This window comes from Bacteroides sp. AF25-38AC, assembly GCF_003602995.1.
Lineage (GTDB): Bacteria > Bacteroidota > Bacteroidia > Bacteroidales > Bacteroidaceae > Bacteroides > Bacteroides uniformis.
Genome location: NZ_QTMD01000008.1, coordinates 1 through 169,502, shown reverse-complemented (window position 1 = coordinate 169,502; position 169,502 = coordinate 1). Strand labels below are relative to the sequence as shown.

At 46.4% G+C, this 169,502-nt stretch carries 120 protein-coding genes and 2 other RNA genes; 52 read left to right on the top strand and 70 right to left on the bottom strand.

Annotation, left to right across the window (positions count from 1 at the left end; translation table 11 throughout):
• Positions 1-170: 170 nt before the first annotated feature.
• Positions 171-1,778 (top strand): WG repeat-containing protein, encoded by a 1,608-nt coding sequence (locus DWY55_RS07760; RefSeq protein ID WP_243633639.1) that lies wholly within the window; start codon positions 171-173, stop codon positions 1,776-1,778.
• Between the two features lie 104 nt (positions 1,779-1,882).
• Here DWY55_RS07760 and ssrA (DWY55_RS07755) read toward each other — a convergent pair.
• Together ssrA (DWY55_RS07755) and ssrA (DWY55_RS07750) are read right to left on the bottom strand one after the other, a co-directional pair.
• Positions 1,883-2,280, bottom strand: a transfer-messenger RNA (tmRNA) gene (ssrA, locus tag DWY55_RS07755).
• Between the two features lie 206 nt (positions 2,281-2,486).
• Positions 2,487-2,885: a transfer-messenger RNA gene (gene ssrA, locus DWY55_RS07750) on the bottom strand.
• Between the two features lie 820 nt (positions 2,886-3,705).
• On the opposite strand from ssrA (DWY55_RS07750), the gene DWY55_RS07745 reads away from it, so the two are divergent.
• The 3 genes from DWY55_RS07745 to DWY55_RS07735 all read left to right on the top strand — a co-directional run bounded on the left by DWY55_RS07745 (position 3,706) and on the right by DWY55_RS07735 (position 8,883).
• Positions 3,706-6,534: a beta-glucosidase gene (locus DWY55_RS07745; protein WP_117878397.1), complete on the top strand. Its 2,829-nt coding sequence runs from the start codon at positions 3,706-3,708 to the stop codon at positions 6,532-6,534.
• Between the two features lie 101 nt (positions 6,535-6,635).
• A complete protein-coding gene (locus tag DWY55_RS07740) occupies positions 6,636-7,763 on the top strand; it encodes a lactonase family protein (RefSeq protein WP_009038091.1) in 1,128 nt (375 codons plus the stop codon).
• Between the two features lie 70 nt (positions 7,764-7,833).
• Positions 7,834-8,883: a DUF4831 family protein gene (locus tag DWY55_RS07735; protein ID WP_057258670.1), complete on the top strand. Its 1,050-nt coding sequence runs from the start codon at positions 7,834-7,836 to the stop codon at positions 8,881-8,883.
• Between the two features lie 7 nt (positions 8,884-8,890).
• Here the strand turns inward: DWY55_RS07735 and DWY55_RS07730 are convergent, their stop codons facing one another.
• From DWY55_RS07730 to DWY55_RS07660, 15 genes are all read right to left on the bottom strand, one after another.
• Complete coding sequence (locus DWY55_RS07730) at positions 8,891-9,244, bottom strand: PqqD family protein (RefSeq protein ID WP_005831929.1); 354 nt, start codon at positions 9,242-9,244, stop codon at positions 8,891-8,893.
• 19 nt (positions 9,245-9,263) lie between these two features.
• Positions 9,264-10,655 (bottom strand): MFS transporter, encoded by a 1,392-nt coding sequence (locus tag DWY55_RS07725; protein ID WP_117878395.1) that lies wholly within the window; start codon positions 10,653-10,655, stop codon positions 9,264-9,266.
• Positions 10,656-10,808: 153 nt separating this feature from the next.
• Complete coding sequence (gene secG, locus DWY55_RS07720) at positions 10,809-11,183, bottom strand: preprotein translocase subunit SecG (RefSeq protein WP_035449001.1); 375 nt, start codon at positions 11,181-11,183, stop codon at positions 10,809-10,811.
• A gap of 4 nt (positions 11,184-11,187) precedes the next feature.
• The gene (locus DWY55_RS07715; protein WP_005831938.1) at positions 11,188-11,961 is read right to left on the bottom strand and encodes a hypothetical protein; all 774 of its coding nucleotides are present in this window, start codon (positions 11,959-11,961) and stop codon (positions 11,188-11,190) included.
• 4 nt (positions 11,962-11,965) lie between these two features.
• Positions 11,966-12,490: an LptE family protein gene (locus DWY55_RS07710; protein WP_005831940.1), complete on the bottom strand. Its 525-nt coding sequence runs from the start codon at positions 12,488-12,490 to the stop codon at positions 11,966-11,968.
• On the bottom strand, positions 12,477-13,727 hold the full coding sequence (locus DWY55_RS07705; RefSeq protein ID WP_005831941.1) for a sigma-54 interaction domain-containing protein: 1,251 nt from the start codon (positions 13,725-13,727) through the stop codon (positions 12,477-12,479). The genes DWY55_RS07710 and DWY55_RS07705 overlap by 14 nt, the downstream gene beginning before the upstream one ends.
• A gap of 1 nt (position 13,728) precedes the next feature.
• Positions 13,729-14,826 (bottom strand): 4-hydroxythreonine-4-phosphate dehydrogenase PdxA, encoded by a 1,098-nt coding sequence (pdxA, locus tag DWY55_RS07700; RefSeq protein ID WP_005831943.1) that lies wholly within the window; start codon positions 14,824-14,826, stop codon positions 13,729-13,731.
• A gap of 5 nt (positions 14,827-14,831) precedes the next feature.
• Positions 14,832-15,887 carry a DUF4837 family protein gene (locus DWY55_RS07695; RefSeq protein WP_008665256.1) on the bottom strand — a complete coding sequence of 352 codons (1,056 nt, stop codon included), beginning with the start codon at positions 15,885-15,887 and terminating at the stop codon, positions 14,832-14,834.
• Positions 15,888-15,957: 70 nt separating this feature from the next.
• Positions 15,958-16,998 carry a 23S rRNA (adenine(2503)-C(2))-methyltransferase RlmN gene (gene rlmN, locus DWY55_RS07690; RefSeq protein WP_008665254.1) on the bottom strand — a complete coding sequence of 347 codons (1,041 nt, stop codon included), beginning with the start codon at positions 16,996-16,998 and terminating at the stop codon, positions 15,958-15,960.
• A 152-nt stretch (positions 16,999-17,150) separates the two neighbouring features.
• Entirely contained in the window at positions 17,151-19,289 is a 2,139-nt protein-coding gene (locus DWY55_RS07685; protein ID WP_005831949.1) for a SurA N-terminal domain-containing protein, read from the bottom strand.
• A 122-nt stretch (positions 19,290-19,411) separates the two neighbouring features.
• The gene (locus DWY55_RS07680; protein ID WP_005831951.1) at positions 19,412-20,668 is read right to left on the bottom strand and encodes a hemolysin family protein; all 1,257 of its coding nucleotides are present in this window, start codon (positions 20,666-20,668) and stop codon (positions 19,412-19,414) included.
• 4 nt (positions 20,669-20,672) lie between these two features.
• Positions 20,673-21,299, bottom strand: coding sequence for an LPS export ABC transporter periplasmic protein LptC (lptC, locus tag DWY55_RS07675; protein WP_005831952.1), 627 nt, complete (start codon positions 21,297-21,299; stop codon positions 20,673-20,675).
• A gap of 4 nt (positions 21,300-21,303) precedes the next feature.
• Positions 21,304-22,629, bottom strand: coding sequence for a tetratricopeptide repeat protein (locus DWY55_RS07670; protein ID WP_005831953.1), 1,326 nt, complete (start codon positions 22,627-22,629; stop codon positions 21,304-21,306).
• Between the two features lie 45 nt (positions 22,630-22,674).
• Positions 22,675-23,937, bottom strand: coding sequence for a hypothetical protein (locus DWY55_RS07665; protein ID WP_005831954.1), 1,263 nt, complete (start codon positions 23,935-23,937; stop codon positions 22,675-22,677).
• Positions 23,924-24,655 (bottom strand): type III pantothenate kinase, encoded by a 732-nt coding sequence (locus DWY55_RS07660; protein WP_005831955.1) that lies wholly within the window; start codon positions 24,653-24,655, stop codon positions 23,924-23,926. The genes DWY55_RS07665 and DWY55_RS07660 overlap by 14 nt, the downstream gene beginning before the upstream one ends.
• Positions 24,656-25,160: 505 nt before the next feature.
• Between DWY55_RS07660 and DWY55_RS07655 the strand changes: the two genes are divergently transcribed.
• From DWY55_RS07655 to DWY55_RS07635, 5 genes are all read left to right on the top strand, one after another.
• Complete coding sequence (locus tag DWY55_RS07655; RefSeq protein WP_005831959.1) at positions 25,161-26,381, top strand: DUF4105 domain-containing protein; 1,221 nt, start codon at positions 25,161-25,163, stop codon at positions 26,379-26,381.
• A complete protein-coding gene (locus tag DWY55_RS07650; protein ID WP_005831961.1) occupies positions 26,381-27,949 on the top strand; it encodes an alkaline phosphatase family protein in 1,569 nt (522 codons plus the stop codon). Before DWY55_RS07655 ends, DWY55_RS07650 begins: the two co-directional genes overlap by 1 nt.
• A gap of 97 nt (positions 27,950-28,046) precedes the next feature.
• Positions 28,047-31,382 (top strand): preprotein translocase subunit SecA, encoded by a 3,336-nt coding sequence (gene secA, locus DWY55_RS07645; RefSeq protein ID WP_005831963.1) that lies wholly within the window; start codon positions 28,047-28,049, stop codon positions 31,380-31,382.
• 170 nt (positions 31,383-31,552) lie between these two features.
• A complete protein-coding gene (locus DWY55_RS07640; RefSeq protein WP_008665247.1) occupies positions 31,553-32,653 on the top strand; it encodes a DUF6340 family protein in 1,101 nt (366 codons plus the stop codon).
• A 66-nt stretch (positions 32,654-32,719) separates the two neighbouring features.
• Positions 32,720-33,166: a hypothetical protein gene (locus DWY55_RS07635; RefSeq protein WP_005831967.1), complete on the top strand. Its 447-nt coding sequence runs from the start codon at positions 32,720-32,722 to the stop codon at positions 33,164-33,166.
• A 106-nt stretch (positions 33,167-33,272) separates the two neighbouring features.
• On the opposite strand, the gene DWY55_RS07630 is transcribed toward DWY55_RS07635, so the two are convergent.
• The 6 genes from DWY55_RS07630 to DWY55_RS07605 form a co-directional block, all read right to left on the bottom strand.
• Positions 33,273-36,275: a glycoside hydrolase family 55 protein gene (locus DWY55_RS07630; protein ID WP_005831968.1), complete on the bottom strand. Its 3,003-nt coding sequence runs from the start codon at positions 36,273-36,275 to the stop codon at positions 33,273-33,275.
• A gap of 29 nt (positions 36,276-36,304) precedes the next feature.
• Entirely contained in the window at positions 36,305-39,319 is a 3,015-nt protein-coding gene (locus DWY55_RS07625; protein WP_117878393.1) for a glycosyl hydrolase family 28-related protein, read from the bottom strand.
• Positions 39,320-39,390: 71 nt separating this feature from the next.
• Entirely contained in the window at positions 39,391-40,107 is a 717-nt protein-coding gene (locus tag DWY55_RS07620; RefSeq protein WP_005831972.1) for a DUF3823 domain-containing protein, read from the bottom strand.
• 25 nt (positions 40,108-40,132) lie between these two features.
• Positions 40,133-42,124: a RagB/SusD family nutrient uptake outer membrane protein gene (locus DWY55_RS07615; RefSeq protein WP_005831973.1), complete on the bottom strand. Its 1,992-nt coding sequence runs from the start codon at positions 42,122-42,124 to the stop codon at positions 40,133-40,135.
• 12 nt (positions 42,125-42,136) lie between these two features.
• The gene (locus DWY55_RS07610) at positions 42,137-45,538 is read right to left on the bottom strand and encodes a TonB-dependent receptor (RefSeq protein ID WP_117680916.1); all 3,402 of its coding nucleotides are present in this window, start codon (positions 45,536-45,538) and stop codon (positions 42,137-42,139) included.
• A 235-nt stretch (positions 45,539-45,773) separates the two neighbouring features.
• Complete coding sequence (locus DWY55_RS07605) at positions 45,774-46,787, bottom strand: FecR family protein (protein WP_117680908.1); 1,014 nt, start codon at positions 46,785-46,787, stop codon at positions 45,774-45,776.
• 137 nt (positions 46,788-46,924) lie between these two features.
• Between DWY55_RS07605 and DWY55_RS07600 the strand changes: the two genes are divergently transcribed.
• The 4 genes from DWY55_RS07600 to DWY55_RS07580 all read left to right on the top strand — a co-directional run bounded on the left by DWY55_RS07600 (position 46,925) and on the right by DWY55_RS07580 (position 51,721).
• Positions 46,925-47,503, top strand: a complete 579-nt coding sequence (locus tag DWY55_RS07600) for an RNA polymerase sigma-70 factor (protein ID WP_022401932.1) — start codon at positions 46,925-46,927, stop codon at positions 47,501-47,503.
• A 377-nt stretch (positions 47,504-47,880) separates the two neighbouring features.
• Positions 47,881-48,375 carry a hypothetical protein gene (locus DWY55_RS07590; RefSeq protein ID WP_008665232.1) on the top strand — a complete coding sequence of 165 codons (495 nt, stop codon included), beginning with the start codon at positions 47,881-47,883 and terminating at the stop codon, positions 48,373-48,375.
• On the top strand, positions 48,372-49,301 hold the full coding sequence (locus tag DWY55_RS07585) for a ThuA domain-containing protein (protein ID WP_039162911.1): 930 nt from the start codon (positions 48,372-48,374) through the stop codon (positions 49,299-49,301). Before DWY55_RS07590 ends, DWY55_RS07585 begins: the two co-directional genes overlap by 4 nt.
• A 5-nt stretch (positions 49,302-49,306) precedes the next feature.
• Entirely contained in the window at positions 49,307-51,721 is a 2,415-nt protein-coding gene (locus DWY55_RS07580) for a glycoside hydrolase family 9 protein (RefSeq protein ID WP_117878391.1), read from the top strand.
• Between the two features lie 77 nt (positions 51,722-51,798).
• Here DWY55_RS07580 and DWY55_RS07575 read toward each other — a convergent pair whose 3' ends face one another.
• The gene (locus DWY55_RS07575; protein ID WP_005831983.1) at positions 51,799-54,432 is read right to left on the bottom strand and encodes a valine--tRNA ligase; all 2,634 of its coding nucleotides are present in this window, start codon (positions 54,430-54,432) and stop codon (positions 51,799-51,801) included.
• 186 nt (positions 54,433-54,618) lie between these two features.
• Between DWY55_RS07575 and DWY55_RS07570 the strand changes: the two genes are divergently transcribed.
• Together DWY55_RS07570 and mazG are read left to right on the top strand one after the other, a co-directional pair.
• Complete coding sequence (locus DWY55_RS07570) at positions 54,619-55,665, top strand: DUF3810 domain-containing protein (protein WP_005831985.1); 1,047 nt, start codon at positions 54,619-54,621, stop codon at positions 55,663-55,665.
• A gap of 8 nt (positions 55,666-55,673) precedes the next feature.
• Complete coding sequence (mazG, locus tag DWY55_RS07565; RefSeq protein WP_117878480.1) at positions 55,674-56,501, top strand: nucleoside triphosphate pyrophosphohydrolase; 828 nt, start codon at positions 55,674-55,676, stop codon at positions 56,499-56,501.
• 58 nt (positions 56,502-56,559) lie between these two features.
• Here mazG and DWY55_RS07560 read toward each other — a convergent pair whose 3' ends face one another.
• The 6 genes from DWY55_RS07560 to rpsA all read right to left on the bottom strand — a co-directional run bounded on the left by DWY55_RS07560 (position 56,560) and on the right by rpsA (position 61,796).
• Positions 56,560-57,033 (bottom strand): hypothetical protein, encoded by a 474-nt coding sequence (locus DWY55_RS07560; RefSeq protein WP_034526159.1) that lies wholly within the window; start codon positions 57,031-57,033, stop codon positions 56,560-56,562.
• A 25-nt stretch (positions 57,034-57,058) separates the two neighbouring features.
• Entirely contained in the window at positions 57,059-57,424 is a 366-nt protein-coding gene (locus DWY55_RS07555; protein WP_005831990.1) for a hypothetical protein, read from the bottom strand.
• Between the two features lie 47 nt (positions 57,425-57,471).
• A complete protein-coding gene (locus tag DWY55_RS07550) occupies positions 57,472-58,026 on the bottom strand; it encodes an RNA polymerase sigma factor (RefSeq protein WP_005831992.1) in 555 nt (184 codons plus the stop codon).
• A 54-nt stretch (positions 58,027-58,080) separates the two neighbouring features.
• The gene (locus DWY55_RS07545) at positions 58,081-58,995 is read right to left on the bottom strand and encodes a ribonuclease Z (RefSeq protein WP_117680910.1); all 915 of its coding nucleotides are present in this window, start codon (positions 58,993-58,995) and stop codon (positions 58,081-58,083) included.
• 34 nt (positions 58,996-59,029) lie between these two features.
• The gene (locus DWY55_RS07540) at positions 59,030-59,824 is read right to left on the bottom strand and encodes a hypothetical protein (protein WP_057097779.1); all 795 of its coding nucleotides are present in this window, start codon (positions 59,822-59,824) and stop codon (positions 59,030-59,032) included.
• A gap of 175 nt (positions 59,825-59,999) precedes the next feature.
• Positions 60,000-61,796: a 30S ribosomal protein S1 gene (rpsA, locus tag DWY55_RS07535; RefSeq protein WP_005831997.1), complete on the bottom strand. Its 1,797-nt coding sequence runs from the start codon at positions 61,794-61,796 to the stop codon at positions 60,000-60,002.
• A 196-nt stretch (positions 61,797-61,992) separates the two neighbouring features.
• Between rpsA and DWY55_RS07530 the strand changes: the two genes are divergently transcribed.
• A complete protein-coding gene (locus DWY55_RS07530) occupies positions 61,993-62,814 on the top strand; it encodes an alpha/beta hydrolase (RefSeq protein WP_005832910.1) in 822 nt (273 codons plus the stop codon).
• 3 nt (positions 62,815-62,817) lie between these two features.
• On the opposite strand, the gene coaW is transcribed toward DWY55_RS07530, so the two are convergent.
• Complete coding sequence (gene coaW, locus DWY55_RS07525; protein ID WP_005832001.1) at positions 62,818-63,648, bottom strand: type II pantothenate kinase; 831 nt, start codon at positions 63,646-63,648, stop codon at positions 62,818-62,820.
• Between the two features lie 159 nt (positions 63,649-63,807).
• Positions 63,808-66,129, bottom strand: coding sequence for a DUF5686 family protein (locus DWY55_RS07520; protein WP_057255727.1), 2,322 nt, complete (start codon positions 66,127-66,129; stop codon positions 63,808-63,810).
• Between the two features lie 415 nt (positions 66,130-66,544).
• On the opposite strand from DWY55_RS07520, the gene DWY55_RS07515 reads away from it, so the two are divergent.
• Together DWY55_RS07515 and DWY55_RS07510 are read left to right on the top strand one after the other, a co-directional pair.
• On the top strand, positions 66,545-68,734 hold the full coding sequence (locus DWY55_RS07515; protein WP_005832915.1) for a glutamine synthetase III: 2,190 nt from the start codon (positions 66,545-66,547) through the stop codon (positions 68,732-68,734).
• 291 nt (positions 68,735-69,025) lie between these two features.
• A complete protein-coding gene (locus DWY55_RS07510; RefSeq protein ID WP_005832010.1) occupies positions 69,026-69,727 on the top strand; it encodes a Crp/Fnr family transcriptional regulator in 702 nt (233 codons plus the stop codon).
• Between the two features lie 83 nt (positions 69,728-69,810).
• Here the strand turns inward: DWY55_RS07510 and trxB are convergent, their stop codons facing one another.
• The 8 genes from trxB to DWY55_RS07465 form a co-directional block, all read right to left on the bottom strand.
• The gene (trxB, locus tag DWY55_RS07505) at positions 69,811-70,761 is read right to left on the bottom strand and encodes a thioredoxin-disulfide reductase (protein WP_057255730.1); all 951 of its coding nucleotides are present in this window, start codon (positions 70,759-70,761) and stop codon (positions 69,811-69,813) included.
• A gap of 37 nt (positions 70,762-70,798) precedes the next feature.
• The gene (locus DWY55_RS07500; protein ID WP_005832014.1) at positions 70,799-71,449 is read right to left on the bottom strand and encodes a LolA-like putative outer membrane lipoprotein chaperone; all 651 of its coding nucleotides are present in this window, start codon (positions 71,447-71,449) and stop codon (positions 70,799-70,801) included.
• 3 nt (positions 71,450-71,452) lie between these two features.
• Positions 71,453-73,957, bottom strand: a complete 2,505-nt coding sequence (locus DWY55_RS07495) for an FtsK/SpoIIIE family DNA translocase (protein WP_118936839.1) — start codon at positions 73,955-73,957, stop codon at positions 71,453-71,455.
• 271 nt (positions 73,958-74,228) lie between these two features.
• Complete coding sequence (locus DWY55_RS07490) at positions 74,229-74,840, bottom strand: winged helix-turn-helix transcriptional regulator (protein ID WP_005832923.1); 612 nt, start codon at positions 74,838-74,840, stop codon at positions 74,229-74,231.
• A 359-nt stretch (positions 74,841-75,199) separates the two neighbouring features.
• Positions 75,200-75,466, bottom strand: a complete 267-nt coding sequence (locus tag DWY55_RS07480; RefSeq protein WP_005832022.1) for a hypothetical protein — start codon at positions 75,464-75,466, stop codon at positions 75,200-75,202.
• Between the two features lie 13 nt (positions 75,467-75,479).
• Positions 75,480-75,767 carry a hypothetical protein gene (locus tag DWY55_RS07475; RefSeq protein WP_034532966.1) on the bottom strand — a complete coding sequence of 96 codons (288 nt, stop codon included), beginning with the start codon at positions 75,765-75,767 and terminating at the stop codon, positions 75,480-75,482.
• A complete protein-coding gene (locus DWY55_RS22185; protein WP_008665198.1) occupies positions 75,745-76,320 on the bottom strand; it encodes a hypothetical protein in 576 nt (191 codons plus the stop codon). The genes DWY55_RS07475 and DWY55_RS22185 overlap by 23 nt, the downstream gene beginning before the upstream one ends.
• A gap of 139 nt (positions 76,321-76,459) precedes the next feature.
• A complete protein-coding gene (locus DWY55_RS07465) occupies positions 76,460-78,040 on the bottom strand; it encodes a hypothetical protein (protein ID WP_057258636.1) in 1,581 nt (526 codons plus the stop codon).
• Positions 78,041-78,241: 201 nt separating this feature from the next.
• Here DWY55_RS07465 and DWY55_RS07460 point away from each other — a divergent pair, with 201 nt between their 5' ends.
• From DWY55_RS07460 to DWY55_RS07400, 13 genes are all read left to right on the top strand, one after another.
• Positions 78,242-81,061: a glycoside hydrolase gene (locus DWY55_RS07460; RefSeq protein WP_120178050.1), complete on the top strand. Its 2,820-nt coding sequence runs from the start codon at positions 78,242-78,244 to the stop codon at positions 81,059-81,061.
• 89 nt (positions 81,062-81,150) lie between these two features.
• Positions 81,151-83,241, top strand: coding sequence for a BT4734/BF3469 family protein (locus DWY55_RS07455; protein ID WP_008665191.1), 2,091 nt, complete (start codon positions 81,151-81,153; stop codon positions 83,239-83,241).
• A gap of 64 nt (positions 83,242-83,305) precedes the next feature.
• Positions 83,306-83,860, top strand: coding sequence for a DUF5063 domain-containing protein (locus DWY55_RS07450; protein WP_008665189.1), 555 nt, complete (start codon positions 83,306-83,308; stop codon positions 83,858-83,860).
• A 3-nt stretch (positions 83,861-83,863) separates the two neighbouring features.
• A complete protein-coding gene (locus DWY55_RS07445) occupies positions 83,864-84,487 on the top strand; it encodes a 3'-5' exonuclease (protein WP_008665187.1) in 624 nt (207 codons plus the stop codon).
• A gap of 45 nt (positions 84,488-84,532) precedes the next feature.
• Positions 84,533-85,714 (top strand): class I SAM-dependent rRNA methyltransferase, encoded by a 1,182-nt coding sequence (locus DWY55_RS07440; protein WP_005826914.1) that lies wholly within the window; start codon positions 84,533-84,535, stop codon positions 85,712-85,714.
• A gap of 314 nt (positions 85,715-86,028) precedes the next feature.
• On the top strand, positions 86,029-87,285 hold the full coding sequence (locus DWY55_RS07435; RefSeq protein ID WP_005826918.1) for a nucleoside permease: 1,257 nt from the start codon (positions 86,029-86,031) through the stop codon (positions 87,283-87,285).
• Positions 87,286-87,311: 26 nt separating this feature from the next.
• On the top strand, positions 87,312-87,896 hold the full coding sequence (locus DWY55_RS07430; RefSeq protein ID WP_005826921.1) for a bifunctional nuclease domain-containing protein: 585 nt from the start codon (positions 87,312-87,314) through the stop codon (positions 87,894-87,896).
• A 1-nt stretch (position 87,897) separates the two neighbouring features.
• The gene (locus DWY55_RS07425) at positions 87,898-88,596 is read left to right on the top strand and encodes a 16S rRNA (uracil(1498)-N(3))-methyltransferase (RefSeq protein ID WP_005826923.1); all 699 of its coding nucleotides are present in this window, start codon (positions 87,898-87,900) and stop codon (positions 88,594-88,596) included.
• A 22-nt stretch (positions 88,597-88,618) separates the two neighbouring features.
• On the top strand, positions 88,619-90,172 hold the full coding sequence (locus tag DWY55_RS07420; RefSeq protein ID WP_005826925.1) for a DUF4836 family protein: 1,554 nt from the start codon (positions 88,619-88,621) through the stop codon (positions 90,170-90,172).
• 41 nt (positions 90,173-90,213) lie between these two features.
• Positions 90,214-90,858 carry an ATP-binding cassette domain-containing protein gene (locus DWY55_RS07415; RefSeq protein ID WP_117588453.1) on the top strand — a complete coding sequence of 215 codons (645 nt, stop codon included), beginning with the start codon at positions 90,214-90,216 and terminating at the stop codon, positions 90,856-90,858.
• An 11-nt stretch (positions 90,859-90,869) separates the two neighbouring features.
• Positions 90,870-92,075 carry an ABC transporter permease gene (locus DWY55_RS07410; protein ID WP_117588452.1) on the top strand — a complete coding sequence of 402 codons (1,206 nt, stop codon included), beginning with the start codon at positions 90,870-90,872 and terminating at the stop codon, positions 92,073-92,075.
• A gap of 2 nt (positions 92,076-92,077) precedes the next feature.
• Positions 92,078-94,384: a helix-turn-helix domain-containing protein gene (locus DWY55_RS07405; protein ID WP_005826931.1), complete on the top strand. Its 2,307-nt coding sequence runs from the start codon at positions 92,078-92,080 to the stop codon at positions 94,382-94,384.
• Positions 94,385-94,469: 85 nt separating this feature from the next.
• Complete coding sequence (locus tag DWY55_RS07400) at positions 94,470-96,821, top strand: TIM-barrel domain-containing protein (protein WP_008665178.1); 2,352 nt, start codon at positions 94,470-94,472, stop codon at positions 96,819-96,821.
• A gap of 147 nt (positions 96,822-96,968) precedes the next feature.
• On the opposite strand, the gene DWY55_RS07395 is transcribed toward DWY55_RS07400, so the two are convergent.
• Positions 96,969-98,828, bottom strand: coding sequence for an SLC13 family permease (locus tag DWY55_RS07395; RefSeq protein ID WP_005826934.1), 1,860 nt, complete (start codon positions 98,826-98,828; stop codon positions 96,969-96,971).
• 78 nt (positions 98,829-98,906) lie between these two features.
• Positions 98,907-99,182: a putative quinol monooxygenase gene (locus DWY55_RS07390; RefSeq protein WP_005826936.1), complete on the bottom strand. Its 276-nt coding sequence runs from the start codon at positions 99,180-99,182 to the stop codon at positions 98,907-98,909.
• A gap of 166 nt (positions 99,183-99,348) precedes the next feature.
• Between DWY55_RS07390 and DWY55_RS07385 the strand changes: the two genes are divergently transcribed.
• Positions 99,349-99,642 (top strand): YtxH domain-containing protein, encoded by a 294-nt coding sequence (locus DWY55_RS07385; protein WP_005826938.1) that lies wholly within the window; start codon positions 99,349-99,351, stop codon positions 99,640-99,642.
• A 169-nt stretch (positions 99,643-99,811) separates the two neighbouring features.
• Here the strand turns inward: DWY55_RS07385 and DWY55_RS07380 are convergent, their stop codons facing one another.
• Positions 99,812-100,162, bottom strand: a complete 351-nt coding sequence (locus tag DWY55_RS07380) for a winged helix-turn-helix transcriptional regulator (RefSeq protein ID WP_005832992.1) — start codon at positions 100,160-100,162, stop codon at positions 99,812-99,814.
• Positions 100,163-100,375: 213 nt separating this feature from the next.
• Here DWY55_RS07380 and ung point away from each other — a divergent pair, with 213 nt between their 5' ends.
• Positions 100,376-101,038 carry a uracil-DNA glycosylase gene (gene ung, locus DWY55_RS07375; protein ID WP_005832994.1) on the top strand — a complete coding sequence of 221 codons (663 nt, stop codon included), beginning with the start codon at positions 100,376-100,378 and terminating at the stop codon, positions 101,036-101,038.
• A 4-nt stretch (positions 101,039-101,042) separates the two neighbouring features.
• Here the strand turns inward: ung and DWY55_RS07370 are convergent, their stop codons facing one another.
• The gene (locus DWY55_RS07370; protein WP_005832997.1) at positions 101,043-101,750 is read right to left on the bottom strand and encodes a TIGR02757 family protein; all 708 of its coding nucleotides are present in this window, start codon (positions 101,748-101,750) and stop codon (positions 101,043-101,045) included.
• A gap of 193 nt (positions 101,751-101,943) precedes the next feature.
• On the opposite strand from DWY55_RS07370, the gene DWY55_RS07360 reads away from it, so the two are divergent.
• Together DWY55_RS07360 and DWY55_RS07355 are read left to right on the top strand one after the other, a co-directional pair.
• Positions 101,944-102,801 (top strand): GyrI-like domain-containing protein, encoded by an 858-nt coding sequence (locus tag DWY55_RS07360; protein WP_005832999.1) that lies wholly within the window; start codon positions 101,944-101,946, stop codon positions 102,799-102,801.
• Between the two features lie 342 nt (positions 102,802-103,143).
• Positions 103,144-104,040, top strand: coding sequence for a DMT family transporter (locus tag DWY55_RS07355; RefSeq protein WP_009038040.1), 897 nt, complete (start codon positions 103,144-103,146; stop codon positions 104,038-104,040).
• 6 nt (positions 104,041-104,046) lie between these two features.
• On the opposite strand, the gene DWY55_RS07350 is transcribed toward DWY55_RS07355, so the two are convergent.
• On the bottom strand, positions 104,047-105,063 hold the full coding sequence (locus DWY55_RS07350) for an N-acetylmuramoyl-L-alanine amidase (protein WP_008665171.1): 1,017 nt from the start codon (positions 105,061-105,063) through the stop codon (positions 104,047-104,049).
• 137 nt (positions 105,064-105,200) lie between these two features.
• Here DWY55_RS07350 and DWY55_RS07345 point away from each other — a divergent pair, with 137 nt between their 5' ends.
• Positions 105,201-106,481 carry an O-acetylhomoserine aminocarboxypropyltransferase/cysteine synthase family protein gene (locus DWY55_RS07345; protein WP_005826957.1) on the top strand — a complete coding sequence of 427 codons (1,281 nt, stop codon included), beginning with the start codon at positions 105,201-105,203 and terminating at the stop codon, positions 106,479-106,481.
• Positions 106,482-106,592: 111 nt separating this feature from the next.
• On the opposite strand, the gene DWY55_RS07340 is transcribed toward DWY55_RS07345, so the two are convergent.
• Positions 106,593-109,097, bottom strand: a complete 2,505-nt coding sequence (locus tag DWY55_RS07340; protein WP_005826959.1) for a family 20 glycosylhydrolase — start codon at positions 109,095-109,097, stop codon at positions 106,593-106,595.
• Positions 109,098-109,272: 175 nt separating this feature from the next.
• Here DWY55_RS07340 and DWY55_RS07335 point away from each other — a divergent pair, with 175 nt between their 5' ends.
• The 3 genes from DWY55_RS07335 to DWY55_RS07315 all read left to right on the top strand — a co-directional run bounded on the left by DWY55_RS07335 (position 109,273) and on the right by DWY55_RS07315 (position 114,630).
• Positions 109,273-111,561 (top strand): NADP-dependent malic enzyme, encoded by a 2,289-nt coding sequence (locus DWY55_RS07335; protein ID WP_005826960.1) that lies wholly within the window; start codon positions 109,273-109,275, stop codon positions 111,559-111,561.
• 363 nt (positions 111,562-111,924) lie between these two features.
• Positions 111,925-113,262, top strand: a complete 1,338-nt coding sequence (locus DWY55_RS07320) for an NADP-specific glutamate dehydrogenase (protein WP_005826963.1) — start codon at positions 111,925-111,927, stop codon at positions 113,260-113,262.
• A gap of 186 nt (positions 113,263-113,448) precedes the next feature.
• The gene (locus tag DWY55_RS07315) at positions 113,449-114,630 is read left to right on the top strand and encodes a GTP-binding protein (RefSeq protein WP_005826968.1); all 1,182 of its coding nucleotides are present in this window, start codon (positions 113,449-113,451) and stop codon (positions 114,628-114,630) included.
• A 95-nt stretch (positions 114,631-114,725) separates the two neighbouring features.
• On the opposite strand, the gene DWY55_RS07310 is transcribed toward DWY55_RS07315, so the two are convergent.
• The 5 genes from DWY55_RS07310 to DWY55_RS07290 all read right to left on the bottom strand — a co-directional run bounded on the left by DWY55_RS07310 (position 114,726) and on the right by DWY55_RS07290 (position 119,373).
• Complete coding sequence (locus tag DWY55_RS07310) at positions 114,726-116,930, bottom strand: beta-N-acetylglucosaminidase (RefSeq protein ID WP_008665168.1); 2,205 nt, start codon at positions 116,928-116,930, stop codon at positions 114,726-114,728.
• Between the two features lie 133 nt (positions 116,931-117,063).
• Positions 117,064-117,633, bottom strand: a complete 570-nt coding sequence (gene nadD / locus DWY55_RS07305) for a nicotinate (nicotinamide) nucleotide adenylyltransferase (protein WP_008665167.1) — start codon at positions 117,631-117,633, stop codon at positions 117,064-117,066.
• A 22-nt stretch (positions 117,634-117,655) separates the two neighbouring features.
• Positions 117,656-117,892 carry a hypothetical protein gene (locus DWY55_RS07300; protein ID WP_005826972.1) on the bottom strand — a complete coding sequence of 79 codons (237 nt, stop codon included), beginning with the start codon at positions 117,890-117,892 and terminating at the stop codon, positions 117,656-117,658.
• Positions 117,889-118,452, bottom strand: a complete 564-nt coding sequence (gene gmk, locus DWY55_RS07295; protein WP_005826973.1) for a guanylate kinase — start codon at positions 118,450-118,452, stop codon at positions 117,889-117,891. The genes DWY55_RS07300 and gmk overlap by 4 nt, the downstream gene beginning before the upstream one ends.
• Before the next feature lie 36 nt (positions 118,453-118,488).
• A complete protein-coding gene (locus DWY55_RS07290; protein ID WP_035449074.1) occupies positions 118,489-119,373 on the bottom strand; it encodes a YicC/YloC family endoribonuclease in 885 nt (294 codons plus the stop codon).
• A 91-nt stretch (positions 119,374-119,464) separates the two neighbouring features.
• On the opposite strand from DWY55_RS07290, the gene tsaB reads away from it, so the two are divergent.
• From tsaB to rseP, 7 genes are all read left to right on the top strand, one after another.
• Complete coding sequence (gene tsaB / locus DWY55_RS07285; RefSeq protein WP_005833019.1) at positions 119,465-120,157, top strand: tRNA (adenosine(37)-N6)-threonylcarbamoyltransferase complex dimerization subunit type 1 TsaB; 693 nt, start codon at positions 119,465-119,467, stop codon at positions 120,155-120,157.
• Between the two features lie 121 nt (positions 120,158-120,278).
• Complete coding sequence (locus tag DWY55_RS07280; protein WP_005826977.1) at positions 120,279-120,899, top strand: DUF4290 domain-containing protein; 621 nt, start codon at positions 120,279-120,281, stop codon at positions 120,897-120,899.
• A gap of 98 nt (positions 120,900-120,997) precedes the next feature.
• Entirely contained in the window at positions 120,998-122,305 is a 1,308-nt protein-coding gene (gene murA, locus DWY55_RS07275; RefSeq protein ID WP_035449077.1) for a UDP-N-acetylglucosamine 1-carboxyvinyltransferase, read from the top strand.
• Position 122,306: 1 nt separating this feature from the next.
• The gene (rimM, locus tag DWY55_RS07270; protein ID WP_035449078.1) at positions 122,307-122,843 is read left to right on the top strand and encodes a ribosome maturation factor RimM; all 537 of its coding nucleotides are present in this window, start codon (positions 122,307-122,309) and stop codon (positions 122,841-122,843) included.
• Positions 122,840-123,697 carry a M23 family metallopeptidase gene (locus DWY55_RS07265; protein ID WP_005826982.1) on the top strand — a complete coding sequence of 286 codons (858 nt, stop codon included), beginning with the start codon at positions 122,840-122,842 and terminating at the stop codon, positions 123,695-123,697. The genes rimM and DWY55_RS07265 overlap by 4 nt, the downstream gene beginning before the upstream one ends.
• A gap of 36 nt (positions 123,698-123,733) precedes the next feature.
• The gene (locus DWY55_RS07260) at positions 123,734-124,879 is read left to right on the top strand and encodes a 1-deoxy-D-xylulose-5-phosphate reductoisomerase (RefSeq protein WP_035449079.1); all 1,146 of its coding nucleotides are present in this window, start codon (positions 123,734-123,736) and stop codon (positions 124,877-124,879) included.
• 112 nt (positions 124,880-124,991) lie between these two features.
• On the top strand, positions 124,992-126,323 hold the full coding sequence (gene rseP, locus DWY55_RS07255) for an RIP metalloprotease RseP (protein ID WP_005826988.1): 1,332 nt from the start codon (positions 124,992-124,994) through the stop codon (positions 126,321-126,323).
• Between the two features lie 132 nt (positions 126,324-126,455).
• Here rseP and DWY55_RS07250 read toward each other — a convergent pair whose 3' ends face one another.
• Positions 126,456-127,355, bottom strand: a complete 900-nt coding sequence (locus tag DWY55_RS07250) for a diaminopimelate dehydrogenase (protein WP_022401162.1) — start codon at positions 127,353-127,355, stop codon at positions 126,456-126,458.
• A 195-nt stretch (positions 127,356-127,550) separates the two neighbouring features.
• Here DWY55_RS07250 and ruvA point away from each other — a divergent pair, with 195 nt between their 5' ends.
• Positions 127,551-128,153, top strand: coding sequence for a Holliday junction branch migration protein RuvA (gene ruvA / locus DWY55_RS07240; RefSeq protein ID WP_005833022.1), 603 nt, complete (start codon positions 127,551-127,553; stop codon positions 128,151-128,153).
• Positions 128,154-128,176: 23 nt separating this feature from the next.
• A complete protein-coding gene (locus tag DWY55_RS07235) occupies positions 128,177-129,169 on the top strand; it encodes a DUF3843 family protein (RefSeq protein ID WP_005826997.1) in 993 nt (330 codons plus the stop codon).
• Between the two features lie 195 nt (positions 129,170-129,364).
• Here the strand turns inward: DWY55_RS07235 and DWY55_RS07230 are convergent, their stop codons facing one another.
• From DWY55_RS07230 to DWY55_RS07195, 8 genes are all read right to left on the bottom strand, one after another.
• Positions 129,365-130,528 (bottom strand): M24 family metallopeptidase, encoded by a 1,164-nt coding sequence (locus DWY55_RS07230; RefSeq protein WP_005827001.1) that lies wholly within the window; start codon positions 130,526-130,528, stop codon positions 129,365-129,367.
• A gap of 137 nt (positions 130,529-130,665) precedes the next feature.
• Entirely contained in the window at positions 130,666-132,003 is a 1,338-nt protein-coding gene (gdhA, locus tag DWY55_RS07225; RefSeq protein WP_008665157.1) for an NADP-specific glutamate dehydrogenase, read from the bottom strand.
• A gap of 378 nt (positions 132,004-132,381) precedes the next feature.
• Positions 132,382-134,529 carry a glycoside hydrolase family 97 protein gene (locus tag DWY55_RS07220; RefSeq protein WP_008665155.1) on the bottom strand — a complete coding sequence of 716 codons (2,148 nt, stop codon included), beginning with the start codon at positions 134,527-134,529 and terminating at the stop codon, positions 132,382-132,384.
• Positions 134,530-134,532: 3 nt separating this feature from the next.
• Complete coding sequence (locus DWY55_RS07215; RefSeq protein WP_008665154.1) at positions 134,533-135,870, bottom strand: alpha-amylase family glycosyl hydrolase; 1,338 nt, start codon at positions 135,868-135,870, stop codon at positions 134,533-134,535.
• Positions 135,871-136,180: 310 nt separating this feature from the next.
• Complete coding sequence (locus DWY55_RS07210; protein WP_117703655.1) at positions 136,181-137,359, bottom strand: hypothetical protein; 1,179 nt, start codon at positions 137,357-137,359, stop codon at positions 136,181-136,183.
• Between the two features lie 22 nt (positions 137,360-137,381).
• Positions 137,382-139,175 carry a RagB/SusD family nutrient uptake outer membrane protein gene (locus DWY55_RS07205; protein ID WP_005833034.1) on the bottom strand — a complete coding sequence of 598 codons (1,794 nt, stop codon included), beginning with the start codon at positions 139,173-139,175 and terminating at the stop codon, positions 137,382-137,384.
• A gap of 32 nt (positions 139,176-139,207) precedes the next feature.
• Positions 139,208-142,168 (bottom strand): SusC/RagA family TonB-linked outer membrane protein, encoded by a 2,961-nt coding sequence (locus tag DWY55_RS07200; protein ID WP_005827017.1) that lies wholly within the window; start codon positions 142,166-142,168, stop codon positions 139,208-139,210.
• Between the two features lie 206 nt (positions 142,169-142,374).
• Complete coding sequence (locus tag DWY55_RS07195) at positions 142,375-144,039, bottom strand: DUF6377 domain-containing protein (protein ID WP_120178049.1); 1,665 nt, start codon at positions 144,037-144,039, stop codon at positions 142,375-142,377.
• A 231-nt stretch (positions 144,040-144,270) separates the two neighbouring features.
• On the opposite strand from DWY55_RS07195, the gene DWY55_RS07190 reads away from it, so the two are divergent.
• The gene (locus DWY55_RS07190) at positions 144,271-146,736 is read left to right on the top strand and encodes a glycoside hydrolase family 9 protein (protein ID WP_035449086.1); all 2,466 of its coding nucleotides are present in this window, start codon (positions 144,271-144,273) and stop codon (positions 146,734-146,736) included.
• 42 nt (positions 146,737-146,778) lie between these two features.
• The gene (locus tag DWY55_RS07185) at positions 146,779-147,582 is read left to right on the top strand and encodes a ThuA domain-containing protein (RefSeq protein ID WP_022401156.1); all 804 of its coding nucleotides are present in this window, start codon (positions 146,779-146,781) and stop codon (positions 147,580-147,582) included.
• A gap of 601 nt (positions 147,583-148,183) precedes the next feature.
• On the opposite strand, the gene DWY55_RS07175 is transcribed toward DWY55_RS07185, so the two are convergent.
• The 7 genes from DWY55_RS07175 to DWY55_RS07145 form a co-directional block, all read right to left on the bottom strand.
• Complete coding sequence (locus DWY55_RS07175; RefSeq protein ID WP_117680571.1) at positions 148,184-149,746, bottom strand: RagB/SusD family nutrient uptake outer membrane protein; 1,563 nt, start codon at positions 149,744-149,746, stop codon at positions 148,184-148,186.
• A gap of 21 nt (positions 149,747-149,767) precedes the next feature.
• Positions 149,768-152,878: a SusC/RagA family TonB-linked outer membrane protein gene (locus DWY55_RS07170; protein WP_117964136.1), complete on the bottom strand. Its 3,111-nt coding sequence runs from the start codon at positions 152,876-152,878 to the stop codon at positions 149,768-149,770.
• Positions 152,879-153,131: 253 nt separating this feature from the next.
• The gene (locus tag DWY55_RS07165) at positions 153,132-154,856 is read right to left on the bottom strand and encodes a glycosyl hydrolase family 18 protein (protein ID WP_034532961.1); all 1,725 of its coding nucleotides are present in this window, start codon (positions 154,854-154,856) and stop codon (positions 153,132-153,134) included.
• 15 nt (positions 154,857-154,871) lie between these two features.
• Positions 154,872-156,137 (bottom strand): MFS transporter, encoded by a 1,266-nt coding sequence (locus DWY55_RS07160; RefSeq protein ID WP_120178048.1) that lies wholly within the window; start codon positions 156,135-156,137, stop codon positions 154,872-154,874.
• Positions 156,138-156,190: 53 nt separating this feature from the next.
• Positions 156,191-156,922 carry a 6-phosphogluconolactonase gene (locus DWY55_RS07155; protein WP_005833056.1) on the bottom strand — a complete coding sequence of 244 codons (732 nt, stop codon included), beginning with the start codon at positions 156,920-156,922 and terminating at the stop codon, positions 156,191-156,193.
• A 22-nt stretch (positions 156,923-156,944) separates the two neighbouring features.
• On the bottom strand, positions 156,945-157,886 hold the full coding sequence (locus DWY55_RS07150) for an ROK family protein (RefSeq protein WP_035449096.1): 942 nt from the start codon (positions 157,884-157,886) through the stop codon (positions 156,945-156,947).
• 130 nt (positions 157,887-158,016) lie between these two features.
• Positions 158,017-161,949 (bottom strand): hybrid sensor histidine kinase/response regulator transcription factor, encoded by a 3,933-nt coding sequence (locus DWY55_RS07145; RefSeq protein WP_120178047.1) that lies wholly within the window; start codon positions 161,947-161,949, stop codon positions 158,017-158,019.
• Positions 161,950-162,074: 125 nt separating this feature from the next.
• Here DWY55_RS07145 and DWY55_RS07140 point away from each other — a divergent pair, with 125 nt between their 5' ends.
• A complete protein-coding gene (locus DWY55_RS07140; protein WP_005833061.1) occupies positions 162,075-165,044 on the top strand; it encodes a PEP/pyruvate-binding domain-containing protein in 2,970 nt (989 codons plus the stop codon).
• A 1-nt stretch (position 165,045) separates the two neighbouring features.
• Here the strand turns inward: DWY55_RS07140 and DWY55_RS07135 are convergent, their stop codons facing one another.
• Complete coding sequence (locus DWY55_RS07135; protein WP_034523237.1) at positions 165,046-166,113, bottom strand: metallophosphoesterase; 1,068 nt, start codon at positions 166,111-166,113, stop codon at positions 165,046-165,048.
• A gap of 70 nt (positions 166,114-166,183) precedes the next feature.
• Between DWY55_RS07135 and menA the strand changes: the two genes are divergently transcribed.
• Positions 166,184-167,095, top strand: a complete 912-nt coding sequence (gene menA, locus DWY55_RS07130) for a 1,4-dihydroxy-2-naphthoate octaprenyltransferase (protein WP_005827044.1) — start codon at positions 166,184-166,186, stop codon at positions 167,093-167,095.
• A 46-nt stretch (positions 167,096-167,141) separates the two neighbouring features.
• On the opposite strand, the gene rfbB is transcribed toward menA, so the two are convergent.
• Both rfbB and rfbA read right to left on the bottom strand, forming a co-directional pair.
• A complete protein-coding gene (rfbB, locus tag DWY55_RS07125; protein WP_005827045.1) occupies positions 167,142-168,284 on the bottom strand; it encodes a dTDP-glucose 4,6-dehydratase in 1,143 nt (380 codons plus the stop codon).
• 87 nt (positions 168,285-168,371) lie between these two features.
• The gene (rfbA, locus tag DWY55_RS07120) at positions 168,372-169,244 is read right to left on the bottom strand and encodes a glucose-1-phosphate thymidylyltransferase RfbA (protein ID WP_005827046.1); all 873 of its coding nucleotides are present in this window, start codon (positions 169,242-169,244) and stop codon (positions 168,372-168,374) included.
• Between the last annotated feature and the right edge of the window lie 258 nt (positions 169,245-169,502).

Below are 169,502 nucleotides of genomic sequence, written 5' to 3'. Positions count from 1 at the left end.
TTTAGCACAAGGGGGCAGAATCGCTTGGTTTTAGGGGGCAGCTTACACTGGATTTTCCAGCTTTGGATGATGAAAATTCATTAGACAAAATCCCCTACGTTCATGCCGAAAGGAAACCTAAAATTACTAATTGGTATTTTCGCCCTTTGTTTTTATCGTTTGTAATATTTATGGGTACGCTTTCGAGTTGTTCTTTTAAGTCAAATACCGATTTTCCTGAAGTGACCCATGTAGCTTTCCAAAAAGAAAAACATGGGAAATGGGGCATGGTTGGAGTTGATGGAAACATCTTGTTTGAAAACAAATTTGATAAAAGACCGTCTTATGCAGTAAATGGAGTGTTTAGAGTTTGGGATTATGATACAAATCAATATCTTTACTATTCCGCAACTCCAACTCCTAAATTAATAGGGACTCCAAAAGGTTATAAGCAAGGAGGTGTATGTAGTGAGGGAATAATCCCAGTTGTGTCTACGGATGAACGTATTCACTATTTAACAGAAACGGGAGAAACTGCTTTTTATTTGCTTCCGTATCAGGGGAAGGAATTCTTATGTGTATCTCCGTTCTTTACGGAGCAACGTGCTTGGTTTCGATTAGAAAATCGTAAATGCGGATATATAGATCCACAAGGCAATGTTGTGATAGAACCTATTTATGATAACGCTTTCCCTTTCCATGAAGGAAAAGCTATTGTATATAACAAAGAAGTTGACAAATGGTTAGTTATCGACCCCAATGGAAAAGAATTATTTGAAGCCAGTTCCAATGGATACCAACAATATTCATACACTTTTTTTGAAAACGGATATTGTTTAATAGAAAACTTCTTACTCAATGAAAAAGGCGAAAAAGCACAGAGATTCCCCTCTAATATTTATAGTATTTCACCTTTCATTGACAATGTCGCTTTATTTCAAGACAGTAAAACTGGATTATGGGGACAACTTAACATACAAGGAGAAAGCATTGTAGAGCCTAAGTATTCGCGAGCTTTAGGTATTGTAGGTGATTGGATATATGTTGCTGATACAATTGCTAATTTAAAAGATGACTGGGATAATCAATATATGAATGTATATGCAATAAATTCTAAAGGTGAGATTAAAAATAAAATAGAAAACGTTTCATGTTTTTACCCATTATCCCAATATATCATAATGGCAGAAAATGAGAAATATTACTTTGCTAACAAGAAAGGGAATCCAGTAGACAACAACTCTTATTACAAAATTTCAGTTCCCCCATTTACAAATTCCCCCAGTTACTCATCCTTTTGGTCTTCTTTAATAGCACCTCACTCCTTGTCTGATTATGATGCTTGGGGAGTTGTAACCAATTATATAGATGAAAAGAAAACATTGGCGTCAATATTTGATAAATTAACATCCGATGGCATTGATAGTTTAAAAATGGGTCAACCTATTTCAAGAATTATGGATTTATACAATATAAAACAAATGCCAGCAAGTGGGATGGTTGACTTGCATAACAGAGATTGGGGTATAAATCAAGTTTTTGCAACATATTCCGTCGGCATTCTTTATGAATGTAAGTGTGTAATTGTGATTAAAGTAGAGATTAATGCGAATGCTTCACCGATAGGTGATAATCCTCAAAAATTATTTGATGCTATACCACAATATCTTACAGAAACTTTGGGACTAAAAAGGGAAGATGAAAACCTTTATCGCTCTAAAGATGCTTGTTATGATATTGTTTATTGTAAAGGAGAAAATTCGTTCTTTTTAATGTCTAAAGCGATGACAGAGGAATAGTTAAGAAATATTCATGTATCATCGAACACTTAAAAATATTCCCGCACAGGACATCAAATTCTGTACGGGAATACTTTTATACATAAAAAATAATTATCTAAGTATTGTGGACCTGGGGAGAATCGAACTCCCGTCCAAACGAGGAAACCATATGCTTTCTACATGCTTATCTTTGCCTAAAATTTTCGAACATAAGCAAGACCAAAGCCACCAACTTATGCCTTATCCTCTAAAGTTTCGTAAGAGTTACGAGGAAAAACTCAAACTATTCCCGATTTTACTGTGCCACTTTATCAAACGCTTCGGAACAAGAGCTTTTGAGTGACATCTCGTTTCTACCACTTTGGCGGAAATAAAGCTAATCTACTATACTTCGATTAAGCAGCGAGAGCATAATTTTCGTTGCCAGATAAATTTTTGAAAACTGGGATTATAGTGCCAATCAACCACGCACTGCATGCTTACATACCATTCCAACTCGCTGTCAATTCCAGTCAAGCCCAAAATGATTTTGCAAAGATAACGTTTCTTTATTACTTAAACAAATCCATAGATTAGTATCTTTGTATATTAGAAAATATCATACTGTTAATTTATTTAAGAAATAGACTATCATTCAATATAAAGAATGATAAATAAACATCTGCCACATTAAACCGGGTGTAAATTAGGGTGTATTATTCATAACTACCTAATAATCAACATCTATTGTGGAGCTGGAGGGAATCGAACCCTCGTCCAAACGAGGAAATCATAAGCTTTCTACATGCTTATCTTTGCCTAAATTTTCGTGCAGCGGCAGAACCAAAGCCATCAACCGTTGCCTTATCCTCTAAATTTTCACCCGCGCCACGAGGCTGACACGAACTATCCCCGATTTGACTGCACCACTTTATCGGAATGCTTCGGAGCAACAGCTTCCGAGTGATGTCACGTCCCAGCACCTGGTGCCGGGATTAAGCTTCAATCTACTATACTTCGATTAAGCAGCGAGAGCGTAACGAGTTTCGCCAGATAAAATTTTGAGGACTGAGATTAAAGTGCAAATCAACGACGCACTGCATGCTTACTTACCATTTCTGCCCGCTGTCAAATCCAGTCAACCCCATGACTTTGTAACGGTCTGAAATTTAAAAGATTGCGTAACTCATTGCTAAGTAGGGAGGGTGAAAAAGGGATAAATGCTACTTTATTTTTCATCCTCTACCGCTTTCTTTGGCACAAAGATACATATTCTTTTATTAGCAATCACCATATATTTACAAATATTAGCTAATACTGACTTTTCGTGATAAAAACAATAATCCTCCATACATACAATATGTGCACCCCATTGTCATCAATGTTCAAACAGCTACCAAAGCCAGTATCCGTTGACGGAATTAACCCCTGCAAGAGGGAATCTCTATCTTCTGTAATGGATATTTGCACAGAAGAGATGGGAAGTTAACGGAAAAAGTCTCTGAAGTTAACTGAAAAACCGGAAAGAATTAAGGAAGCAATCTATCCCAAACTTTGGTTTTTTCATACCCAGCCTTGGGATGTCTAAACCAAGGTTGGGTTTAGACATCCCAAGGTTGAAAAGAAAGTTCTTCCGTACAAGCAACAATTCCGCCAACAGATTCCTATTATATAAATACACCCTCGTTTAACAGATGTAGCCGTAATACTTGTATACACCGCGATTGCATCTACTTTTCAGGTTATTATAGTGTTCTCTCTTTCTTTTTAAAAGTGAATGATATGTTTCGTCTAATAATGATTTGAATTCCCCGGTAGCGTCTTGGAGGATATTTTTAGTAAGAGGAAGACCCTTCGGACAATAAAAGCCGATACTTCGGACTATTTTATCCCTTTATTTCACACATTAGCCGTATTTTTGTCAACAAAAGAAACAATAATAACCAAGAGATTTTTAGAACATATCATGAAGAACCTTATTGCCCTAACCCTGCTGCTTGGAGGAAGCACACTGCTCTGCGCACAAAAGCCTGCCAAAACACCGGCAACCTACAAGCCGGTGAAAAGTGAAATGTACCGCAAAGGTTGGATAGACTTCAACAAAAACGGAGTGAAAGACGTGTACGAAGACCCCTCCGCCCCGCTCGAAGCACGCATCGAAAACCTGCTGCAACAGATGACGCTGGACGAAAAGACCTGCCAAATGGTCACCCTCTACGGCTACAAACGCGTACTGAAAGACGACCTCCCCACCCCCGAATGGAAAGAGCTGCTCTGGAAAGACGGCATCGGCGCCATCGACGAACACCTGAACGGCTTCCAGCAATGGGGGCTGCCTCCCTCGGACAATGCCTACGTCTGGCCCGCCTCGCGCCACGCCTGGGCACTGAACGAGGTGCAACGGTTCTTTGTGGAAGATACCCGTCTCGGCATCCCCGTAGACTTTACCAACGAAGGCATACGCGGCGTGGAAAGCTACCGCGCCACCAACTTCCCCACCCAACTGGGACTGGGACATACCTGGAACCGTGAACTGATTCGCCAAGTAGGACTCATCACCGGACGCGAAGCCCGCATGCTGGGCTACACCAACATCTACGCCCCCATCCTCGACGTAGGACGCGACCAGCGCTGGGGACGCTACGAAGAAGTTTACGGCGAATCTCCCTACCTCGTAGCCGAACTGGGCATCGAAATGGTGCGCGGCTTGCAGCACAACCACCAAGTGGCCGCCACCGGCAAGCACTTTGCCGCTTACAGTAACAACAAAGGCGCCCGCGAAGGCATGGCACGCGTGGACCCGCAAATGTCGCCGCGCGAAGTGGAGAACATACACATCTCCCCTTTCAAACGCGTCATCCGGGAAGCCGGCATGCTGGGCGTAATGAGTTCGTACAACGATTACGACGGCATCCCCGTGCAGGGCAGCTACTACTGGCTCACCACCCGCCTGCGTGGCGAAATGGGATTCCGTGGCTACGTCGTATCCGACAGTGACGCCGTAGAATACCTCTACACCAAGCACGGCACCGCCAAAGACATGAAAGAAGCCGTCCGCCAAAGCGTGGAAGCCGGGCTGAACGTACGCTGTACCTTCCGCTCGCCCGACTCCTTCGTCCTTCCCCTCCGCGAACTGGTGAAGGAAGGCGGGCTGAGCGAAGAAGTCATTAACGACCGTGTGCGCGACATCCTCCGGGTAAAGTTCCTCATTGGTCTGTTCGATGCCCCCTACCAGACAGACCTTGCCGGTGCCGACCGTGAAGTGGAAAAAGAAGAGAACGAAGCCATCGCCTTGCAGGCATCCCGCGAGTCCATCGTTCTGCTGAAGAATGCCGGTGAGCTGTTGCCCTTAGACATCAACTCCACCAAGAAGATTGCCGTCTGTGGTCCCAATGCCAACGAAGAAGGCTACGCGCTGACCCATTACGGCCCCCTTGCCGTAGAGGTGACCACTGTACTGGAAGGCATTCAAGAAAAGACAAAAGGCAAGGCAGAGGTGCTCTACACCAAAGGCTGCGACCTAGTGGATGCCCACTGGCCCGAAAGTGAAATCATAGACTATCCTCTGACCGACGACGAGCAAGCCGAGATAGACAAAGCCGTAGAAAATGCCCGCCAAGCTGATGTTGCCGTCGTAGTATTGGGCGGCGGACAACGCACCTGCGGCGAAAACAAATCGCGCACCAGCCTCGACCTGCCCGGCCGGCAGTTGCAACTGCTTCAAGCCATACAAGCCACGGGCAAGCCCGTCGTACTGATACTCATCAACGGACGCCCGCTCTCCATCAACTGGGCAGACAAGTTCGTCCCCGCCATCCTCGAAGCCTGGTATCCCGGCTCCAAAGGCGGAACGGCCCTGGCCGACATCCTCTTCGGCGACTATAACCCTGGTGGAAAGCTGACAGTGACCTTCCCCAAGACCGTAGGGCAAATCCCCTTCAACTTCCCCTGCAAGCCTTCTTCACAGATAGACGGCGGTAAGAATCCGGGACCTACGGGCAACATGTCACGCATCAACGGAGCACTCTACCCCTTCGGTTACGGCTTGAGCTACACCACCTTCGAGTACTCCGACCTCGACATCACCCCCCGAGTCATCACCCCGAACGAGTCTGCCACCGTCCGCCTGAAGGTGACCAACACCGGCAAACGTGCCGGAGATGAAGTAGTGCAGCTCTATATCCGCGACGTACTGAGCAGCATCACCACCTACGAAAAGAATCTTGCAGGCTTCCAGCGCATCCACCTCGAACCGGGCGAAGCCCAGGAGCTGTCCTTCACCATCGACCGCAAGCACCTGGAGCTTCTGGACGCCGACATGAAATGGGTGGTGGAACCCGGCGACTTCGTGCTCATGGCCGGCGCCTCTTCCGAAGACATCCGCCTGAACGGAACGCTGACCGTAGAAGACTACCAGACCCGTGCCAAAGCCATTGAAGCCCAAAAACCAGCAAAGCGTGTGAGTGCCAGCACCAACCCAGAGGATGCCGAAAACGTGCTCGACGAAAAAATCAATACCGCATGGCAAGGAAATAAGGGAGATTATATTACCTTTGCCTTGAAGAACGGAGCCAAGGTAGATAAAGTTGCCATTGCCTTTACACGTGACAACAACCTGCCGGCAACCTTCGAAATCCAGCTCTCGGGCGGTGGCGGACAGTTCCTCACCGTATATTCGGGCACCGTCAGCGAATACGGCAAACTGATTTCCTATCCGTTCAAAGGCACTACCGCCAGCGACCTCCGCATCGTGCTGAACGATGACCGCGTCAGTATTGCCGAAGTTAAATTTTAATGTGCTAATGTGCCAATATGCTAATGTACCAATGACCATGCAGCATATACAGCGCAGCCAATTAGCACATTAGCATATTGGCACATTAACACATTAAATTAATGAAAACACTTCTTTTCTGTATGCTCGGATTAGGTTTGACAGCATGTGGCTCTTCTCCAAAGGGCACTAACGGTGACCAGGACGAACTCGCCATGCTAATAGGTACTTACACGAATGGCTCAAGCAAGGGTATCTATACCTTCCGCTTTAATCAGGAGACGGGAACAGCCGTTCCGCTCAGTTCAGCGGCATTGCCCAATCCCTCCTACCTCGTCCCCTCGGGAGATGGCGAATTTGTCTATGCCGTCAGTGAAATGAACGACAGCACAGCAGCCCTCAGCTCCCTTTCCTTAGACCGGGAAACGGGAGAACTGCGCCTGCTGAACACCGTTCCCACCTTCGGCGCCGACCCCTGCTACGTGGCCACCAATGGCCGGGAAGTGTTGACTGCCAACTACAGCGGTGGAACCATGTCCGTCTTTCCTTTACAGAAAGACGGCACTTTGGCTCCTGCAGACACGCTCTTTCAAGGCTCTGCCACCGGTCCCGACGCCATACGGCAAGCCACTCCCCACATCCATTGCACGGTCTTTTCACCGGACGGAAAGTATATCTTCGCCACCGACTTCAGTGCCGACCGCATCCTGCGCTTTGTGATGCACCCCGACAACCCTATTCCTCATGCTTCTCTGGAAGCCGTTGGCATTGAGGCAGATTCCGGCCCGCGCCATCTGACATTTAGCCCTAACGGGAAGTTTGCCTATCTCATCACCGAACTGTCCGGTAAGGTCATTGCCTTCAGTTACGACGACGGCTGCCTGGAACAGATACAGACTATCACAGCCGACACCGTAGCCGCCCGTGGAAGTGCAGACATCCACCTCAGTCCGGATGGGAAATACCTCTACGCCAGCAACCGTCTGAAAGAAGACGGCATCGCCATCTTTGCCGTGAATCCCGAAAATGGGACCTTGGCAAAGGTAGGTTATCAGCCCACCGGCATCCATCCCCGCAACTTCAACATCACGCCCAACGGTAAATACTTGCTTGCCGCCTGCCGCGACAGCAATGTCATTCAGGTATACAAACGAAACGAAGTTACCGGACTCTTGGAAGATACTCATCAGGACATTGTAGTTGACATGCCGGTTTGCGTACAGTTCGTCAGCTCTGTTAATAATTTATAAAGCAATATTTAGCAAAGATAACTTCATTAACTTTGTCCCTTAGCTAAATCAGTCTAAACGAATGTACATTATGAAGAAGAATATATTGATGCTCTCAGCTCTGTTCTTGTCTACCACTGCCCTGGCGCAAACAGACGTAACCACCGGTGTGATGCGTGGCAAAGACTACGGAGTGACCTATATGTTACCCAAAACAGAAATAGAAATCGTATTGCAAGCCACCAAGCATACCTACACTCCCGGAGAATTTTGCAGATATGCCGACCGCTATCTGCGTCTCAACAACGTGTCTGCCGAACCCGAGGAGTTCTGGACACTGGATAAGATAGAAACCCGCATAGCCGGTGTACCGGATAAGGACAACGTCTATTTCGTGAAGATGAAAGACAAGACCGTAGCACCCCTTATGGAGCTTACCGAAGACGGAATTGTCCGCTCCATCAACATTCCGTTCAGCGGCAAGCCTGCTGCCAAGACGCCCGAAGCCAAAGCCACCGAAAGCAGCATTGACCCACGCAGTTTTCTGACGGAAGAAATACTGATGTCCAACTCCAGTGCCAAGATGGCCGAGCTGGTGGCTAAGGAAATATACAGCATCCGCGAAAGCAAGAATGCCCTCCTGCGCGGCGAAGCAGACAATATGCCCAAGGACGGCGCTCAACTCAAGCTGATGCTTGACAATCTGAACCAGCAGGAAACGGCTATGACGGAAATGTTCTCGGGCAAAATAAAGAAAGAACCCAAGACATTCACCATCCGGCTGACGCCTAAAGAGATGAAAGATGAAGTGGCTTTCCGTTTTTCCCGAAAGCTGGGAGTGGTGGCCAATAATGACCTTGCCGGTGAACCGTATTATATCAGCGTCACCGACCTCAAAAGTCCCGATGTATCTGCCACCGAGGAAGGCAAAAAGAAAGTGGACGGTGTAGCCTATAACCTTCCGGGCAAGGCACAAGTGACATTGGTGTATAACAATAAGAAATTGTTTGACGACCAACTTCCCATTACCCAATTCGGCACCGTAGAATACCTCGCACCGGTACTGTTCAACAAGAATTCTACCATCAAAGTGCTGTTTGATACGGCAACGGGAGGATTGATAAAAGTGGATAGGGAATAAAGGAATTCTAATTCCGGATTGTCAACTGGATAAATCCATCCTTACGCAACTGCATTACGTAGGCGGTGACCCGGGGAATATAATTCTCTTCCTCCCCAAAGTGCCTGGCAAGTAGAGAGATGATTTCGCGCACGGTACGATGTCCATCTATCAGATTCCAGACAGCTGTACCGTGTTCTTCCAGCCTCACATGGATGTCAGGAGACATCCCCTTCGGCAATAAAAAACGACGCATCCATTCGTATTTAAACCGTGGGTAGGCGAGTACGGCGCACTCACCTTCCCATTCGGTTGTTATATGTCCACAGCGGACCGGAACAGCGTCCAACAGACTTACTTTTCCTTCGGGTATTTCCATCATACGGTATCCGCTTTTCCTATTATTTCTGAATATTAGGCTCTTCCAGCTTATAACCATACTTCTTGTCTGCCTTCTTCAGCAGTAGAGCCACTATAAGGGACAAGCAGGCAATACTGGTAAAAATGCACATAGGCACCGTATAGTCATACATATTCGTTCCATCTGGTTTCTTGCCGGATATACAATAGGCATCAAGCACCCACCCTATCAATGTAGGAATACCCCAAAGACCGATATTCTGGATAAAGAAAATCAATGCGTATGCCGTACCCAACTGGCTTACCGGGAATATCTTGGCCACAGCCGGCCACATGGCAGAAGGTACCAGCGAGAAAGCGATACCCAAAATTATCATCAGCACAATAGCTACCAGCCAATAGTTTATATCGGGAATAGCATAAATGAAATGCACACATATCAGCATGGCCGAGCCCAGCAGCATGATAGATGCGGACTTGCCCCGCTTGTCAATGAAACCACCAAAGACCGGAGTCAGAATCAGCGCTCCCAATGCCGGAAGTCCGGCAAATGTACCGGCCACATTCTCATTGATACCGTATTTGATAATCATCAACTCGGAAGCAAACTTCTGGAATGGGAATACACAAGAGTAGAACAATACACACAGCAATGCTATCAGCCAGAAACCGGGATTGACCAGAATATTCTTCACATCCTTAAAAGAGAACTTCTCTTCCTCATCTTCCGTACCGGCAGCAATGGCAGCAGCTTCCATCTGTTTGTCCAGCTTCTTGTCCATCACTGCAAAAATGAAGAAAGCAATCATACCGCCCAACAACAGAACCAAACCCAACAACACCGGTGTGGAAATACCGAAAGCACGGGCCAAAGGAATGGCTACGGCATAACCGGCTTGCGAACCGATACGTGCTAAAGCAACTTGTACCCCCATAGCCGTGGCAAGCTCTTTCCCCTTAAACCACTTGGCTATGATTTTGGAAACTGTAATACCGGCGACCTCCGCTCCTACTCCAAAAATGGAATAACCGGCAAAAGCAACAAACACACCCGTTTTATAGCCAAATATTTCATTGATTCCGAATAAAGTCGCGTCGGCACCGGCAAGTCCCGTCATTGCATAGTATTCAAGTGCTGTACCACCTACCATCAGGATAGTTGCCAGCTTTCCGGTGAAACGGATACCAAAGCGGTCGAGGATTAATCCTCCCCAAATCAACATCAGGAAAAAAACATTCAGAAAACTATAACCACCGGTAAAGAATCCGAAATCGGTACTCGACCAAGCCAAGTCCGTTTCCAACATTGTCTTCAACGGTGCTACCACGTCGTTTACATAATAAGCTGCCATCATCGTGAAGGCAACAATCACCAATGCCCCCCAACGGGTAGCCTTGGAATCATTCAATTTAAGTTTGAGTTGTTCTGTCATTGTACTATTTGGATTTCAATTTATTAATCAGATTGCATAAATTGCTGACAAAGGTAAATAAATACTTCATCAAAACGAAAAAAGGCTGACACCTTTTCAGTATCAACCTTTCTCTTATTTTTCCAAGCGGGAGTCATCCGCAATATCCTTATCTTATTCTGCTGCAGGAGCAGGAGCTTCAGCCGGAGTTGTAGCTGCAGGGGCCTCCGATTGCGGAGCTTCTGTACCTACGGGCATGTTATAAGGATTAGTTTTTTCTTCTTGTTGCGCCTGTTCCAGAATCACATCACCGCCCTTGCCTGTGGAAGAAGGAATAGTGTAAGCAGAAACAATACTGAAGACTACCATGACAGCTGCCAGAGTCCAGGTTGCTTTTTCCAAAAAGTCCGTAGTCTTGCGCACACCCATAATTTGGTTGGATGATGAAAAGCCTGATGCCAGACCACCTCCTTTAGAATTTTGAATCAATACAATGAAGCACATCAGCACAGATGCAATCAGCATTAAGATAACTAATAATAAATACATTTTGTTATTTTGATTTAGCGTTAATAATCAATTTCTCCAAAAATCTGATTTGGTCTGCAAAGTAAGCATTTTTTTTTGGATAATTCAAACTTAATTTTTTAATAATTTCAAGCGCCTTGTCATATCGGTGCTGTTTTATATAGATTTTGGCTAAAGTTTCCGTAAAACAGCTATCGTCCAACTCTTCCGTTACCGGCGATACTGAGGGTTCTTCCTCTTCTTCAGTCTCTTCCTCCTTCTCTACAAGAAACTCCCTTCTCGTATCCGAGGCATCCGAAGACTCACTCTTTTGGATAAAGTCATCTATCAATTCATGCCCACGCAGTTTAGGCACTTCCGACTCATCTTCTGCATCCACACCGGGTTCTTCCTGCATTAAATAGGCCGTATAATCCACCGCATAATCCAGCTCCGTATGCTGTGAATGCTCTTCGGGAACAGTAGCCAGAAATGCGTCAATCAAGGAAAGGGTACGGTCCACACTCGGCTCTTTCTCCAAATCGCCGGAAAACAGCGACGAGACCTTCCGGGATTTCAAAGTATAGCGGTCACCCTCTATAAAGTAAAACAGCACACGACGGTCTGCCACATACAACACAGCCTTGCGCAACTCCGCGCCAAAGTTGATGTCGTGCAGCAGATAGAGGTTTTTCAGATAGAGCAAACGGAGCGACTGGAAATAAGGATAGCGTGCCACCAATGTGCGAAGCTCGTACAAAGTATCCCTATTCAGCGTCTCGGGATGCTGAATCCATTGTTGCAAATGGGTAGGCGTCATGAGTTTACCAGTTAGCTACAGTTGCATTGAAAATCTGTTCGGCAATGTCTTTCACCATCAAGGTTATCAGCTGGTCCTGCACTTCGGTCAGCAATTTTGAGGAATCATAGGTCTGGAAAGCCGAGAACTGCTGTTCAAAGTCCTCCTCATGGTTCGTGTTATTGGTGTAGCGCACGTTGACAGTCAGCGTCACCTTCACCTTCGAAGAGTAGCCGCTGGCATCCACCGATTCATTATATTGATTGTAGCCGGTTATTTCTCCGTCTATTTCCAGGTCTCCTCCGGAATTCACCAGTTGCAGGCGAGTCTGCTGAATGAACATATCCTTCATTTTCTGGTTAAATTCTGTTGCCAGCGGTGCATATACATACTCTGCCCGGTTCTGGAAATCGGCAATGGAAATCGTTTTTACCTTTGTATAGTCGATAGAGCTTATCGGAGCAAGTCCCAACTTCATACTACATGAATTCACCAGAAATAACAAGCTTACCAACAAGGAAGCAAATGCCGCTTTTTTAATCCAATCCATATTCTTTTATCTTTCTGTATAACGTACGCTCAGAGATATTCAAATCCTGAGCCGCACTCTTACGCTTGCCGTGATGTTTTTCAAGCGCCTTACGTATCATTTCTTTCTCCACTTCATCCAGGGAGAGTGACTCCTCCACATATTCTTCCGTATCCTGGAAATCATCGTCCACCGGAGTAACCGGCTTTACCGAAGGATGTATAATGGTGGGGACACTGGATGTTACCGGAGGTACCACCGCCGGAGTAGCCGGCGTATAGTAGGCCGATGTGGCAACCGCCGGATTGGCTACCGTTCCCCTTTCAGCCATAATCTCATGCACCAGCTTTTTCAAGTCCGTTACATCCTGGCGCATATCAAACAGAACCTGGTAGAGAATTTCCCGTTCACTCCCGAAGCTCTTGTCCTCCTTCACTCCAAACAAGGCAGGCAGGCGCTGCATATTGTTCTGCTCAGGCAGATAGCCCTTCAGTATGGATGCATTGATTTCACGATTGGTCTCAATGATGGATATCTGCTCGGTGATATTCTTCAACTGGCGCACATTACCCGGCCATGAGTAGCCCAGCAACACTTGCTTGCCGTCTTCCGTCAGCTGAATGGCAGGCATACGGTACTTTTCTGCAAAGTCCGAAGCAAACTTTCGGAACAGCAGCACCACGTCTTCACCGCGTTCGCGCAATGGAGGGACCTGAATAGGAACTGTGTTCAAACGGTAATACAAGTCTTCACGAAAACGTCCGTCAGCAATGGCTTGTGTCAAGTTTACATTGGTAGCGGCAACAATACGCACATCGGTCTTTTCCACCTTAGAAGAACCTACTTTGATGAATTCACCGCTCTCGAGCACACGCAACAAGCGTGCCTGGGTAGGCAAAGGCAATTCGCCGACTTCATCAAGGAAGATTGTTCCGCCGTTGGCCTCACCGAAATACCCCTTCCGTTCGCCGATAGCCCCGGTAAATGCGCCCTTCTCATGACCGAACAGTTCCGAGTCAATCGTCCCTTCGGGAATGGCTCCACAGTTCACGGCAATGTACTGTCCATGCTTGCGCCGGCTGTACTGGTGTATTATCTGCGGAAAGCTCTCCTTTCCCACACCACTCTCTCCGGTAATCAGTACAGACAAGTCGGTGGGCGCTACCTGGATAGCGATATCAATGGCACGCATCAGCGCTTCATTGTTGCCGATAATGCCGAAACGTAATTTTACTTGTTGTATTTCCGCTTTTGTCATTCTACAAATCTTCTTCTACACTATCGAGTTTCAGTTTGTCGCTATCGTCACGTTTCTCGTAATATTGCTTGCGCAGCGGATTTGCATGTGCCTCTTTCTCACGCTGGCGGTTACGGAACACATCTATTGCCACATAGATAGCCTGCCGGAATGAATCTTCAGAGGCGATTCCTTTCCCGGCAATATCGTAGGCCGTGCCATGAGCAGGCGAAGTGCGTATCACCGGCAAGCCGGCAGTATAGTTCACGCCCTCGTCCATAGCCAATGCCTTGAACGGTGCCAGCCCCTGGTCGTGATACATGGCCAGGATACCATCAAAATGGGTAAAGTTATCTGAGCCCATAAACCCGTCTGCCGGATAAGGACCATAGCAAAGCATACCCTTAGCAGCCATTTCGTTGATGGCCGGAATGATAATCTCCTGCTCTTCAGTTCCCAGCAATCCGCCGTCTCCTGCATGCGGATTCAGCGAAAGCACTGCAATACGCGGTGCGCTGATAGCAAAATCCTGCTTCAAGGAGCGGTTGAATATCTTCAGTTTTTCTTGTATCAGTTCTTTGGTGATGCTTCCGGCTATCTCTTTAACGGGAATATGTCCGGTCACCAATGCTACCCGGAAGTCATCTTTCATCAGAATCATAAGGGCCTTCTCGCCATCTCCCAATTTTTGCTCTATATACTCCGTATGTCCGGGGAAGGCAAACTCCTCCGACTGGATGGTATGCTTGTTGATGGGAGCTGTGACAATCACGTCTATCATTCCCTCCTTATATTCCTCAATGGCTTTTTCCAGTGCACCAAGTGCAGCTTTACCAGCTTCAACGTCAGGTTTAGAGAACTCAACCTTTACTTCATCATCCGTACAGTTCACTACACTCAAGCGATTGGGAACCGCTTCGGAGGCGGAGTTGACGATACTGAAGTTGGTAGGCAAGTCCAATGATTTACGATGATAAGCTGCCACTTTAGGCGAACCGTAGATAATCGGCGTGCACAATTCCAGCATCACCGGGTCTGCAAACGTCTTTAAAATCACTTCATACCCTACACCATTAATGTCGCCTTGTGTAATGCCGACTCTTATTTTGTTGTCTTCCATTTTTATTACTTATTATTAGTAGTATCTTTTGAGGTTACGCCTACCGGAATTTCCGCACCTTCCTGCTTGCTGCCGGGCAGTTTCAAGGTATAGAGCGAAGCCTCCATCTGACGTACCAGATTACGTTTCATTTTATCAGGTGAATAAATAAATATTTCAGATACGATAATACGCTGATTGGCCTTGTCCAAACGTACATGCGATACGAACGGACCGCCCATGAAGTCACCCTTTATGCGCCACAAGCCGCGGGCCTCCAGTGCATAGTCTCCCTGCACACTGATGGGGCGTACATCGGTCATCAGAGAATCCGTCGACATATACATGCCTTCACGGGCACCAGGGATATTAACCTTCATCACGGAATCGCGTTTATGAACAAAATATTCTTTAGTAAACGTATCCTTATCCGTATAAGGATAAGAGTAGATTACAAAGTTCTGGTCGCCGGTAGCTGCATTCGTACCTGCCCAGAAGAAGTTCTCACCCTCCTTGGTAGATGTCAGTTCGCCCGGCACCCATACATCGCAATCGAACTGGCTTTTCACCTTCGTTGCTATATAGTCGCTATGCTTGTCCTTCAATACTGAAATCTGACGATTCATTTCCGCATGGGTAAAGAAATCGATGATTACCTGCCTATTCTCCTCCACAAATTTCTCGAACGAAGCCTCGTCCGGTGCCTGAATAGTGAGAATAGACTGAGGAGCAGCATATACATTCCTTGCATACTTGAATTTAGGCTGGGTATAGAGGTCCTTGTTCACATCGACAATAATGATATTACGAATCAGTTTTAAAGTGGCATCATAATTGGAAGGGGCAGTATACATGATTCGGAATGAACGTTCTGACTGGGGAAGCCCCGGAACATCAGAATCAAGCACATCGAAAAGCGCCCTACCGGCAGGACGTTCCCACAAGCCGGGCTCCACCACTACCAGAACTTCATACGCACGACCACTGGAGGTCGGAGTAAACACACCCTTTTTACCACCACCGCAAGCGGAAAAAAGTGTCAGTACGAGAACCATACTTAAATAAAACAAGTGCTTTCTCATATCTCTATCATTTTAGTTTTTCACAAAGCTACGAAGAATGCGTAATATCCTCCCTACCTAAGTTAATAATTTATATTAATTCTTCTTTATTCTCCTCCTGCTTGGCAGTGGACAACATGCCACAAGCGGCAAATATATCCTCTCCACGCGATGACCGTATAGTGGTAAACAGACCGTGCGAAGTCAGATAATCACGGAACGCAGTCATGGTTTCCATATCAGCCCCTTCAAGATTCACTCCAGGTATGGCATGAAAACGAATCAGGTTAATCCGGCAGTCCAGCCCGCGTAGCAGCTTCAGAAGTTCCTTTGCATACGGTAACGAGTCATTCACTCCTTTGAAAACAATATATTCAAAAGATAGTCTGCGCTGTTTGCTAAAATCATAGTTTCTTAACAATTCAACAATCTCCGTGATGGAGAAGGCCTTCTCTGCCGGCATCAGCTCGCGACGTTGCAAAGGTATCGGCGAATGAAGGCTGATAGCCAGATGGCAGTCCGATTCCCCAATAAAACGCTGCAAGCCCTTCTTCAATCCCACTGAAGAAAGGGTGACACGCTTGGGACTCCACGCATATCCATAAGAGGCGGTCATTATTTCCAGCGCTTTCAATACCTCGTCCAGATTATCAAGTGGTTCGCCCATGCCCATCATTACCACATTGGTCAGCTTGTCCCTTTCGGGCAACGAACTGATTTGGTTGATAATCTGGTTGGATGTCAGATTGGCGGTAAAGCCCTGCTTGCCGGTCATACAGAATTTGCAGTTCATCTTACAGCCCACCTGAGAGGAGACACAAAGCGTAGCCCGGTCTTCGTCGGGTATATAGACAGCTTCCACGAAATGTCCCTCGCCTGCCCGGTATAAGTATTTCACCGTACCGTCTACAGAGCGCATGGCATCTACCGGCGCTTCGGCACCTACCTCATAGATTTCTTTCAGCAATTCCCGATGCTTCAACGAAAGATTGCTCATTTCGTCTATAGAAGCCACCTTCTTGTCATACAGCCAGGAAGCTATCTGCTTGGCAGAGAAACCGGGCATTCCCAAATTCTTCACCACATTCTGCAATTCAGCGAGCGTCAAGCCCAATAGAGGTCGTTTCTGCATATCGTTTTTCATTAAAACAAAACTCTTTCAAAAATGCAAAGGTAGGAATAAAGTTGCACAAAGACAACGGAGAGTGTAGAAAATGAAATGTACAGACAATGAAAAAGCCGCCCGGAAGTACCGGACGGCTTTTCAATATGGGTTTTCTATTCTTAGAAGAATAAATAACGTTGGTCTTTTACGTTGGCTTTCATATACAAGTCACTGATGAACTGGCTTGCCATACGTGCATGCATGTTAGCCAAGTTAGCCTCTTCAGTTTCCTTGTTGAATGTTTCGTTCAGCTTCTCTTTTGCATATGGTTGCAGAACGAATACACCACCGTTACCCTTGATAGGAGCACTCAGCTTGTTCACTTCAGCAATAGAAGCGTACGCGCCTACCAGAGGTTCGCTACTACGCAATGCCGGGATATAGGCAGGAGCAGAGAAAGTAACGTGCTTTACAGAATCACTGACAGCATTTGCCATATTCTTGTACTGCTCGAACGAAGTTGCATTGGCAGCCTTCATATCAGCCATAATCTTCTCTGCTTTCTTGTCACGGAGAATTTCAGCTCTCAACTGGTCCTTTACCAAAGCCAGTGGGCGATAACCTTCAGGAACAATACTTGCAACACCTACTACCAGCATACGGTCGCTCTCGCCACATTCGTACAAACCAGAAACTTCACCGGCTTTTGCCTCAAACGCCCATTTCAAAGCATCTTTGGTTCCTCTGATACCACCGATACCATGTTCAGAGCTGTACAAATCGGCTCTATCCAGCAACTTGTAACCAGCATCTTCCGCATTGGCAATCATTTTCTCTAAAGTATTGTTTGCAGCGATGAACTGGCTGAACTCATTGTATGCCTTGCTGTAAGTTTCCTTGCTGAATTCTACCGGACGCTTGATAACGGCTACCTTATATTTATCCTTGACAGCCTTCTTGTTGGTTACTTGCAAAATGACATTTGCTTGTCCCAACGCCAGATTGGTCAGTTCGTTCTGTCCCAAAGTTGTGACAGCGGTAATGTATTTCAAGTTGTCACCGTCAATCTGTGCGCCTTCGTAGTTAGCAGAAGAAATCCAGGTAGGCTCACCGGTCTGACCGTACTTCTTCGCAACTTCAGCAAAGCTGGCACCACCCTTAATAGCATTGTAGATGCTGTCGGCCAAAGTCTTCGTCTTTTCAGCATCTTCGGCAACTACCTGAATCTGACGGAACTCGATAGAGTCCGGCATGGCAGCAGTAGCCAATTTCTTGAAAGAGTTGAGGGTATTGTCAGATACGTTATAATAAGGCCCGAACACACCACCCACCGCAACAGAGTCCAAACGGGCTGTCACATCAGCAGGCAGAGACTTAGTAGTGTAGAACAAGTCTGTATAAGGAGCTTCGGAACCGGTAGAACGGATGAAGGTAGTATAGTCAGAAGGATTGGCAGTAAGTTGTTCGGTGTATTCTTCCATTTCCTTCTGGAGAGCAGCTCTGTCTTCTGCACTTGCAGTAACTTGCACATCAATGAACTTGATATTGCGAGTTTCCACATATTGCTTGAACTGTTCTTTCTTCTTGTCGTATGCAGCTTTCAAATCGGAATCCTTGATAACGATGGTAGAGTCAACGATAGAAGAATAGGGAACTGCAGCAAGCAGCAGGTCTGACTGCTCTACTCTTGCATCAAAAGCGTCCTGAGCTTCTACCGGGTTGGAGAAAAGAGATTTTGTAATCAAAGCCTGATACTTCTCCTGAAGACGTGCCTGGATAAGGGACTTTTCGAGGAAAGACCAGAACTTGTACATGGATTCATAGTATTCTGCATATTGTGAAGGCATCTGTGCCTTATTCATTTTTGAATAGTCCACCAAGAACTTCTTCAACATATCCTTATCAAACGCACCGGTCTGAGGATTACGGAACGGAGTCTGTTGCAGCATCGGATGCACACCGGCATTAATGATAGCCTGAATCTCAGCCTTCGATACAACCAGACCGAGTTTCTTTGCTTCCTTTTCAATCAGCTTATTATTGACGTATGTTCTCCATACTTCATCTTTGATTTGGTTTGTCTGCTCATCGCTCAATGCACTGTTGCCACTGGAGAACTTGATGACTTCTGTATATTCTTCTACCAATGCTTGAAAATCCTGAGCGGAAATTGATTCCCCGTTCACTTCACCTACGTCTTGTGACTGGTGTGGCTGAAGCACTTTCCACGCGTCACCTGCGATGAAAGCAAACAGCGCCAAACCAATAACAATCACCAATAAAGGTCCTTTAGACCGAATGTTTTGTAATGTTGCCATTTTAGTTAATATGATTTATTTGTTTATTATTATTTTCCTAACATGTTCATTTTAGCGCACGAAGATACAAAAAATGCTAATACGCATCCATTTATTCTTTAAAAAATTACGCCTAAATGAAATTATTCAATGACTTTCAGTCTTACCAACTCAATTTTAGTGGCTGTTACCTTGATTATTTTAAACTGATAATTATCCACTTCAATCACTTCATGCAGTTTCGGGAAACTTTGATAACGGTTCAAAATCAGACCGCCCACTGTCAGATAATCATCCGATTCCGGCAGGTCGAGCCCGAAAGTCTCATTTACCTTTTCTATTTCCAGACGGGCCGAAAGCACATATTCACGTTCACCCAACTGCTTACACACATAGGATGTGTTATCATGCTCATCCTCAATATCGCCAAAAATTTCTTCCACCAAATCCTCTAAAGAGACGATACCCGCCGTACCACCGAATTCGTCCACCACTACAGCAATCGTTTTTTTCTGTTGCATGAACAGTTTCATCAGTTTGTGGGCCGACATCGTTTCGGGTACAATAGGCACTTCCTTCACGTTATTCCTCCAGTCCACCGGATTCCTGAACATCTCCGACGAGTGAATATATCCCACCACATTATCTATATTTCCATCATATACTATGATTTTGGAAATACCCGACTCCACAAAAAGACATTTCAATTCTTCCAATGTAGTGGTCAGATCTACAGCTACCACCTCTGTACGCGGTACAATACAGTCGCGTATCTTTATATTCGAAAAGTCAAGCGCATTTTGGAATATCTTTACCTCTGCATCCAGTTCTTCTTCACTTTCCGCATTCTCTATGCTCGACTGGATGAAGTAATCCAAATCCACTTTGCCAAAAGCCTTGGCCGACGCCTCCTTGTTTACTTTCATCCCAAATATCCGAAGGAACAGATACGACAATCCCGATGCAAACTTTGAAACAGGAAACAGAATGACATAACATATGAATAAAGGAATGGCACATACCCTCAGCATCAGATTGGGATTGATTTTAAACAAAGTCTTCGGCAAGAACTCACCGGTTACCAAAATAATAAGAGTGGAAATTACAGTCTGCACCAACACCATTACAAAATGATTGGAAATAATTCCGGCAAGAAGATTCACCTCTATGATTTGTGCCATCAAGATACCATAAATGACAAGCGCGATGTTATTACCCACCAGCATGGTCGAGATGAAGTTATTCGGGTTGCGAAGGAAATAGGAAATGATACCGGAAGTGACGCCTGACTTCCTTTCCATCTCAAAGCGCAGTTTATCTACGGAAACAAAGGCAATCTCCATTCCTGAAAAGAAAGCAGAGAAAGCCATGGTTATCAATAAAAAAATAACGGTATCCATTTTATCAATTTATGGTATCAGTCTGCAAGCTGTCTGCTGCGGCAGTCTCCTCGTCAACATAGAAGATACCCTCCGGCTTGCGAATCGTGTAAACAGTCATCTGCTGATTGGATTCAAAGCCATGTCCCGTAATGATACGGTCAGGCTGCTCGATACGGATAAACTCATCCGAATAAATTCTTTGTGCCCGCTGGTCCCAATACAGCAGCTCTGTATCAAACTGCTCACCTTTCAAATTCTGTATATGCACATTCCCCATCAGTTTCCACAACTCCTCCTTATTAAAGAAGTAGGCTGTATCAGCCTTGATACTTGCCTCCACTTGGAAGATAGAGTCGAACTTCTCCAAATAGACCCCCTTTTCAAAAGCCCAGTAAGGAGGATTCTTCCGGTCAAAGACCAGCCACTCTTCCGTATTGATGCGGTAACGCGTTACACCGGAATCAGAAACCAGTGTAGTCACCCCGCGGGTATCCATCACTGCCATAGAGTCACGCTCGGTAATGGCATCTCCCAGCTCCTTCTTCTTCCCGGAACACGAAGAAAATAAAAGAAGCATAACCATTGCCCCAAGGACAATGGTTATGCTCGCATTTTTATGATAAACAATGTTGATGGGTTGTAGCAACATGATTTTATCTGATAGTTGTAGATTCACCTATCCATCCACCGATAGTGATACGGTCACCAGCTTTGTAACCCAACATAAAGAGGTCTTTAGCCTGGGGAGTGTGGCGGGAATAAGTACTAATCAATTCGTTAGCACGTTCTGTAACTGAAGGATCTACAGCTTTAGCTCTCTGCAGCTTGTCAATTACTACAAAGTAAGTACACTTATTCAGAGCAGGCTCATCGGTCCAGTTAGGATTGGAGCCGTAAAGCTGTGCCAGTAAAATATAAGGCTCTCCATAGTTCTCCTTAAAGCTCATAGCCTTTTGGCAGTAGCTTCTTGCCTGAGAGAGTTTCTTGGCCTGCATCAAGGCTGCGGCAGTAGCGTATGCCATTTCAGCCTTCTTGTCATTATCAGTTTCTTTAGCCAATGCTTCATCAAAATACTTCACGGCATTGTCATAGTCACCTTTCTTATAGTACATGTATGCTACACCTACAGCTGCATCGGCAGTCGGGTCAATCTGATACATGTACTCAGATGCCTTGAAGTAAACTTCGCTTTCGTTGCACTTCATCAATTTCAGGATGTTCAATGCCTTCTTCAAGAAAGCGGAGTCAGTCTTGCTTGCTTCCACCTTAGGACCATAGATATTCTGCAAAGATTCACAATCAGCTACACCACTCTGAATGAACATGGCCACGAGGTTATCCTTGATAGCTTGCAAGTTAGCCTTCTTAGCTTCCTTGGTTTCAGCAGCAAGTGCGTCATCTGCATACTTGGAAGCATCAATATAATCCTGGAAAAACTGGTCGGTATGATTATCATCAGCCTTTACCTTCTGCATGGAAGTATCCAGGAAATAGTGCAACACCGCACCTTTGGAACCACCCTTTTCAGCATGAACAGATTCTTTCAGCCAATTATAAGCCGTATTAAGGTCCGGAGCAGGAGCGAACTGAAGATAATCCACAGCTTTGGCACCCAAGGCATCAGCCACACTCGGCACACCCTTCATTCCCTTACCAATGAATTCAGGAATGTACTTCATTCTCAAATCATATACATCCATCAACTCATCAAAATACTTCTTGTAATCAGCAGAATTTCTATCCTTAATCTGACTCAAGAAACCCACTAAAATCTTCTGAGCATCTGTAAATGTGTAATACCGCAGTGTAGGACAATCCTTCAATACAGCCATACAAGGAGCGTATGCATCCTTAAAGTTACCAGCTCTCACTGCTTCATGAGAGATACTACTGTTCGAATTACAATTTTCAGTCTGTGCGAAAGTGCTGGTCACTCCACCCGAAAGGAGCAAGACAGCCACAAGCGTCTTAATTTTCATTGTATTTAAATTTTAGTTGTTATATTTTTGTCTATTCAATTTCCATTAATCCACTTTACGCTTGAAGAACCAACGTTCGTTAAAGGTTACTCCGATACAAATGCGCAATGTATTTTCGTTCAAGAACGCTGCTTGGGTTCCTTTGGTTCGCACGTATTGTGCAGAAAGACTCAATACGGAACGGGTTCTCGGTATGGGCAATCCAAAACCGGCAGTAACGCCATATTCATCAGCGGCACGTACACCGTCTATCTTATAATAAGGTTTGGAATAATAAGCTCCCAAACGATACTTCACATGAGACAAATAACTTCGTCCCATAGGATTCGGCAGATACTCTGCACCAACGGATATTCTTCCACGGTCGCAAAACGCCTCGTCATTGTTCATATAACTCACTTTACTCCAATTCTGGAACATTACATCCGCGCCTACAGTCAGTCGGTTGTCGTACACGTAGGTCACACCTGCGCCAAATGTTGTCGGAATGCCACAAGTAACGACAGTATCCCTTGTTACCGAAGTAGCTCCCGTATTGCTATTACCAGTCTGCGTAACTTCGTACGCATCGTTACTCAGATCATGCCCCGGAGAAAAGACAACTCCCAACGTTGCAACATGTTTTTTCCCAAACTGGTGAGTGTACTGCGCTCCAAAATCCAACTTATAACTCTTTACAGCCACATTAGACTGTATTGTAATAGGAAATACACTTGAACTGGACGGAAAGGTCTCCGCAGCGGTTCTTGTTATATCTCCCCAAAGATACGAAAAATTCGCACCGACAGAAAGATTTTTAATTATTTTAAAACCGGCACCTAAATAAAGCTGGTGCAAGCCTCCTTCTCCCGAATAGCTTACCGTAGTAGATTTGTCTGGAAATTCCGTATCTTCCCGATATTCTCCCATACTGTATCCAACGTTTGAATAAGGCAGCAACCCCAAGCTTATGGCAGCCCATTTACTTGCACGAAACTGCATCGTGATATAGTCAAAACTGGAATTCTTGGCATTTCGTTTCAGAGTACCGTTACTGAGATTTGTATTCTGTAGAGAGACTGCTCCATCGAAGATAAAAGTCAGCGAATCTACCGCCGTATAGGATGCAGGATTAGCAAAGTTAGTCTGATACTTGTCCCGTAAACCATAGGCAATACCACCCATCGCCCTACTGTTGCTCGAGCCTTGTTCAGATAACTGTCCATATCCATATCGTGTATAGGGAGAATTTGTATTATTTTGAGCGACTGCCGCTCCTGATAATATCGTGAGCAAGAGCACTAACAGTGTTTGTCTATAGCCTGTCATTATTATAGTTTAAAATTCTATTTAATCCTTTCAACACTAAAAATCTGTCTGCAAAGATGATACTTTTTAAGTTTGTATCAAAAGAAAAATCATCCCCGCCCGTTAAAAAAACCAAAAGTTCAGGATATTTATGCTTCATAACCGTAATGTAACCTGAAATTTCATATTCAATACCCTTCAGTACTCCGGCACGGATAGCCGTATCGGTATCCTTCCCCATGGGCACCATCCGCCCCTCAAGAGCCACCATTGGAAGCCGTCCGGTAAACTGATGAAGCGCCTTGAAACGCATCTGCAGGCCGGGAGAGATATTCCCGCCATGATAGCGGGCAGCAGCATCGACAAACTCATAAGTGATACAGGTACCGGCATCAATCACCAGTATATCCCTGCCAGGAAATTGCTCATTGGCTCCTACCACCGCCGCCATACGATCATACCCCAGCGTCCGGGGAGTTTCATAGAGGTTTTCTACCGGAAGAGAAGTCTTTTCATTGAGCCACAGAATGGGGACAGCCATATCTTCCAGTTGCGACAACACCTCTCTACTCAAATCAATGACAGTAGCCACTATCGCTTTTTCAATCGTATATGTACGGCATACTTCAGGCAACCGTTCCAACGTCAGATTGGAGTCATACACCACCTCCACGATACGTCCACCATCAAACACCGCCATCTTGGCGATTGTATTTCCTATATCAATAATGAGATTCACCGTATTGCATAAATTTAGCGGCGCAAAGATATAACATTAATATTGAAATTCAGCAGAAACCATCTCTTTATTAGAAGAACAACTGCACAAGAATTCTTATTCACATCCACACCAAACAACCACAATGCCACTTCTACATTCTGTTGAGATTTATTAAAGCCGCAACATCATACCACAACCACCTGATTATCAATACAGCTAAATGCGCTACATTCAGTATACGACTGAGCCCTATTCAGTATACGATTGAATGGCATTCAGTATACGACTGAATCAGGTTCAATATACCACTATTTCTTGCACCCGTATCGTTTGTAAATAGAAAATACCTACCACTCGTACTCGACAGTTGATTCAAAACAACCAATAATGCGAATTAAGAATTGTATCAAGTTCATAATTAAAAAAGATTCTTCGGACACAGATGACCGGGATAACGCGAATAACCGCTTTAGTTCCTAATCACAAATTGGGATAATATTAGTTTTTTCCGTAAGTTTGCAGCATGAAACGAAGCCTACTTATACATATATATATAGCAATCTTTTTCTTCTGTTTGCCTTCAGCAAATGCCCAGGTGACACAACAGCAAAAGACTGCTGCAACAGACTCCGTACGCGTCAGCCTACTGACTTGCGCTGCAGGAGGAGAGATTTATTCCCTATTCGGACACACTGCCATACGGTACGAGAACTATACACGTGGCATTGACGCCGTCTTCAATTACGGCATGTTCAACTTCAACGCCCCTAACTTCATCTTCCGTTTTGCCTTGGGAGAAACGGATTATCAACTTGGAGTAACCGATTATGAGCATTTCGCCGCCGAATACAACTATCTGGGACGCGATGTCTGGCAACAAACGTTAAACCTAACAGAAGAGGAAAAAGAACGCCTGATAGCACTATTGACAGAGAACTACCGCCCTGAAAACCGAGTATACCGCTACAATTTTTTCTACGACAATTGTGCCACCCGCCCGCGGGACCAGATAGAGCGTGCCATCAACGGCACTCTGCAATACGCTGACAATATGACTGCTAACAGTACGGGAATCTCTTTCAGGGATTTGCTGCATAAATACAGTGAAGGCCATTTGTGGTCACGTTTCGGCATGGACCTATGCATGGGCAGCAAAGCAGACGAACCCATCAACCGGCGGCTGGTAATGTTCGTCCCCTTCTACATGCAGGAGTATTTCAATAAAGCGCAGATTGTGGACAAAGAAGGACAAACACGGCCACTGGTTGCTAAAGAAGAAAAAATCGTAATAACGGGTAAAACACCAGCCGACTTCGTCAGCAGAGGCATCACACCGATGCAGTCGGCTTCGCTATTACTGATACTTGTAGCAGGCATCAGCATTTACGGCATACGAAGAGGGAAGACTCTTTGGGGCATAGACCTCATACTCTTCTTGGTTGCCGGAATGGCTGGATGTATACTGGCATTTTTAGCACTATTCTCACAGCATCCGGCAGTAAGTCCCAATTATATATTATTTGTATTCCATCCATTTCACCTTTTCTGCCTTCCATTCATGCTATCCAGGGTACGAAAAAGGGAAATAAGCCGCTATATGCTGGTTAATTTTGCAGTTTTAACACTTTTTATAGGGCTTTGGACAATAATTCCGCAGAGAATTCCGCCAGCAGTATTACCTTTGGCACTGTGTTTGCTGATACGTTCTGCAAGCAACCTCATTCTAACATACAAACGAAAGTAATGAAAAAAGGACTGATAACTTCCATACTCGCACTTACATTCAGTGGTCTGCAAGCCCAACCGCTGCCTGCCTCCCCAAAGCTGGTGGTAACATTGACCATTGACCAGTTGCGTACAGACTATATGGAAGCATTTTCGTCCTTATACGGAGAAAAGGGGTTTAAGCGCTTACTGCGTGAAGGTAAAGTATTCCGTCAAGCAGAATTTCCTTTTTGCGGAACGGACCGAGCCTCGGCCATTGCCGCCATCTATACCGGGACAACACCGTCCATGAACGGCATCATTGCAGAGCAGTGGCTGGATGCAGGTACACTACGCCCCATAAACTGTGTAGAAGACCCCAACTTCATGGGCAACTATACCGACGAAAGCACTTCCCCCTCCCAATTACTGACCTCTACTATTGCCGACGAGCTGAAAATAGCTACCCGCAACAAAGGTCTGGTCTATGCCATCGCGCCTTTCCGCGATGCCGCCATATTGGGTGCCGGGCACGCGGGGAACGGTGCTTTCTGGCTTAATAACAATACCGGAAAATGGTGCAGTACGACTTATTATAATGAATTTCCGTGGTGGCTGAGCCAATACAACGACCGGAAATCTCCTGACTACCGTATCAAGGATATGGTATGGACACCTGCACTTCCTTTTACCAACTATACATTTCTGCCCGAATGGCGCAACGAGCCATTCAAATACAAGCTGGATGGTGAACGGACAAACAAGTTCCGCCGCTTGATAACCAGCCCTTTCATCAATGAGGAAGTCAACCTGCTGACCGAAGAGCTGCTAAATAAGAGCACTATCGGACAAGATGACGTGCCCGACCTATTATCGCTGACTTACTACGCAGGAAATTATAACCACCGAAGTACGCAGGAATGTGCCATGGAAATGCAAGACACCTACGTGCGACTGGACCGTAGTATAGCTTCCTTATTAGAGCTCATAGAACGTAAAGTTGGGCTCCACAACGTACTTTTCTGCATCACCTCCACCGGCTATGCCGACCCGGAAGCAGCCGACCCGGGCGTATACCGGATACCGGGTGGTGAATTCTACCTGAACCGCTGTGCCGCCCTGCTAAACATGTACCTCATGGCATCCTATGGCGAGGGACAATATGTGGAAGCTTATTATGACCAACAAATCTATCTCAACCATAAACTTATTGAGAACAAGCAGTTGAGCCTGACTGAAATTCAAGAAAAATCTGCCGAATTTCTGGTTCAGTTTAGTGGCGTGAGCGAAGTATATTCAGCTCATCGCCTGCTTTTGGGCCCCTGGTCACCGCAAATAGAACGTATACGCAATAGTTTTCATCGCAAGCGCTCTGGCGATTTGCTCATTGAAATACTCCCGGGCTGGACTATCATGCAGGAAAATAGTACTGATAACCGTGTAGTACGTACGGCCGATATTCCTGCTCCCCTCATTTTATTGGGAGGAGGAATGAAGGCTGAAACCATCCGTACCCCCATCAGTATTGACCGCATTGCCCCTACCTTGGCAAGTGTAATGCGCATCCGCGCCCCTAATGCAAGTACAGCATCTCCCCTTGACTTTTGATTCTAAAATAATCTGTGCAAATCTGGATAATCTGTATAGAAATCAGTAACTTTGCACGCTCAACTAACTCAGCAATAATAATAAAAACAAATATATAATGGGATTTAATGAATTTTTAAGCTCGATTTTCGGCAACAAATCCACACGCGACATGAAAGAAATACAACCGTGGGTGGAGAAAATCAAAGCCGCTTACCCGGAAGTAGCCAAACTCGACAACGACGCCCTACGCGCCAAGACAGAAGAACTGAAAGCCTACATCCACGATTCGGCAGCCGAACAACGCGCCAAAGTGGAAGAACTGAAAGCCAGCGTTGAAGATACCGAACTGGAAAAACGCGAAGACCTCTTCAACCAAATCGACAAAATCGAGAAAGAGATATTGGAGATTTATGAAAAAGCGCTGGACGAAGTATTACCCACCGCTTTCTCTATTGTAAAGGAAACAGCCAAACGATTCTCTGAAAATGAAGAAATAGTGGTTACAGCTACCGATTTTGACCGCCAACTGGCTGCCACTAAAGACTTTGTACGCATCGAAGGCGATAAAGCCATCTACCAGAACCATTGGATAGCAGGTGGTAACGATACTGTATGGAACATGGTACATTATGATGTACAGCTATTCGGTGGTGTGGTTCTACATAAAGGTAAGATTGCCGAAATGGCAACCGGTGAAGGTAAGACATTGGTAGCTACCCTACCGGTATTCCTCAATGCCCTGACTGGTAACGGCGTGCACGTGGTAACAGTGAACGACTATCTGGCAAAACGTGACTCCGAATGGATGGGTCCTCTTTACATGTTCCACGGTTTGAGTGTAGATTGCATCGACAAGCACCAGCCCAACTCTGATGCCCGTCGCAAAGCTTATCTGGCAGATATCACGTTCGGTACAAACAATGAATTCGGTTTCGACTACCTGCGTGACAACATGGCTATCAGCCCCAAAGACCTGGTACAACGCCAACATAATTATGCCATTGTCGATGAGGTGGACTCAGTATTGATTGATGATGCCCGTACTCCGCTGATTATCTCCGGACCGGTTCCCAAAGGCGATGACCAACTCTTCGAACAGCTCCGCCCGCAAGTGGAACGTCTGGTAGAAGCTCAGAAAAAACTGGCTACCCAATACCTGGCCGATGCCAAGCGCCTGATTGCATCAAACGATAAGAAAGACCAGGAAGAAGGCTTCCTCGCTTTGTACCGCAGTCACAAGTGCCTGCCCAAGAACAAGGCACTCATCAAGTTCCTCAGCGAACAAGGCATCAAGGCCGGTATGCTGAAGACCGAAGAAATCTACATGGAGCAGAACAACAAGCGCATGCACGAGGTGACTGACCCGCTGTACTTCGTTATCGAAGAGAAAATGAACAGCGTGGATTTGACGGACAAGGGCGTAGACTTGATTAGTAGCAATGTAGAGGACCCCACTTTCTTCGTACTCCCCGATATCACAGCGCAACTCTCTGCCTTGGAAAACGAAACAGAGCTGACAGACGAACAGCGCCTTGAAAAGAAGGATGCCCTGATGACCAACTATGCCATCAAAAGCGAACGTGTGCATACCATCAACCAACTGTTGAAGGCATACACCATGTTCGAGAAAGATGACGAATATGTGGTAATTGACGGCCAAGTGAAGATTGTGGATGAGCAGACGGGACGTATCATGGAAGGACGTCGTTATTCTGACGGTTTGCACCAAGCCATCGAAGCCAAAGAAGGCGTGAAAGTAGAAGCTGCCACCCAGACTTTTGCCACCATTACATTACAGAACTATTTCCGTATGTACCACAAACTATCCGGTATGACCGGTACGGCAGAAACAGAAGCCGGCGAGTTGTGGGACATCTACAAACTGGATGTAGTGGTTATTCCGACTAACCGCCCCATTGCCCGTAATGACATGAATGACCGCGTTTACAAGACAAAACGTGAAAAATATAAAGCAGTCATCGAAGAGATAGAAAAAATGGTGGCAGCAGGACGCCCCGTACTGGTGGGTACCACTTCTGTTGAAATCTCTGAAATGTTGAGCAAAATGCTTACCATGCGTAAGATTGAACATAGTGTATTGAATGCCAAACTGCATCAGAAGGAAGCGGATATTGTGGCTACTGCCGGTTTGAAATGTGCTGTAACCATCGCTACCAATATGGCCGGCCGTGGTACCGACATCAAGCTGAGTCCGGAAGTGAAAGCTGCAGGCGGTCTTGCCATCATCGGTACAGAACGCCACGAATCACGCCGTGTGGACCGTCAGTTACGTGGTCGTGCAGGACGTCAAGGCGACCCGGGTTCTTCTGTATTCTTCGTATCTTTGGAAGATGACCTGATGCGTTTGTTCTCCAGTGACCGCATTGCCAGTGTAATGGACAAACTGGGTTTCAAAGAAGGTGAAATGATTGAACACGGCATGATTTCCAAGTCCATTGAACGTGCACAAAAGAAAGTTGAGGAAAACAACTTCGGCATCCGTAAGCGTCTGTTGGAATATGACGACGTGATGAACAAGCAACGTACAGTAGTCTACACCAAACGCCGCCACGCTTTGATGGGCGAACGTATCGGCATGGATATCGTGAACATGATTTGGGACCGTTGTGCCAATGCCATTGAAGCGCCCGACTACGAAAACTGCAAGATGGATGTGCTCCAGACACTTGCCATGGAAGTACCTTTCACCGAAGAGGAATTCCGTAATGAGAAGAAAGAAAAACTGGCAGACAGAACTTTTGACGCTGCCATGGAACTCTTCAAACGCAAGACAGAACGTATGGCACAGATAGCCTATCCGGTCATCAAACAAGTATACGAAACGCAGGGACACATGTACGAAAACATACTTATCCCCATCACAGACGGAAAACGTATGTATAACATCTCCTGCAACCTGAAGAGAGCTTATGAGACAGAATGTAAGGAGGTGGTGAAGTCATTCGAGAAATCCATCTTGCTGCACGTCATCGACGAAGCATGGAAAGAAAACCTGCGCGAGCTGGACGAGCTGAAACACTCCGTGCAGAATGCAAGTTACGAGCAGAAAGACCCGCTGCTGATTTACAAGCTGGAATCTGTGAACTTGTTTGATGCCATGGTGAATAAGATTAATAATCAGACTATCTCTATCTTAATGCGTGGACAAATCCCGGTACAAGAGGCTCCGGCTGAAGCCCCTGAGGCTCCCCAGGCTCCCCGCCAAGTAGAGGTGCGCCAGGCTGCTCCGGAACAACGCCAGGATATGAGCAAGTATCGCGAACAGAAGGTTGATTTGAATGACCCGAACCAGCAGGCCGCTGCGGCACAAGATACACGTGAACAACCAAGACGCGAACCTATCCGTGCCGAGAAGACCGTAGGACGCAATGATCCTTGTCCTTGCGGAAGCGGTAAGAAATACAAAAACTGCCACGGACGGAATGCATAAAGCAAAGCTATAAAATGATAAGGCGATAGGGTGATAAGATGATACCGTCAGGTATCTTTTATCACCCTATCACTTTTTCTCCTACCACATTATCACATTTTTTATTCGTTCCAGCTTTTGAATATTCAGCTAAAAGAGTACTTTTGCTCCAAAGAACAAAACCAAAGACTATGACCAAATATCACTATTGTCTGTTATTGATGGGGTCTCTGCTGTTAGGCAGCTGCCAGAGTGTAGAACAACTGTCCATTGATTATATGCTTCCGGCAGAAGTCAGTTTCCCGGCAACACTGAAACGTGTGGCTGTTGTCAACAACATGCCAAACGTACCGGACAACAAACTCATCATCACTGAGGAAGAACAGAAAAAAAGCGAGAATGAGGTGGCACGCCTCACCAACTACTACAATGGAGACGCCGCAATAACAACCGAATCCCTTGCAGAGGCCCTTGCCAACGAAAACTACTTTGAAGAGGTTGTGATATGCGACTCTGCCCTCCGGAGTAAAGACATCAATCCCCGCGAAAGCACATTATCGAGAGATGAAGTACTGGAACTTACACAGAATTTGGACGTAGATTTCCTGATAGCCCTGGAAAACATACAAATGCGTTCCAATCGCAAGATAAGTTATATGCCCGACTGGGGTGTGTTCCTCGGCACAGTGGATGTAAAGGTATATACTACCGTCAGAATATATTTACCTAACCGCAAAGGTCCTATGGTGACCGTCAACAGCAATGACAGTATTTTCTGGGAAGAGGCAGGAAATGGTGAAGCGTCAGTACGTTCCCGCCTCATCAGCGAAGAAGACATGGTGAAGCAAGCATCTGAATTTGCAGGAACGGTTCCGGTAAGACATCTACTCCCCTATTGGAAAACCAGTAACCGCTATCTCTTCAGTGGTGGTTCTGTAAATATGCGTGACGCAGCCGTATATGCCAAAGAAGAAAATTGGAGTAAAGCAGTAGAGCTCTGGAAGCAGACCTACGAAACAAAAAAAGGAAAACAGAAAATGTATGCAGCCTATAACACCGCTTTGGGCTACGAAATGCAAGACAGCATAGATACTGCCTTGGAATGGGCATTAAAAGCGCAAACCCTTGCCCGTGAGAAAAGCAAGACAGACAAAAAAGAGACAGGCGAAATACATGATGGAACCATCTCCTATTATATCTTTATCAGCATGTATGTAGACGAATTGGAGAAACGAAAAGAGGGAATGGCACGCCTGAACATGCAAATGAACAGATTTGATGATGATTTTTAGTCAAATGATGCAGAGATAACCGTTTTTTTTATACCTTTGAACAACCATTAAGAAAAGAAAGTTATTATGAAGCTCAGTCAATCGTCATTAGCACTCTTGGAGGACACTCTTAAAAAAGCAATCGGCAAATACACCTGCGGTTGCGAACAGACTATCGTTACAGACATTCATCTGCAACCGAATCAGAATTCGGGCGAACTGTCTATCTTTGATGATGAAGATGAAGAGCTTGCCAATACTTCCATTGAAGAATGGATGACATACGAGGGGGATGATTTCTACGAAAATGTAGAGCGTATCTTGTCCTCACTGCTCTGCAACATGAAAAATGAAGGAAAGTTCGACAAGCTGACTATTCTGAAACCATTCTCTTTTGTACTGGTGGATGATGATAGAGAAACAATAGCAGAACTGTTGCTGATGGATGATGATACTCTATTGGTCAATGAAGAGCTACTGAAAGGATTGGATGAGGAACTGGATTCTTTTCTGAAAGAGCTGCTGGAAAAATAATATTCCAAACAATCAGCCTATAAGGAAAAGAGACCTTCTTATAATAAATTAGCCCCTGCGATATAAAACGACCGCAGGGGCTAATTCTTTTTTACCTATACAATACCTAACGTATCTTAATTCCATAGAAAGAACTTGAGGTGGTAACAAAAAGCATATCCTTCTGCCTTCCACCAATTGCCAAGGAAATCGGGCGTTCTTCTATCTGAATACGTCTCTGCTCTTTACCAGATTTGTCATAGACAAATATTTCACCATCAGCAACATAAACATTCCCGTCAGCATCAGTCACATTACTGTATTGGCCATAAGGACATATTATTCCTTGTTCTGTCAAACGGCCATCCACACCAACAGAAAGTTGTACTGTCGTTTTATTCATCTCATTTACAATATAAACCGGTTCTGACTGACCGGGCACTGTAACAGTCAAAGCACAAGAACGCCCCAAATCATAGGTATCCGGAATAATTGTCACGCCATCCGGAGCGACAAAACTATACTCAGGCATACTGGCAACCACCTTGTCAAAGTCACCTCTCCAACGACTGGAAGGGTGAATGACTTTCTGTATATTCTTCATACTGGCTGTAACGACACGTGGCATAGGCTTCATCGTAGCATCCACGTTATCCGGATTAAAAGAATACCCCCAAGCACTCCAGCCACTGTTACCCCAACCACTGTACATCGGATTATCATCCGGCAAGCGCACTACCGTTTCCTGCTTGCCGTTCACCAGATAACCCGGCTGAGGGTCATAGCGGAAAATAACCAGTAGATTGTCTTGCGTATCAGTAGCCAATGTAAAAGGCTTCCAGGGATAATCGGCTATCAAAGTAATCTGCTCCGTGTCTGCCGACCATTTATAGATTTTCTTCAGACGGTTTTCACAGAAGTAGATATTTCCTTTACTGTCGGTAGTAGCTCCGGAGGCTAGTTCAAAACCGGTAGCCAGCTTCACTGGCTTGTCCATGACCGTGCAGGAAGGGCGAAGGCTCTTCTCGCTACCCGAAACAGTGAGACGGGCAAAGTCCCACGAATAAACGGGCAACTTCTTATTCATATCATATATAGGAAACTCTATGACTGGTAATATCTGCGTATAATTGTGCATATTACGGAAAGTGATATTCTTGCAATCCCATATGCGGAAACCTATCCTCTTCGGCATAAAGGCACGGATAACGCGATACATCCACACATTTACCATTTCGATATTTTGACAATTGGACATTTCTGCCATATAACAATCAGGCCCTTCACGACCTTCTTCCTCAAACTGGAAAGCATAAATTTTCCAGTTGGCCACATTATGGAAACGGGCTTCAGTACGGACATGATGCTCCAAAGACATGGCATAAATACGTCCCGGAGTCTTCGTTTCGCTAATATAAAGCCCACTGGCAGCATACGTACTGGCTGTCCAAACATCCTTAATTGTCCCGCCGCCATTGTTTGTAATCCACAAACTCCAATACTGGTTGTCCCAAGCCATATCCTTACCGGTTTCCATGACCGGAGAAGACGGGGAACTAATCCGACGCTCGTCCCTGCGGTAAGACGACTGTCCGGAAGCATTCGGAGCAGGTTTGCGCAAGGTACCGTGCCCGCCTACAAACTTCACATCATTCAAGTACGAGCGCTCACCCGCCATCCATTTACAGCCGACAGCACGGTAATTATACGCACCGGTATTAATACCTATGCCATTCAGCATGTCGTCGCCACCTTCGGAAGATTCAACCAAAGGCACAGGCACGCCGAAACCACTGAATGCAGGCTCGCTTTCCTTCAACAGAAATTGAGTCCCAAAAGGATGCAGCCCAATCAGCTTAGTACCGGGAGACAGCTTCAACGTTCTCGTCAGGCGATACCAACCCTGGGGCACATAGATGTTTTTATGCAAAGAGACAGCTTTCTCAAAAACTTCCGTATCATCAGTCTCGCCATCACCTTTTGCCCCTAAGTCTCGGATATTGACCCATGTCTCCATTGCCGGAAGAACCGGAAGGTCCTTGCCAAGTGTAACCGGCAGTTTTGCCACCGGCTCTATTTCACATATTTCCCTGAAAGAAGAAGCATCATTCAAATCCTGATACACCAGACCGTAAGTAAACTCCTTGACTCTGTACATTTTTGCTTTTCCGGCAACTTTCTTTCCACTTTGAGCATAGCCCACCAGTACGGGAACATTCCTGCAATCCACATTCACCAGATTCAATTGCGAAAAAGTATTTCCCTCTACGCTCACCCTGACACCAGCTTCCGAAATATTCTCCCACAACGAATTCTCCACATGAAGACGGTCTGCCAGATTCTCTGCCATTTCAAAGGCAACGGGCGTATTCTTCACATGCATATTGACGATGGCAAACCCCACCTCTTTTGAATAGACAGCCGCCTTTCTCTGCCCCTCAAAGTAAGTATCGACCATCATCATAGGCCATCCCGGAGAAGTCCTGGAGGAAATTATCCCATATTCACCGCCATAAAACCTGACGTCTTCCAGTTCATTGCCAACATCATACATGCCGGCTTTCCCCGAACCAATCCGAATGTCGCAATGATTGATAAATCCATGCTGGGCAAAATGCGCACGAATGGCGACGGCTTGAGGATTACCTTTGTCTATACGGAAATCCACATTGGACACCGCACTATAGAAAGTACCTGCACCGGCATCCGAAGGCTTCCTGCCCTCTTGTGCCAGCCCTCCCGTAAACCATATCATATAATTTTGAGTAGTCTGGAAACCGGGTGTATCGGCTCCCAAATAAATCACCGGCCGTTTCTTCCCATAACCAATCAGCCGAATGGATGAGGGAATTTGAATCGTCTTGCTAATACGATAATTTCCTTCCGGCAGAAACAGTATCCCAAAGTTCTTTTCGCGCTTCACCTGATTGATTGCCTCTTGAAGTGCATCGGTCACGTCGGACTTTCCATCAGCCTTGAAGCCGTAATTCTCCGGGGTAAAGTAGAATGCTTCCGGATCGTCCGGTCTTTGCGTATAGGTGGAACCACCCTCTGCCGCCCACCCGGACGGCATATTACCGATAATCCAACAGACTATCAGCAGGTATCTCATTATTTGATAATTTCTCATTACACAGATTGTTTTAATATGGATTTTCCTTATTTAATACGTACACCAAAGAACTTGGAACGGCCTGTGACAAACAATGTATTGCCATCCTTACCGCCAAACTGTAATGTGGACGGACGTTCGGGAACACGAATCATCCCTTTCTTCTTGCCATCCTTATCAAATACATATATTTCTCCGTCAGCCACATACAAGTTCCCTTCCTTATCTACAGCAGAACCAAATTCGCCCTGCTCCACAAAATAGCTCAAGTTGGAGAGCGTGCCGTCATTGGCCACATCCATCTTCACCATTCTGCGGTCATATTCATCAGATGTATAGAAAGGCTTTCCCGGATAGGCTTCCAGCAGGGAAGAACTACGTGACAAGTCGAAATAATGAGGAATGATAGTTTTTCCATCCGGTGCCAGGAAGCACATTTCAGGAACATAGACCGACACCGCATTGAAATCGTGGAAGTCTCTCCAACGGTTAGAAGGATAAAGAGCCTTATACACGTTCTTCACTTGACCCATCGGAACACGCGGCAACAGTTTGATGGTCTCTTCCGGATTTTCCGGGTCAATGGAGTAGACTCTCATTGTATATGCGGAATTACCATATCCGCTGAAAGAAGTACCTTTTGTATCAGGCATTACCGGCATTTCCTCCGGCTTACCATTAATCAGATATCCCGGCTGCGCATCATATCTGAACAATACCAATAGATTATCTTCTGAATCAAAAGCCAGGTTGGAGGGTTTCCACGGGAAATCTGCCAGCAGCGACAAGCTGTTTGTCTCTACCGACCACTTAAAGATACGACGCATCCGATGGTCGCAGAAGTAAATGTTACCTTTACTGTCGCGCGCAATGCCTTCGGCAAATTCCAAATCGGAAGCCAATTGGTTCACCTTACCTATTTCATTGCCTAACGATTGCTGATGAGGTTCTTTTCCGGTTACAATCAAGCGAGAAAGTTCCCACGGGCGGATGTCAATGTCTTTGTTGACATCGAACACTGCAATGTTATTCGTATATGTAATCTGAGAATAGTTATGCAGGTTCAGAAATGCGATGTTCTCGCAATTGCGGATACGTACAGAACTGTGATACGGTTCATTGACACGGATAACGCGGAACATATACAAGTTTGCAAAGGTCACATCTTTGCAGTCGTCCATCTCTATCGGTTGGCAATCGGTACTTTCGCGGCTCTCTTCCTCGGTTTGCATGCAATACACCTTCCAGTTGGACACCTTGCTGAAACGTACTTCATTTCTTACATGATGCTCGATGGACATGGCATAGATACGCCCCGGAGTAGAAGTATTGTTGGCATAGAAACCATTGGTGGCATATGTGCTTGCTGTCCAGATATCTTTAAAGGTGCCACCACCGTTGTTGGTCACCCACAGACTCCAATACTGGTTGTCCCAAGCAAGATCCATGCCCGAAGCCGCTACCGGATTATCGGGAGAACTGATACGAGCCGGTCTGTTCCACCGGCCACGTGGTTCCTCAACACCCGGTTTAGGTTTCCATAAACCGCCATGCCCGCCTACAAACTTCACGTCATTCATATAAGAATCTGCATTTGCCATCCACTTCACACCTACAGCACGATAGTTATAACCGCCGGTATTGATACCAATGCCCATCAGCATATTTGCACCGCCTTCCGAAGATTCCACCATCGCTTTCGGACCGCCAAAACCACTGAATGCAGCAGTACTTTCGTCCAGCCGGAACTGAGTGCCAAAAGGATGCAGGCCTATCAACTTGGTATCGGGCTTCATCTTCAAAGTTTCGGTAATGCGATACCAGCCCTGGGGCACATAGATATTATCGTACTTGTCAATAGCCTCCTGGATGGCCTTCGTATCATCCGTTTCCCCATCTCCCTTTGCACCGAATTCGCGCAGATTTACCCATGTTGCCATTGCAGGCAGTGCAGGGATGTCCATCAGTTGGGCAACCGGCATCTTCTGTATCGGTTCAATATCAACCAACGTTTCATATTCCGGCATATCCACCATGTCATCCATCTGCAAGCCGTGGTCGTATGACTTTACCTTATAGATTTTATGAGAAACATGGGTGGCCGTATTGCTACGGGTATATTTCGCCAAGGTCGGTACATTCTTACAATATACATTGCGAAAGGTTATCTGATTGTTGCTGTTGTTCTCGTTGGTAATCACCACTGCCGGACCACTTACATTTTCAAAATAGCTGTTTTCCAAAAATAACTTGTCGCAATAATTAGGGTCAATATCAAATACAGCCGGAACATTCTTGGCATACAGATTCACCATTGCCAAACCGGACTCCTGACAACGAAGAGCAGCTACACGTTGTCCCTCAAAATAAGAGTCGACCATCATTACCGGCCATCCGGGAGAAGCTTTTGTCGTATAAATGCCATAATCTCCCCCGTAAAAAGCAACGTTTTCCAACTCATTGCCCACATCGAACAGACCAGCCTTGCCTTTACCTATGTATACGGCCACATAACTGATAAAACTGTGTTGGGCAAAGTGTGTGCGTAGCGCCACTGCATGCGGATTACCATCTTCTATGCGCAAGTTGATATTCGACATGGCACTGTAGAACGTACTGGCACCGGCATCACGGGGTTTCTCACCTTCCTTGACAACGGCTCCCGTAAACCAGAACATGTATTTAGCTTTTCCTTTATCATCAGCTACTTCCTCCTGAAAACCCGGAGAATTCTTAGCCAGAATAAATTCCGGGCGATTCTTTCCATAGCCAATCAAACGAATAGCCGTAGGAATATAAATGGTCTTGCTGATTTTATATTTACCTTCAGGGATAAAAAGGATTCCGAAATTCTTTTCTTTCTTCACTTGATTAATCGCTGCCTGCAAAGCATCCGATACATCCATCTTTCCATCCGCCTTTATAGGATAGTTCTCGGGAGTGAAATAAAAAGCTTCGGAGTCATTGGGTTTTAGAGGATAAATCGAATTCAATTGTACAGCATACAACTGAGTACATATCATCCCCAGCAAAATTAAAATAATCGTGTTCAATTTCTTCATGGTCTTATTTTTAATGTATGGATAAAAAAAGACGTTCTGCCGTCAAGCAGAACGTCTCCCTCTGCTATAAATTACAATTTTATAACTACTACCGGCGCATAATTATGCCGTACAGTGCCCACACCCGAAACATCAGCCAGAGCGCCAATACGGAAATAATAATTCTTGCTGTATTTCAAGACATCAGCATTTTGTCCCAGATCGATGGACAATGTATAAATATCAGCGCTATTTATAGCAGTACTCGGACTAAACACTTGCTTATCAGTCCCTCCATTCAACGTCAATTTCACATTGTTACCTACCCACATATCTGAAAAAGCAAACAACTGAATCTCTTTCAATTTCACTTCTTGTTTACCAGCTTCCAACGAGAATGTAGCAGTAATTACATTGCCATTCTTTTCTACTTTTGGACTTTTGACGCGAATATAAGGAATAACCTTGAAATCATACACATTATCCCCTGACTTAACAACAAAATCCTTCACTTCAAATGGATAAAAATTCCCATTTTCAAAACGAACATCATAAGTGGCAGCAAAAACCATATTGTTACGATATTCTCCGGTATTTGTGATATACCAGGTTTGATCCGTAGCATTAGTAAATCCATGCTCCCTCACTTTAATTGCATTACCGTTTTCCATATCGGAACCTACAAGTTCACCTGTCTGTTCGTCAAGGATAGAACCATGTATGGAAGCATCCGGTCCCTCATAATTATCAATTTCACAAGATGTCAATGCAAATAAGAAGCATGACACAAATAACAATATCTTTTTCATAACTTTCTACTTAATATTATTCAAATTAATGACCTGGATTCTGAACTAAACCATTCGTGGCAATATTAGGTATGCCCCTATAGTAGTTGATGTTCTGGAAAGTACGCCCTCCTCTTGTTTCGTCACCAAAGTAGTTCACCCTTGCAAAGACATATTTAGGCTCTGCACCACGCAAGTCAAGCATCGGCACCAAAGCTTTACGAATTCTATTATTGCTGAACTCAGTATGGAATTCCCTACGACGATTCATATCCCAAAAACGCTTTCCTTCAAACGCCATCTCCACACGACGTTCCTTCAAAACACTCTCTAATGTCAAAGATATCCGGTCGGTATGTCCGGCTCTACGTCGCAAAGCATTCAAATAGTTCTCAGCCAATTCCTTATCGCCAAATCCACTACCATTTTCCACAACAGCCTCAGCATAATTCAGGTAGACTTCTGCCAAACGCATATCAATATAAGAGGTAGTGGACGAAAGACGGTCGGGAGACATGCTCTCGCCCTCGGGCATATACTTACGAACTCCAAAACCTGTAGCAGTCCAATTAGCATCCTCACCACTGTTCACATTATTAAATCCAGAGAACATGGTTTCACCTTCGGCTCCTAAAGCATAATATGTTGTTCCATTTTTCTGAGTAGACTCGTTTGAATAAGCCACATAGCTATTATTGTCCTTAATAAATCCGCCCTGGATAATAATCTCAGTGCCGGCATAAGATGAACCCGGCACAACCACACTTGCCAACAGACGTGCATCCTTGTTGGCAAACGGTTCATACAAATCGTTATATTTAACAAAAGGTACCGACATCAAGGTGTTCACTACAGAAGCATTATTCATATTATGGAAATTAGGGATATAAGCATCTTCATTCCCATCCGTACGAGTTACAATCTTTGCACTTTTTCCCGTGCCGTCATCCGTATAATCTTCAAACAAATCAACGATTTCCAACATCGGATTGAAACGTCCATATTTCAGAGCGCCCGGATTGACTTGAGGAAGGATATTAAACTGAGCATAGCTATGTCCTTGATTAGTATTGGTTGTTCCATTAAGATACGCTTTACTGAAAATGACCTCTTCATTCTGGTCATTCAGGAACAAGGCCTGGAAGTTTGATGCAGCCTCCTTAACAGTAGCCGGAGCAGGCTTATAAAGAGATTTACCGGAATTCTCTATAAGGGACTTAGATGCTTCAATACATTCTTTATAGAATGCATCGGCATCGGCAGAAGTCATTCCACCCACCAGTTTCTGAGTGACAGCTTCACCAGCCAAAGGTGCCAGATTCCAATACTTGGCTACAGAAGCTGCATGAAGTGCAACTCTTGACTTCAACGCATAAGCTGCCCACTTGGTTACGCGATACAAATCCGAACCAGAAGTCGCATCGGGCAAAGTAGCAGCAGCAAGGGTGCACTCATTCAATACAAATTTCCAAGTATCCAACTCTGTACTGCGGGGAACTGCCACAGCGCCCGGTCCACCATCGGCATAATCATCGTCCTGCACTTTGTCAATCAGAGGAACGCCTCCATATCTTTTTACAAGCCCATAATACATATAAGCACGTGCAAAATGGGCTTCACCAGTCATACGATCCGCATCTGCAACAGAAATTGTTCCTGCTTCTTTGGCTTTTTCTACATTCTGCATAAAAATATTCACCTGACGAATATCTCCATAGGGCCAATAATTGAATCCTTCGTAACCTATATCCACTCCTCCGTCACTACGGGTAGCTTCGTCGGTAAGAAATGCCAAATTAGTAGTTTCATTCACACCATCATAACCGCGTTGATTAAAACCAGCGTTCGGACGATAATTAAAATCTTCCATAGGAATCATGGTATATATGTTTGCCAATAGTGCCTTTACACCACCTTCTGTCTCCAATAACTGATCGGGAGACACTTTATCCAGCGGTTCAAGTTCCAAGAAGGCATTACAACCGGACAATCCCATCAATGCACATAATGAGAATATCGATAAAATATTTTTTTTCATGGTATTTCAGAATTAAAAGTTTATGTTTAACCCAAAGTTATAAGTTCTCATCAACGGATATGCCAAGTTGGCTCCCCAATCCCTTTCCTCACGTTCGGGGTCAGCATCCTTCAAAGCCTTGTTACAGAACGTAAGCAGATTTGAACCATTGACAAAGATACGGGCACTGTTCAACCCGATTCTTTTCATAAATGATTTTGGCAGATTGTAACCGATCTCCATACTCTTCAAACGGAGATAAGTAGCTTGCGGAAGCCAAACGGAAATACCATAATTCCATCTACTACCATTATCCGAAGTATTAGAGAAATTGTGGCGTAATGCCGGATAATAGCCGGCTACCCATTGTGTGGCAGGATTATACGGATCATCTGTTATATTTGCAGGATGCCAACGATCTACATATTTCGCAATTAAATAAGATTTATTTGTCTTGCCACCATATCCCCAAACATCATCATTGGCATATCCGATGGAGTAACCGGAAGCTCCTTGAAACAGCATATTGAGATCAAAATTCTTATAAGAAGCCGCCAAAGTCAACCCATACTGGATAGGAGGATTTGCACCGGTTGCCCAAAACTCCGGAACACGGTCACTGCTGTTAATTCTACCATCACCATTCAGGTCAAGCAATCTGTAACTACCCGGAAGCATCTTAGAGTTACCCAAGTTCCCACCAATCAAAGGAGCCGTTTCATACTGTTCCAAAGAAGTATATTGGCCATCGTATTTATACAACCACATCACATTACTGTTACGGTTTTCCTTTCCATTCAGCCATCTATCCATAGAACTGGTATATTCTGCATGTTCCACATGCAGACTTCTTTCACGGGCATACGTAAAATTAGCACTTACTGAATATGAGAAGTCCTTACCGATTTGTCCTCTGTGTCCCAATTCAATCTCAAAACCCCGGTTCCGGTTAGAATTCAGATTTTCCTTCGGGAAACTTGCACCAAATGTATCAGGAGCAGATTGTGCACGGTCGGCCAAAATGCCTTCATTCTTACGATTGAACCACTCGATAGTACCACTCAACTTACCGTTCCATAAGTCAAAATCCAGACCTACATTGGAAATAGAAGATGTAACCCAAGAAAGCCGGTCAGTCACTACACCAGGAGCTACCATACCCATAATCTGGCTGGCACCATCAAAAACATAACCATTAGAAGCTGAATTATAAGCAGATACATATTGGAAAGGATCACCGGCATCATATCCACTTTGCCCAAAAGAACCCCTGATTTTCAAATTAGTAATAAACGGCAAATTGTCCTTGATGAAACTTTCTTCCGAAAGTCGCCATCCGGCACTTACCGACGGGAAGAACGTCCAACGCTTAGAAGGAGCATAACGATAAGAACCATCATAACGCCCTACTACTTCCAACAAGTATTTACCGGCATAATCATAGTTCGCACGCATCAGATAGGCTGCTAAACGGCCAAAACTACGATACCCTGAATTGGTAGCTGTACCCGGACTTGCCTGATTCAAAATATCATTAGTAAATAACTCTGAATATTGCCGGGAACCGGATAATTCATCGCGTCGTGTACTGCTCAACTCTGCCACAGCTGTCACATTCAAATTGTGCTGATTGAAAGAACGCATATAATTAGCCTGCAACCTACCATAAATCTTCTGATATATTCTCATCGTATTGGAATAAGCATCAGTACTACCTCCCGTACCGGCAGGCGCATCTGTATAATAATCATACAACGGATAAGAACGATTTAAAGAAGAGTTGTTACGATTGTTACCGTCAAATGACCCCAAAAGACTCAATGCCAACCCTTTTACAAAAGGAACTTGCCAATTCAATTCCACATCGGCAGAATACGTCAGGCCTCTGTTCTTGCGATAACCGTCTATATCCGGATCAACCAACGCAAAAGGATTCTTGTTTTCAGGACCGATTGCAGACAAATGATTGGGATTATTAATCGTATGAGTACCGATACCACGGTCATTAACCATCAAAGTCTTAAAAGTCCACATAAAATCCTCTCTCGGCCTTTGGGTTTCATCCCAACGCCCGGACAGATTCACATTCAGTTTCAGCCCTTTCGTAAGCTCTGCAGTCAGGTTACTTCTCAGATTATATCTATGATAGTATTGGATACCACTCTTCAGCAAACCATTATCGCCATTATAGCCGAAGCTCACATAATATTTCACCTTATCCGTTCCGCCTCTCACAGAAACAGTATGCGATTGCTGGAACGCCAGTTTATTCATAAACATGTCAATCCAGTTATTGTCTGTATAACCCTTAGCCCCGGTTCTATACAGTTCCAGAATATCGTCAGTGTATTCAGGGGCAGCCTGGTCATTACGTGCCCTTTCATTGGCCAACATGCGATAAGTATAAGCATCTACCGTTTCTTCCATACCCGTGGCATTCTTCATACCGAACAATGCCGAGTAAGATACTCTGGTCTTTTCGGCCACACCTTTTTTGGTAGTAACAATGATTACGCCATTAGCCGCATTCATACCATAAATAGCGGCAGAAGCATCTTTCAAAATAGAGATACTTTCTATATCCTCAGAATTCAGCTGTGCAAGTTCTTCAGTACCTTCACGCGTGATACCATCAATTACCACCAACGGGTCACCATAACCGCGAATGCTCACCATATTGTCGAAAGTTCCCGGCTCTCCGGTTTTCTGGCGAATCAATAGTCCCGGCATCTTACCTTGAATATTGCTAATCAGATTCTCGGTCTTGGTCGTAGCTATTTCATCAGCACCAATGGCTGCAATGGCACCGGTCAGTGATTCTTTCTTCTGTACACCATATCCTACAACAACCACTTCATCCAATATCTCAGCATCTTCTACCAAAACTATCTTGAACGAATTTCGGCCTGCAACCTTTATGTTTTGTGTCTTATAACCTACATAGCTTATTATAAGAGTAGCATCAGAGCCCACATTGGTCAGAATGAAATTACCGTCAATGTCTGTTATGACACCGTTGGTAGTTCCCTGCACCAAGATACTGGCACCAATCACCGGTTCACCGGTTGCATCGACCACAGAACCTTTCACCGTCGCAGCCTGCAAAGCCATCTGTACCCCATCAGCTCCTACAGCTTTATCATAAAGGATTATATTACGGTCCAATACCTTATAGCCTATATTGGTTCCTTTGAATACATCGTTCAGAACCTTGAATATGGTTTTGTTATTTGCCCGGACCGATACACGGCGCTTAACGTCAATCTGCTTGTTGTTGTAGAAGAAAACGAATTCAGTACCCTGTTCCAATTCTGTCAGTACTTCATCAACGGTCTTGTCTTCAAGAGCAATGTTTACCATTGTCTTTTGAGCATAACCTTCATTGGCAAAAGTCATACCAACCAAACAAAACAACATAAATAATGTGCATCTCATAGCAAGAGGAATTTTTTTCATGCATCTCATCAGGACACTTTTTGCCCTAAATGATTGGATACAATAGTGTTTTTTCATAATTTTGTATTGATTTCTAGTGAAAAAATAAAGTTACTTTATCTGTCGCCAAACAGATATTTAAAAGTTACTGTGTTTCATGCAGGAAAATGCGCCAACATTTTCCTGCATGTTTTTCTAAACGGACTTGTGTTTCATCATACTACTTTTTAAAGGGTTAATAAACTTCTATTACCTGTCTCTCGGCATCCACATCACCATCTTCAACAAACTTGAAATGAATATTCGAGGATATTCGGAAGTGCTCCAATATTCGCTCCAAACGTTGTTTGGTAAATGTAGCCGTAAAGGAATTCTGCTTCAATGAAGCCTTTTTCAGAATGAATTCCACATTATATCTTTTGCTCAAACTCTTCAATATATCTTCAAACGGAGTGTTCCTGAAAATCAAACGTCCGTCCTTCCAACATGTTTCCACGTCTACATTGACTTCTTTCACAACGACCTTTTCCCGCACTATATCATAAATAACCTTTTGCCCCGGCATCATCATTACATTATTCCTCCTGCCGTTATTCACATAGGAGAAACTGACTTTACCCGAAACCAAAGTGGTCTGTACCGTCCTGCTCCCTTTGTAAGCCTCTACGTTGAACTCCGTTCCATGTACCACTATCTTGGAATTGTTCAGCGTGCCGACAATGAACTTCTTTTCATCTTTTGCGACAGAAAAGAATGCTTCACCCACCAACTTCACTTCCCTTTTATCATCGGCAAACCGGGAAGGATAGCGCAACGACGACGACGAGTTCAGAACGACTTCCGTTCCATCCGGCAATTCGACAGAAGTAGTCATTCCCGGATTTGTCCTGACTTCCATCATATGTATCTCTTCTTTATCCTTGTCCCAATAAAGGATAGACCACGATACCATCAAAGGGATGAATAAAATGGCGGCCGCCCGTTGCATCCCTCTAAATAATACCTGATACCTATTGACCTTTTTCTGTTTCATCTTACGATGTACATCCTCCAAGGCCTTCTTTACATCCAGCCTGGATGAAATCTGCGCCATGTCCGCCGCCAGACCGAGTGTCTGAATCTGGCGGGCTGTCCTGCGGTTCTCTTCCGATGCTTCCAGCCACTCCTTTATCAGAGCAGTTTCATCCTCCGTTGTCTCTCCTTCATAATACCTGAGAAGCAGGTTCTCCATTCCCTCTCTTTTTACCATAATTTTTATTGCTAGCTTTAATCTAAAGACAAACGGGTGAAAAGAACTCCTAAACAAAAAACTAAAAATATTTTATATACTTAGATTATAATAGGAAAAAAAGCTATTTTTGCCCAACAATAATGAACCCCCACCCTATGAGAAACATACCATTAGAAGATACATCTTTATTATCCGCCATACAAAAAGGAGATAGAAGTGCTTTTGATGTGTTATTTCAAAAGTACTATTCAGTGCTCTGCACCTACTGCTATCGTTTTGTCCGGTTGGAAGATGCAGAAGAGATTGTTCAGGACGTCATGCTATGGCTTTGGGAAAACCGAGAAAGACCCGTTATCGAATATTCGCTCAAGCAATATCTGTTCAAGGCTGTCTACCATCGTTGCATGACCCGGATTGCCCAAAATGAAGTGAAGCAACGGGCAGACACCGCTTACTATGAACGAATGTTCGCCATGCTGCAGGAGGTGGATATCTATCAAATCAACGAATTAAGCAAGCATATACAAAGGGCCATCAACGAACTGCCGCCTACTTATAGGGAAGCTTTCATCATGCATCGTTTCCAGAATCTGAGTTACAAGGAAGCTGCCGAACTACTCAACGTTTCCCCAAAAACGGTAGACTACCGCATCCAGCAGGCTTTGAAGATTTTAAGGGTCAAGCTGAAAGATTATCTGCCACTGATATTGATGCACCTGCTCACCTCGCATTAAGACCATACATAAGCGGAACGTCCCCTATACCTTGTCGGCTACACACCGGGACTTAGCCCTAAAGAGTATAGAACTGAGAGGTCAAAACATCCGGATGTTTTACCCAAATACATGGGGATGTTTTCACCCAAAACACCCGGATGTATTACCCAAAAACATCTGGGTGTATTACCCAAAAACATCCGGGTGTTTTAATGGAAAGGATGCGGATGTTATGACCTCTCAGTATACGGGTCAGACCGGTTCAGTCCTGATGGGAGAGGCACTAAGTCCCTATACATCCCGTGTTCATTAATTATTCTAAAAAAAGTTAGGGAAAACTCCGGGCCACCGGTCATATAAGCAAGAAGTAACCCTATTATTATCATAACCTCAAAATGCACGCAATGAGAAAACTGATTATCCTATTGTCGGCGCTGGTGTACGTCATCCATGCACAAGCGCAATTTTCAGTGACAGCCCATCAGGAAGGATGGGACAATATCCCTCCACAAGTACAAAAACCGGGATTTTCCTTTCAGCAATCCGTATTTGCCAATATGGATGGGGACGATGCCCTTGAAGAAGTAATGCTTTTCGGACGTGACAACGGGCACTACCCCACTTTCGACCTTTTCAAGGCCTACTATGCAATCGTAGACAACTATACCAAAGAAATACAATACATTTCCGACGAGATTTATGTCACCGACAAGTACAATCTCCTTGTAGAAGACCGCAACAAGGACGGCATCTCCGAGCTCTACATATCCTACTTCAAAGACGGAAAGTTCAGCGTAGACGAACAAGGTTACAATCTGCGCACCACACGCTGCTACGACCGTATAGAATGGAACCCTACTGGCAAAAACTTTAAATCTTCCGGAAAATGAAAACAAGACTGACACTTATCCTGGTACTCCTTATTTATATAGGAGCTGCCTCGCACACACACGCACAGCAAAAGAAAGTAATCAAAACCATGATGATAGCCGGGCAGGACGGCAGCCATTACTGGCAAGGCGCCTGCGAAGCCATGAAGCAGATATTGGAAAACAGCGGAATGTTCAAAGTGGACTTCGCCTTTACACCCGACTTTGGTGGAGACATCGCTACCTTCAAACCCGATTTCCACCAATATGATTTAATCGTCATCAACTACGGCGGAGCTACATGGACAGAGCCCGTACGCAAGAATTTCGAGAAATACGTTGCCGATGGAGGCGGTGTGGTAGTGATACATTCTTCCGTCGTCCCGATGGCCGACTGGAAAGAATACAACGAGATAATAGGCATGGGGGCATGGGACGGACGAAACGAAAAGGACGGTCCGTATCTGTACTGGAAAGACGGACAATACGTCTACGACTACTCTCCGGGGTATGCCGGCTACCACGGCTTGCAGCACGAAACCGTCATAGAACACCGCGCCCCCCATCATCCTATCCTGCAAGGATTGCCTCCTCAATGGAAACACTTCAAGGACGAGATATATACCCGCCTACGCGGTCCGGTAAGAAACATGGAAATATTGGCAACCGCCTACGAACGCGGACGGCATGAACCGTTGATGTGGACAGTAAGCTACGGGAAAGGGCGCATATTCGTCGACCTCCTGGGGCACTGCGGCAACGACCCGAACATGACTTACTCCATGCGCTGCACCGGTTTCCAGGTGACTTTACTCCGGGGATGCGAATGGGCTGCCACCGGTGCCGTCACCCAAGAAGTTCCCACAGATTTCCCACTGAAGGATACTTATACATTACGTCCGGAGTTCAAGGCTCCTTTTCATGCTTACCCTGAAACCAAACACTGAATACCATGAAATACATCATCCGAACACTGCTGCTGGCATGCTGCTGCATGCAGGCACAAGCACAAGCTCCGTGGAAACCCGATACGGAACTGGAGAAACAATTACAGCAAAGCAATCATGTGCACCGCATAATGAAAGCTAATCCCGCACACGCCGGACTGACGCGGTGGGAAAAGAAAAAGGTATTGAAAAGCAGGGTACTCCCCCTGGCCGAAGATTTCGGCGCTCTGCGCCACACCGGACCCGGAACCATACATGTGGACCGTAAAGTCACTGTCTCAGGCAAAGGAAGTGTCCGTCTGGACACTCCTGCCTCCCTGGGCAAGAAGAATCCAACAAACCGGAATTACGCCACCCCGGAGATTATCCGTCCCCTCGACCGGGAAGACTTGCGGGAATACAACCGCTTTTCCGTTTGGGTATATGTGGATGCACCGGGCGTTTATCTGACCTTTGCCGGATTCACCCTATACAATGAAGGAGAGAAAATCATGCCGACTCCCGGACGCTTTGAAGGACAACACTTCGAGACTGTCTATCCCAACAAATGGCAGCACATCATATGGGAGATACCGGACCTATACCGTGACTGTGTCACCGGCTTTTCGGTAAACATCATGCTGGCAGGTGCTCCTGCAGGAGCCAGCGAACGCATGAGCCTATACATAGACGACATGCGCATCGAAAAGGTAGAAGCGGAAAACAGCCGGGGATTCGACCTGCGAAAAGACGCAATGGCCTACTGCCACAGCGGATACAAGCCGGGAGCACGCAAGCAGGCTTTGGTGCAGCACATGCCGGAAAGGGCTTTCAGCCTGCACGATGCCGCCACGGGACAAACCGTTTATCAAGGTACGGCCAGTCCTCTGAATCAGGACAAGAAGCTGGACAAAGGATTTCTTGTACTGGACTTCAGCAGTTTCAATACGCCCGGACAATACTTCCTCTCCATCGGTGATGTACAATCAAAGCCTTTCCCCATCGGAAATGATGCCTACCTGTCTACCGCCTGGCACACGCTGAACTTCTTCTTTTCCGAACGTTGCGGTTTCGACCAGCCCGGCATTCATCAGGAATGCCATCAGGATGTATTCGCCTATCATCCCGACGGACGGAGCATGAGCATTGCCGGAGGATGGCACGATGCAGCCGACCTGACTCAAGGAACGGGAAATACAGCCGAATCGTGCATCGCCCTCCTCGAAATGGCCGGTGCCGTACAAGGCAAAGACAGTATCTTCTACGAACGCCTGCTGGAAGAGGCACGCTGGGGAGTGAACTGGATTCTGCGTACCCGCTTCGGTGACGGCTACCGACTGGGTGGACTGATTATCGGCATTTGGACAAAGAATATCCGTGGTGACAAAGACGACATGCAGACAGAAGCACGAAATACGCCTACGGACAATCTGAAAGCCGCTTCCAGTTGCGCACTCGCCGCCCCTCATTTTGAAAAGAAAGACCCAGTGTTTGCACGGTGGTGCCGGAACAGTGCCATTGAGGACTTCCAATTCGCCATCGACCTGCTGGATACACAAAGGACGGAACAGAACGAAACCGAACTTTATGCCCTTGCCACCGTCACAGCCATGCGTTTGTACCGCCTTACACAAGATGTTTACTATCTGGACTGGGCAACCCGGCTGGCACGTACCGTCATGGCGGGCCAACAGTTGGAAAAGCGTACCGACTGGAAAATCCCCCTGCGAGGTTTCTTCTATGAATCTTCCCGGAAAAAACGTATTCTGGCCTATTATCACCAAAGCCAAGAGCACTTGATGGCCGAAGGACTCTCGACGCTACTGACAGATGCCCCTACCCATCCGGACGCCCCGTTGTGGCAGGCATCCTGTGAAGCCTATGCAGACTATCTACGCGGGATTTCACAACTGATTGAGCCGTATGGCATACTGCCAAGCGCCGTATACGAGGTGGATAATACCGATTATAAGAATCTGTACCACGAAGGAGAGCAGGTAGGGCTTCCCAGCCTGGAAGAATACAATGCACAAGTACGCAACGGCATCCCTCTCTCGAAGGATTTCTATCTGCGCCGTTTCCCCGTCGCCTATCAGTTCAGGGGATTCCACGCTGTTGTCATGGGCAAAGCCAAAGCAGCCTTTATTCTTGCACGCCTATTCAACGACAAAGCGTTAAGGGATATTGCAACCCGCCAGGTAGAATACATATTAGGCTACAACCCGTTTGCCATGAGTACCGTTTATGGAGACGGATATGACTATCCGCCGCTTTACGGGGCATACGCCGGAAATGTTGTGGGAGCCGTGCCCGTAGGAATCGAAACATTCGAAAATGAGGACGAACCCTACTTCCCGATGCAAAATAACTGCACTTACAAGGAAATCTGGACACACACCACCGCACGCCTGATGTGGTGCGTAGCAGAACTGTTCAAATAAACAGTTCATTATACCGCTAAAAAAAGCTCCGGAGTTGAAGGTTCCGGAGCTTTTTCTCTGTTTTATGTGATGGACAGTTATGCCTTTTTCAATGCTGCAATACTTTCCTTGAGAGATTTGATGATACTTTCAGCATCTGCCTGCTTCTTGCGTTCCATCTCAAGAACAGCGGCAGGAGCATTATTCACAAACTTCTCGTTACCCAGTTTCTTCAGCACACCCTGCAAGAATCCTTCCTTATGCTTCAGTTCAGCCTCCATACGGGCTATCTCGGCTTCCACGTCAATCATATTACCCAAAGGTACGGCATATTCCGTAGTACCTACCATGAAGGAAGCAGCACCGTCGGCCTTGTTCTCCACTATATTGATGGAGGAAAGGTTACACATTTTCATGATAACCGCGTTGAATGCCACAACCGGATTCTCACCGATAACCTGCAACTCAAGTGTCTCTTTTTGGGCGATGTTCTTCTGCAAACGGATGGAACGGATATTGCTGATAACCTCTTTCACCACTTCAAACTCCCGGATGATATCCTCATCTACCAATGCCGACATTGACAACGGGCTTACCATCAAGCTCTCACCGTCTGTACGGTCGCAAAGATGCTGCCACAACTCCTCTGTAATAAATGGCATGAACGGATGGAGCAGATGCAACAAGTTATCAAAGAAACCGATAGTTGCTTCATACACTTTCCGGTTGATGGGCTGGCCGTATGCCGGTTTAATCATTTCCAGATACCAGGAAGAGAATTCGTCCCAGAACAGTTTGTAAACAGCCATCAGCGCTTCACTCAAACGGTACTTGCTGAACAAATCAGCCACTTCGGCAGCCACTTCATTCTGCTTGGCCTCAAACCAGCGTATTGCCAGTTCTGAAGCTTCCGGTACCGGAACTTCCGCACTGACTTCCCAACCTTTAATCAGACGGAAAGCGTTCCATATCTTATTATTGAAGTTACGTCCTTGCTCACACAGTGCATCGTCAAAGAGGATGTCATTGCCAGCAGGAGCTGAAAGCATCATGCCCATACGTACACCATCGGCACCGTATTTCTCAATCAAATCCAGCGGGTCGGGAGAATTACCCAACGACTTGGACATCTTACGTCCCAGCTTGTCACGGACAATACCCGTAAAATAAACATTCTGGAACGGCATCTTACCTTCATATTCATAGCCTGCCATAATCATACGGGCTACCCAGAAGAAGATAATGTCCGGACCGGTCACCAAGTCGCTGGTAGGATAATAGTAGTTTATCTCCTCGTTACCCGGATTGTTGATACCGTCAAACAAAGAGATGGGCCACAACCAGGAGGAGAACCAAGTATCCAGGCAGTCCTCATCCTGACGAAGGTCTTCCAGTTTAAGGTCTGCATTACCCGTTTTCTCTTTTGCCAATGCCAAGGCTTCTTCGGGAGTGGCAGCCACTACATAACCACCTTCCGGCAAAAAATAAGCAGGAATGCGATGCCCCCACCACAACTGGCGGCTGATACACCAGTCCTTGATATTTTCCAACCAGTTCTTGTACGTATTCTTATATTTGGCAGGATAGAACTTCAACTCATCATTCATCACCGGCGGCAAAGCCATGTCGGCAAAGTGCTGCATCTTCAAGAACCACTGCATGGAAAGTTTCGGTTCGATGGGCACGTTGGTACGTTCGGAGAAACCTACCTTGTTGGTATAGGCTTCCACTTTCTCCAACAGACCGGCAGCAGCCAGGTCCTTCTCAATCTGCTCGCGCACATCGAAACGGTCCATACCGATATACAAGCCGGCAGCTTCACTAAGCGTTCCGTTATCATTGAAGATGTCGATGCTCGGCAGATTGTACTTCTCACCCAGCATGTAGTCGTTCACATCGTGGGCAGGAGTTACCTTCAGACAACCGGTACCGAACTCTATATCTACGTAATCGTCCTCGATAACCGGAATAACACGTCCTACCAACGGAACAATCACCTTCTTACCCTTCAACCAGGTATTCTTGGGGTCATTCGGATTGATGCACATGGCTGTATCTCCCATGATGGTTTCAGGGCGGGTGGTAGCAACCACTGCATAACGTCCTTCGGGGTCACCTTCTACCATATACTTCAGATAGTACAGCTTGCTGTGCTCTTCTTTGTAGATTACTTCCTCGTCACTAAGTGCGGTCAGTGCCTTAGGGTCCCAGTTCACCATGCGGACACCACGATAAATCAGACCTTTGTTATACAAGTCAACAAAAACCTTGAGCACGCTTTCACTGCGTTTCTCATCCATAGTAAAAGCTGTACGATCCCAATCGCAAGAAGCACCCAGCTTGCGGAGCTGCTTCAAGATGATGCCGCCATGTTCGTCAGTCCATTCCCAGGCATGCTTCAAGAACTCGTCGCGGGTAAGGTCTGTCTTCTTGATGCCTTGTGCGGCAAGTTTGTTCACCACCTTGGCCTCGGTAGCAATGGATGCATGGTCGGTTCCCGGCACCCAGCAGGCATTCTTGCCTTCCATGCGGGCACGGCGTACCAGAATATCTTGTATGGTATTATTAAGCATGTGTCCCATGTGCAACACACCGGTGACGTTGGGGGGCGGGATGACGACGGTGTAAGGCTCACGACCATCGGGTTTCGAACTGAATAATTTGTGGTCCAACCAATACTGGTACCACTTTCCCTCCACGTCAGCGGGATTGTACTTACTTGCTAATTCCATGTTTTTAAATCTCTATAATTAATTTATTGCGAATAACGGGCGCAAAATTAATGAATTAAAATTTAAATATATATTTTTGTCCCTACAAAATGAGTCAGGAGTTAGTAGGAGTTAAAGGGAGTTATCGCCCTCCGGGCTTAGGAGTTAGAGGTCGATAGTCCTCTTAATGGTAGGTTGAAAATAAAAATGAGAGACAAATTGAAAATCCGGTATGTCGTATTAATCGTATTACTGTCTGTTGTATGGGCAACGCAGCTCATTCCAATATTGGGAGAAGTATATGCACAGTCTGTATATCCGGTGATTTCTCATTTCTTGTCCTCCTTTTCAAAACTCATGCCTTTTGCCATAGGCGACTTGTTTATTTTCCTCAGTGTACTCGGACTTCTTTTCAATCCAATCAGGGCACGCTATATCCAAAAGAAAAAGTGGAAACAGATTCTGCTGAACGAAATGGAATACTTGCTGTGGATATATGCATGGTTCTATCTGGCATGGGGACTGAACTACTCACAGAAAGATTTCTATGGCAGGACAAACATTCCTTATACTGCCTATACTCCCGAAATCTTTCAGTCATTTGTAGACAACTATATAGACAAGCTGAATGCTTCCTATACAGATGTCACCTCCATTGACGAACCATTGGTCTGCCGGGAAAGCGTACACGGATACAACCAAATCAGCGATACGCTGGGGATACATCGCCCTCCCCACTCCTCTCCGCGCGTGAAGACCATGCTTTTCACTCCGTTCATTTCCATGGTCGGTGTTACGGGAAGCATGGGACCTTTCTTCTGCGAATTCACGCTGAACGGCGATTTGCTTCCACCACAATATCCTGCTACTTATGCCCACGAGCTGGCACACTTTTTAGGCATCACCAGCGAGGCAGAAGCCAACTTCTACGCTTACCAGGTCTGCACCCGTTCGCAGGTGAAAGAGATTCGTTTCAGTGGGTATTTCTCCGTACTCCCACATGTGCTGGGCAATGCCCGCCGACTGATGAGCGAAGAAGAATACGCAGAACTTTTCAACCGGATACGTCCTGAAATCATAGAACTGGCCCAAAAGAACCAGCAATACTGGATGGAGAAATACAGTCCGCTCATCGGAGACATCCAGAACTTTATCTACGACTTGTACCTTAAAGGAAACAAGATTCAAAGCGGACGCAAGAACTATTCGGAAGTAATAGGCTTGCTTATCTCATACGAAGAATGGAAAAACTAAATTTCAAAATCATGCATACAAGAAAAGAACAGATGGAAGCCTTCGGCCGCTTCCTCGACATACTCGACGAGCTGCGCGAGAAATGTCCCTGGGACCGCAAGCAGACCAACGAAAGCCTGCGCCCCAATACCATCGAAGAGACTTATGAACTTTGTGACGCCCTGATACGCGATGACAAGAATGACATCTGCAAAGAGCTGGGCGATGTGCTGCTGCATGTGGCTTTTTATGCAAAGATAGGCTCCGAAACCGGTGATTTCGATATGAAAGACGTATGCGACCGTCTTTGTGAGAAACTTATTTTCCGCCATCCCCATGTCTTCGGCGATGTAAAGGCCGAAACCGCAGGCCAGGTCTCAGAAAACTGGGAACAGTTGAAGCTGAAGGAAAAAGATGGGAATAAAACCGTACTGAGCGGTGTGCCCACCGCCCTACCCTCGCTCATCAAGGCCTATCGCATCCAGGACAAGGCACGCAATGTAGGATTCGACTGGGAAGAACGCGAACAGGTGTGGGATAAGGTAAAAGAAGAAATCCGGGAGTTCCAGACAGAAGTCGCCCACATGGATAAGGAAAAAGCTGAAGCTGAATTCGGCGATGTCATGTTCAGCCTCATCAACGCTGCCCGCCTCTACAAAATCAATCCGGACAATGCGCTGGAACGGACCAACCAGAAGTTCATCAACCGCTTCAACTATGTAGAAGCGCACAGCATCAAGGAGGGCAAAAACCTCCATGACATGACGCTGGAGGAGATGGATAAGCTATGGAACGAAGCGAAAGTACTGGAAAAAGAAGGGAAACAAGATGATTCTTCTAAAGGTATCTCTCATTAACAAAAGAAGGTTGCTCACATCATTGTGGCAACCTTCCTTATTTGTATTCATTCACTACTCATCTTTTCCCTTGCGGTCTTCGCTGGGGACTATCTCCATTCTTGTGCATACCTTTCAGCAGCTCACGGTGGAAACGCATTTCAGCCCTTTGCACCAGATAAATCTTTTTACAAGGCAATATTTTCTTGAACTTATCAAAGTAGGTCTTGTCCAACCGGTCAGAAGCGATACGGGCATCATATACACCTTCCATAATTTCCTCATACTGGGCTTCGGTTGTTTTTTCATCTTTCCCTTGTCGAAGCAACTTCCAAGCCTCGTCATTTAGCTGCTTTTTCCGGTCCTGCAATTCAAAATACAATGGGAAGAACTTGGCTGCCTCCTCACTCGTCAGTCCGGCTTTCTCCGTTATAAACGCTTTTTGTTTGGCACGAAACTCTTCAGGTGACAGATGCTGGTCACATCCATCGCTAGCCCAAAGCAGAGGCATAATGCCACATATCATAACCAATAAAACAATTAGTTTCTTCATTTTTAAATAGTTGAGTGTTGTTACCTTATTCTGCATCAGAGTCTGCCAAATAAACATACAATGAATAATCATCCAGCATGGAATTCTCTACAGCCATATTAATATATTCCATTTCTGTTTCCGTATCATCAGCAGCCATACGCTCTACAGATGGAGTATGCTCCGAAGAAGCTACACGGATAATCAATGCCGCACCTATAAACATGGCGGTCATATACAACCAAGGCCTTACCTTCTGCCACATTGTAGGCTCTGTCTGCACAGCAATGAGTTTCTCTTTTTCGGGAAGCCGGTTCATTACCTCTGAAGTAAGATTCTCAAAGTAGCCTTCAGGAACGCGGAAAGGATTTTCCGTCCCTATCTTTTTCTGTATTTTATCTTCTTCTTTCATAAGCTTTCTCCTTTCTGTTTAATTAGACATTGTTTTGTGGCAAAGGTTTAATACTCCTCACCCAAAAACTTTTCTATTTTCTTCACGGCATGGTGATAGGAAGCCTTCAAGGCACCTACGGAAGTACCAAATATATCGGACATCTCTTCGTATTTCATTTCCTGGTAATACTTCAGATTAAACACCATACGTTGTTTTTCCGGCAAGGCAAGCAAGGCTTTTTGCAAAGCCATCTCTGCTTTATCACCGGAGAAGTAAGGATCACTTTCAAGCTTTTGAAGTGCATCTGCCTCGGGGTCATCCAAAGAGACTGTGGAAGCAGCCCGTTGTTTGTTCAGAAAAGTGAGGCATTCATTCAAGGCTATGCGATAGAGCCAGGTAGAGAGTTTAGCCTCTGCCCTGAAATAATCTATATTAATCCATGCTTTAATGAAAGTATTCTGAAGTAAATCATTGGCATCTTCATGAGAGAGGACCATACGACGAATCTGCCAATACAACTGCTCGCTATATTGGGTAACAATCATCTCAAATCCCCGCTTTTGTGTGCTTTCTTCTTGTAGAAGAGCCAACACTTCGCGTTCATTATAGGAAGGAGTCATAAATTTCTATTCGCATTTGTTGTTTTAGACTGCCAAAGATACGAAAAGTTTAATTCATACCGATACACAAAGTGTTTCTTTGGCAAGCTGAGTATCCGGAAAAATAGCGGATGCTTCTTGAAGCAAGACATTTTCATCTTCGTATCGTGCCGAAAAATGTCCTATCAACAACTTCTTCACCTCAGCCCTCCTGGCTATTTCGGCCGCTTGTGCAGCAGTTGTATGAAATGTTTCTTTGGCACGTGGCGCATCCTCATTCGCAAATGTCGCCTCATGAAAAAGTAAATCAACCCCTTTTATCTGCTCCACGATAGAAGGAAGATAGATGGTATCCGAGCAATAGGCATAACTGCGGGACGGAGCAGAAGGGCGGGTCAACAAGTTGTTGGAAACAGTTTTTCCCTCCGATGTCACGTAATCGGCCCCATTCTTTATACGATTCAATTCGTATACCGGCACTTGGTAGAAATCGACCATTTCACGGATAATATGGTTAGGACACCGCTTTTCTGCAAACAAAAAACCACAACACGGCATACGATGACGCAAAGGAATGGTAGTAACCGTCAACGAACGGTCTTCATAAATCAGCATCGGTTCTTTCGTATCAAACTCATGGAAAAGGACCTTGTACGTCATCTGCCTATTAAAAAAATCCAGCATAGGTGTCAGTAATGTTTCCAGCCCTTTGGGAGAATGGATATGCAACTCTGCTGTACGTCCTAAAAGGTTAAGTGTAGAAATCAGTCCTAATAAGCCAAAACAATGGTCTCCATGCAAGTGAGAGATAAAAATATGATTCAAACGTGAAAACTTCAGATGTGATTTACGGAACTGCAACTGCGCCCCTTCCCCACAATCAATCATAAACAACTTGTCGCGCACGTTCACAATTTGAGACGTAGGGAAATGACGCGTTGTGGGTAAAGCGGAACCACAACCAAGAATATGTAACTCAAATTTTTCCATTCCAAACCTTCCGAACTGATTTCTACTCCTTGATTTATAGAAGAGCCTTTATCTCTGAAACTCCAAAAGATATTTCAAAAGTTTCTCCGGATTTATTCCCTTTATACAGATAGCCCACCCCTTTATCACACTTCACACATACTTCCAAGAACATGCGCAAGGCTGGATCGGAGGAGTTCAAAGAGTTCTTCACATTTGCCTTCATCTGTTCGGCATTTTCCTTCAAAGCAGACATCTGTACTACAGATTCGTCAATCGTATAATGATAAAGCACCTTATCCGACTCGATTGTCAGTTTATTGAGCATAGTGGCTTCATCCACCTGCATCGGGCACGATACGTTGGTCATCTTCACTTGCTCTTCCAGTTTCTTCTCGTCACTGCTGTCGGCAGATGCACCACCACCATTCAATATATCTTTCAAGTCCTGAGTAGTCAGATAACATTCCACTTCGTTACCGGATGTCTTTCCTTTATATATGAACTTTATACCGGAATCAGTACCGACAACCAAATCCAGCATCTCTTTAATAGACCCTTGTGGATTACCGAACATAACAGTCACAGCAGACTTCATTGCATCAGGATTCTCTTTCAAAGCGTCTATATTGAGGAAACTTTCATTCATAAGCAGTACATATACCACATCCGACCCATCAAAAGTAATACTGGATATTTCGCCGGAAGCTCCCATATCCATGGGACATTGTTTGTTGGCTGCTGCGATAGCCAGCTTGAGTTTAGACTTCTGGCCGCATGCGGTTAGTAACATCAGCGACAGGCAAGTGAACAACACCATCTTCCCTGCATTTTTGAACATGTTTTTCATAATAAATGAAAATTAAATTATTGAATATTTCTATGATTGCAAAAGTAACCACCCTGCAAAGATAAACATTTATGGAAAAACCATCCTTAATTCCATAAAATTCTATTGACAAATCATAAAAAAGAAGGGCACTTGTTTGCGCAAGTACCCTTCCTTCATTTATAGAACGGAGTAATTATTTCTTTCCAGCTTCCATCTGTTCCTTCAAGGCAGCCAAAGCATCAATGTCACCCAGAGTAGTAGATGCAGCCTGGTTTTGGATAGCAGGAGCAACGTCTTCTCTCTTACCGGTTGACTTCTTAGTAGCAGCCTTCTTTTCAGCTCTTTCTTCTGCCTTTGCAGCATCTTCGAAGATACGGCTGTGAGAAAGGATGATACGCTTAGCGTCCTTGTTGAACTCAATTACCTTGAATTCAAGCTTCTCGTCCAACTGAGCTTGTGATCCGTCTTCCTTAACGAGGTGCTTCGGAGTAGCGAAGCCTTCTACACCATAAGGCAGAGCAACTACAGCACCCTTATCCAGCATTTCGATGATAGTACCTTCGTGTACAGAACCTACTGTAAATACAGTTTCGAATACATCCCAGGGATTTTCTTCGAGTTGCTTGTGGCCAAGGCTCAAGCGACGGTTTTCCTTGTCGATTTCCAGAACTTGTACGTCGATGTCTGCACCAATCTGAGTGAATTCAGACGGATGTTTAACCTTCTTCGTCCAAGACAGGTCAGAGATGTGAATCAAGCCGTCAACACCTTCTTCGATTTCAACGAATACGCCGAAGTTAGTGAAGTTGCGAACTTTTGCAGTGTGCTTGCTGCCGATAGGATACTTCTCTTCGATAGTTTCCCAAGGATCAGACTTCAGCTGCTTGATACCCAAAGACATCTTACGCTCTTCGCGGTCCAAAGTCAGGACTACTGCCTCAACTTCGTCACCTACCTTCATGAAGTCTTGTGCAGAACGCAAGTGCTGTGACCAAGACATTTCAGATACGTGAATCAGACCTTCAACACCCGGAGCGATTTCGATGAATGCACCGTAGTCAGCCATAACTACAACTTTACCCTTCACGTGGTCGCCAACCTTCAGGTTAGCATCCAGTGCATCCCAAGGATGCGGAGTGAGTTGCTTCAAGCCGAGAGCGATACGCTTCTTCTCATCATCGAAGTCAAGGATAACGACGTTGAGTTTCTGGTCGAGTTCAACCACTTCTTTCGGATCGCTAACACGGCCCCAAGAAAGGTCTGTAATGTGAATCAAACCATCTACGCCACCCAAGTCGATAAATACACCATAGGAAGTGATATTCTTAACGGTACCTTCGAGAACTTGTCCTTTTTCGAGTTTACCGATGATTTCCTTCTTCTGTTGTTCCAGTTCGGCTTCGATAAGAGCCTTGTGGGAAACAACCACATTCTTGAATTCCTGGTTGATCTTAACAACCTTGAATTCCATAGTTTTGCCAACGAATACATCGTAGTCGCGGATAGGCTTCACGTCGATTTGAGAACCCGGCAAGAAAGCTTCGATGCCGAATACGTCTACAATCATACCACCCTTTGTGCGGCACTTGATGTAACCCTTGATAATTTCTTCGTTTTCCAAAGCTGCGTTTACGCGATCCCAAGAACGGGTAGCACGAGCTTTACGGTGAGACAGAACGAGCTGTCCTTTCTTGTCTTCCTGATTTTCGATGTATACCTCAACAGTATCACCAACCTTCAGCTCAGGATTGTAACGGAATTCACTCATCGGAATGATACCGTCTGATTTGTAACCGATGTTCACAACTACTTCACGCTTGTTCATTGCGATTACGGTTCCATCAACTACCTCGCGGTCGTTAACCTTGTTCAACGTATTGTCATACGCCTTTTCCAGTTCTTCGTGGCTTGCACTGGCTACTGATTCGCCGTTCTCATAAGCATCCCAGTTGAAGTCTTCAATAGGAGCTACATTCTTTAAATTTTCCATTAATAAATAAATTGTTTAACTCGTTAATTAAGTGAGACTTTATGTTGACTCATTGTAAATCGGGCGCAAAGATAGAAGTATTTTCTTGAACTACAAAACAAAAAGCATTCAAAACAGCAGTGGAATAATCAATTAAAGAATAAAAAAAATGTTACCTTTGCATCGTTTCATTTATACATAATCTCAATAATTTATCATGAAAAAGATAATCGCATGCATTTCCATCATTTGCTATACATTATTATGTTATAGCCAAAATCAGACAACGGACAACAACTACCGTACGCAAAAGAACATTTCCTATCTTCATCCCGGCGAAAAAGACAGTTATAAGCTGGAGCGTTGCAAGCTCGACCTCCATTATCCTACTGATAAAAAAGGATTTGCCACCCTTATCTGGTTCCACGGCGGAGGACTGGAAGCCGGAGAAAAACATTTTCCGAAGGAGTTCCTGGAGCAAGGCTACGCCGTGATAGCCGTAAACTACCGACTCAGCCCGCGTGCCCAAAATCCTGCCTACACGGAAGATGCCGCAGAGGCCGTTGCTTGGACTTTCGAGAATATAGAAGAATTCGGAGGAGATAAAGACAAAATATACATAGCCGGTCATTCAGCCGGTGGTTATCTCTGTCTGATGCTCAATCTGGACAAGAGTTACCTGGCAAAGTGGAATATTGATGCCAACAGCCTGGCAGGCGCTTTCCCCATCAGCGGACAGACCACCACTCATTATACCATCCGCAAAGAACGCGGACTGCCTTCCGACACTCCGATTATAGATAAATATGCTCCTTCCAATAACGTAAGAAAAGACGCTTCACCCATGATACTTATCACTGGCGACAAAGAGTTGGAGATGCTGGCACGCTATGAGGAAAACGCCCATTTATATGCCCTCCTCAAAGCATTGGGACAAAAAACCACCCTCTATCAGATGGAGGGATTTGACCACGGTACGGTGGCCGCTCCCGCATGTACCTTGATAAACAGCTATATGAAGAAGGCAGGCAAGAAGTAACCACTACCCTTGCCTTTCTTTTATATATGCCAATGCCGCTCCTATTGCTGTTCTATATTCAGCATAGGGCGGTATATGAAAATGTACATGATAGATGGCTTCCATTTTAGAAAACACCTCCCGGCACTGGGGCAGTTGGGTGAGATTTCCTATCAGAACGAAATCCTTGATAGGACTGTTCAAAGCTGACAGTACAGCAGCTCCTCCAATGGTTTGAAGTACCGTATAAATTATACCGCAGGCAATATCTTCTTGAGAAGCATTGCTATCTGCTTTCCCGAAAAGAGAGGCGGTAGCACTCACTGGCAAGTCAGGCAAAGCAGTGTTGCAAATATCACCTATCTGCAAGTTGACACGAGTTACATCCCCTTTCTCAGCCAACTCGGACACCTGATGAATATCATGAGTTTTCAACAGCAACCTCGATAATCCCTGCAAGGTACCTCCACCAATCCCCAAGCCGCCAATATGCTGCACCTTGTCTCCGTCTATTTTCACAAAAGAAGTGCCGGTACCCATGCTGACTACAATCAGTTGGTCTATATCCGTTGCATGTCTGGCTCCCAAACCATTGGCAATAAACTCATCCGTTTTGCGAGTAGGCAGTCCATATAGAGGGCTGTTGACAAATGCGCTTCCCACTCCCGTCAGCATCACCTGCTCCACATCGGCCAGCTGTATACCATTGTCATAAATATACTTACCGAATGCTCCGAATAAGGAAGTCACCGGGTCGGTAGCCGTAATAAACATTGGAGACTGTATCTGTTCTCCATTGATTCCAACGATTTTCGTGGTACTTCCACCCACATCTATTCCTATTACTATACCCATAGCTCCAAGCAATTTGCAGCAAAGTTACAAAAGAATCAATAATTGACAATTGATTAATGTGATAATGTGCCAATATGCTAATTGGCTGCGCTATGTTTATGCTACGCCATCACGCCCTGGTCATTGACACATTGGCACATTAATCACATTACCACATTGCTATCTGTTAAACAGTTCGAAGGTAAATTTGCAACCTATTTCCTGATACTTCCAGTTTGCAAAGCTGGCAAACAAGCCAAAGTCAAATATATGTGTACCAATGCCATACCCTACTTCCAGATAAGGTTTCAAGTGAGGAACCACCAATGCATTCAGATACAGACGTTCATTCAATACATATTGGGTATATTTCATCAGATGGCGGAGCAGGAGGAAAGGCGCTTCATAGGTAAGGTGTCCGCGGATATATTTACGGGAAGAGTTATACCAGCGGCCGTCCAGCAACTGGAACACCCCGCCAATATCATCACTCCAACCCATAGGAAGATTGGAACGCCGCAAATTGGCAAAGTCCACAAAGTACAGTTCCTTCTGATTGGTAAACTCTCCCCAACCAAAACGCCAATAAATATCACGCATCAAGCCCAAAGAAACCTGATGCTGCAAATCAATCTCTACACGCTCGTACGAACCACTGCTCTGCAACACTCCACTGAGTCCCCGCTCCCAATCTACTGAGATGGAAGGATACTTGGAATGAAGATTTACTTTACGGTCGCCATTCATATAATAGTATTGTCCCGGAGTCCAGGTGAGGCGGACGCGGGGAGCAAAACTATTATAGGTATGGCGGAACTTGTTCAGGATATTCGGGTCAAAATTCGGAAAGAAGGATGAACCTCCGGAACCGGCACGGGTGGCCGACTTGGTAGGCGGCATGCTCGGGTAGTTCAGTTCAAACCGGGAGCGGTTCACTTCCGTACGTCTGTGCATGGATACACCCACTTCCAGCGACAGACCGTTTACTATTTCCCAGCTATGACGCAGATTCAGATACAAATCTTTGAAATAATCCAAGTGTATCTGGTTGAAGTCAAAAATACTGTCGGGGATGGCTTTCAGGTCGTCCAGCACATCACTGCTGTAAATCCGGTTACCGTTACCAAACTCCAGATGCAATGCTGCACGCTTACGGGGCCAATAATCAAAATCGGACCTCACCCTCCAGTAAAACTCTTTTTCCTTAAAATTATAACCTATCCGGGGAACGATGCGCAGCAGGCGATCACCGGTAAAAATACGGTTGTACTTGAACTCCTGCCGATACGAAATTCCATGCTTGCCGCTATAGCTCAAAAGAAAAGGATTGATTAGTGGTGAACAGCGCACACTCCCCAATTTATCAAGGTCTACCGTATAGCGACTGATCAATGCATCTCCAATCTGCCCCCAAAACTCCAAGTTCTTATTCACCGGTTTCTTTTTCCGGGCGAGCGTATCCCGACTCAAAAAGAAATCCTGATACAGTGTCTCCTCATGCGGAGTCAAAGGAATGGGACGCAAAGTTTTAAAGTAAGCAGTATCACGTAGATAAGCATTCGTATCAGTACGCAACGTGTATGAATCGGACAAGTCATATTTACTTTTCTTCACCGACCTCCGTATATCACTGCCAGAAGTTTTCTGAATGATGTTCTTATAATCGAGTACAGCTTCATAAGTGCCATCTACCACATTTCCCAAAAAACGAAACGTTGCATCCACATCATACTGCAACGGAAGAAATTCGTCCGAATCGCCCACATTACCCATCTTCACCAGATTATTGAACCGCACCATCTCATTACGTCCGGAAAAACGCATCTCGCGTACACTCCACACGTTATCACTCACAATCAGATAACCGCCCACCAGCTGAAAGCTTTTGCTTTTTGGCATAAAACGGATTTTATACTGAAGGGCATGCCGTTCCCCCATCACCGTATCAATCCGATAGGTATAATATTTTTTGGCATTGGGTGCTAAAGGAGAGAGTAGTTTGTCATATAATAAGGTAGAAGAATAGATGTTGATGTGAAAATATTCCGGCAGCCGTCCGTCCATTTCCCAAAACTCGGAAGCAGTACCGACACTTGCCTTTACCTTCTGGTCATAGATGTCGGGAGCAGTAAAATGCAAATCGCTATAAGTTTCCATCATATATTCCCGCACCCCTTTCTTGGGCCGGAACATGGAAGGGATGTAGCGGAGAATATGATTCTTCTTACGGATATTCACCCAGCCCTTTATGTAAAGCTCAGCCTTATAACTTTCAATAATACGTTCATAAAGGGGGGCAAAGAAGATGACTTTCTCCATGATGGAGTCTGCCGAACTCACATGTTTGTCAACCGGATAAGATACACGCTCCGCCCCTGCCTTCTGTACAAAAGAAAACAAGAAGCAAATCCAAATCCATATAAACAACAAACGTTTCAACCGCAATTTCTCCTTATAGAATCGGGACAAATATACGGAAGAATTTGTGTAATGCAAAAACATGTTCCATAAAGAAGCGGGAATGACACTTGTGACACCCTTTATTATAAAACATATGTTACGCGCGAGAGACAATAATACACAAGCACACATAGTTTGTGCGAGATAAATACGAACCTATATTAATTGTTATAAAAAGGGTGCCACAAGTGTCATGTACAGAATGATTCGTAATTGTGACACATGAAAATTACTAATCACGACGCACTAAGATTACTAATCGTGATGCGGAAAGATTACTAATCATGGCATGTAACAAACGCAAGCTTTTGGTCGTTTTTCCATAACAAGCAGACTTTTTAGGGGGGCTATTCTCAAAAAACACTAATATTTTCGAGAATACCCCCTAAAAAAGAGGGGGTAGTTCAGAAAAAACATGTATTTTTGCGCCCAACAACCAATAAAAGGAGAGACTTATATGTCAAAAATGCGATTTTTTGCTTTGCAAGAACTTGCCAATCGGCAACCTCTTGAAGTGACCACCCCTTCAAACAAACTGTCCGACTACTACGGCAGCCATGTCTTCGACCGTAAGAAAATGCAGGAATACCTGCCTCGTGAAGCCTACAAAGCCGTGACCGACGCCATCGAAAAAGGCACTCCCATCAACCGCGAAATGGCAGACCTGATTGCCAACGGCATGAAAAGTTGGGCAAAGTCCCTCAACGTCACCCACTACACGCACTGGTTCCAGCCTCTGACGGACGGAACAGCCGAGAAACATGACGGCTTCATCGAATTCGGAGAAGGAACGGAAGTGATTGAACGTTTTTCCGGCAAACTGCTCATCCAGCAGGAACCGGATGCATCCTCTTTCCCCAACGGAGGTATCAGAAACACATTCGAAGCACGAGGATATACTGCTTGGGATGTTTCCTCACCTGCCTTTGTGGTAGATACCACACTTTGCATCCCCACTATCTTCATCTCTTATACCGGCGAAGCGCTCGACTACAAGACTCCATTGCTCAAAGCCTTGGCAGCCGTAGACAAAGCAGCGACAGACGTATGCCAGTTGTTCGACAAGAATATCACACGCGTTTATACCAATTTAGGCTGGGAACAAGAATATTTCCTCGTCGACTCGGCACTGTACAATGCCCGCCCGGACCTTTGTCTGACCGGACGTACCCTGATGGGACACTCCTCGGCCAAAGACCAGCAGCTGGAGGACCACTATTTCGGCTCCATCCCCCCACGTGTCACAGCTTTTATGAAAGAACTGGAAATCGAATGTCACAAACTGGGTATCCCGGTCAAGACCCGCCATAACGAAGTAGCTCCCAACCAGTTTGAGCTGGCGCCTATCTTTGAGAATGCCAACCTTGCCAACGACCACAACCAGCTTGTGATGGATCTGATGAAACGCATCGCACGCAAGCATCACTTCGCCGTACTGCTTCACGAAAAACCCTACAACGGCGTGAACGGCTCCGGCAAGCACAACAACTGGTCGCTTTGCACCGATACGGGTATCAATTTGTTTGCACCGGGCAAGAATCCGAAAGGGAACATGCTGTTCCTTACCTTCCTGGTAAACGTACTGATGATGGTATACAAAAACCAGAACTTGCTGCGCGCCTCCATCATGAGTGCCGGAAACAGCCACCGTCTGGGAGCCAATGAAGCGCCTCCCGCCATTCTGTCCATCTTCCTGGGCAAACAGCTGTCTTCCATCCTCGACGAGATAGCCCGCCAGATAAGCAGCAGCAAGATGACATCGGAAGAAAAGACAACACTGAAATTAGGCATCGGACGTATTCCCGAAATATTACTGGATACCACCGACCGTAACCGTACTTCTCCATTCGCCTTTACCGGCAACCGCTTTGAGTTCCGTGCCGCAGGTTCATCTGCCAACTGCGCTGCCGCCATGATTGCCATCAATGCGGCTATGGCCAATCAGCTGAACGAGTTCAAAGTATCCATCGACAAACTGATGGAAGAAGGGGTCGGCAAGGATGAAGCCATCTTCCGCATTATGAAAGAGACCATCATCGCCTCCGAGCCTATCCGCTTTGAGGGTGACGGCTACTCCGAACAATGGAAGCAGGAAGCTGCACGCCGTGGGCTGACCAACATCTGCCACGTTCCCGAAGCCTTGATGCACTACATGGATAACCAGTCCCGTTCCGTACTCATCGGCGAACGTATCTTCAACGAAACGGAGCTTGCCTGCCGCCTGGAAGTAGAACTGGAGAAATACACCATGAAGGTACAGATAGAAAGCCGTGTGCTGGGCGACCTTGCCATCAACCACATCGTACCGACTGCCGTTATCTACCAAAACCGTCTGCTGGAAAATCTCCGTGGCCTGCGCGAGACCTTCTCTCCCGAAGAATACGAAGTCCTCAGTGCCGACCGGAAAGAGCTTGTACGCGAAATTTCCAAGCGCGTAACAGCCATCAAGGTACAAGTACGCGAAATGACCGAAGCCCGCAAAGTAGCCAACCACATGGATAACTACAAAGACAAGGCTTTCGCTTACGAAGAAACCGTACGCCCTTATCTGGAAAGTATCCGTGACCACATCGACCACCTTGAGATGGAAATTGATGATGAAATCTGGCCGCTTCCGAAATATAGGGAGCTGCTGTTTACAAAGTAGGCCTCTCCCTAGCCCCTCCCCCGCAGGGAGGGGGATAGAGATACTACGATAAACAATTAAGTTACTACGATTTACGATTTGACGGTTTACGGTTGGAGTTACTCATACAATCATAAACCCACCTGCTAATGAGCAGTTGTTTAACAATACAAACTTCAATCGTAAATCGTCTAATCGTAAATATATAGATTTTCCTTTATCTCCCCCCTACGACATCTTTTTGTCATATTTGTGCAATATTTAATTTTTTCTTTTTACATTTGTGCTGTATAACACAGTTTTGCAGCAGTTATGGTAAAAGTAAACTTGTCTGATATTAATGTTCCGGAGTTGATTGCAGATATATGGTCTCCCTTGAATGACGAACAGCGGGAATTCCTCGCCAACCACTTCACACTCCAGAACTACAAAAAAAACGAAGTCATCCATTGCGAAGGCGAGACACCTACGCATTTGATGTGTCTGCTGAGTGGAAAGGTCAAAATCTATAAAGACGGAGTCGGTGGTAGAAGCCAGATTATCCGTATGATTAAACCTGTCGAATATTTCGGTTACCGCCCTTACTTTGCAAAAACAGACTATGTCACGGCAGCATCTGCATTCGAGCCGTCTCTTGTTTGCCAAATCCCCATGACTGCCTTGATGACTCTGCTCACACAAAACAACGACCTTGCCATGTTCTTCATCAAGCAATTGTCCGTTGACTTGGGCATTGCCGATGAACGCACTGTAAACCTGACGCAGAAACATATCCGCGGAAGACTCGCAGAATCCCTACTATTCCTCAAAGAAAGTTATGGTTTGGAGGAAGACGGCTCCACCTTGAGTATCTATCTCTCGCGTGAAGATCTGGCCAATTTGTCAAACATGACCACTTCCAACGCCATACGTACGTTGTCACAGTTTGCCACAGAACGGTTAATCACCATCGACGGGCGTAAAATCAAAATCATAGACGAAGAAAAGCTGAAGAAAATCAGCAAGATAGGATAAGGAATAAGTGACAAGGGATAAGCGATTAGGGGTTAGCATAATAAAAACACATTGTTGTCATCCTAACCCCTAATCACTAATCACTAAATCAGTCCTTTCGCAGACAAATATCTTTCCGCTTCAATGGCTGCCTGGCAACCAGTTCCGGCAGCGGTGATGGCTTGACGATAGTGAGGATCAGCAACGTCTCCGGCGGCGAATACGCCCGGCACTTTCGTACGCGGTGTTCCCGGCTCGGTGACGATATAACCTACTTCGTCCGTATCTACATAAGGTTTGAAAATATCTGAGTTGGGTTTATGGCCGATAGCCAGGAAGAAACCGTCAATAGCCACATCATAGCGCTTCTCATCAGGTTCACCCATACGCTGTACCAAATGTACACCTTCCACACCGTTCTCTCCAAACAAGCCTACGGCATTATGTTCGAACAGTACTTCAATCTTGTCATGCTTCATCACACGCTCCTGCATAATCTTGGAAGCGCGGAGATAAGGTTTGCGGACAATCAGATAAACCTTGGCAGCCAGTCCGGCAAGGTAAACAGCTTCCTCGCAGGCAGTATCTCCACCCCCTACAACAGCTACCGTTTTCTTGCGGTAGAAGAAACCGTCACAAGTGGCACAAGCGCTGACACCCATTCCCGCATATTTCTTTTCATCCTCCAGCCCCAGATACTTCGCAGCGGCACCTGTAGCAATAATCAGCGTTTCAGCCTCAATCATCTTTTCGTCATCAATCGTAATCTTGTAAGGTGCTTCAGCAAGATTGGCTGCGGTAGCAACTCCATAACGCAAATCTGCGCCAAAACGTTCGGCTTGCTTCCGCAGGTCTTCCATTAATTCCGGACCTCCGATACCTTGGGGATAACCGGGGAAATTCTCCACATCAGTAGTGGTTGTCAACTGGCCACCGGGCTGCAATCCTGCATAAAGTACCGGTGAAAGATTGGCACGGCCTGCATAAATAGCGGCAGTATAGCCGGCAGGACCCGAACCGATAATCAGACATTTTACTTTTTCTGTTTCCATCATTATATTATTTACTATTTGACTATTTACAATTTACTATTTAGCGCATGTCGATGACTTCAGCTGTGGGATAGGCTTTTTTGTCAAAGACAAAAAAACTATCCGGATAGGATTGTCCTGTCTGGTAGCTATCAATAAGGATAGTAGTCATATACTTACTCCCCCGTGGTGCCAAGTCCACTTGATGCAGACGATACGTATCCTTTGTCACAAACAGATAGACACTTTCAGGGTCTTTTCTCTTGTCGGCAGCAGTCATGGTGATGTAATAAACAGACTTGTCTTGCTTACCACCGACACTGCTCAACTTCAATCTGTATCCCTGCTTGTAGAGGGACAACCAAGCATACGGATTAAGAGTCTGCAATTCCTCCTGCGTAGGTTCCGATACATTCACCTCATCTGCCGAAGCCACATAGCTCCACTGCGTATGTCCGTCAAACCAAGTCTTCATTCCCTCGGTCTCAACCACAAACTTCTCACCTTCCAGATAGAGAACTCCCGCATAAGAGCCTTGTTGTTCGTTCACGGTAAACGCCAGCTTCACCCCTCCCGCTTTCCGAAAGGCTTCGGCTGTACGCTCCAATATATTCTTGGCATCCGGTTGTTGTGCCGACATCGGCACAGCAAACAACAGCAATAGCACACCAAGTAAAAGCTTATCAAATTTCATCATTCTATAAATAACCATTCCTTATTGCAAATTGTTTAACCGCATTTCCAGGTCGCTCTCATCTATACAGAACACCTCACGCGCCTTACTACCTTGCGCCGGTCCCACAATCCCCGCTTTCTCCAACTGGTCCATGATGCGGCCGGCACGATTATAACCGATGGCAAACTTACGCTGAATGAGCGATGTGGAACCCTGCTGGTGAATAACAACGAGACGGGCTGCATCCTCGAACAAAGGATCGAGACGTCCCATATCCACATCCCCCAAATCACCTCCTGCATTTTCATCCACATATTCGGGCAGATAGAAAGCAGTGGGGTAACTCTGCTGGCGGGCGATAAACTTCGTAATCTCCGCCACTTCGGGCGTATCGATAAAGGCACACTGCACACGCACCGGGTCAGCTCCCTGCAGGAATAACATATCACCGCGGCCTATCAGCTGGTTGGCTCCCGGACGGTCGAGGATGGTACGCGAATCGACCATTGCCGATACACGGAAGGCGATACGCGCCGGGAAGTTGGCCTTAATCGTACCCGTAATGATGTTTGTTGTCGGTCGCTGTGTAGCGATAATCATATGTATACCCACGGCACGCGCCAACTGGGCGATACGTGCGATGGGCAGTTCCACATCCTTACCGGCTGTCATAATCAAGTCACCGAACTCGTCGATAACGACTACGATATAAGGCATGAACTTATGCCCCTTTTCCGGATTCAGACGACGGTTGATGAACTTCTCGTTATACTCCTTGATATTGCGCACATGGGCAGCTTTCAGCAAGTCATAGCGAGTATCCATCTCCACACAGATGGAGTTCAAAGTCTGCACCACCTTCGTGACGTCCGTAATGATGGCATCTTCCCCGTCGGGTAATTTCGCGAGGAAGTGATGCTCAATTACGGAGTAGATGCTGAATTCTACTTTTTTGGGGTCTACCAGCACAAACTTCAGCTCTGCCGGATGCTTCTTATATAATAAGGAGGTGATGATGGCATTCAACCCCACGGACTTACCCTGACCGGTAGCACCGGCAACGAGCACGTGCGGCATCTTGCACAAATCCACCATAAACACTTCATTCGTAATCGTCTTACCCAGTGCGATGGGCAAGTCGTAAGTAGACTCCTGGAACTTCTTGCTGCCGATAATACTCTGACCGGATACAATCTTCGGATTGGAGTTGGGCACTTCGATACCAATCGTACCCTTTCCCGGAATGGGAGCGATGATACGGATGCCGAGCGCCGAAAGGCTGAGGGCAATATCATCTTCCAGACCGCGTATCTTCGAAATGCGGACGCCCTGCTCGGGAGTGATTTCATACAGCGTCACCGTAGGACCTACCGTCGCCTTAATGGTACTGATTTCTATACCGAAACTACGCAGAGTATTGATAATCTTATCCTTGTTCGCGTTCTGCTCTACCATGTCAATGGTCGGACCATTGTCATCGTAATGCTTCATCAGGTCTATTGTGGGGTAATGATAGTTTTCCAAATCCAGACGGGGATTGTACGGCTCCTTCTCCGTTCCCACATACTCCTCCTCTTCGGCCTTTTCAACCTGGAATGCCGGCTCCTTCTCTACCGGCTGTTCCCGAAAAGGGGGCACCGGCTCCGGTGCAGGAGTCTCAAAAGTCATGGTAACGTCCTCATCCGCAGACTTGGCAGGCTTTATCTTTCCATCACTTCCACCCAAGTCAAGGGTGATTTCATTCAGCGGTTCGTCCTCTTCTTCCTCTATAGCAATCTCCTCCTCCTTTTCAAGAACCTTTTCCGGCTCCGCAGCTTCCGGTGTCGGAGCAGCCGCCTTTTCCTTTGCACCCCAAGAGGTCTTGAACTCTTCCGGCGTTTCACCCTGCACGCTTTCCGCCTTCTCCTTACGCTTCAAGAAGCTGAGACTGAACAATCTGCGCAACCAGATGACAGTCCTTGCACTCAGATAGATGAGGAAGCAGATGGCAGTTACCAACAATAGCAGCCATACTCCCGGCACACCGACTTGAGACACAAGCCAGTTGCTGACATTGTATCCGTGCATACCGCCCAGATAGAGGAAAGAGTCCTTGTACTGGTCTACAAACACAAAACCGAAAAATACCGAGAACCACACCAGCATCAACGAACAGCCGATGAACCACTTCCACAAGCGCACCACACGCACCCGCATCAGCTTCAATCCCGCCACAGCCAGGAACACGAGAATCAAGAAAGACGATACGCCGAAACAATCATTTATCAGATAGCTGGCCAACTGCGCACCGCGGCTACCGGCGTAGTTCTTCACCCCATTATTGGTGGAAATCAGCTCCTGCGCACTGCCTCCGTCAATGATGCTCTGGTCTGCCGCTCCCGTGAAAAAGAACGACGAAAAGGCGAGCAACAAATAAACCGAAAAGATTACCAGTACCAAGCCGATAACGAAATGAACAGTTTCACTTCTAAATAACGCTGCCACTTTCCCAAAAAACGAGAGTGACAGCTCCGTATCTTTAGCTGTTGAATTTTTCTTTGCCATATTTTTTAAATAACTATTGAGAATTGATTGCAAAAATAATAAAAACTATCCTTCTGCCGCGTTGTTTTCATTCTTTAATTTCTCGTCTGCCGATTATAGGTATTCCTAATCTACAACTGTAGTTTTATCGCATGTTTTACTTACATGCTTGCATGAAATGACATAGCGCACTAATTTACAACAGATTGCGCCATGCAAGCAGACCTCATGCAAGCATGCAGGCAGATTTTGCCTACATGACGCAATCCATGCAAGCCCTATACGCATCAACCTACTCTTTTTCCTTCAAAAAATAAATCGGCTGTTTCTGCAACCCTTTGTTCACCAACACATTCTCCTCACAAAGACGACGAATCTGCCGCGTCGCAGTCGTGCGGGTCATGCCGCAAATCGACTGTACAACACTGCGGGTGATGAACTCATTCTTACGTAGATAGTTCACCACTTTTTGCTTCACCTCATCATCCGTCAGCCTCTTTTTCGTGAGATTCCGCAATTTCAGCGGCTTTACCTTCAATACTCCTATCTCACTGCGCAGCGCCTTGTCCGGTCTGAAAGTGATGTTTTTCAACTTTACCTTAGTACTTTTCCGCTTTGTCTCCAGTGTCACCGGTTCCGTGCAGGTCAGCGTAGGAACAAAGTAACCGATGCCGTCCAAATGAACCTGCCTGCCCTCCCCCAGCTCGCGTCCCACAAAATGCGACAAAGCATCGAGTACCGCCAGTACATCCGTCTCGGTCAGCGAGCAGTATTCTTGTATATGCCTGCGCAGCTCATCGGTCGTCGTGGAGCCGTTCAGTTTAATCCGGGGATGCAGGGTCAGTTCTTCCCCTTGTTTATCCTTCGTTTTCGGGTTTTCGTACCAATCAAATAAAATTGCCATATTCTTTCCTCCATTTTTAGATTCATTTCTGTTGCTGTCTGCAGGTTTCGCTCATACAAAGTACCGGCTTTCATTAGGCAGAGCATGGGTCTTCCTTACGCAAAGAAGCGTTCTTCCTTCTGCTGAAAGCTTATCAAAAAAAGATGCGCACAGCTGTGGTTTACCTTCTTCATATTTGTGATACACCTTCTTCACAACTATGAGAAAGACATTCCACGACTGTGCGCAACTACAAACTACAGAGGCAAAGATAATGAAAAGCAGGGGGCTTGGCAAAGGAATGCTAATCTTTTTCAGATTGAAGCATGTAATAATGCGGTAATAATAGCGCTATTTGCCCAGTTCCATAATTGCAATAATTAATCTTCATCATCATCGTCATAATCTTCATCGTAGTCATCATCGTCACCATCCCATCTACACCCACAAGCATCACAAGCATAATCATTAATACCACTTGAATCAGGATAGACCAAATGCGAGCCACACTCAGGGCAACGCAACTTGTTGTTATCATCATCGTCATCCGCAATTTCATCACATGGCCATTCTCTTCCACAATCCGGACAAACATAATTCACGCCATCGAAATAGGCATTCTCATTCAAACAAAAAATACATTCCATAACTATCTTATTTTTAATTATTACTTTTATTCATTATTCTTTTTGCATATAAGCAGCATTTAATCAGCACAACTCCCACCAGCATAGAACAGACAATGCCAATTGCAATGAAAAGAGGACTTCTATCAGCGGAAGCAATGCCGTTTTTTGCCAACACCAAAAGTCCCGTCTGAAAACAAACGGCCGACAACAAGCAGAACAGCAGCACATTGCGTTTCCAATGTTTTGGCATCGGTTCATTTTTTTCTACCTCTTCTACCATTTCCTTCATTGCTTCTTCAATCCATATCTTCATCTTCATTGTCTTGAGGATTTATTTCATATTTGGGGTCTAAATCATATCTGTACGCAAGCAAAAAATCGGCCTTTTTATCTTTGGGTTTACAAAGAGAATACAATATGGCCCCTACTACCAATGGGGCAGCCGCAACAACTGCAATCCCTGCCAGCATACCACCTCCTATTATACCGCCAATTGCAGCCAATCCGGAGGTTATTCCTGCTGCCGACAACCCAGCAACAACACCTGAAGCCGAAATCAAGCTTATCATTCCTGCCACCGTACAAGCAGATCCTCCACTTGCCATTATTTTGGCAACCAAATCATCTTTGTCTTTTCTAGTCATCTTTTTGTAAGCATCAAAATCTTTGCCTAATACAACGGTGAACATGATACAGAATTCTGCATAGCACACGTCAGTGGGATAGCTCTTGCCCTCGGCCAAACGTGTAATTGCGTACTTCGACATTGTCATAGCCACTGCAAGTTCATCAATAGAAATAGAAGAATTACTCATGAATGAATGCAAAAACGGAGCGAAACCGACTCCTTTTGGAAATTCTTGATTTTCCATAATCTTTTTTTTAAAAGTTTATATTATGGCGCCCTCTGCCTATAAAAACAAAAAGCAACCGTTAGCATTAACGATTGCAAAAGTATGGGGGAAGAACCAGCTGTGAAATAGACGTCTACAAAAAAGACAATCAACCTCTTTATCCATTTCCACATTTATCTTTAAAGGTTTTCCATTTTTTCTCTGGTAAGCCTAATGTGTCATTTACGATTTTCCAAGCGTCCTTTGGCAGGTCTAATAGAGTTTGCAATATTTTCCATGAATTTATTATTATAGATGTAGCATCCTTCTTACTATCACACAATTTTCTTATTGTTTCCCCGAAAAATCCGCCGTTCATAGTCATCAAAATCTTGCTGATAGACGTGTAAGGAGGTGACACCACTCCTCTATTATGTTCTATATCACACTTAGAAGTATCTAATGTTCCCAAATAAAATTGCATATACCCCAAAAGAAGTCTAATCATGTAGATAAATTGTTTATTAGTTTTCTGCTGCAAATCTCGCTCCTTCACATCTGCATTTCGTACTATCCGCCACGCTGCCTCATAGTGTTTTTCTTTTCTCAGATATCCACTTTCAGTGGTCTTTTCCAGTAGTTTCTCAAACATTTCTTTATTTGTCTTCTCCTTTCCCTTTTTCGACATTTGGCCTATCTCTTCAAGCAGTTCCTGATACGCTTTTTTTGTAAAGTTAACATCAGCAGAGAAACGTATCTTATCCTCTTCCTGAGGCTCTTTCCGAGAGCCAGAACGTTTTCTCAGAGCCTCAACATCTTCATTTTCAAGATACCCCTCATATATACTTCTTATAAGACGAACCGCCCTTGCACCCACCTCCACAATATCCTCATCTTCATGAAGAGTAATCCAAAAGGGCCAATAAGTATGGTTGTTCGCATTATTTGTAGGCTTAAAGCGATGAGTGAAAGATTTCCCCGGAAATGTATTTTCAAGAACAGCAGTAACATAATAACGAATATCTTTCCATTCTTCATTGAACATTTTTTCCCCATCTTCATCATTCCCATCAAGAATCAGCCCCTTACATCCATAATAAATGCCGACAACCGGTTCATACACATCATATTCTATCAGAAATTCATACCCTCTGCATCCATCCTTACTGTACAATGTCCCCAGCTTGTACATCATGTGATGTGGAGCCTTGTTCCCATGAAAAGAAGCATCCGCTTTAAAATCCTCCACTTCATCCAGCAGCCTCATCTTCTTTTTATAAAACTCTGAAGCTTCGTCATTTAACCTTTTCCAATGCTCCCGGTTCCTCTCTCTGATTTTATCTTTCTCCATCTCAGAGACAACCTCCTGACAGTTCACATCACATTCGGCCCCATCAAAATCAATGCTAACACTGGAAAAGTATTCAAGGGCTGCCTGCACTTCTTTCTTTTTAGCATAGACCTGCCTCGCTATAAAGATGCAAGCCTCCCGCGTAAGGTGATAGTTTTCCACGCTCCTACGCGCACCAGAGCCTACCCCAACCATTTCAACCATCAGGTTAAAATGCTCATCCACATTTATACCATCCGCTTCGGCAGACCTCATGGCTTTTGCCAATGGAACGGAAAATTTCTGGTACGTACTATACCCCAAAGCAGCGCACAATTCCCTCGAAGTCCAGTATGACCGTCCTTGCCCATCAAACTTCCTTATTTTCTCAAAAGGTGATTTATCACTGATTTTCAATTCTTTATTCATAAAGACAGAAACAAATTACATGATATAAAAATCCTCATCTATAATGACGAACACTCAACAACACTAATATCAAGCATGAAGATAGCAATAAAAAAACATCCCGTCACATAATTGGAAACATTTTGTATACAGAGAGACGGGAGCAATGCCCTATATTTGCAACCGGTCAATCAATCACCGGCCATGAAAAACAGGTAGTTTATGAGAAATCTCATTGTATTATGCTTATTGGCATGTCTGGCATCATGTACAGACAAAAAAGAATTCCAGACAATAAGAGAACGAATCGATTTATCAGGAAATTGGAACAGTTCATTAGGGAACTGCACATTGCCCGGTACGACGGATGAAAACAAGTTGGGAGACGGCAGGCATCCCACCAATGTAACCTCCCAGTTGACACGGACTTATCCCTACTCCGGCATCGTAGAATATGAAAAAGATGTTGAAATTCCCGTACAGATGGAAGGGAAACGCCTGATACTCTTCATGGAACGTACAAAGCCCAGTACTCTCTGGATAGACGGGGACAGCGTCGGCACGTTGGGACATATCTATGCACCTCACTGCTATAGCCTGCCGGCCTTGGCACCCGGCAGCCACCATATAAAGATACGCATTGACAATTCCCCCAGCTCCGTACCAGCCGAAATCCAAAGCTCGCATGCCTGGACCGACGGCACACAAACCAACTGGAACGGCATTTTGGGTGACTTCTACATCGAAGCTACCCCGCACACCTATCTCAAGCAGGTACAAGTCTACCCGTCTGTAAAGGAGAAAAAGGCCCGCATCCATGTAAACATATACAGCGATTCGGAGCAATCGGGCATAGTGGCCCTTTCCGCCAAGACGTGGAACACCCAACAAGAACACCGGTTGCCGGACATGGAAAAACAAGTCGGCTTGAGCAAAGGCGAAAATAAGATAGAACTGGTGCTCGACATGGGGAACCGAATGCAGACATGGAGCGAATTCCACCCCACACTTTATGCACTGAACGTGTCCCTTGCCACAAACGAGGGCAAAGACAATATAATAACAGATTTCGGCATGCGCGACTTTGCCACCGAAGGTACTCAGTTCACCATAAACGGCTTCAAGACCTTCTTGCGCGGCAAACACGACGCTTGCGTATTCCCACTTACCGGATATGCGCCGATGGATGTAAAGTCCTGGCGAAAAGTTTTTCAAACAGCCAAGAGCTATGGCATCAACTACTACCGTTGCCATTCCTACACCCCGCCCCGCGCCGCTTTTGCCGCTGCCGACATCGAGGGTATCTATTTCCAAGCCGAGTTGCCTTTATGGGGAAGCATTTCACCGGACAACCATCGCCTGAATGACTTCTTGCTGAACGAAGCCTATATGACCCTCGACTACATGGGCAATCACCCCTCATTCACCATGTTGGGACTGGGCAACGAGTTGGGTGGCGACGTTGACCTGATGCGCAATTGGCTGGACGGATTCAGAAAACATGACAACCGCCATCTCTATTCGTTCGGTTCCAACAACTTCCTGGGTTGGGGAGGTGCCATAGACGGTGAAGATTATCTGACAACCTGCCGGGTAGGAGGAGGCGAAGGCTATACAACGCACGTACGCAGTTCGTTTGCCTTTGTCGATGCCGAAAAGGGAGGTATCTTGAACAACACCCGTCCCAATACCCGTGCGGATTATACTGCTGCCATAGCGAAATCTCCCCGACCGGTCATCAGTCACGAAACCGGACAGTTCCAAATTTATCCCGACTACAAGGAGTTGGAGAAATACACCGGCGTATTGCATCCATATAACTTGGAGATATTCCGTGACCGGCTCAATGAAAATGGACTGCAGAACCAGATTGACGCATTCCATCAGGCCACCGGCCGGTTTGCCGTCGAATGCTACAAGGCTGATATTGAATACGGCCTGCGCACTGCCGGTTTAGGCGGATTCCAGATGCTCGACCTTCAAGACTTTCCCGGACAAGGCTCGGCACTGGTAGGCATTCTGGATGCTTTCATGGACAGCAAAGGCATTGTCACTCCCGAAACATTCCGCGGCTTTTGTGCTCCGGTGGTACCGCTGGCGCTTATGGACACCTACTGTTACAGCAACAAAGAAGAGCTGAACATAGGACTCGCCCTGACAAATTACGAAGAGCAACCATGGTCTGATGCATTATGCTGGCGTCTGGAAAGCCTGAGTGACAGCGTAACTTTTGTTCGCGAAGGCAAAGTCCCCGCCCATGTAGAGCAAGGAAAAGTAATGCAGGTGGGCGAGTTGAAAAGCACCCTTACCGAAATAGACAAGCCTGCCCAATTGCGACTGACACTGACCACCGGGAATTATCATAACTATTATAACTTATGGGTATACCCCGACCGGACACCGGAAAGCGAAGCGGACATCTTCATCTGTCAGTCCTTGGATGACGAGGCGCGAAAGAGACTGAGCCAAGGAGGGAAGATACTGCTTATACCCGACCACAAAGCCATTGAAGAACAGAGTGTAGGTGGACTTTTTACTCCTGACTACTGGAACTATGCCATGTTCAAAAGCATTTCGGAAAACGCCGGCCGCGAAGTTTCGCCGGGCACCCTCTCCTTGCTGATGGACGAGAAACATCCCTTGTTCCGGCAGTTCCCCACCGAGTGCCATAGCAACTGGCAATGGTGGAGCATCGTACGCCATGCCCGCCCCTTTATTCTGAACGCTACACGCCACGAATACAAGCCGCTTATCCAAGTAGTAGACAATGTGGAACGGAACCACAAGTTAGGCTTGCTGTTCGAATTTGCCGTAGACAACGGTAAGGTATTGGTTTGTATGAGCAACCTCGAAGCAATTCGCCACACTCCGGAAGGAGGTCAGCTGCGCAATGCCATTTTAAGCTATATGAAGTCGGCTGAGTTCTCTCCCACCGAGACGCTGACCTCACAGCAGTTGCAGCACATATTAACAACCGAGGTGAGGAAGCAAGACATTGTCGGCGTGAAAAACCAGTCGGATTACGACGTACAGCCGGAATAAATATGAGAAGTTTCATCATAATTCCACTTTTCCTCGGCTGTCCCGTCATTTTTCAGTAGCTTTGCGGACTTTAATACAGCAAGCACCCCATGAAACTTACCCTTATACGCACCGCTCGTGAAACCGGCAAAGAGACATTCAGCACATGGCCCAGCGACACCTTGATGGAGAAGATGAAAACCGAGAACAAAGCCGGACACATATCCGCCTTGCGCAGCCTCATTCCCCACATCACCGGAAGCAACGGACACTACCCCTGCATAGACAAACTGCCACGCATCTGCCCTGCCGCAGAATATGCCCGCAGCAAAGAGGGGGAAAGATACCTGAAAACCTACAACGGACTGGTACAGATTGAAGTCAACCACCTGGCCAATGCCGTGGAAGTGGAGCAAGTAAAGCGCCAGGCGGCCCTGCTGCCACAAACTTTTGCCGCCTTTTGCGGAAGCAGCGGACGAAGCGTAAAAATATGGGTACTGTTTGCCACCCCCGACGGTTCGCGCCCCAGGCAGGAAGAAAAAATCAGGCTGTTTCATACCGCTGCCTACCGGCTCGCCGTAAACTGTTATCAGCCCCTGCTCCCCTACCCCGTCACACTGAAAGAACCTGCCGTGGAGCAAAGCTGCCGCATGACGCTCGATGACCGTCCCTATTACAATCCGTCTGCCGTCCCTTTCTGTCTGGAACAGCCTTTGTCCGTGCCCGACGAGCCCACCTTCGGCCAACGGAAACAGACCGAAGCAAACCCGCTGATGCGCATTGCCCCCGGCTATCCGGCCTCCCAAACCTTCTCCATCCTCTTCGAAGCCGCCCTGAACCGTACCTTCGAAGAGCTGGAAAACTGGAAACGGGGCGATGACCTTCGCCCCCTGCTCTACCTGCTTGCCAGGCATTGCTACAAAGCCGGCATTCCCGAAGAAGAGGCAGTACGTCAAGTCATGATGCACTACTACCGCGAAGCGGATGAACAACTGGTGCGCATGACCCTGCACAACCTCTACCGCGAATGCAAAGGCTTCGGCACCCGCAGCAGCATGACCCGCGACCAAATCACCGCCTTCCGCCTGGAAGAATTCATGAACAGACGCTATGAGTTCCGCTGGAACACCGTGCTGGGAGAATTGGAATTCCGCCAACGGGACTCCATACACTTCCATTTCCGCCCTGCCGACCAGCGGGTAAGAAGCAGTATCGGACAGAATGCCCTGAAAGAAGGAATCAGCGTATGGGACAGAGATGTGGCACGCTACCTCAACTCGGACGCCATTCCCTTGTACAACCCCATCGAAGAATATCTGAACAGCACCGGACATTGGGACGGCAAGGACCGTATCCGCGCATTGGCCGACCTCGTCCCCTGCAACAATCCGTACTGGCGGGAACTCTTCTACCGCTGGTTTCTCAGCATGACGGCGCACTGGCAAAACATCGACCGTCAGCATGGAAACAACACGTCTCCCCTACTGGTCGGAGCCCAAGGCTATCGTAAAAGTACCTTCTGCCGCATCCTGCTGCCACCCGAACTGCGCTTCGGATATACCGACAGTATCGACTTCAAAAGCAAGCAGGACGCAGAGCGGAGCCTCGGCCGCTTTTTCCTGATAAACATCGACGAATTCGACCAAATCAGCGTCAATCAGCAAGGTTTTCTAAAGCATCTGCTGCAGAAACCCGTGGCAAACCTGCGCAAGCCTTACGGCACCGCCATCCAGGAAATAAGACGCTACGCCTCCTTTATAGCCACCAGCAACCAGAAAGACCTGCTGACAGACCCCAGCGGCAGCCGCCGTTTCATCTGCATCGAAGTCACCGGCCCCATCCATACCAATGTCACCATCAACTACCGGCAACTCTACGCACAAGCCATGGATGCCATAGCCAAAGGTGAACGCTACTGGCTGGACGATTCCGACGAAGCCATCTTGAAACAGACCAACCGGGAGTTTGAACAGCCCACACCGTTGGAACAGCTCTTCCTCTGCCACTTCCATCCCGCCGAAAATGAAGAGGAAGGAGACTGGATGACCCCTATGGAGATTCTCTCCTTCTTGCAAACCAAGACCAAAGACCGGCTGTCCATCAATAAAGTGGCTCTGTTCGGACGTGCACTCCACAAACTGGGCATCAGCAGCCGCCGGAAGACAAGAGGAACAGAATATCATGTAGTGAAAAAAGAATAATCCTGCCAATTAATTTGCTTCTACTTTCGGTTTGCGCTATCTTTGCGTTTCAAATCAAGAAGATATGAAAAAAGAAAGTCAAGTGATATTCGACCGGAATGCCGTAGAGTTTGTGACCGTAGCCGCCGAGTTTTGCAAGTTTCTGGAACAAGCGGAAGGGGTGAAACGTTCCGCGTTCGTCGATACCTCCTTAAAAATACTTCCGCTGCTCTACCTGAAGGCCTCCATGCTGCCCGAGTGCGAAACCATAGGAGACGAGGCGCCGGAAACATTCGTCACCGAAGAGACCTATGAGGTACTCCGCATGAACCTCGCCAATATCCTGGCCGAGAAAGACGACTACCTGGACGTATTCGTATCTGACATGAAGTATAGTGACCAGCCCATCACCAGGAACATTTCCGAAGACTTGGCCGACATATACCAGGACATCAAGGACTTTATCTTCGTATTCCAGCTGGGTTTCAACGAGACGATGAACGATTCGCTTGCCATCTGCCAGGAAAACTTCCGCCTCCATTGGGGACAAAAGCTTGTCAACACCCTGCGTGCCCTGCACGAGGTGAAGTATGCGCAAGGCGAGGATGAAGAGGAGGAAACCGCAGACTTTGAATATTAAATTATGGTTATCAAAAGAACAATAGATAAAGAAACAGTGAAAGACCTGCCCAAAGCCGCCTTTCCGGGACAGATACATGTCGTACAGACACCGTGGGAAGCGGAGAAGGCAGTCGCCTATCTGAAGTCCTGCCCGTTGCTGGGCATAGACAGCGAAACCCGTCCATCGTTCACAAAAGGACAGATACACAAGGTGGCCCTGCTGCAGATTTCCTCAGAGGAACATTGCTTTCTGTTCCGCCTCAACCTGACGGGACTGACTCTGCCGGTTATCACATTGCTGGAAAACCCAAGCGTAACGAAAGTAGGCCTTTCCTTGCGGGACGACTTCATGATGCTGCACAAACGCGCGCCCTTCGAACAGCATGCCTGCATCGAATTGCAGGAATATGTCCGCGCTTTCGGCATCCAGGACAAAAGCCTGCAGAAGATATACGCCATCCTCTTCGGGGAAAAGATTTCGAAAAGCCAGCGCCTTTCCAACTGGGAAGCCGAAACCTTGACCGAACCGCAGAAACTGTATGCCGCCACCGATGCTTGGGCATGCCTCAACATCTACAACAGGCTGCAAGAACTGAAACGGACAGGAGATTTTGAGATAGAAGCCAATAATAATGTGGTAATGTGATGCACATTATCAGATTACCACATTAATCACATTATATATATATATATGTACAAAGTATACCTTAAACCCAATAAAGAGGAGTCATTAAAGCGTTTTCACCCGTGGGTGTTTTCCGGCGCCATCGCACATTTCGACGGAGAGCCCGAAGAAGGGGAAGTTGTTGAAATCTACACGTCCAAAAAGGAATTCATAGCCAAAGGGCATTTTCAGATTGGCAGTATCGCCGTACGCGTACTGACCTTCCGTCAAGAAGAAGAAATCAATGCGGACTTCTGGAAACGCAAACTCAGCATAGCATACGACATGCGCCGCAGTATCGGCATAGCCGGAAACCCGACAAACAACACCTATCGCCTGGTGCACGGGGAGGGAGACAACCTGCCGGGGCTGGTTATCGACATTTATGCCCGTACCGCAGTGATGCAGGCACATTCTGCCGGCATGCACCTCGACCGCATGGCCATTGCCGATGCCCTTACCGAAGTGATGGGCAGCCAGATTGACAATATCTATTACAAATCGGAGACGACCCTTCCCTTCAAGGCCGACCTCTATCCGGAGAATGGTTTCTTGAAAGGCGGCAGCACGGACAATGTAGCCATGGAGTACGGCCTAAAGTTCCACATCGACTGGCTGAAAGGCCAAAAAACCGGTTTCTTCGTAGACCAACGCGAGAACCGTTCGCTACTGGAACGCTATGCCAAAGGCCGCAGCGTACTGAATATGTTCTGCTATACCGGCGGCTTCTCCGTATATGCTATGCGTGGAGACGCCAAACTGGTACATTCCGTGGACAGCTCCGCCAAAGCCATCGACTTGACCAACAAGAACATCGAACTGAACTTCCCGGGTGACACCCGCCATGCCGCCTATGCAGAAGATGCCTTCAAATACCTTGACCGCATGGGCGACCAATACGACCTGATAGTTCTTGACCCTCCTGCTTTTGCCAAGCACCGCGATGCTCTGCGCAATGCCCTGCAAGGCTACCGCAAACTGAACGTCAAGGCTTTCGAGAAAATCAAGCCCGGCGGCATCCTCTTCACATTCTCGTGTTCGCAAGCCGTCAGCAAAGAAAACTTCCGCACCGCCGTGTTCACAGCCGCTGCCATGTCCGGCCGCAGCGTACGCATCCTGCACCAACTGACGCAACCTGCCGACCACCCGGTCAGCATCTATCATCCGGAAGGGGAATACCTGAAAGGACTGGTTCTATATGTAGAATAAAGGAAAAAGCAGGCTTTGTTAGCCTGCTTTTCTTAAATAGAGTTAATAAAAAGCAGAAATACGCCAAAACAGCATGTTATATAACATAAACCGTGTATATTTGCACTGTGTTTTTCATGGTATTAGATTTAAGGTTAATAAAGATTGGGTGTCTGGGATAGATACCCTTCTTTTTTTATAATACATTCCTTCCCAAAATCCATCCCTCATTAATCTCTTTCGTTGAAGAAAAAGCCGTACAGAACTTGTTTTTCTCCTAGTCTCATTGTACATTTGCATCTATTACATAATTTAAAATATAAAAAGCTAATATTATGAGCATCAAATTCCGACTCACTGCCATGCAATTCCTGCAATTCTTCGTTTGGGGAGCATGGCTGATTTCATTAGGTGGTTACATGGGCGGTACGTTACATTTTGAAGGCGGACAAATCGGAGCAATCTTTGCAACCATGGGTATAGCCTCACTGATAATGCCCGGACTGACCGGTATCATCGCCGACAAATGGATAAACGCCGAACGCCTTTATGGCATACTCCACCTCATCGGTGCCGGTGCTCTGATTTATGCTTCAACTGCCACCACATACAACCACATGTACTGGGCCATGCTGCTCAACATGCTTGTTTACATGCCTACACTATCTCTGGCCAACACCGTATCCTACAATGCATTGGAAAAATATAAGATGGATTTGATAAAAGACTTCCCTCCCATCCGTGTATGGGGAACGGTAGGCTTTATCTGTGCCATGTGGGCTGTGGACCTTACCGGGTTCAAGGCAAGTTCGGCACAGCTCTATGTGGCAGCCATCTCGGCAGCCATGCTGGGACTTTATGCTTTCACTTTGCCAGCCTGCCCCCCCATGCGCAGCGAAGGAAAAACGATGCTCTCCGCTTTCGGACTGGATGCACTGGTGCTGTTCAAGCGCAAGAAGATGGCTATCTTCTTCTTGTTCTCCATGTTGCTGGGAGCCGCCCTTCAAATAACAAACACCTATGGTGACCTTTTCCTGGGTTCGTTTGCTTCCATACCGGAATATGCAGATTCGTTCGGTGTGAAACACTCCGTCATCCTGCTCTCCATCTCGCAAATGAGTGAGACGTTGTTTATCCTTGCCATCCCCTTCTTCCTAAAACATTTCGGAATCAAGCGTGTTATGTTAATTAGTATGTTTGCATGGGTATTCCGTTTCGGGCTCTTCGCCCTCGGAGACCCGGGAAGCGGACTCTGGATGCTCATTCTCTCAATGATTGTCTACGGTATGGCATTTGACTTTTTCAATGTATCGGGCTCGCTGTTTACAGAAATGGAGGCACATCCCAGTATCCGCGCCAGCGCACAAGGCTTGTTCTTTATGATGACGAACGGTGTGGGAGCCATCATCGGAGGCTATGCCAGCGGAGCCGTGGTAGATGCCTTCTCGGTATATGCCGAAGGTGGAGGACTGGTAAGCCGCGACTGGACACCGGTATGGTTTATCTTTGCAGGATATGCCTTAGTCATTGGTCTGTTATTTGGAATAGTATTCCGCTATAAACATAATCCGGAGAAAATAGAGAAAAACTGATTGAGAATCAGGTTGATTTAATAGGTATGAATAAGAAAAAGATAGAACTACAAGTACTAAACATTTCCAACAGCCAGGCGCAAGCGGGTGCCTATGCCTTGGTACTGGGTGAAGTGGGTGGCGAACGCCAGCTTCCGATTATTATAGGTGCCACCGAAGCACAAGCTATGGTCATCGAGATGAAAGGTATTGTACCGCCCCGTCCGCTGACCCATAACCTATTTGCTTCCGTCCTTGAAGTGCTGGGTGTAAAACTGATGCGTATTCTTATCTATAAAGTAGACAACGGAGTATTTTACTCTTACCTTTATATGAAAGCCGAAGAAACCATTCTCCGGATTGACGCGCGTACCAGCGACGCAGTTGCCCTGGCATTGCGCATGAATGCCCCTATCTTTGTCTACGAAGACATCCTCGAAGCAGAATGTCTGAAAACCGTCGAAGGTTCCATCGACCCGATGGAAGGCAGCGAACCGGACAAAGACGAACTGCTGCAGGAAGACACGATAGGCATACTGAAAACGGCCCTGCAAAAAGCAGTCGATGAAGAGGACTATGAACGTGCCGCACAGCTAAGAGACCAGATTAACCAACTCAAGAACAATTTGTAATATGCACGTATTCTATACCCCCGACATACAAGCCCACGCAGAGCTGCCCGAAGAGGAAGCCGCACACGCCGTACGCGTCTTGCGCTTGCAGGCTGGAGACGAGGTCATGTTGACAGACGGAAAAGGCTGCTTTTATCGTGCCGAAATCAGTACGGCTACAAACAAGCGCTGTCTGGTGAATATCCTGGAAACCCTTCCGCAAGCCCCCTTGTGGAAAGGTCATCTGCACATTGCCATGGCGCCTACCAAGAATATGGACCGCACAGAGTGGTTTGCCGAGAAAGCGACGGAAATTGGGTTTGACGAACTGACATTCCTGAACTGCCGTTTCTCGGAACGGAAAGTCATCAAGACGGAGCGCATCTCCAAAATTCTGGTTTCCGCCATCAAGCAGTCGCTCAAGGCACGCCTGCCCCAACTGAATGAAATGACAGACTTCAACAAGTTCATCACACAGCCTTTTCCGGGTCAGAAATTCATCGCCCACTGTTATGAAGGCGAAAAACCGCTTTTGAAGGATATGGTACATCCCGGAGAGGATGCCCTCGTACTAATCGGTCCTGAAGGAGACTTCAGCGAAGAGGAAGTCCGGAAGGCGACGGAAAACGGTTTTATCCCCATCAGCTTGGGAAAATCAAGGTTGCGTACAGAGACGGCGGCACTGGTTGCCTGCCACATCCTCAATTTACAGAATCAATGATACTCACTAAAACAAAAACTATATGAAAAAGAACCTATTCTTCCACTTCTCAGTACTGGCAATGCTCATCGTGCTGATAAGCGCTTGTTCGTCCAAAAAGCCAGAATACACCAACGTTATTCCTTCCGATGCCTCGCAAGTCATCGCTGTCAATTTAAAATCATTGGCAGACAAGGCCGGTACCAAAGATAAAGAGACTAAAGAAGCACTGCAAAAGCTGACAGATGCCTTGAAAAGCGATATGAATGCAGCTACTTTCCAACAATTGGAGGCTGTACTGAAAGACCCTGCCAAATCGGGAGTGGACGTCAATGCGCCGATTTATGTCTTCAACGCTCCCTCGTTCCCCTACACCACCATGGTAGCCAAGGTTCAAAGTGAGGATGATTTGCTGAAGCTTCTGGAAGTTACGGAGAAAGAACAGATAATCAGCCATGTGGCAGAAGCGGACGGTTACAGTTTTGCACAAATCAACAAGCGGGCATTGCTCGCTTTCACTCCTACCACGCTTATGGTGGTGAACTACACCGGCACATCACAACTGGAAAAAGTCAAAGAAGGAATTCCCGCCTTGCTGAAACAGACCGGAGAAAACAGCATCAACAGCAACACCGCTTTCAAGAAAATGCAAAAGCAGGATGGAGACATCAATATGCTCATCTCTCCTTCCAGCCTGCTGAGTGCATATGCCAATCCGCTGAATTACGGAATATCCCACAATATCGACCTGAAAGACTTGAAGATGCTGGGAAGTCTCTCCTTCGAAAAAGGGAAAATAGAACTGAAAGTAGAGAGCTATACCGAGAACACAGAATTGAAAGCACTTTTCGAAAAGCAAATCAAAAGTACTTGTCCCATCGAAAACACGTTCTTGAAGTATTTCCCAAAATCTACCCTGGCGCTATTCAGCATAGGTATCAATGGAGAAGAGTTCTACAATGTGCTGCAAGAGAATGAGCAGTTCCGCAACGATTTCTCCATTACCAAAGCCGCTGAAGTAAAAGACTTGTTCAGTGCTTTCCACAACGACCTGACCATAGGCCTTATCAATGTAACCATGAACAGCAATCCTTCTTTCCTGGCCTATGCCAGCGTAAAGAACGACGCTCCCTTGAAAGCCCTTTATGAGAAAAAGTCCGAACTGGGACTGAAACGCGGCGAAGACATCGTGAAATTGAATGAGAATGAATATGTCTATAAATCACGCGCTATCAACATATTCTTCGGCATACGAGACAAACAGATGTACGCCACCAATGACGAACTGCTGTATAAGAATGCATGCAAGACCGCTGACCCGTCTGCCAAAGAGACGGACTTCGCTTCCAGTCTGAAAGGCAAGCGCACAGCCTTTGTCATCAATGCGGAAGCCGTACTTGACCTGCCCGTTGTAAAAATGCTAGCTGGATTTGGCGGACAAGAGTATAGCACCTATTACTCGCTGCTCGGCAATATCTCGTATCTGGAAGCTGTCGGCAACGAGGACAAGGCAACCGTCACCCTGCAGCTGAAGAACAAGAATGTTAATGCACTGAAACAGATTGTGGACTTTATCAAGCAGTTTGCAGGAATGTAATTTAAGGATTAAGGATTAGAGATTAAGGATTAATACCACTCATGAATAGGATTCACCTACGGCAAACACTACCTCAAGTGTTTGCCGACCGTGATGCCATTACCTCAGACGTATGGCATCGGGACATTACGTTCCACAAAGGGAAACGTTATCTCATAGAAGCCGCTTCGGGCACCGGAAAATCATCGCTTTGCAGCTATGTTTACGGTTACCGCAACGATTATCAGGGAATCATCAACTTTGATGAGCGCAATATCCGTTCACTCTCCGTCAATGACTGGATAGATATACGCAAACACTCCCTCAGCATTCTTTTTCAGGAGTTGCGTATCTTTCCCGAACTTACCGCCATCGAGAACATACAACTGAAGAACCGGCTTACCAACTTCAAAAAAAGGAAAGAAGTCCTTACCCTATTCGAGGCAATCGGCATTGCCGACAAGGTAAACGAAAAAGCCGGGAAGCTATCTTTCGGCCAGCAACAAAGAGTCGCTTTTATCCGCAGCCTCTGCCAGCCTTTCGACTTCATCTTCCTGGACGAACCCGTCAGCCATCTGGATGACGAGAACGGAACAATCATGGGCAGGCTGCTGACAGAAGAAGCCAGCCGCCAAGGAGCGGGAATCATAGTGACTTCCATCGGCAAACATCTGGAATTGGATTATGATGAAATTTATCAATTATAAATGTGGCTAATATGAACCGACTTGTTTGGAAACTTCTCCGCCAGCACATCAGTGTCGGACAGTTGGCAGGCTTTTTCCTCGCCAATCTCTTCGGCATGATGATTGTATTGCTGAGCGTACAATTCTATCGTGATGTCCTTCCCGTTTTTACGGAAGGGGACAGTTTCATGAAGAAGGATTATATCATTGCTACCAAGAAAATCAGTACTTTGGGCAGCTTTGCCGGGAAAAGCAATACCTTCTCCAAAGATGAGATAAAGGACCTGAAAGCCCAACCTTTTACTAAGGGGGTAGGCGCGTTCACTCCTTCCCTGTTCAAGGTTTCTGCCGGACTCGGTATGCAGGAAGCCGGTATCCGCTTGTCAACGGAGATGTTTTTCGAGTCTGTACCCGACGAATATGTGGATGTCAGTCTGGAGAAATGGCATTTTGACGAAGATGCCCGGGTAATCCCCATCATCATTCCGCGCAATTATCTGAACCTCTATAACTTTGGCTTTGCACAAAGCCGGAGTCTGCCGAAACTCTCCGAAGGTTTGATGAGTCTGGTACAGATGGATATCATGATGCGGGGCAACGGACGTGTGGAACAATATAAAGGCAACATTGTAGGATTCTCCAACCGGCTGAATACCATTCTCGTCCCCCAATCCTTCATGGACTGGGCCAACAAGAATTTTGCACCGGAAAAAGAAGCTGAACCGTCCCGACTTATTGTGGAAGTGAAGAATCCTACCGACACAGCCATCACCGACTATTTCCAGCAAAAGAATTACGAAACCGAAGGCAACAATCTGGATGCCGGAAAGACAACTTATTTCCTGCGCCTCATTACAGCTATTGTCATGGGAGTAGGACTGTTCATCAGCATTCTGTCATTCTACATCCTGATGCTGAGCATCTTCCTGCTTCTCCAAAAGAATACGGTAAAACTGGAAAACCTGCTGCTGATAGGATATAGCCCGACGCGGGTAGCCACGCCTTATTATATACTGACAGTAGGGCTGAATGTACTGGTACTGCTCCTCGCCATCGGCTGCGTGGCATGGGTACGCAGTTACTATATAGAAGTAGTCCAAAACCTCTTCCCGCAACTGGAGAGCGGTTCACTGCTTCCATGCATATTGACCGGTTGCCTATTATTTTTTGCTGTATCACTGCTGAATATTTTGGCAATAGGCAAAAAAATTATCAGTATCTGGAAAGGGGGAAAATAAAGATGGGAAAAATCCATCCAACAGATATAAAGTTCATGGTAGTGTTGGTATTATGTCTCAGCATGGCATTTCCCATCTCTGCCAATGACTTTCTATTCACTTCCATTGACACCTCGCACGGTCTGAGTGATAACCAGATACGCTATATCCTCCAACTTCCGGACGGAAGAATGGTATTTACCACCACCCAGAACGTCAATCTGTATGATGGAGCCAACTTCACCTCTCTGCAGCCTACCCCCGAATATATATATCCGCTGAAACAATACAAGGGCTTCTACCATGTCTATCTGAGCGGTGATTCCCTCTTGTGGATAAAGGATTACCAACGGCTGATGTGCATCAATCTCCATAACGAGCGATACATTGCCAACCTGGACTCCGTCTTTCAACAGAAAGGTATGCAGCATCCCATAGAGGATTTGTTTGCGGACGAACGGGGGCTCGTCTGGGTAATCAGCCATGGCGAGCTGTTACAGCCGGAACTTTCCTTCCGATTGAAACTGTCTGAAGGCCGAGGAACAATACAAGACCTGACTGCAGACGAAGAATCTCTGTATCTGTTCCATGACACGGGAGAAATCGTGTGCTATGATGTAAAAAACGGAAAACAACAGTATGACATTGCCGCATATCCCCGGACGGAACAAGAGAAGTTCCAAAACACCTCCCTCATACTCAGAGGAAAAAACGGGTTCTATCAACTGCGCAACGGCTCTAAAGGAGGATTTTTCCATTTCGACCTCCATAAGCGAGCATGGGAGAAGCTGATGGAAACAGAGTATACCCTCAATACACTGATGATCTCCGCAGATGAGAAAGCATACATCAGCTGCATCCGTGGCTTTTGGATTATTGACCCCGAAAAGAGGACACGCCACTACATGCCCACCTTGAGGACCCGAAAGGGCAACGTCCTTGCTACAGAAATCAGTACGATTTTCCAGGACCGGCAAGGAGCTTTATGGCTCGGAACATTCAACAGAGGATTGCTGTACTACCATCCGGCCTTATATAAGCACATCCACATAGACAAGAAGGATTTCCCCCTATCACTTGAAAGAAATACAGCCGTAGCAAACTTTACGGAAGACCGGGACGGCAACATATTCATAAAGGACCGGACAGCTATCTATAAGCTCGACCTGCAGGAAGACGGCAACCGGATACTCATACCGGTAGAAGCATCCACCCTGCCCAAAGAGCTACAAGGGGAATACGGTTCGGAAGCGGCATTCGTGTCACATGACGGAACGCTCTATTTCGGAGACGCCGACGGATGCAACATCTTTTCCCCCAATCCGGAGCCCCCATCTTCCAGTCTGCCCTATCCACCGGTTTTCACGGCAATCCATGTGCATGGAGAATGCATCCTCCCGGGCAGAAGCTATGAAAACCGGACTATACTACCCGAAGCCTCTCCTTATGTGAAAGAAATATCATTGAGCCACAGCCAGAACTTCCTTACTCTCGAGTTCTCCGCATTGAATTACTTCAACCGCGAGCACACCCATTACCGCTATCAGCTGGAAGGTATCGACGCACAATGGGTAACCGCCGGCAACATGAAGCAGAGCAACGGCATTCTCCAAGCTCCCTATACCAACTTGCCACCGGGAAGCTACACCTTCAAGGTAATGGCCTCTAACGATGGAAAGCATTGGAATGAAGAGCAAACGGCCCGGATAAGCCTAACAGTCCATGCTCCCTGGTGGAAAACCGGCGTTGCATACGTCATCTATATAGTCTTGTCAATCGCCATCATTGCGGCAAGCATCCGCCTCTACATACACCGCACCCGGAAGGAGATGGAACGGAAACACAAAGAAGAAATCCTTTTGCTCCGCATCCGCAACTTGATAGAGCAGTGCAACCGTTATGAAGCGGAACAAAAGAAATCACCGGAAGGAAAAAACATAACTTGTGTACATAGCCATACCGAACCTCACCAAACAGAAAACAAGCAAGACGCATCCGAATCTGTTTTCCTGACAAAAGCTATCGAACTGGTGGAAAAGAACCTGCATGTACCCGGCTACTCCGTAGAGCAGCTAAGCCGCGACTTGTGTATGGAACGCACCGGACTTTACCGGAAACTGGTAGCCATGCTCGACCAGTCCCCCAGCCTCTTCATCCGCAACATCCGCTTGCAACGTGCGGCACAACTCATCCTGGAAGGCAGCCTCAGCATTACGGAAATCGCAGAGCGTACCGGCTTCAGCAGTTCCAGCTATCTCAGCAAATGTTTCCAGGAAATGTACGGCTGCCGTCCCTCGGAATATGCGGAGAAAATGCAGAAATCAACTTGAGTGTTGTTCCGTTTCAACAAGATTGTTGCCACCTAAAGGGGATTCAAGGCTACTTTTGCAGCATAATTTTAAAAGAACCATGAAAATGAATTTTATGAAAAGAGCCGGCTTCGTGCTGACTTGTGCAACCATGCTTGCAAACTTGTGTGCCGCCCAGAACACAGAGCGCACACCTCAAGGAATGAAATGCACCACACAAGGAATGGACATCCGTGTGGAATTCTATTCGCCTTCCATTGTGCGGGTTTACAAAACTCCCGAAGGCAAACCCTACAACAAAGAAAGTCTGGTAGTGGTCAAATCACCCGAAACGGTCAAAGTGGACTTTTCGGAGGAAGCAGGACAAACCGTGCTGAAATCTTCTATATTGAAAGTTCTTGTCAATCCGGCAACCGGAGGCATCAGTTTCCATACCATCGCCGGCAACGAGCTGCTGAAAGACAAGGACTACGGCACCTCTTTTGCCGATAAGAATGATGCCGGCACTCCCTCCTATCAAGTAAGGGGCTCTTTCCTATTGGATAAAGACGAACCCATCTACGGAGTAGGACAAGTGATGGACGGCAAATTCAACCGCCGCAACTCCATGCACCACATGCAGAACGAGAACATGTTCACCTATTCTCCTTATTTCATGTCGCCCGTGAAAGGCTATGCCGTATATTGGGACAACTACTCCATTTCAGAATTCATGGATACTCCGCAGGAACTCGCTTTCCAGAGCCTGGGACACTGTGCGGACTATTATTTCATGTATGGCGGAAACGCCGACGGCATCATCGCCCAGGTGCGCGACTTGACGGGACACTCCCCCATGCTTCCACTGTGGGCATACGGTTTCTTCCAAAGCAAGGAGCGCTATCATACGCAGGAAGAAAGCCTGAATGTCTTGAAGAAGTATCGCGAACTACAAATTCCCATTGACTGTATGATTCAAGACTGGCGCTACTGGCCCGAATATCAGAAGACGGACAGTGCGTGGAACTCACACAGCTTTGACCCTGAACGCTTTCCCAACCCCAAGAAGTGGGCCGACGAAATACACAAGCTGAATGCCAAGCTGATGATTGTGGCATGGCCCGGCTTTGGCACCCACACAGAGCAACGCAAGGAGCTGGATGCCAAAGGCATGATTATCAATTTTGATACCTGGCCTCCACAAAGTGGCGCACGCCCCTACGACGTCTACAATCCCGAAGCAAGGGATATTTATTGGAAATATCTGAATAAAGGCATTTTCAGTTACATCGGCAACGACGGCTGGTGGCTCGATTCTACAGAGCCCGACCATATCAACCGACAAGAATCGGACTATGACCTCCCCACTCACTTGGGATCTTACCGAAGTGTAAAGAACGCCTACTCACTGATGCACAACAGCGGAATAGCCTCGCATCAAAAGGCTTTGAGCAAAGACAAACGCGTTGTCATCCTAACCCGTTCCGGATTTATCGGACAACAACGTTACGGCTGCAACACCTGGAGTGGTGACGTGACCTCCACTTGGGACATGCTGGAGAAACAGATTCCTGCCGCACTGAACTACACCTTAATGGGCATTCCGAACTGGAACAGTGACATAGGCGGCTTCTTTGCCGGACGCTGGAACCAAGAAGGGGGAGCCAAGAACCCCAAATACCAAGAACTGTATGTACGCTGGATGCAGTTCGGCACTTTCTGCCCGATGATGCGTTCGCACGGTACGGAGTTGCCCCGTGAAATCTGGAACTTCGGCAAGCGTGGCGAGTGGTGTTTCGATGCCCAGGAGAAGATGATTAATCTGCGCTATCGCCTTCTGCCCTACATTTACAGCACTTCCTGGGATGTGTCCCACAATGACGGTACATTCATGCGTCCTTTAGTAATGGATTTTGCAGCAGATTCTAAAACACATGAAGTTGGCGGCGAATTTCTTTTCGGACGCTCCCTACTGGTAGCACCGGTCACCCGGCCGGAAGTGACGGAATGGTCGGTTTACCTTCCTCAAGGCGCAGACTGGTGGGACTTCTGGAGTAACGAAAAACAGCAGGGCGGACAGACCTTGAACCGCTGTGTATCGAAAGAGATTCTGCCCGTCTATGTAAAAGCCGGCAGTATCCTGCCGTTCGGTCCCAAAGTACAGTATTCCGCCGAAAAGAATTGGGACAATCTGGAGATACGCATCTATCCGGGTGCCGACGGCACATTCACCCTCTACGAGGACGAAAATGACAACTACAACTACGAAAAGGGAGCTTATTCCACCATCCGCTTCCATTGGGACGACAAGGCTCGTCGCCTGACAATAGAAGAGCGGGAAGGCAGTTTTCCGGGTATGCTGAAAAGCCGCAAGTTCAAGGTTGTTCTGGTCGGTCAGAACTCCGGTACGGGAGACCGGCCGATGAAAGGCGGAAAGACAATAAGCTATGCAGGAAAGAAAAAAAGTATAAAGCTGTAACAGTAAAAAGGAGGAACGTGTCAAAACTACCTTACTATTTTTTAGGCGCGGATTACGCAGATTTCAAGAATTCAATTTGCATAGTCCGCGTTATTCCACGTAATCCGCGCCTAATATTACAGCATAATGAAGTGGTCATATACTTTATTAAAAAGGAAACAGCAACGGCAACACAAATACCATCACCACTCCCATAATAATCTGCAACGGGAGCCCCACTTTTATATAATCCATGAATGTATATTGTCCTGCCGGCATCACCAGTGCATTGGGCGGTGTAGAGAATGGAGAAGCGAAACACATGCTTGCCGCAACCGTCACGGCAAACAAGAACGGAACGGGACTTACTCCAATCTGAACCGCACTTTGAAGAGCAATAGGGGCCATCAGCACTGCCGTCACCGTATTGCTGATGAACATGGTCATCAATGAAGTGGTGAAATAGATACCTGCCATCAACACAATAGGACCATAACTGCCCAATCCGCTCACAAGACTGTTGGATATATATTCCGAGGCACCGGTTTTTTCGAGTGCAAGAGACATGGGGAGCATGGCTGCAAAGAGCACAATCGTTTCCCAGTTTATCGTTTTATAGGCGGCTTCCACATTCCTGAAACATCCCGTCAGCACCATCAGCAAGCCGGCAATCATCACCGCTGTCACCGGGGCCACGGGAATAAAGTCGAAGACCATCATGGCAACCATCAGCACCATGATAGCGGCAGCTATGGGCGCTTTATAATCCAGCGTCACTTTGGCGGCTTCTGCCAAAGGCTGCCCCAATACCACCCAATCGGAATCTTCCCTGCTTATCCGTGCGATGTCCTGCCACGCACCCTGCACCAGCAAAACATCGCCACTATGCATACGCTCACGTCCCAATTCACGTAATATATATTCCTTCTTACGACGGATGCCCAATACATTTACATTAAATTTATCACGGAACCCCGCTTCCTTCACCGTCCGGTTCACAATATTGGAAGAGGGCATCAACACGATTTCGGCAATTCCGATGTCATAAAAGTCAAGGGACTTGTCGGCTTTGGAGGCTTCTTCAGTGGTATGCCCGTCGAGCATTTCCATTAAAAAGTCTTCAGCAAAACGATTTACGTTCGACACCTCTCCCGTAATGTAAAGCACGTCGCCCACCCAAATAGTCGTATCGGGTGATGCCAATTTCTGGGTAATAGTTTTCAGGAATCTATGTTGGGAAGAGTCTACACGCCGTACTTCAATGATATTCAGACCATACTTGCGGCGTACATCCAGGTCTATGATGGTTTTTCCTATCAGACGGGAATCATTGACAGCCCTCAAACGGAACAGGTTGCTGGAAAGTCCGTACTCCTGTACCAGTTGGTCCAATGATTTACCCGACAATGTTCCGTCATTCTTTTTGCCTTTCTTGGAGAGAAACCATTTGGTCAGAGGCATTAAAACCAAAGTTCCCACTATCACGCACACAATGCCCACCGGCAAGAAGGAGAAGAAAGACAGCGGTTCAAAGCCCGCTCCCGTCAATGTATTCTGAATGACCAAGTTAGGAGGCGTACCGATAAGTGTCATCATACCGCCCATACTGCTGGCAAAAGCCAAAGGCATCAATAGACGGCTGGGATTCATTCCGGCACTCAGCGCCAAGCTCACCACGATAGGCAGCATCAAAGCCACCGTTCCCGTATTGCTCACAAAAGCACCAATGGCAGAGGTAACCAGCATCACCAGCAAGAAGAGTTTCAGCTCGCTCTTGCCTGCCAGCTTTAAAATGCGCGAACTTATCATTTTAGCCAGCCCGGTCTGAAAAATGGCGCCGCCCACAACGAACAAGCCCACCATCATAATCACCACCGAGTTGGAGAAGCCGGAAAGGGCCTCTTCAGGAGTAAGAATCTGAAATATCAATAAACCAATCAGCGCACAAAGCGCCACAATGTCCGAACGGACTTTGCCTGCTACAAAAAAGGCAGCGGAGAGAACAAGGATAATAAGGGTAATCAGCATAAATATGTATATTAAGAATGCACAAATATACTTATTTACGCATGATCACACAACCCCTTACTACCTCAAATTACTGATTCAGAACTCGAATTTTTCCAACTTCATGGCAGCCAGCCCCTGGATTTTGGGCACCAGGGCCACAAAATGGTCTGCTTTTTCATGGGCAGACAATGACTCTGCATCTTTCCATGTTTCACAAATCATAAGAACATCGCTGCGAGTGGCGCTCTCAAACACATCATAAGCAATGCATCCATTGTCCTTCAAGGAATATGCGACCAGTTCTTTGGCAGATTCCAATACTGCGGCACGGTTCTCCGCACTTACCTGAATAAAAACATTTAATCTAATCATACTTGTATAAATTTTAAGTGCATCGCAAATTTAAGCAGAATAAATATCTCCACCAACAAAAGTAAATTGTTATTAATTCCTTTCCCGCCGGATGAACCAATCTTTGGCAAGTATGTTGTCTCATCAGAATTGATTCTAACTTTAACTATTAAAAACTGACTTGATTATGAAATGTAAAGATTCTAATTTCTGGATCGGACTGGGAATAGGTTCGGTTGCCGGTGCATTGGCCTACCACTTCTCCCGTACGGAGAAAGCTAAAAAGCTGGAAGATGCCATATGCCGTGCCATCCACAAAGCAAATGGCGAAGCCAAGGAGTTCATCAACACTGCTGAAGAAGAAGCATTGCACGTTGGCACCAAAGTAGCAGACAAGATGGCCCATGAGGCCCATGAGGCCGCAGAGAAAGCTGACAATCTGAAAAACAAGGTTCACAATTTTGCCGATGCTAAGAAATAAAACAAGCACTTGGAAACTTCTGAAGGGGTGTGTCAAAATTCACCACAGATTACACGGATTAACACAGAATGAGCTTAATCTACTGATAATCAAAGATGCTTATCTGTGCAAATCTGTGTAATCTGTGGTGAATACCAGTTTCGACACACCCTCTTTGCATATCGACCCATCAGTTCTGCAGACTGCGCCGATTCAAAATATCATTCATATGCTCCAATGCCCATCCTACCAAAGATTCAATATGCGGCATCAGGCTACATCCGATTTCTGTAAGGTTATACTCCACACGGGGAGGAACTTCCGCATAGACTTTCCTGACAATCAGCCCGTCCGTCTCCAATGAGCGCAATGTAACCGTCAGCATCCGCTGGGAAATATCCCCTATGGTTTTCTGTATATCGCAAAAACGCATCGTTCCATTCGCTTTCAGTGTGACCAGCACAAGCATTGTCCATTTGTCTCCCAACCTGCTCAGTACATCCCGTACCGGACAAGCATCCATACGATGAAAATTTTCCATTCCTTTATTTTACCAATCAGTTCAACCTCAGCAATGGCGACTCTATGCTTAGTGTCCGGCATTGCACCACAAAAGTAATAAACTTACTCAAAATAACTATCGTTTCATACGATAATTAAAACATTCTTTATACTCGTAAATGCATCTGCCTCATCCGGATTATTTGTATTTTTGCAACATCGTTTCCTATTCATATGTAACTGCAAGACTCTTATGAACGTAAAAATAGAAGAAAGCTGGAGAAAACGCCTACAAGAGGAGTTTGACAAACCTTATTTTGAGAAGCTGGTAGCATTTGTAAAAAGTGAGTATGGACATGCCAACGTGCTACCTCCCGGCCATCAAATTTTCCACGTCTTCAACTCTTGCCCGTTCGAGAAAGTGAAAGTCGTCATCCTCGGACAAGACCCTTATCCTAATCCCGGTCAGTATTATGGAGTCTGCTTTTCCGTACCGAAAGGAATAGCCATTCCCGGTTCTCTGGCAAACATATTCAAGGAAATACATCAGGACTTGGGAAAGCCCATTCCGACTTCCGGAAATCTGGACCGTTGGGTAGCGCAAGGCGTGTTTCCTATGAATTCCGTCCTCACAGTACGTGCCCACGAAACCGGCTCGCACCGGAACATGGGATGGGAAACCTTCACAGACGCTGTTATCAAGAAACTGAGTGATGAACGGGAGAATCTTGTATTCATGCTTTGGGGGGCGTACGCCAAAGAGAAAGCCGCTTTAATCAATAGCAGCAGACACTTGATTCTGACTACCGTCCATCCGTCCCCACGTTCTGCCGAATACGGATTCTTCGGTTGCAGGCACTTCAGTAAAGCCAACGATTTCTTACGGAGCAGAGGGATACAAGAAATTGACTGGTAACACGCTACAATACTCCGCTGACTCCGCTTCCAAACAAAGCAAAGTCCCCCAGGCACGGGTCGTCCGGAAAGGCCTCTGCCAGAGCTTCAGTAATCCGGCGGGCATTCTTCAAAGAAAATGTTTCTGTCTCGGTGAGTCCCAAAGCATAGGCCACACGGCAGACATGCGTGTCCAAAGGCACAATCAGGTCCCTGCAATCAAATCTCTCCCAAATACCAAAATCCACTTCCGGACCTTTCCTTATCATCCAGCGCAAAAACATGTTCAGTTTCTTTTGGGGACTCTTTGCCGAGACTTCCAAAAACGCACATAACCTTTCCATCGGATTACCGGCATACGTACATAAGGCATCCTCCAGACTGTCAAAAGCAGAATAGGCAGCATGCAAACGCCTGAAATAGGAATGAAAGTCAGCATAAGAAAGCATTCGGTAAAAACTGCTTCTGTCCGTAGCAGGGAAGTCTTTCTTCCATTGGCAAGATAATACGTATTGATGAGGCGATACCCCCATCAACCTATGCAACTCATCAGCCTTTTTCAATATCTGCTTACGGTTGCCGAAACTCATGATAGCAGTCAGCAGCCCACTGATTTCAATATCCTGCCTCCGTTCATAGCGATGTGGAAACTGTACGGGGTCGTTCTGAATGAAGCCGGCGCAATGATAGGCCGCCGCCCACTCCCAAAGTTGTCTTTTAATCTCCTCGGTCATCTGCAAGCATTTGTTTTTTCATCTGAAATGCAAAGATATTGCAAATCGAATGCAAAACTTTCATGCTTGCACGAAAAAGTTGTGCCGGGATATAGTTTATCTTATTTAAAGATATTGCATTTATAGCAACATCGGACAAGTAACCTATTTCTTTTCCTCCTATTTTTGCAACATGAAAAAGCCCAATAGAACCATGCAACAGAAAAAGACAACCCAGGAGGAATACCAAAAGTGCGTGAACGCAGTAGTGGATTATATAAATCTGCACCTCGGAGAAGAAATTGACCTGAAATCTTTGGCCAGGATTTCCCATTTCTCTCCCTTCTATTTCCACCGCATCATGAAAGCTTTTCTGGGTGAACCCGTCGGTACGTTCATTGTCCGGACGCGTACCGAAGCCGCTGCCCGGTTGCTTCGTTACTCGGACATGCCGATAGCGGACATAGCCTACCGTATAGGCTACTCTTCGCCCTCGTCACTGTCAAAAGTATTCAAGCAGTTCTATGGCATTTCACCATTAGAGTATCGTAACAATAAAAACTTTGTAATTATGAAACCAGCCATTATTCGTCCGGAACTGGAACTGAAACACGAAATCAAAGAAGTTCCTGCCCGAAATGTAATTTACCTCCGCCTCTTTGGCGACTATAAACTGAACGACTATTGCAGCGCATGGATGCGCCTTTGCCAGTTCATCCAGGAAGAAAAACTGCCTATGGGAGAAGTGATGCCCTACTGTATCTATCACGATGACCCCAAAGTGACACCCGCTGAAAAGCTGCGTACCGATGTATGTATGGTCCTACCCTCATTTGCAACGGCCAAAGGAGACATAGGATTTAAACAGCTCGCGGCAGGCCGCTATGCCATATTCCTATACAAAGGTCCATACGAACATCTGCAGGCCGTATACGATACCATCTACGGGAAGTATATCCCCGAAATGGAATGTAGCTTACGGGATGAGTCCAGTGCGGAACGTTACCTGAACAACCCCGCAGATACGGCGCCGGAGGAACTGTTGACAGAGATTTATATTCCGGTAGAGTAGGCAAACTGTTCTGCCGGAGCTATCAGACTTTCTCCCCGGAAGAGTTTAGGAGCCGGACAGCGAACAAGTATTCGTTCCTCCATGGAGTAAAAATCGTTCCACCATGGTGGAACGATTTTTACTCCGCGGTGGAATGATTTTTACCTCATGATGGAACGAATAAATATTAGGCAAGCCGGTCGATACTATATTAGATACCCATATCTATACTGTATTGTAAAAAAGGGACACTCCCTTGTCTGTATGCTTGTTTTTATTCATTAATTTTGCACGACGCAATGCGAATCAAGCAATTGACGCAAACAGATAATTTTAAAATCTCCATTAAAATCAAGATAAAAAATGCAAAATGTCTCCATAAAAGGGTTTATATATGCGGCTCTCTCCTCTGCCACCTTCGGGCTGGCTCCTTTCTTCACCATTTCATTACTCCTTGCGGGCTTCTCCTCTTTCGAAGTATTGGCCTACCGATGGGGAATAGCTTCACTTACCTTGGTCGTTTTCGGCATTATGCTGGGCGAGACATTCCGCATCAGCAGGAAAGACTGGGGAACGGTGTTCATCCTCAGCCTGCTCCGAGCAGCTACCTCCTTCAGTCTGGTCATCGCCTATCAGAACATATCCAGCGGAGTGGCATCCACCATTCATTTCATGTATCCGCTGGCCGTGGCACTGGCCATGATGGGCTTTTTCGGAGAAAAGAGGTCATTCGCCATTCTGTTTGCCGTGTTGGTGTCACTAAGCGGAGCTGGACTTTTGTCATCCGGCAAAATAGACTTTGAAGGAGGAAACACGACCATCGGGCTGATTGCTGCCGGTCTGTCCGTATTCTTTTATGGAGGATATATCGTAGGAGTAAGGAAGAGCCGTGCCGTGCAGATTCCCTCCACTGCATTGACATGCTACGTAATGGGGCTGGGAGCCTTGTTCTTTATTATAGGAGGATATCTGACCGGAGGCATCCGGCTGGCCAATGATACCTACACATGGCTGAATATTCTCGGACTGGCGCTGCCGGCAACAGCTATATCCAACATCACCCTGGTAAAAGCCATTAAATACATAGGGCCTACACTGACTTCCATTTTCGGGGCCTTGGAACCTCTGACAGCCGTAGTTATCGGTTGCCTGATATTCAATGAAAGCTTCACACCGGCCAGCGCCATCGGCATGGCGCTGATAATAACGGCCGTTACAGTCGTGGTGGTACACGAAAAGAAAAAGGAGAGTGAGAGTTGATTGTCCTTATTTCGCCTTTTTATAATCCGTGATGAAACCCTCCATCATCCACTTGGCCAAGGCCTGGCGGTTCGAACTGATTACAAAACGGCGCTGGTCAAAAGTGTTCTGGATATTTCCCAATTCCACGAATACGGAAGCGGGAGAAGTATTGGCTAACACATAAAGATTGCGTGCGCTGACAGTTCCGGTAAACCCACGGTTGGGCTGGTGCTTGTCATATTTCGATTCGAAAGTTTTCTTCATGGTCTTAGCCAGACGCTTGCTGTCGGGCTTGCTTTTAGAGTGGTAAAAGAACACATCGGTCTGATGGCTCTTACTGCGACTGTCCACATGAAGAAAAATGGCACGGCAATATTTATAGTTCTTGCGGTCCTTCTTGTAAAACTCATTGATTTTGGCGCAACGTTGCCGGAGACGTGCCACTTGGTTCAAGGGTATGGGAGCTCCCATGCACGTCTCACGTTTGCTGTTGGAAAGGTACTTGTCATCACGGATTCCGTCTTTAGCATCCTGGATAATGATACGGACTTCCGCCCCCTCTTGCATCAAGTTACGGGCAAGGCGCAAAGCCACATCATACGCATACTCATCTTCATGCAGTTCTATTTTGCCGATTCTGCCGATAGCTCCGGGGTCGGGGCCTCCATGCCCGCTCACTACATAAAAACAAGCGCCCTGCAAACGGTTGGATGTCACTTTTACACTGGCAAGCGCTTTCCCGAACAAAGGTTCATTGATTGTCTTCTTCCCATTGCCAACCGGCTTTGATAATGGGGGCAGTACATACTTCACTCCCAGCCGCAATTCCTCCTTCCCTTTAAGAAGTTTCTTGTTCAGCTCCAAAAACTCCTTATAATAGGCTCTCCCCGGGCGCTTGTTACGTTCCAGGAAAACAGAGATTCCTTCTCCACGTCTCGGACTATCCCGCTCTTCCTGAGCCGAAGCATTAAAAGCAAACAAAGTACAAAAGAGGATGGTCAGTAAACAAAATATGCGTTTCATATTCCAATTATTCATCATTTATTCGGTTCGCTACAAATTTCCAGCCGCTAATTTATAGCATTTTACCATACTTAAGCACAAAATTATAATTTTTTCCCTACTTTTGCGACAACTTACGCGATAATAGATAAGAAACTTTTAAAACAGATAACATTATGGCAAAGCAATTCAAGCCGGAGACGCTGTGCGTACAAGCCGGATGGACTCCTAAAAAGGGCGAGCCCCGTGTACTCCCCATCTATCAAAGTACAACTTTCAAATATGATACCAGCGAACAGATGGCACGCTTGTTCGACCTTGAAGACAGCGGCTATTTCTATACCCGCCTGCAGAACCCTACGAACGATGCTGTAGCCGCCAAGATTGCCGCCCTCGAAGGTGGTGTGGCCGCTATGCTGACATCCAGCGGACAAGCAGCCAACTTCTATGCCATTTTCAATATCTGCCAGGCAGGAGACCATTTTGTTTGCTCCTCTACCATCTATGGCGGAACATTCAACCTCTTCGGAGTAACTTTGAAGAAATTGGGCATCGACGTCACTTTCGTCAACCCGGATGCCAGCGAGGAAGAAATTTCCGCTGCTTTCCGCCCCAATACCAAGGCCCTATTCGGCGAAACCATCTCCAACCCTACGCTCGAAGTGCTCGATATAGAGAAGTTTGCCCGCATTGCCCACAGCCACGGCGTGCCCTTGATTGTGGACAACACCTTCCCTACCCCTATCAACTGCCGCCCGTTTGAGTGGGGTGCCGACATCGTAGTACACTCTACCACCAAATACATGGACGGACATGCCACCAGCGTAGGTGGAGCCATTGTAGACAGCGGTAACTTCGATTGGGATGCACACGCCGACAAATTCCCCGGACTGTGCACACCGGACGAGTCTTACCACGGACTGACTTATACGAAAGCCTTCGGCAAAATGGCTTACATCACCAAGGCTACAGCCCAACTGATGCGCGACCTGGGCAGCATCCAGTCTCCACAAAACGCATTCCTACTGAACCTGGGTCTGGAAACACTGCACCTGCGTATGCCCCAACATTGCAAGAATGCACAAGCGGTAGCCGAGTATCTTGCCCAGAACGACAAAGTGGCTTGGGTGAATTATTGTGGTCTGCCGGGCGACAAATACTACGAGCAGGCACAGAAGTACATGCCGAACGGCTCTTGCGGCGTTGTCACCTTCGGCTTGAAGGGCGGACGGGAAGAGTCTATCAAGTTTATGGATTCACTGAAACTGGCAGCCATCGTGACTCATGTGGCCGATGCACGTACTTGCGTGCTGCACCCAGCCAGCCATACACACCGCCAGTTGACAGACGAGCAACTGATGGAGGCAGGTGTACGCCCCGACCTGATTCGCTTCTCGGTAGGTATAGAGAATGCAGAGGATATTATTGCGGATATAGAACAAGCGCTGAACGCTTGATAAGGATAGAAATTTTAAAACTTTCTTGATATTTTTTTAGGTGCGAATTACGCGGATTTCACGGATTTAGTCCATTACATCCACGTAATTCGCGCCTAAATATTACAACAATTATTTTACCTGCCACGTTATCGGCAAACTTTCCTTTCCTTGATAGAATGTCTTTACCTTCAATACCGAAGCATCGCATTTCACCGGCTCCTGCCACAAAGCAGACTGGGCAGTAGGTTCCGACCCATCAGTCGTATAACGTATCTCAGCCCCATCAATGGCCACATTAGCAAACAGATTTCCCTCTTCTATCCATAAACCCGGCTGAGGCAAGCGGAAGTTAATCCCATGCTTTGCCCAATAAGGCATTTCACTCTTGCTGATTTTCTCATAATAAAGTGCCAAAGCCTGATTGAAAGCCTGCTCCTCCCGTATACCGGATAAATTTTCCCATGCCGGATGGGCATTCCAGCCACGTTCTGCCAGCCCTAATATTTTTGGGAAAAGAAGATATTCCACGCCATCAAAACTACGGATAGTTTCGGCAAACAATTGCCCTTGTACACCCATAATATGCTTCTTGCCTATCTCTGTCAAAGCAGTCTTCCCCTTTTCCGCATTATTCAAATCAATGGGATTGCCTGCCATATCCACACGCAGCGAACGATAAATGCTGAAAGGAAGCATAGAGAAAGAGACAGACTCATCCACATAACCTCCCCAATCGAGTCCACGCTCGTCCGGATGACCATTGTAAGCCATATCCATATAGAAATTGCCCACGTTGCAAAGGATGACCGGGTAACCGTTATTGGCTGTCTGATAAACCACTTCATCAGAGCCCGGTACAGTATTCCAGCAATACACACCGGCAGCCTGGCCCCTCAACTGTTGATGAGCCTCTTCAGTATGCCCCAAAGCAACTTCCTGCCAACCACTGAATTTCAGTCCGTTCTTCTGCATCACATCCGCCATTTGCGTAATGAAATACTCCGACAAATCATGAGCTTTCGTCATGCCTTTTTCCTTCATCAGTTCCTGGCATTTCGGGGAGCCCATCCACACACCGCGAGGCACTTCGTCACCACCCAAATGCACTGTGTACAGTGAAAGACCAGCTTCCTGATACATCGCATTAAGTTCCTGAATCACCTTCTCCATAAAACGGTAGGTAGAAGGCAAGGCGACATTCATCACATTGTCCGTATAATATTGTACAGAAACATAACGTGAAGTATCTTCCGGTTCACTCAATATATATTCTGTAGCTTTCCCCGGATCAGTTTCAAAATATTTGTTATAGCGTGCCTTCATGGAGACAATGGCAGCGCGGGCATGCCCCGGAGATTCTATTTCCGGAACAATGCGGACATGTCTTTCGGCAGCATACTTCAGCAAATCAATAAATTCCTCGCGGCTATAATATCCATTGCCTACAGTCTTTGCATCAGGGTCATAGCCACCGTCATAACATGGGTAGAGGCACTGGCTTTCGTCAGTGGTATGCCCGCGACGGCTACCCACAGCAGTCAGTTCCTCCAAACCGGGAATCTCCAAACGCCAGGCTTCATCATCACAAAAATGGAAATGCAGGACATTCAATTTATAAGATGCAAAAATATCCACCAGTTTCTTCAAGTTCTCCGGAGCGGTGAAATTACGGGCAATATCTATCATTTGTCCACGATATGCCAAGTCCGGATAATCCCGAATGGAGACTGCCTCCAGCAAATAAGGTGTCTGCTTGCCCTTCAACATTGACAAAAGTGTCTGTGTACCATTAAAAATGCCATGAGGAGTGGCAGCACTGATTTTTATCAGGTTGTCACCTATATTGATAGTATAATATTCATCATTTACGGCCTCCTTCCTATCAAGCAGTTCTTCCAGCACAATCTTCACGGAAGCATTTCCGACAACTTCCAAACCATACAAACCAGTCAGTTTCTCTTTCAGCAACTTGGCTTCACCGGCAAAGTTCTCCGGAAATGCCAAAGCTACCTTACCTTCCAATACGACATTATCGCCTTCAATGGCTACCACTTTCTTTACAGACGGAAGAATGTCTGACTGCACCAAAGCAGGAGCACCAGCCAAGCGAAGATTGGATTCATAAATCTTAGTCGCATCCGGATAGCCGCTCATTGACTCGGGAGAAGGAAGCGGCAGCGCCTTCAAAGCCACGGGCAACGGACTGCCCTCTTTACCATCCACAGTCTCCACCCAATAAGTTCCTTCCGGTACATGGGAGTTCCGGTCCAGCTTGTAAGTACAAAGGAAAGTGATCCGCATGGAATCACCGGGAGCCAGCGGAGCAAATTCGTCTGTCGGATACATTTTGAAAAAATTACCGTTCACTACCTCTACCTTCACTTCAGAGGCTCCTTCCTGCTTCACCCCTCGGGGAAGCTGTGAATAGTAAATCGTCCAGTTCTTTTTTAGAGGTTTTTGAGAGATATTCTTGAGAATAAAGGTATTCTCATAATATCCGGGTTCGATGTCACTTGCACCCATTTCCCAGGTCAGAGCAACCGGTGCCTTAGGTTCATTACTCGTTTTACATCCAGCAAATAGTGCCATTACACAAAATAATAATCCTGCCAGAGGAAGTTTCAAAATTCTCATGCAACTCATGTGTTAAGTTAATAAATGGGGGTAATTTCTAAAATCTGATGCCAAAAATAAGCATTTTAAGCTAATTAACTGATAAAAGTAATAGATTTTATTGACAGCGAGCTACAATTTAGAACTTTTATACCTACATTTGCAGCCAAATTATAACCAATTTAACTATTCTACCATGGCTAAAATAACCAAAGAAGCAGCCTTGCTCTACCATTCGCAAGGCAAACCGGGTAAGATTGAAGTAGTACCCACCAAGCCTTACAGTACACAAACCGATCTTTCTCTCGCCTACTCTCCGGGCGTTGCAGAACCGTGCCTCGAAATTGAGAAAAACCCGCAAGATGCATATAAATATACAGCAAAAGGCAATCTGGTAGCTGTCATCTCCAACGGAACCGCCGTGCTCGGCCTGGGCGATATTGGCGCCCTCAGCGGCAAACCCGTCATGGAGGGTAAAGGTCTGTTGTTCAAAATTTATGCAGGTATCGACGTATTCGACATCGAAGTAAATGAAAAAGACCCCGACAAGTTCATCGAAGCTGTCAAGGCTATTGCCCCAACATTCGGAGGTATCAACTTGGAAGACATCAAAGCACCCGAATGTTTCGAAATAGAACGCCGCCTGAAAGAGGAATTGGACATCCCCGTGATGCACGACGACCAGCACGGCACCGCCATCATCTCCAGCGCAGGATTGCTGAACGCCCTGGAAGTGGCAGGCAAGAAGATAGAGGAAGTGAAAATCGTCGTAAACGGTGCCGGGGCTTCCGCCACCTCATGTACCAAACTGTATGAAGCGCTCGGTGCACGCCGTGAGAATATCCTGATGCTGGACAGTAAGGGAGTCATCACCAGCGACCGCGAGAATCTGACCGAGCAGAAACGTTACTTTGCCACCGACCGTCGCGACGTACATACACTGGCAGAAGCCATCAAAGGTGCCGATGTATTCCTTGGACTGTCAAAAGGTAATGTGTTGACCCAGGACATGGTTCGCAGCATGGCAGACCATCCCATCGTGTTTGCCCTTGCCAACCCTACTCCGGAAATCTCTTACGAAGACGCCATGGCAGCACGTCCGGACGTACTGATGTCCACCGGTCGTTCCGACTATCCTAACCAGATTAATAATGTAATCGGTTTCCCCTACATCTTCCGCGGCGCCCTCGACACGCAGGCAAAAGCCATCAACGAAGCCATGAAAATTGCTGCCGTGCACGCCATTGCCAACCTTGCCAAGCAGCCCGTGCCCGATGTTGTGAATGAAGCATACCATGTAAACAACTTCACCTTCGGTCCCGAATACTTCATCCCGAAACCGGTTGACCCGCGCCTCATCACCGAAGTGTCCTGCGCTGTGGCCAAAGCTGCCATGGAAAGCGGTGTAGCTCGCAAAGACATCGAAGACTGGGATGCCTACCGCCTGCAACTGCGCGAGCTGATGGGTTACGAAAGCAAACTGACCCGCCAACTCTACGACACCGCCCGCCGCAACCCACAACGTGTGGTATTTGCCGAAGGCATCCACCCCAATATGCTGAAAGCTGCTGTGGAAGCCAAGGCTGAAGGTATCTGCCATCCTATTATATTGGGCAACGACGAAGCCATCGAGAAGCTGGCAAAAGAACTCGACCTTAGCCTTGAAGGTATCGAGATAGTAAATCTGCGTCATCCGGATGAAGCGCCGCGCCGTGAACGCTATGCCCGCATCCTATCTGAAAAACGTGCCCGCGAAGGAGCCACTTACGAAGAAGCCAACGACAAAATGTTCGAACGTAACTACTTCGGTATGATGATGGTGGAGACGGGTGAAGCAGACGCTTTCATCACAGGTCTTTACACCAAATACAGCAATACCATCAAGGTTGCCAAGGAAGTCATCGGCATCCGTCCGGAATACAAGCATTTCGGCACCATGCATATTCTGAACTCCAAGAAAGGCACATACTTCCTGGCAGATACGCTGATTAACCGTCATCCCAATGCCGAAACGCTGATTGACATTGCCAAGCTGTCGGAATATACCGTCCGCTTCTTCAATCATACACCGGTAATGGCCATGTTGAGTTACTCCAACTTCGGTGCGGATAAGGAAGGAAGTCCGGTAAGTGTACACGAAGCAGTGGATTATATGCAACAAAACTATCCTGACCTTGCCATTGACGGAGAAATGCAGGTGAATTTCGCCATGAACCGCGAAATGCGTGATGCCAAGTATCCGTTTACGCGCTTGAAAGGAAAAGACGTAAACACACTGATTTTCCCGAACTTGAGTTCTGCAAACTCTGCTTACAAGCTGCTGCAGGCGATGGATACGGACTCCGAACTGATTGGTCCTATCCAAATGGGGCTGAACAAGCCTATCCACTTCACCGATTTTGAAAGCTCCGTGCGAGATATCGTGAATATCACCGCAGTGGCAGTTATCGATGCTATCGTAGACAAAAAGAAAGCAGCCAAATGAAACGACCGTTATCAAAATTCCAAATAGTTTGCATTATGCTGCTTTGGGCAGCACTTTGCTACATTGTTTTGATATCTGTCGAACGAATTGACGGTCCAATCATCCTAACGCTTGCCATTTCGGCGGCTTTAGTATTTATTCCCGTCATAAAGTCTCTAAAAAGAGGATAAATAATATCTTTTTATTCCATTTTGCGGTATAAAACAATAAAATTGTTGTTTTATACCGCATTTTCTTTATAAAATGTTTGTTCGTTTCATTTTTATGTGTACTTTTGCAACCGCAATGAGAGGAAAAGGAAACAAACCGAAAATCGAATTGTTTTAGGTAATATATAGTAGCAACCAATAAAAGAAATAGATTATGAATGCAGCTAAGGTATTAGAAGACCTGAAAAGACGGTTCCCCAACGAACCGGAGTATCATCAAGCAGTAGAAGAAGTTCTTTCTACGATTGAAGAAGAGTATAACAAGCATCCGGAGTTTGACAAAGCCAATCTGATTGAACGTCTTTGCATCCCCGATCGCGTTTACCAATTCCGTGTTACTTGGGTAGACGATAAAGGTAACGTACAAACCAACATGGGCTATCGTGTGCAGCACAACAACGCTATCGGCCCTTATAAAGGCGGTGTTCGTTTCCACGCTTCTGTAAACCTGAGCATCCTGAAATTCCTTGCTTTCGAGCAGACATTTAAAAACTCATTGACAACTCTGCCTATGGGTGGCGGTAAAGGCGGTTCGGACTTCTCTCCGCGCGGCAAGTCAAATGCTGAGGTCATGCGTTTTGTTCAGGCTTTCATGCTGGAGTTATGGCGTCATATCGGCCCTGAAACAGACGTACCTGCTGGTGATATCGGTGTAGGTGGTCGCGAAGTAGGTTTCATGTTCGGTATGTATAAGAAGCTGGCTCATGAATTTACGGGTACTTTCACCGGTAAGGGCCGTGAGTTCGGCGGTTCGCTGATTCGTCCGGAAGCTACCGGCTACGGTAACATCTACTTCCTGATGGAAATGTTAAAGACTAAGGGTACTGACTTGAAAGGCAAAACTTGTCTGATTTCCGGTTCCGGTAACGTAGCTCAATATACGGCCGAGAAAGTATTGGAATTGGGTGGTAAGGTATTGACCATGTCTGATTCTGACGGTTATGTATACGATCCGGACGGCATTGACCGCGAAAAGTTGGATTACATCATGGAGCTGAAAAACCTCTATCGTGGACGTATCCGCGAATATGCTGAACAATATCCGGGTGTCAAGTACGTAGAAGGTGCACGTCCTTGGGGTGAAAAGGCAGACATCGCCCTGCCTTCTGCAACTCAGAATGAAATAAATGGAGATGATGCCAAAAAACTAATTGCTAATGGTGTCATGGCTGTGTCCGAAGGTGCAAACATGCCTTCTACCCCTGAAGCAATCCGCGTATTCCAAGATGCAAAGATTCTGTATGCTCCGGGTAAGGCAGCCAATGCCGGCGGTGTATCAGTATCCGGTCTCGAAATGACTCAGAACTCCATCAAGTTGAGCTGGAGTGCAGAGGAAGTGGACGAGAAATTGAAGAGCATCATGAAGAACATTCACGAAGCTTGCGTGCAATATGGTACGGAAGCCGACGGTTATGTAAATTACGTGAAGGGTGCCAATGTGGCCGGATTTATGAAGGTGGCAAAGGCGATGATGGCGCAAGGGATTCTGTAAGAACTAAAGCCATAGTACAACTACAACAGAAGAAAGGTGAGGGGCTCAAAGCTTTTCACCTTTTTTCTGTTTAATAATATAGAAGAAACAAAATTTTGTTTTTTTCAATCCATTATCACATAAATCAGATAACTTTGCGGAAGTTAATAAAAGAAGACCATTATCATTGAAGCAAACCAAACGATTATGAATACAATAGAAATCCCCGTACTGCTGTTGACCGGTTATCTAGGCAGTGGCAAAACGACGTTGGTAAATCACATTCTTTCTAATAAACGTGGCATTAAGTTTGCCGTTATCGTCAATGACATAGGCGAAGTGAACATTGATGCAGACCTTATACAGAAAGGTGGCGTGGTGGGAAAGAAAGACGACAGCCTGGTAGCTCTACAGAATGGCTGTATCTGCTGTACGCTGAAGACAGACTTGATAGAGCAGATGTTCGAAATCATGAAGATGCAACGCTTCGACTACATCGTGATTGAAGCGAGTGGCATCTGTGAACCGGAGCCTATTGCCCAAACACTCTGCTCCATTCCTCATATGGGAGGAGCGTATACTAAATACGGTATTTGCCGCTTAGACTGCATTACCACCGTGGTGGACGCCTTACGTCTGCAAAGTGAATTTTCTTGCGGAGATGATTTGACACGCAAAGGCATTGATGAGGAAGATATAGAAAACCTCATCATTCAGCAAATTGAGTTCTGTAATATTATCCTGCTGAACAAAGCAGCAGAAGTACAGCCCGAGGAATTAAAACGTATCAGGCAGATTATCCACACCTTGCAACCCGGTGCCCAAATTATAGAGTGCAATTATGCAGATGTAGACCTGGATAAGATTATCCATACCCACCTCTTTAACTTTGAACGTGCCGCAACTTCCGCCGGATGGATTCGTGGCATAGAGCAACAAGTAAGCGAAGAGGAGGAAAAAGAGGCGCATTACCATCATGAAGAGGGTCATCATCACCACCATCACGAAGGAGGTGAAGTAGAAGAATACGGTATTGGCACATTTGTCTACTACCGCCGTCCTGCATTCGACATTCATAAGTTCGACCACTATGTCGCTACCAAATGGCCCCGCAGCGTTATCCGCGCCAAGGGTGTCTGCTACTTCAGCCACAACCGCGACATGTCCTTCCTCTTTGAACAAGCAGGTATACAGAAGAAAATAACTGAAGCCGGACAATGGTATGCCACCGCCCCCGAAGAAGACATGATAGAACTGATGCGCCAAGAACCGGGATTGCTAAGAGACTGGGACGAGCAATACGGCGACCGCATGCTGAAGATAGTATTCATCGGACAAAATATGGATAAAGAGCAAATCATCCGCGACTTGGACAAATGCCTTGAATAACTTCCTAAAAAAGTGCTCCCCGTCATTCCAATCTTAGGAACAACGGGGAGCATCGTCCCAGACGCGTAACTCTATTTTAAGAATCAAGAACCATATCAATTCTCCGTAAAACGGAACATTTTGAAATACACCTTCTGCTCTGTGTCGGATACATTCACCAGCCTCATCTTCGCAACGCTCAAATCCTTGAGAGATGCCTTCACCTGCGTTCTGTATCCCGGTTTCAAATCCACCGCCTGCCAGTTTGTACCATCCGAAGTTACTTCCAGTTTAAACTTAGAATTAGCCACCTCCGCATCTCCCAAATCAATAAGCACCGAACTCAACTGGCGGGCATAATCCATCGAAATGGTCAGCACACCGCCTGCCTGCCAGTTGATGACTTCATTGGACGGAATAATTGTATTCACCTTTCCCTTCTGCTGAATAGGAAGCGAAGCCAACTGATTCACGTCGCTCTTCAACGTGTAGGGAGAATAAACAGCCTTTGTATCAAGCCCGGCATGGAACGCTGCATTATAGCCCGTTGTCGCCGCTTCGAACAAAGCATTGAAAGTAGGCATCAGATGCAGGCTGCCGCTCTTTATGCCCGCTTTATATTGGGCATCCGTCTCACCCATCAGCACCAGCAGGGCGCGGGCGTGTTCGTAGCTACCTATAAATGCATCCTTCTGCTGGCGCAGGCGTATCATGTTCAGCACCTCCGCACCATACTCTCCCACTTGTTTGAACTGAATGAGCCAAGGCCTTATTTCAGTTATCAACGGACGATTCTCATTTCCCGACGCAAGCAATCCATCAGCGGCAACGATTATCTTCCGGCATTCCTCAGCTACCTGCCGATAGGCATCTTCATCTATCTCGTTTTTCTCTTGATAGGCTTTCAACAAGGCAGAGAGAGCAGGCTGAATGGCAACGGACTCTTCACGACGGAAGCGATGTCCATTCTGTCCCGGGTCGGAATTATGAGCAGCGAAGATTTCCAAATATTCGGCATGAAGTGGCATAAGGTCTCTGACTGCATGTTTCCAAGAAGTTTCACTATCATAATTCTCCATATTCCAAGTATAATCAGCTACACTGTACAGAGAGATTTTGGAAGCCTCGGCATGTTCCATCGGATTGGAAACAAAAGCAGACATATCATCTTTTACATCAAGCCCGTTTCCATAAACCGGCCCTAGCAGCAAATGGTCTTGTACATAATCCGAAACGGGGAAATTCCACCAAATGTACGCCTTACGTTTCAGCAGCGGATTGACGAAGTCCAGCGTAGACTTATCTATAGTAGCAACTACCATATCACCGGTCCACATCACCTTGATACCCTCGTTCAACTTATCACCAAGCGTAGTGAGATAGCCTCCCTCCACATCGGTCCATGACTTGTTGTACTCTGTGGGACACAATATCAATGGTGCAACATCCCGCTTGACTTTTACAAAATGGTCGTCAATATAGTTCAACAGTTCAGCCTGCTTGTCTGCCTTTGTCCCCTCACCCGAAATATCATCAAAGAAAACGGCAAAACCACGCACACCCAACTGGTACATGCTTTCGAACTTCTGCAACAATAACGAGCGGTCTTCTTCATTCCAGCGAATATCCTGACCCGGATGAATGGCCCAATAGAAAATAACATTGTTCTCCTTCGCCCTATTCACCAATACTTTCAACTCTTCTCCTTCTCGAGCAGGATAAGGCTTGCGCCAGTTGGGAGTCCGGTGATAAGGATCGTCTTTCGGTCCATAGATATAGACATTCATTTTGTTCCGACCATAAAAATCAAGCTGGCGTATACGCGCCTCCTGACTCCAGGGAGCACCGTAAAAACCTTCTACCACACCCCGATAGGGAACATCAGGATAGTCCGTCACTTCAGCCAAAGGCAGCTTGTCTAAAGCAAGCAACTGCGCAAGAGTCTGTACACCATAGTACGCTCCCCGTTCGTCAGCACCGGCTATGACGATGCAGTCTTTTTCTATTTTCAGGAAATAACCTTCGGATTTGCGTGGAATCCGATGTTGGTATTTCTTGATAATCTTATCTCCTTTCACTCCTATATATACACGGAAAGAAGCGCCAAGCACCTCTTCCGGCATCAATGAACGGAGTAAAGGCAACGCAGGTCCGTCCTGCACGGAATTGCCGGAAAGGATCTGGTATTGTCGGGGAATATCAACAGAATCTTTTTGCGTAATATATTCTTGGGGAGTAGGTTGCAAATGAAACTCTTGCGCACAAAGCGTCGCTGTCGTCAGCATACCGAATGCTCCCAGTAACAGTAGTTCTTTTCTCATAAGCGGATTATTAAATTAAGGAATATCTATGTATTAAGAAAACTCTTCCATGCATTCAAGGTTGATACGTTCAAAAATAAGAAATAAATATGAAAACACGTACAAATACAGACATTTATTTCAGTTTAAAGATTCATTTATTCTGCATCCGTTTGAGTTCATCGCACACAGCCGGATGCAGGAAGTAGCGTACGTCTTTTCCCTCCTCTATGGCCCGACGGATAAAAGTGGAGCTGATTTCGAATACCGGAGAAGAAACTGTCCGCACATTCTGCGGTAAAAAGGTGGCCTCTACCGGATAGCCGGGACGGGGATAAACCAGAAGATGATTTTCGGCAATAATGCGTTCCGACTCGTACCAACGGTGGAACAGCCTCCAGTTGTCCGAACCAATGACAAGATGGAAAGTGTGTTGGGGATAAGTCCGTTTCAGCGCATCCAACGTATGAACAGTATAAGAAGGCCGAGGCAGATGGAATTCAAAATCGGAAGCGCGAAACTTGGGATAACCCTCAGTGGCTAGCTGCACCAGCTTCAAACGTAACTTGTCATCCATCAGATCGTTTTCTTCCTTCAGCGGATTGTGGGGGGTGACCATAAACCACACTTCGTCCAGGTCCCCGTATTCGCAAAGATAGTTGGCGAGGGCCAAATGTCCGATGTGTATCGGGTTGAACGAGCCGCTGAAGATTCCTATATTCATTTATTCTTATTCATATACAACCTTACAATGGACGTCTTTGCAACGCACGCCAGGCAGCCCAAGCATTGAAAATCGTCACTACAGAGATAAGAAACATTGAAATACTGGAACGAGGCTCGCCATGATGTATATACAATACACCCACAACAAGGGAGCAGACGAACAGAACGCTATTAATAATTAGCAATGCCTTGTTCAGCTTCGGGCTATTCTTCCTCCTCGGTGCCAACTGGTTGTACACTCCTCCACGTTGTTTCATTCGTTCAAGAATTGAGAGATTACTTTCAATGCTTCCGCTTTGGCTGTCTCCAGGTCATCGTTCACAATCACGGTATCGAACTTCGGTGCAAAGCCCAGTTCGTATTCGGCTTTCGCCACGCGGCTCTCTATCACTTCGGGAGCATCTGTTCCGCGCCCCACCAAGCGTTTGCGCAATTCCTCCACTGAAGGTGGCTGAATGAAAACAGACAAAGCACGCTCACCATAGAATTTCTTGATATTGCAACCACCCACTACATCCACATCGAACACTACATTCTGTCCGGCAGCCAATTGCTTTTCCACCTGCTCCTTCAGTGTTCCGTAAAAACGGTCCTGATATACCTCTTCATACTCCAGGAATTCATCATTGGCTATGCGACGACGGAACTCGTCAGGAGTCAGAAAGAAATACTCCACTCCATCTTTCTCCGTTCCGCGGGGCGGGCGGCTGGTCGCTGAGATGGAGAATGCCAAGTTCAGATTTTGAGTCAGCAGATAGTTGATAATCGTTGACTTGCCAGAGCCCGAAGGGGCTGAAAATATGATAAGTTTTGCCATCGAATTATTTACGATTTGACGATTTACTATTTGATACTACATGACGTTCAATACTTGTTCCTTGATTTGCTCCAATTCATCTTTCATCTGAACGACAATCTTCTGCATCTCCGCATGATTGGACTTACTGCCCAAGGTATTGATTTCGCGTCCCATCTCCTGGGCGATGAACCCTAACTTCTTGCCTTGTCCGGTTCCGGTTTCCAGCGTATTGATAAAATATTTCAGATGATTGCCAAGACGCTGTTTCTCTTCGTTCACATCCAGTTTTTCGATGTAGTAGATGAGTTCCTGCTCCAGACGGTTCTTGTCATAATCCACGCTCAAGGTCTTTTCCAGTGCATCGGTAATACGCTCCTTCACTTTGGCCACACGCTCTTTCTCGTAGGGAGCGATAGTCTCCAACAAATGGGAGATATTGGCGATCTTCTCACGGAACTTCTTTTCAAGGGCAGCTCCTTCCTGCTTACGGAAGTCCACCAGCGCACCGACAGCCTTTTCCACAGCCGAATAGACCACAGCCCATTCCTCCTCACTCAGTTCCTGCGTATCATTCTTCGTCATCACATCCGGCATACGGAGTAACGTGGCAAACCAGTCCATCGCATCCGGCACAGGTATTCCTAGATTTTCTGATATAGCACAAATCTGCTTGTAATATCCCTCAACCAATGTCTGGTTGATGGGAGTGGCGCTTTCCGCACTCTCTTTCTTTTCTATCCAAAGGCTGAAATCCACCTTTCCGCGCTCCAGTTTCCGTGATATTTCATTACGGATTTCCATCTCCTTCTCACGATAAAGCGGAGCAATGCGGGCAGATAGGTCCATTGCCTTACTATTGAGCGACTTTATTTCAACGTTGATTTTCTTATCAGGCAGTTCGACGGTTGCTTTGCCGTAGCCTGTCATAGATTGTATCATAATGTTATAGTTTTGCGCAAAATTACACGATTATTTTAATTAGTGAAAATAATCACGTAAATTTGCCACAATAAAATCAAGAATAAAAGTTATGTCATGTATCTTGCATATTGAAACGTCCACTTCTGCCTGCTCCGTAGCCGTGAGCGAGGATGGACAGAACGTTTTCAAGAAAGAGGACCTGAATGGCCCTTCACACGCCGTTTCATTGGGAATCTTTGTGGACGAGGCGCTATCCTTTGCCGATAGCCATGCCATGCCGTTGGATGCAGTCGCCGTGAGCTGCGGCCCTGGTTCGTATACCGGGTTGCGTATCGGCGTGTCGATGGCAAAAGGTGTCTGCTATGGACGTAACCTGCCACTTATCGGGCTGGAAACCCTGAAAGTTCAGTGTGTACCGGTATTGCTCTACCACGATGAGTTGCCCGACGACGCATTACTCTGCCCGATGATTGACGCCCGCCGCATGGAAGTCTATGCTGCCATCTACGACCGTGCCTTGAAATCGGTGCGCGACATTGCAGCCGATATTGTGGACGAAAACTCCTACCTAGAATTTTTAGAGCAACATCCCGTCTATTTCTTCGGTGACGGTGCAGCCAAATGCAAAGAGAAAATCACGCATCCCAATGCACACTTCATCGACGGCATCCGCCCGCTTGCCGGCATGATGTTCCCGTTGGCAGAAAAGGCAATAGCCGAACAAGATTTCAAGGATGTGGCCTATTTCGAACCCTTCTATTTGAAGGAATTCGTAGCCGGCACGCCAAAGAAACTTATTTAGGGTTTAGCGATTAGGGATTAGGGATGAATACCATGCGGTATCACTACGTAGCCCATTAATCACTAACCACTAATCGCTAAACCCTAATCACTAATCGTTGAACATTAATCACTAATTAAAGATGCAATATAACACTCAACAAAAACGGATGCCCCTACCCGAATATGGTCGCAGCATCCAGAATATGGTAGACCACGCGCTGACAATCGAAGACCGTGCAGAACGCCAGCGTTGCGCAAACACAATCATCAACATCATGGGAAACATGTTTCCCCATCTGCGCGATGTGCCCGACTTCAAACATAAGCTATGGGACCACCTTGCCATCATGGCCAACTTCCAATTGGATATAGATTATCCGTACGAAATTATCCGCAAGGACAATCTGAATACCAAGCCGGAGAGCATCCCCTACCCCAGTACCAAAATCCGCTACCGCCACTATGGCCGTACACTGGAAGTACTGATAAAGAAAGCCATCGAATTTCCGGAAGGAGAAGAGAAGCAGAACTTGATAGCGCTCATTTGTAACCACATGAAGAAAGACTACATGGCATGGAACAAAGATACCGTCGATGACCGTAAGATTTCAGATGATCTCACCGAACTCTCTGACGGAAAACTGCAAATGACAGACAGTATCGTCCGTCTCATGGCCGAACGTATTGACCAGAACTACCGTCCGAAAGTGAACAACCAGAATAACCGGAACAACAACCGGAACAATAAACGGAAATACTAAAATTGAATGATTAGTGGTTAGTGATTAATGCCATGCGGCATCACCATGCAGACCACTAATCACTAATCACTAATCACCAACCCCTAATCACTAATTTCATGGCATCATTTGTAATCGAAGGAGGACACAGACTTTCCGGTGACATTTACCCCCAAGGAGCAAAAAACGAGGTGTTGCAAATTATCTGCGCCACATTGCTCACTGCCGAAGAGGTGACTGTGCACAATATCCCGGACATACTGGACGTCAACAACCTTATCCAATTGATGCGGGATATGGGAGTCAGCGTATCTAAAAAAGGCATTGACACTTACAGCTTTCAAGCTGCCAACATTGATTTCGCCTATCTGGAAAGTGACGCGTTCCTGAAAAAATGTTCCAGCCTGCGCGGTTCCGTCATGCTGGTGGGGCCGATGGTGGCACGTTTCGGCAAGGCCATGATTTCCAAGCCGGGCGGAGACAAGATAGGACGCCGCCGTCTGGATACACACTTTATCGGTATCCAGAATTTAGGAGCCGACTTTGTCTATAATGAGGAGCGTGGCATCTACGAAATCTCAGCCAAACAACTGCATGGCAGTTATATGCTACTCGACGAGGCATCTGTAACGGGAACAGCCAATATCGTAATGGCAGCCGTCCTTGCCAAAGGCAAGACCACCATCTACAACGCCGCCTGCGAACCCTACGTGCAGCAACTTTGCAGAATGCTGAACCGGATGGGAGCTAAGATAGAAGGCATCGCCTCCAACCTCCTGACTATCGAAGGAGTAGACGAGCTGCACGGAACCGAGCATACCATCCTCCCCGACATGATTGAAGTGGGCAGTTTCATTGGCATGGCAGCCATGACCCGTAGCGAACTGACCATCAAGAATGTCTCCTACGAGAACTTGGGAATTATCCCCGACAGTTTCCGTCGACTCGGCATCAAGATGGAGCAGTGGGGAGACGACATTTACGTGCCCGCACAAGAGACGTACCAGATAGAGTACTTTATCGACGGCTCCATCATGACCATTGCCGACGCACCCTGGCCCGGACTGACACCAGACTTGCTCAGTGTGCTGCTGGTGGTTGCCACCCAGGCAAAAGGCAGTGTACTCATTCATCAGAAAATGTTCGAAAGCCGTTTGTTCTTTGTGGACAAGCTGATAGATATGGGAGCGCAAATTATCCTCTGCGACCCGCACCGCGCCGTTGTCATCGGTCACGACCACGGCTTTAAACTACGTGGCGGCAACATGACCTCGCCCGATATCCGTGCGGGCATCGCCCTGCTGATAGCTGCCATGAGTGCGGACGGCATCAGCCGCATCCACAACATAGAGCAGATAGACCGTGGGTATCAGAACATCGAAGGGCGACTGAATGCGCTCGGAGCAAGAATAACAAGAATAGAATAAGATGATAAAGAGAGAAGAAGTATATAAGATAGGTATATTCAACAAGCCCCACGGCATTCACGGAGAACTATCGTTCACTTTTACGGATGACATCTTCGACCGGGTGGAAGCCGAATACCTAATCTGCCTGCTGGATGGTATACTGGTGCCTTTCTTCTTGGAAGAATACCGTTTCCGCTCCGACACCACCGCCCTTGTCAAACTGGAAGGCGTGGACACGACAGAACGCGCCCGCATGTTCACTAATATTGAGGTCTACTTCCCCGTAAAGCATGCAGAAGAGGCAGGACCAGGTGAACTGAGTTGGGACTTCTTCGTCGGTTTTCGTATGGAGGAAGTACATCACGGCACGCTGGGAGAAGTGACGGACGTGGACACATCGACCATCAACACACTGTTTGTGGTAGATTATCAGGGAGAAGAACTGCTGGTGCCGGCACAAGAAGAGTTTATCATAGACATTGACCAGAAGCACAAGGTCATCACCGTAGACCTGCCGGAAGGTTTGATAGCTTTGGACGAAACAGAAGAGGTATGAAAAAGAAACGAAGAAAAGCATTTTGGAGTAACATCAAGTTCAAGTACAGACTGACGATTACGAACGAGAATACCCTTGAGGATATCATCACGTTGCGCGTATCCAAGCTGAACGGACTGTCCGTATTGCTCTCCGTGCTGTTCGTATTGTTTCTCATCGCCTCCCTGATCGTAGCCTTCACCCCGCTGCGCAACTACCTGCCGGGATATATGAACAGTGAAATCCGTGCCCAGGTAGTGGAGAATGCCTTGCGCGTAGATTCCCTCCAGCAACTGGTGAACAGACAGAACCTCTATATCATGAATATCCAGGACATCTTCCAGGGCAAGATAAAGGCAGATACCATACATTCCATCGACTCGTTGACCCACCTGCGCGAAGATTCGCTCATGGAACGTACACAACGGGAAGCCGAATTCCGCAAACAGTACGAGGAGACAGAAAAGTACAACCTGACGAGCATCACCGCTCGCCCCGAAATAGACGGACTGATTTTCTACCGCCCCACACGCGGCATGATTTCATCTCCCTTCAATGCCGAAACAAAACACTTCGGCACGGACATTGCCGCCAATCCGGGCGAAAGCGTATTGGCCACCTTAGACGGTACCGTCATACTGAGTACCTACACTGCCGAGACGGGTTATCTGATAGAAATACAGCACAACCAGGACTTCGTGTCAGTCTACAAGCATTGCGGCTCTCTGCTGAAACGGGAAGGAGATGCGGTGAAAGGGGGTGAAGCCATCGCACTGGTAGGAAACACCGGCGAGCTGTCCACCGGTCCCCACCTTCACTTCGAGCTGTGGCATAAGGGCAGGGCCGTAAATCCCGAGCTTTACATCGTATTTTAGTCTCCAAATAGTAAATTGTAAATAGCATAATAGTAAATGAAACAGATTGCCATACTCGGTTCTACCGGTTCCATCGGTACACAAGCGTTGCAGGTCATCGAAGAACATCCCGACCAGTACGAAGCATACGTATTGACCGCCAATAACCGCGTAGAGGAACTCATAGCCCAGGCACGCAGATTCAAGCCTGAGGCAGTGGTAATAGCCAACGAATCGAAATACACGCAACTGAAAGAAGCGCTTGCCGACCTACCTATCAAGGTATATGCCGGCGCAGATGCCCTCTGCCAGATTGTGACCGAAAATCCCATTGATATGGTATTGACCGCCATGGTGGGATATGCAGGGCTGAAGCCCACCATGAATGCCATCCGAGCCCGTAAGCCGATAGCCCTTGCCAACAAAGAGACGCTGGTGGTGGCGGGAGAGCTCATCAATAACCTGGCACGCTTCAGCGGTGTCCCCATCCTACCCGTCGACTCCGAGCACTCCGCCGTTTTCCAGTGCCTGGCCGGTGAGATAGGCAACCAAATAGAAAAAGTGATACTGACTGCCTCCGGAGGTCCGTTCCGCACCTGCACTATGGAGCAACTAACAACCGTCACCAAAGCGCAAGCACTGAAACACCCCAACTGGGACATGGGCGCCAAAATCACGATAGACTCTGCTTCCATGATGAACAAAGGGTTCGAGGTAATCGAAGCCAAATGGCTGTTCGGTGTACGTCCCGACCAGATAGAAGTCGTGGTACACCCGCAATCCGTCATCCACTCCATGGTACAGTTTGAGGACGGTGCCGTGAAAGCACAACTGGGAATGCCGGACATGCGCCTGCCCATCCAATATGCCTTCTCCTATCCCGACCGGTTGAAAGCCTCTTTCCCGCGCCTGGACTTCAAGCTGTGCACGGAACTGACGTTCGAGCAACCGGACACCACCCGTTTCCGTAACCTCGCCCTGGCCTACGAAGCGCTACATCGTGCAGGCAATATGCCTTGCATTGTCAATGCCGCCAATGAAGTGGTGGTAGCTGCCTTCCTGCAGGACAAAATTTCGTTCCTTGGCATGAGTGAAGTAATAGAAAAGACCATGTCGCGCGTATCCTACTTACAGAAGCCCACCTATGAAGACTATGTGGCTACGGATGCCGAAGCCCGACGGATAGCAGAAGAGCTGATTTGATAGATACAGCGGAATGAAAAGAATTATAAAAAACATCTACTCATTTGATACGTTAAATAAGAAAACGTACCTTTGCGAAAATTATAAAAATCGTAAAACAGCAAATAATTAGATGGAAACATTCTTGATTCGTGCCCTGCAACTCATTATGAGCCTCTCGTTGCTCGTTATTGTTCATGAGGGGGGGCACTTCCTTTTTGCGCGTCTGTTCAAGACGCGGGTAGAAAAGTTCTGCTTATTCTTTGACCCTTGGTTCACATTATTCAAGTTCAAGCCCAAACACAGTGACACGGAATACGGTATCGGGTGGCTACCCTTAGGTGGTTATGTAAAAATAGCAGGTATGATAGACGAATCTATGGATACCGAACAGATGAAGCAACCCATGCAGCCATGGGAGTTCCGTGCCAAGCCGGCATGGCAGCGCCTGCTAATTATGGTAGGCGGTGTATTGTTCAACTTCCTGCTCGCATTGTTCATCTATTCCATGATACTTTTTACTTGGGGCGACGAATATATACCAGTACAAAAAGCCCCATTGGGTATGGATTTTAACGAAACAGCCAAAGCCATAGGCTTCCGCGACGGCGATATCCTAATATCTGCCGACGGGGTACCGTTCGAACGCTATGATGGCGACCTGCTGACCAGTATTGTCGATGCTCGCCAGGTAAGCGTATTGCGTGATGGGGAAGCTGCTTCAGTCTACATCCCCGAAGACATGATGAACCGCTTGCTGGCAGACAGCGTGCGTTTCGCCAGTTTCCGTTTCCCTTATGTAGTCGACAGCCTGATTGTAGGATACCCTGCCGCTTCCGCCGGTCTGCAAGTAGGTGACAGCATCACCCACTTGGATGGAAAGTCAATAGCCTACTACGACTTCAAAGAAGAGATGCTGAAGCGCAAGAAAGCCAACGCATCCCATGAGGTAACCTTGACATACGTCCGTAACGGTGTGACAGACACCTTGAGCATGATGACCAATGCCGACTATGAAATAGGCGTAGCAGCACGTACGGCAACCGACAAACTGCTGCCCGTTGTCCGCAAGGAATACAGTTTCCTTTCCTCTTTCCCTGCCGGCGTATCTTTGGGGGTAAAGACTCTGAAAGGCTACGTAGGCCAGATGAAATATCTCTTCTCCAAGGAAGGAGCCAAGCAACTCGGAGGTTTCGGAACCATCGGCAGTATTTTCCCCGCCACGTGGGACTGGCACCAGTTCTGGTACATGACGGCATTCCTCTCCATCATCCTTGCCTTTATGAATATTCTGCCCATCCCTGCACTGGACGGCGGACACGTGTTATTCCTCATTTACGAAATCATTGCACGCCGCAAGCCCAGCGACAAGTTTATGGAACGTGCGCAGATGGTGGGCATGTTCCTCTTGTTCGGTTTGCTGATTTGGGCAAACTTCAATGATATACTGAGGTATTTCTTTTAAAGAACAAGACATAAAAAAACGCATCATCCATTCGCAGTAGAACGGATGATGCATTTACATCAAACAGATGATGTGTTCGGGGCAAGCAGACGATGCGTTTGAGCCAAACACATCATCTGTTTTTTCTGTGTCTTATACCAAATGGCCGATCCACTCTTCTCTATCGCCCGGAAGCAGGTCTATTACCGGAACTTCAACCATTGTATAGCAACCCGGCTGCTGACGCATAGCGGCACGCGCCACACATACCAGCACTTGTGCCGTGAGGGCAGGATTGTTGATACGCATGTTGAACTCAAATAGCTGGTTCTGCGTCTTGCCGGACACACCCTTACGGGTCAAGTTTACCCCATGCCCCATATCGAGCAGTGCATCCACACTCGGAACCAATTTTACATGTGTTTCGTCATTCACGAAGTACGGGTCGGCTTTGATGGCTGCAGCCACCTTATCAAATTCGTAACCATCCTTCAACTCAATGTACACCATACGACGGTGAATGCCGGTTCCTGTAGGAATAGTCATGGAAAGAGCGGCTTTCACACCTTCGATGGCCTTTACAGCCACGGTGTGTCCCATGCTCATACCCGGACCAAAATTAGTATAGGTAATGCCTTTCGGAGCAATGGCTTCCAGCATAGTGCGGACAATGGAGTCACTACCCGGATCCCAGCCGGCAGAAATGATGGATACCGTATTATGCTTTTTAGCCTCTGCATCCAGTGTGCGGCGCAAGGCAGTGATACCCGTATGGATATCGAAACTGTCCACAGTATGAATGCCTAAAGCAAGGATCTCCTTTGCATACTCTTCCACTTTGCGGGTAGGCGTACAAAGGATAGCAACATCCACGCCTTTCAGTTCCTTGATATTCTTCACAACGGGATATGCACTCAGTTCCGCAGGACAGTTTTCAGCTCCGGCACGGCGTACTACACCGGCAATTTCGAAATCGGGAGCTGCTTGCAGGGCTTCGAGCACATAATGCCCGATATTACCATAGCCAACGATGGCCGCTCTTACTTTTTTCATTCTTTTTATGAATTTATTTATCAGTTTTCTACTTTATCGGCGCAAAAGTAAGCATTTTAATTTATTATATCGGCAGAACTCCCTGCTGTTTCACACAGTTTTTCTTTTTTTAGTGAGTGAAAGTCCAATAATAATTCATACATTCGCAGATGATATGTACGCAAGGCACATTTGGGGCCAACAAGCAAAAGAATTATGATAGAATACATCAGAGGCGGAATTGCCGAACTAAGTCCGGCAACCGCAATAATAGACTGCAACGGACTGGGATACGGCGTCAATATTTCATTGAATACGTATGCCGCCATCCAGGGCAAGAAAGAATGCAAACTATATATATATGAAGCTATCCGTGAAGACGCCTATGTCCTCTACGGGTTCGCTGACAAGCAGGAACGCGAACTATTCCTGTTGCTCATCTCCGTTTCAGGCATCGGCGGAAATACAGCTCGCATGATTCTCTCGGCACTCTCGCCATCCGAACTGATAAATGTCATCAGCACGGAAAACGCCACTCTACTGAAAACAGTCAAGGGTATCGGGCTGAAAACAGCCCAACGGATAATTGTGGATTTAAAAGACAAAATCAAGACCGGCAGCGTTGTAGCCGGCAACGCAGGGACCATAGGTACACTGGTATCGGCAGCCAACGCACAAGTACAAGAAGAAGCCGTAGCCGCCCTTACCATGCTGGGCTTTGCACAAGCCCCCTCACAAAAAGTAGTGCTTGCCATTTTGAAGGAAGAACCAAGCGCACCGGTGGAACAAGTCATCAAATTGGCATTAAAAAGACTATAATATTTATCTAAAACAAACAAATCATGACAACAATCAACATGCAATATTGGTTGGGGGCCAATGAACGCACCCACGTACTGCCAACGGACAAATGGTACCTCGACTTTGCCACAAGCATCCTGCCCCTCGTCAAGACCTCTCCCTTGTTCAACAAGGAAGACCTGCGTACCCAAATTGACGCAGCCATCTCCCTCGGCATGTACTTTCAAGATGCCATTGCCCAAAGCGGAGGCTGGAAACTTTTCTCCGAAGCCTTTCAAGGAGTATACGGAACTTACCTGCCGTTCTATCCACTGGGTGACGATTATACGCCCGATGAAATAAATCAGGAAGACATTGCATTCGTACTGTGGACATTGAAATCACAATTTAGTATTTTTGACAAGGAATACACCTTGTTCAGTCCTTATGACAAAGACCTGCTTGCATTAAGCCAAAGCGCCTATGAACTGATGGATGCACGTTTCGAAGAAGCTCCCATCAGCGAGGGAGAATCTTCCTTCCTTTGGGTAATGGGACTTGATTTACTGGATATGCCCATTACTCCGCTGCCGGAAGTCACTCCGGAAACCAAACTGAGCAAAGATGCCGCCCGCTGTCTGGAATACAGCCAGGGGAAACCGCTGCTATACTTCACCGATTACAAGGAGCTTTGCACTTTCTTTGTCGATGTCTTGGGATGGGAAAACAAACGGTCCGCATTATTGCCCGACCTGGAATACCAAAAAGAGTTCGTGATTTATGCCAACGCCAAAGGTATGCTCGTAGCCCACAACGTGGCCGCCTATTTCTGTGAAGAACATAACCCGATGTACGATGCCAAACGCGCTGCTGCAGAGGGTTACAAGATGTTCTGCCAACCCGGAGAGTGTCCGTTCGACCTGCTGAAATACGGAATGACCAAAGGAATTCTACCCGATGTGGAACTTCCCTTCTTGAAAGGAAAAGAAACACTGCATCAATATTGGGACTTTATAGCCCGCTACTACTTATGTGAATATTATGAAGGCGAGTAACCATTCCGGCATAAAGCCCAAACGGAGCAACAAGGCCAAGCCAACCGGAAAACGGATTGGTAAATCCAAACCTTCGAAAGCGAATAATCAGCTTAACAGAAGGGTAAAATAATTGAAAATGGATAATGGAAAAATAAACAGTGCAGCGTATTTATTGAAACCGCATGGCAATTTTCCATTATCCATTATCAATTTTCAAAGTTCCACAATCTCTTCCTTACACAACGTCAGTTTCTCCACTCCTTCCGCTGTTACAACCCAAGAGTTTTCGATACCGACGGGACCAATGCCTGGCAAAACAATCTTCGGTTCCAAAGCAAAGACCATGCCCGGTTCCAGCTCCTGCTTCATGCGTGGAGCCAGCACCGGCATTTCATTGATTTCCAGTCCGATGCCATGACCGATAAACTTGGCTTTTTGAGTGGCTCCCATAAAGTTGTCGGCAAAGCCCGCTTTGGTGACAATATCGATAGCGAGATTGTAAAGGTCCTCACAAACAGCACCCGGTTTCGCTTTTTCTACAACAGCCTCTTGTATGTCCAGGCAAACCTGATGGGCAACATATGCCTTTTCCGGCAACTTTCCGATAGAGAATACACGGCTCATGTCTCCCATATAGCCATAGAAGTTACCCCCCATATCGACCATAAAGCTCTGGCCGGGCTGCAACAGTGCACCGTTCACACTGATAGGCAGTGACGGATCAAGTCCCTCGCCTCCCAGAGCAAAATCATAGGGGGCAGGCGCAGTAGCATTATCTCCTGCCAGCAGACTTCCCATAAAAATCTCCATACTTTGTCCGAAGGTACGGAAAATACCCAGACAACCTTCCAAACGCATCAGGCGCTCTATTTCGATGGATAACTGGCGGTCTGTCATTCCTGGTCTATAAACCGAGGGTATTTGTTCGTAAGCTTTAGCATGTGCAATGCCGGAACGGCGGAACATCTCAATCTCTATTTCAGTCTTGACACTTCGGGCCTTCCGGATAAGTGCCGTACCACAAGGAAGCACCTCCGTTTCAGGGAAACACGCAGCCAAACGGTTATATTCCGTAAAAGACAACTCATCCCCCTCCAGCATCAACCTCGCAGGTATGGGCAAACCACATTCCTTTAGTAAGTCAGGCAGTTGTTCCGGTTTACGGATAGGATGAATATGTTCCCCTTCAATATTGTTGGGACGTTTGATGAATAAACGAGCGGGAGCATTCAACGGCAGATACAAGTAACCGCTGACGACACGTCCGTACGTATAGATTAAATTTACATTGCAAGCGATAAGAGCGGCATCAATCTCTTGTTGAGCCATGAGAGAGCGTATTTTATCACGTCTCAGTTTCAATTCAGGTAGTAACATCTCTTTGTCATTTATGGTTTCTCGGATACAAAGATACAACTTTTTTAATTGAGAATAAAAAAGTACTGCCCCATACCTTCACAGGCGTAGGGCAGCACAAACCACAAATACAAATACAACTAAACAAAGTTTCTCTCTTAGATAATTCCCTGACCCATCATGGCATGAGCCACCTTCATGAAGCCGGCGATATTCGCTCCCTTCACGTAGTTGATGTAGCCATCAGGTTCTGTCCCATATTTTACGCATTGAGCATGAATTCCGTGCATGATGGCGTGGAGTTTTTCATCCACTTCGGCTGCACTCCAGCTGAGGTGCATGGCGTTCTGCGACATTTCCAGTCCGCTGGTAGCCACACCACCTGCATTGACAGCCTTACCCGGTGCATACATAATCTTATTTTCAATAAAAAGGTCGATAGCTTCGGGCGTACATCCCATATTGGAGATTTCGCCTACACATGTCACCTTGTTGTCAATGAGGTGTTGTGCATCTTCGCCGTTCAGCTCGTTCTGGGTAGCGCAAGGCAGAGCGATGTCCGCTTTCACTTCCCACGGGCGTTTGCCTGCTACGAAAGTAGAGCCGGGGAATTCGTCGGCATACGGTGCTACGATATCGTTGCCCGATGACCGGAGTTCCAGCATATAATCTATCTTTTCGCCACTGATACCGTTCGGGTCGTAGATGTAACCGTCGGGACCGGAGATGGTAACCACCTTGGCACCCAATTCGGTAGCCTTGGTAGCAGCACCCCAAGCCACATTTCCAAAACCGGAGATAGCCACGGTCTTGCCCTTGATGTCAATGCCTTTTGTTTGTAACATTTGGTTTACGAAATACAAGCCGCCGAATCCTGTTGCTTCGGGACGAATCAGCGAACCGCCAAATTCCAATCCTTTACCGGTAAATGTGCCCGTAAATTCGCGAGTCAACTTCTTATACATACCGAACATATAGCCCACTTCGCGACCGCCTACACCGATATCACCGGCAGGAACATCCATATCCGGACCGAGGTGACGCCACAATTCCAGCATGAAGGCCTGACAGAAACGCATGATTTCAGCATCGCTCTTTCCGCGCGGAGAGAAGTCGGAACCACCCTTACCACCGCCCATAGGCAATGTAGTCAAAGCATTCTTGAAAGTCTGCTCAAATCCCAGGAATTTGAGGATAGAAAGATTTACGGAAGCATGGAAACGAATACCGCCTTTGTACGGGCCAATGGCATTGTTGAACTGCACACGATAGCCGAGGTTCGTCTGAACTTCACCCTTATCATCCACCCACGTTACACGGAAAGTAAAGATACGGTCAGGTTCAACCAGACGTTCTATAATTTTCGCTTTCTCGAACTCAGGATGTTGGTTATAGATATCTTCGATGGAAAGAAGAACTTCCTTTACGGCTTGAAGATACTCAGACTCGCCGGGGTGCTTTGCCTCTAAAGAGGCCATGATACGTTCGATATTCATAATATTACGTTTTAAAGGTTATTACCTTGTTGACTTCACGCTATTCAAACAAAATGTCAATGAATAACACCGCAAATATAAGAAAACTTTTCAAAACAGCTAAATTTTACGGTTATATTTTGATTAAAGAATGATAAAATGTCAAATCCCCGGCATTCTCTATTCATACCTAAATGGTCTATTCTTTTCCTATTCTGTCAACAATTCGCCATAACGGCATAAATATAGAAAAAATTATAATAAAGAAAATAAGAAATGACGAATAATTTACGAAAAAAGACACAATCCTCACGGACTATGCCTTTCCAATTGCTAACTTTAATTCTTAAATGCTTGTATTAAATCCGCAACATAATAATTACTATGTACGGACAAGCTTCATAATTTCTTCAATCCTTTTACCTCTTCTTTTGTTGCTTCTCGAACACTGATAGCCACCCCTCCACTACTTGCCAGAGGTTGACGCAGCACACTCTTTGACGTTACTATGCCACGACGGATGTCATAGCTCTGCGGATTATCTTTCCAGTCTGCATCCCGACCATCTGCATAAACGGTAACAATATATTTCCTTCCTTCGGGTAAGAAAGAGAAAGGAATAGTTGCCGTACGAGGATGTTCGTCGGTAATAGCACCTACATACCACTCTTGTTTTCCTTTGGCTTGACGAGCCACTGTGATATAATCACCCGGTTCGGCTTCCAGATACCAAGAATTGCTCCAATCCACCGCTACATCCTTAATAAATTGAAACGCATCGGGAAAACGGCGATAATTATCCGGCAGGTCTGCTGCCATCTGTAACGGAGAGGGCATCGTTACATATAGAGCCAATTGTTTTACCAATGTAGTACCCGCCTGACCTTTAGGTTTCGAACCATTATAATACGAAAGTTTTGTCTGGAAAATACCAGGAGTGTAATCCATCGGACCACCCTTCAACCGAGTAAACGGCAAGATACAAGTATGATCCGGATCATTGCCCCCCATAGATTCAAACTCACCACCACGGGCAGATTCTTGCGCTACCCAGTTGGGCCAGGTACGGCACAAGCCGGTGGGACGAACAGCCTCGTGACTATCTACCATAATCTTATAATCAGCAGCACGCTTCACCACATGTATATAATGATTGTTCATCCATTGTGAGGAATGATATTCACTACGGGGAATGATTGAGCCCACATATCCGGTCTTTACAGAATTATAGCCATTATCTACCATAAATTGAAAGGCTACATCCAGCTGCCGCTCATAGTCGGCAGCATTAGCAGCCGTCTCATGATGCATGATAATCTTTACTCCCTTTGATTTGGCATAGGCATGTAGTACCGCAACATCAAAGTCCGGATAAGGTTTGTCAAAAAGGAACTGACGATCCTTACGATAGGATGCCCAATCTTCCCAACCTTCATTCCAGCCCTCAACCAATACCGCATCAATACCATTCTCCGCCGCAAAGTCTATGTACTCTTTCACATGTTCAGTATTGGCCGGATGATGTCCATTAGGAGTTAACTTTGAATAGTCGGTTATGCCGGGTTTAGCCTTATAATAGTCGCTATATGCCCATGTACCTCCTCCACCAGTAAACATCTCCCACCAGACACCGATAAATTTCTGTGGCTTAATCCAAGAAGTATCTTCCAGCTTACAAGGTTCATTCAGATTAAGAATCAACTGAGAAGCAAGGATGCTACGTGCATCGTCACTAACCATAATTGTACGCCACGGGGTATGCAACGGTAATTGCAGATATCCTTTCTTTCCTAATTTATCGGGAGTAAGATGAGCAGAAAAGTTAAACTCTTTATCATCCACATTCAGCAACATGGCAGAATAATCTACCAAGGCAGCTTCATGAATATTGATATAAAGTCCTTCGGTAGTCTTTATCATAAGGGGTGTTTGTACTGTGAATGAAGTCGCTTTAGCTTCATATCCTTTTTTACGTAGATTACGTTCCATAGCTTCGCGCACTTCGGAAATGGCCGCAGTAGTATAGGCAAACTCATTCGTATCATAATCACCGGGAATGCAATAGAGTGTATGATTACCGGTCAGATTGAATTCCGTCAGTTCGTCTTTTACCGTCAGATAATTCATGGTTTTCTGCTCCGGCAACTCATAACGGAATCCGAGTCCATCGTCAAACAATCGAAAACGTACAATCATCATACGGTCGTGCTTTGCCGGTTGTGAGAGAGTGACAGTAAGTTCATTGTAATGGTTACGGACTTTTTCATACTCTCCCCATACAGGCATCCAAGTTTCATCAAAAGTAGAATTTGTTGCATCAAGAATCCGGAAGCCATTTGACAAATCCGCTTCTTCCATAAGTATTCCCAAGGCAGAAGGTTCTACAACCGGCTCTCCTTTGTAATATAAGCTATAGACCGGCCCCCCCTCGGAATCAAGCACAACATTGAGTTTCAGATTCCCATTGGGAGATGACAATTCGTGTGCCATCGCCACACAAGCAATTCCCAGAAATACAACTGTTAATAATACATGTTTCATATACATCCGTTATTGTTGATATATAAAATATTGATAAGGTTCCATCGTCATTACTGTAGGCAACTCCACATCCACACCGGCAATCACATCGGTCATGGTCTTGCCAGCATGCTCCATAGGTACTTTCACTTGTACAGACTCATTGGCAGTATTCACCATGACCAACATGCCATGACTGCCTGCTGCCCGATAAAATGAAGCGACATCTCCGGTAGTATAAACTTCCAGTTCACCACCACGTACACTGCTCGTAGCTTTATAGGCTCTGATGATTTCTGCCATCTCTTGCGCAAAGACTTCATTGGACTTCAAGTCTATAACTCCGTAATTGAAAAAGTTAAGTGACCGCGGATAGGCTACTTCCTGCGAACTATAAATAAGAGGTATCCCCTCGAGCATAGTCGTCAATACAAAAGCAGACATGGCACCACGCTCACCGCCATAACATTCTATCGGTGAAGCCTCACTTGCCTGGTCATGATTAGTAGAATAGCGTAACCGTAACGTACCCTTCGGCATTCCCTCCAATTCGGAAGTATTCATAGCATAAAGGTCAGTAAGTGAGCATTTACCGGCATAATAGTCTTTCAGTTTACTATGGAAGTTCCAGCCGTAGAGCAGATTGAAACCATTGTTCATTAAAGACGTTTTTCCGCCTTCGGCAAGCATCAGCAAATTATTGTCAAGTGTACGGAGCTCGGCGATTGCTTTCTTCCAGAAAGCATCTGGTACCCCCTCGGCATAATCACAACGGTATCCATCAATACCAATTTCTGTTACCCAATACTTCATGGCATCAATCATGGCTTGCTGCATGGTTTCGTTGTCAAAATTCAAGTCAGCAACATCCGCCCAAGGCTGTTCTTGAGGTTGTACCACATTGCCATTTGCATCCTGTGTATACCAATCCGGATGCTCAGTCACCCAAGCATTGTCCCACGAAGTATGGTTGGCAACCCAGTCAAGAATCACTTTCATTCCTTTGGCATGGGCAGCATCTACCAGTTCTTTCAAGTCTTTTTTTGTTCCGTAACGTGTATTCAGCTTTTTATAATCCTTTATACAATAAGGTGAATTCACACTTTTCAGTACTCCCGGCTCATTTACAGGCATCAGCCAAAGCACGGTAGTTCCCAGGCTTTGAATACGGTCAAGCTCTGCTTTGATGGCAGAGAACGCATTTTCTTCGGCAAAAATGCGGGGATTTGCCTCATAAATCACCATATCCGAAGCCATGTATTCTTCCTGTGGGACGGGAATCGGTTCCATGTCACTCTGACTATCACTACACCCCATACAAGAATGTAGCATCGTAAAGAGCAGTGTCGCAATTATTACTTTTTTCATATTTCTACTTTTTATCTATACTTATACTCATTGGCGGAACTGATATCTGCAAAAGGAGCATCCAAACTCTCCAGTGATGGGCATTGGCAGAAAAGATACTAAGACTTAATACTAAAAATCCCGGAAGCCAATACTAAAAAACAAAAGAGCTAAGAGATAACTTCTTCCCAAGGCTTGGTTTTTCTATCCCAAGACTTGGGATAGAAAAACCAAGCCTTGGGACATATATCCGCAAGATTGAAAAGAGATATCCTATCCCCAATCTCATTCCACCAATAGGTCATTTAACATCTTCATTACTATACAAAACTCATTTCAAGAAATTATTCTGATTAGAAACAAAAGCCGCTTCAGATTCCGGTTCAGAGTCTCCGTCCGGATTGTTAGGGTCAATCTCCTCACCAGCTATGTCCGTAATACGGAAATAATAATCTCGATCAAGCGTCACTGCTGCGAGGTCAAATTGTGAGCCTCCATTGTTATTATTCATTATCAGATTGTAAGTCAATCCCTTATTTGCTTCACCTGTATCGTAATAATTATACGTGACACCTTTTATCTCAACACTACCGGTTGGTAATATTCCTGGCCAACTGCCAAAGAGTTCCGGTATATCATTTCCCCACGCATATATGGTTGTTTCTGCCCATCCGGACTGGTCTTCAATAAATATGGCATAACCATCATGGATAACCACTGCATCCGGATCTATTTCCGTCCAACCGCTTTCTGTGATTTCCAAATATATGTCACGGTCAAGAGTAAAGTTCTGTGGTCCATCAAATTGTGAACCTACTCCATTATCGTTAAATATCAAATTGTAAACCAATCCCTTATTTGCTTCACCTGTATCGAAGTATTTATAGGTAATTCCTTTTATCTCAACGCTACCAGTAGGTGAAATACCGGGCCAACCTCCAAAAAGTTCCGGCAAATCATTTCCCCACGCATAAAGTGTCAGTGCATCCCAACCTGTATTGTCCATCACGAACACAGCATAACCGTCATGAATCACTTCACTTGGGTCTTCCGGCTCCTCAAAATAAGCATTCCAGCGGGTTACCGTTATATCAGTGCGAGTACCTACCTTAGCCGAAATTTGATGTAAAGCATCCCCATTCTGCAAAGTACGCTCTATACCTTGTGTCTTAGAAACGAAATAAAAGCCATCGGCAAGTGTCTTTCCATTAACAAAATCTTCCGGATAGAGGTATATGCCCCATTTAACATCATTGTTTGCAGCTTTCTCCATCTGCCACTTAAGGTCTCCGGAAGCAGCATCCTGACCTCCATTGAAATCGCCTGCAATATAAATTATTTCATCGGCACCAGTTCCTTGGGGCATAATCACCTCCAGCAAGATAGCATCGCTACGAAGTTCAAATTGCGGCAACTCATGGTCAAACACAATTTCCTCCTTGTCACAACTACTGATGAAAGCTACAAAAAGCAACAAAAGCCATAGCGGATTACATATATATTTTTTCATTGTTACTATTATTATAGGATGATTAATAATTAGGATTCTGTACCAGTCCCGGATTTACCATAAGGGCAGACTGGGGCAAGGGATACCACTCGTATTTGCGGTCACGTTTAGCCGGATAGCTTAAACCGTCGTCCGTGGCACGGCCAAAGAACCACCATTGCCCTTGCGTAAACTTATCGAAACGACGCAAGTCTGTACGACGACGACGCCCCTCTCCCAAGAATTCAAGTCCCCATTCACTCAACATCCAATCCATATCAAAGGATGTAAAACCAGGACCGGGCTGCTCGAGAGCCGATTTATCTGTAAAATAGCGTGTTTTAACTCTATATACCAGTTCTTTAGCACCTTCCGTATCACCTGCACGCATTTTACATTCAGCAAGAGTATAGACCACTTCACTCAAACGGAATTCCACCTCATCGATGTTTTGGAAATCAATGCCTGCACTCTCCGGATAAACCGGATATCTTACCAAACGGACACCTGAATTCGTTTCACCCCAGCGAGGTGACATGACAGTCTCCAGATTACGTCCTAAATTAAGGAATGTACCCACCTGATCCACATAAACCAAATCCTGACCGTCACGGTCGGCATCTGCTTTCAAAGCCGCACCCTTACCATAGTTGGCTTTAATAGCCCCTTTCAAAAAAATGCCTTGATAGTTTCCTGTTGTTTCATTATACACATAGTTCTGCTTACGGATATCTTTATCGTGGAAACGTTCATAAACTGCTCCTAACTTATCACCGTAGTCAGTAAGAAAGCTCTTAGGATTGTCAGTACCACCATACGGCTGTACATTTCCAGAATTATCCCATGAAGGTGCCAAGCATACACAATTCCATCCGCTCTGGCTGTATGTACCTCCAAAGTAATCCCAACAATTGTAAGGCATGAAAGGCATGTTACGCATCCAACCGGTATTGACCTGACCGACTTCCATCGCCAATGCCATTACAACTTCCGGACATTCTACATTGTTTATCGAATAAATATCGCGATAGTCATCGGTAATGCTGTAAGTACCATAATCGCCATTCAGAATTTTTTGGCAAAGAGTGGCACACTCATTATAACTGTTTTGTTTGATAAACACCTCAGAATTCAGCAACAAGCGCATCTTAATCATACGATTGGCAGCTTGGTTCATGCGGTTGCGAGTCTTTCCAGAACCATCTTCTTTCATAAGATCTGTAACTGACTCATCTAATTCCTGACTGATAAAATCGTAGATAATCTTGCACCCCTTATCAAAATCAGTATCTGCAGAACCAGGGATTTCCGCACCCGAAGAAATGTTCAAGGGAAGTGCTCCACCCCAAATCTCAAAGATATTGTAGTATGCCCAAGCACGCAGGGTACGTACTTCGGCAATATAACTATTCAAAGCATCCTCAGTCATGCGTATAGATGCGGGGCTGATTGCCTGCAAATCTGTAATAAGCGTATTGCAAAGCCCAATAGTGGTCCACGCATTCTCCCAAGTTTGGCGAATAATGGTTGATTCTGACGTCCAGGTATGTGAAGACAAAGCAAACTTCAATGCCTCATCCCATCCCCAAAGTCCACCGTTCCAACTGCGCCATGCCACCTGGTCGGCAGAAAACTCCTGCAAATACCAGAAGTATTCCAAATAACTATATGCAGCTTTCGAATAGATGGCTGCCACTGCCCCCTGAACACTCGTCTCATCTTGATAATAAATTCCGGCATCCACACGATCGAACACTTCCTCGTCCAAATTAGTACAAGAGAAAAGTGAACATGACATAATCATCGCCAATAACCAACGACATTTTATATATTTCATATCTTTCATATTTTTAATAATTTGTTTCTCATTTATTTGAAGCGAAGAGTCACACCTAAACTCAATTGAGTTGCTGTAGGATAAGCACTATTACTATCTACTCCCGGCTGGATACCATTCACGTCTATAATTGAAGGGTCATTACCAGAATATCCGGTCAAGGTAAACAGATTCTTGGCAGACAGATATATGCGCATATTATCCAGTAACTTACGGTTCTTAGGAGTAAAATTATATCCCAAGGTTACATTTTCCAGTTTTATGAAGCTACCATCCTCCAGGAAATAGGAAGATATTACTCCACCACCGGTACGGATATTCTTATCTTCCAGATACGCAGAGCGAAGAACATTATCTGTACCACATCCCTGAAGCCCCATACCATATTTACGCATATTGAATACATCAAAACCGAATGTACCGCGGAAGAATACACTCAAATCAAAATTTCTCCAAGTCAGGTTGTTACTCCAAGACAAGAAGTGCTTGGGAGCACCATTGCCAATATAACGTTTATACTTGGCATCAGCCTGAGAAATCGGTATTTGCTCATCTTTATCATTCAAAATAAGCATATTGCCATTTTCGTCAACACCTGCATATTCATAACCGTAGAACTGCCCTATCTCTCCCCCTTCCTGCACACGGAAGAAATATTCGCTGGAACCAGTACCCGGTTTTAAGTAAAGGTCGAGATAAGATGCCTTGTAAATATCGTTAGAAAGTTTGGTCAACTTAGTCTTCCCATAAGAATAATTGATTCCGCTCGTCCACTTCACTGCTGTTTTAGTAAGGATGTCACCATCCAAAGATACTTCTATACCGGTATTTTTCGTTGTTCCAACGTTAACCAAAATAGTGGAATAGACAAAAGGCGGTTGAGGTGCCGTGTACGTATAAAGCAAGTCTTTAGAACTACGGTCAAAATACTCCACTGAACCACGTAAACGATTCCATAGAACAAAATCAACACCCAGATTAATCGCAACGCTCTTTTCCCAAGCCAAATCCGGATTAGCATTACTGGAGGGAGCATAGCCCGTTACCCAACGCCCGTCAAAGAGATAACTACCATTGGTATTGTAAGTAGAAAGTGATTTATAAGCATCAAAATCCGAACGACCGGTAATTCCGAAAGAAACACGCGGTTTCAAACTGGTCAACACTTTCCGGGTATTCTTCATAAAGCCCATCTCCATCATTTCCCAAGCCAAAGAAGCTGCTGGGAAGTACCCCCACTTTTGGTTAGCACCAAATTTGGAAGAGCCTTCATAGCGCAACGAAGCCGATGCAAAAAGCATATCCTTCCAATTATAGTTCAACCGACCAAAGAAGCCAATAAGTGTCGATTCAGAGCGACCGCTATATAAACTTGCCAAACCATCCTTCAGATAAGAGCCACTGCCCAAATCCCAATATTTCGTATTATCAAAAGAGAAGTCGTTGTTACTACCACCAATCTGTTCCCAGATAGACTTCTCATAAGTATAGCCCACTACAGCCTTAATATTGTGGTCGCCCAAGTTCAGTGCATAATTTCCCAACCACTCCAATCGATTGGTGTACCATTTCTGATACTTCATTTCCGCACGTCCTTTATAACCATTCCAATAGGACTCCGAACCGGCAGACGAAGCATAATATTGTTGCTTCATGTCATTGTAATGCAATGAGTAACTTAATGTTGTATTCAACAAATGCTTTTCTGTCTGCAAAATATTCAGTTTAGCCTCAGCCGTACCCAACAAATACATACGCTGGCCGTTGTTATCTCTCAAAGCAAGCTCCGCAACCGGATTGGTTGCACCCGTAGGAGAAGTAGGCTGATAATACGAACCGTCTGCATTATATACCGGCATTGTAGGATTCATTGTGAGTGCCCTATCGAAGAAACCATCATTTCCCCAGGTTTCATTTACACGACGTGCACTCAACGAACCGTTGAATTGTAAGCGATTCTCCAGTACACGCTGTTCCATAGAAAAACGACCTCCAAATTCTTCACGACCACTCACGATGTCAAGTCCATTGGCACTTTTGTAATTGAAGGAAGCACCATAGAAACCATTCTTTGTGCTACCATCAATAGATATATATTGGTTTGTGTCGTATGCTACATCACGAGTAATCAGTCCATACCAGTCAGTGTCGGCTCCATAGTCTGTACCTCGTCTCGAACGACGGAATTCATCAGCCGACAGAATATCCGGAGAGGGCTTGGCTACATTAAAAGCGATGTAACTGTCATATGTGACTACCGTTTTTCCAGCTTCACCCGAGCCACGTTTCGTTGTAACTAAAATCACACCATTAGCACCTCGCGTTCCGTAAATAGCAGCTGAACCCGCATCTTTCAATACCGTAATAGATTCAATATCCTGTGCAGCGATGTTACGGATATCGCCACCTGCCACACCATCTATGACAATCAAAGGACTATTACTTGCAGAAACAGATGTTGCACCACGTACTTGTAATGAAGAACTGGAGTTAGGATTGGCAGCTGCCTGCGTATTGACATTCAAGCCCGCGACTTTTCCCGATACCATTTCCATCGGGTTATTCATAGCCCCCAAATTAAAATTTTTCTTATCCACTTGTACAATGGAACTGGAAACTTCTTTTTTACTCAATGAACCGTAACCCACTACTACAACTTCTTCCAACACCTGCTGGTCATCATGCAAGACAACATCAATCTTGTTTCTACCGGATACGTTCAGTTCCTGCGTTTGGTAACCTACATAAGAAAAAATAAGTATTGCATCAGGATTGACATTCAATAACACATAGTTACCGTCAATGTCAGTTATCACCCCCGAAGTTGTACCCTTTACCAATACACTTGCACCGATAAGACCTTCACCCGTTGCATCGGTCACCTTTCCTTGTACCTGAAGTTGTTGCGCAACAGCAACACCAGTCATCATAAGAAAACCCAGTAAAAGGATCATGCGCTTTTTAAGGCATCTCTTTAGACTTTTCTTTTTCATCTTATTAGAAATTAGTTAAACAATAAATAGATTGATGCAAATGTATTATCAAAACAAACGCACGATTTGGGCTGAGATAAAAATCTAAAGTCCTGCAACAGGCAATCAACTATAATACAACGCATTACAAAAATGCTATTGCTACTAATTTCTAAATCATTTCTAAACTTTTTAAGGCAGAAGAAAGCCTCAAAAGGAGGATAAAATCAAAAAGAAGTTATTTTCATCACTCGTTCTTCAAAGTCCTCTTTACAAAGAGACTTGTTTTTTAGCTTGGAACGATAAGTATAGATGGTAGTTATGGAATAACGCAAAAATTCTGCAATACGCGCACTGTCTGTAATACCTAAACGAATCAGTGCAAATATGCGCAGTTCGGTAACAAGCAATTCTTCATTTTTAGGATGCAATTGTTCTTCAACTGGCAACAAACGATTAAATTCTTCTACAAAGTTAGGGAATATCTTAAGAAAAGATACATCGAAATTGTGATAGAACTCTTTCAACTCTTGATTTATGAAACGGTCGGACTTCAATGTACGATATAACTCCTCAAGTTTACCGGCAACAGCCTGCTTGTTCAATATGCGGCGATATTCTTCCATCTTACTTATATAAGAGGAACTTAAACTGAGGAAACGTCCCAAATACTCTTCCTTAATATGATTGGCTTCCGTAAGAGTCTGATTAGTATGCAATAATCGTTCATTAGCCTCATGTTGAGACTTGTTCAGCTTCTTCAATTCACTATTCAATATACTCAATTGGGAATTGGCAGCAACAACTTTTTTACGGGCATAAGACAATTTTTTCATTTGCCATAGCACACACAGTACTGTCAATAGAAGGAAAACAGAAAGGATACATATGCCTGTAATAAACATTCTCTGCCGCTGTTGCTGTATTTCCTTTTCTTGCTGATAAGCACGATCTATGAGCGGAAGCATCTTGGAATTCTGCGAACTACGCAACCGAGTAGTATAATAATTAGCATCTTCCATACTAATCTTGATATAGTGATTAGCACGTTCCAAATCGCCCATTCCATAAAGTAATTCCGCTAATGCGCACAAAGAATAATTTTCTTTCACCACTGCCCTAATGTCAGCAATGGCACTGCTAATACGTGCTTCCATTTCTTTCTGCTTGTTCCCCACGACATGATAAGCAAAAGCCAGAATTGAAGTAGCTACTGCATACTCACGCGTATTGGATTTCAACCGAGGTAAAAAATTCTTCAATAAACATATAGCCTCCTGACTTTTTCCCTGGTCAATGAGCTGAGGTGCATGCACGACTACATATCTATAAGTATCTTCCGGTACTAGGCTGATTATAGAATCCCTATACAAATTTGCTATCCGAAGATAATTGTTCACGTAGTTCCGATCAGTGGCGTACTCTGCCTGATAGAGATATAGGTTTTCAAAACATACATAATAGTCCACTATATTTTCACCCTCCAACGTGTTACGAGGAAGCGATTTCAGCAATTCCATTGCTTCAACAAAAAGGCCCGAAGTATTTAGAATATGTACTTTATTTAATATAGAACTATTTATCCATTGCCTATTATTTAGCCGTGTGGCAATAAGAATATTTTCATTTATATAATGTAATGCAGAATCACTAATATAAGAATTATATTCGGCAAAAAGACGATTTTGTATCAGATAACGCTCCATGTCAGTAAGCCTCCCTTGCTTCAACTCATCCTTTATCAAAGAAATATACCGTTCTTTTTCTTCCTCGTATTGTCTACGCATCACGATAGTCTTATCCAGAACAGACAAAAGGCTATCTATTGCAGATGCATACATACCAAGCGAACATGGCAACAGCATTATTATTAAAATCAAGATACGCATCATAGGTTAACATTGTGACATAACTTCGCAAAGTTACAATTTTCTTCTGTTATGAAAATACGATTTTAGTATTTTCTTTGGCATTATAAGTCGTACATCATAGGGATTATACATCTACCGAAATTCATATTTCCTCTACTTCGGATAGCTTTTAAAGCTTTTATGGCAGTTTTCAAACCTCCTTCTGCCTAATAATGGCTAACATTGCAACCGAAACCAAAGGTTGACATCAACATGAGAAAGACATTATTATTTTTATACCTTTTATCTCTCGGCAGTATTGCCGCATACGGTCAGACACGTCTGACCCAAGACCCCAAACTGGAACGACAACTCCACGAAAGCGGACTGATACATCAACCCCTCCCCCTGGATATTGAAAACTCTTTCGAAACCAACGGATGGAAAAAGGAGGTCTTGCAAAGCGCTCCTCTCACCCGCTCGGCAGGTACAGAGGGATGGAGTCATTCCGGCGCAGGAAGCATGTCCTTCAGTACGGAAAAGACCGTTTCCGGCAAAGGCAGCATCAAACTGCAATTCCCCACATTCACCGGGAAAAGGGCGACCGGCTCTCCTTCCGACCCAGACTATGCCACCTACGGAAACAGCAGTGTTACCTATCATCTAGACGGCGCCAATCTGGAGAAGTACAACCGCATCGTATTCTCCATCTATCCCGATTGCGACGGCGCGCGCATCGTCAACATGAACCTCACGTTTCGCAATGCAGATACTCCTGCCAAGAAAGGATATAATCAGCCTTCGGGTTCACACCTCATTAACCTTATTAATAAGGAGTGGAACCAATGCTTCCTCGAAATAGACGAGTATCAGCGCGACAAGGTGATATCCATCACCTTCAGCACAGCCCTCAAAGGCAAAGACCGGACTACAGGAGATTCAGCTATCTACTACCTGGACAATCTACAACTGCAAACGGTGAAAGCCCCTGAGAAAGTCAGCGGATGGATACCTGCCGATGGAAAAATCTCCTACTCGACAACCGGCTATGCCGTCAACCACCCCAAAACCGCCCTCATCAACACAAACCTCACCATAGACGCCGGAAAGCGCTTCCAACTGCTTACCCCAACCGGAGAAATAGCTTACGAAGGAGACATCCGAAAAGAGAAAACCACTCTCGGAGAATTTGGCCTTATTGATTTCACCTCCTTCAATAATCCCGGAGAGTATCAGCTGAAGGTCGGAACATCGCTAACTCCCACCTTCCGGATTAGAGAAAGACTTTGGGAAGATTCACAATGGAAAGTGCTGAACTTCATCTTCTGCCAGCGCTGTGGACATCCGGTTCCCGGCAAGCATTCCACCTGCCACGTAGACCTCATGTCCCGACATGACGGACGCAGCATCTCCTACTCCGGCGGATGGCACGATGCAGGAGACTTGTCCCAGCAAACCTTGCAGACGGGAGACGTGACCTTTGCTCTGCTCGAAGCCTATAATAAACAAAGAAATATCAACCCAGCCCTCGCCGCCCGCCTGCGTGAAGAGGCGGAATGGGGAGTAGAGTTCATCCTAAAGAACCGCTACGGCGATGGTTACCGCGCCAGCAGCATGGGATTGCTTATCTGGCAAGACGGTGTGTTCAATACATTGGACGACATATCTTCCGTACGTGTACAGAACATGGCATTTGACAACTTTCTCTATGCCGGATACGAAGCTTACGCCTCCATGACGCTGGACAACGACCCGATGCTGCAGGAATACCTATTGCGCGTGGCCGAAGAAGATTTCGCTTTTGCTATGGAGAAGTTCAAAAAAGATGGCTTCGACCAGTTCGTCCAGCCTTACGAACACAGTTACAACACTTCGAAAAGTCAGTATATGGCTACCATCTCCTGGTCGGCAAGCCAATTATACAAGCTGACCGGAAAACCTTCTTATGCGGACATCGCCGCCGAATACATCCGCTACACCCTCGACTGCCAGCGCACGGAACCGCTGAAAGACAAAGACGGGACACGCGGATTCTTCTACCGGGACAAATCCCGCAAATCCATCGTACATTACATACACCAGTCGCGCGAGCAGGTCTATATGCAGGCCATGGTGATGCTTTGCGAAACCCAGAAGGAGCACCCCGATTATCCTAAATGGGTGAATTCCATACAACTATATGGAGAGTATCTGAAAGGAATGATGAAGTATACCCATCCCTACGGTATGATTCCAAGCGGTGTTTACCATGCAGAGGAATATAAGGATACCACCAACTTCTACGCCCTCCATCTGTTTCCCCCTGCCAATGCCAAGGAACTGTACACGGAACAGATTAAACGAGGAGTACAACTGGACAAAGAGCACTACATGAAACGTTTCCCCGTGTGGTTCAACATTTTCAACGGCAATACCGCCATCCATCTTTCCAACGGAAAGTCCGCCGCCATCTGCGGAAACTTCCTGAAGGACAAGGAACTGCTCAACATCGGTCTGGAACAGTTGTACTGGACCGTAGGCAAGAATCCTTTCGGACAATCCTTGATTTATGGAGAAGGACACAACTATCCGCAACTGAATACCTTCTCTTCGGGAGAAATGACAGGAGAGATGCCCGTTGGTATCCGTACCCTGGGTAACGACGATGTCCCCTATTGGCCGCAAACCAACAATGCCTGTTATAAAGAGGTATGGATTACCTCGGCAGGCAAATGGCTGTCTCTGATTGCGGAATATTAGATAATGGAGAATTAATAACTTATAAATTATAAATTACAAATTATGAAACATCTGTTTATTTTATTGTTTACGGCTTGCACCCTGCTGACGTACGCACAAGTCCCCGAAGGTTATCCGGCAAACTATGCCAAAGCTCCTCGCTTCAAGGCCTTGATTTATTACACGCAACATGCGGAAGAAGCACACGTACAATTTGCAGAACAAGCAACCACTTTCTTCAAGAAGCTCAATTACGGTGACGGCTTTGTTCTGGATATTACTACCGATTTTTCAAAATACCCATACGAGAAACTGAAAGAATACAATGTCATTATCATGCTTAACACATCCCCCAACACCAAGGCCGAACGCGATGCTTTTGAGCAATACATGGAAAACGGAGGCGGTTGGGTAGGTTTCCACGCAGCTGCCTACAACGACAAAAACACGCATTGGCCCTGGTTCGTTAAGTTTCTTGGTGGTGGGGTGTTCTATTGCAACAACTGGCCTCCCCAGCCGGTATTGGTCGAAGTCGACAACGAAGAACATCCCGTTACCAAGAATCTGCCTGCATCATTCGTGGCTCCCGCCAGCGAATGGTACCAATGGACTCCCAGCCCCCGCCAGAACAAGGACGTAGAGGTACTCTTGTCCCTATCTCCCAAGAACTATCCACTGGGTATCAAGGATGTAGTGAATTTTGGCGACTTCCCCATCGTATGGTCCAACAAGAATTACAGAATGATTTACCTGAATATGGGACATGGTGACGAAGAGTTTATCGACGGTACACAGAACCTGCTATTGGTTAATGCTTTCCGCTGGGTAGTGAGCAAAGACAAGAACGGTGACCCGTTCCTCAAATGAAACAACTCCCATAACAGTAATCAAAAGAATAAAATAGGATAGTATTCTTCAAATCTTCTCCAAAATACAACACTTTTATGCCGAAACAGATACTTTTCGAAGGAAAAGGTATCTGTTTCGGTTGTTTCATATAGATACCCTTGCTGGTCCCGACAAGTTGGAATGATAGTTTCCTATAGTCGAAACCAAGAGTTTTAACCTTTGAAACGAATGGTTTTATCGAAAGAAACTTTTGGTTTTTCTTGTTGAAACCAATAGTCTTACTTGTCAAAACTTTTCGTATTTAGTCTTGAAACTAAAAGTTTCATGCTGAGAACTAAGATTATAACTATTTCAACAACCCACGAAACAAGTATGCATACCATCTTTTACAAAAATTGGAAAGCGTGATGGATGGTTGTAATGTTTTTTATCTATCACAGGTATCCATCACACTTTAATTAACTTATAATCAAAAGAATAATCTCTTCGCGTGACAGCATGACAGATGTTTTGCCGAAATAAACTTTAGTGAGAGATACCGCCACTGCCTACACATAAAAATCCCCAGTATTTCAAAAGGAAATACCGGGGACTCTTCAGAAAGAAAACCAATCTAAACTTATAACCAGCCAGGGTTCTGTGTCAAGCCACCTTTAGCTCTATCCATTTCCGACTGGTCAATCGGGAAGTACCTAAACTTCTCCGTCCAACCTTTGTTACCTAAAATCTCTGTTCCTTTATCGAAACGCAGAATGTCAAACCAACGCTGCATTTCATCCATAAACTCATACCCACGCTCTTCAAAAAGAATATCCAACAACTCCTGCTTGCTCTTTCCCGCCAAGTTGATACGATGCTCTTTGTCTTTGAAAGCGCGGTCTCTGACCTGGTCGAACCAACCTTGCGCATCAGCACTGGCAGTTCCGTTGATACGTACATCAAGCTCCACAGCCAGCAGCAAAACATCGGCATAACGGTAAATACGCCAAGAGTTATAATAGTTATCCGTAGGATTCACCGTAGACGTCGTCTCCTTTCTCGGATGAATCTTATAGTGCCCCAGACCCTCGTAATTTTCCTGCTGGTCACTGACTTGGAAAGCACTTCCTGCCGGTAGTTCACCTTTGGCCACCATTTCTGCCACTTTTTTAGCCTCGTCCGCATAGACAATGACTGTTCCCTCACGGCGCGTATCACCTTCCTTAAACATGTTGTAAACAGTACTCGGCATGGTGTTCTGCCCATAACCTTCGCCTAATCCACCCTGCTCGGCACTTCTCGGGTCAACAATGTTACGACCGCCCAAAGAACGTGCAAGCCCAAACCCTTCACCGGAGTTATTGCCGGCATAACATACCTCAAAGATAGATTCCGCACACCATTCTCCGTCTTTCACCCATAAGCTTTGATAATCAGGGTTCAACTGGTATCTTCCACTGGTGATTATTTCTTTCATGTCATTCAATGCCACCTGATATTTAGTCTCATCACGATGGAACAAAATAATTTTAGCACGAAGCAGCTTGGCAGCATCCCGGCAAACGCGTCCCTGCTGTGTAGCACTGCGCTGGGGCAGATACTTAGTCACTTCGTCATCCAAGTCACCCATCATAAACTCATAAATTTCTTCACGGGTTCCTTTGGCAACGCTATACATTTCACTGGCTGCCAGATAATGTTTGATAAGCGGGAATTGCTCATACCCCATAAACAGATGGTAATAGAAAATGGCACGGTAAAAGCGCGCTTCGGCAGAAATGGAATTGACAAAGTCTGCATTGAGGTTGCACCCGGCCAATTTGTCAATCAACAGATTGGCAGCAATGACTCCATTGAACAAGCCGAAATCCCACTCATTCCACCAAGAACCATAGCCCCATGCACCGAAACAAGAAGTCGCGTCATAGGTAAAAGTATCCCATTTCGTCTTGTAAGATCCCTCACCGATACCACCACCGGTTTCAGACTCATCGCCCAGCAAAGAAGAGTAAGACCAAACCTCCGGCATGCGGGTCTGCATTTCATTTATCACGGCATACAAGCCCTTCATCATATCGTCTTCCGTCTTATAGAATTCGGTTTCCGATACCTGAGTTCTCGGATTCACTTCCAGAAAATCTGAACAAGCTATGGTCGACAAAGCCATCGCACCCAAAGCCAATACTTTTAATATCTTATTCATTGTATCTAATTTTTAGATTAATCAAAATGTTATGTTTGCACCGATGGTATAAGTACGTGCTTGCGGATATGTTCCCCCGTCAAATCCATCACGTGTTCCCACTTCCGGATCATAACCGCTATAATTGGTGATTGTAAACAGATTCTCGCCCTGCACAAAGAAACGCAGCCCCTTGATACCGACACGCTGCAACATCTGACCGGGTAGACTGTAACCTATCTGCAACACTTTCAAACGCATATACGAACCATCTTCCACAAAAAAGTTTGAAACCTGATAGTTATTGTTGTCACCATCTATCACACGTGGTACCCAATTGGAAGTTCCTTCACCGTGCCAACGGTTCAACCAGGATTTGTCGTAGTTACCAAAAGTCACATTGGAACGTCTGTACAGTTTATAAATGTCGTTTCCGATACTTCCTTGAAAGAATGCACTGAAATCCAGCCCCTTCCAATCGGCAGAGAGCGTAAATCCATACGTCCAGTCGGGATTCGGCTTACCTATCATAGTACGGTCATCGCCATTAAGACCATTTTTACCATCCAAATCTTTAAAACGGATATCTCCGGGCTTGGCATTCGGTTGTATCAAATGAGTCTTTCCGTTAGAATCTACGTAGGTATAGTTGTCTATCTCCTGCTGATTCTGAAAAATGCCATCATGCAAGTAACCGTAGAAGAAGCCGTACGGACGCCCGTTCTCTCTCCAACTGACCTGGCCGCCCATACCACCACCGATATTATTGAGACCGACGCGGTCGGGACCTTGGTCTGTTACAGTATTCTTCACATAAGAAGCATTTCCATTGATACCCAGATTCACTTCACCCACCTTAAAGCGATAGGACGCTTCGAACTCGATACCTTCGTTCTTCACTGTACCCGAATTGACCGTCATACTGCCATAACTGGTATAAAGAGGAATCGGCATGGAAAGCAGCATGTCCTTCGTCTTCTTCACGAAATAGTCGGCAGAGAATGTCAATGCACTGTTGAAGAAACGCAAGTCAATACCCAAGTCGGTCTGTTCGGAGGTCTCCCATTTCAAGTCTGCATTGGCATAGCCACTGGGCAGCATACCTGTATATACCTTTCCATTTATGACTGCATTCTTACCCTGACTCATCATACTTGTATAGGCAAAGGAGCCGATGCGTTCATTACCGTTCTGTCCCCAGCTCAGACGTATCTTGGCAAAATCCAACCAGGAAGGTCTGTTCTCCATGAACTTCTCCCGGGTCAACACCCAACCCAAAGAAACCGAAGGGAATGTAGCATACTGGTGTTCGCGACTGAAGTTTGACGAACCGTCCCGTCTCACTACCGCTTCGAACAAATACTTTTCATCATAATTATAGTTGATACGTCCGAATACGGATGCAATGCGGTGATCTTCCGCCCCACCCCATACTTTGGACTGTTCTTCGGGCGCTGTGGCCGTGTCTATATATCCCTTGTCTATATCCACCACCAGCAGATTATAATCTTCCGCTTCCAAATTGGAGTAATGGTAGGAAGACATACTCGTACCGAACAGTGCACCTATATTATGACGGCCGAAAGACTTCGTATACGACAGCACATTTTCCCACTGCCAGTAGGAAGACTCCCTTTTCTTATCCTCTACTTTGGAAGTAGCATTCTTACTGGTAGCATTCAGCTCGTAAACCGGAGTTACATTCTTGATGGAATTGAATACCCATTCCGCACCATAGGTAGTCTTGAACTTCAAGCCCGGCAACAAGTCGACATCAAGGTTAAAGTTCGCACCGAAATTCTGCGGCATAGTCCTCTGGTTGTGGTTGACCTGCATGGCAGCCAGGGGATTGTTTATTTCACGCATCTCAATGATATTGTATGCCAAGCCGTTGGGAGCAATGACATGATTTGGATAAGTTACGGCATATTGCTCCAGTATAGCAGGGTCGGTCTGATAAACCGGCTCGGTAGGAGGCAACATATTCATGGAAGTAATCAAGCCTGCTGCTTCACTATTGCCAATAGTATTACCAGTCTGGATTGACTTGGAATAGCTTGCAATTGCACCAAAACTAATCTTATTCAACCAATTTCGTGATTTCGTGTCCAGTAATACATTATTGTAATTCAAGCGTACATTGTAGCGTTCATAATCAGCATGTCCTTTGGCATAAATACCTTCTTGCTTTACATAACCGAAAGAAGCATAATAGGTAGAGTTGTCCGTACCTCCACTCAACGAAACCTTGTGGTTCATAATAGGAGCATTCTTGTTCTGCAGTTCCTTTTGCCAGTCGGTATTGACGCTGGAAACAGTCGGGAAATAAGGGTCCTTACCTGCGTTGGCAGCCATTTCATTCATCAACATCTGATAATCCGCACTACCCAGCAAATCCACCTTCTTGGAAGGATTCTGAATACCGTACGTAAATTCATAGTTCAAAGTAGCCTTCCCTTTAGTACCCTTCTTCGTAGTTATTAGCACAACACCGTTAGCACCACGGGCTCCGTAAATAGCGGCGGAAGCTGCGTCTTTCAACACTTCAATAGACTCAATATCAGAAGGATTCAAATGACTGATACCACTTTCAGACGGCATGCCGTCTACTATATAAAGCGGATCGGAGTTGTTGACCGTACCGGTACCCCGAATACGAATCTTTGATTCCGCACCGGGCTGACCTGAATTAGAGATAATCTGTACACCGGAAACTTTACCTTTCAAAGCATTCTGAATATTTGTAGGATTACCTTTATCCAACTCTTCACTGGTAACACGGCTCACAGCAGACGAAAGTACACTCTTCTTTTGTACACCATAGCCTACTACAACTACCTCGTCCAGCAACTCAGAAGAATCAGTAAAACGGACTTTCAGATTTGTATCTGCAGCAGTCAGTTTATACTCAATAGGCTCATAACCGATAAAGGTGAAGACCAACACATCACCCACAGAAGCTTTCAGACTGAAATTCCCATCAATATCCGTCACAGTACCCACAGCCGGATTACTTTTCATACTGACATTAGCACCCGGAACCGTTTCTCCAGAAGGATCATAAACGATACCCTGCACATTAATTTGTTGTGCGAAGAGCTGCAAAGTGCAACTGAGAATGCAAAGCAGCAAAAGGACTCTTTTTCTTTTCATGATAATAGTATTAGTTTATAAAATAGAAAGTTATTCATATTGTATTGATACAAATTCCAATACTTCGATAAGCGAAATTACGTACTAAACAAGAAATGGAAGTTGAATATTTCTCATAAGGAGTTCATTTACTAACACATCCATAAAAAACGTTTTATTTTAAACTTAAAGTGATAAAGTTTAAACCCATAAAAAAACGGATACGTTTCTGTACGTACCCGTTTTCTTCCAAATCCATTGATTATAAAAAGTATTACCTTTCTAAAGTCCAGTTAATGGCATTTCTGAACATGGTCGTAAACCCTTCCGTTTCGTACAACTTACTACTATGCCCTATCTGGAAATAAACATTGCGTGCCTTTTTGCTTTCATTGACCCAAACCACCGGATGATCGCCCATCTTGATGTCCGATGCAGGCGTGTAGCTCGATTCGTCTACATTGGCTAATACATGTACATTAGGGCGCGGACTCTTGTCATAAGTATACCACTCGTCATCGGGCACCACGAAAGAGGCCGGAACATCCTTCATTACCGGATGCTGTTTATCTTCCACAATCAGCGTACCGTCGGCCAGCGGAGCTATGTAGTTCTTGAAACGTACACCACCCATGAAATCAGAGAACCATTGCCACATGGGATAACCGTCAAACTCGCCCAGCAAAGTAGCATGATGGAAACCTATCCAGCCGCCACGGCCTTCTTCTATATACTTGACGAACGCATCTTCCGCTTCCTTCGGCCAAGTATAAGGCGGGAAATCCAATTGAATAACCAGGCTGAACTGCGACAAGTAAGCCTCCGTTATGTTCCTGGCATTGTTTATCTCGGTAATACTGAAATTCCCCTTTACACCTTCGGCCGCCAACCACCTCAAACCGGCATCCGTAAATCCTCCGTGCTGTCCGCCACGTTCCGTCAACACCAGTACCTTCGCCTTGTGCGGCTTGCCCAATAGGTTTTCTGCTACCGTACGGCGCAAATCACCCTGTTCATTGTCTCCGCTATAATCCCAATACATGCCTCCCAGCAAATCTTTATCCAGAATATACTGACACTTGATGGCAAGTGAACGGGGATTCTCAAAACCAAATACCAACGTATCATTCTTATCGGCCAGATAAGGCACTTGAGCCACCTCATCCCACTTTTCAGTATATTGGGTATCCGTATTCCCTACCTTATTATAGTCTTGGAAGCTGGGATAACCGTCACCTCCACGACCATAGAAGGGCATACCCATCACCAGCTTGGAAGGCGGTACGCCCGCTTTCAAGTGTGCAGTAACGGCACCGTCCGAAGTAATGTCACCGCTATGTCCTGACGGATAAAGCGCCGAATGGTGCTTGGGAGCAGAAGCCATGTCATAAGCCATGATATTCACAAAATCGACGGAAGGCAAGATAGCCTTGAAGTCAATGTAACGGGCAGAAGCTACGGTGGCAAGTGTCAGTTCCTTTTCATTGCCGATGGCAGCTCTGATATCCTGCATCAGAAGTGTAAAATTCTCCGTATCGTCCGGTGACGAGGATATATTTGCCATAGAGCTGGTGGGATATTCCCAATCGATGTCAATGCCATCCAAAGCGAACTCCTTCACCACACGGTCACAGTCCGCGGCAAAAGCACGGCGATATTCATCATTGGCAGCCATCTCACTGAAACGTCCGCTTCCCCAGCCGCCGATGGAAAGCAGCACTTTCAGCTCCGGCTTCTGTTTCCTCAAATCAACAATCTGTCTCAAACGTTCCTCATTATCAATCTTGACACCGTTAAAGCTCTCGTTTACATGACCGAACGCATAGTTGATATGCGTCATGTACTGCGGGTCGGGCATCACCTCACTCCACGAAGTGACATAAGCAACCACAACCTTTGAATCGCGGGAAGCCGCAACGACCTCTTCTCCCGACTTAACGCTACCGCATGAAACCAATACGCCCAAAGCGGCAGCCATCATCATTCTAATTTTTTTCATAAGTACTATCTTTAATTACAAATTATCGCAGGTCTGACGGACCCGTGAACCTATCAATGCATAATACAGCATAAACGCTTCTCCAAAAAGAACGATGAGCCATGACCATCTCCAGCCTCCAAGAACATCGGCAAGCACTCCTTGCAACAAGGGCAATATGGCACCGCCTACCACTCCAATCATGAACACACCCGAAGCCACCGAAGTGTATTTTCCCAAATGGGCAACGGACAAAGTAAAGATAGCTCCCCACATGATGGAATGGAACAGACCTACTGCCGTGAGCAGCCACGGATTATTCAGAAGAATGGCCAGTAGGGCGAGTAGTCCTGCCGATACCGTAGTAACCGTCAACTGCACGCGGGGAGAAATCCTGCTCAGGCTGCTCCCCACCAGGCGGCCCACAAGCATACCACCCCAATAGAGCGTAGCCATCAGTGCCGGAGAAGCATAATCCATCTCGATGGCATACAGATTGATATTGGCCCCGATACAGACTTCCACTCCTACATAAAAGAAGATAGCCACCACGCCCAATGTCAGATGACGGAAGGACCATACACTTTTTTCCAGCTTTTCTCCCTTCTCTACCCTGGTTCCTTGGATATCGGGCAAAGACAATTTCATCAACAACAATACAATCAAAGAAATAACAGCCATCAATGCCAGGAACGGAACCATCAGCTGGTCAATCTGAATGTCCTCCATAGACAGACCGCCGAACACGACACCGGTCACGAAATAAGGAGCAAGCGTAGTTCCCACAGAATTGGCGGAACCGCCTATAGCCAAACGCTGAATGGACTGGGTACCCTTGACATGGCAAGCCGTCAGATAAGGATTTATAACCACTTGCAGAATGGTGGCCGAAGCCCCTACCACGAAAGAACCCAGTAAGAAAATCAAGAACCCTCCAGGGATAACATTATTTCCTGCATGCCAATTCGCTTCAGGAAAGTGTACTGTGAAATAGGAAGAGGCAAAGAACAAACCAAGTCCCACAATCATCGCCAGCAATCCACGCATCAATGTTCCTTTATATCCGTATTTGCTAATCCACGACGAGCCTACCCCTCCACAAACCGGATAAGCAAGGAACCAGGAGAAAGTAATCAAAGTAGCAAAAGTATTTTTCAACCCGCCCACTTCCGAAAGAAAAGTTTCTTTCAGAGGACCCTGAAACTGAGTATTGGCAGTCGTAAGGAAACCTACAATAAAGAACAAGAACACCATCGTGATGAATGGCCCCATATAGTTTATTTGTTTTTCTTGTTGTGTCATAGTATTTTGATTATTAATTCAAATAATTAGTTATCAGCCGCCTGCAAGGCGACTTAGCAGTTAAGCATGCTTGCCGCCGCCTCATCCAGCAGAAATTCACAGTTGGGATGAAGCTGAAGGATGGAAGCAGGAACATCTGTTGTCACAGGCCCTTCAAGCATCCGCTTGACAATATCCGCTTTATTAGTCCCTTTGGCAACCAGTACAATCCGGCGTGCCTGCATAATGTTCTTTATTCCCAAAGTAGCCCCTCCCAACTCTTTATCGGGAGGAGTACCCGTTTCTCTACGGATGCGTTCTTCCAGTTCCACATTCATCCGGGTCACCCATGCTTCACCGCCAAAGGGAGATTCCGGCTGGTTGAATCCCAGATGTCCGTTCTCACCCAACCCTAAAATCAGCAAATCAATGCCGCCACGGTTCGCAATTTCCTGCTGGAAATCCCTGCATGACTGTTCAAAATCACCAGAAATGGTAGGCAGCATCAAGAAATTCTCTTCCTTGATGCCCAATGTATCCATCAACTCCGTTTTCAGCATCGTGTAGCATGCTCCGGCATATTCGCGCGGCACATTCGTTACCTCATCCAATCCGAAGAAAGTAACGGTATCCACCTTAAACGGATATTTAGTATAGATTTCTCCCACCAACCGATGAAGATTGCCGGTAGTACGTCCCGTCGAAAGTCCTATCACACTCTCCGGTTCATTCAACATCTGCCCGATGATGCGCCATGCAGCCGTGCAGTCAAACTCCTTTTCATTCTTTGTTATTGTTATTTTCATATTCTTAATCATTAATTCCTAATCACATATTCATCGCCACCGCGCCGGCCCCCAGAAGCCCGATAAATCCGGGATTCAGTTTCGTAATGACAACCCCGTTGCTGACAAAACGCATGGTCGTAGGATGAAGTTTCTCCAGAATCTTCTCGTGCATATACCCGTCGGCCACAATGCCTCCACCCAACACCACCGTGTCCGGGTCAATCACACGTACCAGATTCATGATAAGATTGGCAAGCGCCTCAGCTGCATTCTCCACCAGCACCGTACAGAGAGGGTCACCTTTCTGACTAAGTGCAAACACCTCACTCACAATCACCCGTTCCCCTTTTTCAGCCGGAATATGCAGGCCGGTCTCATACTGGTTGCGGAGCAGACGGGCACAATTGTCAAAACCTATGCCGGCAGCAATCGCCTCCACACAGTCCATCCGTCCACAACCGCATTTAATGCCTATGTTCACACCTACACGCACGTGTCCCACTTCGCCGGCATTGAAATGGCTGCCACGGATTTGTCTCCCATTTATCACCGTACCCACGGCAATGCCTGTACCTACATTTACGTATATAAAGTTTTTGGAAATTTGTCCGAATCCCCAGACGCGCTCGGCTCTTGTAGCGCTCTTCACATCATTGTCTATATGGCAAGGCATGCCATATATGTCCGACAGTTCCTTTGCCAACTCAATCCGCTGTGTCCTGCTCGGGTCAATCTGCAGCCAGACACCTTCGTTGGAATCTACACGCCCTATCAGGCCAACACCCATCGCTACCGGTTTCTGGTCATACCAGCCCACGGTACGGATATAATCATCGAGCGACGACTTGATGATTTCCAGCGCAGCCTGCTGATTAAAGTAACCGGAGTCATATTTCTTATACCTCAAAATGTTGCCACGGCTATCCATTTCGCCAATCAGCAACTTCGTGCCTCCTAAATCAAGACCTAAATACGTTTCCATTTTTTATATGCGTTTTTTAATATTGTTTACTGTCCACAATATTACGCACTATCAGGGAGACAAGGGTTTATTCTCTGACAAAAAAGGTTTAATACTTGTCAGCGGTGGTTCAAAAGCAGTCTTCATGGCTCTAAATTTTGCTGGGACTGGTACCAAACTGCTTTTTGAAGCATGTACTGAAATATTTCGGGTCAGAAAATCCGACCATATTCGCCACTTCCCCTATCGAATATTTCCGGGAAACCAGCAGCTCTTTTGCCTTGTTCAAACGGACAATGCGGATGAAGTCATTCGGTCCCTGCCCGGTCAGCGTCTTTATCTTATTGTAGACAGAAGTGCGGCTCATGCCCAGCATCCGGCAGAAGTCATTGATGGAGAATTCCGAATCGGACAACTCCTCCTCAATCACTTTCATAACCTTGTCCAGGAACTCCTTGTCCAACTGGCTGGTATAGTCTGTCTCTTCGGGCTGCGCATCCATCGCCAACACGGTTTCGCGCAAATGCTGCCTATTCTGAAGAATATTCCTGATACGCACTTTCAGCACAGACAAGTCGAAAGGCTTGATGATGTAGTCATTGGCACCGGCCTCCAGTCCGAAGATGATATTTTCCCTCTCACTCAGTGCGGTCAGTAATATAATAGGTATATGGCTTGTTTCTACCGATGATTTCAGAATCCGGCACAATTCATCACCTTCCAGTACCGGCATCACAATGTCCGAGATAATGATATCAGGATTGATTTCCCTTGCCGTCTCCAATGCCTTTCCGCCGTCGGGCACGGCAACTACCTTATATTCGGAAGACAAGCTGTCCACCAGATACTCCCTCATATCCGCATCGTCCTCCGCCAGAAGAAGGACATTCTTCCTGGCACGTTCCGTTTCTTCATGCACAGCCCCGGTAGCGGCCTGAGCTTCTTCCTGGCCGTCAGCCTTCGCTTCCACCGCCACGCTCGCCTTTATCCTCTGCGGGAAAGTTACCGTAAACGTAGTTCCCTGCCCTTCCACGCTACTGAAAGAGATGGTGCCGTGATGCTGTTTCACAATGCGGCGCGTAATCATCAGACCGATACCCGAACCGGTTTCCTCAAAGTTCATGGCATTCTGGGCTCTATAATATTCGTGAAAAATATTGCCCTGCTCCTCTTTCGGAATGCCGATACCCGTATCCTTCACTTCAATAGTCCACTTCTTTCTTGCAGTCTTCACCAGTATGTGAATGACCCCCTTCTCTGTATACTTCAAGGCATTGGAGAGCAGATTGTCTATGATATGATCCATCTTCTCCCGGTCAATCCAAACCTTGGGCATATCCGGCTCCACCTCCAACTCTATCCCGACGCTCTTCTGCATGGCAGCTAAGTGAAACTCCGCCATTTTTTCCTCCAGATAAGCCTTAATGTCGTATGGAGAAACCTTCAGACACTCCTCGGCATGCAGTTCCGTTTTCTGCAACTCAAGCAGTTGAGTAATCATTCCCATCAGTTTTTCCACATTCTTCATAGCCACCGCAACGGTTTTCTTACCCTGCTCCGGAAGTCCCTCCTGCGCTTCGAGCTCGCTCAGCGGAGCCTTTATTAAAGTAACCGGTGTACGGATATCATGGGCTATACTGATAAAGGAACGTATCTTGTCCCTTATACGCCCCTCGTTCACCTTATGCCTCCTATACTGCACAAACATGTACACAAAGACAGACAACAAGATGAAATAGATGAGCAGCGCCCACCACGAAACCCAGTAAGGGTTATGAATGACAATGTCCAGACTTCTTTCTCCCACCTGCTGCCCGGTGTATTTATCAAATGCCCGCAAGCGGAATACATACTTACCGGACGAGAGATTCATATAGCTCACGTTCCGCACTGAATTGGAGTGTTCCCACTCTTCATTGTGATTTTCGAGCCTATACTCATACCTAATACGATGCGGGACTGCAAAGTTGATGGCAGAGAAGGAAATTGAGAAGGAGTTTTGATTATACTTCAAATCTATTTTCCGGGTATCATTGATATTCGTTTGCAAAAGAGAGCCTTTCATTCCCGCTTTGACCGATTCATAAAGCAGTTTAAAGTCTGTCAGAATCAGCTCAACGGGTGCATGAGTCCCCAAGTCCAAAGACGGGAGAAAGGAAAGAACCCCTTCTGCGGTGCCGAAAGCAAGACATCCATTCTTCAACTTAAGGGCAGCATTCGGATTGTAATATCCCCAGCTGACATCCAAAAAATCATTGGCACTGATGATAATATCCCGGGAGCAGTCCAAGCAATACAATTCCTTCTCCGTACTGAACCAGATACGCCCTTCGTTATCCTCCAGCAGGCTGTTGATGGAATTGGAAACCAGATTGTCATCTACGGTATAGGCATGCGCCTCTTTCCCATCCGGCCCAACACGTATAAGGCCTTCCCCGTCTGTAGCCAGCCAGGTATCGCCGGATGAGGACTGCATCAGGCAACGGACAGGATAATGCAGAGAGATGTCTCCAAACGTCTGATGCCACTGCGTGTCTCCCGACTTCTTATCAAAGACGGCCAACCCGCTGCAACCGGCAATCAGTAATGAGCCCCCCTTACCCGGCTTTATGTCACCTATGCAATCAATCGGGTAATATGTATAAGTATCCGTCCGTATATCGTAACGGGTAAACTCTCCTTCAATACCACCGAACCAGACATAATCCCCTTCCGCATAAATGGCATAAACATAGTCGGTGGCCATTCCCTTCTCCGGATGTGCATTTCTTTTCTCTTTCTTCTGTACCCGTCCGGTCTGTTTATGAATACAATAGACACCGATACCATAGCCACCTACCCAGATGTTTCCCCCGGAGTCTTCGGCAAGCGCCAATACCACTTTGCCACTATATTCCGTACCGTCCAGATAGTGGGTCCATTTGCGTGACCGAGGTTGATAGAGGCTGACGCCGTTGTTTGTACCATACCAATAATCTCCCTCCGAGTCCTGAAACATCACATTTACATGGTCCGACTTCAGGGAATTATCATTATTGCGTTCGTGCCTGATTCTATAGACATCCGGCATCTCCGGATCCAGATAGCTGATGCCATTCGTAGAAGTGCCAATCCATACAACTCCGGATTCATCCACACAAATATCGGATACCGTATTACCACTCAAGCTTTTGTCATCATCCCCGTTATTCATATAATGGTTCAAAAGTTCTCCGGTAGCGACATCCATGCAAAAAACACCTGCACCGTCGGCTCCCACCAGCAGCAAATTATCCTTTGTCTTTGCAAACGAACGGATAGGTACATGAGGAATCCGGTCATTCAAGGAATGTATTTGCCCTTCGGGACCGTCAAGCACAAATACGCCGTTTGAAAAGGTACCGATGAACAGCTTCGCTCCGAAGACATAGAGCGATTCCACATGCATCTCTGTATGCAGGTCAACCGGCCTCGTCTCAAAAGACGAAGAACCTGCCGCTCCTGCCTTCGTCAGCCGGAAGACACCCTTGTCGGTGCCTGCAAAAAACACTTCATCTTCCATTTGGACTATGCAACGGACAGATTGCCCCTTCAATCCGGCAAAAGACAGCCCTGCACTTTCTTCCCAAGAATAAAGCCCCTTTGACATACACAACCACAAACGGTTTTCGTCATCAAACAGCATATTATACAATACCGGAGAAGGCAGGTAATCGGCCAAGTCCACACGCAATTGGAAAGAGTCCGTCAGTTTGTTGTATGCATAGATTTTTCCATTCTTCAATGCAACCCAGACAATACCCTCCTTATCACACATCATGGTAGTGGAAGACTGGATATTGTCCCTGGAATCAACCATTCCGTCCAACTTGTAATGCTTGATTTCATTCCCGTCATAACGATCTATCCCGACATGAGTATACACCCAGACAAATCCGGCTGAATCCTTGTTTATCTGGAATACTTGCCGACTGCCCAATCCCTCCTTGATACCCAAGGTGCGGAATGAACCGGCAAACAAGTCAGCGGACAAAAAAACGAACACCCATAACAGCAGAAATGTACATGCAACGGATTTATATGGAAACGGATATGGAGCAGACATAGGTCATATATTGTTTTTCGGATGCAATATTACGCATAAATATAAAAAAAACGGTCGAAAAACTATCCGAATAGGTTCGATTTCTATTACTTTTGCCTTCCGAAACCAACAAATCATGAGAAGCCATGCTCAGTAAGTTCAAATTAAACCAGCTCTATTTCAAGGACACACAGTTTGCCAACCTCATGACACGGCGCATTTTCAACGTCCTTCTGATAGCCAATCCTTACGATGCTTTCATGCTGGAAGATGACGGCCGCATCGACGAAAAGATATTCAATGAATACACTTCGCTCTCCTTGCGCTACCCTCCCCGTTTCACGCAGGTTTCCACTTGCGAGGAGGCGCTGACACAGCTGTCCTCCATCTCTTTCGACCTCATCATCTGCATGCCGGGCACGGGAGACAACGACAGCTTCGACGTGGCACGATACATCAAAAACCTGTATGAACAGATTCCGATGGTGATACTTACCCCTTTCAGCCACGGCATCACCAAGCGTATTGCCAATGAAGACCTCAGTCCCTTTGAGTATGTGTTCTGCTGGCTGGGAAACACCGACTTGCTGGTTTCCATCATCAAGCTGATAGAGGACAAGATGAACCTGGAGCACGACGTCAACGAAGTGGGTGTGCAGCTCATCCTGCTGGTGGAAGACGGCATCCGCTTTTACTCCTCCATCCTGCCCAATCTGTATAAATTCGTATTGAAGCAGAGCCAGGAATTCTCTACTGAAGCACTGAATGCCCACCAGCGCACACTGCGCATGAGGGGACGTCCCAAAATTGTACTGGCACGTACCTATGAAGAAGCCTTTGGCATCTACCAAAAATATAAGAATAATATATTAGGTGTCATCACCGACGTACGCTTCCCCCGCGTAGAACGGGGCGAGAAGGACGGACTGGCCGGTATCAAGCTCTGTGCCGCCATCCGCAAGGAAGACCCGTTTGTACCCCTTATCATACAGTCCAGCGAATCGGACAACGCAGCGTATGCAGCCAAATACGATGCCGCCTTCATCGACAAGAATTCCAAAAAGATGGATGTGGACCTGCGCCGTATTGTATCAGACAATTTCGGCTTCGGCGACTTTATCTTCCGCAACCCGGACACGCTGGAAGAGATTGCCCGCGTAAAGAATCTCAAAGAGCTGCAGAACATTCTTTTTGCTGTTCCGGCAGAATCATTCCTTTACCACATCAGCCGCAACCACGTCAGCCGCTGGCTCTACTCACGTGCCATGTTTCCCGTGGCAGAGTTCCTGCGGCCCATCACCTGGAATAGCTTGCAAGACGTGGATGCCCACCGTAAAATTATCTTCGAGGCTATCGTGAAATACCGCAAGATGAAAAACCAGGGAGTAGTGGCAGTCTTCAGGCGCGACCGCTTTGACCGATACTCCAACTTTGCCCGTATTGGCGACGGTTCGCTGGGAGGCAAGGGGCGCGGACTGGCTTTCATCGACAACCTGGTGAAGCATCACCCCGAGTTCGAAGAGTTTGAGAATGCCCGTGTCGCCATCCCCAAGACCATCGTGCTCTGTACCGATGTGTTCGACGAGTTTATGGATACCAACAATCTGTATCAGATAGCCTTGTCCGATGCCGACGATGACGTCATCCTGCGCTACTTCCTCAAAGCAAAGCTGCCCGACCGCCTGGTGGAGGACTTCTTCACCTTCTTCGACGTGGTGAAGTCGCCGCTTGCCATCCGTTCGTCCTCGTTGTTGGAAGACTCGCACTACCAACCCTTCGCCGGCATCTACAACACCTACATGATTCCCTATCTGGACGACAAGTACGAGATGCTGCGCATGCTGAGCGATGCCATCAAGGGAGTATATGCTTCGGTCTACTTCCGCGACTCGAAGGCATACATGCAGGCAACGAGCAACGTTATCGACCAGGAAAAGATGGCTGTCATCCTGCAAGAGGTAGTGGGCAACCAGTATGGTGACCGCTACTACCCCAGCATGTCCGGTGTGGCACGTTCGCTCAACTACTACCCCATCGGCGACGAGAAGGCAGAAGAAGGTATCGTCAATCTGGCGCTCGGTTTAGGTAAATACATCGTGGACGGTGGCATGACGCTCCGCTTCTCGCCCTATCACCCCAACCAGGTGCTGCAAACCAGCGAAATGGAGATTGCCCTCAAAGAGACTCAGACCCGCTTCTATGCCCTCGACCTGCGCAATGCCGGTCACGACTTCTCCATCGACGACGGCTTCAACCTGCTGAAACTGCACGTCAAAGAAGCGGAAAAGGACGGAGCACTGAACTACATAGCCTCCACCTACGACCCTTACGACCAGATTATCCGCGACGGGCTTTATCCCGGCGGACGCAAAGTCATCACCTTTGCCAACATCCTGCAACACGACGTATTCCCCCTGCCACGCATCCTGCAACTGGCTTTGAAATACGGAGAGCAGGAGATGCGCCGTCCCGTAGAGATAGAGTTTGCCGCCACCATGAGCCGCGAGAAGGACAAAACCGGCACCTTCTACCTGCTGCAAATCCGCCCGATAGTCGACACCAAGGAGATGCTGGATGAAGACCTTACCGCCATTCCGGACGACCAGGTACTGCTCCGTTCCAACAACTCATTGGGACATGGCATCATGAACGAGATACATGACATTATCTATGTGAAGACAGACGACTATAGTGCCTCCCACAACCAGGAGATTGCCTGGGAGATAGAGAAGCTGAACCAGCAGTTCCTGGACGAAGGCCGCAACTATGTCCTTGTAGGTCCCGGACGCTGGGGTAGCAGTGACACCTGGCTCGGCATCCCCGTGAAGTGGCCGCACATCAGCGCTGCCCGCGTGATAGTGGAAGCCGGACTGACCAACTACCGGGTAGACCCCAGCCAGGGAACCCACTTCTTCCAGAACCTGACCTCCTTTGGAGTGGGATACTTTACCATCAACGCCTTTATGAATGACGGCGTATACAACCAGGAATTCCTGAATGCACAGCCTGCCGTACACGAGACGAAGTACCTGCGGCATGTACATTTCCACCAGCCAATGGTGGTAAAGATGGATGGCAAGAAGAAACTGGGAGTGGTGCTGATGCCCGAAGAATAAATCAGTCCGTCAGCCGGTGCAGCACAATCATCACCACCTCTGCGGGAGCAAACATGCGGATGGCTTTCTGCGAAGTGCCGATGCCGTTGGTGACAATCATCGGGATGTTCTTTGAGTTGTACTTCAGCCCGGAGAGGAACCGCTGCCCGTAGTGCGAGGGGACTATCGGTGCATAAAGCCCGAACAGCGTCACCTGCCCGCCATGCGTGTGTCCGGCCAGGATGAGATCGGAGTTTGTCACCGGGACGTCCTCGGCATAGTCTGGCGTATGCGTCAGCAGGATTACGAAATCGTCGGGCGAAAGGCCGAGTGTGGGCGATGTGCCGTTCTTGCCCAAGTCGAAAGGATTGCGCACGCCCGCCACAAGAATCCGCTCGCCGCCACGCCGCAGGGTGTCCACCTTATGCTCCAGCAGATGCATGCCATAATGCCTCATTTCGCGCACGATGTCGTCATAGCAAGCCTCGTAGTCATTGTTGCCAAGCACGGCATAGGTGCCCAACGGCGTCTTCACTTGCGCCAGGGCAGCCATGACGGGCGGCACGTACTGGCAGCCTTCGTGAAAGTCGCCGCCAATCAGCAGCACGTCGGCCTTCTGGTCTATGAGCAGGCGGACCAGGTCCTTCAATCCCTCCTCCTTCAGCAGGCTTTTGTAGTGCAGGTCGGAGACAAAGGCGATGCGGAAGCCCTCGAAGGCGGCAGGCACGTCGCGATGCGTGAAGTCGTACGTCTTAATGCGGCTGACGCCCTTATAGGCCGAGCCTACGTGGGTGGTTTTCGATGTGATTCTTGTACCTCGCTGCACAATTACCTTTTGTACCGGTGCCGTTTTCTTTATCTGCTGTTTCTTTACCTCGCCCTTCGCCGGCTGGCGGCGGACATTACGCAAATCAGACTGGTCAAAGGTGAACATCGGCGAAAGGCGGGCGGGCAACCCGATAGTATCGCCAAGCTGCGTGCTGTCTGCCTGCATGACTGGCTGCGGCAACGACACGGTAATCATCCGCTTGGAACGGCAGGAAGACAAGAGCAGCAGAGAAAGAATGGATATGTAGACTAACTTCTTCATCATAAGTGGGTACAAATATAGGGATTTTCAGTATTTTTGCTGGCAGATGCCGAACTAAATTGGAACTACGATGAACGAGATTAAACAGAATTCACCCTACGCATGGTTTCTCGCCGCCCGCCCCAAGACGTTGACGGGAGCCATCATCCCGGTATTGCTGGGCAGTGCCCTTGCCTTCAGCGACGGACAGTTCAAGACCGCACCCGCCCTGCTGTGCGCCCTCTTTGCCTGCGGCATGCAGATTGCCGCCAACTTTATCAACGACCTCTTCGACTTCCAGAAAGGGACCGACCGTCGGGAAGACCGGCTGGGGCCGCAGCGCGCCTGCGCCGAAGGTTGGATTACGCCGGCAGCCATGAAAACCGGCATCGGCATCGCACTGACACTGTCGTGCCTGGCAGGGCTGGCAGTGCTGTTCACCGTCTGGGGGCAGCTGCCCCACGGAGGCTGGGAACTGGTGGTGCTGGGCGTGGTGTGCATACTGTTTGCTTTCCTCTATACCACGCTGCTCTCCTATCGGGGCTGGGGCGACGTACTGGTGCTGGTGTTCTTCGGCTTCGTGCCCGTATGCGGCACCTACTACGTGCAGGCCTATACGCTGAATATGGATGTGGTGGTGCTGTCGCTCGTCAGTGGCCTCGCCATAGACACCTTGCTGATGGTGAACAACTATCGCGACCGCGAGCAGGATGCCGTGAGCGGCAAGTGTACGCTGGTGGTACGCTACGGCAAGAAGTTCGGTGAGAATATGTATCTGGCACTGGGCATCGCCGCCGTGCTGCTCTGCTTCTGGTTTGTCTACACGGGCAAGCTGACTCCGCTGGAATTTATCTGGGCTCCCTGCGTCTATCTCTATATGCACGCACTGACGTGGCGCAAAATGATACAGATAGGTAGCGGTAAAAAGCTGAACAGCATACTGGGCGAGACGTCGCGCAATATGCTGTTCTTAGGATTACTGTTAGCGGTGGCGCTGAATTGAGAGGTTAGGGGTTAAGGATTAGCGGTTAGACCCTAATCCCTAAACCTTAACCCCTACCTCCATACATCTGTTCGTAATACTTCTGATAGTCACCGCTGGTCACTTCTTCCACCCACGGCTGGTTGTTCAGGTACCATTCAATGGTCTTGACGATGCCGACCTCGAACTTCGTCTCCGGATACCAGCCCAGGGCATTGGTAATCTTTGTGGGGTCGATGGCATAACGCTGGTCGTGACCTAGGCGGTCTTTGACGAAGGTGATAAGGTCTTCGTTTATCCAGCTGATGTCAATCGTGCCGTCGGCGGCTTTTACTTGTTTCTTCAGCACTGCACGGTAACGGGGTTCTTCCTCCATCAAGCGGCGGACGGTGGCAATAGTCAGCTTCACGATTTCAAGATTGGTCTTTTCGTTGTGACCGCCTACGTTGTAGACTTCGCCTTCCACACCCTCGCGGACAACCAGGTCGATAGCTTTGCAGTGGTCTTCCACGTAGAGCCAGTCACGCACGTTACTGCCGTCGCCATAGACGGGGAGGTTCTTGCCTTCGAGAATATTCTTGATGATAAGCGGAATCAGCTTTTCGGGGAAGTGATAAGGACCGTAGTTGTTGGAACAGCGGGTGATAGTGACGGGCATCTTATAGGTGTCGTGATAGGCCATCACTACCATATCGGCACTCGTCTTGCTGGCGCTGTAAGGGCTGTGCGGGCAGAGCGGGGTTTGCTCTGTGAAGTAGCCTTCGGCACCAAGTGAGCCGTAAACTTCGTCGGTAGACACTTGATGGTAACGAACGCCTTTGCGCCAAGTGGGATAACCGGACTCGTCCTTGCCCGTGACCCAGGCACGGCGGGCGGCGTCGAGCAGGTTTTGTGTACCCAGGATGTTGGTCATCAGGAAAAGCTGGGGATTCTCTATGCTACGGTCTACGTGGCTCTCGGCAGCAAAATTCACTACGTAATCGAATTTATACTTGGCAAACAGTTCGTCGGCAAGCACGCGGTCGCAGATGTCACCTTTTACAAAAAAGCAACGTTCATCGTCAATGTCATTGGCAATGGTGCCCAGATTGCCTGCGTAGGTCAAGGCATCCAGTATCACCACTTTAATATCATTATGTTTTGCCAGGATATATTTAATATAGTTGGCGCCGATAAAACCGGCGGCACCGGTTACGAGATAAGTCTTCATGAGAATTAAAAATTATAAATTAAAAATTAAAGTCAGCGGGCCTTTATAGGAGAACTATTCTCCTTCTCTTTTTGGGGAACAAAGAGTTCATCGCTTCGATTCAGCCAGTTCCATCAGGTATTTGCCATATTCGGTCTTGCCAAGCTGTTCACCCAAGCGATACAGCTGGTCTACATCTATCCAGCCCTTGCGCCAGGCAATCTCTTCGATACAGCTCACGCGGAAGCCTTGACGGTTCTGGATGGTGGCGACAAAATTGCTGGCTTCCAGCAGGCTGTCGCAATTGCCGGTGTCGAGCCAGGCAAAGCCACGGCCGAAGAGCTCCACTTTCAGCGTGCCCTCGTCCAGATAGAGACGGTTGAGGTCGGTAATTTCGTATTCGCCGCGAGCAGAGGGCTTCAAGGAGGCGGCTTTCTCTGTCACGGTGGAGTCGTAGAAGTACAGTCCGGGGACGGCATAGTTGCTTTTAGGATTGGCAGGCTTTTCTTCCAGCGAGACGGCTTTGCCGTTGGCATCAAACTCCACTACACCGTAGGCACGGGGGTCCTTGACGTAATAACCAAAGATGCAGGCACCCTTGTCTATGGAAGCGGCACGCTTCAGCATGGCGGAGAAGCCTTGACCGTAGAACATGTTGTCGCCCAAAATAAGGCAGCCCGGTCCGCCGTCCAAGAACTCTGCACCCAGCACAAAGGCTTGTGCCAGTCCGTTGGGATTCTCTTGTATCTTATAGGAAAAGGACATACCGAGTTCTTCGCCGGTTCCCAGCAGCTCGCGGAACATGGGTAAGTCACGTGGAGTAGAGATAATAAGCACTTCGCGAATTCCCGCCAACATCAGTGTAGAGAGCGGGTAGTATATCATCGGCTTGTCGTAGACGGGCATTATCTGCTTGGAGATAGCCTTGGACAACGGATAGAGACGAGTGGCACTGCCACCTGCAAGAATAATTCCTTTCATATTTCAGTTCTTTTTCGGTGATACTTCAAAATGGAGAATAAAATAAGAAGGAGGACGATGCCCCACGGCTCTACTTGCTATTCGGGTACAAAGATAATGGAAAAATTCGATTAAGTGAAGGCTTGGTTTCATCTTTTTACTTCATTGCTTTGCTTACTCCGGTACATTGTTTTGCTTACTTCAGTGCGTAACGGCCGTCACTGTCTTATCCTGATATAGGTAGACACATTTACAAACTAATAAATGTGTTACTATTAT

Coding starts and splice junctions, on each gene's coding strand:
- DWY55_RS07420 (WP_005826925.1), top strand. CDS start 88,619: ATGAAAAAGAACCTATTCTTCCACTTCTCAGTACTGGCAATGCTCATC.
- DWY55_RS07400 (WP_008665178.1), top strand. CDS start 94,470: ATGAATTTTATGAAAAGAGCCGGCTTCGTGCTGACTTGTGCAACCATG.
- DWY55_RS07510 (WP_005832010.1), top strand. CDS start 69,026: ATGGTAAAAGTAAACTTGTCTGATATTAATGTTCCGGAGTTGATTGCA.
- DWY55_RS07555 (WP_005831990.1), bottom strand. CDS start 57,424: ATGAAAGAAGAAGATAAAATACAGAAAAAGATAGGGACGGAAAATCCT.
- DWY55_RS07575 (WP_005831983.1), bottom strand. CDS start 54,432: ATGGAATTAGCAAGTAAGTACAATCCCGCTGACGTGGAGGGAAAGTGG.
- DWY55_RS07290 (WP_035449074.1), bottom strand. CDS start 119,373: ATGATACAATCTATGACAGGCTACGGCAAAGCAACCGTCGAACTGCCT.
- DWY55_RS07430 (WP_005826921.1), top strand. CDS start 87,312: ATGAATAAGAAAAAGATAGAACTACAAGTACTAAACATTTCCAACAGC.
- DWY55_RS07390 (WP_005826936.1), bottom strand. CDS start 99,182: ATGATTAGATTAAATGTTTTTATTCAGGTAAGTGCGGAGAACCGTGCC.
- DWY55_RS07175 (WP_117680571.1), bottom strand. CDS start 149,746: ATGAATAAGATATTAAAAGTATTGGCTTTGGGTGCGATGGCTTTGTCG.
- DWY55_RS07230 (WP_005827001.1), bottom strand. CDS start 130,528: ATGTTACTACCTGAATTGAAACTGAGACGTGATAAAATACGCTCTCTC.
- DWY55_RS07310 (WP_008665168.1), bottom strand. CDS start 116,930: ATGAGAAAAGAACTACTGTTACTGGGAGCATTCGGTATGCTGACGACA.
- DWY55_RS07760 (WP_243633639.1), top strand. CDS start 171: ATGGGTACGCTTTCGAGTTGTTCTTTTAAGTCAAATACCGATTTTCCT.
- DWY55_RS07190 (WP_035449086.1), top strand. CDS start 144,271: ATGAGAAAGACATTATTATTTTTATACCTTTTATCTCTCGGCAGTATT.
- DWY55_RS07265 (WP_005826982.1), top strand. CDS start 122,840: ATGAAAAAGAAACGAAGAAAAGCATTTTGGAGTAACATCAAGTTCAAG.
- DWY55_RS07155 (WP_005833056.1), bottom strand. CDS start 156,922: ATGAAAATAACAATAACAAAGAATGAAAAGGAGTTTGACTGCACGGCT.
- pdxA (WP_005831943.1), bottom strand. CDS start 14,826: ATGGAAGACAACAAAATAAGAGTCGGCATTACACAAGGCGACATTAAT.
- rimM (WP_035449078.1), top strand. CDS start 122,307: ATGATAAAGAGAGAAGAAGTATATAAGATAGGTATATTCAACAAGCCC.
- rpsA (WP_005831997.1), bottom strand. CDS start 61,796: ATGGAAAATTTAAAGAATGTAGCTCCTATTGAAGACTTCAACTGGGAT.
- DWY55_RS07450 (WP_008665189.1), top strand. CDS start 83,306: ATGAAAAAAGAAAGTCAAGTGATATTCGACCGGAATGCCGTAGAGTTT.
- DWY55_RS07425 (WP_005826923.1), top strand. CDS start 87,898: ATGCACGTATTCTATACCCCCGACATACAAGCCCACGCAGAGCTGCCC.
- DWY55_RS07610 (WP_117680916.1), bottom strand. CDS start 45,538: ATGAGATGCACATTATTTATGTTGTTTTGTTTGGTTGGTATGACTTTT.
- DWY55_RS07370 (WP_005832997.1), bottom strand. CDS start 101,750: ATGACCGAGGAGATTAAAAGACAACTTTGGGAGTGGGCGGCGGCCTAT.
- DWY55_RS07445 (WP_008665187.1), top strand. CDS start 83,864: ATGGTTATCAAAAGAACAATAGATAAAGAAACAGTGAAAGACCTGCCC.
- rseP (WP_005826988.1), top strand. CDS start 124,992: ATGGAAACATTCTTGATTCGTGCCCTGCAACTCATTATGAGCCTCTCG.
- DWY55_RS07405 (WP_005826931.1), top strand. CDS start 92,078: ATGGGAAAAATCCATCCAACAGATATAAAGTTCATGGTAGTGTTGGTA.
- gdhA (WP_008665157.1), bottom strand. CDS start 132,003: ATGAATATCGAACGTATCATGGCCTCTTTAGAGGCAAAGCACCCCGGC.
- DWY55_RS07165 (WP_034532961.1), bottom strand. CDS start 154,856: ATGAAAAAAATTAGAATGATGATGGCTGCCGCTTTGGGCGTATTGGTT.
- DWY55_RS07715 (WP_005831938.1), bottom strand. CDS start 11,961: ATGACGCCTACCCATTTGCAACAATGGATTCAGCATCCCGAGACGCTG.
- DWY55_RS07440 (WP_005826914.1), top strand. CDS start 84,533: ATGTACAAAGTATACCTTAAACCCAATAAAGAGGAGTCATTAAAGCGT.
- DWY55_RS07515 (WP_005832915.1), top strand. CDS start 66,545: ATGTCAAAAATGCGATTTTTTGCTTTGCAAGAACTTGCCAATCGGCAA.
- DWY55_RS07140 (WP_005833061.1), top strand. CDS start 162,075: ATGCTCAGTAAGTTCAAATTAAACCAGCTCTATTTCAAGGACACACAG.
- DWY55_RS07415 (WP_117588453.1), top strand. CDS start 90,214: ATGAATAGGATTCACCTACGGCAAACACTACCTCAAGTGTTTGCCGAC.
- DWY55_RS07150 (WP_035449096.1), bottom strand. CDS start 157,886: ATGGAAACGTATTTAGGTCTTGATTTAGGAGGCACGAAGTTGCTGATT.
- DWY55_RS07745 (WP_117878397.1), top strand. CDS start 3,706: ATGAAGAACCTTATTGCCCTAACCCTGCTGCTTGGAGGAAGCACACTG.
- DWY55_RS07665 (WP_005831954.1), bottom strand. CDS start 23,937: ATGACAGGCTATAGACAAACACTGTTAGTGCTCTTGCTCACGATATTA.
- tsaB (WP_005833019.1), top strand. CDS start 119,465: ATGTCATGTATCTTGCATATTGAAACGTCCACTTCTGCCTGCTCCGTA.
- DWY55_RS07680 (WP_005831951.1), bottom strand. CDS start 20,668: ATGGATACCGTTATTTTTTTATTGATAACCATGGCTTTCTCTGCTTTC.
- DWY55_RS07605 (WP_117680908.1), bottom strand. CDS start 46,787: ATGGTAAAAAGAGAGGGAATGGAGAACCTGCTTCTCAGGTATTATGAA.
- murA (WP_035449077.1), top strand. CDS start 120,998: ATGGCATCATTTGTAATCGAAGGAGGACACAGACTTTCCGGTGACATT.
- DWY55_RS07185 (WP_022401156.1), top strand. CDS start 146,779: ATGAAACATCTGTTTATTTTATTGTTTACGGCTTGCACCCTGCTGACG.
- menA (WP_005827044.1), top strand. CDS start 166,184: ATGAACGAGATTAAACAGAATTCACCCTACGCATGGTTTCTCGCCGCC.
- DWY55_RS07580 (WP_117878391.1), top strand. CDS start 49,307: ATGAAATACATCATCCGAACACTGCTGCTGGCATGCTGCTGCATGCAG.
- DWY55_RS07340 (WP_005826959.1), bottom strand. CDS start 109,097: ATGAGAATTTTGAAACTTCCTCTGGCAGGATTATTATTTTGTGTAATG.
- secA (WP_005831963.1), top strand. CDS start 28,047: ATGGGATTTAATGAATTTTTAAGCTCGATTTTCGGCAACAAATCCACA.
- coaW (WP_005832001.1), bottom strand. CDS start 63,648: ATGGGTATAGTAATAGGAATAGATGTGGGTGGAAGTACCACGAAAATC.
- DWY55_RS07205 (WP_005833034.1), bottom strand. CDS start 139,175: ATGAAATATATAAAATGTCGTTGGTTATTGGCGATGATTATGTCATGT.
- ung (WP_005832994.1), top strand. CDS start 100,376: ATGAACGTAAAAATAGAAGAAAGCTGGAGAAAACGCCTACAAGAGGAG.
- DWY55_RS07655 (WP_005831959.1), top strand. CDS start 25,161: ATGAAACGAAGCCTACTTATACATATATATATAGCAATCTTTTTCTTC.
- DWY55_RS07135 (WP_034523237.1), bottom strand. CDS start 166,113: ATGAAGAAGTTAGTCTACATATCCATTCTTTCTCTGCTGCTCTTGTCT.
- DWY55_RS07520 (WP_057255727.1), bottom strand. CDS start 66,129: ATGTTTTTGCATTACACAAATTCTTCCGTATATTTGTCCCGATTCTAT.
- DWY55_RS07530 (WP_005832910.1), top strand. CDS start 61,993: ATGAAAAAGATAATCGCATGCATTTCCATCATTTGCTATACATTATTA.
- rfbB (WP_005827045.1), bottom strand. CDS start 168,284: ATGAAGACTTATCTCGTAACCGGTGCCGCCGGTTTTATCGGCGCCAAC.
- DWY55_RS07635 (WP_005831967.1), top strand. CDS start 32,720: ATGAAGCTCAGTCAATCGTCATTAGCACTCTTGGAGGACACTCTTAAA.
- DWY55_RS07560 (WP_034526159.1), bottom strand. CDS start 57,033: ATGAAGAAACTAATTGTTTTATTGGTTATGATATGTGGCATTATGCCT.
- lptC (WP_005831952.1), bottom strand. CDS start 21,299: ATGTTGCTACAACCCATCAACATTGTTTATCATAAAAATGCGAGCATA.
- DWY55_RS07500 (WP_005832014.1), bottom strand. CDS start 71,449: ATGGTTATTTATAGAATGATGAAATTTGATAAGCTTTTACTTGGTGTG.
- DWY55_RS07300 (WP_005826972.1), bottom strand. CDS start 117,892: ATGAAACAACGTGGAGGAGTGTACAACCAGTTGGCACCGAGGAGGAAG.
- DWY55_RS07695 (WP_008665256.1), bottom strand. CDS start 15,887: ATGAGAAAGCACTTGTTTTATTTAAGTATGGTTCTCGTACTGACACTT.
- nadD (WP_008665167.1), bottom strand. CDS start 117,633: ATGAATATAGGAATCTTCAGCGGCTCGTTCAACCCGATACACATCGGA.
- DWY55_RS07455 (WP_008665191.1), top strand. CDS start 81,151: ATGAAACTTACCCTTATACGCACCGCTCGTGAAACCGGCAAAGAGACA.
- DWY55_RS07395 (WP_005826934.1), bottom strand. CDS start 98,828: ATGCTGATTACCCTTATTATCCTTGTTCTCTCCGCTGCCTTTTTTGTA.
- DWY55_RS07280 (WP_005826977.1), top strand. CDS start 120,279: ATGCAATATAACACTCAACAAAAACGGATGCCCCTACCCGAATATGGT.
- DWY55_RS07460 (WP_120178050.1), top strand. CDS start 78,242: ATGAGAAATCTCATTGTATTATGCTTATTGGCATGTCTGGCATCATGT.
- DWY55_RS07435 (WP_005826918.1), top strand. CDS start 86,029: ATGAGCATCAAATTCCGACTCACTGCCATGCAATTCCTGCAATTCTTC.
- DWY55_RS07360 (WP_005832999.1), top strand. CDS start 101,944: ATGCAACAGAAAAAGACAACCCAGGAGGAATACCAAAAGTGCGTGAAC.
- trxB (WP_057255730.1), bottom strand. CDS start 70,761: ATGATGGAAACAGAAAAAGTAAAATGTCTGATTATCGGTTCGGGTCCT.
- rfbA (WP_005827046.1), bottom strand. CDS start 169,244: ATGAAAGGAATTATTCTTGCAGGTGGCAGTGCCACTCGTCTCTATCCG.
- DWY55_RS07570 (WP_005831985.1), top strand. CDS start 54,619: ATGAGAGACAAATTGAAAATCCGGTATGTCGTATTAATCGTATTACTG.
- DWY55_RS07625 (WP_117878393.1), bottom strand. CDS start 39,319: ATGAAGAAATTGAACACGATTATTTTAATTTTGCTGGGGATGATATGT.
- secG (WP_035449001.1), bottom strand. CDS start 11,183: ATGTATTTATTATTAGTTATCTTAATGCTGATTGCATCTGTGCTGATG.
- DWY55_RS07730 (WP_005831929.1), bottom strand. CDS start 9,244: ATGATGGAAATACCCGAAGGAAAAGTAAGTCTGTTGGACGCTGTTCCG.
- DWY55_RS07480 (WP_005832022.1), bottom strand. CDS start 75,466: ATGGAATGTATTTTTTGTTTGAATGAGAATGCCTATTTCGATGGCGTG.
- DWY55_RS07735 (WP_057258670.1), top strand. CDS start 7,834: ATGAAGAAGAATATATTGATGCTCTCAGCTCTGTTCTTGTCTACCACT.
- DWY55_RS07320 (WP_005826963.1), top strand. CDS start 111,925: ATGAATGCAGCTAAGGTATTAGAAGACCTGAAAAGACGGTTCCCCAAC.
- DWY55_RS22185 (WP_008665198.1), bottom strand. CDS start 76,320: ATGGAAAATCAAGAATTTCCAAAAGGAGTCGGTTTCGCTCCGTTTTTG.
- DWY55_RS07215 (WP_008665154.1), bottom strand. CDS start 135,870: ATGAAAAAAGTAATAATTGCGACACTGCTCTTTACGATGCTACATTCT.
- ruvA (WP_005833022.1), top strand. CDS start 127,551: ATGATAGAATACATCAGAGGCGGAATTGCCGAACTAAGTCCGGCAACC.
- DWY55_RS07170 (WP_117964136.1), bottom strand. CDS start 152,878: ATGAAAAGAAAAAGAGTCCTTTTGCTGCTTTGCATTCTCAGTTGCACT.
- DWY55_RS07545 (WP_117680910.1), bottom strand. CDS start 58,995: ATGGAAAAATTTGAGTTACATATTCTTGGTTGTGGTTCCGCTTTACCC.
- DWY55_RS07355 (WP_009038040.1), top strand. CDS start 103,144: ATGCAAAATGTCTCCATAAAAGGGTTTATATATGCGGCTCTCTCCTCT.
- DWY55_RS07550 (WP_005831992.1), bottom strand. CDS start 58,026: ATGACTCCTTCCTATAATGAACGCGAAGTGTTGGCTCTTCTACAAGAA.
- DWY55_RS07380 (WP_005832992.1), bottom strand. CDS start 100,162: ATGGAAAATTTTCATCGTATGGATGCTTGTCCGGTACGGGATGTACTG.
- DWY55_RS07260 (WP_035449079.1), top strand. CDS start 123,734: ATGAAACAGATTGCCATACTCGGTTCTACCGGTTCCATCGGTACACAA.
- gmk (WP_005826973.1), bottom strand. CDS start 118,452: ATGGCAAAACTTATCATATTTTCAGCCCCTTCGGGCTCTGGCAAGTCA.
- DWY55_RS07740 (WP_009038091.1), top strand. CDS start 6,636: ATGAAAACACTTCTTTTCTGTATGCTCGGATTAGGTTTGACAGCATGT.
- DWY55_RS07705 (WP_005831941.1), bottom strand. CDS start 13,727: ATGACAAAAGCGGAAATACAACAAGTAAAATTACGTTTCGGCATTATC.
- DWY55_RS07465 (WP_057258636.1), bottom strand. CDS start 78,040: ATGAATAAAGAATTGAAAATCAGTGATAAATCACCTTTTGAGAAAATA.
- DWY55_RS07475 (WP_034532966.1), bottom strand. CDS start 75,767: ATGAAGATGAAGATATGGATTGAAGAAGCAATGAAGGAAATGGTAGAA.
- DWY55_RS07335 (WP_005826960.1), top strand. CDS start 109,273: ATGGCTAAAATAACCAAAGAAGCAGCCTTGCTCTACCATTCGCAAGGC.
- DWY55_RS07200 (WP_005827017.1), bottom strand. CDS start 142,168: ATGAAAAAGAAAAGTCTAAAGAGATGCCTTAAAAAGCGCATGATCCTT.
- DWY55_RS07490 (WP_005832923.1), bottom strand. CDS start 74,840: ATGGCAATTTTATTTGATTGGTACGAAAACCCGAAAACGAAGGATAAA.
- DWY55_RS07620 (WP_005831972.1), bottom strand. CDS start 40,107: ATGAAAAAGATATTGTTATTTGTGTCATGCTTCTTATTTGCATTGACA.
- DWY55_RS07345 (WP_005826957.1), top strand. CDS start 105,201: ATGGCAAAGCAATTCAAGCCGGAGACGCTGTGCGTACAAGCCGGATGG.
- DWY55_RS07710 (WP_005831940.1), bottom strand. CDS start 12,490: ATGGATTGGATTAAAAAAGCGGCATTTGCTTCCTTGTTGGTAAGCTTG.
- DWY55_RS07250 (WP_022401162.1), bottom strand. CDS start 127,355: ATGAAAAAAGTAAGAGCGGCCATCGTTGGCTATGGTAATATCGGGCAT.
- DWY55_RS07685 (WP_005831949.1), bottom strand. CDS start 19,289: ATGGCAACATTACAAAACATTCGGTCTAAAGGACCTTTATTGGTGATT.
- DWY55_RS07615 (WP_005831973.1), bottom strand. CDS start 42,124: ATGAAAAAAAATATTTTATCGATATTCTCATTATGTGCATTGATGGGA.
- DWY55_RS07195 (WP_120178049.1), bottom strand. CDS start 144,039: ATGATGCGTATCTTGATTTTAATAATAATGCTGTTGCCATGTTCGCTT.
- DWY55_RS07640 (WP_008665247.1), top strand. CDS start 31,553: ATGACCAAATATCACTATTGTCTGTTATTGATGGGGTCTCTGCTGTTA.
- DWY55_RS07385 (WP_005826938.1), top strand. CDS start 99,349: ATGAAATGTAAAGATTCTAATTTCTGGATCGGACTGGGAATAGGTTCG.
- DWY55_RS07600 (WP_022401932.1), top strand. CDS start 46,925: ATGAGAAACATACCATTAGAAGATACATCTTTATTATCCGCCATACAA.
- DWY55_RS07235 (WP_005826997.1), top strand. CDS start 128,177: ATGACAACAATCAACATGCAATATTGGTTGGGGGCCAATGAACGCACC.
- DWY55_RS07540 (WP_057097779.1), bottom strand. CDS start 59,824: ATGAAAAACATGTTCAAAAATGCAGGGAAGATGGTGTTGTTCACTTGC.
- DWY55_RS07495 (WP_118936839.1), bottom strand. CDS start 73,957: ATGGCAAAGAAAAATTCAACAGCTAAAGATACGGAGCTGTCACTCTCG.
- DWY55_RS07670 (WP_005831953.1), bottom strand. CDS start 22,629: ATGAAAATTAAGACGCTTGTGGCTGTCTTGCTCCTTTCGGGTGGAGTG.
- DWY55_RS07210 (WP_117703655.1), bottom strand. CDS start 137,359: ATGAAAAAATATATATGTAATCCGCTATGGCTTTTGTTGCTTTTTGTA.
- DWY55_RS07160 (WP_120178048.1), bottom strand. CDS start 156,137: ATGACACAACAAGAAAAACAAATAAACTATATGGGGCCATTCATCACG.
- DWY55_RS07725 (WP_117878395.1), bottom strand. CDS start 10,655: ATGACAGAACAACTCAAACTTAAATTGAATGATTCCAAGGCTACCCGT.
- DWY55_RS07145 (WP_120178047.1), bottom strand. CDS start 161,949: ATGTCTGCTCCATATCCGTTTCCATATAAATCCGTTGCATGTACATTT.
- DWY55_RS07650 (WP_005831961.1), top strand. CDS start 26,381: ATGAAAAAAGGACTGATAACTTCCATACTCGCACTTACATTCAGTGGT.
- DWY55_RS07315 (WP_005826968.1), top strand. CDS start 113,449: ATGAATACAATAGAAATCCCCGTACTGCTGTTGACCGGTTATCTAGGC.
- DWY55_RS07410 (WP_117588452.1), top strand. CDS start 90,870: ATGAACCGACTTGTTTGGAAACTTCTCCGCCAGCACATCAGTGTCGGA.
- DWY55_RS07220 (WP_008665155.1), bottom strand. CDS start 134,529: ATGTATATGAAACATGTATTATTAACAGTTGTATTTCTGGGAATTGCT.
- DWY55_RS07630 (WP_005831968.1), bottom strand. CDS start 36,275: ATGAGAAATTATCAAATAATGAGATACCTGCTGATAGTCTGTTGGATT.
- DWY55_RS07585 (WP_039162911.1), top strand. CDS start 48,372: ATGAAAACAAGACTGACACTTATCCTGGTACTCCTTATTTATATAGGA.
- DWY55_RS07590 (WP_008665232.1), top strand. CDS start 47,881: ATGCACGCAATGAGAAAACTGATTATCCTATTGTCGGCGCTGGTGTAC.
- rlmN (WP_008665254.1), bottom strand. CDS start 16,998: ATGCAGAAACGACCTCTATTGGGCTTGACGCTCGCTGAATTGCAGAAT.
- DWY55_RS07350 (WP_008665171.1), bottom strand. CDS start 105,063: ATGATGAATAATTGGAATATGAAACGCATATTTTGTTTACTGACCATC.